The organism is Granulicella sp. dw_53, from assembly GCF_018449545.1.
GTDB lineage: Bacteria > Acidobacteriota > Terriglobia > Terriglobales > Acidobacteriaceae > Edaphobacter.
The window spans coordinates 173015-398569 of sequence record NZ_JAAVUR010000004.1 but is presented as its reverse complement, the minus strand read 5'-3'; the positions used below and the strand labels follow the sequence as shown (position 1 = coordinate 398569).

Genomic DNA, 225555 nt, shown 5'->3' with positions numbered 1-225555 from the left:
TGTTGTCGGAAGTGATCCCAAGGCAGTTTCGTCAACGAGTGCCAATTGGCCTGTTCTCGCTAACCGAAGATCAGCCGGAGGCAGATTGGAGGACACCGGCCGACTTGTCGGTACTGATGTGTTTCGCAGGGCTTCCATTTCTCCCAAAGCAAAAGCTTATCCTCAGACCATGCCTGCTGTTGATCCGAACAAAGTGATTCTAACGAAGCGACAGAGCGCGAAGAGGGAGTGGTTGTCGATGCTCCTCTTTAGCTCGTTGGCCGCCTGCATGGCCCAGGGCGCGCCTGTGGTGTCGAATACGCCCCCACGGCAGCAGTTTGTCGCTGTTGAGCCCGATGTAAAGCTCGAAGTCTTGGACTGGGGCGGTTCAGGCCGTAACCTCGTACTGCTTGCGGGGGGCGGCAACACAGCCCATGTGTTTGCTAGTCTTGCGCCCAAGCTCGCTAAGCATTTTCACGTTTATGGAATCACCAGGCGCGGAGCAGGCGTGTCCTCTTCACCTTCGAGTGGATATACAGCAAGACGGTCGGGAGACGATGTCGTCGCAGTTCTTGATGCCCTGAGTCTCACCGATCCAGTGTTGATCGGCCATTCGATAGCTGGCCAGGAAATGAGTGCGGTTTCCAAATACCATCCAGGGCGGGCAGCAGCGCTCGTCTACCTCGACGCAGGTGGTCCTTTCGCTCTTTACAACCCCGAGCACGGAGACATCGATACCGACCGGGTTGAATTGCAAGAGGATCTTTCCCGACTTGCTCACAATGAGTTCGACGATGCCACCATCGTGAAAACGCTTACTGACGAAACCCGCTACCGGCGCAACCTGCAAGATCTTCGCGACGAAGTTGAAGGGGCGGCGTCACCCTCACCGACCCAATCGGATCGATCGAGCATTGCAACATTTCAAAAGTATTTTGTTGGGTATTACGGCGGCATTCTGCCTGGGGACGAGATCAGGCAGCTTTACGAAATCACGGCAGACGGGGCAGTCGGAGCACGGATCGTCCACCCCAGTGCTAAGAGAGTGTACGAGTTTGACAAGGAGCGATTTAGCTCCGTAGACACCCGGGCACTCGTAATCGTCCCGTATCCGAATGCTCTAAACATCGGTGTTACACATGATCCCGCAAAACTCGCGGCCTACAAGGCGCAAGAGGCTAGCCGGAAGCAGGGACAACTCGAAATTTGGCACAAGCAGCGGAAGGCCGAGATCGTGGTGATTCCCAACGCCACGCACTACATTTTTCTGTCAGATGAGGCCGAAATCCTTTCGCTGATCAGCCGATTTGTAGATGGACTGCCGCGGAGCGAGTCGCTCCATTTGTACTGAGAACGCGCATGCCGCAAGTGAGGTCCCCGGTTTACGCAAAATCGCCAAGTCACTCACCGACACCCGATTTGTAACGCTATGTCGTCTTTGTTTACAAAGCGACAGTAATCGAGATCCGGATGATACAGATCTGTCTGTAGAAACGAAGAGACCATAACCAGTTTAAAATGGCCGCTGCAGACCCAAAGAGACGTTAGCCTCGCCTGCTCCCCACCACACCCGATCAGCTATAAACACCCTCATCGATCTGCCAAAGCATAGACTCCACCAGTCGCCCACCCGACTCCGTCTGCAACAGACTCAGCGGAGTCCGCTCCCCCAAACTCTCATCCGGAGCCCGCAGCCAAAGCAGCGCCCTCTCCCGGTCCCCAAACACATTCTCCGCCAGAGCAATCACCGAGGCCACCCGCACCGCCCGGTCCGTCTCCTCCGGAGAAAGATTCTCCCCCCGAGCTCTCCGGTGCTTCAGCGTCCGCGGCGAGATCACCGTCGCGCTCATCTCCGAGAAGGTCAGCCCCTTGGCCTTCAACAGCGCCAGATTCTCCGTAGGTAGACCATGCTCCACCAGCTCCGCCAACGCCAGCCCCGAGACCGGAGCAATCCCGATATAGTCCTTCAAAGTCACATGAGCAGCCATGGCAAAACCCTCATAAACATTATGCCACACGGCCAAGCGGCATAATGGCCCTAAAATTAAAACCCCAAAAAACCCAGCAAAAACCACTGTCAAGCCCCAAAACGGCTTAACTCCATCAAACCAAAGCACATAAAAGTGGCACGTTAGTTTTGGCCGATCCCATAAAATAGAACTAGAAACATAAAAAGGAACATAGGAAAGGTTCCGCAGACACTAACTCCTTTCCCTGCAAGTATTTGGACGCAACTCTTTTCCTTGCACGGATTTGGACGCCCAGCCCTGCCATAAGCCGCTGCATCGAAACGGGTTACGCCCAGGCAAGGGGGGAGGGGGGCGGAGCGCCACGCATCGGTATAGAATCACCTTGGGCCAGGCCACAACGCCTCGTCCTCACCCCAATCGAACCCCCGGACAGGAACTCTTCGTGACGCAACGCAAATCAGCGGTAATTCTCGGTGCCCAGTGGGGCGATGAAGGCAAAGGCAAGATCGTAGACGTACTCTCCGAGAAGTTCAACGTAGTCGCCCGCTACGCCGGCGGACACAACGCAGGCCACACCGTCATCATCAAGGGCCGCAAGTTCGTCCTCCAGCTCATCCCCTGCGGCGTCCTGCGCCCGGAGTGCAAAGGCATCATCGGCAACGGAGTCGTGCTCGATCCCATGGCCTTCCTCAACGAGGTCAAGAAGCTCAAGGACGCAGGCTTGCCCATCGACGGCCAGCTCTTCGTCTCCAACCGCGCCCAGGTCATCCTGCCCTATCACCGCATGATCGAGCTCGCCGCCGAGAACGCTCCTGGCCGCACCAAGATCGGAACCACCAGCCGCGGCATCGGTCCCGCCTACGAGGACAAGATGCACCGCAGCGGGCTCCGCGTCGTCGACCTCCTCAACTCCGCGCTCCTCCGCACCCACATCGAGAACGCCTGCCATGAGAAGAACGCCATCGCCCACGCCCTCTTCGGCACCGAGCCCCTCGACCCCAAGCAGATGTACGAGGACTACGCCCGCGCCGCCGAGCAGATCGCCCCCTTCGTCGCCGACACCGCCGTCATGCTCAACGAAGCCTTCAAGAACGGCGACAAGATCATGTTCGAGGGCGCGCAAGGCGCTCTCCTGGACATCGACCACGGAACCTACCCCTTCGTCACCAGCTCCTCCGCCACGGCTGGCGGAGCCGTCACCGGCACCGGAGTCGGTCCCACCTGCATCGGCACCGTCATCGGCGTCACCAAGGCCTACGTCACCCGCGTAGGAGAAGGCCCATTCCCCACCGAGATCCACGACGACTCCGCCGACCTCCTCCGCGCCCGCGGCCAGGAGTACGGTGCCGTCACCGGACGCCCCCGCCGCTGCGGCTGGCTCGACCTGCCCCTCCTCCGCTACTCCAACATGATCAATGGCACCGAGTGGCTGGTCGTCACTAAAATGGACGTCATGGACGAATGCGTCGAGATCCCCGTCTGCACCGGCTACAAGATCAACGGCAAGCTCACCGACACCATTCCTGCGGATATGCGCGGCTTCGAGACCATCCAGCCCGTCTACACCACCCTCAAGGGCTGGAACTCCTCTACCGAAGGAATCACAGACTTCGATAAACTACCGAAGCTGGCCCAGGACTACCTCCATTTCCTAGAAAAGGAGTCCAATGCAAAGATAGGCATGGTCTCCACCGGCCCGGATCGCGATCAGACCATGACTCTCCCCGGCTTCGCCGCCGCGTTAGAGGCTTAACCAGCAAAGAAAAGGCCGCGCCATGCTTAGCTTTACCGTTCGATTACGCTTCGACCAGGACGATCACGACAAGATCGACGATATTCTGCGTCCTCTCACCGCCGCCTCCCGCCAGGAGCCCGGCTGCGTCACCTACATCCCTCACTTCATCGAGGGAGACAACGCCACCGTCCTCATCTACGAGCAGTACGCCGATGAGGCAGCCCTCGAGCACCACCGCAGTTCGCCTCACTTTGCCCAGTACGCCATCGGCGGCCTCTATCAGCTCATGAAGGATCGCCAGGTCGAAAATCTAACCGCAGTCTGCTAGGGATCTCCCGCTCAATGCAGAGCACAACAGCTTATTCCCGATTATGTCCGTTTACCGTCAGTTACTTTGACTCGGCTCCGCATTCCGGTCTAACATCCGGTACGCCTATGATGCGCCGCATGCCTTATCGCCGTGCCTCATTCCTACCTGTCGTCCTCCTCGTCGTCGCTTGCGTCGCGCTCGTTGGCACACCGCGCGCAACGGCCGCAATTCCCCATCACATCAAGGGCGGTCACGACTTCAAGCAGCAGGTAGAGCTCCTCGAAGAGCAGTGGCGCGTGGCTCAACTCAGCGGCGACGTCGCCACCATGGATCGCCTGCTCTCCGACGACTACATCGGCATCTCCCTCAACGGCCAGGTCAACACCAAGGCCCAGCAGTTGGAGCGCACTCGCACTCAGCGCATATCGCTCACCCGCCTCGACGTCACCGACAGGAAGGTCAAGCTCGTCGGCTCCGTCGCCATCGTCACCTCACGCGCCGAGGTGGAAGGCGTCAGCGACTCTGCCCCCATCAAGGGCACCTATCGCTACACCCGCGTCTACCAGCGCCTCCCCAACGGCGCCTGGAAGATCACCAGCTTCGAGGCCACCCGAAGCCCCCAGCCGCACATGTCTCCCAGCGAAGCCCCCGCTCCCGGCAAATCGGAGCGGCGCATTCAGAATTAGCAGTTAAACAAGAAAGTCCCCGCGAGATGCAGGGACTTTCATCGGACTCATGAGTGCAGTCCGCCAGTCAGGAATTAAGCGATTCGGCTCTCCGACGACACTAGCCTCACGGACATCTGCGTTCCGCGCAGATTCAGGGCCAGAAGTCTCCGGTCAAGCGAACGGGTAGAACCGGTAATCCGAGCATCCTCGGACTCCTTCGGAAGAGCTGCAAATGCGGTTTTGCCGAGGTTGCCGATAGACGCTGTGCGTCCTTTGCGGCCTGCAACCAGATAAGGCCTCAAGGCCTCCACCGGGTTGCCAGTGTCAGAGCGTCGGCTCGGAGCGGTAGTTCTCAACGAAGCTGGAGTTTGTGTCTGGGGAGTTGACATAGGGCCCTCGTTGTCAGTAAGCGTAGTACCCGGTACGGTTACGTCCAGAAATATTCGACGTAATCATGCACTTCGGGGTTGCCTTGCATTTGAATGAGGGAGAGAGAACAGCGTGTATTTACGCGATGTTCATTTAGTTTCTACGGACGGGGAAATTCGTCTCAGTGAGTCTCGTAGCTTACTCCATGTAACGTCCAATGTCTCGGGTAGAACTCTAGTCTCCCCAATTACCGTCATAAAATTTGTATCTCCGTTCCATCGTGGGAGCGAATGGAAGTGGATGTGCTCAGCAATGCCCGCTCCGGCAGCCACGCCGAGATTCAGACCGAAGTTCAATCCATTCGGCCGATAAACCTCCCTGAGGCACCTCTCGATCCGCCGCATGGTCTCCATCATCTCGGCAGCGGCATCGTCTGGCAACGCAGCCAGCGAATCGGTATGTTGATACGGCACGATCATCACATGCCCTGTCCCATACGGATACGCATTCAGGCACACAAAACACGTCGCTCCCCGCTCCACCACGTAGATCGCCTGATCGGCCTCGGCCGGATCCATTCCATTGCTGATCGCGTAATCCGCCGCCGCGATCATGTTGCAGAAGACACAATGGTTATCTTGTCCTTCCGGCCATCCGTTCAGCTTCGCGGGAACACCCTTGCGTCGTCCCTTACTCTCTGCTCCGGTAACGTAGTCGTATCGCCAAGGGGTCCAAAGCCGATCCATATCGGCGAGTATAGTGCCTGGACCTCCAGGAACGAACCTTCCCGTCCGGGTGGTCTTCTGGCCGCGTGTTTCCAGATGATTGGGAGGAAATTCTCGAAAATCCCAGGAAAATACGCTGTCAAGCCCCATATTTGCCTAACTGGCTAAGAATCAGCGACATCTATGTGGCACTTTAGTTATGGCCACCCCCTTAGAATAGAAGTAGGGATCAAAACTTGTATTTTGCTTAGGCCGGCTACGTATCTTTAGCTGCTAACGATCGCCACGGATCTCAAATCGTAGCTTTGTTGTTTTGTATTTAATTTTGAAGGCCTTACGCTCCTATATAACGATATTCGATGGCGGAGTGGGTAGTGGAAGTACAAGCCTAAAGGGCCTGAAGTGAAGACCTTGAGCAAAAAGACGGGGGGAGGGGATCTCCCAGGGCCCGGTCCAGCTCAAGCAGAGCCGGCCTCTCGATCAGAGGCTAGTATCTGGGTCGTCGGTCGGCTGAGTTACGTGAGTTTGCGATTTCTTGAAGGGGAATGGAATAACTCCAATTGCGCCGGGTTTTATTCATCAACGATTAGCAATTTGATCGCCAGATCAGCAGAGGTGTGGTTGACGTATGCTTCACAAAGTTCTATGCTTTTTGGTGAGCCACTGCGTGTGGGACCCAAGTGCAGCCGCTCCTCTGCAAGAGAATAATTCGCTCCTGCCTGCCGAAGCTGATTCGGGGAAGAGGTACCGACCAGCGTCCTCTCCGGATTGCTGATTGTTCTCAAAACCAGTGTCGCTTAATGGAATGAATCTTGGGTTCCGGAGTCCGCATCATCATGGTAGACAACCATAATTCTGACTACAACGAGAGCAAACCCCTGAACACCGAATTGGAAACCCTAGCGCCCGAGGCGACAGCGGATCATACCGACCTGTCTTCTAAATCCACCCCGACCCAGCAGCACGAGACCATCGCCGCCGAGTCCCCAACCAACGCCACAGCAGCCGACCAGGGCCAAGTCGCAACGTTGACCGCAACAGCAGATACCGATCACGACGCCGAGCCTGACTACGACGCCGCTGACTTCGCCGCTGCTCTTGCGAACTTCGATCGCGAACAGGCAGCCGAGTCTGCAGCTGCGCAGAACCTAACCGCTGAAGAGGTCATCGTCACCGGCACCGTCGTCAAGATCACCGACAAGCATGTTGTCGTCGATATTGGCCTCAAGTCGGAAGGACTGATTCCCCTCGAGCAGGTTCTCGACATCAATGGCGTGTCCAAGTTCAATCCGGGCGACTCCGTAGAGGTAGTGGTCGAGCGCGAAGAGGCCGAGGGCGGTTACCTCGTCAGCTACGACAAGGCTCTGCGCCATAAGGTATGGGACAAGCTCGAAGAGGCAGCGAATACCAAGGTTCCCGTAAAGGGAATGGTCCTCAGCCGCGTCAAGGGTGGTCTGACCGTCGACATCGGCATCAAGGCGTTCCTGCCCGGCTCTCAGGTTGAGGTTCGCCCCGTGCGCAATCTCGACGGCTACATCGGGACCGAGATCGAAGTCCGCGTTATCAAGCTCAACAAGAAGCGCGGCAACGTCGTCATCTCCCGTAAGGAGCTCCTCGAGGAAGACCAGAACGCCAAGAAGTCAGTCACCCTCGCGACTCTGGAAGAGGGAAGCATCCTCACAGGAACCGTGAAGAACCTCACCGACTATGGTGCGTTCGTCGACATGGGCGGACTGGATGGCTTGCTTCACATTACGGACATGAGCTGGGGCCGTCTTACCCATCCCCGCGACCTCGTCAACGTAGGCGACGAGATCCAGGTCAAGGTGCTCAAGTTCGATAAGGACAAGCAGCGCGTCTCGCTCGGCTTCAAGCAGCTCACGCCTGATCCATGGCTCGACGCGACCGAGCGTTATCCCATCGGAGCCCAGGTCCGCGGCCGTATCCTCTCCGTCACCGACTACGGCGCATTCGTCGAGTTGGAGCAGGGAATCGAAGGACTCGTACACGTCTCCGAGATGACTTGGTCCAAGCGTATGAAGCACCCGTCGAAGATGGTCAAGCCCGGTGATGAAGTCGACACCATCATCCTCAGCGTTAATCCCAGCGACCGCCGCATCTCGCTTGGCATGAAGCAGTTGCAGGATAATCCCTGGGAGCAGCTCGAGGATAAGTACCCAACGGGTGCCATCATCGAGGGACGCGTTCGCAACCTCACCGACTTCGGAGCCTTCATCGAGATCGAAGATGGCATCGACGGCCTGGTACACGTCTCGAATCTCAGCTGGACCAAGCGCATCAAGCACCCGTCTGAAGTCCTCAAAAAGGGTGAGAAGGTCCGTGCGATCGTCCTCGGCGTCGAGCCGGAGAACCGCCGGCTTTCGTTGGGCGTGAAGCAGCTCCAGCCTGATGTCTGGGATACCTTCTTCGCTCAGCACCGCATCGGCGATGTCATCAAGGGCAAGATCCTTCGGACCGCACAGTTCGGAGCCTTTGTAGAGATCGCGGAAGGCGTCGAAGGTCTCTGCCATGTGTCCGAAGCAGTGGATGCAAACGGTCAGCCTGTCTCGATGGACGTGGACTCAGAGCACGAGTTCAAGATCGTCAAGATGAACGAGGAAGAGAAGAAGGTCGGTCTTAGCATCCGTGCAGTCGGCGAAGAAGCCAGCCGCGCTGAGGTTGAGTCCTACAAGGAACGCGAGAAGACTCCCAAGTCCTCCTCCGGTTCCACGTCCTCTTCTTCATCGAGCAGCAGCACCACGCTCGGCGACCTGATCAACTGGAAGCGCTCTGAACGGGAATAAGCTCAGCGAGTCGAAATTTACTGAGTAGCAGAACAACGAAGGGCCGTCCTAAGGACGGCTCTTCGTTGCGTCGAAGAGAACTGACAGTGTCGGCTGGACTGCAATCGCAAAGCGCGGATCCACCGTCGAGAGGTAATAGCAAAGGCCGTCCAGATGGACGGCCTTTGTTGCTGCTCTAACGATGCGTTCTATAGAAGATTTATGCGAGCCGCGAGAGCAATCCAGGCTCGGATTGCGCGGGGGTGGATGACATCTTCACCGAAGCCCGTCGCATGATCTCGATCTCGGCCGGAGCGAAGATCTCAGGTGGAACTCCTCCGACTGCCACAAACCCCGGATCGTCGCCAAGAGCCATCGAAATCTGATTCCAGCGGAGAAACGGCGAAGTCGTCGGGAGCACAATCAACCGTCGCTTTGGCTCTGGGATGGCAAAGTATGCCGACCAGATGAACATGGAGAGGCAGGCCGCAACACCCCTCGTAACATTTGCGATAGAGAACAAGTAAGCGTTATGCGAGAGCCAAGCCAGATCGACTAAATTGGTAGTCGCCATGATGCCGAGGCCCAGGCTGATACCAAAGATCCGGCTCTGAAAGGTAAGTCCCATGGGTCGTATGGCAAAGCATACGAACAGGAGCAGGCAAAGCGTTAGGATGCTAGACGTTTGTTGTAACTGCGTCACAAGGTTGATAAGAAAAGTGAGGCCGGAAAAATGCGGTCCCATCGCCATGCCAATTGAAATGGTAATGGAGATCGCTGCCGCCCATCGGAACACTAGAACACCCAACGTTGCTAGTCCTTTAAGGGGAGCCATAGCTAGCTTGAAGATACTGTAGATGACTGCCAAAGACAAAATAGCTTCAATCGCATAGCTGGGCCAATACGTATAAAAATACAGCTTATAAGCTAGATGTTTCTCAATCCCTTTTCCGCTCAATCCAACGAAAGCTAAACACGCGGTTCCTGATAGGAATCTAACCGCCAGCAAGGCAGCCAAAGTCGGAAATTTTTTTACTGATCCACTTCGAAATAGTGCAAGTAAAACCGCCGCGCAAAACACAGGTTCGAGATAAAAAAGCTGGTGAGCGAATGAAGAAGCGGTCATAGATACCCCTCGTGCAATTTAACAAGCCTAGTGCATGAGGGGGGCGGATACAACTATTTAATCATCTTACTTGCATTAATTTGCAGGTATTTACCGGTCTTAGCGATCGATACCGCAGGCATCCGGGTCATCAGGTGGGCACATGGGTGTGGGCACGGCACTGGTCTTTGCGGCGATGACCTTGGTCTGGTTGGAGGCTGAGGCGATCTGGGTGGAGGCAGCAGCACCGGTGAGGGCGAGGACTACAACGAAGGCGCGAACGATATTTTTCATGATGGGTATAGCTCCGTGTGGTGGAATGTTGTAATTTTGAAGCGGTCTAATTGGCTGAAACTAAGCTTGTTAGCGATCGATACCGCAGGCGTCTGGGTCATCAGGTGGGCACATGGGTGTGGGTACAGCGCTGGTCTTTGCGGCAATGACCTTGGTCTGGTTGGAGGCTGAGGCGATCTGGGTGGAGGCAGCAGCACCGGTGAGGGCGAGGACTACAACGAAGGCGCGAACGATATTTTTCATGATGGGTATAGCTCCGAGTGGTGGAATGTTGTAATTTGGAAGCGGTCTAATTGGCTGAAACTAAGCTTGTTAGCGATCGATACCGCAGGCGTCTGGGTCATCAGGTGGGCACATGGGTGTGGGTACAGCGCTGGTCTTTGCGGCAATGACCTTGGTCTGGTTGGAGGCTGAGGCGATCTGGGTGGAGGCAGCAGCACCGGTGAGGGCAAGCACTACGACGAAGGCGCGAACGACATTCTTCATGGGAATACTCCTAAAGTTGTATTTACTTTTTAATATTTCTGTAGACAGGCGACATCAACAACCATATGATGAGATAGGTTGTAAGTCTAATATTTTCAACAATATAAGGATGTATATAACTGCCATGATTACTGAGGTACTTAGTCTCTAGGCTTCCAATCCCATTTTGGGATTGAGGCAGAATTGGCTAACCATCGTCTTTTCAGAACGTTGGTGAGAATTTTCTATATTCCGAGTCTGCGTGAGGTTCGCGACGAGATAAGGTCTGAGTTATTCGCGATAGGTCAGGGGCTTGAGGGGTTTCTGCTGGGTGTGGGGATGGGAGCTGCTTTGGGAGCAGTTTGGTGGAGATTATTTGATAATTTGCTGGCTTTGTGAGGTAGAGTAGCGGATCAAGCTGTCTTCCGCGTGGGGAAGACAGCGATCTCGGCTAGCTTTGGGCGGGGTCTGCGGCGGTTTCCACGGCGGGAGCCGGTGGTTTGGGTACAACTGGTGCTGATGGTTCCGTTCCGGGAGCGGAGGGCTTTTTGGGAGCCGCTTCGGCCTTTTTGGAGGGAGCGAGGATCGCGTGGAGGGTTGTGCCTTCCATGCGGGGCATGAACTCTACCAGGCCTGCTTCTCCGATATCCAGGATGAGGCGGTTGATGATCTTGTATCCCAGGTCTCGGTGAGCCATTTGTCGTCCTTTGAAGCGCAGAGAGGCTTTGACCTTGTCGCCTTCACCTAGAAAGCGGACTGCCTGGTTCTTCTTTGTCTGGTAGTCGTGTTCGTCTACGGTGACGGAGAACTTGACTTCCTTGATGACGATGACCTTCTGCTTCTTGCGGGCAGCGCGATCGCTCTTGTCCTTCTCGTAGAGAAATTTTCCGTAGTCCTGGATCTTGCAGACGGGCGGGACGGCATTCGGGGAGATTTCGACCAGGTCCAGTGACCGTTCGCGTGCCATCTTCAACGCTTCAAACGGGGCCATTACTCCGAGCTGTTCACCGTTTTCATCGATAACGCGGATCTCCCGCGCGCGGATTCGTTCATTGGTGCGGATAAAAGACTTTGCGGAACGCTTATCAATCGGTGGAATAGGTCGCCTCCACAGCGAGCCTGTCGGCTGCCATGCGTGAGTTAATGGTTATACGCTCCTGAACTAAGGTCGCGCAGCAACGTAAAGTATAGCATCCTGTCTTTAGATGCTGTTCTAACTGGAGTCGCTCTCAGTCTATCTGTTCGACGTGCAGAGGTCTGTCTTGAGCGATATAAATCTTTGCTTTGAAGCGGAGATCTGTCCCGCCAAACGGCTACGGTGTATCGTTGTCATCGGCCCATGGTTTTTTGCCGTAGGGCTATCGCCTCAGGGCAAACAGAGAGGAAACATCTGAATGAAGCGCCGCATTCTGCTCGTCGACGACGAAGTTGCCGTTCTGCTCACCATGAAAGCAGTCCTCGAGATCAGCGGATTTGACGTGGATACTGCCGCGTCTGCCCGCGATGGCAAGTTACGTCTTCGTAACTATGAGTACAGCATGGTCATCACCGACATGCGGATGGAGAACGACCAAGCGGGCCGGGATGTTATCCGGGCCGCACGCAATGCGCCTTACCGCCCCGCAGTGGCCCTCCTGACGGCCTTCCCGGTCGACGAGGCGGACTGGCAAGGGTTCGGGGCCGATCAGTTGCTGCTGAAGCCCATGCACACGCGAGTGCTGTTGCAGCAGATCGAGAAGCTGTTCACTTCCCATCAGGAAAGACTGGCCTCGCTGCCGAATGGCGCTGCTGCTTCTGAGGCAGAAAGCAAGAAGCAAGCGGTCAAGAAGATTGCCGCGGTGAAGAAGAAGACCTCTTCAGTAAAGAAGGCTGCTGTCAGCGCGAAAGCGGTGCAGGCGAAGAAGGTCGCTAAGCCGGCGAAGACGGCGTCCAAGTCCAGATTGAAGGCTGCTGGGCGTTAGTCCTCGCTTGCAGGCTCGATCTTCAAATGGCTATTTCAGTCCATGCGCTGCGCACTTAGCGCGGCGCGTGTTGCTTGATGTACTTCCGCAGGTCGAGGTTGATGTCCAAGGCCTTTTGGACTCCGCCTTCGAGCATCTTCAGCCAGTCGGATGCGGGTTCCTTCATCTCCGTGGTGCTGAGCAGGAAGCTGGTTTGCACGATGATCTCCAGAGCGTTGCTCAGATCGTGAGCCAAGCGACGGATCTCGACGGCGAGCTCCTCGGGAATCTCGGGGGTTTCAATCGCCGTTGGCGGTAGCTTGTTCACAGATTCGTCCATTTGAAGCGTTGCTCCTGATTCTTATAAAGCGGGCTCAGTTCAGACCGTTGCTATGGATTGGACGGTTTATCCGATCTTATAGACTCGTTTGGCTCTTCTCCGGTTGTGCGCCTTTTCATGGCTCATTTCGGTTCCGTGCTGGCTCTTTCGTGGCTGCATTGACATAGGCTGCAGTGTTTGTAAGACTAAGCACTCGCGGTTGATGTGCCTTGGCTTTCGTCAGGCACTCGTTTTTGAGATCGTGCCGTAGTGGCGGAATTGGCAGACGCGCATGGTTCAGGTCCATGTACTCGCAAGGGTGTGGGGGTTCGAGTCCCCCCTTCGGCACCATAATCTTCTCTCATATGCCTGTCAGCATTGAGTTGTCTTCGGGCGAATACGAGGTATGGTATTCGCTATCCCTCCGCACCCTTCCTTGTCTTTTAGGGCTTTTGGGGGTACCCCCCCTAGGGGTATTTGGGCGCAAATGGTTTAGAATCATCGGGTTAAGGTCCTGAGCCCTCCGCAAGCGGCTCATTCTAAACGAGTTGTTTCCAAATACGTCAGCCAGCTCAACTTACGTCTATGTTTGCCCCTTTCTGATGCCTTAAATGGCAAAGCCCACATCTCTTATGCGGGCTTTTTATCTTCTAGTTCTATTTTACCGAGTGGACCATAACTCCAGTGCCACTTTTATCTGGCTTGTTTTGTCGCACTTAGGTTGTTTTGGGGGTTGACATGCGATTTTGGCTGGAAAATCGCAGAAAAAGTTTGATGGGCTGGCGATAACTTTAGGGTCGTGCTGGCGCTCTTGTGCTGATGGTTTTGCTTCATTCGTAACACTGTTGGAGAGATTCGCTTTCGGGCCTAGCATTTCTATGCGTCTGTATTTGTCCGGATCGATCGGTTTTCCTCTGTTATTTATTTCGCGGAGCCGACTCAGTATGTCATCGTGTGTGCGTCGATCTAATTGCTAGTGCGATATCAAAGAAGACGATCAGGCCAGGCGCGCATAGTGCGACACTTTCGTTCTTTCGAACATCCTAATCCCAGAGTTGAAGATCACTTTTTCTTTTTGGAGTTTTCATGCGCGTTGCGTTTCTCGGCTTAGGCCAAATGGGTAGTGCTGTTGCTCGTCACTTGATGAAGGCCGGCCATGAGTTGACCGTCTGGAACCGTACGGCTGCTCATGCCGAGCCGCTGAAAAGAGAAGGGGCGAAGGTAGCGGCGAGTGCCAGCGATGCGGTGGCGGGATGCGAGGTTATTTTTACGATGGTGACGGATGACGCGGCGTTGGAAGAGGTGCTCTTTCGCGGCGGCGTGATGGAGGCGATTGCAGAGGGTTCGACGCATGTCTCGCTTAGCACCATCAGTGTTGCGCTATCGAAGCGTGTCACGGAGGAGCACCGGTTGCGTCAGCAACACTTTGTGGGAGCACCGGTATTTGGCAGGCCGGTTTTCGCCGAGCAAGGCCAGCTATGGACCGTTCTGGGCGGAGCTAAGGATCAGGTTGAAAAGGTGCGTCCCTTGGTTGAAACGTTCAGTCGAGGCTTCACGGTGGTGTCGGAGCAGCCGTGGAGCGCTCATGCGATGAAGCTGGGCGGCAACTTTATGATCGCGGCTGTGGTTGCTTCGCTGAGTGAAGGGATGATCTATGCGGAGTCGATGCAGATCGAGCCTGCGGTGTTTGTTGAGACGGTTAACAATGCTCTGATACGTTCGCCGTTCTATGAGGCTTATGGCAAGCTCATGCTTCATCCGCCGGAGGTGGTGGGCGGCACTGTGACTCTATTAGCGAAAGATACCCGGTTGTTTCGCGAGGCAGCAAAGGATGGACATGTGCAGACTCCGCTGGCGGATGTCTTCCACGCACGCTGGGAGGAGGCCATTGAAGCGGGAATGCAAGACCGCGACTTCGCGCCTGCATACTATGAGGTTTCACAGCGCTTGCTGAAGGATAAAGCTTAGGTTGCGAAGCTGGCTCTTATGGACGACCGAATTGCTTTCTTTTATTAGAGGGTGATTTCGGCGTTGCCGCGCTCAGACTTGGACTACATCGCAGGAGAAAAGTACCGGCATCGATTTCTGATACGGATCTTTAAGATCAAGATCGTCAATGAGTCCGTGTAGCCAGAATTCCTAACCAGAAGCCACCGAGGGCTATAAGGTTGCCAAGCCAGACGGTTACTAATAGGTTCGTTCTTTTATTCGGTCTCTGGTTTCCGTACTTGTTCTTATAGACCCTGAAGCCAATGAAGTTGGCTAGAGTCACCAGGATGAAGAAGAGAGTAATCAGACTAGTGTGAGTTTGGAGGAAATTAATCATCATGTCCCATTTCTTCTCTGCGCTTTCTATCAAACGAAACAGGCGGTCTTAACTCTTGCAGCGGTGAGGAGGTCTGGCTCTTCCTTGGAACCTTCGGTCGTCAAAGGTTTGTGTCGGGGAGTCGGAAGACAGAACCAGTAGATTGTCCAATTCCGTCTTTGTCCACGTCATAGTTTTCAACGCGAACGATTTTACGCATTTGCTTCCCGATGAAGTTTTCGGTGTGGCGGATTTTGTAGAAGGTCACAATTTCCGCAAATAAGCGTACTGATCCCCAAAAGGCAAAATTGTCTACGTCACGGTTGCTGTAATGTTCGGATTGGAATAATGCAAGAGTCCTACCAGAGCAGCAAAGTTCCTAAATTTCCGCTGTTTTGACTCTGCTATCGATTGCGAGAAGCAAGTCTGAATTGCGAATTCAATTGTCTGTGAGTGCATTGGCGATTATGCGCGAATGGAGAATCGTATGAACGATTCTTTCGGATCGCCGACCAACCGCCCGGACCTCGGGATGGAGAACTAGCTCAGGGTCTCGCTGAGTCACTTGCTTATGCCGCCAACAGCCTAATCAAGTACATTGACCTGATGGCAAAGACCTCACGTATTCCTACGACCTACAGCTGTGGAACCATATCAACCCGACAACTTCTCAGTGATCACGAGTCAGCAAGGCTCAAAGGACGGATTAGCGGTCATACCTTTCAGTGGAGATATCGATGCAACCAATGAAAAAATTTGCTCGCTTCGGTGTTGTCCTTATGCTCTTGGTGAGTGCTTTTGTTGGCTGGTACAGCATCGCGGCCAACTACGACTATGGGGCCTTGTCTGGCACATATACGATCAACCGGAATGGTGAACAATGCACTCTCCATCTGCGACCGGATCAGACGTTTACAGAAGAGTTGAAGCGGGAGGGAGTAGCGCAGCAGAAGGCAGAGGGGCGATGGCGTCGCTATGGCCAAGCCCATGTGTCGTTCTCAGGCGAGTTCCTGAAGGTTTCAGGGCAGGAGTTGAACGCTTCCGGTGAAGCTCACGGGCAATTCGATAAGGCGCTGGGGCTTTTTCTATCTTTGACGCTGGCTCCCCTTCCAGACGGCCCGACGTTCCGCAAAAAGCTATTCCATTAGTGTGGGGACTCCCCCCAAGACCAACCAGAATCAGCAGAATAATCGACAACATGTTCACAGTTCCTATGATTCGGGGGTGGCTACTAAGCGTTAGCGCGGCGAAAACGTCCCATGGCGAGAACAGGCCAATTGGCAGTCGAATGACGGACGTGCTCTCTATAACTCTCTCGGGTTCGAACCGCAGCCGGACGGCATGCTGCGGAAATTCAAGCGGCTATAGCAGGTCACGCCGCATCCAGATGCCAGAGCTTACACTCAAACCACATGCTCAACCGGGGCTATGCCTACACCACAATCGTCAGCAGCAAATATCATGGACGAACCCTGCTCTCGCACTTGGCAAGCCTTTACCCACACTCAACCCCACAAGCCTGGCAACGAAATCTGAACAACCGCGAAGTTACCGTCAACGGCGTCACCGCCAGCGGAAGCGAATCGCTCACTTTGGGCCAGACCCTTGTCTGGAACCGTCCACCCTGGATCGAACCAGACTCTCCTCAGCACTTCGAAGTGCTGTTTGATGACCCCCATTTGTTGGCTGTCAACAAACCTAGCGGACTGCCCACGCTCCCCGGCGGCGGCTTCCTGGAAAACACCCTCCTGCGTTTGGTGCAAAAGCAGACTCCCAACGCAAATCCTGTCCACCGATTGGGCCGAGCCACTACCGGCATCGTCCTCTTCGCCAAGACACCGCAGGTGGCCTCTCAACTATCTGCAAACTGGAACACGCCCGGAGTTCAAAAAGTCTACCGGGCGCTGGCTCAAGGCGTTGCACAGCACGAAGCCTACGAAATTCTCACACCCATCGGCCTCGTGCCGCACCCGCGCATCGGTTCGGTGTGGGCCGCAGACCCTGGTGGCAAACCGTCAAAGTCATTGGCTAAGGTGATCTCACGCACTACAAGCGCCACAACATTTGAGGTAAGCCTACATTCGGGCCGCCCTCATCAAATCAGAATCCATCTGGCCTCCATCGGCCATCCTCTGGCAGGCGATCCTTTGTACGGTTTAACTGGCCAGCCTCTTGAAGATCTCCCCGGCCTGCCGGGCGATGGAGGATATTTTTTGCATGCCCAATTTCTGAACTTCAACCACCCCATCACTGGAGAACAGATCCATCTTGAGGCAGCTTTGCCGTTTGGATTCTCTTTGCATCAGTAGGTTCAACGCGGGTCGATTCAGGGTGGCAGTTCAAACCAAGAATTCGGTTGGCTTTTGCAGTTCCGTGGTATCGTGGCGCATAACTTTTCAGGAGTGTGTCATGCATCTACGTTTCGTGGCCGCGGTTGCGGCTGTTCTCTTCTCGTCTGCAATTGCCAGAGCCGACAGCTTCTCTTACGACTTCAGCAACACGCTTTTCAACGACGCGTTTACCTATGTCAGCCCAGTCCTTTTCACGGCGGATGCTCAATTTCAGGCAGATACGTGCAGCATCGGCGGGGTCTCCCGTACCTGCACGATATCGTTGGTACTTTCAAACGAGGCGCTCGCCATTGTCTCTCTGACGGGTACCGCCAGCTTCAATTCGCTCGGTCCTGACTTCTTCACTCTCGGGACTCATAGTATTCGAGAAAACACGCTGACCATTTCGCAGATCTCCGCGGTCGCTCCTGAGCCTTCCAGCATGGTCCTACTTGGTACTGGAGCATTGGCGTTGCTGACGAGATCGCGTAGGCGCTTTCTTCGTTAGAAGAGATAGATCTGCATGTTGTTGAAGATATCGCTCCGGGCGTTAGCGTCTGGAATATGGGCTTGCGCGGCATCGCATCTTCACTTGGAAGTGATCTGTCCAACGTGTCCTTTCGCTAAACGTTTTTGGAGCGGCTGCGTTTGAGGTACAAAGGTAGGGGCTGCCTTCAGTGGTCTCTTCCAACCTTCTATCCGGGTGGATCGTCTACTGAGAGCGCACGACTCGACGCAACCAGGACCGACATGGCAACGCAGCTTGACCAGATTCTCGCCCGCACTCTCCTCGATGTAAATGCACGCAAGGACGTTGCGGACTATGGCTGGCTGGAGCGGAAGGCCGCGGCTCATACTCCGCGGGGCTTCGTGGAGCGGGTTCGTGCGGCGGCGGAGGATGGGCCGGCGATTATTGCGGAGATCAAGAAGGCTTCGCCGTCCAAGGGGTTGATCCGCGGCGATTTTCATCCGGCGAAGCTGGCGCGTAGCTATCAGGAGGCGGGCGCCGTGGCGTTGTCGATTCTTACCGATGGCCCTTTCTTTCGAGGGTCGCTGGAGGATCTTGAAGCGGCTTCTTCTGCGGTCAGGCTGCCGTGTCTTCGGAAGGACTTTATCCTCGATCCTTTCCAGGTGCTGGAGGCTCGGGCGGCGGGCGCGGATGCGATTCTGCTGATCGTCGCAGCGCATACGGATGCGGCGCTGCGCGATCTGCATGCGGAGGCGGTCTCGCTGGGGCTGGACGTGCTGTGTGAGACGCATACCAGGGAAGAGATAGAGCGGGCTACGGATCTGGGCTTCGATCTGATCGGGGTCAATAGCCGCGATCTGCATTCGTTTGCGGTTCGGACGGAGTCGCTGCTGGAGCTGGCGATCTACCTGCCTGCGGGTGTTCTGCGTGTGGCGGAGAGCGGTATTCGCACGGCGGAGGATATTGCGCGGCTTCGCGAGGCTGGGTATGGCGGGTTTCTGATTGGAGAGACGTTTATGCGTCAGCCGGATCCGGGGGCTGCGCTGGCGTTGCTGCTGGATCGCGACTATTCGCTGGATCTGTAGAATTAAGAAGGATTGCGGACGGCGGTTGGGGCATCGAAGAAGCCATGTGGATCAAAATTTGTGCGAATACGAATCTCGAGGATGCAAAGCTGGCCGCGGAGCTGGGGGCGGACACGCTGGGCTTTGTCTTCGCCGCGAGTCCGCGGAGGGTGACGGCGGGACAGGTGGCGGCGATCGTTGCGCATCTGCCTGTGGAGGTCGAGAAGATCGGTGTGTTCGATACGCTTGATGTCGAGAAGATTTCGGATACGATTCGCGAGGCGGGGCTTACCGGGGTTCAGTTGCATGGGGGATTTTCTACGAGCCTGATCGATGCGCTGGCGAGCGGGTTTCCAGGGCTGCGGATTATTCAGACGACGCACTGGAATGTGGATGCGAGTACCAACGATCCTTCTTGTGCGGCTAATTTGACGGCGCTGCGCAGTCATCCGGAGATTGACGCGGTGCTGGTGGATTCGCGGACGGCGAAGGCTTCGGGTGGAACGGGTGTGGTGTTCGATTGGGAGGCGGCTCGCGTGGCGCTCTCCGGGCTTGCGCCTATGCGGCTGATTGTGGCGGGGGGGCTGCAGCACGAGAACGTCGAGGAGGCTATCAAGGTTCTTCAGCCCTGGGGCGTGGATGTAGCCAGTGGGGTGGAGTCTCATCCGGGGCGCAAGGACCGGGAGCGGCTGGCGGCTTTTCTGGCCAATGCACGCAAGGTGAAGGTTTAGGGCGGGTCGTCTGGGCTGTCGGTTTGGGTAACTCCGAGGTTCCTTTGCGCAGTTTGTGGTGGACAGGGACCTTTTACGGGAGAATACTCGGACAAGGACGACGACTTGTCTCCCCTTGCCGTGGTATGGTGTTTAGTCTCTCAAGCTAGTACAGCGCTCGAATGTTGAATCCAACCCCTTCCTTAGCGCGTCCTATGGGTGTAGCAGGAAGGTTGCTCGGCTGTAGGGTTTATTTGCCCGAGCAAGACAGGAAGACACGATGAAGCTGAGAATATCGATTGCTTTAATGCTTGCCCTGATTCCGTCTCTGGCTTTTGCCAGGAGCCGGACAGGTGGTGCGCACATGCGGCCGCAGTTGTTCCATGACCGTGCCCCGAAGGCTCATATTCACGCCGCGAGACCGCACCTCGGCAAATAGCCTTGACCGGCCTGTTTACAAGGCCCGATTGAAGATTACTTAGACAAAGCCGCAGCTCTTAGGAGCTGCGGCTTTGTCGTGTAGGGCGCATAGTGGCGGTTTCAGGCGTGTGCGGGGCTATGGCCCGTTTCAGGATTCCCGATTTTGGGCTGTAACTTCGGATCGGGTCGGCATTGGCCGGAATATCCTCTTCCTTTTCATGGATATTCATCGTGGTCCTTTAGACTCTAGGTGCCCCGTTCTGCTGTGCAGGGGACAGTTGGGTTTTCGCTAGGCGGTTATGGAATCGGGCTTCGACCAGTTCTTGGTTACTTATGTTACATATGGCGTTAAAGAGTTTCTTGTCGATTGAGCTAATTGAGCTATCGGGCGGGCCGGTAGAGGGGCGCGTTGTATTCAACTCACCATGACGGAACATATTCAATCCGAAGCTGCGGTGAGATGGACGCCGGGGATCAGACGCGCATTGGAGGTTGCGGGGATTCTGGCGGTGTTGTCGGCGCTGGCGTCGGTACTCAACATCAATAGCTGGAATGCTGGGGGCGTCACGATTTTGTGGCCATCCAACGGCTTGCTGGTGGGGATTCTGCTGTGCTCTCCGCGACGGCAGTGGCCGTTCTATCTTTTTCTGGGGTATGCGGTCGATTTTTGCGTGAACCTGATCCTGGGGGAGAGGATCTTCATCTCGGGGTACTTCAGCGTGTGCAACATGCTGGAGGTGCTGGTGGCGGCGGTTCTGTTGTACCGGGTGATCAGCCCTTGTCCGGACCTGACGCGGCGGAGGCAACTGGGGTATCTGATGCTGTACGGCGTGTTGCTCGCGCCAGCTCTCGCGTCGTTTCTGGTGTCGTTTTATATGCAGGGGCATCTTGCGATGCCGAATATGCATACCTTTCTGAATTGGTTTACCGCGGATGCGCTCGGTATCGGGGTGGTCACGCCGCTTTACCTCTCCTTTCAGCGGCGGTCGCCCTTCGCGGACCGCTCGTGGGTGGAGATTGCTGCGCTGTATCTGTTGCTGGGCGCAACCACGGCGTTCGTCTTCTGGGAGATGCGGTATCCGATGCTCTTCCTGGTGCTTCCGTGTCTGCTGTTCGTAGGGATGCGGCTGCGACTGGTGGGCTCGGGGGTAGGGCTGCTGCTGGTTGCAGCGATTGCAGGGCTGCTGACCGCGCATGGCCGGGGGCCGATCTACCTTACGCCGATCGGGACGAATGCGGGACGTTCGCTGGTGCTTCAGCTCTTCCTCGCACTGAACCTGCTGGTGCTGTACATCCTGGAGGTGATGCTCTCTGAGAGCCAGCGCCTGCAGGTCAGCTTGCAGGAGAGCGAGACGAGATTTCGAATTCTGGCGGAGGCGTCGCGGGACATCATCGTCCTGAGCGACATGAGCGGGATTCGGCGGTATGTTTCGCCTGCGGTCGTTGAGCTGCTGGGGTGGCTTCCGGAGGAGCTGGTTGGGAACCCGTACTACCAGATCGTGCATCCGGAGGATATTCCGAAGATTCACGAGCTGATTCGAGAGTGCCGCGCGGGGAAGGTCTCGAACTCGCTCTCCTACCGTTGCCGGCGCAAGGATGGGACCTACTTGTGGATGGAGGCGAACCTTCGCCTCTATCGTGACTCGGTTACGAGGGAGCCGCTTGGCTTTGTGAACGTGGTGCGCGATATTGCGACGCGCAAGGCCGCGGAGGAGGAGCTTCACCAAGCGTTTCATCTGGCGGAGAATCTGGCCAGCGTCGACGTCCTTACGGGTCTCGCGAACCGCCGCCGCCTAGACGAGACGCTGGAGCTGGAGTGGGGCCGCGCCATTCGGGAGCGTACTCCGCTTTCGATCGTGGTGCTGGATGTGGATTGCTTCAAGCTCTATAACGACCGCTACGGTCATCTGCAGGGCGACACCTGCCTGCGGCAGATCGCGGATTGTGCGAGCACGGCGATTCAACGCTCCTCGGATCTTGTCGCACGCTATGGAGGGGAGGAGTTTGTGGTTGTGCTTCCCAATACCGATAGCCAAGGCGCCAGGACGGTTGCGGAGGAGATTCGCATGGCGGTGGAGAGGCTGAACCTGCCCCATGACGGTAATTCTCATGAGCGGGTGACTGTGAGCGCCGGCTGCGCTACGCACTATCCGGAGCAGGAGTCTGCGCCAGAGATGCTCTTCAGGGCGGCGGACCAGGCGCTCTACCGGGCTAAGGCAGGCGGAAGGAACCGGATCGAGACGGCGCACGAGGTTCTGACGATGTAGAGTTGCGGGCTGGGCTCGGCTTGAGCTTGCAGTGGGGTTCCGGGGCCGGGTTGCGAAACGAACTGCCAGCGGAGACAATCACTCCATGACTGCCCAAGCTAAGACCGCTATCTCTACCAAGGAAGCTCCCGCCGCTATCGGCCCCTACTCCCAGGCTGTGCGCGTGGGCGATATGTTGTATGCCTCCGGCCAGGTGGCTCTGAACCCGGCGACTGGCCAGCTCGTCGCTGGCGGCATTGCGGAGCAGACTGTCCAAGTTCTCGAAAATGTGAAGGCGGTTCTTGCCGGCGCTGGGCTCGATATGGCGCATGTGGTCAAGACGACGGTCTTCCTCAAGCACATGTCAGACTTCGCCGCGATGAACGAGATCTATGCCAAGTACCTGGCTCCGGAGGGTGTGGTTGCACCGTCCCGGTCTACCGTTGCGGTGGCTGGGCTTCCGAAGGATGCGCTGGTGGAGATCGAGGTGATCGCGAGCGGAGGCTCCTCGACCTAGCCCGTACGCGGGGGGAAGGCAAGAGCCGGAGCACGTACCGGCGCATCTAATCGATGGAGGATTTCTAAATCAAATGGCGGATATATCCAGTACCCCCAAGGTCCAAAAGACGGAGGCCGAGTGGCGTGAGCTTCTGACCCCCGAGCAGTTTCGTATCATGCGCGAGAAGGGAACGGAGCGCGCCTTTACCGGCGCCCTGGTTAATAACCACGACGACGGTATCTACCACTGCGCGGCCTGTAACGCTCCGCTGTTCACCTCGGATAAGAAGTACGAGTCGGGCAGCGGCTGGCCGAGCTTCTGGCTGCCGGTGTCTCAGGAGGCCATCCAGGCCCATGAGGATAACTCTGGCGGGATGCGGCGCGTCGAGGTGACCTGCGCTACGTGCGGAGCACACCTCGGGCATGTCTTTCCGGATGGTCCTAAGCCAACCGGCCTGCGTTACTGCATCAATAGCGCTTCGTTGGGTTTTTCGAAGTCGTAGGCGCGCAGAAAAACAGCAAAAGCCCCAGACGCCAGATGCGCGGCTGGGGCGATTTGTTTAAGGAGTCGGGTGGAGCTTAGCCTTTGACGATCTTGCCGGTCTTGATGCAGCTCGTGCAGACGCGCATGCGCTGGCTGGCGCCGTTCACCTTGGCCTTCACCGGCTGCAGGTTTACGTTCCAGCGACGGCGGGTGGTGTTGTGGGCGTGGGAGATGTTGTTGCCGAACTGCGGACCCTTGCCGCAGAGATCACATTTTTGTGCCATGACAGTGTTGCTCCAATCTTTTATCGCAGAAACTTCCAGACTGCCGGGACTTCAATCACCGTGTAGGGTGGGAAGCGCCAGGTCGGTGAAGAGGCAGGTGTAAGCGGATTCGAACCGCCAAACCCTCTAACCGTGTCCGAAAACTACAGACCACCGCTAGACTTTACCGAGTCGACTGACTCTGCTTCACTTCAGGATAATGCAAAGCGGGCTGGGTGTCCATGAAGATTTGTGAGGGAAGTGGGTGGGGTGTGGGGTTTATTTGTTTTGTTTGTTTGGGTTGAGCGTGTGTTTGCTTTCGGTTAGGAAGGGAAGGATAACGCAGTAGGGCTCAGGAGAGGTTTACTTCCCACCCTTCGCGAGAGACAAAGGCGCGAAGGATGGGGCACCCGGGCGTTTGTGCTGGCTGAGGCAATTGCACCCGCCGGTCTCCTAAAAGATCTGGATGCTGATGCCGCTGCTGATTCCGTAGGGGTGAAGGTTGCCGAAGGTGAAGTCGCGCCAGCTTTGGTATTCGACCTGGAGGACGCGGACTCTGATCTTGCGGTTGAGGGAGAAGTCTACGCCGGCGCCGGGGGCGAGGACCAGGTAGTTGCCTACTCCGAAGCCGTAGGGTGCGGTCCAGCGGCCTGTGCCGACCAGGAACTTTACGTAGGGGACGAAGCCGTTGGTGCCGTGCGAGATGCGAGGGCCTACGAGGAGGGTGTCGAGGCGGCTGCCAGCCTCCTGGTTGTAACGGAGGGTCTGGCCTTCGATCTCGACGCCGTAGTCGCGGTGGGGGTTGAGGTCGAGGTAGGCTCCGAAGCCTCCGACGGTCCGGTCTCCGTAGTTGGACTTGAAGAGGGCTCCGGTTACGCCCAAGGCGACGTAGGGGCCGGGGCCGGTGGCGGTGGGTACCGCTTGCGCCCACGCGTTGCGGTTCATGGCCGTGGCCAGGAGCGCAAGCAGTGTGACGAGTTGCAAGATGCGGTTCTGCCGTGAGATGAAGCTGCTCCTCATTACTGGGTCACCGTTAGCGCAATGTCCTTCGATTGGGTGATCCCAGTGCCCATTCCGGATGCGGTTACCTTGAAGCTATAGGCGCCTGGAGGGGTGCCGTTGATGTTGAGACCGCCGCAGCCGGAGAGTCCGAGAGACAGGCCGAGGAAGCAGAGTACCATGAGCAGTCCGCCGAGCGAGACGCGACGCCGTGAGCGGAAGACGAGAAGCCCGAGCAGAGCACCCAAGGGCAGGAAGGCGAGGGCCGTGGTGGAGGGTTTGGTCTCGTTGCGGGCCGTGCTTCCGGCGGTCAGGGGTGAGCCGGTGTCGATGACCAGGTGAACGGTCTGCTTGCCGTTGGCGGCGAGCTTCGCCTGGTCGGTGCTGAAGGTGCAGGTGGCGGCGAAGGGAAGTCCGAGGCAGCCGAGCGACATCGTATCGTTATAGCCGTTGACCGAGGTCAGGGTGAGATCGATGGTGGTGTGCTCCTTGCTCTTGAGGGATACGGCGTATTTGCTCATATCCAGCGAGAACTGCGTGGCCGGGCCGGGGGCGATGGGGGTGGGGACCGAGGAAGAGGTCGAGTAGACGGGATCGCCGCTGTAGGTAGCGACTACGTTGGACTTGCTGAGGTTGAGCAAGATCGTGAGGGTCGCCACGCCGGTCTTGTCGACGACGCTGGTTCCGATGAGGGTGCCGCCGTAGGTGAAGGTGACGATGCCGGTCGGAGTGACGGGGCCGGTCCAGCGAACGGCAGAGATCAGGGTGAGTTGCTGACCGTCGGTGAGCGAGGTGGAGACGGCGGTGAGAGTGGTGGTGGTGGCGCGAAGCTGGACGGTCTGGACGAGGGTGGCTGAGGCGCTGGGGAGATCGGGAACGTCGCCCGCGTAGGTTGCAATGATCGAGTGGGCTCCAGCCGCGAGGGATGGAAGGGTGAGGGTCGCGACGCCGTTGCCGTTGAGGGCGACGGCACCGAGCACCAGGGAGCCTTCAGTGAAGGTGACTAAGCCGGTGGCGGGCTGCGTTCCGCCGTTGACGACTGTGCTGGTCAGCGTGATGGGATCAAGCGTGAGGGAGGGATTCGCGTTGGAGGCCAAGGTGGTGCGCGTGACTTGCTGGACTTGCTGCTGAAGGACGCCGGAGCTGTTGGGGGAGTTGTTGGCGTCGCCGGAGTAGAGGGCGCTGATGGAGTGGATTCCAGGGCTGAGTGTGCTGATGGAGAAGACCGCGACTCCGTTGCCGTTCAAGGTCGCGCGGCCGATGGTGGCGGTTCCATCGAGGTAGGTGATGGTGCCGGTGATGGCTCCGCCGGTTCCGGTGATGGTTGCGGTAAAGGCGATGGCCGCGCCGGAGATGGCGGGATTAGCGCTGGAGGTGAGGACGAGGTTGGTGTCGGCGATACGGATGGTCTGGGTGAGGGCCGCGGAGGTGATGGCCTGGAAGTTGGTGTCTCCGCCGTAGGCCGCGGTGATGTTATGTGCGCCGAGGGTGAGGGTGGAGATGCTGAAGGAGGCTGATCCGCCGCTGATGGTGCTGCTGCCGAGGACGGTTCCTCCGTCCCTAAAGGTTACGGTTCCGGTTGGGACTACTCCGGTCGCTCCTGGAAGGACGGCGGTGAAGGTGACGATCTTGCCAGCGATGGAGGGATTGACGCTGCTAGTGATGGAGATAGCTGTGGCTTGCAGGACCTGTTGGGTGAAGGCGGGCGAGGAACTGGTGGCTTGGTTGGCGTCCCCGGAGTAGACGGCGACGATGGTGTGGTTGCCCAGGACGAGCGTGGAGGTGGAGAAGGCTGCGGAGCCGTTGGAGCTGACGGGGACGGTCGCCAGGGTTGCGCCACCATCCTGGAAGGTGATGGTGCCGGTAGGCGCGAGGCTAGGGCTGTTGGTACGGACGTTGGCGGTGAAGGTGATGGACTGGCCCAGGGAGCTAGGACTCAGGCTGGAGGCGAGGCTGGTGGTGGTCGTGGCGAGTTGGATGCTTTCGACGATGGGGACTGATGTGATGGGGGAGTCGTTCGCGTCGCCACCGTAGAAGGCGGTCAAGGTGTGCTGGCCGACTGTGAGGTTGGAGCGTGTGATGGAGACTGGGGCTGCACCGTTGATGGCTGCGTTTCCAATCTCCGTACCTCCATCCAGGAAGTGAATGAGTCCGGTAGCCTGGCCGCCGTTGCCACTCAAGGTTGCGGTGAGTGTTACGTTGGCTCCGGCGATGGCTGGGTTGACCGAGGTGCCGAACTGGAGGGCAGTGGTGGCGATCACGACGGTCTGGTTGATGGCCGGTGAGTCGCTTGCTACGTTGTTGTCGTCGTGGTTATAGGTCGCGGAGATGGAGTGGGTTCCGACTGACAGGGTTGAGGTGGGGAAGATAGCGACTCCGCCCGCATTGAGTGTGGTCGTTCCAATGATTACGCCTGCATCTTTGAAACTAACTGTGCCGGTCGGAGTGCCGCCGACAGTCGAGACGGTGGCAGTGAATGTAACTTGCTTGCCCGCGATCACAGGATTCGTGTTCGAAGTCACGGCCGTGGTGGTGGTGGACTGCTGAATGTGTTGATCAAGCGGAGGAGTGGAGGAGCTGGTTGCGTAGTTGGTGTTGCCGCTGTAGACGGCGTGTAGATTGTGGTCGCCGACGGTGAGCGTGCTGATGCTTATGGTAGCTACTCCGGTCCCCGACACTGTTCCGGTGCCGAGGGTGACGCCGCCTTCCATAAAGGTGACGGAGCCGGTGATTGCTCCAGCGATAGAGGACCCGGTTCCACCAGTGACGGTCGAGGTGAGGGTCAGGGGCGCTCCGGCGTTTGAGGGATTCGCGCTGGATGCGATGGTTGTGGTGGTTACGACCTGTTGTATGGTCTCGATGACTGGTGCCGAGGTGCTGGTGATGTTAGAGGTATCCCCCGGGAAGACGGCGGTGATCGAGTGTGTTGCTGGAGCGGGAGCGAGCGAGCCGGTTGAGAAGGAGGCGGTGGCCATGCCTGCGCCTGCGGTCAGGACGCCGCTGCCGATTAACGTCGTTCCGTTGTCGTAGAAGTTGACGGAGCCGGTGGGGATTGGGCCGCCGTTGCTGGTGACGGTCGAAGTGAAGGTGACGGTCGTGTTGACGGTGACGGTAGCAGCGCTCGTGGTGAGGGTCGTCGCGGTGGCGGCCTGCGATACGTGCTGAGTGGTCGTGTTGGATGTGCTGTCCAGGTTGTTCGTATCGCTGGAAGCATAGACCGCAAAGATGATGTGATCCCCAGGGGATAAGGTCGTAAGATTCATGACGGCTGTGCCGGTGTTGCTGAGAGCAACAGCGCCAAGGGTCGTCGCTCCTTCAAAGAATCTGACCGTACCAGTGGGGGTGCCGAGGAAGCCGCCGAGGGTCGCGGTAAAGGTTACGCTTTGCGACACGATCGAGGGGTTCGGAGTCGACACCAGGACCAAGGTGGTGATCTGCTTAACGAGCTGATTGAGTTTGTCGGACGTGCTATTGGCGTTGGAGGCGTCGCCGCTATAGACCGCCGTTATGGGGTGGGTTCCGCGTGTAAGAGCCGATGTGGTGACGGTGGCGCTTGCACTGACATCCACGGGAAGGACGGCGCTAATCGCGGTAGGTCCATCGAAGAACTGGACTGTGCCAGTGACTGCCGCGGTTCCGGTCGTCGTGATATGCGCGGTGAAGGTGACAGCCTGGCCGACGCCGGAGGGGTTAAGGCTGGAGGTCACGGTTACGGTGGTGGGATCGACGTCGAGGACGATGCCTGAGAGTCTCACTACGCCGGGTGAATTGGTCGCATCAGTCTTGACCGTGAGGGTTCCGCTGGCAGGAGTGCCTGTGACGGTTGGCGCGAACTCCACGCCGATGCTGCAAGCGACGGTTGTGGGAAGTAGCTGGTTGGCCTGGCAACTTGTTGTCGCTGTATCTGTCGCCGCATTGACCAGGTCGAGCTCCAGCAGAGTCATGACGGCGTTGCCGTCGTTCTCTAAGGACTCCGGCAAGGGGGCTGAGGTTCGTCCGACTCGCATGGTCGGGAAGGCCAGGGTTGCGAGGTTGCTGCTGATCTTGCGGATGCGGTTGTGGAACATGTCCGCGATGTAAAGGTTGCCAGGGCCGTCGAGCTGCAGCGCATAGGGACCGTAGAGCCCTGCGGCGTCGGAGTTGATCCCGTCTTGTATGGCGGCCTCTCCGGCGGTTCCTGCGATGGTGCTGATGACCTTCGTTACACTGTTGACCTTGCGTATGCGGCCGTTTCCAGCGTCGCCGATATAGATATTGCCGGCGACGTCGACCGTAACGCTGGCAGGATTGTAGAGAGTTGCGGATTGCGCGCTCGACCCGTCTCCGGAGAAGCCTTGGGTTCCAGTACCAACGACCGTCGTGATGATGCCGGATGGAGCGAGCATGCGGATGACGTTGTTATCGAGATCCGCGATGTAGAGGGTGCCATCGGGGGTGACGCTGAGTCCCCAGGGAGTCTGGAGGGTTGCGGAGGTACCCTGTCCGCCGTCTCCGGTGTAGCCGGCTACGCCTGTTCCGGCGACGGTGGAGATGATGCCGGTGGAGAGCACTAATTTACGGATGACGTCGTTGCCCTTGTCCGCGATATAGAGATTGCGGGCGGAGTCCAGGGCGAGCCCTGAGGGCTGGTTCAAGAGCGCAGCCGTGGCGAGCGCACCGTCGCCGGAGTACCCGGTCTGCGTGCCGATACCGGCGATAGTAGAGATATTGTGTGTGACCGCGTCCACCATGCGGATGACGTTGTTAGTGGTGTCGGCAAAGTAGAGGTTCCCCGCACCGTCGATGACGAGAGCAGAAGGATTGCTCACCATTGCACTCGTTGCCGGGCCGGTGTCGCCGGAGAAGCCCGGTGAACCGTTTCCTGCGAAGGTGGAGATGGTTTGCGTAGGAGCGTCGATGCGGCGGACGCGATTATTGCTCGAATCGGAGAGGAAAAGGTTGCCTGCGCCGTCGATAGCGACGCCCATGGGCAGGAAGATGGGAGCATCCGTAGCGGCAACGCCATCTGCTACATAGGTCCATTGTCCATTGCCGGCGACGGAGTTGATGATGCCAGGGATGATCAATCCCAGAGGAGCGTGGCTGAGGCCATCCATATAACCGACGCCGATACGGTTGCCAGCACTATCCAGCAGGACGACGGCGCCGGTATGGAAGCCTGGGTATGTCGGCTGAAGCTTTACGTTCACAGTGCAGGTCGGGGTCCCGAGGAGTACCTGACTGAGCGCACATGAGCCTCCGCCGACGTCCGTGAAGTCAGTGCTTACGGAGCCTTGAGTCAGCACCTGAATTGAACCGATCGTGGCGCCCGGTACCGTTACGGTTACCGTGACCAGTTGTGTCGAAGACGGGGTGCCGGCGAGGAGTTCGGGGAAGTGGAAGACCTGGGCTCCGGCTGTGCCGGCGAGGAGACCTACGGCGCAGGTGGCGCCGATGAGGCGCGTGAGGTGTCTTCGTAACTTGTTCAAGCTCCAACCCGTTCGGAGAACAGGGTTCGGGAGATGGTTAAGGGGGTTGCTGCGGATGTCGGAAGACACGAGTGGTACAGGCCCTAACTGCATTCTTACGCCTCGCTACTGTTACATAACTGCCCCAGTAACGTTGACCGAGGCAGTAGCGAGGGTCTCCTGCGGAGCATGCAATGTCCTTCGTTCAGTCATTGCATACTTAGTCCGTGGGTCTTACTCGCTCCCCAAAACTAACAATAAAGACAAGAGATAGGATCACCCTAAAGTGCTACCGAAAGTGCACGAAGGGAGTACAACCCGTGCGTCGGCGCCATGTATCCCGAAGAAAGCGACGTTTCTCTAGCTGCTAACTTTCATAGTTATCGAAACGATATGTGCGCCATCATACGTTTATTTAATAATTCTGTGTAAGAGTGAGCAGATTAGTACAGTTTCAGACCCGGACATCGGGAGATGGTCCATCTGCATCTATCGCAACTATAGATAAGTAATAACTCGCAGAAGATAACTGCGACTACCGAAAGTGAGCTTATGCAGCGAACGTTGTTACCTGGAAGACCTTACCCACTGGGCGCGAAGGCTAACTCCAAAGGCACTAATTTTGCTTTGTATTCAGAGCATGCTACGGCTGTATCTGTCTGCTTCTTCGATGAGAAGGGAGTCCAAACCGATTGTGTCGCTCTCAAGGAGCGTACAGCCTTCACCTGGCATGGACTTATCCGTAACATCAAACCCGGCCAGCTTTATGGCTATCGCGTCGATGGCCCGTGGGAGCCGGAGAAGGGGATGCGCTTCAATGCTTCCAAGTTACTTGTAGATCCCTACGCCGAAGCGATCTCGGGACAGGTCGATTGGAAGGCTCCGGTCTTCGCTTACAAGGTCGAGACCGGCGACGATCTGCAGATCTGCGATAAGGACAGCGCCAACGGCATGCCGAAGAGCGTCGTCGTGGCACAGGATTTCGACTGGGGAGGCGATTGTCCTCCTCAGACTCCGCTCGCGGACTCGGTGATCTATGAGGTGCATGTCCGGGGCTTCTCGAAGACCAATCCCAATGTTCCGGAGGAGTTACGAGGAACTTATGCGGGATTGGCGCACCCGGCCAGCATCGACTATCTAAAGAAGTTAGGCATCACGGCGGTCGAGTTACTGCCGGTGCATCACTTTGTGGATGATGGGCACTTAGTGGACCGTGGCCTGACAAACTATTGGGGCTATAACACGCTGGGTTACTTCGCTCCGGAGGCTCGATATAGCTCCTGTGGAGACCGTGGCGGGCAGGTAGGTGAGTTCCGAGAGATGGTGAAGGCGCTGCACGCCGCGGGGATCGAGGTGATTCTCGATGTGGTCTATAACCACACCTGCGAGGGCAACCATCTTGGGCCGTCGCTGAGCTTCAAAGGGATCTGTAACACGACGTACTATCGCCTTGTGGAAGACAATCCCCGCTATTACATGGACTACACCGGGACCGGCAATACGCTCAATGTGCGTAATCCGCAGGTCTTGAAGCTGCTGATGGATAGTCTGCGGTATTGGGTCACCGAGATGCATGTGGATGGATTCCGCTTCGATCTAGCTGCTACTTTGGCCCGCGAGTTACACGACGTCGATCGACTTAGCGGGTTCTTCGATACGATCCACCAGGATCCTACGCTTGCGGATGTAAAGCTGATTGCAGAGCCCTGGGATGTTGGAGAGGGTGGCTATCAGGTGGGTAACTTCCCTGTTCTATGGGCGGAGTGGAACGGGAAGTATAGGGATACGGTTCGCAGGTTCTGGAAGGGTGATGGAGGACAGCTCTCCGATTTCGCCTATCGCTTGACTGGCTCGAGTGATCTCTATCAGTACGATGGCCGCAAACCTTACGCGAGCATCAACTTCATCACCGCGCATGACGGCTTCACGCTGTGCGATCTGGTGAGTTACGACGGAAAGCATAACGAGGCCAATGGCGATGACAATCGCGATGGCACGGACGATAACGACTCCTGGAACATGGGAGCAGAGGGTCCGACGGACGATCCGGCGATCAACGAGATGCGCGAGCGGCAGACTCGAAACTTCCTGACGACCTTGCTCTTCAGCCAGGGTGTTCCGATGATCGCGGGTGGAGATGAGATCGCCCGATCGCAGCGAGGCAATAACAACGGCTACTGCCAGGACAATGAACTTACCTGGTATGACTGGAAACTAGATGAGCGGCGTACTCGTCTTTTGGAGTTCACCTCAAGGTTGGTTCAGATGAGACGCTTGCATCCTAACCTGCATCGCCGAAAGTTCTTTCAGGATAGAACGGTGCGCAACTCGGTGATCCGCGATATCGCATGGTACTCGACCGATGGAAACGAGATGCCGGAGGAGGCATGGAACTCGGGCTGGGTGCGATCCATGGGGATGATGCTGAATGGCAAGACGCTGCAGATCTCGGACGACGAAGGCGCTTCGGTGCAGGATGACAGCTTTCTGTTGTTCGTCAACGCGTCGCATGAAGGGGTCGAGTTTACGCTTCCACCACCGCCGAACGGTTCGCCGTGGTCGCATCTGATTAATACAGAGAACATTAACGACCCGTTTGATTTTCGTGAGGCGAACGAAAAGGTCATTGTGGGCGGACGGAGCATGGTGGTCTTTTGTGATCATCCGGCTCCAAAGGCCGACGCTCCGGAGCCCAAGAAGCAAAAGGGAAAGAGCTAGCGCTTCGGTAAGCTTGTGGACGGACTTCTCCGATTGTGCTTCGATTGTGAGTAAGAGCCGTTCCTTCACCAGGGATGGATGTAATGTTCCCTTGAACATGAGCGGGCGATCGGATTGATATGAGTACTGTGCGTGTGGAGTTGTTTTGTCGGATCTTCGGCATCTTTCGAGTGCGAACGATCCTCGGCGTGGTGCTTTTCTTCGGAATGTCGTCCTTTGCAGCGTGGGGCGGTAGCGTGCCGCTCACTGGCACGGTGCTGAATGAGGGTTATTACGATCTCTATAACCTTGCCTTTCCCGCGGCTCACGCCAAGTTTCAGAGCTGGATGAATCAGCATCCGGATGACCCTTTGGGACCGGCTTCGGATGCGGCGGCGTATCTGTTCTCGGAGTTCGACCGCCTTGGTGTCCTCGACATCGAACTTTTCTCCGACGATTCTCGCTTCGAGAGCAGGAAGCGTCCAGCTACCGACCCTGCCGCGCAGAAGGGCTTTAACGAGAGGGCTGACCAGGCCGATCGCCTAGCGGATGCGGCTCTGCAGCGCAATCCGAAGGACACCAATGCACTCTACAGCAAGACGGTGGTTGCGGGTATGCGTGCGGATTGGGCTTCGCTTATCGATCGGCACGAGTATGGCGCGTATAAGCTGAGCGCGCAGGCCAGCAAATATGCGCGTCAGGTCCTGGCGATCGATCCAAACCTCTATGACGCGAACCTCGCCAGCGGAATTGAGAACTACATGCTCAGCTTGAAGGCCGCCCCGATCCGATGGTTTCTCGGTATGGCTGGGGCAGGGACCAACAAGGAAGAGGGCATTCGTCTGCTTCGGATCACTGCGGAGCGTGGCCATTATCTAGCGCCCTTTGCACGGTTGATGCTCGCGGTCGGGGAGCTGCGCGACGGGCGCAAACAGCAGGGCAAGGAGATTCTGCAAAGTCTGGCGAAGGAGTTTCCGCAAAATACGCTCTATGAGCGCCAGATCGCTCGGATTCACTGATCGGTTGTTACTGCTGATTACGGCGTGAGACTAACCTCGCCAGATGGGGAGGACGTCTGGCACGGATGTTCGCAGGCTTTGAAGGACGCCGTGGTGGGGGCTGTAGCCGCAGACTGGATCGATGGCTTCGGCGTCACCGGTCAGCATGAAGGCCTGGCAGCGACAGCCGCCGAAGTCGCGTTCTTTTCGAGGGCATACGAGGCAGGTCTCGGGCATCCAGGCGTCTCCGCGAAAGCGCTGGAAGGCGGGGGAAGACTGCCAGATCCAAGCGAGGTCGTGTTCGCGGACGTTGTCGAAGGACAGGTCCGGAATAATCGCCGCCGAGTGACAGGGAAGAGCCTGGCCGACAGGGTCGATGAGCATCATCTGCCGACCCCAGCCGCCGACGCAGGCTTTAGGGAAGCTGCCGAAGTAGTCAGGGAAGACGGCTTCGAGATGGATTCTGCCCTTGAGCCTCTGCTTCGCCGCTTCGACGATCGGCAGGGAGCGATGGACCTGCTCTTCGGTCGGCATGAGCAACGAGCGATTCTTCAGAGCCCAGCCGTAGTACTGAACGTGAGCTATCTCGAGGCGGTCGGGGTTGAGATCTTCGGCCAGGGCGATGAACTCTTCGAGACGGTCGAGGTTCATGCGGTGCACGACGAGATTGATGGTGAAGGCCAGGTGGAACTTCTTGAGGACGGGGACGAGAGCTAGCTTGATGGCGTGCGCTCTGGTTCCGGCGATGTGGTTGGCCGAGACCTCGTCTAGATCCTGAAAGCTGAGCTGCAGATGTTCGAGGCCTGCTTCGACAAGACCGGCGAGGCGTTCTTCGGTGAGGCCCACGCCGGAGGTGATCATGTTGACGTAGAGCCCGGCTTCGCGGCCGGCCTTGATCAGTTCGGGCAGATCTTTGCGGGCGAGCGGTTCGCCTCCGGTGAGGTGTAGATGCAGCACTCCCATCTGCGCTGCCTGCTGGAAGACGCGTCTCCAGTCTTCGGTAGAGATCTCGGCGTCGGCGCGTTGCATCTCGACCGGGTTCGAGCAGTAGAGGCAGTGCAAGGGACAACGATGCGTCAGTTCCGCGATGAGGGAGAGGGGAGAGGCGGGGATGGGGGAGCTCGGCTGTGTCATGCTCAGATCCGGATGACGCCGCGTTGCTGCATGCGGTCGAGCAGGCCGAGAACGTCGGCTTGGACCTCAACGGCATCCGCGCCTTCATACTGCTTGAGCAGCTCGGTGACGATGGAGGTTACGGTTTGCGTGCCGTCCAAACGAGTCAAGATCTCGCGCGTCGGTCCGGTGAGGTTCAGCGTGCCCTCCGGGACGAGCAGCACACTCTCTGTCGGATGAAGCCTACAGCCGGGAGCGAGCCTTGGGATTGAGTTCATGTCCATTTCGTAGCTTTCTGGATCGGTGAAATTTTACTCGGAGCTGGGAACGAAGGCGCCGGGCGGTATGTTGCCGGGCACCACATAGGCGTAGTCGATGGCATCGAGCTGCGCCCACAGAATGGCGCACTTCGCCTCCAGCGCCTGGATGACCTGTTCTTGTTGGGCGCGGGTGGTGGCGTGGGTGGCTACGTAGTCAAAGGCGAAGGTCGCATCCTCCGGCGCCTGGGTGAGACGGCCCACGAAGTAGGCCAGCCCCGGAGTCAGGTAAGGATAGTGGATGCGCATCTGATCCATGCGAAGTGAGATAAGGTCGCGGGAGAAGAGCTCGGTGAGCGAAGAAGCTACTGCGACGAGGAGAGAGCTGTCGCGGACCAGTGCGAGGTAGGCATCCACGGCATAACGGACTCCCGGCAAGACGCCGTTGCAGGGAATGACCTGCTCGCGGGAGAGGCCGCTGGCTTCAGCGAGTTGAATCCACTTCTCCACGCCGCCGTATCCGTCCTGATCGCCGTCGTGATCGAGGATGCGCTTGCGCCAGGCGCGGCGGAAGGCAGGGTCATCGCTCTTGGCGAGCAGCAAGGAATCCTTGATGGGGATGCGGCTTTGGTAGTAGTAGCGATTGAGCGCCCAAGCCTGCAACTGGCCGCGTGTCAGCTCGCCCTGGTGCATGCGGAGGTGGAAGGGATGCCGATGATGATAACGGCTGTCCCCTACTGCCTGGAGCCGGTCGCGCAGCTCCTTCCGGGAGAGAAGATCCGTCTCTAGTCCTGCTATGGTCGCTGATTCAGTTGCCATCCGTCATATCCTATTTCCCATCCGGCATCGATTGCTGTCTTGTACTCCCGGCTGCGTGGATCGAGTACGGGATTGGTGTTGTTCATATGGACGAATACCTTGCGTGGAAAGTCTAAGTCAGCCAGAAGGGCGATGGTGCCGTCGTCTCCGCTGAGGGGGACGTGCCCTATGGCGCGAGCGAGAGGCGTGCCGGAGTGGGTCCGGCTGAGCTCCGCATCGCTCCAAAAGGTGCCATCGACCAGAATTACATTGCACGAAGCATAGAGGGAGCGCAGGTCATCTGTTATCTCCGGAACAGAGGGCGTATAGGCCACGCGCACGCCGTCGGCCTCCAGCAGAAGGCCCAGGCTGGCCTGTCCCTCCTCTCCGTTGTCCAACTCGCGCGCGTAAAAGGGGAGGGAACCGGGGAGCGGGATTGGTGTGCAGACGATCTCCGGGCTGCCGAGCGCGAAACTCTCTTCTGGGGCGATCTCGATCCAGGTGAGCTGATTGGGGACGCGGTGCAGCATTCGGAAGAAGCTGTTTGCTTCGAGCGTCTTGCGAACCAATGCCGTTGCGTAGACGGTGAGGGGCTGGAACTCCCTGAGGAGAAGCAGGCCTAGCACTTGATCCAGGTCCGCGCTGGTCAAGACGATGGATTGGATGGGAGTGTTTCGTCTGCCGTGAACGGCAGATGGCTGCAGCTCTGGGTTCGCCTCGATCTGAAAGCGGAGATCGGGAGAGGCGTTCAAGAGAGACCACTTCTGACCATCGGTTGAGACTGTGGCTTGAAGCTGAAGGCGGGGTTGGACGATCTGTGGATGCTTTCTGCAAAGGTCGCAGAGATTACAGGAGCAATTCCACTGGGGAATGCCACCACCGGCGGCAGTCCCCAGCATTTTTAAATCAAACACCGATTAGAGTTCTGCAGGTGCGTAGCAGTTGATCTCGCATCCGAGGTTAACTTCTTGGAAATCCGGGCGGGTCCAGGTCTTCGTCTTCAAGGGTGATCTCCTGTGTTGGGTTTGAGTCTATGGGCTGGGGCGGTCCCTGCCTTTGCCTGCCGAAATTGTACATAGATTTGTGGATATCTGGTAAGGGGTAGGTGTCGGCGGGAAGGATCGTGGTGAAAGTCTCCTTCCGATGTCGTTGCATTCAAATCTGTAAGCTGTCGCTATACTGGCCAGCGGAGTCCTTAAACAGGAATAACGGTTGTTCGGTTTTCGACCTGGCCCTTTTTTCACGAGCTTGGCTATACCTCCTTCGTCCCTTTTGTCCTTTATCTCAAGAGCACTCTGAACGATTCTTCCAGGCTTCAATGAGGAACTTCTTCATGACGGTGGTTTGGCCTCAACCTTATTACCTCTTCGGTCAGGGACTTGGCGTCTCTGCTTTCCTGGCGATGATTCCGACGCTGCTTCTCCTGTATCTACTGGCGGTGAAGCGCAAACCGTCGTGGGTCGCGGCTCTTTCCGGGCTGGGCGCGACCATGCTGCTGGTGATGCTTGCGTATGGGATGTCCGTACGCCATACCTTCAGCGCCGTAGCGTATGGAGCGTCCTTTGGCGTCTTTCCGATCTCGTGGATCGTATTCTGGGCCCTGGTGCTGTACGAGATTACTGTGCGCACGGCGAAGTTCGAGGTAATTAAAGACTCGATCGGCTCCATCACCTCCGACAAGCGAATGCAGGCGCTGTTGATTGCGTTCGCGTTCGGGGCCTTCATCGAGGGCTGTGCGGGATTTGGGACGCCGGTGGCTGTAGCGGCCGCAATGATGGTGGGCTTGGGCTTCTCCTCGCTGTATGCCTCGTCGATCTGCCTGCTGGCCAATACTGCGCCGGTGGCGTTCGGGTCGATCGGCATTCCGGTGATCACGCTGGCCGGTATCACCGGGCTATCGCTGGAGAGATTAAGCGGCATGGTGGGACGCCTGAGCGCTCCCATCTCCTTTTTTCTGCCGGCTTACCTGATCCTGGTGACGAGCGGGTTCCCGGCCATGATCGAGGTGTGGCCTGCGGTCTTGGCTTGCGGAGCTGTCTTTGCGACCGTTCAGTTCTGCGTTTCGAACTTCATCGGTCCGCAGTTGACGGATATCTTGAGCTCCATCGCCGCGATGAGCGCGCTGGTGATTCTGCTGCGCTTCTGGCAGCCCAGCAATCTGGAGCAGCATGTTCGCACCTCGGAAGAGGATGTCATGGCCGCGACGGACATTCTGCCCTACGAGAGAGAGCCAGGCAGCACCGGCCCGCACTACACGGCGCGTCAGATCTGGGCCGCCTGGATGCCTTACGCCTTCCTGGTTGTGCTCGTCCTAGCATGGGGGTATCAGCCATTCCTGACGATCTTGAATAAAGCTTCAATTTCGTTCGCATGGCCGGCTCTCCACGATGAGATCGTACGTATGCCTCCGGTCGTCCAGGCTCCGACGAAGTATGTAGCTATGTTCAACTTCAACTGGCTGTCGGCGTCTGGTACCTCCTGTATGTTCGCGTCGTTGTTGTCCGCGATCTGCTGCGGCATGCGGCCCAGGGAACTAGGCGCCATCATCCTGGCTGTGGCTCGAAAGCTGATTCGGCCTACGATTACGGTGGCCTCCATGCTGGCGATGGCGTTCGTGATGAACTACAGCGGAGCCACGGGGACGCTGGGTCTTGCATTTTCGGCCAGCGGCGTGGTCTTTCCCTTCTTCAGCCCGATTATGGGTTGGCTGGGAGTCTTTCTTACGGGGTCGGACACCTCGTCCAATGCGCTCTTCGGCAATCTGCAGGTGGTTAGTGCGACGCGCCTTGGCTTCGATCCGGTGTTGATCGCTGGTGCGAACTCGGTCGGAGGAGTGATGGGAAAGATGATCAGTCTGCAGACGATTGCGGTAGCAGCTGCTGCTACGAATATGTCGGTTGCGGAGCAGTCGAAGCTCTTCCGCTTCACCCTGCGGCACAGCATCTTCCTGGCGGTCGCCGTCGGAGTAGAGGTGATGTTGTATGCCTACGTCTTCCATGTGCGCTAGCCGACCCACTGTTTCCGCCCGATTGGCGGGTATCTTTTTGACGTACTATGATTTCCTATGCTGAATTCGGCCATTTTGGATGCTTTACGCGCTGCCGTGGATGTGGAAGGCGCTACGTTGCCGAGCGGTTTGATCACCGCGACGAACCAGCTCCAGACCTACGAGTGCGATGGACTGACCAACATGCGCGCCCTTCCCGGCGCGGTCGTCCTGCCTCGCAGCACGGAGCAGGTACAGGCGGTCGTTCGCATCTGCGACCAATTTCGAATTCCTTTTGTCGCACGCGGAGCAGGCACTGGCCTCAGCGGGGGAGCATTACCGGCGGAAGGTGGAGTGGTCATCAGCTTCGCTCGCATGAATCGCATCCTCGAGATCGATATCCCGAATCAGAGGCTCATTGTTGAGCCGGGAGTGATCAACACGCATGTGACGGACGCCGTGGCTGCTTATGGGTACTTCTATGCGCCCGATCCGTCCTCGCAGACTGTGTGCACCATTGGCGGCAACGTGGCGGAGAACGCCGGCGGAGCGCACTGTCTGAAGTACGGCTTTACTACGACTCACGTCCTGAGTCTGGAGGTTGTGCTGCCGAATGGCGAACTCGCCACGTTCGGATCCAGTGCTCCAGATGCGCCTGGATACGACCTGACTGGAGTCTTTGTTGGGTCGGAGGGAACCTTGGGTGTTGCGACGAAGATTACGCTTCGCATCGTGAAGCGGCCCGAGACGGTGCAGGTGCTGCTGGCAGCGTTCGACTCGACGTCTGCCGCGGCTCAGGCGGTCTCCGATGTGATCGCTGCGGGAATGCTGCCTGCTGCCTTGGAGATGATGGACAGGCTCTCGGCAAAGGCCTCGGAGGCGGCGGTTCATCCTAACTATCCTGTCTGCGAGGCTCTGCTGTTGGTTGAGCTGGATGGTCCTGAGGCTGAGGTGAATGCGCAGATGGCGGAGGCGACCGCGCTCTGCCAGAAGAATGGAGCTTGGGAGGTTCGGCTGGCGCAGACGGCGCAGGAGAGAGGACTGATCTGGAAGGGGCGTAAGGCGGCCTTCGCGGCGATGGGACGCATCTCGCCGAACTATATCGTTCAGGATGGCGTGATTCCACGGACTGCTCTGCCAGTGGTGCTGGAGGCGATCAGCCGCATGGCTACTGAGGTTCAGCTGCGCGTGGCGAATGTCTTCCATGCTGGCGATGGCAACCTTCATCCCATGGTGCTGTATGACCAGGCGATTCCGGGACAGGAGGAGATTGCCCTCGATTTGTCGTATCGCATTCTGCATCTGTGCGTCGATCATGGAGGATCCATCACGGGCGAACATGGCGTCGGCAAGGAGAAGCAGCAGGCGATGGGATATATGTTCAGTGAACCTGATCTCGATACCATGCAGTTGGTTCGACATGCCTTCGATCCGCACAACATCGCGAATCCCGATAAGCTCTTTCCGCGCACGCGTCTTTGTGGCGAGAAGAGCGGACCTTACATTCCTCATCCGCTGGAGACAGCGGGCGTTGCAGAGTTCTTCTAAGTGACGGCCGCGCTGAGCAGCTTCGACGATCTTCGTGCCTCGCTTGGTGCGTCGCTGAACGTTGCCTCGATGGTCGAGCGCGACGGGAAGATTGTCGTGTCGCCGCAGAGCACAGAAGAAGTTGCGGCGATTACGAGTTATGCCAACGAGAGAGAGCTGGCGATTGAGATCGTCGGCGCTGGAACCAAGCGTGGCTGGGGCAATCCTGTCCAAGCGAATATTTTGCTTGAGACCGCGCGACTGACAGGGATGCGCGGGCATAGCTGGCAGGATCTTACGGCGACTGTCGCCGTGGGGACGCCGTGGGCTGCGATGCAGCGGACGCTGGCGGCGCATGGACAGTGGGTCGCGCTCGATCCGTTGTGGCCGGAGACGGCGACCGTGGGAGGCATTATCGCCACGAATGACTCTGGTGCGCTGCGGCTGAGGTATGGCAGCTTGCGAGACCTCATCATCGGCATGACTCTGGTGCTGGCCGATGGGACGGTCGCGAAGTCCGGAGGCAAGGTGGTGAAGAACGTCGCGGGTTACGATCTGCACAAGCTGATGACGGGAGCGTTCGGCACGTTGGGCGTCATCACGGAGGTTACTTTCCGGCTGCATCCGATTCCGGCTCAGACGCGTTCGTGGTCTCTCTCGTCAGAGGCTGCGGAGCCGCTTGGCGAGCTGATGCTGAAGGTTCTCGACTCGCAGCTTAGTATCCAGGCGATCCAGCTTCGAGCCAGTTCCGCAGGCTATGCGCTCGACGTCGAGCTTGCTACGCTTCCTGAGGTTCTTACGCTGCAGGTCGCGGCGCTCGATCGGCTCGCTGAGAGCGTTGTTGCGACTTCTCTCGTTTCACAGGACCAGCCGTTTGGCGCTCGGGAGGAGCTCTTTGCTCCTGCTGGTGGCTTGATTGTGAAGGCTACGATGTTGCCTTCTGCTGTTGCCTCCGTCTCCTCGGAGGTGGTGCGTTTGGGTGGCTCTGCAGTGACGCAGGCGACTGGGATCATGTACGCGCGGTTTCCTGATGGCGTTGCGGCGAAGGCTCTGGTGGCTCTGCGTGCTTCTGTGACTGCTGCCGGCGATGGGTCCGTTACTGTGCTGCGCGGACTGGATGCTTCGGCTTCGCCTTGGAGTGCTGAAGGTGTCTCTGCGCTTTCGCGTGAGATCAAACGGCGGTTCGATCCCAATGGAATTCTCAATCCAGGCCGTTTTGTCGGTGGAATATAACTATGTCTCATCTCACTCAGATTGAACCACCTTTGCCTTCGAGCTTCGATCCGCATCATGCTCCGGAGAAGGAGCTGCTTGCGGATTGCGTGCACTGCGGCTTCTGCCTGCCTGCGTGTCCGACGTACGTGCTGTGGGGCGAGGAGATGGATTCTCCTCGTGGACGCATTTACATGATGCAGAAGGCGAGCGAGGGGAAGGCTCCTCTCGACCAGAACTTTCGCCTGCATATGGACAACTGCCTGGGCTGCATGGCGTGTATGACAGCGTGTCCTTCGGGCGTTCAGTACAGCAAACTGATCGAAGATACGCGGGCGCAGGTGGAGCGTAATATTCCGCGCTCGACCGAGGACTCTCTGTTCCGGCGGATGCTGTTTGCGACGTTTCCGTATCCGGCGCGACTGCGGATGATGGCTGCTCCGCTGTTCCTCTATCAGAGGTCGGGATTGCAGGTTCTGGTTCGCGGGTCGGGGCTGCTGAAGCTTGTTCCGAAGCGATTTGCGGCGATGGAGGCCTTGCTTCCTACGGTTCCAGCGCGGTTTGCGTGGAAGATGCCGGGGCGCGCTGTTCCGGTTGGTGCGGTTCGGCGGCGCGTTGGGATGCTGACGGGATGTGTGCAGCAGGTGTTTTTTTCGCATGTGAATGCGGCGACTGCGCGTGTGCTCGCGGCGGAGGGCTGCGAGGTGATCACTCCGCAGGACCAGCCTTGCTGCGGAGCGCTGATGGTGCATAGCGGGCTGGAGGAGCAGGCTGCCGCGATGGCTCGAAGGATTATCGAGATCTTCGAGCGGGAGAACGTTGAGACAGTGGTGATCAACGCGGCCGGTTGCGGCTCGACGATGAAGGAGTATGGCCATCTGCTGCGCGACGATCCGCAGTGGGCGGAGCGGGCGAGGGCGTTCTCCGCGAAGTGCAAGGACATTACGGAGATCCTGTGTGAGCTTCCGCCGATCGCTCCGCGTCATCCGCTTCCGTTGAAGATTGCGTATCACGATGCGTGTCATCTGCGGCATGCGCAGGCGATTTATCAGCAGCCGCGGGACTTGCTTGCCGGGATTCCCGGGCTGCAGGTGGCGGAGATTGCGGAGCCGAGTCTTTGCTGCGGTTCTGCTGGCGTCTATAACCTGCTGCAGCCGGAGCCTGCACAGCAGCTTGGCGACCGGAAGGTCGGGAACCTGCTGGCGACCGGGGCTGAGGCGGTTGTCTCCGCGAATCCGGGATGTCTGCTGCAACTGATGAGTGGTCTGCGGCGCAGGGGGGAGAGGACGCTGCCTGCGTTCCACATGGTCGAGTTGCTGGATGCCTCGATCCGCGAGGTTTCGGTGGGGACGCTTCTTAGCGGGAAGAAGGATCTCTTCGTGGCGCATGATGCGTAGCCCGTTGCCCGGGGGGTGCCCCCCGTTGCCTGGGCGTAACGCGAGTCTTTTCAGTGGGATGTCGGCGGTGGGTTGCTCCAAATTCCTCTGAATAAATGGCTTGCGGCCAAATACGTGCAGTGGCTTGGGTTACGCCTTGTTTTGTTAAAGAGCGAAACCCCGGATGGCCGGGGTTCTCTTTTTTGTTGCTGTTTTTATTTTATCAAGTGGTCGATAACTAACATGCCACTTTGTTTTATTTATTATCCTGCTTGTTTTTATGTGTTTGCGGGGTTAATGCGGACTTCTGGGGCTTGACAGGTTTTGTGATTTGCCAGGTTTTCAAATTGCTATTTGTCTGGGTGATTTGCTTCTGAAGATGGTGGCGTACAGGATCGTGATTCCGCAGAGCGGAGATAGCGCGCCGAGGAGGCATACGGCGTTGAAGCTGTGGTGGTCTACCCAGGAGCCGATCAGGGGGGAGATGACGGTCTGCATGAGGCCGTAGCTGGCGGTCAGGAGGGAGAAGACGAAGCTGGCGTGGGAGGTGCCGAAGAGATCCAGCGCCATCGCGTAGGTGTTGACGCTGATGCAGAGGGTGCAGAAGAAGCTCATGCCGATGGCCGCGGTGGCCCAGCCTGCGTTTGGCAGGACGGGGATGGTCGCGGTGAGCAGCAGAGCGAGGGAGGCCCAGAGGCATACCTTGAAGCGGGCGTTCTGTACGGGTGTGCCTCGGCGCGCGCTCTGCATGGCGAACCAGCCGCCTGAGATGCCGCCGAGCATGGCGAGGATGGGAGGGATCCAGGCGTAGTGCAGGTTTGCTTCGGACGCGGAGAGGCCGTGCTCGCGGACCAGATAGACCGTGGTCCAGTTAGTCCAAAGACTGTAGAGCGGCATGAGGAGCAAGGTGGCGACGATGAGAGCCCAGAGGCCAGGTTCGCGGAGGAGCCGCTTCATTCCTATAGCGGTGTCTTCGGAGCGGAGAGTTTGAAGTTCGGTCTGCTGGGAGGTGGAGGTTCGGAGCCAAAGGGGAATCCAGAGCAGGCCCAGAGTACCTGCGAGCAGGAAGGTGCTCTGCCAGCCGTACTTTGCGGTGAGGCTGCCGGCGAGCAGGGTCGCGCTGACGGCACCGATGGTTAGGGCGATCTGTGTGGCGGCGGTTCCCATGCTTCTTTCGGCTGGTCTTAGGAAGGTGACGTAGGCCTTGGCTACTGCTGGCAGGGATGCAGACTCGGCGCATCCGAGCAGGATTCGGCAGATGAGGAGAGTGTGGAAGTTGGGGGCGAATGCGGTGGCGATTCCAGCGATCGACCAGAGCGCCAGGGCGATTGCGGCGACTCTGGTGAATCCGAACCTGTCCACCAGTAGACCTGAGATGGGGGCGCAGACGCCGTAGGCGATGGAGAAGCCGGCGACGATGACGCCGTATTGAGCGTTGGTGAGATGGAGTTGGGTTTGAAGGACCGGCCACACGGCGGCGAGAAGGTTGCGGTCCAGGGCGGTGACGCTAAGCGATAGAGCAAAGATCGCGACGGTGAGGGCACGATGGCGACGAATCATGAAACGGTCGATTCCCTTCGGAACTGCGCAGTGGAGAAGCCGTACGTTACCGGAGGGAACATACCTTGTTTATGGTAGACGACTGGGTTGGTTTGCTATTTGGTGGGGGTTGGTGGCGGGCTCGCTGGAGCGTCTGCGTTGTAGGTGTCGACGATGCACTTCCATTGACCGTCGGCCTGCTTCTTCCAGACCTCCACTATCTTGCCTGTGGATGGAACGGAGGTTCCGTCGGGGCCTTTGGTGGTGGCTTTCCAGGCTCCTGTGATGTAGGCGAGTTCGCCGGAGTTCGCTACCTCGATGGTCCTGGTCTCCCAGGAGATGGTCTCGAATGCGGGCAGCGCGCTGGTCCATGCGGCTCGAATGGCGGCCTTGCCGGTAGCGAGCGGTTCATCGGCAGGCAAGAGTATGGCGTCATCGGCGTAGAAGGCTACCGTGCTATCGAGATCGTGAGCGGCTGCTGCTTTTGACCATTGGCTATCGAGGGCGCGGAGGGTTTGTTCGCTTGCGTGTGTGTCTGGTGTGGTGGCGTGGTTGCAGCTTGTTGCGAGCAGAGTTGCGGCTATGCAAATTGATCCCGTCCATGCGCGGGCGCTGAAGATAGTTTTGGAATAATGCATTTTGTTTCCCCTCTGAGAGAGCCAGCATACGCGAGAGGTGGGGAGTTTTGTATTGTTTCCGGGTGCGGCTGTGGCCCTTCAGAGAATCAGCAGCAACTACTGGTAGGATTCTCGCGGCAAACTGTAGTGATTGATGGTTACGCCTAAGAAGGAGTCTGCATGCCTGTCTCAAAGGAAGTCGTAGGATGGCTTGACGAGGAAGAGGGGACACTCGCGCAGCACAACCTTCTGATTCTCAACTTCAAGATCTTCGAAAGGCTACAGAGACAAAATACAGAGCAAACCGTTATTTTTGACGTCATGCGCAGTCTTGCGCCACTGGATTTTTTTGCGCATGGGAAGAAACGACATGTGTGGGGATCGATCTTCTCGCCCAAGAGCGAATCGGATGCTGGGCGAGGCGTGGAAGAGTACCCAAAGCTTGCAGATTTGACAGCATCGCATGTTGACAATTGGGCTGAACTCGCCACAACCTTAAAGAGGCCGCAACTGCGAGCGCGCTTTGCCGATGCTGTTTGGGAATTAGGCAAAAAGCTGTCGCCCCAGCGCGAGGATCTGCACCGTTTCGGGTTCTTGGCTGCGGAAGCCCATCTGACCGCTGCTTCGGAGGCGAAGGACCGTGCGTTCTACGAATCTGTTCAAGCGGGGACTCGTAGCATTCAACTCTCTCTCCAGCTTCGATCGAAGGAACTGTTCTCCAAAGGTTTCGCATTCATGATGGAATTCGCAGACAGCGCTGAGCCAAATCATATGGGTCGATGGTTTGCGCCCTTCGATCGGCTGATCTCACTTTCTGGGCTCAGTTCTGCAGAGCGCGAGCGAATCGTCTCTGGGCTCGAATGGAGATTTTGGGAAGCGGTTGATCGGCAAGACCTGCATCAGCTAAAGATGGCTGGCCCTGCACTCGCCCTTTACCGTCAATCGCACGGCGAGTACGACCAATCAAAGAAGATAATCTTGGCGTACGGAGAAGCAGTTCTGAAGTTGACGACTGATCAAAGACCCATGATCGCCATTCATCACATCTCCGCGGTCCTAGACGACTATTTGCGCATGGGATTGCGGAGTGACGCAGACCGTGTGCGGAGCCTGCTTGAGGAACGAGGCAAAGGCGCGTTTAAGGAAATGCACGAACATAGCGTCGAAATAAAGTTCGATATGAGTGATATCGAGACGTCGATTGCCGAAAAGCTCGATCATAAAGATCCATTCTGTGCCCTCTTCCGGCTTGCGTGGAGTTGTACGCCTCACCCTGACGAGATTGTTGCTCATTTCGAGGCGGCGTCAGAAGGCATGCTTTTTCATCGGCTATTCCCTGTGAACATCATTGGTCAGGGCGGCCTACCTGTCGCGACGGTTGATACCTACGACAAGAGCCAGAAAGGAAGACACGTCATGGAGTACAGGCAAGCGATGCAACTCAATGTAAGTTTCTTTATGTTCGGCATTGAAGAATGGAAGAAAAGATTCGGACGGGCTGACTTTCACAAAGTGCCGGGATTGTTCGATTGTCTCCTGATCCCAGAGACGCGGCGATCGCTATTTGAAGAGGGCTTCGCCGCCTATGCGAATGCCGACTATGTGAAAGCCATTCATGTGTTGATCCCTCAGGTAGAAAACAGTCTTCGAGAACTTCTGAAGCTGCTGGACGCTCCAATTACCAAGACCGACGAAGAAGGTGGCTTCGAGGTCAAGAATATGGACCATGTACTTCATAACGAGAAAGTGCAGGCCACACTCGATGAACGATTGTGGATGTTTCTCAAGGTCTTGTACACCGATAAACGCGGTATCAATCTGAGAAATGTTGTGATGCATGGGATAGCCGAATCCAAAGACTTTAATCAAGCGAATGCTGCGTTAGTACTGCAAAGCGTCATGCTCCTCACTATGGTTCGCGAAGGTGGTGTCTTCCTTGAAAGGGCCGCTCTCTCGCCTGAAACGCCATGAGGGAGACGAATGTGCTGCTGCTGAGGTAGTTTCGGTCGCCTGGGAAGGCGTCGAGTAGTAGCGTATCTCCGACCTTGCAAAGGGAAGCAGACGAGATCATGGGCTCCTACCACCTTCTCCATAGAGATAAAGGTTGAGTCTGGCGGGTCTATTTGTGGGGGTGGTTCGTCTTAGATACACGTTGCAAAAGAAGTGTTTGGAGGATGCATGGATTTCAAGTGGGTTGTGCGTGGGAGCAAGGCTTCGTTTGCCGGGGCGCTTGGGGTTGTTCTGGCTGGGGTGCTGGTGGCGGGTGGGACGGGTGTTCTGGCCCAGGCTCCGGCGGGGCAGCCGCAGCGGCAGGGTCCTCCGCCGCCTCCTACTCCGCCTACGGCGGGGGCGCATCTTGAGATTGTGGATGGGTCTGCGGCTTCGTACCGGGTGACGGAGCAGTTGGTGGGGATCAGCTTTCCAAACGATGCGGTGGGGACTACGCCGACGGTGGCGGGGACGTTGGGGATCGGCGCGGATGGATCGATTACGGCGGGGTCGAAGTTGACGATTGATCTGCGGAACCTGAAGAGCGACCAGGAGCAGCGCGATGGGTACGTGCGGAACAGGACGCTGGAGACGGAGAAGTATCCGTATGCGGAGTTTGTGCCGACGAAGATTCAAGGGCTGCCGCTGATGATTCCGACGCAGGGGCAGACGGGGTTTCAGTTGACGGGGAACCTGACGATCCACGGGGTGACGAAGGAGGTCACGTTCCAGGGGATTGCTACGTATGGGCGCGATTCGACGGTTGCGGGAAGGGCGAAGACGAGCTTCACGTTCGGGACGTTCGGGCTGACGAAGCCTACGATTGCGCGGCTGATGAGCGTGGATGACAAGATCGAGCTCGAGGTGGTGTTCCGGTTCAAGCGGAGCTGAAGTTCGCCGTTGGTTTGCGGGTAAGGGCAGGGATTTTTGTTACAGGAGCGTGTCGAACCACGTTTGGTACACGATATCCACTGTTATTTGTTGGTGGAGTGTGAGTTGGGGCTTGATTGGAGCGGGTTTGGGTCGCATACTCGCAGATAGAGTTGCAAGACGGTCGCCGATCTCGAGTACTGACCATTGACCTGCTATAGCCGTCAAGATGTAATTCGGATCCTTCACCTGCACCCGCGCCAGCTTGTTGCGTGGGAGCGGGCCGGCCTTATCTCCCCCACAGAAGAGTATGGTTTCGAGCAACTGGGACGGCTGCGGACGCTGCGCGATCTGCGGGCGACGACGCGGATCTCGGCGAAGAACATCCGCGCGTCGCTGGATGCGATGCAGCGGGTGGCGGGGATGCGCAATGCGCTAATGGAAGCCACGGCGGTGCGGCGGGGATCGCATCTGGCGTTCCGGCATGGCGGGGCGCTGCTGGATCCGATGACGCAGCAACTGGCGTTCGATTTTGAGGTCTCTCCGACGCGGCAGTTGCAGGTGGTTCCGGCGGGCGGTTTGAGTCCGATGCGGCAGGCGGCGGCGGTGCAGGAGATGTTTGTGCGGGCGGTGCAGTTGGAGGAGGATGCGGCGACGGTTCCGGCGGCGATGGAGATCTATGCCGAGATTTTGACGATCCGGCCGGAGCATGCTCCGACGCTGATCAACCTGGGGACGATCCACTACAACCGGCGGGAGTATGCGCAGGCGGAGACGATGTACCGGAGGGCGACGCTGTCGGATCCGGAGTATGCGCTGGCGTTCTTCGACCTGGGCAATGTGCTGGATGAGATGCAGCGGCTGGCGGAGGCTACGGCGGCTTATCAGCGGGCGGTGGAGCTGGTTCCGCAGTATGCGGATGCGCACTACAATCTGGCGCTGGCGTATGAGCGGCAGGGGCAGCGGCGGCGGGCTCTGCGACACTGGCTGACGTATGTGCGGCTGGATCCGGTGGGGCCGTGGGCGAGCCATGCGCAGGGGCAGGCACGGAAGATTCTGAGCACGGAGAAGCTGTCGATCGTGAGCCGGCGTGGGCGGCGGGTTGCGGTGGCGGTTTAAAGACTGTCTGTCGGTAGACCCCTTTCATTTTGATCTTTGGTTGAAGATGCTAGACTCGCCTCTTTCGCGGGTTTGGATTGAGGTGAGGGATGGAGCAGGGTTTGAGGCCGATGGCCTTAACGCAGTTGAGTGAGGATGAGCGGCTGTTTCGGGATACGGTGCGGCAGTTTGCGGTAGAGCAGATCGCTCCACTGGTGCGTGGGATGGATGAGGCGCAGCAGATGGATGCGAAGCTCATCGAGAAGATGTTCGGGCTGGGTCTGATGGGCATCGAGATTCCTGAGCAGTATGGCGGGGCGGGTGGGACTTTCTTCGAGGCGATTCTGGCGGTGGAGGCTCTATCGGGGGTGGACCCTTCGGTGGGGGTGCTGGTGGATGTGCAGAATACGCTGTGCATCAATGCGCTGGTGCGTTGGGCGACGGAGGAGCAGAAGCGCCGGTATCTGACGCGGTTGGCGAAGGACACGGTTGGAGCTTATGCGCTGAGCGAGGCTTCTTCGGGGTCGGATGCGTTTGCGCTGCAGACTCGGGCTACCAGGCGGGGCGATGACTATGTTTTGAATGGGCAGAAGCTTTGGATTACGAATGCTAAGGAGGCGGGGCTGTTTTTGGTGTTTGCTACGCTCGATCCGGCGGCGGGGTACAAGGGGATTACGGCGTTTGTGGTGGAGAAGGGGGCGGCGGGGTTCACGCTGGGAAAGAAGGAGGACAAGCTGGGGATACGGGCTTCGAGTACGTGCGAGCTGGTGTTTCGGGATTGCGTGGTGCCGGCGTCGCAGGTGTTGGGAGAGCCGGGCAAGGGGTACAAGATCGCCATTGAGACGCTGAACGAAGGGCGCATCGGGATTGGGGCGCAAATGCTGGGGTTGGCGAGCGGAGCGTGGGGCCATGCGGCGAGGTGGGCGAAGGAGCGGAGGCAGTTCGGCAAGGCGATTGTGGAGTTTCAGGCGATGCAATTCCAGTTGGCGGAGATGGCGACGGAGATCGAGGCGGCGAGATTGATGGTCTACAACGCGGCGCGGTTGAAGGACCGGGGCGAGGAGTTCTTGAAGGAGGCGGCGATGTGCAAGTACTTTGCGTCGCAGGTGGCGGAGCGGGTGGCGAGCTTGGCGGTGGAGGTGTTCGGCGGGTCGGGGTTTGTGAAGGACTATCCGGTGGAGAAGCTGTATCGCGATGCGAAGATCGGCAAGATCTATGAGGGGACTTCGTTCATGCAGTTGGCTACGATTGCGAAGCTGGTGCTGTAGGTTATGGCTTGCGGTCGGTGCTCTGTTGCTTGCCGGTGGTTCTTGGAAAGAGCTTTTGACAGCTTGAGAGCAGGAAGCTGCGGAAGGCGCCTACGCTGCCTGACGGTTCGGGGCCGGCGGGGTAGGCCATGGAGAATCTGCGCGAGAGCTTGAGGCCGCGGACTCGGGCGAGCTTCAGCGTTCCCAATGTGAGTTGATTGCGTACGGCCCAACTGGAGACGAAGGTTACACCCAGTCCGGCTTCGACGGCGCTGAGCAGGCCTTCGGTTGAGTCCAGCTCCATGCTGATGTTGAGGTCTTTGCCTTTCAGGCCGGCCTCGGCGAGCGCCTGCTCTACGACGCGGCGGGAGCCGGAGCCGAACTCGCGCATGAGGAGTGGCTGCTCCTTGATATCGGCGAGCTCGACGGTGTGCTCGGCCCACTCGTGGCTGGTTGGCACGACGAGGACCATGTGGTCTTCCATGAAGGGCTCGATGTGGACGTCTTTGCGCTGCTCGGGGCCTTCGACGAGTGCGAGCTGGATCTCGCGGGCTACGAGGGCTTCGAGCATGGCGTCGCTGTTGCCGCTGCGGGCGGTGACGCGGATCTTGGGATGGGTGCGGAGGAAGCCGGCGACGAAGTTGGGCAGGAGGTATTGGCCGATGGTCTGGGAGGCTCCGATGGAGAGCTCGCCGGCGTGCTGACCGTAGGCTCCGGCGACGGCTTCCATGGCTTCGTCGGAGAGGGCCTTCATCTTGTCGGCGAGGGGCAGGAGGGCCATGCCGCCGGGGGTCAAGGAGATTCTTCCTCCGCCGCGATCGAAGAGGGGTACGCCGAACTCATCTTCGAGGGCTTTGATCTGCTGGGTGATGGCGGGTTGGGTGAGCAGGAGCTCCTCCGCGGCGCGGCTGAAGTTGAGATGATGAGCCACGGTGCGGAAGACACGGATGCGGAAGTTCTCGATCATTCCTTTAGATTGATCTCACAATGGTATTCGTTCAACGTTAAAACGATTTGGGAGTCGCTGGTAGTAAACCAGGTGACGGGCTGGTGTCTTCGTCGGAGGTTGAGACGTCGTAGGTTGGGAGGTCCGATGCGATGGCGTAGAGCGAACGCGGGGAGAGGCTTTTGGCCACGTACCAGGAGAGGATATTGAGGATTAGAAGCAGCGGCAGCAGATGCCATTGCCCGGTGAGCTCGGCTGCCATGAGGCCGGCCATGAAGGGGGCGTGAGTGACGGCGGCGAGGAAGGCGCTGAGGCCGATGACCGCGAGCAGTACGGGTTGGTCGGCGTGGAGGAGATGTCCGGCGGAGAGACCGATGGCTGCGCCAGCGAAGAGCGTGGGGGTAAAGACGCCGCCTACGGTTCCGGTTCCGACGCAGAAGGTGGTCGCGACGAGACGCAGAGCCAGGATGAGCGCGATGGCCGACAGGGATGGGGAGCCTTGCAACGTTTGGAGGAGAGCGAAGTCTCCGTTTCCCCAGACGGCGGGTTGCAGGAGGCTGAGGGCTCCGACGGCGAGGCCGCTCCAAATGAGCGCGAGAGGCCAGCGGCTGGTGCTGCGGAGGCTGCGCAGTAAGAGTTGGTAGGCTGGGCCTGCGAGGCCGAGTGCGATGGCGAAGGGTAGGGCCCAGAGGATTTGTTTGGAAAGAGTCAGCGTTCCGAGGACCGGGAATAGCGGGCCTCCGCCGAGGATCATTCGACTGGCCCATGCGCCGGTGAGGGAGGCGATAAGAAGGGGGAGGATTTCGATCCAGGCCCACTCGCCGATTACGATCTCCAAGGCGAAGAAGACGCCTGCGAGGGGGGCCTGGTATGCAGCGGCTACGGCGGCGGCGACTCCGTAGCTAACCTGGCGCGAGAGCGGGATGGTGCGGAGGGATGAGCGCTCTCCGACCCAGGATGTTGCCGCCGCGGCGAACTGGATCATCGAGCCTTCGCGTCCGATGGCTGCGCCGGATGCTACGGAGAAGACGGACGAGGCGGTGCGCCACAGGGTGGAGGCGAAGGGGATATGTCCGCGCCGGAAGCGCACGGCTTCGACGTAGCCTTCGAGGCATCCTTCTTTGCACCAGCGCTCTGCTGCCCATAGAACGGCGGTGGCCAGTGCTCCACCGATGAGAGGTGTGAGCAGACGACGCTGGGGCGAGAGCGAGGCGGCTGCTTCGGGCAGCGTGCCTCCATGATGAACGAGAATCCATTGCAGTGCGCGGAATGTGAGGCGTACGGCGACGCAGGCGAGGCCGCTTACCAGACCGAGCGCGGCTGCCCAGGAGGAGACGATGAAGATCCGACGAAGATTCTGCGCTCCGATGAGAGTTGGCTCGGAGGAGGGTCTCGTGGAGGTTGCCGTCATAGTCCCACCATGGGAGAGCGCGGGGCGATGAGGGGCATGCGGGGTTGCAGGTATTTCTCCGAGGCTGCGATGCGTTTGCTGAGCAGGGTTGCGAGTTCGTTCGACTGCTGGCGGATCTCGGGGACTGCAATGGATTCGAGCAGCGTTCCGAGGCGGGTTGGGCCTAAGGTGAAGAGCATCGTTGAGGCGTTGCCGTCCCGGCCGATCATGGCTCCGTCGTGCGTTGTGTTGAAGCCGCTGCCCAGCGGACCCTGGGTTACGAGACCTTGCTCAAAGAGGCTGTTGAAGAGGGGCGAGTTCACGCGCTTGTAGTTCATGCTGGGCCCCGTGCAGTTGATTACGCGGGCGCTGTTGAATGTCTCTGGACCGTGGGGCGTGAGGATTGTGACGGCTGCGCCTTCTGAGGCGATTTCTACGCTGCTGAGGTTTCCTGCGCGAAGGATGAGGGTATGGTTGGCGAGTTCGCGATCGATGGTGTCGGCGATGGGAGGCGCCATGCGGTGTCTCACTACATCCCAACGGTGCTGCAGGTGGCGGCGAAAGCGCTTTTGTTCCGCGAGTGGCAGTGCGAGCCACAGGTCGTTGGTAGAGGCGCGGAGGCTGTCGATAGCCGCTCTCCACTCCGCGCCGTTGCGTATGGTGGTGCGGAGAGCTCGGAGGTATGCGATGGATGTCGCGGGCGTGCCTGGGGGAATGGCGCTATCTGCGAGGGGTGTGTAGCCGGCGTGCCGGTTGGGAAGGATGCCGTGGCGCGAGACTGCGGTGATGGCGCCGCGATGTCCGAGTTCACGCAGGCGGAGTAATACGTCCACGGCGGTAAGGCCGGAGCCTATGAGCGTTACGGGTGCGTCGGGGGCCAGGTTGGCGTAGGTCTCCGGGCGCCATGCGTTGTGATGGTATGCGCTGGTGGAACGTAGCTGGTCGTTGATGCCGGGCAGAGGTGCGGGATCGAAGTTGCCGGTTGCCAGGATGGCGAAGTCGCATGGGAGTTCCTGGCCGTTCTGTAGGTCTAATATGCCAGCCGTTATTCCGGATGTTTCAGTTAGTCGCAGGTTTATGGCGGATGTCTGGATGTGCTCGACGTTCTTCGCCTCGGCAAAGAGTGTCTGAATGTAACGGCCAAAGACCGCGCGCGGAGCAAAGGTTTCGTGCGTTGCCGAGGCATCGTGATTGGCGCGCAGCCAGGTGAGGAAGTGGTTGGGGTCGTCGGGCAGGGCGCTAATCTTGGCGGCAGGCACATTCAACAGGTGCCGGAGGCTGGGAGTCGAGTAGGCAAGGCCGAGGCCCAACTCGGCGCGAGGATCGATCACTACGATTCTTGCTTGAACGTGCTGTTGGGTGAGGTGAAGGGCGGTGAGGGCTCCGCTGACACCTCCTCCGATGATGGCGACGGTCTTCCGAGTTGTGGTTCGTCTCGTCATGCTTTGACAGTAAGTGCCTCCACGAAGAAATGGAATTCACAAATCCTTATTCCCTATAAGGGATTTAATGTGGGCTCGTATTATTCCCGGCTAGAGATAGATTCGACCTCTCTTTGTGCGCATCTTCCGACATTTTTTAGATCGTTCGTAGTGTTTGTGTTCGCCGTGTTTCTACCTTCGCGATATCAGGAATAAGCAGGCATGCATTGTGTTTTATTCGTCGAGCGTACGGCACGATGGTGCTAACTCGCTTGCTTAATGTGGCGGGGTATCTCGTAGCTTGAGGTGTTATTCCGCACTTCCGTCCGACTTAGAGGTCGGTTACTCAAAGTAATTAGATATTTAGACAGATCTCTTGGTGATCCTAGAAGGAACAGCTCGAATTCACTCTCAAATTCCGGCGTTGAGCGACATCGCCAATAGATATGCGGCATCAGGATTACTTATTGGACGCGCCGCTTCGATGGATCAACACTGAATCACGTAAAGGAGACGCACCATGAACAAAGGTATTTCACGCCAATTTATTTTTAGTCTGTTGGGAGTTGTGGGTGTTCTTGCTCCGCTTGCAGGTCATGCTGAGCTTCGCTCCAAGTCGAAGGAGCTTGTCGTGATGGAGTCGCATGATCTTCCGGAGCAGGCTCGCCTGCCGGGCTGCTCGCTCTTGCTGCACTCGGACGATGAGGGGAGCACCTACCTCTACGTGGAGCAGCAACAGGGAAAGCGCCTCACTGTTCTGGATGTAACGGATCCAAGCCGGATTCGGGTGGCGGCCAGCACCGCGCTTCCGACAGCGGGGGCCTTCGATTTCGTGCAGCCGCTTAATGATCATGCCGAGTTGATTCGCTTCCGTGATCAGAAGAGTGTCGGCGTCCTGGACCTTCGTAAGGCACGCAAGCCGACGGTGCGAATGCTGACGGCGGCGGTGGACTCCGGGCCTTTCGAGTCGCTCGGGCAGAGTGGCTTCCTCGCTGTCAGTGAGCCGTACCAACAAGGTGTTGACGCGTCCCGCGACTATCAGGTGATCGACGCGTCCAGGTCGTCCAATCCGACGCTGCTTACGACGGTGAAGCAGGTGGATCACAGGCTGGTCAACTCGGATACTGGAACGACGTTTTTGCTGGGAGCCGATGGGCTGACGGTCGTTCGGCGGGTCGATGTCGAGAATGATTACAGGATTCATCTAAGCCAGGCGCAGGGGAATTGAGCTTCGTGCTGGGTTGCTGTGTGTGAGGAAGGCTTAACACCGATTTGCACGGATTGCACCGATTTTGTTTTTGGCCTTCCTTAGGCTTTCCTGAGTTCGTGCTGAATGTTTTTGATTTTGGTTTGATTGGGCCGCTCTGATTTTTTGGGCGGTCCTTTTTTCTTTTTTATGCGGTGAGAATTGGATGGACCAGTGATCGGCGGAGAGGTCTAAGAGGTTTTACACTAGGGGTAGAGAGCCTGTGTCCTTGATGCCTTCGACCTCCCCAGTTGCGACGCCACGCGCTCCATTGCCTTTTTTGGGTTTGGCTTGCGCGGTGGGAGTTTCTACCATTTATTACAATCAGCCGCTGCTGCTGGAGATGGGTCAGACCTATGGTGTGACCACGGGGCATGTGGGGTTTGTCGCGGTGGCGACCCAGGTGGGGTATGCGGTGGGGATGCTGCTGTTCGTTCCGCTGGGGGATGTGCTGGAGCGGCGGGCTCTGATGATGAAGATGTATGGGGCGGTGGCGGTGGCGCTGCTGCTGGTGGCGGTGGCTCCGACGCTGGCGTGGCTGTTTGTGGGGAGTGCGCTGATCGGGCTGCTGGCTTCGGTGACGCATATTGCGTTGCCGATCGCTCCGGATCTGGTGTCGCATGAGCAGCGGGGCCGGGCGATCGGGATTGTGATGACGGGACTGTTGCTGGGGATTTTGCTGGCGCGGACTTTTGCGGGGTGGGTAAGCAAGATTCATGGATGGCGGTATGTGTTTGTTGTAGCGGCGGTTATGAATGCGGCGTTTGTGCCACTGCTGTGGCGGGTGATGCCGAAGCTGCCGCCCAAGCAGGAACTGGGCTATGGTCAGGCGATGCGGTCGTTGTGGACGCTGTGGAGGACGCAGCCGCTGTTGCGGGAGAGTTCCATGCTGGGGGCGCTGGTGTTTGCGTCGTTTAGCTGCTTCTGGACGACGCTGGCGTTTCTACTGGATAGCCACTATGGGCTGGGGGCCGGGGTGGCGGGGACGTTCGGGATCGTAGGGGCGGCGGGGGCGATGGTGGCTCCGATTGCGGGACGGTTTGCGGATAAACGGGGTTCGCGGTGGGTGGTGGCGGCGGGGATCACGCTGCTGGCGGGGTCGTATTGCCTGCTGTGGCTGGAGGAGTGGGCGAAGATGTCGACGGCGTTGCATCTTGCGGCGCTGGTGGTGGGTGTAGTGGTGTTGGATATGGGGGCGCAGATGACCCAGGTGGCCAACCAGACACGGATCTTCGGGTTGGTGCCGGGGGCGCGGAGCCGGTTGAATACGGTCTATATGACGGTGTACTTCAGCGGGGCGGCGGCGGGATCGGCGCTGGCTTCGATCGCATGGGTTCACTGGAGGTGGAACGGGGTGTGTCTGCTGGCGCTGGGGCTGATCGGGCTGGCGGCGCTGCGGCATGCGATGGGGTCTCGCGATGGAGCGATGCCGCAGAGCAAGAGCTCTGCCGAGGATGTGTTGCTGGAGGCTTAGTACTGCGACCGCTCGCGGGGTGGGTGGTGAGCGAGGCAGGGCTCGAACCTGCAACCGTCAGCTTAGAAGGCTGATGCTCTATCCGATTGAGCTACTCGCCCGCGAGGGACTTCCTTCATTCTAGACGAATGGAGGTGGAGCGCAGACTATCTGGATTGGTGTATCGGGTTCAGATCAGGTCTTTTCCACGGAGGAGGGCTACGACGGCGTCGAGTGCGCCGGCCCAGTGGTCGGAGGCACCTTGCGGGTTGGGGCCGAGGGCTTTGACGTAGAGGGTGACGGCGAAGCCTTCCTGGGGACCGGTGAGGTCGACCATGGCGGGGCGGATGATGCAGTCGAGCATGGCGTGGGGGTGGTCGAGGGGGGCGGCGCGGCGGGAGAGACGGTGGAGGAGCTGCTCGTTCTGGTGGAAGGAGGCGAAGAGGGAGCGGTCGCGGAGGAGGAGGTCGATGTAGCTTCCGAAGCCGGAGGGGGTCTCGTCGGGGGCGAGGTAGAGATCGAGATCGAGGTCGGTGCGGAGCTGGGACAGCTCTTCGGGGGTGAGGGGCCAGGCGTCGCATTTGGCGGTAAAGACGGGGGAGCGCGAGGCGTTGAGGGCGCGGAGGGCGTGCATGAGGGGTGGAAACTGCTCGGCTTCGGGGAGGTGGTCGAGGTCGTAGGGGTTTTCGCGGAGGTCGATGAAGTGGGGAGCTGAGGCTGCGGTTGGCGTCGCAGATGGCTTTTCAGATGGCTGTTCAGATGACCAAGGGACGACCAGAACGGGATCGTCGGGCGCGCACTCTACGGACCATTCGGCTAGCATGTCTGTCTATCTTAGCTGTTTTTCTGGTGTTGCTAAGGTTAGGCGATCAGGCGTAGGCCTGGAGGAAGCGCAGGAGGGTGTGTTCGGCCCAGTAGCCGTCGTATTGGGTGGCGGCGTCGGGGTCGGCGAGGAAGGCGCAATGGCCGCCGTGACGAGGCTCGGTGAGGGTGATGTTGGGGTTGGCGAGGATGGTGGCGCGGGTCTCCGGGGTGAGGCGGATGAAGGGATCATCCAGGGCGTGGAGGATGAGAGTGGGGACGGTGATGCGGTCCAGGACACGGGCGGCGGCGGCGCGGAAGTAGTAGTCGTCCGCGCCGGAGAAGCCGGAGTAGAGGGCGGTGATGCGGTCGTCGAAGTCGCGCAGGGAGCGGATGCCGATGGCCTGGTTGGGATCGTAGGCGCGGGGAAAGAGGCTGACCTTGCGGCGAAATCGACTGAGGAGAGCGCGAAGGAATTTGAGCTCGTAGATGCGGTTGAAGGGCTCATGGAGGGCGTCGGCGGAGGGGCCGAGGTCAGCGGCGGGAGAGACTCCGATGACGGACTTGAGCTGTGGCGGGGGCTGGCTGCCGAGCTCGCCGGCGAGCTTGAGGACGAGGTTTCCGCCCATGGAGTAGCCGATGAGGGAGATGGACTCCAAGTTGTAGAGGGAGGTGAAGTGATTCAGTACGGCGAGGACGTCGTTGGAGAGGCCGGAGTGATAGAGGGTGGGGGTGAGGTTTTCGGTTCCGCCGCAGTTGCGCATGTTCATGCGGATGGCGTTGGCTCCGGCGAGCCAGAGCTTGTTGGAGTTGCCGATGACGTATTGGGAGTTGGAGGAGCCTTCGAGGCCGTGAAGCAGGATGGCGGTGGGCCGTTTGGCGCGGACCTCCAAGGGCTGCCAGTGGCAGTGGCAGAGGACCTGGCTGCTGATCTGGTTGTCGGTCGCGGGGGAGACCTCGACCAAGACGGCCTCTGGCGGAGGGAGTTGGTTCTCGCGCGGAAGGTAGTTGCCGAGGATGGTCTGGAGGTGGCTGTTTTGGAGGAAGCGGCGGGGGCGGAAGGCAGGGAAGTTCTCGGGGGCCATTATTCCTTTCCTGCCGGTTGTGTCCGGAGCGCGGTGAGGAGGCTTGCGGCGTTCAGTGCGCCGGTGGGTTCATCCTCGTGCTTGAAGTAGATGTAGGTGTCGCGCTGTTGGGCCAGGAGGCGGAAGCGTTTGGCGAAGGCGGCGATCTCAGACGGTGTGTAGCCGCCGTTGCGGCGGAGGCGGAAGCAGGTGTGGGTGGTGGCGGTGTGGACCTCGGGGGTAGTGAGGTCGTCGCTTTCGGCGATGCAGAGGGCGGCGTTGTGCTCGCGCAGAATGGCGTAGGTCTCTTCGGTGAAGCAGGACTCGTGGCGGAACTCAAAGGCTATGGGGGGAGCAGTTGCGGCGCGGAGGGTGGGAAGGGCGAGGAATGAGGCCAGGCGCTCCGGGTCGGCTTTGTAGTTGGGGGGAAGCTGGAAGAGCAGGAGGCCGAGGCGGTTGACTGCACGTACCGGAGCGAGGGCTTCAATGAACTGCGCGACGTCGGCCTCGCATTCGCGGAGGCGTTTGAAGTGGGTGATGCGCTGCGGAGCTTTAAAGCTGAAGCGGAAGCTGGCTGGGGTGGCGGCGAGCCAGTCTTCGAGCATTTTGGTGGTGGGGAGGGTGCGGAAGGTGTAGTTGACCTCGACGGAGGTGAGTTGGGAGGCGTAGTACTCGAGGAATTTCTTTTGGGGGACGGTGGAGGGGTAGAAGCCTGGCTTCCAGGTGGGGTAGGCCCAGCCGGAGGTTCCGGCGAAGAGATTGCCGAGCGCAGTCGGGGTAGAAGGCGCGGGAGGCGTGGCGGTGGGAGGCAAAGGTTTCGGTACGCGAGGCAATTTGGAGGGCCTAAGTCACGAGGATGTGCTGCCAAGTTTTGAGGGGAGAGGATTGGGGCGGCTAGTGGGTTTCGAACCCACGACATCCGCTGCCACAGAGCGGCGTTCTGCCACTGAACTATAGCCGCCGTATCCAACTCGATTGTAGCATCAGATGCATCTATGGGGTAGATGGATTCCCTCTAGAAGAGCGGTGAGCCGATGCAAACGACAGCAAAGCCGGAGATTCTATCTCCCCGGACGAAGCGGGGCGGAAAGATGTTCGATGACGAGCATCTGGACATACTGTCGCATGTGCTGGATGACTTTATCCGGATTCCGGGGACGCCGATTCGATTTGGGCTGGACGGGATCGTCGGACTGATACCGGGGGTGGGGGACGCGATTGGAGGGATTGCGTCGTGCGTGATCCTGGTGGCGGCGTGGGTGCGGGGTGTGCCGCAGCCGGTGCTGGCGCGGATGGTCGCGAATGTCGCCATCGAGGTGGTCGTGGGGGCGGTGCCGGTGCTGGGGGATGTATTCGATATCGCATGGCGGGCAAACCGGCGGAACTATGCGCTGTTGACGGGAAGCATCTATGAGCCGCGGAAGATGCGGCGGCAGAGCTGGCTCTTTTTGGCGGGACTGTGCGTGTTGCTGATGGCGCTGGTCATCCTTCCGACGCTGCTGGTGGCTTGGCTTGCGGTGCATGTATTTGGGGATATTGAGGGTTTGAGAACGCGTCATCGCTGAAGAGTGGTTATGCGATGGGGTAAACTGAATCTACGTCGGGGCGTAGCGCAGTCTGGTAGCGCATCTGGTTTGGGACCAGAGGGTCGGGGGTTCGAATCCCTCCGCCCCGACCATCGAGAGATCCAAAGTCGTCCAGCGGGATCCAGCAACCTCAATAAAATTATCAGCTTCTCCCCGCATCACGTCCAAATTGATGTGGTAACTTCCCATTGCATCCTGCCCCAATTCGTGGTAAAAATCGTGGTAGTCAAGTTACCACGGTTAGGAGTTACCACGGTGGCCACAAATCTGCTATCGGCAGTCGAATGTAAGAACGCCAGCAGTAAGGGTTTGGCAATCCGGAAGTTCCATGATGGAGACGGTCTCTATCTTTGGGTCTATCTTGATGGTAGGAAATACTGGCGGATGCGCTATTGGCAGGCTACCAAGGAGAAATCCCTCTCCATCGGTGTCTATCCAAAAGTATCTCTGAGCGATGCGCGGAAGAGACGGGACGAGCTACGCAAGCAACTGGACGCGAATCTAGACCCATCTGCTGAGCGTAAAGCGACCAACCTGCGTAAGAAGCTGTCCGCAGAGAACTCTTTTGAGGCCGTCGCCCTGGAGTGGTTTAGCAAACAACAGCATATTTGGGTCCCGCACCATGCCATCGACGTCAAGCGCCGTCTCGAAGCAAATATCTTTCCCTTGCTCGGCAAGCGTCCGCTCGACCAGATAGAAGCACCTGAGTTGTTGCAGGCTATTCGGAAGATTGAAGACCGTGGTTCCTACGATTTGGCCCACCGGGTTCTCCAGGTATGCGGACAGGTATTTCGATACGGTATCGCCACCGGACGTTGTACCCGTAATCTCACCGCCGATCTTCGCGGCGCTTTGACTCCGCATGTCAAGCAGCATCAAGCAGCCGTCCGCACTGAGGAACTACCTGACTTGCTCAATGCGATTGCCAGGTACGATGAAATTGGTGGCAAGCAAACTCGCCTCGCGCTGCAATTGTTGGCGCAAACCTTTGTCCGCACCAATGAGTTGATCGGCGCGGAATGGGCCGAGTTCGACCTAGATCAGGCGCTCTGGAGTATTCCTGCTGGTCGCATGAAGATGAAGACCGAACATCTGGTTCCGCTTTCTGGGCAGGCACTTAGTATCTTGCCCGAACTCAGGGCGATCGCCGGTGGCAGCCGGTATGTCTTCCCCGGTAGAAACGGCAATAAGACGATCAGCAACAACACCATGTTGTTCGCGCTCTATCGGCTGGGATACAAGGGGAAGATGACAGGTCACGGCTTTCGTGCTGTGGCCTCAACAATTCTCAATGAATCTGGCCACTTCAAGCCGGATGTAATCGAACGCCAGCTCGCCCACTGCGAACGCAATGAGGTCAGGGGTGCATACAACCGCGCCGAATATCTGCCAGAGCGGAAACGCATGATGCAGTATTGGGGGGACTATCTCGATTCAATCGCAGTAGGAGCGAAGCTAATATCGATGTCCGCGACTGCGGCATAGTGGTTTTACTTAGTCTGTCGGTTCAGACCAAATCGAGCAATCTTCTGATCACTGTATCTGTCTTCTTGTGTCACGATCTCCGCCTACATGCCTTGTATTCTTCCCGCGATGGAAAGATCTTGACAAATACAAGGACAACCATCAAACTCCACTGAGATGTACCGGCACGTCGAATGCTAGGCTCTCCCACATCAACCTGGGACTGGTCGGGGCTCCGAAAGTGACCGCAAACTCAACGTGTAGGATTCCCGCCCCCCCCCACCATAGGACTGGTCGGGCCCGACAACAGATGTTCAGAATTTACTGAACTGTGTTGGAGGGTCCATGTCTGCAATACCCGAAAATCTCACCTCTTTCCTCAGACTGCCTCAAGTCAAACAACGAACTGGTCTCTCCCGTTCGTCTATCTACGCGAAGATTTCGCTCGGTGAATTTCCTGCCCCTGTGAATCTCGGTGCGCGTGCTGTCGCGTGGATCGATGCCGAGGTACAGGAATGGATTAGTGATCGTGTGAAAGCATCTCGTATTAGCTCTAGTGCAGATGGGGTGACACGATGACCGCCGCTGCACTTGCCGATATGCTGCGCGCTCGCCGCACGGGCGCAGGCAAGTGGATGGCAAGATGCCCCGCACACGAAGATCATTCTGCGTCCCTCTCCATCGGTGTAGGAGAGGGAGGGCGCATTCTGGTGTATTGTTTCGCGGGATGCGCTCTAGGTGCTGTTCTGGAGGCTACTGGACTCGGCATGAAGGATTTGTTCGATGGACCGCCTCCATCGCCAGAGCAAGCTTGCAACTTCGCTCGGGAACGTGGACAACGGGCGATTGAAGCAACGGCGTTTCGCCTCGAACGGATCCAGCTCGCGGATCTCTATCGCCGCCTGTGGAAGGCAAGCGATGCCCTCGGAGAAAGGCTTGCTCACGAGGCGGATGACGCTCACGGAATGGAATTATTGGCCCAACTCTTTCACCGAAGTGTCGAGCAGCTCCGCTCCATTGAACCCATTCTTTCAGAAGGTCTGCGATGAGCGAAGCCTTTCTGCCAGATGGGTACACGCTGGACTCTCTAGAGAAGCTCAGTGCTGATGCGGAGCGCATCATCGCCGGACAGCACATATTCAAGGGATTCAGCGATTGGCCCGAACCTGAACGTTTGGCCGAATCGTTGCCGGATGTTGCACGATTCGATCTGGATCTGATGCCAACGTCCCTGCGTCCGGTGGTGAAGGATGTGGCCGAACGAATGCAGGTACCTATGGATTTCCCCGCCGTAGTGGCAATTGAAACTCTGGCAGGCTTAACGAATCGGCGGGCCATTATACAACCTAAACGTGACGATAACACCTGGACTGTAGTACCGAATCTGTGGGGTGGCATCATCGCTCCACCGGGAATGATGAAGTCTCCGGTGATCTCTAGTATCACGCGACCCGCCCGCATGATAGAGGCTGAATGGCGAGAGGAGCACCGGATGGCTGAAAGCAGCTATCGTGTTGCAAACGAATTACATGAAGAAGAAGTCAAGGCATGGCGGGCATTGAACCAGACCGCAATCAAGAAAGCTACGCCACGGCCTAGCAAGCCAGAACTGATGCTAGAACCACCCGCTCTCCGGCGTCTCATCACCAGCGATGCGACTTTTGAGAGCTTGCAAGACCTGCAATCGGAGAATCCTGCTGGAATCTTCGTGCTTCGCGATGAGCTGACTGGATGGTTGGCAGGGCTCGAACGACAAGGACGCGAGGGGGAGCGTTCATTTTATCTGGAGTGCTGGAACGGAGATTCAGCCTTCACGATTGATCGAATCGGGCGCGGCAGCATACATGTAGCCCACACCTGTATTTCCCTATTCGGCGGAATCCAGCCCGCAAGGTTGCGCGCCTATCTTGCCGATGCCTTGCAGGATGGTCCGTCGAACGACGGACTGATGCAACGCTTTCAACTGTTAGTCTGGCCGGACCTGCAGCCAGAATGGAAGTATATCGATCGCATCCCGGACTCTGCCGCAATGGAGAGCGCTGAATCAGTCTATCGACGTGTGGCGGCGTTGGATGAGCGAAATCCGCTCCGGTTGCAATTCGATGGAGAAGCACAACTCCTATTTGAGCAATGGTTTACTGAACTGGAGCAACGCATCCGTGGGGACGAGCTATCTCCTGCGATGCAAGCCCATCTTGCCAAGTACCGGAGTCTGATGCCCTCGCTTGCCTTGTTGCTGGCTATAGCTGATGGGGCGACAAAAAATGTTCTTCTTGAACACGCTCAACGCGCCTGTGATTGGTGCGACTATCTAGAGACCCACGCCCACCGTGTATACGCGTCGCAGGCCAAACCAGAGCACCACGCAGCAATTGCTCTCAGCCGTAAACTGGCGAAGGGGTGGAAGAGAGGGGAAGATTCGTTTACACTCCGCGAGGTCTACCGGAACAAATGGACCGGACTTGATTCAGCAATTACGATTCGGAAAGCGTTACAAGTGCTGGAAGAATGTGGCTGGGTGCGAGCCCTTGATCGTGGTGAGACATGCTCAGTGGGGCGACCTTCGGAGGTATATTTGCGGAACCCGAGAATCGAGGTGGCACATGCTGGCAAGTAGACGCTGGCGGGACTGGAAGGCCCCCTCAAAAATTGAGAACAATATCGATCCACCACTGCCAAAACTGCCAAAACATCTTTCTGGCAGTTTTGGCAGTGATAGCTTCCGGCGTTCGGGAGTGATTTCCATATCAGACCACGACTTCCCGCACGATCCGACCGCATTTCGAGAGTCCGTTGTCCAATGGTTGGAGTCAGCCTGCGTGCGTCACCCGCGATGCTTTAGTGGTGTTATCAGCCTCCACCGAGCATACTGCGACTGGGAGCTTTCGCACGAAGACGTCCCATGCCCTCGCGAGACGTTCCATCGCTTACTTCAAGACTCGGGGTTTATCGTTATCAACAATTTGGTTTCTGGCTTAATATTGCGCGAGGATTTTGAAGGCGTCGGAAAGTACCAACACATCAAGAACCTTCTATGCTGACGCATGCAACGCGGAATACCGAATGTGTCGGACGCGTAATTCGCCTAAAGAATGGCCGATTTAGGGTTTGGGGGAGTCAACAGGTGGAACCGATTGCCCTGCCTCTTATACCCGCGCTTAGAGCCGAAGATATCTGGACAGCTCACTGCAAATTGAGAAAAGAGGAGTATGCCGAAGCCTTGCGTAAAGCAAGTTGCCCGGAAGGGGCGAGGTTAATTTCTCTGATTTCAGTGAGAAGGGCCTTCTTAGCAATGGTGGATGAAGAAGATTACGAGTGGTTGTCATGTTACGACTGGCATGCCTGGACCCGGCGTGGATATTTAAACGTTCGTGCTGTCGCATTGATTGATGGCAAACCACGTCAAATGTCGCGTCTTGTGATGCGCGTTGGGCATCGCTATACGCAGGTCCGTTGTATCAACGGGAACCAACTCGACAATCGTAAGATGAATCTTCAGATGCTCACGACCAAACAGAGCGCCTTACCGTCCGCATGACTCTTCGGAGCATTTGTTTTGCGCCAATTTTGCGCCTATCTCTTGCAATGCATTCATTCGCAAGTACTACGCGCACCCACTTGTCTTTGCCAGACTACGTGGCGTGCGGCCCTGATTGTGCTGACTGAACCAGGCGCATCCATGTCGTTTTCGTATCAGTATTCAACGTTGTTAATTCCGCTTCATGCTTACTTCTATAGCACTCCGAACCTATTGAATGAGATACCCTCTTTGCATTAGGGTGTATCGACATTTTGTCTAAGCCATCTCATTGACTCATTGAGCAAGCGATAGCGACGGTGGCCTTAAGGAAGGGTGCCCGCTTACTCTGATCTGAATAGTTCGCTTGCTTCCTTGGTGCTCAATGCCTTGCCGACTTGGTAGACAGCGAAATCGCTCATCGACTTGAAAAAGAGGCGGGCGAACCGGATACGCATCCGTAAAAAGACCAGCAATAGTTTGAAGCTCACGCTTGGCCAAAGTATCTGTCCTCTGTCCAGCTATGATTCGGGAGTGTGGTCCGAAATGACGACCGCCCAAAACGTTCTTGCGCAATCGTGCATTTGAATTTAGTCTGAATCGTCAAACTTCCCACTCAATTTGACTGCGTCATTGCTTCTCACTTCTGGTTTTGTGTGTCCAGACCTCGCATCAGGTGTGCGTAACAGGGAAGGCTGTTCGTCAACTTCCATTAATTACTGAAATAGCGTTATCTCATTTGTAGCTAAGGAGCAAGTTAATGCGTCTTGCGGTATTGCAACTCAGCGACATACATTTCCAGCCGACAAAAAAATTCGTCATGAATCGACTAACCAAAGTCGTGGAAGCAATCACGGCGGCAGATCTAGATTGGGATCACATGTTAGTAGTGTTCAGCGGTGACATTGCATTTTCAGGTAAGAAGGCCGAATTCGATCTCGCTGCAGCATTCGCATCGGGACTTAAGGCTGAAATACACCGACGCAAAGCAAATTGCATACTCAAAATGGTTGCAGTGCCAGGCAATCATGATTGCGATTTTACAAATCCCGATAACGTTACTAGGGAAATCCTCCTCCCCGTTATTCGCCAAAACATAAAATCACTAAGCGGAACAGAGAAACCATTGGAGCATCTTCTCTCGGTTCAAAGTGAATTTGAAATTTTTAATAGCTCATTATCAGACGACCAGCCCCAGCGAAAACTTAGCGATCGTGCTGTTCAGGTGTTCAAATTCTTTTTTGGCGAAACAGCAGTCAGAGTGACCCTCCTTAATACCGCTATTGCATGTCAACGACATATGAATAAAGCAGAAAGCGATCAGGGCAAACTTTTCATACCAATACACCTCACCCGAGAGAGCAACACATCAGAAGATGAAGTTTATTCCATCACGGTACTGCACCATCCAACTAACTGGCTGGAATCAAACAATTCGGTTGAAACTCGTCATTTTCTAGCTGCTACATCTGATCTCGTTCTACTGGGGCATCAGCACGAAGAGGACGCCGAAGCCAAAGAAACTCTGAAAGAAGAAAAATATCTACAGGTAAGAGCTGCCGCCCTTCAAGGCGAGTTTGGCTCTGAGAGTGGTTTCAATCTCATCGTTTCGGATACTGAAAAGAGCGAAGAAGAAATTATTCAATTGATTTGGCTAACTGATCATTACTCTGTACGTGAGCGCAAGGTATGGCTAAAGGCAAATAGCCAACGGGCACTGCATCGTCAATTCGTACTCGCGGACCAAACACGAGAGAGTCTTAACGATCCGGGCACTGGTTTTACGCATCCGCGCAAGAAAAAACTAAGATTGGAAGATATCTACGTCCCTCCACGACTACAAGACGTTTTTGGAAGTCACAATAAGAACTTAGGAACGTATGATGACATTGATAGAGCCCCTGAAGAGCTGCTTACCGAATTGGAACTTACAATTCTCATCGGTGAGGGAAGGTCTGGGAAGACGACCCTAGCCAAGAGAGCATTTCTCCAACTTTACGAGGGTAAAGATGGCATCGTTCCCATATTTCTCGGAGGCGATGAAGTAAATTCTTCTCATCTCAATATCGCGAAATTATGGAAGTTAGTGGAACGTGAATTTCGTTCCCAATATGATGATAAGTCGCTGGCGAAATTTTCCCAACTAGATCGTTCGCTCCGGGCGGTAATAGTTGACAAATGGCAAAGTAGCGAACTGAATGAGGTTGGTCGTAAGGAGCTTTTGGAGCACCTGAGTCGTAGCTTCGGTAGAATTCTCCTTCTAACCGAAGCGACCCTAAAGTTAGATAAAGCGGAAATCTACACTGGTTCTTTTGCTGATAAGGGGCAATTTGCGGCTTATCGCATCGCCCCGTTTGGTCACCTTCTTCGTGCGTCGCTAATTAGGAAGTGGCTGATGATCGGGAGGGAAAAAACTCTTTCAAGTGAGACTCTTCATGATGAAGTACATCGTGCCGAACTTATTTTGAATACCGTATTAGGTCGTAGCCTTCTTCCCTCGTTCCCCTTTTTTCTGCTATCTCTATTGCAGATAGATCAGAGTACAAAAACGTCAAATCACGCCAATGGATCTTACGGTTATCTTTACGACTCGCTAATCACCATGGCACTTGCTGAAGTGAGTCAACAAGCAACCGAAGTTGATGTCTATTACACGGTCTTAGGGAGATTCGCTTGGCAGCTTCACAGAAATTCGAGAACAGGTTTGAGCGCTACGGAATTCACTGCTGTTCTCGTGCAATATGGTCAAGAGTACAAAGCCCTATTTGAGGCATCTGACATTAAGAACCGGTTACTTCGGGCGAGCATATTGGTCTACCAAGACGGCGAATATTCCTTCAGATATAAATATATTTATTACTTCTTCATGGCCAGATTTCTTGCCGACCAAATGAAAACTCCGGAGTATGCCGCCGCTAGTAGAACGTCGATGCTCAAAATTGCGGACAATATTGAAAATGAGGAAAATGCAAACATAGTCATCTTTCTCATTTATCTAACACGAGACGCCGATCTAATCGCCAAGCTTCTCTCAGACGCACGAGCTTTATTTGCCGGTTTTCCGATGTTTGACGCCGAAGCACACGTCGCGTTTCTTGCACCGGCAGTTCAACAGATGCTCACAAAAGAGGCAGTAATTGTTGATGCAACGCCCGAACAAAATCGAGACGAAGAGCGCCGGGCACGAGACCGAGAGGAACATGAAGACGAATCCCAAGAACAGCCCGAGAGAGGGCCAAATACGCAATTTATTAGATCAATAAAAAGCATTGATATCTTGGGCCAAATTGTACGTAATTTTCCTGGTTCGATGCCAGGTAAGCTCAAAGTAGAAATTACATCAGAGGTCTATCGTTTGGGATTGCGCGTGCTTGGTTCCATAATCTCCCGCATTGAGGCTAACGAAGACGAGTTCCGTGGGTTCCTCCGGCGAGCGATTCGAGGAAGCCTAAGAAGCGTTCCTGAACGAGAGTTCGAAGATGATGCTATAGATAAACGAGTGGATAGGGTGGTGGTCCTATACCTCGATATTATCGTAGTTTCCTTATTTAAAAATATTACTGCTGCAGTAGGATCATCCCAACTTAAACCGACCTACGATGAAGTAAAAGAGGGCCTGGGTAATACCCCCGCTGTCAATCTAATCGACTTGTCAATAGGGCTTGATCACGGTCTAAGTTTTCCGAAGAGTCAAATCTTGACCCTAAATGAGGATTTTCAGAAAAAATGGTTCGCACGAATCTTACTCCGCCACTTGGTGGCTAACCATTTCCGAATGTTTCATGTTGACAGATCCGCCGCCCTAACTGTGGCGAGTAAGATTGGCATTTCCATGAAGAGCCCTCAGATAATAGCGAGGCTCGCAGCCAAATGATTGAAGTTGACTTCCGATGGGCGACATTAGTAGTTGGATATCGGATACCATCTGTCTGCCGCTAAACTTAGCCTTTGAGAATGTATTGGCATCGATGCCAATTAACCTTAAATCGCTACCTCAGTGCGAATACTGACACTGCTACTCCGCCCGGGAAGAAAGAGGGCTAGCGTTAGAAGAGGCACGAGCACTAGCACAGCGACGGACGGTTATACAGTAAACAACAACGCTCGGGCTTCCAAATACGAGTGACCGTTCTTTGGGTTTAGTCGGCTTTCCGGGGCACCTATTTTCTATAAATAGGCAAAACTCCGTTATCCCACTACGATTTTGTGGCTGCGAAGGAACTCAGCTTATCCTATAGGTAGATACATAAGTAAAGGCCCCGCTACGAGTATGTTTGAACAGGCATTTAAGAAGATTGATGACATCTTACGCAAAGACGCTGGTGTTTCGTCCGAATTGGATTACATCGAGCAGACCTCATGGCTGCTCTTCCTGAAATACCTGGACGCCCTGGAGCAGGATCGCGCTCAGATCGCTGAATTGCATGGCCAGTCGCACTCCTTTCTGCTTGAAAAAGCCTACCGGTGGCACACTTGGGCCACTCCGCTTACCTCTAGCGGGTCCCTGGACCACAACCGCGCCCTCATTGGCGATGACTTGCGTGATTTCGTCGATCTGAAGCTCTTCCCCTACCTCAGGGGCTTTAAGCAGAGGGCCGACCGTCCCGACACCATCGAGTACAAGACCGGGGAGATCTTCGGCGAACTCAAGAACAAGTTCCAGTCCGGCTATAACCTGCGCGAGGTCATCGAACTGGTCGATACCCTGCGTTTCAACTCCCAAACCGAAAAGCACGAGCTCTCAGACCTTTATGAGGCCAAGATTCGCTCCATGGGCAACGCCGGACGCAACGGTGGCGAGTACTACACGCCCCGTCCGCTCATCCGCGCCATGCTTACTGTCGTCCAGCCCCGGATCGGGGAGACTATCTACGACGGGGCTCTCGGTTCTGCCGGGTTCCTTTGTGAGTCCTTCGAGCGGCTCAACAAGGAAGCTAAGAACGTCGCCAATCGCAAAAAGCTGCAAACCAGCACCTTTTATGGCCAGGAGAAAAAGCCGCTCGCCTACGTAATCGGGTTGATGAACATGATCCTCCACGGCATCGAGGCTCCCAACATCATCCATACGAACACGCTGGAGCTGAACAATAACGACATCCAGGAGAAGGATCGGCACGATGTCATCCTCGCGAATCCGCCCTTCGGCGGTCGCGAGCGCACCGAAGTTCAGCAGAACTTCCCCATCAAGACATCTGAAACGGCGTTTCTCTTCCTTCAGCACTTCATCCGTAAGCTCCGCGCCGGTGGACGCGCTGGCATTGTCATTAAGAACACATTTCTCTCGAACACGGATAATGCGAGCGTCTCCCTCCGCAAGCTCCTCCTAGAATCGTGCGACCTGCACACGATCCTCGACTGTCCCGGCGGCACGTTCCAGGGCGCGGGTGTGAAAACCGTTGTGCTGTTCTTCACCAAAGGCTCCGCAACGCGCAAGGTTTGGTTCTATCAACTGAACCCTGGCCGCAATCTCGGCAAAACGAATCCGCTAAACGATGCCGATCTGGCCGACTTCATCTCGCAACAGGCGACGTTTGCTGACTCGGCGCAGTCATGGTCGATTGATGTAAGCGGCATCGACAAAAAGACCTTCGACCTCTCCGTCAAGAACCCGAACGGCAATGATGAGATCGTCCATCGCTCCCCGCAGGAGATACTGGACGAGATCGCCGCCCTCGACCTCGAAAGCGCGGAAATCCTCCAGGGCATTCGAGGTCTGCTATGAGCAAACTCAAAAAGCCAGTTCCGCTGTATGAGGATATCCGTGCGCTGGTCCTGTCGGCCCGTCAGACCATCGCCCGTGGCGTTGACCTGCTGCAGGTTCATACCAACTATGAGATTGGGCGCCGAATCTTCGAACAGGAGCAGCAAGGCGCTAATCGCGCCGAATACGGCAAGGAAGTTCTCAACGAGCTTGCTGCCCGCCTGACGGCGGAGTTCGGCGCGGGCTTTTCACGAACTAACCTTGCGTCGATGCGCCAGTTTTACGTTGCCTACCCGGATCGGGTTTCACGAATTGTCCAGACACCGTCTGGACAATTCAAAGTGGGAGCGATTCCCCAGACATTGTCTGGGGAATTGCCAGTATCCCCAATCGTCCAGACGCTGTCTGGACAATCGCTCGATCCCGGCACTCAACCGCAGGCCGCCTTTACACTGAGCTGGTCGCACTATGTCTTCCTGATGGGTCTGAAAGAGGCCGAGCGCAGCTTCTATGAGATTGAGGCTACCCAGCAGGGATGGACGCTGCGGGAGTTGAAACGCCAGTTCAATGCCGGTCTCTACGAGCGCCTCGCTCTGAGCCGGGACAAAGATTCGATCCGGGAGCTTGCACGCAAGGGCCAGCACGTCGCAAAGCCGCAAGACCTGCTCAAAGAGCCCTACGTTCTGGAGTTTCTTGGCCTACAGGAAAAGGCCAGCTACTCCGAGTCCAAGCTGGAATCGGCCATCGTCACCCACATCGAGAATTTTCTGCTGGAGCTCGGCAAAGGCTTCCTCTTTGAAGCACGGCAGAAGCGGTTCACCTTTGACGAAGAGCACTTCTTCGTAGACCTTGTGCTCTATAACCGGCTCCTGCGCTGCTATGTGCTTATCGATCTTAAGATCGGTAAGCTGACCCACCAGAACCTCGGCCAGATGCAGATGTACGTCAACTACTTCGACCGCTTTGTTAGGACGAAGGAGGAAAACCACACCATCGGCATCGTCCTCTGCAAGAAAAAGAACACCGCCTTGGTCGAGATCACTCTTCCGAAGGATGCGAACATCCACGCCCGCGAGTACCAGCTTTATCTGCCGAGCAAAGAAGAGTTGCAGCAGAAGCTGGAGGAATGGATCGGTGAGCAGGATGCCTAAACTTCAAGAGACTCTGCAGCATTCAGGGGTCGCTATTAATCATCGCTGGAGCAATGCCAGACTCAGCGAGATTTGCTCGATCATTTATGGCTATACCGATTCAGCCACCACGGAGCCTGTCGGCCCGCGCTTCCTAAGGATCACCGACATTCAAGATGACAGGGTCAATTGGAGCACGGTTCCATATTGCAGCATAGACAGGGACAAAATCTCTCGTTACACGCTCCTAAGCGGAGACATCGTCTTCTCTCGGACCGGAGCAACAACGGGAAAAAGCTTCCTTGTGTTAGACCCGCCTGAAGCAGTATTTGCGTCATACCTTATTAGGCTCCGGCTCTTGGAAAAGAATGCCCTGCCCAAGTTTGTGAACTATTATTTTCAGACATCCACGTATTGGCGAGTGATTGCTGAAGGCTCGGTCGGAAGCGCTCAGGGCGGATTCAACGCAAGCAAGCTCGGCAATCTTGCCATCCCTCTGCCATCCAAAAGGGAGCAGGAGCGCATTATCGCCATCCTCGATGAAACATTCGAAGGAATTGCTAAAACCAGGGCTAATGCTAATAGGGTTCTGACAGTTTCTATTGCGTTGTTCGAGAGCCGTGTTGCACAGGTCTTTTCAGCGAGGGGCGATGGTTGGAAGCAACAGAGACTTGATGATGTCTGCAGCGACATCACAGTAGGCCACGTTGGCTCGATGATTAAGGAATATCGAGATGACGGCGTACCGTTCCTCAGATCGCAGAACATCCGGCCCTTTCGCATATCCCTTGAGAATGTTGTGTATATCGACGCCGCTTTCAACGCCACACTGAAGAAATCTCAACTGCGTCCTGGTGACCTTGCGATTGTCCGAACCGGCTATCCTGGTACAGCCGCTGTTATCCCGTCTGACTTGCCGATTTCTAATTGCAGCGATCTAGTTATCGTTCGACCCGGGCCTGCATTGGACCCGTTTTATATGGCTCATTTCTTCAATTCCGCACACGGCAAACGCTTGGTTTTAGGTAACCTCGTCGGTTCCGCTCAGAAGCACTTCAACATCGGCTCTGCTAAAAGCGTTTCAGTTCCTGTTCCATCCCTTAAACAACAGCAACAGGTCGTTTCGATGCTAGACGAATTCCGAGCGGAAGTTCAGCGCCTTGAGGCCGTCCATTTACAGAAGCTTGAATCGCTTGAAGCGTTGAAACAATCAATCCTCCAACAGGCCTTCTCCGGTACTCTTTAGGCAACAAATGCGCAACGAGTCCGAAACCCGAGCCGAGTTGATCGATCCCGCACTCCGCGCTGCCGGCTGGGGCGTGATCGCTGGCTCACGGATTCTGCGCGAGTTCAAGATTACCCAGGGACGTTTGATCGGAGCCGGACGGCGCACCGATCCCGATATAGCCGACTACATCCTCGTTTACCAAAACCGCAAGCTCGCCGTCATCGAGGCCAAGCGCGAAGACCTCTCAGAAGCCGAGGGAGTGGCCCAGGCCAAGCACTATGCCGGGAAGATGGCAGTCCGCTTCGCTTACGCGACGAACGGCCACAAGATCTACCGCATGGACTTGGGCAGTACGCCAGTTCAAGAGCCAGCCAACATAGATGAACCCGACGGCCCGGTTGCCATCTCGACTTCCGAGGGTCTGGTAGACCACTTCCCCACGCCGGATGAACTGTGGGCCGCGACCTTTGCCGTGCCGAATGCATGGCGCGAACGCTTCGCTCAGATTCCCTTCGAGGATCGCTCCGGCTCATGGGACGTTCGCTACTATCAGGACACCGCCATCCAGCGTGTCCTTGAGGCAGTCGCCGATGAACGCCAGCGCATACTGCTAACTCTCGCCACGGGGACCGGCAAAACCGCCATCGCCTTCCAAATTGCATGGAAGCTGTTTCATGCGAAGTGGAATCTCTCGCGCCAGCCTACCCGTCGGCCCCGCATTCTCTTCCTTGCTGACCGTAACATCCTTGCCGACCAGGCCTACAACTCATTCTCTTCGTTTGCCGACGATGCCCGCATCCGTATCGCACCGGACTCGATTCGCAAGTCTGGCAAAGTTCCTACAAACGCAAGCATCTTCTTTACGATCTTTCAGACCTTCATGTCCGGCACCGGCCCGGATGGCCAGCCAGCGCCTTACTTCGGCCAGTATCCACCCGACTTCTTCGACTTCATCATCATCGACGAATGCCATCGCGGAGGCGCGAATGACGAGTCGAACTGGCGCAGCATCCTCGACTACTTCGCCCCGGCAGTGCAGCTTGGCCTCACAGCCACTCCGAAGCGCCGGGACAACGTAGACACCTACGCCTACTTCGGAGAGCCGGTCTACATCTACTCCCTGAAGGAAGGCATCAACGACGGCTTCCTTACGCCCTTCAAAGTCGTTCAGGTATCCACCACTCTCGACGACTATATGTACACCCCGGATGACACCATCGTTGAAGGCGAAGTAGAGGAAGGCCGTCGCTACACTGAGTCCGACTTCAACCGCATCATTGAGATCAAGGAGCGCGAGGAGAAGCGTGTCTCTGTGCTCATGGAGCGGATCGACCAGCGGGAAAAGACCATCGTGTTCTGCGCTACGCAGCTCCACGCCGCCGCGATCCGTGACCTCATCAACCAGAAGAAGACGAGCACCGACCCGATGTACTGCTGTCGCGTGACAGCCAACGATGGCGCCCTCGGCGACCAGTATCTACGCGAGTTCCAGGACAACGAAAAGACCATTCCCACGATCCTGACGACATCGCAAAAGCTCTCCACCGGCGTCGATGCCCGCAACGTCAGGAATATTGTTCTGCTCCGCCCCGTGAACTCTATGATCGAGTTCAAGCAGATCATCGGGCGTGGTACTCGTCTTTTCGACGGCAAGGAATTTTTCACCATCTACGACTTTGTTCGCGCCCATCATCTGTTCAACGATCCCGAGTGGGACGGTGAGCCGCTTGATCCTGAACCAGATCCCGAGTCGAGACCACCTCAGCCGCCAATTCCGCAACCAGACGGTGACCGGCGAGATGGTGAAGAAGATCCGGCACCACGTCGCGAATGGTTGGTCATTCGGCTCGCAGACGGCAAAGCGCGTGAGATTCAGCACATGACCGCGACGAGCTTCTGGAGTGCGGAGGGGAGACCCATTTCAGCGAACCAGTTCCTTGAATCCCTTTTCGGCACGTTACCTGAGTTCTTCAAAGATGAAGATGGGTTACGGACCATATGGTGCAAGCCCGATACGCGTCGCGCGCTTCTCCGAAGTCTTCAAGACAAGGGCTTCGACCGCAGTCAGCTGGGCGAAATCCAACGATTGCTCGTCGCCGAGCAATCGGATCTCTATGATGTGCTCGCGTACATCGCATTTGCACTGCCCCGCATTACCCGTCAGGAACGTGCCGATCGTGCTCGACCCGCCATCCATGCTTCATTCCCGGAGAGACAGCGGGCATTTCTGGATTTTGTTCTCTCTCACTACATCACTGAAGGCGTTGAAGAACTAGACCAGGACCAACTCTCTTCCCTCCTCATTCTCCGATACCATGCCATCTCCGACGCCGTTCTCGATCTCGGATCTCCACCAGAGATCCGCGAGATGTTCGCGGGGTTCCAGCAATATCTCTACTAGCCTCCTTCCCTACGCACTTTCCAACAGTCGGTCCGTTATGTCTTTGAACAAAATTGTTGCGCCTATTCGTTGAGATATTTTTTTGCATTTTTTTTCAATGGGGCTAGTGCGTCAATGCCAAAATGGACGGGGTGGGGTGGCGGACAACTAATTTAATTGACACCGTCGGTCGTGCGTCGGGCTCCCAACGAGAAGCAAGGCCTGAATTACGCGCTCTTGGCTTTACTGCCACCGGTGAACCCGCCGGAAAGACGCAATAGTGCGCGGATTTGGAGAAATGATGAGAACGCGAAGTATTCCGATTTTTGATCTGGTATCGGCAACCTATGGCTTCTTATTAGACAAGTACTCCAGGCTCAATTCTGGGCGAAGGGTATTGAAGCTAAAACCGTGGTAAGAAACGTGGTAGCTCGGGATCGTGATGTCCGCAGAACCCTTCATTAAAGCCGGTATTTGTGCTAATTGTGAATCCCTCCGCCCGACCATTGTAAATCCAATAAAATCAATAGATTGGTTGATATCGCCGGTGGGGTGATACCGCTAGCTACGCTTCAGCGCGGAAATGAATGTGTTCGCCTCTTTCAACAACTCCGCCGTCACCGTTACCCGCTGCAATGCTGTATTCGCATCGAGCCACGCTAGTCAGTCGGCGATTTGTGCTCGCTGAAAATGCCCAGTTTCAATCACCGGCTTACTCGGCGCGAAGGGCTTCTACTGGATTTACCGATGCTGCGCGACGCGCGGGCAGGAAGCTGGCTGTCATCGACGCGGCCGCGAGTAGGAGGGCCACAAGGCTCAGGGTTAGGGCGTCCCATGCCTCTACACCGAACAGCAGACTGCGTATGAGCAACGATGATCCTACGGAACAGATAAGACCGATTGTCAGCCCAGTTGCTGTCAGCCATCCAGCCTGACGCATTACGAGTGTGTACACAGAGCTCCGCTGGGCACCGAGCGCCATGCGCACGCCTATCTCGCGGGTGCGCTGACTTACCGAGTAGGCGATCACACCGTAAAGGCCCACCACGCCGAGTATCAAGGCGATTGCGGCAAATCCGCCCACCAGCCAGGCCGAAGACCGATGAAGCAACGCCGCCTGTGTGGCGCCGATCTTCCCGGTCATGGTCGTCTCGTTCGAAATGGCGAGGTTTGGATCGATTTGATGGAGTGTATTCACCAGTACAGGCAGCATGGATCCCGCGTCCTGTGAGGTGCGCACTACAAGACTGAAACCATTCTGGCGGGTCTGATTGATGGGGAAGTACTCCGCCGGCCAGCTCTCGACGTCGAGGGGGCCCTCGCGAACATCGTCGACGACGCCGACGATCTCCCACACGGACGGACGCCCGGACTCGTCGTTGGCTATCCTCTGCCCGATCGGATCCTGGTTCGGGAAGTACTTCCGCGCCAGCGCCTGATTGATGACGGCCACTCGTGGATGAGAGGGATCATCTGCCTCGGTGAAGTATCGTCCTCGCAGGAGCGCTGCCTTGAGCGTGGGCAGGTATCCGGGACTTACGTGGCGCTCGTCCACCTCGTTGTGTTCGCCGTGGTCCGGTCTTCCCGGGAAGTGAATCCGGTCGGTGGCACAATTGCATTGAACCGGAAGCATGCTGGTCAAACCCGCTGTCTTCAGGCCCGGCAGGCTGGAGAGACGACCCACAATTTCGCGGTAAAGGCCGATGACCTGTTCGTCGTTTTTGTAAGTCGTGCCGGGAGCCATGACGCTCATCGTTGCGAGGTGGTTTGGATCAAAGCCCAGAGGTACGTGCAGCAGGCGATAGAGGCTGCGCCCCAGCAGACCTGCTCCTGCCAACAACACGACCGCAATTACCAGTTCGACCACCACCAGGTTCGCTCCTAGTCTGCGCCAGAGACGGGTGCCGGAGCCGCGGTCGCCATCGGCCATTTCTTCACGCACCTTTAGAGACGACAACCGCAACGTAGGCGTGACGGCCAGCAGCAGGACTGCCAGTGTAGCGACTGCTGCGCCGAATGCGACGGTGTGCGGGTTCAGGCCGACGTCTCCCAAGAAGGGCATCTTCGATGCCATGCCCTTCGGAACGAGGCTGCCGAGGAGCTTCATGATTCCGGCGGCAACCATCATGCCTGCCAGACTGCCTAGTAGACCGAGCAGCAGCCCTTCGGTCACAAACTGCTCCGCCAAGCGGGCTTGTGTCGCGCCCAATGCGCCTCTTATGGCCACTTCGCGTCGACGGCTCTCCGAGCGCACCAACACAAGGCTGCCGACGTTGACATAAGCGATGAGCAAAAGCAGAATGGCGCCGCCTAAGAGTGTCAAAAGGATGGGCCGCACATCGCCAACGATGACCTCCGTGAGGGGAACAACATTCGCGCTCAGATCGAGACCTGTTATGCCATATTGCCGCTGAAGTTGTTTTGCGATGGGATTCATTTCAGCCAGCGCCGCCTGGGCGGTGACGCCGGGGCGGAGTCTTCCAATCCCCCAGAACGTATAGAAGCCCCGCATCTTCTCGTGATCGCTGAAGCTGTTAAGCGGGACCCAGAACTCGGCGCTGCCGGCAGGGGCGAAGGAGAACCCACGAGGCAGAACGCCGATGACGGTGAAGGCTCTATCGTCGAGGTCAACTGTCTGGCCGACTGCGTCGCTCCGCGCGCCAAAACGATGGAGCCAGGCGCCATAACTCAGAAGCAGGACGTTGGGGCCACCCGGCCGGTTCTCGCCCGGATAGAAGTCACGCCCGAGCATCGGTTGGACACCGAGAGTCTGGAAGAAGCCGCCGCTCACGCGTTCGGCTTGCACAGGTTCTGCGCCGGAGGAGGTGTTCAGGATGTAGCCGGTGTTGTTGTAGACATCGAGCGAGCTGAAGGAATGATTCATCCGCTGCCAGTCAAGATAGTCAGGGTAGGAGAGCGGCCAGCGCGGCGACTCATCGCTGCTTTCATTCACTGACATCAACTGGCTGGGATTCGTATACGGGAGAGTCTCGAGGAGAGCCGCATCCACGAATCCAAAGGTGGCCACGCTGGCACCTATGCCGAGAGCCAGTACAAGGATCGCCGTGGTGGTGAAGCCAGGATTTTTTATAAGCTGACGAATGGCGAACCGGATGTCGCGCATCCGATTGTCGAACCACACCATACGGTCTCTCAGATAGAAGCGTTCCTGCGCCGCACCTACATTGCCGAAGGCGATATATGCCCTGCGGCGCGCTTCGTCATCGCTCAAGCCCTCACGCCGAAGCTCCTCAGCTTCGAGTTCCAGATGCGCCTTGATCTCTTCAGCGAAATCATCTGTGCTCCGCGTGCGCTTGAACATGTCTAAGCCTCCTCGCTATTCGCTCTCGTGCTGCCCAGAATCAATCCCATCGCCCTGGTCAGCCGCTCCCACTCGCTGGTCTTCTGCACAAGCTGCTCGCTGCCTTTGGCGGTTAGCGAATAAAAGCGTGCCTTGCGATTGTTCTCGCTCACGCCCCATTTGGCGCTGATCCATTTCTTGTCCTCGAGGCGCTGCAGGGCCAGGTAGAGCGAGCCGTGGTCGACGAAGAAGACCTCTTCCGACTGGCGCTGTATCGACCGCGCCACGCCCTGGCCATGACACGACCCAAGCACAAGAGTTTTGAGGATGAGCAGGTCCAGAGTGCCCTGCAATAGAGCGATACGGTCGTCGGGATTTGCTTGGGAAGGCATCCGACCTAAAGAATGCCACTCGTTGGGTCGGATGTCAACACGAGTAGAAAAGCTTTGGCTGTCGCGGAACTTGGCTGATTGTCGGACCACAATCCAAGGCGCAGAGCGGCGGATTACTCCGCGCGCAGCGCTTCGACCGCATTTACCCTGGAGGCGCGCGCCGCCGGCACAGCGGAAGCGATCACCGCCGCGGATAGGATGACGGCGGCGGATGCGATGAAAGCCAGTGCGCCTGGGGTTTGCACCTCGGCGATGTAGGTACCGATTACGCGTGGGAGGACGACCGCAAGCAGGATGCCGGTTCCTACTCCGATGCTCGCCATCACCAGCCCTTCCCGCAGTACATCGGTGAGGATGCTGCGAGGCGGAGCCCCAAGAGCCAGGCGGATTCCGAACTCGCGGGTGCGCCCGCTCACCGAGAACGCGAGGACGCCAGCCACGCCGACCACCGAGATCAACAGCGCCACTCCAGCGAATCCGCCGAAGACAATGGCGTTCAGACGGTCGGGTATTAAAACCTCCGCGCGAATGTCCGCGAGTGTGCTGGCCCGCTCGACGGGTTGATCTGCATCCAGCTCGTGGATGGTGCGGGTGATCAGGGGAACGAGTGCGTATGGATCATGATTCGTACGTACGAAGAGACGGCCGTTCCATCCATCCTGCTCGATTGGCTGATAGATCGCCATTGCGGGCGATGGAATGATGTTTTCATCGTCGAAGTCCGGCACGACGCCGATGATTCGCCGCGGCTCGCCGCTGATGCCGACAAACTTAATCACCCCGTCCGTCCATCGCAGGTCCCGGTTGAGCGCTGATTGTTCTGGAAAGAGCGTCTTTGCCACGCTCTGGCTGATGATGACTACGCGCTCGGAACTGCTCCGGTCGGAGTCCTTGAAGTTACGTCCTTCAAGCAAGGGCATCCCAATCGTCTCGAAGAAGCCAGGGGATATGGGGCGGAATCGTCCGCGCACGTCGTCCTGACCGTTCTTGCGCTTCGCTCCGTCTACAGCGAACATGAAGTTGATATCGAGTGACCGTGCATCGCGCCACGGCACGGCGAAGCTTGCGGATACCTGCTGTACTCCCGGCAAGGTACTGATGCGGCGCTGTACCTCGCGATAAAAATCGTTCGTCTGCTGTGGCGTACGTCCGTACATCATTACGGGTAGGTTCAGAGCTAGAACGTTAGCCGTATCGAAGGGCGGGGGAGTTTTCTCGAGCACGAACAGAACTCGCATCAACGCACCGGCCCCGATGAGCAGAAGAAAAGACGCCGTGATCTGTGTGACGGCGAAGAGGCGAAGACGCCGGCTGCTTCCACTCACAGCCCTCTGGCCGCCACTGCCGCGTGCGAAGCTCTTCGATGCATCCGCGGAGGGGAGCTTCGGGATAAACGCCAGGCTTACTGCGGCGACCAACGCCAGCGCGATTCCAAACCAGACGAGGCTGAAGTCCAGCCTCAGGCCATCCGTACGGGCAGAGAAACGCGAAGCATAGCGGGCCAACACAGACACCATAGGGGCGGCGATGAGCAGCGATGCCAAAGCGCCGCTTCCGCAGAGCACCAGGCTCTCCGCCAGCAACAAACGGCGAAGCACGGCTGTGCTTGCGCCCAATGCTGAGCGTATGGCCAGCTCCGATTCCCGGCGCACGCTGCGCGCCAGCACAAGATTGGCGACGTTCGAGCATGAGATGACGAACAGGAGACCTGCAGCCGCGAAGAGAACCCACAAGATGGTATGGGCGCGAGAGTTGATCTGATCGTGGATGCGTGTCACGTCGATCTTGAAGCGGTTCGCGGATTTATAGATCTCTGGATGCGCAGAGACCATGGCCGCGTGGGTCGTGCGCACCTCGGCGCGTGCGGAGTCCAAGGTGGCGCCCGGCGCGAGCCGTGCGAACACCTCCGTCATCCGGTGTTCGCGGCCGGTGATCATCGTGGCCGAGATATGGTGCGGGCTGGTCACGAGGTTGGCGATCAGCTCCGTCTCGACTGGATAAGGAACAGACGGTTCCAGAACGCCGACAATCACCGCAGACCGTGCACCCATGCCACTCTCAAGCCGCACGGTCTTGCCGATCACGGCGGGGTCGGAGTGCAGGGACGTGGTCCAGAAGCGATAGGTCAGCACGACCGCGCCAGATGCGTTCGGACCGTCGTCCGCAGGGGTCAAGAGGCGGCCGACGACCGGTCGCAGACCCATTACCTCAAAGTAGTTTCCATCCACCACACCGGCGTGAATCTCGCGCGGCGTTCCAAGGCCTACGACGCTGAAATCTATCCCGGAGAAGGTACCGAGATCTTGAATGGTCTTGAGCCCACGTCCGAGGTCCTGAATCTCCGGGACAGAGAAGGTCGTATTGGCTTCTCCTATGCCTGGAGCGCTCTGCCGCAGGTAGAGCAAACGGTCTTCGTCGCGATTCGCCAGAGGCCGGAGGAGCACAGCCCTTACTACGCTGAAGATGGCCGCATTGGCGCCGATGCCCAGAGCCAACGTGATCGCAACGGTGATCCACAGCGCGCGAGCTTTCGCCAGAGAGCGCACTGCAATGCTCAAATCGGGAACGAACGACATAAGAGTCCTCCAGCCGATGCCCTGATTTGGCCCGATGGGCGGTCTTGACTTTTTATGTTGATATCAACATATTGTAAGAGATGTCAAGGGCTGAGACCGTTCCTTTTGAAACGACTTTGATGGTTCGCGACTGCTGCCTCTGTCTGCATGTGCAGCGTGCAGCAAGAGCGCTGGCGCGGCGATTCGATGATGCACTGCGGCCGCTGGAACTGACGAACGGCCAATTCTCCCTCCTGATGTCGCTCAATCGCCCCAAACCGGCGCCCATGGCGGGTGTGGCCAAGCTGCTGGCGATGGACCGCACCACACTGACCGCTGCGCTGAAGCGGTTGGTGCGCCGTGGTCTGGTCAAGATCACATCAGACGTATCGGACCGGCGCGGCAGGAACTTGGAACTAACGTCGGAAGGGAAGACTTTGCTTGCATCAGCCATGCCGGTCTGGGAGAGGACTCACGCGGACGTGGAAGCACTCCTCGCCGAGGGAAGACCGGAAAGTCTCCGAAGGAATCTCCAGGCTCTTTCCGTCATGACGGGGTAAGTACGAGAATTATTTATCTGCGGCTAATGTGCGTCGTATTTCGCTTCGCTGTCTAAGAATTCGACGGTAGCCGCCTAATATTTTTGGCAGTCGCCACCAGTTTCTTAGATTGAGGTATGAGTTCTTCTTCCATACGTTCAAGGCGACTCTTCGCATCGCTTCTTTCCACAGGGAGTGATAGGGATGAAACAGGCCGCCGAATAGATCCCATGGCTTGGGGCTACCGACGAAGTGATATATGCCTGCTCTCAGTTCTTTTTGACGACTCACCGTCGAGAGCTCGATGTTGAAGTCTCCATGCAGGTGAAAGCAGTCGTCCCAGTAGAGTGCATTCAATGCAGTCTGATCCGCGGCGACGAGAGCATCCGGGTGGGCGTTGCAGAAAGCAAGAATTTTTTGGAAGCAATGGTCCTGCTTCCACTGATCCGTATCCACCAGCATGATGCCGGAGTTGAAAGATGGACCGTCGGGATTCATGCCCAGCGATTGGAAGAATTGATGCTCCAGTGCGTATTTCACAAAGCCGTCGGCGACAAAGCCCAAGGCATGGCCTTGCATGTGGATTGAGAAAAGTGGGGCGATATCGATGTTGGTGATGGTGTCCAGGTCGAGATAGAGGAAGCGCCTCTCGGGCATCATGTCCGGCAGCAAGAGGCGATAGTAAGCAGCAAAGCTGCCATGGAATGGGCGAAGTTTATGGAAGATCTCCACGTTTGGAGTTTCAAGCAGGATGAGCTCGTAGGGCTTGTCGAGGCGGTCAAGAGTGAGGTGCAATTTTCGCACCTGGACGGCGGAAAAATCGGTGAGCAGGAGATAGAACTTTGGAGTGATGCCCGGGGAGAGGTGGCGTAGGACGGAGGATGCAGCTACGTGGAGAGCGAGCTCCATGTTCGGGTCAGAGCAAAATGCAACAGCTACCGTGGACGGTCGTTCTGTGATGTTCTTCATCCGATGTCCTTATTTCGCGATCGCCTGGTTTAGTAAATGCAACTCGATTGAACTGGTAGCGTTTCTCTGTCTAGGTCGGTCGGTATCACTTTCATTGAGGCTTGAACTGGGAAGGAGCATTCAAAGCGTCAGAGAGTTAGATTTTATTGCGTGAGTGTTCGTGGGTGGGCTCTTACTGTTTATGGATACCTTGATCTATCTATCGCCATATACCGGTATTGCCGCGCCGTGAATTACTTTGGCGTCTTCGTGGCAAAGTAACAGGATGACCCGGGCGACGTCCTCGGGGCTGGGCCAGTCGGAGTAGGTCGCGTTCGGCATGTCTTTTCGATTCGTTGCCGTGTCGATGATTCTGGGAAGGATCGAGTTGGCACGAACGCCGGTGCCCTTCAGCTCCTCGGCGAGTGAGTCCATCAGGGCTACCGCTGCGGCCTTCGATGCAGAGTACGCCGAGGTCCCAGCGGCGTGGTCGAATGCGGCCTTCGCGGAGACATTCACGATGGCTCCGTGTTTTTGTTTGAGCATCTGCGGCAGGGCTGCGCGGACCAAGGTAAACCCTGAGCGCAGGTTCAACGTTAGCATCTGATCGAAGGTTTCGGGCGTCAGGTCCAATACGTTTACGCCACCTACGTAGCCGCCGACAGCGTTTACCAGGACATCGAGCCTGTCGTGTTGAGCTACTACTTTGCCGATGAGCTGCTGGGTGGCAGTTGCGTCGGTTATGTCGGTCTGAAATCCGGTGAGGGACGAAGCGTTCGCTCCAGCAGCGATCTTGAGAACGGAGAAGCCTTCCTGGTTGCGATAGGTTACGGCGACCTTGGCGCCCGCGTTCAGAAATGCCAGAGCGACTGCTTTACCGAGTCCGCCTGTACCGCCTGTGATGAGGGCGACTTTGTCTGCAAACGTAATATTCATGGATCTCCTGTCAACTGCTTTGGACCGGGCGATGGGCCGAGCATCGGCTTAGGCGCACCTATCAATTTTAGTCCCGAGGAGATGTGGACGCGAACGTTATTGTGCGGTGAGGACGAACGGAGCTACGTAGAGCTGGCTGCCGCCGCGGAACTGCAGCCACATCTTATAGGTGCCCGGCTCTTTGATGGAGATGTGGAGCATCATGTCGGGCGAGGAGGGGGCGTTGTCAGGTAGATACGCGCTGGCCTTCATGTTCATTCCGCTCATCGCCATATCTGCTCCGCCCATCGACATGGGATGGACGTGGACGTAGGAGAGGTCTTTGCCATTGAGGAAGACGGCGTGGGCGGAGGCTCCGAGGTAGGGGTGGAGGTCCGTGGCGGGCTTGTCTCCTTTGAGGATATGGACGTCGATCATGTCCATGCCTCCGGCGTTGAGTTTTACCTGGCTGAGGTCCACAGTGTAGGGTCCGATGTTGACCTCGCGGCCGGTAGGCGAGAGTGTGATGGGCTTTTGGCTGCCGCTGTTGCTGACCGCGACCTCAAAGCGGAAGACCTGGTGATCGAGGTTGTTGGGTTCGCCGTCGGCGTAGACGTAGTAGAGGCCGGGGGCGGGGAACTGCTGGTCGATGACGAAGTGGCCGGTGGGGCTGAGCGTGGGATGGATGTGCATGAAGCGAGCGAAGTCAGAGCTGACGATGACGACGTGGAGCTTCTTGGTCATCTCGACGGCGTAGTTGCGGATGGGGGTTGCGGAGGGCGGCGTGGTCATCCAGAGATCGAGATGCTGGGTGAGGGGATCTTTGCCTGCGGAGCTGACGCGGAGGTGTCCCTCGGTCTTTGGACTTCCACCCTGGAGCGAGTATTTTCCGGTGAGAGGTGTCGTATCCGCGGCGTGCAGTGAGGGGCACAGGGCGAGTAGGGCGAGGAGTGCGGCTCGCGTGATCTTGGTGGCGCGGAAGTGTTGGCGGGTTTTAGGTAAGTGGACGGCGTTCGGCAACTGGATCAAGGACATGGATTCCCCCGGGGAGAAGTAACGCAGTAATTTAGATACTCAACGTTCGGCTTCGAGGCCGAATCAGCTACATTGCTGATCTGCGTTGCAAAGAGATGGCGATGCATCATAGTCCGAGTCTGACAGATCTCTCACCTTGAGTGCGAAACCGGAGGTATGAGGCCACAGTATTGCAGATTTCGCGGTCTGCAACCAGTGCGTCTGCTCGAGACGGGGAACGGCGTGAGGCTGAAGTGAAATTGCGAGACGATTCTCTATAACGCATTGAGAGATGATAACCCGAGCTTGCGGTCCATTACGGCTCGTAAGTGGTTTGGCATTACGAATATTGAGCGTTGTTGCGGTGCGCAGATAAAAAGTGCTTGACATAGCTCTTGAAAGACCCGAGAATCTGGGAAACGTAATATTAATGTTTTTCTAACTGAAAGACTGACTTCATGGTTGAAGATCTTTCTTTCACGTTCCGCACCGATCCTTCCTTGTCGAAGAGCCAATAGAAGCACCCTTCATGGTCGAAGGTAAGCAGTTGCATTCGTGTATTCGTTGAACGAATGGGACGTTTGGGTTGAATTAGGTTGTATTACCCGCCGACCTGCTTTGATTGCGCTCGTACTTTCAGTCACACCTTATTGAGTCGTCAGACAGCGCCGTGTTGCGCATTGGAGAAGCATCTTTCGTCTCCCTGCAACAAGGGTACGGGTCTATCTGACGCTCTGTGGCGGTCAGAGATATAGAGCTGAAGAAGGCACGGCCGTACCAGGCCAACGCTTGAGTGCAACTCGATCCCACGGTATGGGACAGAAGTTGCATCGCACGCTGCAAGAGCAGACGCCCTATCAGCAACACGTTATTCAGACATTTGAGGCATTACGGAGGTTGGAAAATGACACGCTGCTCATTCCGTCTTAGGTCCTGGTTCTTTCTTATACTGCTGCTGGTCGCCGGTTTGCGTGGTGGACTAGCGCAGAGTTCGACCGCGACCATTTCAGGTACTGTAGTTGACGTCACCGGCGCTTCGATCGCTAATGCCGACGTCACCGTGTTGAACACCGCCACGGGCATTTCACGTCAGGCGAAGTCGGACGCAGATGGCCGCTACTTTGTGAATTCCCTGATTCCGGGATCCTATCAAGTGACGGGTGAGTTGGCGGGCTTCAGCAAGAAGGTCTTGAAAGACATCACGCTGAATGTTGGAGCGGATGTAAAGCTCGATGTCGCGTTGGCTATCGGTGAGGCCTCTACCGTGGTCGAGGTGCAGGCGCAGGGATTGCTGGTGGATACGCAGGGATCGTCGAATGGCACGGTCATCGACAACAAGGCCGTGGTGGAACTCCCACTGGCGAATCGGCAGTTTTACTCTCTCGCGTTGCTCTCTCCAGCCGCCTATCAGCCAGCGCAAAACTCGACGCTTGGATTTCGCGGCGGTATCAACATTGCTGGCGCATCGGAGATCAGTAATCAGTTCACGGTGAACGGAACTTACGACAACGACATGGGTGTGGCGCAGCCTTCGTTCCGTCCCTCAGTTGAGGTGATTCAAGAGTTCAAGCTGTTGACGGGTGTCTACTCTGCTGAGTACGGCCGTATGTCTGGCGGCCAGTTGAACATCATCACGAAGTCGGGCACTAACACCTTCCACGGCTCGGCGTATGAGTTTATCCGTAACCAGGTCACGGATGCGAAGCCGTATTTCAATCCGGCTGGAGCCAAGACGCCTGCCTTTCGTCAGAACACCTTCGGAGGAACAATCGGTGGGCCGATATGGAAGGACAAGACCTTCTTTTTCTTCGGCTATGAAGGGCAGCGCATCGGCCGTGCGGTAACGGCATTGGCCACGGTGCCGACTCGCGACCAGGTCTACAACGGCCTCTTTACTACTACTTCCACGCTCTACAATCCGAACACCGGCGCCCCTCTGACGCCTGTCTCCACGAGCGGTACGACCAAGGTTTACAACTTGACGAGCCTGCCGCAATGGACTTCAACAGCGGGCGCCGCGGCACAGACCATCGCCAAACTTGGCTATCCCACTCCGAATATTGCCGGCTCCAGTGCCGTTCCGTCTAACAACTTTAACTTCAGCGAAACCCGCGTCGAAAACATGAACGAGGAATCGCTCAAGATCGACCACAAGATATCCGAGAAGGACTCTCTGAACGGGACCTGGAACTACTTCCGTGATCCAGCATTTGAGCCGTCCAACTCTCTTTGCTCGTCCTATGTCCTTCCGAACTTTGGCTGCTTCACTGATCAACACTCGACCCTTGCGAACGTCGTCTATGACCGGATCTTCACTCCTAACCTGATCAATGAGGTACGGGCCGGCTTCCAGCGGCTTGTGCAACCTCGCATCCAGCAAGATGCGACGACACTCTCTTACCCCGGGCTGCCAGGAGGGCCATACTTCACCCAGGCGGGTTACGCCAATAACACCGGTCTCCCCAACACTACCGTTGCTGGTTACTCGACTATTGGTGGCGCAACCAACCTGCCTCAGGACCGTTGGGATGACCACTATCAGCTCGTCGATGTGCTGACATGGAATCATAAGAATCACACGTTCAAAGCTGGCGTCGACTTCTTGTTAGCTCGTGCTACTAACATCATCACGAGCTCAGGGCGAGGAGCCTTCAGTATCTCGGATGCGAATTTGCCGGGCACGTTGGGAGCCGCTACGACCCGCAATAAGACGGGAGATTCAATGGCCGACTTTCTGCTCGGTTATACCTATACCTCGTCCGTTGGAACTACGGCGCCTACTGTGTACCTGAACTTCCAGAGCGATCACTTGTTTGTATTGGACGACTGGAAGGTTACGCCGCATCTTACCCTGAATCTTGGACTGCGTTGGGAGCTTGATCAGCCGGTCTACTCCGGGAAGAACACGCTCTCGAACTTCAGCCTGACCCAAGGGCAGTTCATTACTGCAGGCAACGGCAATTACAAACACCTCTATAACTACGACTGGAATAACTTTGCCCCTAGGGTTGGCTTTGCATGGCAGCCATTCGGGAGTGAGAAGACAGTGGTTAAGGGTGCGGGCGGAATGTTTTACAACACTCCATTGTTGTACAACCAATTCCTGACGAATGGTACGCAGTTTCCGTTCCGCGCAGTCCCTACGTTTACAGCGACTGCCGCGACCCCGATTACCCTTGCCAATCCGTTTCCTGGGCTAGGGACATCGGTCTACAATCCCTGCACGGTCCAAGGCACCACAGGTTGCCAGGCGATTCTAACCGGTCTGAGCATCAGTCCCAACTACAGCACGCCGTACATCACAGAGTGGAGCCTCGGAGTTCAGCAAGCACTTTCCAAGGCAATGGTCGCGGAGGTCACTTACTTCGGTTCGAAGGGCACAAAGCTTCCTTTGAGCATCAACTCTAATCAGATCAATCCGGCTGCACCTACATCCGCTGGCTTTACTCAAGCAGGCAGGCCATACAGCAGCTTCTCGAACATCACAAGCCAAAACACCCGTGCGAACTCTGAGTTTCATTCCCTTCAGACAAGTCTTCGGCAGCAATTCACCGATGGTTTGTCATTCCTGGTTGCGTATACCTTTGCTAAGTCGATCGATGGCGGTGGTGGTATTGGAAGCGGTAGCAACTCCTCCGGGACCGTACAGAACTCTTTCAATTTGCGTGCCGATCGAGGTCTCTCAGACTTCGATGTTCGCCATAGACTCGTCATCAGCCCGGTCTATCAGCTTCCGTTCGGGCACAACAAGCCTTTCCTGAATCATGGATTCGGGTCGGCACTCGCTGGCGGCTTTCAACTCTCAGGTATCTTCAGCTTCCAGACTGGCCGTCCCTTCACCATCTCCAACTCATCGACGAACGGAAGCGGAACCTTTGGTAATGCTGATCGTCCGAATTTAGTGGGTGATCCAAATGCTTCGGTCGATTCTGTAACCGGGGCTAAGACTCATACCGTCCAGGAGTGGTTCAACACGCATGCCTTTGCTTTGGCGGCAACTCCTACAACAACGGCGGGTGTCACGACATACTCGCAAACGGGTCAGTTAGGAAATGCCGGACGCAATATCGTGACAGGACCACGTTATACCGAACTCGATATGACACTGGCGCGTTCGTTCCCAATCTACGAGCGAGTCAACGGACAGTTCCGAGTGGAAGGCTTCAACCTTGCCAATCATCCGAACTTCTTCAACCCGCTTACGCAAGGCGTACAAGTGCCCACCACGTTTACGCCGAATGGTACGGGAGGAGTGACTACGGCGAGCAGCACAACCTTCGGTGCCATTACGCAAGCTAACGACAACCGTGAATTCCAGTTCAGCTTGAGAATTCTCTTCTAGCCTATTGCTTCGTAAGTAGTATTAGGAGAATTCAAACGTATGCGCCGGAATTCAATACGATGGACGATGCAAATGGTTCTGCTGGCCGTGACTGTATGTCGCGGCCAGCGGGCTGCTTCTGTCTGTCTGAACAGCCTGTCCTATCTGCTCCTTCCGGATTTAAGTTTCTAACGTGATTTTCTTGGTTGATTGGGTCGAGCTTCAAATACGGTGCGACGAACACTTGTAGGCTTGGAATTCATCTGATGGCTCAGCAGAACTTAATCCGCGGTGGAGGGCTGAAGATAACTGGTACGACGCTGCTGTGTGTTCTGTCTCTGGGGGTGAATGGTTGCAAAGGGACGCCGCCGCCGTCTTCAAGGATGGATGGCAATGTCCGTGAGTATGTTCGGCTTGCTGTTGGGCTAGGGCAGAGAGATACGGATTCGCTGGATTTTTACTCGGGACCAGACTCTCTGGTAGCGGATATTGTGAAGCAGGCTCCGTCGCTGAAGGCGCTGCGTGTCGATGCGGTGAGGCTGATGGACGATGTCAGACGGGATCAGCCGCTTCGTGATGAGGATAAGGTCAGAAGGACCTTTCTCTTAGAGCAGCTCCGGTCGGTGGAGAGTCGTATCGACGTGCTGACGGGAGCCGCGAAGAGCTTCGACGCAGAGTCTGAGGCAAGTTTCGGGGTGGTGGTCCCGGCGAGCTACGATCGCGCCGCCGTGGCTTCGATACAAGATGCGTTGAGGCAGCTTCTCCCTGGTAAGGGAGATCTGGCCGAGAGGTATCAAAACTTCGAAGACCGCTTCATCATCCCGGCCAAGTTGGCGCCTGCTGTGATGACGCGAGCCATTGAAGCGTGCCGCGCGGAGACCAAAGCGCACATTGCCCTCCCTGAAGGAGAGAGCACAACTGTGGAGTATGTGCGGAATCGTCCCTGGAGCGCCTTCAGTTGGTACAAGGGTGGGTATCACAGTGTGATCCAGATCAACCGGGACTTCGGCCTAACGGTGGACCGGGCGCTGAATCTTGCATGTCATGAAGCTTATCCGGGGCACCATACGTATAACTCGATACGCGATGCAAAATTGGTTCAGGGGAAGGGCTTGAAGGAGTTTACCGTTCAACCTACTTACAGCCCTCAGTCCATGCTGTCGGAGTCTATGGCAACCCTTGCCGTGGATGTGGCATTTCCGGCAGACAAACGGCTGGCGTTGGAGCGGGATGTCTTGTTTCCGGTGGCGGGTTTGAATCGCAAGGATGTTGCACTGTACCTCCGGGTTGAAGCACTCATTGATCAGCTGCATACGGTTGAGCCAACGATTGCAAGAGATTACCTCGACGGAAGGCTTGAGTTCGAACGCGCTGGGCAGCAGTTACACAGCGCGGCATTGATGGCACATCCCGAGGCTGCATTGTTGTACATGAACGAGTATCGGAGTTACGTCGCGACCTACACCTATGGGCGTGACCTCGTAGCAGAGCAGCTACAGGAGCGCTCCGGTGGAGATAGCCAAGCGCAATGGAAGATCTATGCGAAGTGGATGAGCGAAGATCCTCAGTTACGAGGAACGCATCATGAGGCAGGGAATGTCGGCGCCCTCTCTCACGTAGGCGAATAGAGAACGACAGACTTAGCAGCTAAGCGAAGCAAGTAATTCAACCAGTTGTTCAACATCAGGAGTAATACATGCGCGTCAGAGCAATTTCGTTCGCCCTTATCGGGATCGTATCCTTCGGTCTCGGTTGTAAGAGCAAGACAGCCGATAAGCCGGTTGCCGACAACAAGCCAAAGCTGGGTATTCGTCCCCATGGGGATGAGACCATTCAGCCGGATATGACCAAGGTCCCGGCGGATCTGGCCAAGGTCTTTGACTATATCGATGCGCATATCGATGAACACGTCGAGAACCTACAGAAGTGGATTCAGCAGCCGAGCATCTCGAACAGTGGCGAAGGTATCCCTGAGAGCGCCGAGATGGTGAAGGGCTTCTTCGACAAGCTGGGATGCCAACAGACACGAGTCTATGACGTAGGCACGACGGAGTACGGCACCCCGGGCAACCCGGTGGTTTACGCGCACTGCGATGAGGGTGCGCCGAAGACGCTGGTCATCTACTGGCAGTACGACACCATGCCGGTGACGCAGCCGGAGAACTGGGTTGCGCCTCCTTTTGAAGGCCGGATTGTGGATGGAAAGACGGCTGGCGTGAACCCCGACTTCAAGAAGGTGTTGATCGGCCGCGGCGCGACAAACTCCAAGGGACCGGAGATGGCCGGTCTGAACGCGATCATGTCGATGAAGGCCGTGATGGGCAAGCTGCCCGTCAATCTGATCTTCGTCGCTGAGGGTGATGAAGAGCGCATGGATATTGGACTGCGCAAGTTCATGAAGGACCACTCGGACCTGTTCAAGGACGGCGACGCGATGCTCGGCGGCGGTGGCTCTGAGGGCTGCGTCTATGTCGAGCTCATGACCAGCGGCAAGAGCTGGGGCCGTGGACCGACGGTGTCGGACATTCATGGCGTCTTCAAACGCACAACAGATTCGCCGGCGTGGCGCCACATTCAAATGTTGGCTTCTTTGACCTCAAAGGACGGCAATACGCCTTTGATCAAAGGCTGGTTCGACAATATCGTGAAGCCTACTCCCGAGCAGTTGGAAGCATTGAAGAAGCAGGGTGAGAAGACTGACCTCGCCGTCCTCGCCAAGAACAACGGCGTTGCGCGCTTCATTGCGGATACACCGGAGAAGTTCTTGGAGATGGGACGGTATGGTACGTCCTTCAACCTGGATGGCATCTGGGGTGGCAACATGTATGCGGGCGGCGCCGGTGCGATTTTGCCGAACAAGATCACGTCCAAGCATGGCTTCCGCTATGTGCCAAACATGAATGGTCTTGACCTGGTGAAGAAGCTGCGTGCTCAACTGGATGCCAATGGCTATAAAGACGTTGAGATGAAGCTGATCGGCGATGTTCCGTGGGCCAAGAATCCCTCCAGGGATACTGACATCTCGCACGCTGGCGATGCGGCTTCAGCGATGATGGGTCTCCAGGCTCGTCCGGAGATGCCTGCTGCTGGTGGCTATTGGCCTGCATACGTCTTCACCGATCAGGAGGTCGGGGAGAAGGTCGGAAACGTAATGCTGCCGATGGGCGGTGCACGCGCCGGTTCGGGCGGTAGAGCGCACGCTGCGAACGAATACTTTGTCATTGAAGGCGCCGGTAAGACCTACGGTTACGCCGGAGCGGAGAAGACCGTTGCCGCGACGATCTACAACTACAGCAAGATGACCACTGTTGCTCCCAAGCCTAAGTCTCACTAGGTTTGGAGTTGTGACATTGTGACTGTTGGTGATCGGTCAGCGGGCTTGAATACGAGTAACAGAATTGAACTTTGAGAGACGATAGGAGTTTCAAGATGCGTTCGAAGGCTGCATTACTCGTAGTTTTAAGTGCTCTTGCAGGCGTGAACGGCTGCAAGGGCAAGCCCGCTGACCAACCGGTCGCCAACAGCAAACCCAAGCTTGGTATTCGTCCGCACGGTGACGAGACCCTTCAGCCTGACCTGAGTAAGACGCCTGCGGAGTTGAAGAAGGTCTACGACTACATCGACGAGCATATCGACGATCACGTCGAGAATCTGCAGAAGTGGATCCAACAGCCAAGTATCTCGAATAGCGGCGAAGGTATTCCCGAGAGCGCGGAGATGGTGAAGGGCTTCTTCGATAAGCTCGGCTGCCAACAGACGCGAGTCTACGATGTAGGCATCACGGAGTATGGCTCGCCTGGCAATCCTGTGGTCTATGCGAAGTGCGATGAGGGCGCTCCGAAGACGCTGGTCATCTACTGGATGTATGACACGATGCCAGTAACTCAGCCTGAGAACTGGGTAGCGCCTCCGTTCGAGGCACGGTTGGTGGATGGAGCGACCGCAGGTCTCAATCCTGCTTATAAGAAGGTTCTGATCGGGCGTGGAGCGACGAACTCCAAGGGACCTCAGATGAGCCAGCTCAATGCGTTGATGTCGATGAAGGCCACGATGGGCAAGCTGCCTGTGAACCTGATCTTCGTTGCTGAAGGCGATGAAGAGCGAATGGACATCGGGTTGCGCAAGTTTGTTAAGGACCATCCCGATCTCTTCAAGGGATCCGACGCCATGCTGATGTTTGGCGTTCAGGCTGAGAGCGGCGGCGCTGGAATCATGGGTGGATCTGAAGGCTGCGTGTATGTCGAGTTGACGACGAGCGGCAAGAGTTGGGGCCGCGGGCCAATCCAGTCGGATATTCATGGATCGAATAAGCGGTCGGTCGACAGTCCTGCCTGGCGTCACATGAAGATGCTCGCGTCGCTGGTTTCGGACGATGGCAATACGCCACAGATCAAGGGCTTCTTCGACAACATGGCTCCGTTGAATGAAGGCGAGATCAAGAAGCTGAAGGATTCTTCCTCCAAGGTTGACCTCGCAGTTGCGGCGAAGAACCTGGGAGTGGGCAAGTTCATCTCAGACGATCCGTTTACGATGCTCAAGATGGCGCGCTATGGAACGTCATTCAACCTCGATGGCATCTGGGGCGGAAACATGTATGCAGGCGGAGCCGGCGCGATTCTGCCGAACAAGATCACTTCCAAGCATAACTTCCGTTACATCCCGAATATGAACGGTCTGGATATCGTGAAGAAGCTTCGTGCCCAGCTCGACCACAACGGCTATAAAGATGTGGAAGTGAAGCTGATTGGCGATGTTCCCTGGTCGAAGATGTCTTACGACTCCGACATCGCCAGGGCGATCACCAAGACCTATACAGACTTCGGTATTCCGTACGCGACACCTGCGGATGGCGAGTCCATCCTGGGTGGTTACTGGCCTTCCTATCTCTTCTCCAATGGTCCAACGGGAGAGAAGATCGCGCCTGTCGCGATGCCTATCGCCGGAGGCGCTGCTGGGCATGGCGGCAGAGCCCATGCGGCAAATGAGTACTTCATTATCGAAGGTGCCGGAAAGGTCTACGGGATGGCGGGAGCTGAAAAGTCCGTCGCCACCATCGTCTACAACTACGCCAATGCTGGCGCACAACCCACAAAGAGCCCAAACCAATGACAACGACACCTGTAATCTCGATCAAGAACCTTACGAAGACTTATCAGATGGGAGAGGTAGCGGTTCATGCGCTGCGCTCCGTGTCGCTCAATATCAATGCCGGTGAGTTTGTAACCGTTATTGGTCCTTCCGGTTCTGGAAAGTCGACGCTGATGCATATCCTTGGCTGTCTCGACCAACCTACGAGCGGACAGTACTTCCTGGATGGCAAGGACGTCTCGCATCTCTCGGATGACGAGATTTCGTCGGTGCGCAACAGCAAGATCGGCTTCGTCTTCCAGGGGTTTAACCTGTTGACGCGTACCTCCGCGCTGGAGAACGTCGAGCTGCCGCTGCTGTACAGCAGCACGCCGGTCTCTGCCTCGGAGCGTCGCAACCGCGCCATGGCTGCATTGGAGGCGGTGGGTTTGGGCTCGCGTTATGAGCACCATACGAACCAGCTCTCGGGCGGTCAGCAGCAGCGTGTGGCGATCGCCCGGGCGCTGCTCAATAATCCTTCCATTCTGCTGGCCGATGAGCCTACCGGAAACCTGGACAGTCGCACCAGCGTTGAGGTAATGGACATCTTCCAATCGTTGAAGGAAGATCGAGGGATCACGATCGTGCTGATCACCCACGAGCCAGAGGTTGCGGCTTACGGCTCGCGCATCGTCGCTTTCAAGGACGGCTTGATCGTCTCCGATGAGCTCAACGAGCAGCGGCGGACAGCGCGTGGTGAACTGGCCGAGTTGCCAGTGGCGGTCGAGGAGACGGCGTAATGGCGATCAAGACGAGCTGGATCATCTCGCTGAAGGCTCTGCGCAGGAACAAGCTGCAGACGGCGCTGACGATGATCGGGATGACCATCGGCGTTGCTACCGTATTGACGATGATCGCGCTGGGCTCTGGAGCGCAGGCTGCGATTCAGGATCAGGTGAAGGCTGCGGGAATGAACCTGATCATCGTCAAAGCGGGCAATTACCAGTTGCAGCAGGAACGCGCTCCGGACGATGCGATTGAAAATGCCAAGGTCGAACCGGAACTTGGGTTCGGTTCCGGCGTGTATGTTCCAGGTAACGCTTTGCTGCGGCGAAGCCTGTTTCATCCGGAGGACGATCCGTTTGCAGTGCATGACCATCCGACCTCGCGGCAGCGGCTGGGCGACTCCGAGGCTGGACTGGGAGCCGCGGCTACGCTGACTATTCCGGATGCGGATGCGATCCGCAAGATCAACGGTGTTCAGTATGTCTCCGAAGGTATCCATGAGAATGCGCACGTTGGATATCAGGGACAGCGCTGGTTTACCCGCATGCATGGAGACGATGTCTCCATGCCGAAGATCAAGCGGGCCTGGGTGTTTACGCATGGCGATTACTTCACCAAGCGGCAGGAGGCGAATGCGGATCAGGTCGTGGTGCTGGGAAACATCGTCGCCGAGAAGCTTTTCGGCAAGGACAATCCCGTTGGCAAGACAGTCACGCTTTGGAACCAGAGCTTCAAGGTGACAGGCGTGATCAGCAGCAGCAACTGGATGGTTGCGCCGGCCGCGGGCGACGACGAGTTCGATGCGATCTACGTTCCTGTGACCACGGTGCAGAAGCTGCTGAATCTCACCAAGTTGAACGACATTACGATTACCACTCTTTCTACCGGCGATGTGACGCGTGTTTCCAAAGACATTACCGACTTGCTGCGCGGACGGCATAAGATCGCCTTTCGCACGCCGGATGACTTCCAGGTGACGAGCCAGGCGCGCAAGGCGCTTACGGGCGGCGGCATGCGGGCGGATATGCAGCGTTCCGTTGTAGGCAATGTTGCCGGCCTGGAGAAGGTCACGCTGGAGCAGCTGGGCAAGACGCTCGACCGAGCCAGCGCTACGATGACGGCGTTGCTGGCCAGCATTGCTACCGTGTCGCTGATCGTCGGCGGAATCGGCATCATGAACATCATGCTGCTGTCGGTGACGGAGCGGACGCGGGAGATCGGAATCCGGCGAGCGGTTGGGGCGCGCGCGCAGGATGTGTTGATGCAGTTCCTGCTGGAGTCGATCACGCTCAGTGTCGTTGGCGGTTTGTTGGGCATTGCTATTGGCTATGGCGTTTCGTTGTTCATCTCCAAGGTGCTGCAGTGGTCGACGCAGATCTCTCCGCTGTCGGTGGCGTTGTCGTTCGGCGTCTCCGCCGCGGTTGGAATCTTCTTTGGTTACTATCCCGCGAAGCAGGCTTCGCAGGTGCTTCCCATCGCTTCTCTCAAGTACGAGTAAGTTACCAAGCAGGTAGGAACCTATGCTGACTACGAGTTTACGAATTGCGCAAAAGGCTTTGAAGCGAAACAAGCTGCGGACCGGGTTAGCAATCCTGGGCATGACGATCGGCGTGGCGGCGGTGCTGACCATGTTTGCGCTGGGCACAGGGGCGCAGGAGTCGGTGTCGTCCGATGTGAAGTCGGCGGGAACGACGCTGATCTTCGTGCGGTCGGGCAACTTCACGCGTGGCGGCGAAGAGTCGCGCATCCCGACGGGTCTGGGAAGCACGAACTCTCTCGTACCCGCGGATGCGGACGCGATCGCCAAGATCGACGGGGTGAAGTACGCCTCGGCCAATCTGCGAGAGCGTACGTGGGTGGAGACTTCGAACCAGCGTTTCTATACGCAGGTGATCGGAGTCGACGTCAATCATCCGAAGGCTTACGGATGGGGATTTCCCAAGGGCAAGTTCTTCAAGTCCGACGATGTAGCTTCGGCGGCGCAGGTGGCGGTGATCGGGACCACGCTGCGGGACCATCTGTTTGGCGACGAGAATCCCGTCGGCAAGGAGGTTATGTTGCATAACCAGTCTTACAAGGTCGTCGGCGTGTTCGAGGCCAGAGACGAAGACCAGGGCGAGTACGCCATCATTCCGTATACGACGGCACAGAAGGTGCTGGGCACCAGCTCGATCCAGATGGTGACGGTGTCGGCGGAGCAGGCCGGAGATACGACACGCATCTCGGATGCGATCAAGGCGCTGCTACGGAAGCGGCACAATCTGGACAAGGCAGTACCTGCCCCGGGTGCACCGTCGGCGCTGGGCGGACTGCAGGCTCCAGGGTTGGGCGGCGGCGCGAATCCGGATGACTTCACGGTGAAGACGCAGGCTTCCGAGGCGTTGACCAAGGGGCTGAATACTTCGGTCGCCGCGTTCATCCTAGCGAATATGCCGCAGATGGACCAGACCAACTCGCAGGAGATGGCGGGCACGCTGAGCCGCGCTGGCTCCACAATGACCGCGCTGTTGGCGGCGATTGCGACGATCTCGCTAATCGTGGGCGGTATCGGCATCATGAACATCATGCTGGTGAGCGTGACGGAGCGCACACGGGAGATCGGCATACGGCGCGCGATCGGTGCGCGGCAGAGCGATGTGCTGCAGCAGTTCCTGGTGGAGGCCGTGACGCTGAGCGTGTTCGGCGGCGTGTTCGGAATCGCGATCGGGTTTATTGCCTCCTTTGTGATTACCAATGTTCTGCACTGGCCGGCTACGATCTCCATTACCGCGGTGGCGCTAGCGTTCGGGATTGCGGCGGTGACCGGTGTATTCTTCGGGTTCTATCCTGCGCGGCGGGCTTCGCAGCTTAGTCCTATCGACGCCTTGCGGTACGAGTAGGTGGAGGGGGGTGCCCCCCTTGCCCGGGCGTAAGCGGATTGGTATCAGCGACTTGCGTGGGTTTTGGCTGCGCAAAATCCTGATTCCAGGCAGCTTACGTCCAAAAGCGTGAGCCAGTTCGAGTTATGTCCTTTCTATTTGTCGTTACTGCGTTTGTTTTAAAGAGAGAGGCCCGGCTATTACGCCGGGCCTCTCTCTTGTTTGATCTCTAGTTCTATTTTACGGAATTGACCAAAACTAACATGCCACTTTTATCTGCATTGTTTTGTTATAGTTGAGCCGTTTTGGGGCTTGACAAGCGTTTTTGCTGGGGAATTTACGATAGCAGAGGTAAAAAGACGAGCGCTGCCGTGCTGCGTTCGCTCGATTCTTTTCCGTTCGAAGAGACTGCTCAAAGAGTGCGGAGATAGATATCGCTGGTCTGCCGCACCCTCTTGCGTTGTCTGTCCTTCGCCTGCCGGCTCTCGTCAGGCGGTTGGGTTGAGATAGTAGGGGTGGTCTCCGGAGAGGCTCTTCTTGACTGTCTGGGACTGCGCATCTGCCATGATCTCTTCCTGACCGTTCTCAAGTGCCTCGAGGGTAAGAGCGGCGATGCGTGAGGGATCGCTCTTCGGCAAAGTAACTCCCTTGCTCAGATCTGTATCGAGATATCCCACATGGAGACCCAGCACCTGAGTGTGGTTGTCGCGCAGGTTGATGCGGAGCGCGTTGGTGAAGCTCCACACGGCGGACTTGGTGGCGGAGTAAGGCGAAAGGATCGGTATCGAAAACCAGGTCGCATCGGAGAGCACGTTGATGATCGCTCCTCCGCCATTCTTCGCGAGAATGGGTGCGAAGGCTTGGGTGGTGAGGATTACGCCGTAGTAGTTGGTCTCAAAGAGCTGGCGAGCTTTTTCGACGAGGTTTGGGTCGAGCGTGCTGGTAACCAAGTTGGCGGTGCCCGCGTTGTTGATGAGCAGGGTGGTGTCGCCGCATTGCTCCGCGGCAGCCGCTACAGACGCGGGATCGGTGACGTCTATCTTGATTTGCACGACGCCCGGGATCTCTGTTGCGGTCGGATTTCTCACTCCGGCATAGACTTTGCTGGCGCCATGCGCGATTAGTTGCTGCGTGAAAGAGAGGCCAAGCCCGCGGTTTGCACCGGTAACGAAGACGACTGAGTTTTGGATTTTCATGAGGATTTCCTTTTCTTAAAGAGTGGTAGTGTTGGCCCGTCGTTCACAACGCAGCTCCCTCAGTGGAGAGCCAATCGTACGCCTCGGCGGCGAGTGATCGCCAGTGGGGAACGTTCGTTTCATTGAATCGATGAGAGCAAAGAAGAGTAAGTTCCACTGGATCATGCAAAAAGAAGATCGAAGCCAAGTTTGGCGAGACGATCCGTTTGGAGCGTTCCGAGATAAGAAGATGCCCGGGCCTCAATCGCAATCCTTGTGACTTGTCCCGATTGCTCATGTATTCCTGCCTCGCTTCGTCTCTCCTTGTAAGCATGACGAACATCATGTTTACAGAGATGAGCATGACATTCGTCATGCTGAAAGTCAAGCACTCTTTTTGAGGGGATGGGAGATGGCTTCGGAATGAGTTTGGTTCCCGGCTTTCCACATCCTCAGCATGATGCATCCCATGTGAATGGGTGCCTCGCTGCCGTGGTAATCTCGGGGCAGAACGTGGGGAGTGAGTGCCATGAAGATCTTGTGGCGATCGGGTTGGGTTCTTGTTTTCGTTGGAGTTGTGTGGGGTGTGTTGTATGCGCAGCGTCCGTTTCGTCAGTATCCGTCGGTTGAGGGATACTCTGAGACTCGGCCGCTGCCTCCGGAGTGGCAGCGGCGGACGGAGTGGGTCTTTGCGCGGTTGATGTTTCCGCCGGGGCCGCTGGATGGGTATCGGGGAAGATTCGATGGGGACTGGCGGGAGGGGCTTTCGCTTTGGACTCAGGATTATCCGGCGGCGGACAGGGCGTTTGCGCAGGCGGTTCGGCGGCTGACGCGGGTGGATGGCCGGTCGGTGGAGCAGCCGGTGAATCTGGATGATGGCGATGAGATCTATAACTGGCCTTGGCTCTATGCGGTTCAGGTAGGGGAGTGGGGGCTAACCGAGAGGCAGGCTAAGACGCTTCGCGACTATCTACTGCGCGGGGGATTTTTTATGGCTGACGATCTGCATGGCTCGGAGGAGCAGGCTTATTTTTATAAGACCATGAAGATAGTTTTTCCAGAGCGTCCTATCGTGGATATTCCCGATAGCGACCCGATCTTTCATACTGTCTTCGATCTGGACGATCGCTATCAGGTTCCGGGTGCGGAGCATCTGAGGACTGGTTACAAGAAGGATGGCAGGGTGCCGCACTGGCAGGGGATCTATGACGATAAGGGCCGCGTGATGGTAGCGATCTCGTTGAACTCGGATATTGGAGACTCGTGGGAGTGGTCGGATAATCCGAACTATCCTCTGAAGTATTCTGACCTGGGGATGCGTTTGGGTGTGAACTATGTTGTGTATGCCATGACTCATTGAGATCGTATTTGTGACGTGATTAATTGCTTATAGAAATGAAAAGCCCCCTTCGTTAGGAGGGCTTTCTTGTTTTACTAGCCTAGTAATTAGTAACTCGTAGTTACAGCTTTTTCTTCAGGTCGTAGGCCATGTTCTTGTGAGCTGCGACGGCTGTTTTGCCTTTGATTACTGCCGCACGGAACTTGGCGTCCTTTGTATCTTTGGCCTCGGAGGTGAAGGCGCTTAGAGCTTTGGAGTGGTCTGTGACCATCTGGTCGATGTACTCCTTATCGAAGTCCGCTCCGGAGAGTCCGTTCAACTTATCCAATTCTTTCTGATGATCGGCATCGGGGCCTGTGGGAGGAGTTAGTGCCCATGACTCTGCGAATGGCTTCATGCTCTCGGTCATCTTGGTGTGCTCGGTGACCATCTTCTCTGCGAACATCTTTACGGCGGGGTTGGTGCCTTTCTCCTCGGCGAGTTTGCTGAGTGCGATCTCGTTCTGGTCGGATTGCGCGGCCATTGCGAGGAACTTTTTGTCGTCGTCTGTCGCTGCCTTTGCCTTGGCAGGCATGAAAGTGGCAGCCAGGCCCAGTGCCATGCAACAGGTAAGTTGAGTTGTCTTGGTCATATTGATCTCTCCGATGTGCGGCTTGTGCCGCGTTTGGTCATCGAGTGAGAAGCAATTTTGTGTCCCGGCGTTGCACGGCTGGCGCTTGTTCTCTGAAAGAAGCGCGAGGATGGGCGGGCAATCGACGCCGGTCTAACCACTTGGAAGGCTGGAAGATTGATGGGTGGGTGAGCGTTGTGAGGACTTACTCGTTGGAGTAAGTCCTGGCTTCCTTATGCTGTTGCCATTTCCTCTTCGGCTCTTTGTACTAACTCTGGGTCGTCGAGGAGCTTTTGTGGCTTGAGGAGGTGTTTGACCTCGAGGAGTAACTTGTGGACCTCGGGATCGCTGATCGAGAGGCGATGGAGAGCGCCTTGACGCTTCAGTCTGTCCTTTAGATCGGAGGGACGTTCTCCGCGGGTCTCCTCGAAGACGAAGTCCTGGAGGGTGGACATGTTCCAAGGGTCCTCGACGAGAGCTTCGGCGTTTGCGAGGTAGGTTTGAGTGAGGGTTGCGAGGGGGTCGGTGTCGAAGGGCTGGACTTGTAACAGATGGCGGAGCATGTTCGCTTCCTGCAGGGCCACGGTCATTCCCTGACCGTGGATGGGGTTGAAGCGGCAGATAGCGTCTCCCATGGGAAATAGACCGCGGGGGAAGCGGGCGAGTTTTGCGAAGTGCCGCCAGATGCTTCCGTTGAAGCCGAACCGCTCCACTTGGCCGATGAGCCTTGTGTCCTTGATCTTGTTGTAGATGGTCATGGTCTCAAGACGTTGGGCGTTGGCCAGGAACGAGGCGTGATCGGCGACGGTGTTGTCCAGATCGCGACCGGCGAGGGTTACCTGGAAGACGCTATTTTCCGCTGGGAAGAGACCGCCGCCGCGATTGCGCTCCGGGGCTTTGGGCAAGCTGGCGATGATTTTGTAGTCGTCGGGGGTGCCGGGAGCTTCGAAGACGGCGGAGAGATAGCGGACGTCGACTTCGACGATGGTCTCCTCGGGCAAGGGCAGACCGGTGGATCTGAGGAAGGCCAGGGTGGGAGCGGCATGGGCGGTGGCGTCGACGACGACGTCCGCCGATATCATCTCGGAGACGCCATCGGAGTTTGCGTAGCGGACTCCGGCGACGATGCTGCCGTCGGCGGTTCCGAGGATCTCAAGGACGCGGCTTTCTCCACGCAAGGTGACGTTGCCGTATTGCTGGAGGCGACGGCGGATGGTGTGCTCCATCAGAGGGCGGGACATGGAGTAGGTGTAGATTCCCAGGGCGCGCTGGGGAAGGGGATCCGCGCCGGGGATCTCGTAGAGCACGTCGAAGCCGAAGTCGATTCGTATGGCTCCGGCCTGAACGAGGTCGTGGCGGAAGCCGGGGAAGAGGTCTTCGAGGGCCTCCATGCCGCCGGAGAGGAAGAAATGGGGGTGTTTCCCTTGTGGTACGCCGGGCCGGGGCATGGCTTCTGTTGGCAGGTGATCGCGTTCCAGAATGATCACTTCTTCAAAGGAGTCGGCGAGGGCGCGGGCGGCTGATAGTCCAGCGATTCCAGCGCCGATTACAACGGCGCAACTGCCCATTGGGGATGCGATCTTTACAGCTTCCTGATTCATCTCGGATGCCTCCTCCCATGAAGGCGCTAAGAGTACGAACACCTCTTGCGAGTGGTTATTCCTAGGCGCGGTGGGGTGTCCGGCCCACGTTTTCAGGGCAGGGCCGCGAAGAGTTTCTTAGGTAAAGGGGTGGGTTTTTATGGTGCGGAAGGAGGGTATCCAATGTTCCTCTTCGCGAGGGTGCGGGTGTCGCGAAGAGGAGAACCGTGGCCGTTTGGATGGTGCGGAGGGACTAGGTTCCGGTGCGGAGTTCTTCACCGAGGATGATGGCTTCGGCGATCTCGCGCATGGGCTTGCGCTTCTGGCGGCTGAGCTTCTGGAGGGTGAGGTAGGCGTTCTCTTCGTCGACAGAGAGCTGACGCTGGAGGATGCCCTTGGCGCGCTCCATAAGCTTGCGGTTTTCAAGCTGGCGCTGCATCTCGGCCTTTTCGGTCTCGATGCGGGCTAGTTCGAGCTCTGCGCCGACGAGGTAGCCGATGGTGGTGATGAGACGGATCTCGCGCTCGGTGTGGTGGTGGGGCTGGCGGTGCTGGAGGTTGATGACGCCTACGACGCGGCCTCGACAGAGAATCGGGACGGAGAGGAAGGCCTCGTAGAGATCTTCGGGCAGGTCGTGGAACATGCGGAAGCGGGTGTCGGTGGAGGCGTGGCAGGTGATGGCCACGGTCTGGCGGTGTTCGGCGACCCATCCGGTGATGCCCTGGCCGAGCGACAGGCCGAGGCGGTGAAGGAGATCGGCGTGGGGGTTCTTCGAGGCGCTGAGCACGAGTTGGTCGCCCTCGAGGACGTAGACCAGGCAGGAGTCGCAGCGCACGAGGTCCGAGATGAAGTCCAGGATGTGCTGAAGGATGGAGTCGAGCGAGTCGGCGGCTGCCATGCGGCTACCGATCTCGTGCAGGAACTCTACGTCTTGTGAGTCTTCGATTCGCTTCGTCAAGTAATCCATGGGTAACGCTCCTGAGCTAGCGGTGTCTGATTGTCTTCCGCGCTGGACTTCATCTGGTTGCAGCGTTTTCCGACGATCTTCGTACTCAAACCCTTGACAGCATCGTTCATGCTGCGGGAATCCTGTTGTGTCAGCGGTAGAACTGTTTCTTAGCCATCCTGCGATGGTCTGTTTGAGCTTCGCCGCAGGCATCCTCTGCCGGCGGCGCGGGGACTTGGGCTACTCCGAAATTACTTCGCAGTACTCTGCGGTTGGAGGGCAGGAGCAAAAGAGGTTGCGGTCGCCATAGACGTTGTCGATACGGTTTACGGGGGACCAATATTTGTCGGTGCGGCGCGAGGTGGGCGGGAAGCAGCCCTCTGCGCGGGTGTAGCGGCGATCCCAGACGTCGTCGGCGAGGTCGTAGACGGTGTGCGGGGCGAAGTGGAGCGGGCTTTCGTCAGCGGTGAACTTCCCGCTCTCGATGTCGGCGATCTCGCCGCGCATAGCAATCATAGCCTCGCAGAAGCGGTCGATCTCGGCTTTGGATTCAGATTCCGTGGGCTCGATCATAAGGGTTCCGGCGACCGGAAAACTCATGGTGGGGGCGTGGAAGCCGTAGTCGATGAGGCGCTTGGCGATGTCGTCGACGCTGACGCCGCAGGAGGTTTTGAGGGGGCGGGTATCGAGGATGCACTCGTGGGCTACGCGGCCGTGCTCGTTCTTATAGAGGACGGGGTAGTGGGGATCGAGGCGCGCGGCGATGTAGTTGGCGTTGAGGATGGCGACTTCGGTGGCCTTGGTGAGGCCTTCGCCGCCCATGAGCAGGATGTAAGCCCAGGAGATGGCGAGGATGGAGGCCGAGCCGTAAGGAGCGGCGGAGACGGGGCCGACGAGCGAGTCGCCGGTGAGCTCCGGGTGGCCGGGAAGGAAGGGGGCGAGGTGCTTGCGCAGGCCGACCGGACCTACGCCGGGGCCGCCGCCGCCGTGGGGGATGCAGAAGGTCTTGTGGAGGTTGAGGTGGCTGACGTCCGCGCCGAACTTGCCGGGGTAGACGACTCCGACCTGGGCGTTGAGGTTGGCTCCATCGAGGTAGACCTGGCCTCCGCACTCGTGGACGATCTCGCAGATCTCGCGGACGCGCTCCTCGAAGACGCCGTGGGTGGAGGGGTAGGTGATCATGACGGCGGCCAGGATGTCGGCGTAGTGAGTAGCCTTTTCGCGGAGGTCTTCGACGTCGACGTTGCCGTGCTCGTCGCAGCGGACTCCGACGACCTCCATGGCGGCCATCTGGGCGGAGGCGGGGTTGGTGCCGTGGGCGGAGGCGGGGATGAGGCAGATGTTGCGGTGCCCTTCGCCGCGGCTGCGGTGGTATGCGCCGATGGCGAGGAGACCGGCGTACTCGCCCTGGGCTCCGGAGTTGGGCTGGAAGGAGAAGGCGTCGTAGCCGGTGATGTCGCAGAGGCGCTGCTCGAGGGCGCCGATCATCTCGGCGTATCCGGCGGCTTGCTCACGGGGGCAGAAGGGATGGAGGTTGGAGAACTCAGGCCAGGTGACAGGCACCATCTCGGTGGTGGCGTTGAGCTTCATGGTGCAGGAGCCGAGGGGAATCATGGCGCGGTCGAGGGCGAGGTCGCGGTCGGCGAGGCGGCGCATGTAGCGGAGCAGCTCGGTCTCGGAGTGGTACTGGTTGAAGACGGGGTGGGTCAGGATGGGGGTAGAGCGAAGCAGGGATGCCTGAATGGTTTCGTGGGACTCGATCTCGACGAACTTCGGGGCGTCGCCGAAGCAGGACCAGAGGGTCTCGATGAGGGCAGGGGTGGAGGTCTCGTCGAGGCTGATGCCGAGCTTCAGCTCGGGGCTGCCGTCGGGAGGACAGATGTGACGCAGATTGATCCCGGCGTCGACGGCGGCCTGGTGGATCTGCTCGGTGAACTGGCCGGTGTGGATGGTGAGGGTGTCGAAGAAGTGTTCGGGCTCGACGGTAAAGCCGAGGGCGGTGAGTCCGGCGGCGAGCTTCGCGGTGAGGCGATGGACGCGGGTGGCGATGGCCTTGAGGCCTTCGGGCCCGTGGTAGACGGCGTACATACCGGCCATGACGGCGAGCAGGACCTGCGCGGTACAGATGTTGGAGGTGGCCTTCTCGCGGCGGATGTGCTGCTCGCGGGTCTGGAGGGCGAGGCGGTAGGCCTGAGCGCCGCGGGAGTCGATGGAGACTCCGACGAGTCGTCCGGGGAGCGAGCGCTTGAGGGAATCGCGGGTGGCGATGTAGGCGGCGTGCGGTCCGCCGTAGCCCATGGGGACTCCGAAGCGCTGGGAGGAGCCGATGGCCATGTCCGCGCCGAGCTCGCCGGGTGAGGCGAGGAGGGTGAGGGCGAGGGGATCGGTGGCCATCACGGCGATAGCGCCGGCGGCGTGGAGCTCGACGATGGTCTGGCGGTAGTCGACGATCTCGCCGTGGGTGCCGGGGTATTGGAAGATGGCTCCGAAGACCTCCGAGGGGACGAGGTCGCTGGCGGCGTCGCCGAGGACGAGCTCCCAGCCGAGAGGTTTGGAGCGGGTCTCGAGGACGGCGATGGTCTGGGGGTGGCAGTTGCGGTCGACGAAGAAGCGGTTGGAGTCGGACTTGGCGGAGCGCTTGGCCATGGCCATGGCTTCGGCTGCGGCGGTGGCCTCGTCGAGCAGCGAGGCATTGGCGATGTCGAGGCCGGTGAGGTCGCAGATCATGGTCTGGAAGTTGATGAGGGCTTCGAGGCGGCCCTGGGAGATCTCGGGCTGGTAGGGGGTGTAGGCGGTGTACCAGGCGGGGTTTTCGAGGATGTTGCGCTGGATGACGGCGGGGACGAGCGTGCCGTAGTAGCCCTGGCCGATGAGCGAGATGAGGACCTTATTTTTGGCGGCGACGGTGCGGAGGTAGGCGATGGTGTCTACCTCTGAGAGCGCGGGGCCGAAGGTGAGCTTGCCGGGATCGAGGATGGAAGCAGGAACGGCGGCGGCGATGAGCTCGTCGAGGGTTCCAAGGCCGATGGTGCGGAGCATGGACTGGACATCTGCATCGGTGGGTCCTATGTGGCGCTGGGCGAATGCTGCGGTGGCGCTCATTTGGGTCGTGCTCCCGGGGGTCTCTGCTGCGTTGTTTGCTATAACGTTTGCGGTTGCCATATGTTGCGCTCCTTGACGACGTGGTCAGGTCGAATGTGTGCGGTGATCAGCACTCGGTGAAGCTGAGTGGGTCTCTGCCGGTTGCGTGGTATTGGCGCGTCACGAAGGGGTGGACGCAGTGATAGGCCGTGAGGCGAATGCCGTCGGGTTGGGACGGCTGAAGGGCGGTCGGGGTGACGATGAGATGTTCTTCAGGGCTGAAGGGAACCTCGATGGCGCCGTTGAGTTGGAAAGATTTGGTGACGCGGATGGTGTCTAAAAGGGCGAGCGCATGCTCGGCGGTGAGGCTGGGGTGCTGGCCGGCGAGTCCGAGGAGGACGCCAGCGGCGATGCGGTCGGCGTGGGCAGGATCGGCGATGCCGCCGAAGATCTCGATGAGGACAGAGGTGGGGGAGAATCCGGCAGGGGCGCCAGAGAAGGCGGAGGCAAAGTTCAACGCGGGGGCGAGCGCCTCGGGCACGAAGGGCAAGGAGCCGAGCGATGCCGGTTGGGTGAGACGGGCGTCTTTTTGCTGGACTTCTTGAATCACCACGGACGCACACCTTTCAGCAAGCTGAGAATCAGCTTCTTAGTGCGCCCCTTCTGTATCTTTGCCTGAGATTGTTATCCCGTCGGCGGACACCTTCGAGGTGCCTCTCTCCAGAAGTTTGATTGCTGTCGCGGTCCTTTTGCCTGAGAGTTTCCGGGGCGGTTGCTCCTTCGGCGTCGGACTGAACCGATCTCTCCCGCGATAGCATTTACTTTTCTATGGTGATTCTAGTGGGGGTACTTCGACAGAAGAGGTGCCAATTGCGGGCTATAAAACCTATCCTGGAGTGTTCAAGCTGAAACAATTTCTGTTTTTTGGACTGTCCTCAATGTAGCTCGAATCGGATGCCGTGGCAAACAATTTGTATCTGGAGATGAATTTTTCGTATACCGGCGATGAAATTGTTCGCTTCAGGATGAGATAACTCCTCTGGCTGCACTGCGGGCGTCGCGGACGAGATCGGGCAGGCCGACGCCTCTATAGCCGTTGCCGAGCAGGTGAAGGCCAGGCATTGCGGCGACACGGTTGTTGAGTTCGGCCATACGCTCCAGATGGCCTACGGAGTATTGGGGGAGGCTGCGCGGCCAGCGGCGGACGACGGTGATGGTGGCGTCGGGCAAGGGGCCGAGGATGCGGGCGAGTTCAAGGCGGGCGACGGAGGCGATCTCGTCGTTGCCGCAGCCCATCATGCGCTCGGCGGTCGGGCCTCCGAAGAAGGCGCGGACGAGCCGGGCTCCGGAGGGGACGCGATGGTTGAACTTCTGGTCGGTGAAGGTGCCGGCGAGGAGGCGGCTGGGCGTCTTCGCGGCGAGGCCTTCGCTTCCGTTGGTGGAGGCGTGGTGCGGGGGGACGAGGAAGCCGAAGCCGGAGGGGACGGGGAAGCGGGAGGCGTCAGGAAGGGCGAAGGCGATGATGACAGCAGAGCTGGCTTCCATCTTGAGGAGACCAGCGGCGTAGGAGTCGTGGGGCGCGAGGAGGCTGCGGGCGATGTCGACGGGGGTGGCGATCATGAGCTCGTCGAAGTGTTCGGGTGTGGCTTTGTTGCCGGAGCAGCGGACGGTCCAACCGGTCTCGTCACGGCCGATGGCGGCGACGTTAGAGTTCATGCGCAGCCAGGTGGGAGGGACGGTGGCGACCATGCGCTCGATGAGGGTGGCCAGGCCGCTGCGGAGGGTGGTGAAGATGGCGGCGTTGCTGCCGTTCTTCGGTGCGCGGGACTGGAGGGCGGTGATGAGGCTGCCGTGCTCGCGCTCCATGGCGACGAAGGGGGCCATGACGGCGCGGACGCTGAGGGTGGCGACGTCGCCTCCGAAGACTCCGCTGAGGAGCGGCGCGGCGATGGTGTGAAGGACCTCGGGGCCGAAGTGGCGGCGGACGAAGTCGGCGACGCTCTCGTCGGTTGCGGGGGCGCTGGCTTTCAACTCTTGGGCGCGGCTGGGCTCGTCGCGGAAGGACTGACGGGCGGCGGAGGTGAAGAGGCTGGATTCATCCAGGGCGGCGAGGTCGGTGGGAACCATCATGCGCATGCCGTCGGGGATGGCTTGCAGGCGGTCGTCCTTGAGGATGTAAGTGCGGCGGGTGGCGTCGTTGGAGGGGAGCAGCTCTTCGGAGAGGCCGAGCTCTTCGGCGAGCTCGCGGGCCCAGGGCTTTTCGGTGACCCAGCCGTCGGGGCCGCCTTCGATGATGAAGCCGCCCTCGCGGATGGTTTCGACGATGCCGCCGAGGCGGGAGGAGGATTCGAAGAGAGTGGCTTCCACGGCTGCGCCGTCGCGGGCGAGGCGGGCGAGCTCGTAGGCTGCGGTGACTCCGGCGATTCCGCCGCCGATGATGGCGATTCTTCTCATAGTGTCCTTAAAGAAGTTTGGCACAGAGTGGGCGCGAGATGGGAGGCACGATAACCACCCTATTTGCGATGGACTGCATCAAGGGTGGGCATCCGCTTTTGTGGCTCTATTGGGGTTGGGCGATGGCTTCGTCTAAGTCGGCGTGGTAGGCGCCGGAGGCGATGGTGGCGAGGGCCTCAATCAGGGTGGGGGAGTCGTTGAGGGATTCGGCGCGCCAGAGCTTGAGGCCGAGCTCGCGGGCGGTCTGGGTGAAGGCGATATCGATATCGTAGAGGATTTCGACGTGGTCGCAGAGGAAGCCGATGGGCTGCATGACGACGCCGGGGTGGCCCTCGGTCTTGATGGCCTTGAGGATCTCCTCGACGGTGGGGCCGATCCAGGGGCCGCCGCTGATGCCCTGGCTTTGGAAGGCGAAGTACCAGTCGGAGTCGTGGAAGCCGACGACGGCGAGACGGTCTGCGACGAGCTGGGCGGTGCGTTTTGCCTCGACGGGGTAGGGGTCGGGACCTGTGGGGATGGCGCTGGGACGGCCTGCGGAGGAGGACATGCCGGGGCGGGCAGCCGCGGCTTCGCCGGTCATGATGGTGCGGCAGGGGACGGAGTGGGCGGTGAAGAGGACAGGGACGCGGCGGGGGTGTCCTGGGGAAGACACGCTGGCGCAGGCTTCAGCCCAGACGGGCCAGAGTCTTTCGGCGAAGGCCTGGGCGAGGAGCGGGTGTTCGGCCCAGCCGGCGACGAACTCGACCTCCATCTCGGTGGCGGCGGCGAGCAGGGCGCGGCGGTAGAGGCCAACGCTGGTGCGGGAGTTCTGCGGTGCGAGGCAGATGGCCTTGATGTGGGTGACGCCGTCGGCTCGCATCTGGGCGACCACGTCGGCGATGTAAGGGTGCCAGTTGCGCATTCCGACATAGACTTTGGTGGTCTTGAGGGTCTGTTCCAGGAGCGAGCCCTGTTTGAGGGTCCAGCGGGTTAAGGGCGGACCTTCGGGGAGCGGCTCTTCTTTGAGGCCGATCTCGGCGTAGCGGTGCTGGAGCTCTTTAACGACCTCGTCCGGGAGGGCGCGACCTCCGGTGACTTTGCTGAGGTACTCGGCCATCTCACTGAGGCGGTTGGGGGTGCCGTGGGCGAGGAGCAGGATGGCGGCATGGCCGGGCTGCGCTTCCTGGGTCATATCTTGCCGTACTCCTTGACCCATTGGACGACCTGGATGACGTTTTCGACCGGGGTGCCGGGGACGATGCCGTGGCCGAGGTTGAAGATGTGGCCGGGACGCTTTTCGGCGGTGTGAAGGACCTCCAGGACACGAGCTTTGAGGACGGCTTCGGGGGCGAAGAGGGTGATGGGGTCCAGGTTGCCCTGGACGGCGCGGGTATGGCCGATGGACTTCCAGCCGACGTCGAGGGGGATGCGCCAATCGAGGCCGAGGACGTCGGCTCCGGTCTCGCGCATGGTGGGGAGGAGCGATGCGGTGTCCACGCCGAAGTAGATGACCGGGACGCCGAGGGCCTGGATGCGCTGGACGAGCTCTGTCGTGGGGGCGAGGCAGTACTGGCGGTAGTCGGAGACGCTGAGGGCTCCGGCCCAGCTATCGAAGACCTGGATGACGTCGGCTCCGGCCTCGACCTGCTGGGCGGCGTAGCCGACGAGGACGGTGACGAGCTTCTCCATAAGGAGAGGCCAGGCCTTGGTGTCGCCGTACATGAGCTTTTTGGTCTCGATATAGTTGCGGGAGGAGCCGCCTTCGATCATGTAGCTGGCGAGGGTGAAGGGAGCGCCGCAGAAGCCGATGATGCCGAGCTGATCGCCGTCGGGCCGGGGACGGGAGAAGTGGGCGACGACCTTTTCGATGGAGCGGGCGACGTAGCTGAGCTCGTCGATGCGGTCGGTGCGAAGGGCGACGACCTGCTCGGCGGAGCGAATGGGGACGTTGACGACGGGGCCTTCGCCGGCGAGGAACTCGAAGTCGAGTCCCATGGGGGTGAAGGGGAGCAGCAGGTCGGCGAAGATGATGGCTGCGTCGACGCCGAGGCGCTCGGCGGCGGTGATGGTGACCTCGGAGGCGACCTCGGGGGTGCGGCAGATGTCGAGCAGCGAGTGGTGCTTGCGGACGGCCATGTACTCCGGCATGTAGCGTCCGGCCTGGCGCAGAAACCAGACGGGGGTGCGGTCGACGGGCTGCCGGAGGCAGGCGCGGACGAAGCGGCTGCCTTCCGCTGCCGGTTGGAGGGGATTCGCCCTTTGAATCTCTGGGGGTGTTTGCTGGGGGATTTGGTTCAAGTGTCTCTCCATGCCTGCCCCTTCGAGCCTAGCACTTGGAAGTGTATGTCCCAAGACTGGGTCCGATCCGCGTTGACTGGACTGAAATGGGAGGGTGAGCTTTGACGTGTGGCTTTGTTTAAGGGTTCGGGGCCGCCCTCTGCGAGAGGATCGGGCTGCGACTTTTGGGTAGGCGGGTTGGACCCGCCGAGCCCTTAGCCGGTGGGTCCGTAAGCCGGGTCCTGGGCTGGGTTAGCCTTCGATCCGGAAGGAAAATTCTTCGATGACGGGGTTGGTCAAGACTTCGCGCGCGATGCGTTCGACTTCGGTCTGCGCGGCTGCGGGCTCCTGGCCGTCTTCGAGGGTGAGCAGGAAGTATTTGCCTTGACGCACGTCCTGGACGCCGCGGTATTCCATGCGGCGAAGTGCATCGGCTACCGTCTGGCCCTGAGCGTCGAGCACGGTTCGTTTGAGAGTGACATAGACATGGGCCTTCATGATGTCTGATTATAGACAAGGTGGCAGAAAGCGCTCGAGCCGCCGACCTGATCCTCGGGCGCCGAGTGTGATACCCGCGATAACATCAGCAACCTTCATCGATATCAGCGCAACAATTTCCCAAACGAGAAGAGATGCCAGAATTTATGCCGAATTATCTAGAGTTGCCAGTGGGGGAGCACTCCCCGGAAGTGATCAACGCCGTCATTGAGATTCCCCACGAGGGCATCAACAAGTACGAATACGACAAGGAACTGCATGTATTCCGGCTGGACCGGAACCTGTACTCGCCGGTGCACTACCCCGGGGACTATGGCTTCATTCCCAGTACGCTGGGCGAAGATGGCGATCCGCTGGATTGCCTGGTGCTGGTCGACGCGCCGAGCTTTCCCGGTTGCGTGATGGAGGTTCGCCCGATCGGCGTGCTGGAGATGCTGGACCAGGGCCTGGGCGACGAGAAGGTACTGTGCGTCGGTAAGGGCAATCCGCGCTATAAGGATGTCTGGAACTTCTCCGAGATCTATCCGCACATGCTGCGGGAGATTACGCACTTCTTCGCGATCTACAAGGACCTCGAAGGCAAGCGTGTCGAGGTAAAGGGTTGGCGGGACGCCTCGTTCGCACGGAACAAGGTGCTGGAGGCGCAGCAGCGCTTCATCGACAACAAGGCGAATCCGCAGCCGAAGCCGGTTCCGCACGAGTAGTTTTTTGTTGGGATACAGAAGCCCCCGTTTGCGCTGAGTCTGGCGCGGCGGGGGCTTTTTCTTTCAGGCGGTCCGTCTGCGGGCGATGAGGTAGACGAGAGGGCCTGCCGCGCCGATAAGGGCGGCGAAGACCAGAGCAGGCATTCCGGCGATGCGCTCGTCGCGTGCGGCCCATAGGGCGTAGGCGATGAGCGCTGCAGGGCCGAGGCCGACGGTGATGGCACCGATCATGCCTCCGGGGACGCGGAAGGGCCGGTGCATCTGCGGTGCCCGGATGCGGAGGAGGATGAGAGCGACGAACTCCAGCAGGAGCGCGGCTCCGTAGAGGACGAGGTCGATGGAGATGAGGCGCTCGAAGGTGAAGCCGAGGGCGAGTGCCCAGGCGACGCTGCAGGCGATGACGCTGACCCAGGGGACTCCGTTGGACCAGCGGCGGGCGAGGAGCTTGGGCAGCAGACCGTCTTCGGCCATGGCGTAGGGCAGGCGGGTGAGCGAGAGGGTGAGGGCGTTGAAGGTGCCGAGGCCGTCGAGCGAACCGGCGAGGACCACGGCCATGGCGAGGACGGGTCCGCCGAGGAGCATGGCGGCGTCGACCCAGGCTCCGGTGGAGAAGCGCTCGGCGGGGATGCCTGCCAGCCAGACCGCTGCAAGCGGCAGAGTATAGACGCACATGACCACGAGGGCGGAGCTGAGCATGGCGCGGGGGTAGGCCTTCTGCGGGTTTTCGACCTCCTGGGCGATGGTGGAGGCGTTGTCCCAGCCCATGTAGTTCCACATGGCGACGAGGACGGCTCCGGCGATATCCATCTGGGCGGGTGGGCCGCCTGCGGCGACGGCTACTCCGTGGTGGAGGCTGTGCCAGACCGCCAAGCCGATGAGGACGACGAAGGGCGAGAGCGAGATGACCATCATGCGCTGCGAACCGCTGCCGACGGCGGCCGCGCCGCGCAGGTTCCAGAGGGCGGAGATGGTGACGATGACGAGCTTGAGGAGGAGGCCGCGGTATCCGGCGGTGAGGTTGGGCGCGACGTGCGAGAGATAGAGCACGAAGGTGGTGGGGTAGATCGCCATGTCGAAGACGCTGGCGGCGAGGGAGAGCCACGCCTCTTGAAAGCCCCAGAATGGGCCCATCGCCTGGCGCACCCAATGGTAGAAGCCGCCCTCGCAGGGCATGGCGGAGGCGAGTTCCCCGACCATGAGCGAGGTGGGGAGGCTCCAGAAGATGGGGATGAGCAGAAGCAGAAGAAAGGCGCGGCCGTAGCCGGCCATGCCGATGATGTCTTCCAGGCCGTAGGGGCCGCCCGAGACCATGAAGTACGTGGCGGCGATGAGAGGCAGCAGGCGCAGCCTCTTCATGCCGGTGGTTCTTGTTGCCAATTGTGCCTCTTTCTTACCGCGCGGCGGGCGGCGGAGTTGGGAACGGGCGGGCGGTGAAATGGGCCAGTTGAGACAAATCTAAATGAGAGGAAGCCACAGCGGGCGGGTGCACGATATAATCAGCGAAGTCGCGACGAAAGTGCTGGAGAGTTGGCCGAGTGGCTGAAGGCGGCGGTTTGCTAAACCGTTATAGGACCAAAAGTTCTATCGGGGGTTCGAATCCCCCACTCTCCGCCAGTATCCTGTCTAAATCACTGAAAACAGATCTAAATTTACTAGAATGAGCATGTAGGCCGGTTTGCCATGTTTGCCATGTTGCTCGATTTTGGCATGCTTAGGCGATCTTCTCGCGATTTTTCTAGCAACGGCGAATTCTTCTAGCAACGGGCTAATCACTCCCTCTACGTGATATGTTGGCTGTCTTCAATAGATTGTCCAGGGGTTGTGAATGCGGAAACGCGGGAGCGGATCGCCCGATGAACTTGATAAAGTTGAGTTCGTCCGTCAACAACTTTGGAACATCCAGAAGCTTTCTTCCGACCCCAAGCACAACGTTGGACCGGACCAGGTTGGCCGAAGCATAAAGAGCGGCCCAGCGGTAGCTCGCGTGGTGACTTATATGGACCGTCACGGCCTCAATCAGGAAGCGTTCGCAGAGGCGGCTGGATTGAGCAGTCGGACCCTTCGCAACATCTTCCACAGCCATAATGCACGGCGAGCTACATGGGTTCAAATCGCAAAGGCGATGGGCACGACAGCGGAGGAGCTCCTCCTTAGCTAGTCGATTTGGTCCGCTATTCTTCCGCTATTCTTCCTCGATTCTTCCTCGACTCTTCCTCGACTCTGCCTTTGATTTCGCTCATGCTCATCGAAGCGTCGGATGTGGAGCATGTGTGCAGAGAGAGGATCGAATGTCGACGAAAAAAGTTCAACCAACGGAACCCGAATCACTGACGGAAGTCGATGAGTACCTGAAAGTAGGACAAGTCGCGAAGACGATGCACTGCTCTGCTACATCGGTGTATCGGCTTGCGAGAACCGGCGTCATACCCGCTTTTACGCACGCCGGAATGGTTCGCATCCCGCGTTCCGGGCTTCACGCTTGGCTGAAGGCCAACACGACTCCTGATGCCAAGTGAAGAACGCGCCCCCGGGTGCGACCGGAGGCGGGGAAAGGACGTTCATGGATAGGGCAACAATAGCATGCACGAGCCTTCGTCGTCTTGATTGGCTGGTGCGCCGATGATCATTGATGCGAAGGGTCTCTTTGAGGGGCAGCGACTCGCAGCTTGCTCGACTCAAACGCAGTACTGTTGGTTGCGCCTCATCCACGCGGCCAATAACTTCGGACGGTTGGAGCTTCATTATCCAACGATTATCGCGAAGTACTTCCGGTACATCCCTGATCCGCCGACCGAAGACCAGTTCATCTCTGTGATCCAAGAACTTCAACTCAATTGTTTGGTCGTCGTCTATCTGGCGGGGGAACATTGGTGGCTCCAATTCATCACTCCCGATAAGGCGCTGCTCGTTTACAAGAATGCGGAAGATCGGCGTTCACCAGAACCGCCAACAAAAATCATGGAAGCGTTTGCCACTCGCTACCAGCGATGGAAAGATCAACGGAATGCAGGTGATGCGCGTATTTCGGAAACGTTCTCAAAATCTTTTGGAAATGTTTCTGAAAAGTTTTGCGCAGGTGTTGGTGTCGTTGAAGGTGTTGTCGGAGGTGAGGGAGAAGGACCTAGTACATCTGCAAGGAGCGATAAGAAGCCTCGCTCCATGCTGGAAGATGTCACGGTCTTCAATCTTCCAGTTATCGGCGGAAAAGATAAATACGGAGTACCGCAAAGACTCTACAACGAATATGTTAAGGCCTTTCCCGGAATTTCGGTGATGGACGAGTTAGGCAAGATGCGCGTGTGGCTCCTCTCGAATCCGACCAGGATGAAAACTCCCCGTGGCATGCCGCGATTCGTGAACTCGTGGCTTTCAAAGGCGCAGGACAATCAACCGCAGCAGCATGGAGGACGGAACAATGGCGCTCTACCTTTTGGAAAAGCAGATTCGAATTTGGTCGTACTCGCGGAGTCACTCCATCGCGGCGAACGTCAAGATCAGCCTCGCTCGCATGGCTTGCTGTCGGCAGGCGGTGATGGACCGGACGACCTTAGAGACCTTCGCGCAGGCGCTCTCGATGGAAACCGACCAGAGGGCAGTGCAGGTCGCTCTCGCGGTTCTAAGTGAGACGAAACGGGAGCCGGGTGAGACCTCGTTCCCCGATTTAGGCACGATCCTCAATGTCGCAAAGAAGGCGGCTGACTTCTCTGGCAAGAAGATGATGGGCGACCCCACCGATTTCCCGCATGACACGGAGCCCGTCTACGCGCCGCACGAAGGATTCCAGCCACCGCGTCTCGCTGGGGAGCGACTGTTCCGAGCAATCAACGACGAACTCTATGCCATCGAGCAATCAGTCGCGCCGACCTCATTCTCATCGAGCCGTCGTGGCCTCTCGATTCGAGAAGGTCTTGCGTTGGCACCGGAGTCGACGCGCCTGCGGTACGAGCATCTCCAAGATCTGTTGAACGACCCCACAGGCCACCGCAAGCGGCTGGCTGCGGAGTCGTCGCCGCTTAGCGATGGTGCTGGAGGTGCTCTGTGATCACCATCGACGAAGACAACAAGATGCTCAACCAGAAGGCAAACCCAGACGAACCTACGAAGGAGTGGATGATCCAATGCTTAAACCAGATGAATTCAACCTGCTGAAGAAAGCGATTTGCGCCACCCCGCACGACGCCCGCAAAGCATTCGAAGTGACCGACCTCGTGGACTCGCTAGCGAACCTGCTGCCACCACGCCTGACTGATAAGGAAAGGATTCGGGAAGCCATGCTGATTATTGCGATTGCTCGTCAGGATGACGGCACGCCAGCCACCGGTATGCTTCACTTTCCCGGCTTCGAGCCGTATCCCTATCTCCCGGATAAGTTAGTCTCCGATGGCAATGGATATCTGATCCGCCTAGACGACGCCACGATTGAATTCACTGCGCACGAAGCGGATATGGCGCAGCAGGAAGCGCGCATGGCGAACGCGGCGAATAACTAAGGAGCACACACCAATGCAGACGATAACCAACAACACATCGAACGACGCAGCACTTCAGCATGTCAGCCAGCGCCTCGACGCCTTCTGCGCCGATGAGACCAACTTCTGCGGTAACGACGGCTTCTCCAGAAAAGGGAGTCTCGCAATTGTGGCCCTGCTCAGCGATGGACTGGCCTCCGTGACCGAAGCGGCCTTCCTCCAATTCCTCAAGCCACGACTCGCCGTCCTCACCGCGCTCGGTGCGCTCGATGAGACCAAAGACGGGCAGGGTGCCACCAACTACCGGGTCAAACGGAACGTCGACCAGGCGGCGGTGCTGGAGGCGTGGAAGGCGACAGGTGCAACCGAAGGTTGGTTCCCCGACGTGCGACCTCTCCTCAAGCTGGGAGCGCCTCCTAGCCTCACGAACGACGCCATAGCGGGGCTGCTGTTGATCTGGAGAGACGGAGAGCGGAGCAACATCGCCTAAGCAGCCTCATCCATCACGAAGGGGGGGTAAAGAGGTGTCGAAACGAAACTAGTACCGCGCCCACCTTCAGCACAAAGTTTCGCGAGTATTGAGAAAAATCCGGATTCTGGCCATTTTCAGGAGCGCAGGATCTTTCGCAGAAAGGCAGGATTCGCTATCTCGTTCATGGCCACATCGAAAGTATCTTCCTTCGCGGGGCGTAGCTCAGGCGGGAGTTGGCGAAGCTGGGCTACCGCGCGACCGTGGCGCTCGATGATGATCTCCTCGCCAGCTTCCGCGAGCCGAAGCAACTCAGTCAGTCGGTTCCGCGCGGATGCGACGCTGACGATCATGTAGTCATGATCAACCAACACAGTGGCATTTGAAAGGACAACATGGCGATCAATCTCGACGATCTAAAGAAGCGGGTGCAGGGGATGACCCAGAACGAAGCCAACGACTTTTTTTTATCAGTGATAACGAAGCTGGTGCGTGATCTCGGAGATGTCAACGACAAGGTGGCCGTCTTTGTGAAGCTGATCGAGTCTCACGAGCACCGCCTTGCGTCGGTTGAGCGACGGGTCGAAGCACTCGAAGCCACGCAGTCGAAGGTGAAGTTCGATGCCTGAAGTGCTTCGCAATAATCGCCTCCGCCGCCGTGCCGCCGAGCTGGGAACGGACGTGCAACACATCGTCGAAAACGATGCGGCCGTAGAACGTGACGACCGCGACGGTGTCAGCGACAGCAAGCGCAATACCGACGAAAGAATTATGCCCGCGAGTCGTCACGAAAGCGCATAATCAACCCAACGCTCCGCCGTCGCCTACCAGCCATCTTCGGCACTAGGCACCCTCGCAAGAGGTTCGTTGGACAAGTTGATTGACGCTTATCGCGAGGTAGCCACAACGGGCACCGGCGACTATTTGTTCACGACGGAGTGTAAAAAAATGGACCACAAAATCGAAATCCAAACTGCGCTTGAGGAAATCAAAAGCTCGATAACCGGCGTTGCAGAACGGCAAACGCAGATGCAAACGCAGGTTGACGCCATCGACCTTCAGGGCCGACAGCGCCACACCAACGATCCCAACGCCGAAGATATGCTCGTCAAAGCCTTGGGCGAGTCCGATGAGCTGAAGCGTCTCGTGGAGATGGGCAAGGGTTGCGCCATCATCCGCCTGGGCGACTTGAACGCGATCCCAATGCAACGCAAGATCCTCACCGGGGGCAGCATGACCGGCACCGCTGGGGTCGTCATGCCGGAGCGGGTAGGCTCAATTGTCCCATTGGCATCCCGCCGTTTGTTCTTGAGAGATTTGCTTTTTCGGGGGTCGAAGACGACCGGCAACCAAGTCTATTTTGTGAAAGAACAGACCTTTGTGAACGGGGCATCTCCGCAGGCCGGGGAAGGCGCAGTGAAGAGCGAGACCACCATGAGTTTTACGACGGTGAGTCTTCCGATACAGACCCTCGCCCACCATCTTAACGCCAGCAAGCAAGTGCTGGAAGATGTGCCCACGCTCGCCGCCTACATCTCGACCCGGCTTTTGTATGGGCTGAGATACAGGGAAGAGGTGCAATGCATCTCGGGTGACGGCACCGGCAACAACCTCAGCGGCCTAATTGGGCAGGCATCCCCCTTCAACCTCGCTCTCCTCACCGGGGTCTCGCATACGCCCCTGGATATCCTCCGAAGGGCACTCGAACAGGTCGAGCTGGCCGACGAAGTACCGGCGGGATTTTTCTGCCTGAGTCCCGTCGACATCGCAAACATCGAGCTTTTGAAGGACACTCTCGGGCGGTACATTGTCGGCGATCCAGGCGGCACCGCTGAGGCGCTGAGTCTCTGGGGGAAACCTGTCATCAGCACCACCGCCATCACACCGGGAACGTTCCTCGCAGGATCTTCTGAGAGCGCAGAACTAGTCGATAGACTTGATGCAACCGTGGAGCTTAGCTACGAAGACCGCGACAATTTCATCCGCAACGCCGTGACGATTTTGTGCGAGGAGCGCACCGTGCTCTGCACCTATCGTCCGGGCGCTTTCGTTACCGGCACTCTGAATAGCTCGCCAGCATAAAGGGGAAAGTCACATGCAATATCACCGCGATTTTTCCCTCAAGGTGAAGGCGCTCGATGACAACTCGGGCACCTTCACCGGCTACGCGAGCACCTACGGCGGACCACCGGACCTCGTGGGCGACATCATCATGCCGGGCGCGTTCAAACGTTCCATCGACAATCAGGGCGACGGGGTCGTTCTACTTTGGTCTCACTCAACTTCAGACCCCTTGGGTAGGGTCAAGCTCTCCGATTCCCCAGCGGGATTGGTCGTCAACGGTTCAATGGTGATGGCCGACCCCGCAGCGCAGCGTGCGTATGCACATCTCAAGGCAGGCAGCATCAAGGGATTGTCTATCGGTTACAGTTTGCCTCCGGAGTCGTCTGGAAAGGTTACATACAACAGCGATGGAACCCGGACGATTCGCGAGATCAAGTTGTATGAAGTCTCGCTCGTGGCGATTCCGGCCAACCCGCTCGCGCAAGTGACCAGCGTAAAGAGCCTCCAGCAATTCGACGAGCTCCTCCGCAGCTTCAAAGCTGATGACGTGGACAGCGAAACCCTCGCAAGCCTCCGCAGCATTCGCGGCACCTTGCGGAGTCTCCTGCAGAAAAAAGATGCGGGATGCGTCTGTGATTGTTCCGATTGTCCCGACAACTGCGACGCCTGCACCGACCAGTGCGACCTCTGCGACGGGGACGCCTGCACCGGATGCGTTGCGGCAAGGGCTGACGCCGACGAACTCGCCGCTACCGCCGATGCCCTGAAGGCGTTCGCAGCGGAGTTGAAGGGCCTCATGCGGCCCTCTTCACGGGGTTAGGGTGGGATGTGATAGCGACCGCGTATAACTGATTCACGTCGGGGTCGCCGCAGTTATCGCGTCGTTTATTTACCAGTCACGGAACGGTATTTGTGACGGTCTCACTTGGACGTACATATGATTCTTAAGGAAAAAAGCGTCGACCGATTCGACCGAGAGATCGATGTTCGCCGTGGGGCCAACTACGACACGGTCTATAAAATCCCACCTTCCTGACAGGACCGAACGCAAATCAAAGGGTGGTCTGGGGAGCCCTTCATGACCTGAATGTCGTCGCGGGATATTCAACGAGATATAAGGTCTCAATGTTGATCTTGTTGGGCAGAACTCAACATGTGTCGAGTCGTTGAACACATGGTCTACGAGTAACCGGTACTCGCGCTCGTTGCTGAACGAGGGATGTTTCTTGAAGTATGCCATCCGTTCGAGGACTAGCCTGAAGAAAACTGACACTCCGGTCTCGACGGTTGGAGTTTTCAAGGAGTTTCTAACTTCCAAGGTCAAAGAGACCAGCTTTTCTATATCTTCATCGAGAGACTCAACATGCGAAACGTCCACGTAATCGATCGCCTGGAAGGTAATCGTTGGCTTGATGCGGGAGGGTCTTTGGGCCTGGTCATCTGATTCTGGCTTGAGAAACGCTCGCCTCAAGCACTCTACCCGGAATCCAATGGCGACGCCATTTCCGTTGGCACAGTAGGAACGCCATTGTGGCAGGGAGTCAGCGTCTCGCGAGAAGGACGCAACAAACGAACGCAATCCAGGACGGACTTTGGAGCTATGGAGGACTTCGTCGAATATCGACTCGTCTTCTAGCTGGCGAGTTTGGCGATAGATGGGGAGGCGCTCTCGAATTAGATCGATGTAGTGATTTCCCTCGGAGACGTCATTGAGAAACTTGATGCTTGTGGCCCAGATCGAAGCTCCTTCGACCATCTTCATCATCGTGTCCATGGTGGTGTAGTGGTACACGACCTCCGGTTCTGAGGCATTATGTTCGAGTTCGGCCATTGTTGTGTTTACTCCTTGCGGGCACTCTACCAGAGAGAGACTGCTCAGACGCCGCTCTACTGTAAAATTGGCGGCGGCGAACATCAATGCCTATTGGAGCGTTCATGTATTTGGGGATATTGAGCAGCGTTGCTGCCTTCGTTGGCGGCGGTGTTTTCACGCACATACTCACAGTTTCTGGACAGCGCACACAATGGGTCTTAGATAGCAAGAAGCAGGAATGCCGCGAGTTGTTGAAAGCCCTTTCAGTCACGCACATTGCATTGATGCATTGGTACGCAGACATTGAGATGACGGCTATCGGCCCGAATCCTAAGATTCTTCCGTCGGCCGTATCTTACAACGATGCCAATACTGAATTGGGAAGGACGTTTGGCAGCCTCCTGTTTACGGCAAAAGAAGTAAGGGATCGAGAGATACAGAAACGATGGAACACGATTCAAGATGACTTTCGTAAAAATAACGACCGCGAAAAATTGCAGAGCGAGTTTAGTCGACTTAGCGACACCATCGTTGGCATAGCCTCTACGGATCTCTCTTGGTGCGGAGTCGTCCTGGGAGGGATGAAGCGTTGAAGTAACTTTCCCGTCTTCGGTACCGGGCCCCCGTAATCGCGCCACGTTACCCCACACGCGACCGGAGAGCGCCGGGACGGGGATAGAGCCTCTGGCGAGCAGGGCGGCGGCACGGTCAGCGATGCAGCCTGCCCACTCTTCACAGGTACGCATGACACCTTCGAGTCCTACTGCCGCGAGCGGTGGAGCCTGAGTCGACCACAAGCGTATCAGTTGATGGATGCAGCAGAAGTCAACGCTAATTTGTCTCCAATTGGAGACATTGTGCCCGCTTCGGAGTCTCAGCTTCGACCCCTCGCCTCGCTGGAGCCGGAAGAGCAGCGCATGGTCTGGCGACGTCGGCGTATCGCCGGTTGGTGCAGGCCGCCCACACCGCCCCACGTTCGCGCAGAAACGGCCCGCCACGGCGTCGGAGGCGTCTCTGGCGGGATAACCCTAGTGCGGCACAGACCCTCCGGCTAGTTCACGGTGACTGTCACCGGCTCCGTCTCCAGTTTAGACAGGCCACCACACCAATCAATCGCGTCCACCTTGCTCTGTGCCTCTTTGGTCGACGCTGGACGCAAATAGATTGTCGTGGTCGCGATGTCAGCGTGTCCCATGTAGGCTTGCACGGTTCGCAGATCGACGCCGTTGCGTAGCAGGGTCGTGGCATAGGTGGCGCGGAGCTTGTGAAGATACCACTGTTCGCACTCTCCCAAATTTCCCTTACAGCCATCACACTGATTGCAGTTCAGGCCAGCAGCCTTCGCCAATCGCTTTAGGGTTCGCAGCAACTTCCGGTTCGGTGTGTCATTAGTTGTGCCGACGATCAGCTTGGTCTCAGGATACCGAACTCTGGCTTGTCTGAGACTACTAAGCAGGTCGCTTGATATAGGAATGTCGCGTTCCTCAGAGTCCTTGACCATAAATTCCATCTGCGGCTTACTGCGAACTCGATAGACCGAGTGAGTCCAATCGATGTCTTGCCATTCGGCGTGGGCCATCTCCTGATCCCGCAGACCAAGCTTTAGGCCCATTTCGACGACCAAGCGCATATACGGATCAGCCGCCGCAAGGATAGCCGTCACCTGCTCCCACGAATAAACTTCCGGCAGTGTTTTCGGATATTTTGGTGCTGGTGGCCACAGCGCCGCTGACTTGGTATCAAATCCGGCAGAGCGCAAAAACGACTTCAGCCGTAAGTGCTTGTTGGCCACGGTTCTGTCGCCGCATCCTCGATCCCGAAGTGTCCGGTGAAAGCGGTAGATATCCTCTTTCACAATCTCATCGATGTAGGTCTTCCGGCAGACCAGCATGAACTCTTCAATGACGAGCTTGGCCTGTCCCATTGCTTCGAGCGCCCTGCGATATTCGCAGTCCTGTATGTACAGATTTGCGGCACGTCGAATCTCGACTCGCTTCTCGTCGGTGACGACCTTGGCCCCAGCATGAACCGCCTCGTTCTTAGCCACTGACAGGCTGCTTTCCTTGCGCCACAGCGCCAAGGCTTTGCTTGGATGGGTTCCAGCGTCGATGTAGACCGGCTTCGTGCCTTCGTACCGGCACAACTGATAACGTCCGGTCGGGTAGGAAACCTCGTTTTTCTCGCCGTTCTCACCGTTCTCAATAACGTGGGTGTGGCGAATTCGGTTGTTAGAGCCGAGCACAATGGCTTTTCGCCGCCATCCCTGCGGGGTCTTGCAAAACCAGTACAGCGTGACCTTTCTGTTCGCCATTTTTGCCTTTAACCTCGATTTATTCTAGCAAAATTCTAGCAATGACATGGCAGTCTCGTAAATTTTAATGATAATAAAAGACTTATTTAGATAATCCCGAGCAGGATTTAGAATCCCCCACTCTCCGCCATCTAAAATAGAGAGCGAATTCTCATAAGAATGCGGACCTAGTCCGGGTTGAGATTTAGGTTTGGCTATGCGTTTTTGTTCCCGCTAGAAGCGAAACCCATCCATATAGGCGTGTCAGGCTGACGTGGTCCTCCTGGATCTTATGGAGTCTGCAGTGGCCTGATCGTGATGCCCCATTACCCCTGCAAGTTATCGCTTTATCGGACTCCTCGATAATGGCGCGTAGTTCCCTTTAACTTCACATCAATATGCAACGAATTGCTCATGATTTTGCATTAAACCCGGCAACTCAAACCATTCATTACAAGACCCTCGGCCCTCAGAATGCAGTGGGCATCGCAAATGGATTCTCGAACATCTGAGGTTAGAATCATGCGACTACTATCCTTCTTTGTGGTGGCTTTACTCTCTATCTTTGCGCCATTTGCCGTGGCCGATACCCTCCAGACATCCTTTAACGCAAGCGTTACGACGAGTATCTCGAGTCCCAACGACAACTATTACGGCACCTACACTACAGACCATCCAAAAATTACTGACTACCCTTCGCTTGGAAATTCGTTGGTGACTGTCAACGTTCCCGATTTTTCGCTTTATTTACCCGCGGGAAGCGTGATCAGCTCGGCCACTGCCAGAATCATCGCGCCCACAACAACGATTGAGGGAACGGGGTTTCTTTACACACGAGGAAGCTTTCCGCCGCCAGATACCGGAGAACCCTCAATCGCGCCTACTTTTACAAATACAGGTTCCTCGTCTGTGTTTGCGGACTACATCTCCGGGTTGTCGCGGCCAACCATCGATGGGAACGAAGTCTATCTCGAGGACGCTTTCTTTACCCTTGGATTGGATGGCACCATTCGAGGCTTTCTGGCAACTCCTGGTGAGAACTGGAGCGGTTATATCGGTGGGAGTGGCCAGGTGACCATTCCTTATACCGTGGAGTTGGATGTTACATACTCGATGGCTCCTGTCCCCGAACCTTCGACGTTCGCGCTGCTGGCTCCTGGCGTTTTGGGAGTGGCTGGTGCGGTTCGACGCAGGTGTCGCCGCTGCTAGCTCGTTGTTGACTTACATGGCCGCATGTAAATTTCTATTCGCAGACTCACCACCTATGTTTGCGTGGAGAGTCTTTCTACGCGGAATGGCCTCTTTCAATCCTCTTCTTCGGTGGCAATATTCGTTGACACCATAAAAAGACGCTGGTAGCTTCGAGCCGCAACTCGAAAGAGTATTTTCAAGTTCCGAAAATATCCCGGTTGAGTGGTGAGGATTCGAGGACGATACCTTGGCAGACCATAATGATCCTAATGCGGTAAATTCGATTTTTTCGGATATCGATGTCAGTGCGGCGGACCTGTATGACATCTTCGGATTTCCGTCCGCGGATGTGTCGGGCGGAGAGAAGGTCGTCATCGCCTTGACCTTCTCGGCTACGCCAAAGGCGGGCGAGCTGGATCCGGATATGCTCTACCGGCTGCGGATCGCTCCGGATCAGCGGGTTATGCGGCCCGCGAAGGAAGATCACAGTCTTGAAGGGCTGTTGAAGTATGTCGAGGGGATCAAGCACAAGTACGAGAGCATCCTGAAGCCGTTCGAGCTACGAGTGACGGTCGACCAGGATCAGAAGGCACACATCCGGTTCATCAACTTTCCTGGCGGGAGCTTTTCGCAGGTGATCGATGTGAATCAGAGCGTCGACCTGAAGGCTCCCGACGGGCAGACGATCAAGATCTTCGTCGGTGGCAGGGACGACGCGTTCTTCAACGATCTGCCAGGGTTCTTCCGGTCGATCAACTATGCTCCGCAGTTCTATCACGTCCCGCATACGATGACGGATGCGCGGGAGTTGAAGATTCCGAAGACGCTGCTGGAGCTGGAGGGGAACGACCTCTTTAACTACGATCCAAATCTTCCGACGTGGGGCCATGGGCTGAAGAAGGATCTTCCGGCGGGGGATTTGACGTGGTCCGGCAACAGCTTCAAGAAGGACGAGAACGGCAACTTCCGGTTTGTGTATTCGGGGCAGGACGCACAGGCGGGCAGAAACATTAACGCCATCATCATGGAGGTTCCGCTCTCCTATATCACCGCGTCGCCGCAGGAGCACCGCATCGTCAATGTGTGGGGCGAGAGCTGGGTGCGGAAGGCGGCGGATAAGATCGAGACCATTCCCGATCACCCTTTCTGGATCGAGCATCCCTGGGCTTTCGTCGATCAACTGAAGCTCGATGAAGAGTTGAAGGCGTACAAGCTGGTGGATACGGATGGGCAGGCGTTCGCAGATGCGGCGTTGAGCGAGCGCGAGAACAACCGGCAGATGGGAGCGAACAACTTCTGGTTGGCTCCACACTTTGTGAAGCGGCTGGCTCATCTGGGGTGGGGCTTTGGGCCTTCGATCAGCGCCCTGGGGATCGAGACGGCCTTCGATCACGATAACTCACCGGTATCGAAGTACAAGACCTACGATCTTGTGGCCACGGCCTTTCCGCGGGTGAAGAAGCTACTGTTCCAGGAGCTGAACATGCCGGACGACTCGTGGAATCCGAAGAAGCTCGACATCCCGCTGCGGCGTCCGATCGAGATCTTCATTCCAAACGTCTGCTCCATCGATATGGATACGACGGGGACTTGGCCGTTCGGAAGGCGTCTGGAAGATCAGGTCGCCACGCGGTTCCTCTCTCTCTTTTTGGATATGACGGCGAGCTTCAAGGGAATCAAGTATCACATCGACATCATGAACAACCAGGCGCTATGGGATGCGGTTCCGATCGATCCGAAGACGCCGCCGAATCCGCTGAAGAATGACAAGGAGTTTCTGACCGAGTTTCCCTACATCGCTCCTCCCTGGTAGAGCATGACAGCGTATCAGGCGGATTTGCAGCGTATTGAGGGAGAGATCGACGAGCTCGTTCGGGCAGAGGGCGCGGCTGCGGCTGCCTTGTCGCCGGGAAGCGAGCGCGAGACACGGCTGCTCTATCGCCGCTTTCAGCGTGCGTCGTTGATGGGGGATCTCACGGGCCTGAAGGTGTTGGATGAGGTGATCGATGGGGCGATCGGCTCGGCCTCTCGTCACGCTGACCTGTGGTTGCTGAAGGCGTATATCGCACTCAAGCTGCATCGATTCGCAGATGCCGAGCTTTGTCTCGGCATGGACGCCTCGCTGCGGACGTGTACTCAAGGGAGGTTGGTGCACTCCGATGTGCTGCTGCAAGCTGGACGCTACGATGAGGCGCGAGCGGAGATACAACTGGCGTTGGCGGAGGAGACGACATGGGATGGGCTCGCTCGTCTCGCGCATCTGACGTATGCGATGGGAGATGTCGACGAGGCGGATCGGCTTTATGTCTCAGCCGAGGATGAGCTCACCGCAAAGCAGATGTATTCGTTCGCATGGCTGGAGCTGCAGCGCGGGTCGATGAACTTCCAGCGGGGAAGGCACCAGCAAGCGCTGATCCACTACGAGCGGGCGGAGAGAGCCTACCCGGGCTATTGGTTGGTTGCGGAGCGGATGGCCGAACTGGCTGGCACACAGGGACGCTTCGCAGAGGCGATCGCGGGATACACACGGCTCTATGAGGCCTCGCCAAGGCCGGAGTGGGAGCATGCCTTGGGCGATCTTTATTCTTTGTCGGGAGAGCATGCCTCGGCGCTTCCGTGGAAGACGAGGGCGTTGGAGCACTACCTCGAATCGGCCTCGCGCGGAGAGGTTCACTACTATCACTTGCTCGTCGACCTGTGTTGCGAGCTGGCGGGACGCGGAGAAGAGGCCGTGGAGTGGGCGCGGAAGGATATCGCGCTCCGCAGCAACTATGCGACGGAGGGCGACTTGGCCTGGGCGCTCTATCGCGTCGGCGAGGTGACGCAAGCGCTGGATTGGATCAGCAAGGCGCTGGCCTCGGGTGCGGTCTCGGCGCGGCTCTATCTGCAGGCTGCCTGTATCTACGGCGCGGCCGGGATGTCGGACCTGAGTACACGCCATATGCGCCTTTCGATAGAGACGAACCCTGCTCCTGCCAAGGCGAAGATGGTCGGTCAGCCGCTGCGGATACAACAAGGCGTACTGACGCGGCGGGTTCCGGCCCTCACGATTGTGCAGCCTGCACCGTAAGGCTGTTGCGGGAGGCGGCCAGCCTATCGCCAAGAAGTGTCGCTACTGCCTCCATGCCTTCGCCTGTCTTGGCTGAGACCTCCAGGACGCTCATACCCGGCCTCACGCTCTGGATGTTTCGGTGCGCGGCGTCGCGGTCGAAGTCCGCGGCTTCGGCCATGTCCATCTTGGTGAGGAGAGCTACATCGGCGGTGTTGAAGATGGTCGGATACTTGAGCGGCTTGTCCTCTCCTTCGGTGGTGGAGAGCAGGACGAAGCGAAGATCCTCTCCCAGATCGTAGCTGGAGGGACAGACCAGATTGCCTACGTTCTCGATGAAGAGTAGATCCAGTTCGGCCAGATCCCACGACTGGATGGCCGTCTCGATCATCGATGCGTCGAGATGGCAGATGGTGCCGGTGGTGATCTGTTGGACGCGCGAGGCGGCACGCTTGAGCCGCATGGCGTCGTTCTCGGTGGCAAGGTCGCCGACCAGTGCTGCGACGCGATGCTGCCGGCCCACGAGAGTCAGCAGCCCTTCGAGGAAGCGGGTCTTGCCGGAGCCGGGACTCGAGACGAAGCTGACGACGTAGACTCCTGCCGCGTGGAAGCGCTCGCGAAGACTTCTGGCCAGAAGATCGTTCTGCTTGAGCACCTTCGCTCTCACTTCGATGAGGCGGGGAGAATCACTCATGCTGCCACCTCCAGGGATGCGACTTCGAGTTCGTGTCCGCGAATGACCCGTCCGGCTGTGCGGCACTCAGGGCATGCGAGCTGCTGTATCGATACGGGACGGCTTTCCGTGAGGCAAGCCGGACAGTAGAGGACGATGGGTACCACCTCGATGACGAGTTGCGATCCTTCGAGGAACGTCCCCTGGCATGCGGCCTTGTAGCAGAACTGCAGAGCGTCCTTGTCGACTCCGGAGAGCAGACCGAGGGAGAGGTGAACGGCCTTGACGGTAAGGCCACCGCGGCTCTCCGACTCCTCCTGGATCTGGTCGATCATGCTGATTGCGATCGAGAGCTCGTGCATGATTGCCTTTCAGCGGCGCCGGTTTAGGGCTCGGACTTGGGACATCGAGAATATTACATTGCTCCTCAGTGAGTGCGAACCATCGTCGTTGCCTTTGGGCTATCCAGAACGCGATAGTGTTCCAGCAGATCGATGATCATGGTGGAGAAGGATGGATTGAAGATGTCGCTGTGATCGCGGATGATGGTCGGCGGGACGGTGACGACCCAGAAGGGGGAGTCGTTCCAGCGGCGCTCCACCGGAGTCAACTCGTAGCACTGTCCCTTCACGTCGAAGCGGAAGAGCTCAGCCTGGCTCTGGCAGGGAAGGGTGATCGGACGAACCTCGTGGCTGCGGAGGTAAGGGATGTGGCCTGGGGTCTGGGTGAAGAAGGTCTTCTGGGACGGTGACTGGGGAGCGGCGTCTCCATAGACGCCGCGAAAGGACTTTCGTAGAGCGGAGAGGCTTTGGCCGAGCGGAAAGGCGACGCCGGTCGCGCTGTCTCCAGTGGAGGTGACGGAGAGGAAGAGCGGGCCCTCGTACTGTCCACCGACCCCGTCCTGACGTTCGACGCGGAAGTTCGTCCGCTTCATCAGCTCGATCATCTGCTTGGTGCGAAAGCTGTCGTTGGCGGAGTTTACGTAGAGGATGAGGTCGGCGGGTGAGAGCAGTTCGAGGGGATGGGTCTGGCCTTGGCTGTCGGGCTGCGGAACGAGCAGGCTGACGAAGGTGTTGGTGAGCGCGGTCTCCAGTGCACGGGCTCCGAAGGAGTGGCCTACGACGACGATGCGCGAGTTGGGGCTGTTCTCTTTCGTGGCTCCCATGATGCGGTAGATCGCTTCGGCGAAGTCGGAGCTGCCGACGCGTTGCGCTGCATCGCGGCGGTTCCAGAAGGTGGTGACCACATCGCCCGCAAGGGACTGTCCGCGCCACGCCATGTAGACGCCGATGTAGGAACGCGCCTTTTGTGGCGGAGAGGACTGCCCGGCATCCTTCTGCATATTCGCAAGCAGAGTTGGCTCACCGCTCGAGAGCTGCTCCATCAGGAGCTTGAAGTCGCGCAGGTTTTTCTTCTCTTCGTTCCCGGGCGATGCGTTGTTCTTCCAGCCGTGGGTGAAGACGACGACGATGACATCGTGGCCGGACTCCTTCTCCTTGTGGATGAGATCGAGCGTGCGGGTGAGCTGACAGTTCGACGGATCGGTAAGTGAGGTGCATTTCTCCCACGACTCTCCCATGTCGTCGAACTCGATGACACCGAGCTTGAAGTGTGCGGGAGTGGTAGAGCCGGCCACGATGGGCGCGGTCTCTACTGCGGCAGGGCCTGGACGATAGATTTTGTTGGGGACACAGCCGATCAACAGCGGAAAGACCAGCAAGGGGAGCATGAAAGAAGAACGCCGCAGCAACATGAGTAACTCTCCGGAACCTTACCAATCTCATTGGACCGGTTATTAGGCCAGATCATACAGCACTTGACACCACGACCATTCCCTGTTTTAGTGGCAGCAATTAACAACTCGTTTTTAAAATTGTCTTTTGTCCGACCGGGCCATGCTGCGCATTTCGAACCGAGTCGAGGTCTCTGTGGCAGATGAAATGTACGATTTTATTGTGGTTGGCTCAGGCGCGGGTGGCGGCCCTGTGGCCGCGAATCTGGCGCGTGCAGGCTATACCGTCCTGGTGCTCGAGGCCGGGGAAGACTGCAATAACTTCAACTATCGCATTCCGTGCTTTCATCCCTTCGCCAGCGAAGACCCAGTGATGAGCTGGGACTTCTTTGTCCGTCACTACGACAACCAGGCGATGCAGCAGAAGGACTCCAAGTATGTCGCGGAGCGCGAGGGCGTGCTGTATCCGCGAGCGGGCACGCTGGGCGGCTGCACGGCGCATAACGCGATGATCACGGTCTACCCGCAAAACAGCGACTGGGAGAAGATACGGGCCCTGACCGGAGACCACTCCTGGTCGCCGGAGAAGATGCGGACCTACTTCGAGCGCCTGGAAGAGTGCGGTTACGTCACTGGCTGGAAGCGATTCAAAGAGGCCTTCTGGGGTGTGTTGCACGGACAGGGGACCAACCCGGGACGGCATGGCTACGCCGGATGGTTACATACGGAGGTAGCAAGCGCCGGGATGATCCTGAAGGACATCGAGCTGCTGAAGTTGGTGGCCGTCGCGGCGGTGACCGGACTGGCGCATCACCTGGGGAGTCTCGGCCTGGACATCGAGACGCTGTTCGATCCTAACGACTGGCGAACCGTAACCAGCAAGGGCCGCGAGGCAGTCTCTCTTACGCCGTTGGCGACTCGCTCCGGCGTTCGCAACGGGACGCGGGAGAGGCTGCTGAAGACCGTGGCGGAGACCCAGGGACGCCTGAAGATCCAGACCGGCGCGCTGGTCTCGCGGGTGGTCTTCGATGGAAACAGGGCGGACGGGGTGGAGTATCTCGTGGGTTCGAAGCTGTACCGCGCCTCGCGTACCCCCTCGGACGCCGCAACGGAGAAAGTGACGGTGCGGGCGAAGCATGAGGTGATTTTGTGCGGGGGAGCCTTCAACAGCCCGCAGTTGCTCATGCTCTCGGGAGTCGGCGATGAGGCGGAGCTGCGGAAGTTCGGCATCACTCCGGTGGTCCATCTCCCGGGCGTGGGCCGGAACCTGCAGGATCGCTATGAGGTCGGCGTGATCTCGAAGATGGAGAAGCCCTTCGCGCTGTTGAAGGGAGCCTCGTTCAACGCGCCGGAGGATGGCGTCCCGCCCGATCCCGCGTTCAAGGATTGGGAGCGGGGAAGAGGCGTCTACACCACGAATGGAGCTGCCATTGCCGTGACGAAGCGGTCGAGTCCGGACAAGGTCGATCCGGACCTGTTCGTCTTCGGGCTGCCCTCTTACTTCAAGGGCTATTATCCGGGCTACTCCGGCGCGCTAAAGCGCTACCAGGATATGTTTACCTGGGCGATTCTAAAGGCGCATACCAGGAACACCGCGGGAGAGGTCAAGCTGCGCAGCGACGATCCGCGGGATACACCTTCGATCCACTTCCACTACTTCGGCGAAGGCAACGACGCGGAGAAGGACGATCTGCGCTCGGTGATCGCCGGGGTGAAGTTTGCGCGGGAGATGAATCACAACATCAAAAAAACGGTCGGTATGGAAGAGGTGTGGCCGGGACCCGACTGCAACTCGGACGACGAGATCGCGGACTTCATCCAACGCGAGGCCTGGGGGCATCATGCCTCCTGCACCAATCCGATCGGGCCCAAGGAAGATCCCAAGTCCGTACTCGACAGCCGCTTCCGTGTGCATGGGACGAAGAATCTGCGTGTCGTCGATGCATCCGTCTTCCCGCACATCCCGGGCTATTTCATCGTGAGCGCGATCTACATGGTCGCGGAGAAGGCGAGCGACGTCATCCTGGAGGACCTGAAGGCTGCGGAGAGCAACGGAGGACAGGCATGAGCTCCGAACTCTCTGCTGAGAAAAAAGTGCTATGTCCGATCAGCCGATACGTACGGGAACATTCCTGTGTTGGAGAAAAGTACTTCCATAATCACCACATACGGGATTATCCGTGGAATAAGTGGTCTGAATTTGGGTTACTTCGTCTTGAGTGCCACGTACCATTCTGAGTCGCTATGTCCCTGATCGTGTAGCAGTGGAATGGGCCGTAATGAAGAACTGAAAGCCGCGGAATATACCGGAGGAGAAGCATGAGTTCAGAACCTTACGCTGAGAAAAAAAGATATCGTTGGCTTCTTGCACTGCTTCTTCTAGTGGGCGCGGTGGTGGTCGTGATCGTCGTGATGGTTGCGGCGGCCCTGCTGCTGCCAAAATCGAAGGCCGGCAAGGTGCAGGATGAGGCGATGCAGGCAGGCCGCTCGGCGGAGAGCATGCCAGCCGCGGACGAAGACTACTTCCACGAGATGGATGGTGGAATCAAGTTGACCACGGACGAGGTCAAGGGCCGGAACAACTGGATCGTCTGGTCGGCCGGAAACGATCGTTTCTGGGACATCATCTCGGCGAAGAGTCTTGAGTCGCTCGATTTTTTGAAGACCCTCTCCTCGCGCCCCGGGCTGCCGGCGAGCCGCGACAATCGGTGGAACTACCTCGGGCTGGTGAATGAGCCCTGCTACGAGAAGGCGACGGGTCCTGATCCGAACCGCTTCGGGCTTTGGCTCGACAAGCGGAAGGCAGAGTGCGGCCCCGATCCCTTCGAGGACGAGAAGAAATATCCCGGCGTCAAGATCGGCGCGCGCGGGACGACCGTTCCCGTCGGGTCGTACTACGGCTATGGAACTGGCATCGTCGGTCTGCGCCTCTTCCCCAATCCATCGTTCGACGAGAAGGCCAAGGCGCATTGGGACCCGGTCCGCTACTACACCGACAAGAGCTACTACAACGACCGCAACCTGATTAAGCCCTATCGCGTGGGCATGTCCTGCGGGTTCTGCCACGTCGGACCGAATCCGCTCAAGCCACCAGCCGATCCGGAGAATCCGAAGTGGGAGAACCTAAGCTCGATGGTCGGAGCACAGTACTTCTGGATCGACCGCATCTTCGGATGGGAGGCGGACCAGAGCAGCTTCGTCTTCCAGCTCTTCCACTCCTCGCAGCCGGGATCGCTCGATACATCGCTGGTGTCGACCGACAACATCAACAACCCGCGCACCATGAATGCCATCTACGGCCTGCGGGCGCGTCTCGACATGGCTTCGCGGTGGGGCCAGGAGAAGCTCGCCGGCGGCGGCTTGAACAACAAGCAGTTCAACGACTACGTCCCAGCGGACAACGAGCTCGCGCGGTACTACAAGGCCCCTGACATGGTGCTGGCGCCACACGTCCTGAAGGACGGTGCGGACTCCGTCGGTGCACTCGGCGCGCTGAATCGGGTGTACCTCAACATCGGCCTCTTCAGCGAAGAGTGGCTGGAGCACTTCAACGCGTTGATCGGCGGCAAGAAGGTAACCCCGATCGAGATCGCAGTCGCGGAGAAGAACTCGAGCTACTGGAAGGCGAACGAGAATCAGACCGCCGATCTCGCCCTCTTCATGCTGAAGAGCACCGACGCGCATCATCTCGCGGACGCCCCTGGAGGCGAGGCTTACCTCACGAAGGACAAGGCCGTGCTCACGCGTGGCAAGATCGTATTCGCGGAGCGTTGCGCACGATGCCACTCCAGCAAGCTGCCGGAGATGGCTCCGGGAGAAGGGCTGGCTGGCTGCTCTGGCAAAGGCTATCTCGACTGCTGGGACAAGTACTGGAAGTTGACGCAGACCGACGACTTCAAGGCGAAGATGCGGGAGATCGTTCTGAAGGATGACTTCCTCAAGGACAACTTTCTCTCCACCGATGCTCGCATTCCCTTGTCTCTGTTGCGCACGAACGCCTGCAGCCCACTTGCGACGAACGGATTGGCCAACAACATTTGGGATAACTTCACCTCGCAGACCTATAAGGATCTTCCTTCGGTCGGCAGCATCCCGGTGCGCGATCCATACACGGGCAAGGAGAGCGAATACGTTATGCCCGGCGGAGGACGCGGCTACACGCGAGTCCCGAGCCTGATCAGCGTCTGGTCCACCACGCCGCTGCTGCTCAACAACTCCATCGGACACTTCGAGTCGAGCCCTTCGGTAGATGCCAGGATGCGCAGCTTCAACGATGCCATCGAGCAGTTACTGTGGCCGGAGAAGCGCACCAAGGACGGCATCCTCAAGGGCAACGAACCTAACCTGGTCTATCGCACCACGCAGCAGAGCTATCTGCGGGTGGCCTCGGGCTTCCTTCCCGAGCCGCTTACCAGCGGAACGAAGTTCGAGCACTTCCTCGCTCCGTGGCTCTTCAGCGAAGATGGCATCCAGATCGGCCCGATCCCCAAGGGAACTCCTGTAAACCTGCTGTCGAACCTCGATCTGATGAGCGACAGCACCAACCGGCTGGAGCGGCTGGAGCACAATGCAAGAGTGCTCAGTCTCGTCATCCGGTTGAAACACGGCCTCCAGAAGCTACCTCCTAATCCTACGGACGAGCAAGTCGAAAAGATCTTCGCGGACGTGGAGCCCGACCTGATCAAGTTCAATAAGTGCCCGGACTTTGTCGTCAACAAAGGACACTACTTTGGCACAGACATGTTGGGGGAGGAGCCCGGCCTGAGCGACTCGGACAAGAAGGCGCTGATCGAGTTCATCAAGACGTTCTGAGGCCAGACCGTTGTAACGTCGCCCGCGCATCTGCGTGGGCGACGTGTTGTACGCATATTGCTTTGCTCCGAGAGGAACTCATCGCTTCTTGAATTTCAGAGCATCACGATGCGAAGTGTAGAGAACATCCCGGAGGACCATCCATGACTCCCTCAGACCAGTCGGATCACTCGCCCGAACTCGTCGTCGATCCTGCCTCCCAGCCGGCGTTGCACTTCTGCAACGCCCTGGCCGTTCATGTGAAGAGCGCCTATCCTGAACGGCTCTCTCTGGAGTCCTGGAGAGCTGCCATGGGAGAGAGTGCGCCAGAGCCCTCGACGCTCGACGTGGGTACCATCTCGCAGAGCTACCTCATCCCCAACGTCTCTGGCCAGGCGCGTCTCTCTTCGCTGCTGGAGTACCCGCCAAGCAAATGGCTGCTCGAGCAGGAGATGCAAGCCCGGGGGCTCTGGCCACCTGCGAACACGCAGGCGGACGGTCCGCCAGCGGATGTCTACAGAGCGGCCTTCGCGTCGAATCAGAAGGGCCTCTCTTTCTCCGGCGGAGGCATCCGCTCCGCGACGTTCAACCTCGGAATCCTGCAGGCGCTCGCAAGCCGCCGGAAGCTGGGTAAGTTCGACTATCTCTCGACCGTATCTGGCGGCGGATACATCCATCAATTCGTCGCGTCCTGGATCGAGTGCGAGGACCTGAACAAAGTCGAGGAGCAGCTAAGTCCACTGCCGTGGAGTTCCACACGAACCTCGTGGCCCGACCCGATCCGCTGGCTGCGCCGCTACTCGAACTACCTCACTCCTAGAAAGGGCCTGCTCACCGCCGATACCTGGGTTGCGGTCAGCATATGGCTTCGCAACGCATTTCTAAACCAGATCATCGTTCTTTCGACCCTGCTCTTCGTGCTTCTGCTTCCGCACTTCAACCTGCTGTACCACTTCGATCCGTCGAGCCAGACCTCATCCCCGTTGACCGGGAGCCTCGCGCCAGCGATCGTGACGGTACTGTTCTTTGCTGTCGCGGCGATCACTCTGCCGTTGGGAATGCGCAAGGGAAAACGCGGAGGAGGGAACAAGATGGTCGGCTTCGGCGGAACGAGAGTTCTGCTGCTGATCCTGCTGCCCATCGCCGGCGCGATATTTACCGTCTCCCCATTCTTATATCGCTCGGCGTTTCCAGACCTCGTCTCCAAGCCGCCCGATGCGACGTCGCCCGCGCCCACCGGCATTCCCCGCCTGGTGCAGGAGCTTCACACTCTCGCGCCGCAGCCGACCGCGACCACGAGCAACAGCGATCCCGCACCGAAGACTGCAAGTCCTGGAGTCGCGGACAACGTCGTCTATTGGCTGCGTCACTACACCTTGGCGCCATGGACGCCGCTGGAACCGCCACTGAGCCATATCCTGATCGCCTTCCTCCTTGGCCAGGCCTTGCTGATAGCTTCCCTGGCATGGTCCATTCCGCAGGGAAACAGGCGAGTCATTCCCTCCGCGGCAGCGGTCGTAGTCGCTGTCGGATCGACGCTCGTCCTGATCCATATCGCGCGGCTGATCCTTGTACTCAGTGCGATCCTGCTGCCGTACGGTGTGCTCACACGCTTCTCCATCGTCTTCGTGCCAATCCTGTTGCTGGCCGCCATCTTCATCCCGTTGGATCTGGCGATTGGAGTAATCGGAAGATGCATGGACAACGCCAGGCGAGAGTGGCTCGCCCGTCTGCGCGCACTCAGCTTCCTCGCCGGATTTGTATGGCTCGCGGTTGTGGGCTGTTCGCTGCTTGGACCGGCTCTCGTCACCGCATTCTTCCATCTTCACAAGTTGTTCAGTGCTGCCGTGATGGGCTGGGTTGGAACAACTGTCGCGAGCCTCTTCGCAGGCAAGAGCGGATCCACCACCGGGGAGGACAGCGAGAACGCCTCCCCCAGTCCCTTGGACTACCTGGTCACCGCCGGTCCTCCGGTCTTCCTGGTGGGCCTGATGCTTGCCTTGGCATGGGTCCTCGATAGCGTTCTCCCGCCTGGATACCCGTCGTTCTTCGTGGCCTTCGTCTCCCTCGGCTTTGTCGCTCTCTTCTTCAGTTGGCGCGTGGACATCAACGACTTCTCCCTGAGCGCCGCGTATCGTGATCGTCTCGCACGTTGCTATGCAGGAGCCTCGAACCCGGATCGCCGCCCAAACGCATTCACAGGATTCGCACGCAGCGATGCACGGCTGCGGCTCGTGGACCTTCTGCCGCAAGCGTTCGGAAAAGGAAATCCTTCGCTCTGGCGTAAGAAAGATGTGCCACCTAAATACCAAGGTCCGTTTCCGATCCTCTGCGCAACGCTGAATCTCTCCTTCGGAGAAGATCTCGCCTACCAGGAGCGCAAGGGCGCATCCTTCGCATTCACGCCGCTCTTCTGCGGCTACGACGTCGGATGGACGGAGGGTGCCAGCAGGGCGGTCCAGTTCAACGGCTACTTCCCGACCAACCGCTTCGCCATCCCCCAGGGTGGCCCGCACCTCTCTACGGCGGTTGCGACCTCAGGCGCGTCAGAGAGCCCCAACGAGGGATTTCACACCAACCCAGCCATGGCGTTTTTGATGACGATCTTCAATGTGAGGCTCGGATGGTGGGTCCCCAATCCGCGCAATCAGCGGCTGGACTTGCTTACACGTATGTCCGGTCCAACGCCCGTCATCGGACTCCCCTATCTGCTTCGCGAGCTCTTCGGCGAAGTGTCCGACGATGCGCCTTATATCAATCTCTCCGATGGCGGCCACTTCGACAACATGGGCCTCTACGAACTGGTGCGCCGCCGGTGCCGGAACATCATCATCTGCGACGCAGAGGAGGACCATGCGTTCGTCTTCGAAGGATTGGGCATGGCGATTCGCAAGTGCCGTATCGACTTTGGCGTCGAGGTCTCCCTCGATCTGGACGCGATCATCCCTGGCCCCGATGGCTTGAGCAAATGCGCCTTCGCCATAGGAAAGATCAAATATCCCGCAGGCCAGGCTACTCATGGTGAGGACCCGCCTGAGCCAGTCCACGGAAACATCCTCTACATAAAGTCCACCCTAACAGGCAAGGAGCCGGCGGACATCCTCAACTACAAGCGGGAGCATAAGAGCTTTCCTAGCGACTCAACCTTGAACCAATGGTTTACAGAGTCGCAGTTCGAAAGCTACCGGCGGCTCGGACAGTTCATCGGAGAAAATGAAGAGATCATCGCCTGGCTCGATGAGTTTATCTAGCCACAATCCGTCTCCTACAAGGCGCGGAGTACGAGTGCGATCCCCATCCCTCCGCCGATGCACAGGCTGGCCACTCCGTGCTGCTTCTTCTGGGCTCGCAGGCTGTGCAACAGGGTAACGATGACGCGAGCGCCAGACGCCCCGATGGGGTGACCCAGCGCGATCGCTCCGCCAGAGATGTTGACCCGTTCAGGCGATAGATTGAGATCTCTGCACACGGCGATGGACTGAGCGGCAAACGCTTCGTTCAGCTCAAAGAGATCGATGTCCTCCAGGCGAAGTCCGGCCCGCTTCAACGCCGGCGGGATCGCCGCCGAAGGTCCAATGCCCATGAACGCCGGATCCACTCCCGTCGCGGCGTAGCCAAGGATCTCCGCCAGCGGAGCGTGGCCCTGCGATTGGGCGTAAGCAGGAGACGCGATCGCCAGCATCGCCGCACCATCGTTGAGGCCGCTGGCATTGCCAGCCGTCACCGTGCCGCCCTCCTTCCGGAAGACCGTCTTGAGCTTCGCGAGTGCTTCCAAACTAGAATCCGCGCGCACACTCTCGTCCGCGTCGACCACAATGACTCCCTTTCGCGAGGAGACCTCCACCGCCACAATCTCTTCTTTGAAGCTGCCGCTCGCTTGGGCCGCGGCGGCCCGCCGATGGCTCTCTACCGCGAATGCATCCTGCTCCTGGCGTGAGATCGCCCATCGCTCCGCAACGTTCTCCGCCGTAATCCCCATATGGTAGCTGTGGGTCGGATCGGTCAAACCGTCGTGAACCATGCTGTCGAGCACGGAAGAATCCCCCATCTTGTTTCCAGCCCGCATCTGTGGCAGAAGGTAAGGAGCGCGAGACATACTCTCTACCCCGCCCGCTAGGTAAAGCTCGCCATCGCCCGCGAGCAGGCCGTGGATCGCATCGACCACCGCCTGCATGCCGCTTCCGCACACGCGGTTCACAGTCTGGCCCGGAACATGAAAAGGCAGCCCAGCCTTGAGCGCGATCTGCCTCCCAGGGTTCATGCCTTGCCCGGCCTGAAGCACATTGCCGACGATGACATCGGCGACGTCGCTACCATTGAGGCCCTTCAGCACAGCCGCCGCAGCCGCGACTCCAAGCTCGACAGCCGGCAGATTCTTAAACGCTCCTAAAAAGGAGCCGATCGGAGTACGCTTCGCCGCCAGGATGACAGGTTTCATTGGGACACTCCATTGGAGGTGAGCTTGAAGCGTACCGGCGCGCCTGTGTATTGGGTGATCTGTTCCGGAGTGACCTCAGGGGCGAGCTCGATCACCTCGAAGCCCGCGGGAGTGACGTCGAGGACGCAGAGATCGGTAATGATGCGTTTTACCACGCTGGTCCCAGTCAGTGGCAGGGTGCACTCGCGGAGCAGCTTGGGGCTGCCATCCTGCGCGGTGTGATCCATGATGACCACGACATGGCGAACGCCCGAGACCAGGTCCATCGCTCCGCCCATGCCCTTGACGCGCTTGCCCGGGATCATCCAGTTAGCCAGATCTCCTCGCTCCGAGACCTGCATCGCGCCAAGGATAGCGAGATCGATGTGGCCGCCCCGGATCATCGCAAAGGAATCGGCGCTGGAGAAGGTCGACGCGCCGTCGATGAAGGTCACAGTCTCCTTGCCGGCGTTGATGAGGTCGGCGTCGACGTCCTTCTCGAGAGGGAACGGCCCCATCCCCAGCAGACCGTTCTCCGACTGAAAGATGACCGTCATCCCAGCAGGGATGTAGCTTGCGACCAGCGTGGGAATGCCGATGCCGAGGTTCACGTAGAAGCCGTCGCGCAGCTCCTCGGCGGCGCGGGCTGCCATCTGGTTGCGAGTCAGGGCCACGGTTCTTCCTTTCGTGTGGTGCGTCGTTCGATTCGCTGTTCAGGGGAAGGATTATGGACCAGGCGCTGCACGAAGATCCCCGGCGTATGGATCTCGTCGGGATCCAGTTCGCCCGGCTCCACCAGAATCTCGACCTCCGCGACAGTGATCCTGCCGCAGGTAGCGGCCAGCGGATTGAAGTTCCGGGCGGTTCGCCGGTAGATGAGATTGCCGTGGAGATCAGCCTTCCAGGCCTTCACCAGCGCAAGATCGGCCTGAATGCCACGCTCGAGGATATAGGTGACGCCGTCGAACTCCTTCTGCTCCTTGCCCTCTGCAACGAGAGTCCCAACGCCGGTGCGAGTGTAAAAGCCGGGGATGCCCGCGCCGCCCGCCCGCATGCGCTCGGCGAGAGTGCCTTGAGGGCAGAACTCGACCTCAAGCTCGCCCTCCAGATACTGCCGTTCGAACTCGGCGTTCTCCCCCACATAGCTGGAGATCATCTTGCGGATCTGGCGAGTCTCGAGTAGCAGCCCCAACCCCCAATGATCAACGCCGGCGTTGTTGCTGGCGACGGTCAGGTTGCGGACGCCGGTATCGCGCAGCCCGGCGATAAGCGCCTCCGGAATGCCGCAGAGCCCGAAGCCGCCGAGCGCCAGCAGCATGCCGTCGCGGGTGATGTCTTCCAGCGCCGCCGCCGCGCTGGGCCAAAGTTTGTTCATAGATACTCCATCGCGGAGATCGACTCCCTGTCCCGAATGAGAAGGATACAGGCAAGTCTGCTCCTGCTTGCGAAACTGCTCCGCCGCTGTGCCGCAGCCTCCAAACGCACGGAGAGATAGCATCCGAAAAACAGATGCCACTGGTCCAGATGAATCTAGCACGATGAGGCCCTGCATGGATTTCGTACTATTTCGCTTGTTGGGCAAGCGGAAAACTGCTCAACTAAAATTAACCTCGCAGCGTAAACTCTTGAGCCACAAAGCTTAGCGAGGCAATTCCACTGACGTCCCCTTGCTGGACATTGTTCCCGCGAGCGATCCCATCCGGTTCTCTCCGCAAGTGCTTCAAACGTATCAAGGCTGCCAGGTGCAAGGCATAGCTGTAGAAAGGTTGGTCCTTTGAGATTGAGATTGTTCTCCGTAGCGGTTGGTCTGCTTTGTTCTTGTGCGCCGTTCGCGTTCGGTCAGTCCGATTGGCCCATGTTCGGCCACGACGACTCCAGCACGCGGTACTCCCCGCTCACGCAGATCGACACGCATAACGTGCAGAACCTCACCCGCGCCTGGACCTACCACCTCAAGAAAGATGGCCCCGCCTCGACAGCCGCAGCAGCCGCGGGACGCGGAGGTGGTCGCCGCAACTCCCAGGCCACGCCGATCGTCGTCAAGGGCGTTCTCTACATGCCCACGCCCTACAACACGGTCGTGGCCCTCGAGCCCGAGACCGGCAAAGAGATCTGGACCTTCAAGCTCGACAAGGGACGTCCCGCAGGGCGAGCCGTCACTTACTGGCCCGGAGACAAGACCACGCCCGCCTCCATCCTCTTCGGTACCAGCGACGGCCGCCTGCTCTCTCTCAACGCAGAGACTGGCAAGCCCTCCACCGGCTTCGGCGAGAACGGCTCCATCAACCTGAAGGTCGGCGTAGACAATGGCTTTCCCGACGCCCGTTACGACATGACCTCGCCCCCTTCCATCTACAAAGATCTGGTCATCACAGGAGCACAGGTGCAGGAATCCCCCGGCATCGGCACCTCGGGCGACACCCGCGCCTGGGACGTCCACACCGGCAAGCTGGCATGGCGCTTTCACTCCGTCCCTCATCCCGGCGAGGTCGGCAACGAAACCTGGACCGGAGAGAGCTGGAAGAACCGCTCCGGCACCAACGTCTGGGGCCTGATGAGCGTCGATGCCAAGCGCGGCCTGGTCTTCCTCCCCTACGGCTCCCCAAGCTTCGACTTCTACGGAGCCGACCGCGCAGGTAAAAACCTCTTCGGAAACTCCCTCGTAGCCCTCCACGCCGACACCGGAAAGCTGGCCTGGTACTTCCAGACCGTCCACCACGACGTCACCGACTACGACCTCCAATCCGCCCCCGTTCTGATGGACGTAATGAGCAAGGGCCACAAGATCCCCGCCGTAGCCATCATCGGCAAGGTTGGCCTCATGTACATCCTGGATCGCAGAAACGGACGCCCCATCTATGGCGTCGAGGAGCGTCCCGTCCCGCAGAGCGACGTCCCGGGCGAACATAGCTGGCCCACCCAACCCTTTCCCTTGAAGCCCCAGCAACTCGGACGCAGCAGCTTCACCCCCGATGAAATCGCAACAGTTAGCCCCGAACATCAAAAGATCTGCACCGATCTTCTGGCCACAGAGGGAGGCATGAAGACTGGCGGCCCCTTCACCCCCTTCGGGACACATCTGACCGTCATGTTCCCAGGAACCATCGGAGTTACAAATTGGCCCGGCATGTCCTACAACGCGAAGCTCGGCTACCTCTTCATTAATACCGTCGACCTCGCGGACGTAGGAAAGATCATGAAGTCCGAAGACGGCGCAAACCCAGCCTACGAGCGCACCAGCCCCTGGGGCGTCTACGCCAGGTTCTGGAACCAGGAGAAGTTCTGGCCCTGCCAGCGTCCTCCCTGGGGCCAACTGTGGGCCATCAACGTTAACACCGGCGAGGTCGCATGGAAGGTTCCGCTCGGTATCATCGAAGAGCTCGAAGCCAAGGGCATCCACGGAACCGGCTCCTTGAACTACGGCGGCTCCATCTCCACCGCCGGCGGTCTCGTCTTTATCGCTGCAACCAACGACCAGCGCTTCCGCGCATTCGACGCCGCAACTGGCAAGGAGCTATGGGTCACCAAGCTTGAGACCGGCGCATACACCACTCCCATGACCTTCCAGGGCAAAGACGGCCGCCAATACGTAATCACGGTCGCCACCGGTGGAAGCTACTACGACCGCACCAGCGGCGACTCCGTAATTGCATTTGCTCTGCCGCAATAGCTCGATTCAATAAGGAACGCGTAATGTCCGAACACAATCAGTTACATAATGCGAAGGCCGGCATCAAAATGATCAGAAGTTATCCGCAGATTCCTCGCCTCTTCCGCAAAGGCTTCGGCCTCCTGACTGTAGTTCTCGGCTTTTCGCTGCTTCCAGCTGAAGCGCAAGTCGCGCCGCATCCTCCCGTCTCCACCGCGGGCGCGGGCGGCAATACCTTTAATGGTCCCGAGTACGTCCGCTACCAAGCTAAAAAAGATATCCAGGACCGACGCATCGATATGTTCATCGGCGATTGGCACGAGTCACTCCCTCGCCGCGCCTACGGCTCTCTGATCCTCCGCGACGTCCTTACCAAGGGCAATAACTTCGCGCCGCCGGAGAAAGGCGCCGTCCTCGAGAGCGCGAACTTCCTAGCCTACGGTCGGCTTCCCGCGCACGAATCGACCATCCCCTCCGAACTCCAAGGAGTGCAGGAGGTCTACTACATCTTCGGAGGCACGGGCGAGATCTCCGCTGGGGACAAACACTTCGCGCTCCACAAAGACATCGCGATCCTCATGCCCGCCGGTCTCTCCTTCACCATGACCAACACCGGCGACGAATCCATCACCATGTACGTCGTGAATGAACCCGTCCCCGCAGGCTTCCATCCCATCAAGCAGATGCTGATGGCGGATGAGCGCACCGTTCCCGTGCGAAAGCCGCAGGTCGCCTCGCCCTATACCATCCCCGGCGCCTCCGGCCACTGGGCACACATCGTGCGCGACCTCTTCAACCGCAACGACGGCCTCGCCACCATAGGCGACATCATCACCGTCGAGATCAATCCCATCTCTATGGGCGAACCCCATCCCCATCAACCCGGCCACGAGGAGATCTGGGCCGCCATCGACGGAACCAGCTTGGCCTTTATCGGCGCGGAGCTGCGCGTACAAACTCCCGGCATGGCATATATGCTCCGTCCCGATGGCCTGATGCAGCACTCAAACATCAACGCTGGAGACGCTCCCGTAAAGTTCCTATGGTTCTCCACGTCCACAGGTTTCTCTGGCAAGAAGTAAGGATAGTCCGGCCATCGGAGTAAGCGGCTGGAAGCCATGCTAGCTCTTCGGCGCAGTTGAGTTAGATAGTTATCGCGGCGGTGGAAAACCACCCTCAATATCTCCTCGTCCAGGATCCACTCTCGAATTCTCTGAGAAGTTATCTCCTTATTCCATCCTCTGGCTAGGTGAGAGACGGTTTAATCGCTGGATTCACGCGCATTTCGCACTATTTCGCTTGTTGACAAAAAACATAACTGCTTAACTGCAGGAACACGCTGAATATTTACAAAAGTTTATTAGGCAACTCGGAGAGTTATCAATGGAACTACGTCGCTTTCGTTACATCTGTCTATGCTTGCTCATATTGTTCGGCACTGCGCAGCTCAGGGCAGATGTCACCGGATCTATTCTTGGATACGTTCGCGACAGCTCCGGGGCGGCCGTACCCAAGGCGCCGATCGTGATCACCAACCTCGGAACCAACGTCGTCCGTGAAGCTCTCACCAATAACGACGGGCAATATAACTTCGTCGCCCTTCCTCCTGGCAAGTATAAGATCGTCGCGACGGTGACTGGCTTCCAGTCCTCCTCGATCAATAACGTTGACCTCAAGGTCAACGACCAGCTTCAGTTCGACTTTGCATTGAACGTCGGTGACGTGCAGCAAAACATCTCGGTTGAAGCCAACGCCGTTCAGGTGCAGACCTCCAGCACGCAGCTAGGCGGCACCATCGAATCCAAGGAGATGTTGGCGCTGCCCCTCAATGGCCGCAGCTACCTCGACCTCCTTGGCCTGCAGGCAGGCGTCGCGCCGCGTAGTGCGACGGCAGCAACAGACCGCCCCGTTGGTGGTCTGTTCACCTCGCCGGGCAACGTCTCAGTCAATGGACAACCTGAGAGCGCGAACGCCTTCCTGGTCAACGGCGGCGACGTCAGCGAGACCAAGAACAACGGCGCAGGACTTATCCCGAACATCGACTCGGTTCAGGAGTTTCGTCTTATCACTAACTCCTTCGACGCCGAGTACGGTAAGTTCACCGGCGCAGTCATGAACACCATCACGAAGTCCGGCACGAACAGCTTTCACGGCGATGCATTCGAGTTCCTCCGCAACAACGCGATGGACGCCCGGGGCTACTTCGATCCCGTCAAGGCGACGTTGAAGCGCCATCAGTACGGCTACGCCATCGGAGGCCCTTTCTGGAGAAATCGTCTCTTCTGGTTCACCGACTTTCAAGGAACACGTCAGACATCTGGTGCCAGCACTGGAAACCTGGGTGTGCCCTCTGACAACCAGCGTTCCGGTATCTTCAGCGCAACCGCATTCGGTACGAAGACCGTCAACGGCACTGCCTGGGCCGCAGTCCTCTCCCAGCGGCTGGGTCGTCCTATCGCCAGCGGAACTCCTTACAGCACGGTCTTCCCCGGTGGAGTGATTCCTGCTGCGGCCTTCGATCCTATCTCCGTAAAGGAGTTAGGATTTATCCCCCGTCAGACTGGAAACGGCGTCTACTCTAACTCGAGCCTGAATAACAAAGTTACAGATAATAAGATCGGCCAGCGCGTCGACTTCGCAAACGCAAAGACGGGGAACTGGTCCTTCTACTATCACTTCGATGACTCCACCGCCTTCAATCAATTCCAGGCCGGATTCGTCCCTGGCTTTGCACTCACCTCTCCCTCGCGTGCCCAGATGTTCATGTTGAGTAACACCAAGAGCATCGGCGCGACGATGGTAAACGAAGTTCGCGCCACCTTCTTCCGCACAGCAATCAATACCGCTCAGCCCGATACAAGCAGCCCCGGAAATCAGGCCACTCTATCCGGCCTGGGATTTGTAACTGGCCCCAACACCCTTGGGATCGTCAAGTCTGGTCCTGCAGGCTACCCAGAGGCCATGCCGCCAAACGTCTTCAATAACTTCACAGTCGGCAATCCTCTTACGAACATGAAGTCCGTCGACAACAACTACATGTTGACCGATACCTTCTCCAAGATTCTTGGCAATCACTCCCTCTCGACGGGTGGAGAGTATCGTTACTACCAACTCAACGTCCGCAACGTCTGCGCACCAAACGGACAATTCAAGTTTGATGGAACTGAGACCAACAGCGACTTCGCCGACTTCCTGCTCGGCGCACCCGCGACTTACACGCAATGCAGCCAGCAGTTACTAGATAACCGTGCCCGCTACGGTGGACTATTTGCCCAGGACTCTTGGAAGGCAAAGTCCAACCTTACCCTCAATATCGGTCTGCGCTGGGACGTAGCCGTTCCCTGGTACGACAAGTACAGTCAGCTCAATACATTCGTTCCCGGCGTGCAATCGAAGCTCTTTCCACTCGCGCCCTTGGGTTACCTGGTACCTGGAGACCCCGGCGTATCCAAGTCCATCTCTCCAACCTTCTGGGATAAGTTCGCTCCACGTCTCGGAGTCGCTTACTCTCCCAACTTCAACTCTGGAGTTCTTGGTAAGGTCTTCGGAGGACCGGGTAAGAGCAGCATCCGCTCAGCGTTCGGCATCTACTACCTTGGAGCAGCAGACTCCGGCAACTTCGGTGTCATCGGCTCTGCGCCCTGGGGTCAGTATTGGAGCAGTCTCGCTCCCACCAACTTCGCTGTGCCCTTTCAAACCCGCTCCAACGCTACCTCACAGACACAACGCTTCCCCTTCGTCGCCCCTCGTGCCGGCGATCCTGCAAACGCTACCCTCGACTTCTCAAAGTATGAGCCAATCGTAGGACCCGCCTTCAATGTAAATAACAGACTTACCTACGCCGAGCACTACAACCTGTCGATCCAGAGACAGCTCTCTAACTCGACCGTACTAACCATGGCCTATGTCGGAACGCAGAGCCATAACCTGCCCGGCGATTTGAATCTCAACCCAGGGAATCCAGATCTCTGTCTTCAACTCGCCCGTAGCGGAGCGACCCCAGTCTGCGGCCCGAACGGCGAGAAGCAGGTCTTCACAAATCGCGATGGAAGCAAAGTCTACGGCACGCTTCAGGGCATGGGCAATCAACAACTCGGCACTGTAGCCTTTGGTCGAGTTCGTGCCAATAGCAACATCGCACACTCAAACTACAACGCTCTACAGCTCACCGTCGAGCGCAAGGCGTCGAACTTCAGTGTCCTCGGTGCTTACACTTACTCTAAGTCGATCGATAACAGCACCACAGTCTTCGATCCAGCCGACTACCGCCATAATCGAGCACTATCACCTTACGATCTAACTCACAACTTCGTAGCGAGTTACACCGTAACGATGCCCTTCGAGCGGGTCCTGAGATCGGTTCCGGATCGCATCACCAAGGGTTGGAGCTTCAGTGGTATCTCCCGTTTTGCAACAGGCTTCCCTGTAACTCTGACGCAATCCGGAGACATCTCCTTGAACACGATGGGCTTTGACTTCCCCAACGTCGCAGCGCCGTTGGTCAAGTCGAACCCTCGTAATCCCGGCAACCAGTACTTCAACAAGAGCGCCTACAGCACGGAGCTTCCCGGCACCATCGGCAACTCCGGTCCTCGGCCCTTCCATGGCCCTGGCATCATCAACACCGATGCCGGCCTCGGGAAGAGCACAAGGATCACGGAGTCCACCTCGATCATCATCCGTGGTGAGTTCTTCAACGTCTTCAATCATGCCAACTTCCTCAACCCGGTTGGAAACTTCGCCAGCAGCCAGTTTGGTCAGATCACGACAGCATCGCCTGCCCGCATCGGTCAGGTGAGCGCCAAGTTTATCTGGTAGTCCTCTTCGGACGTGAGGTGTAATCGGTGGGCAGAAGAACTCGCCGACCGATTACACCTCATTTTTTTTGATGGAAGGATGAACCGTGAAGAAACCTAGAACAACGCGATGCGAGCCGGAGGAGTGTACTGCGTAAGCCCCATCTGATCGACGACCGCCCGAAACTCGGTCTGCTCCCGCAAAGGATCGAAGCGGGGATCCTGTATCAAGGTAAACAGCTTCATATTCCGCTCCGTGCAGGCTCGTCTCAGCCACACCGCCATCTGGTCCGATTCGCCCAGCGCCGCATAAGTCGCCGCGATGTCATACGAAGGCATGCACTTGTGACTCGGAGTAGCTCGCAGCTCTCGCAGAATCGTCCGGGCGGAGCTCGTATCCCCCGCCACCGCCAAAGCATGCGCCTTCATCGCCTTCACGCAGTTGCTTCCGCCGGCAAGCAAAATCGTCGTCTCAAACTCGCGGAGCGCTGCGACGAAATCGCCCTTCTGCTCCAGCGCCTGCGCCAGGTACATGTGAGCCCAGATAAAATCCGGCTTCAACTCCAGAGCACTCTGATAGTGCTGAATCGCCGCATCGAACCTGCGCGCAAGATGCGAGGTAACTCCCGCCCACACCTGCGTAATCGGAGACACAGGATCGATCTCCAGAGCATGCATGATCGCAATCTGCGCCGCCTCATGCTGGCCCTTGGCGGCTAGCAGATTCGCATACCAGTGATAGCTCAGCGCATAGCCCGGATTGCATTGGATAGCGCAGCGGTACTCCTTGTCCGCGCCCTCCCAGTCCCGGTCGAAGTGCAGCAGAATATCCGCGAGAGAAGCATGAGCCTCCGCCAGCGCGGGATCCAGTTCAATCGCCTTCAAAGCCGCTTGGCGCGCCAACGGCATCGCCTCCGACGGCGAGACGATCTCATAGAAGGAGAGCAGATTCAGCGAATCGGCCAGCCCCGAGTAAGGCAGCGGAAACTGCGGATCTTCCTCGATAGCAGATTTGAACCACTGAATCGCCTTCCGCAGCCCTTCTTCGTTTCGTTGACTCCAAAAGTATCTCCCCTTGAGATAAGCCTCGCGCGAGCCAGACTTCCTCCTTCTTCCCGCCACGGGCGAGTAAGAAGGCGAAGAGATAATCTTCAGCCACAGGCATTGCACGATCTGCCCCGCGATGTAGCTCGGAGTCTCCCCAAAGTTCTTCATGTTGCATCGGAACTTGCTATTCCACTCCTCTGCGCCCGTATCGGAAAAGAAGAGGGTGGCACTCACCTCAAGACCGGCCTCATCCTCCAGCAGGCTCCAACGCAGAACGTAGTCGACCGTCCCAGCCTTCACCTGGGTCGTGTACTTCTGTTCAAACTTCGCTGTCTTCGGCGAAATAATACTTAGTTGGCCGGGATTCAACTGCTCCAGCGCCGTCAGCGTCTTCTCTTCGATCGCCCTGCAAAGCGCCTGATGCCGCGGACTCACAGCCTGTCGATCCAATGGCGACAACCGAATCCTGATGTGCCCAGTCTCTTTCGCAGGAGACGCCTCGGCCGCAACGCCTTGCGCAACACTCTCCGGCTCGCCAATATTCCTTCGCGACACCTGCCGTCCCCAACGTTCAATCTCGGAGCGGAACGCATACACCGTTCCAAGCTGATTATGATAGTGCCGGTGGACAGGCAAGCCCTCTTTCTTCTCCCACAACTGGACGGTCCGAACCTCCCGCTTCAGGTAGCTCGCAATCTCTTTCCATGAGTCCAGACGATCAGGGGCGGCCCCAAGTCCATTGGGATGTTGCGTGCCTGCGGATAGCGAAAGTACCTCGTTCATGGCCGACACCAAGGTGAAATTTGCGAAAGCTTGCGGTAATTTTGCCGAGCATGCTCCGAAATCCACACCTGCACAGGAAACGGCACGGCACTGTTCACTCAGTGAGGGAAAGTAGAGCTAGATCAGCAGTAACATACGTCCGATTAACGCGAGGTTACACCCTTTACGTTGACACACGCAAGATGCTTCTTCCGATCGATCGATATCTCATCGCCACCACCACACTTCGACACACTTAGAAGGATCTAGTTCCAGTAAGTAGATCGAACAACACTCCTACTTACTTCGAATCTCCCGTACAGACACCCGTTTCGCACTATTTCGCTTGCTGCCCCGCACGATCCTTGTTGAACTGTAAATGTTGTCTGCCTTGAACTTCTATCTAGAGTGAGCACATGTCGGAAAAAGAGAATCAACAGTCATCCCAGGATATTTTTAGATATACGGACAGCTTCGAATTCATGGAAAAAGTCCGCGTCGGGATGCCTCCCCTTATCATCTGCGTCGCTTGCAACGGTGGGATCCAGGGCAAGGAAGCCAACGAATTCATCCCCGAGACAGCGGATGAGATCGCCGAGTCGGTTCAAGGCGCCTACGAGGCCGGCGCAAGCATGGTCCATGTCCACGCCCGCGACCCCCAGGACACGACCAAGTGCGCAAGAGACTCAGCACCCTGGCGCGATGTCCTTCATAAGATCCGCAAGCTCTGCCCCGACATCATCATCAACGCAACCACCGGCGGCGGTCCCGGCATGACCATGGACGAGCGCCTCTCCTCCCTCGAGGCCGGCCCCGAAGTCGCCTCCCTCAACCTCGCTCCCGACATGAGCAAGTTCCACCTCAAGGAGCGTCGCGCTCCGCTCCCCAACCCTCGTCCCGCGCTCGATATCGACGAGTGCATCCCCTATACCTACGGGCAGATTCACCACTTCGCCACCGAGATGAAGCAGCGCGGTGTAAAGCCTGAGCTCGAGGCCTACCACCCCGGCTGCGGCTGGGTCGTACGCTATCTCATCGAGAACGGCCTCCTGCAAAAGCCCTACTGGATTCAAACCGTCATGGGCACCCAGACCGGCAGCTTCCCAACTGTAGAGAACGTCCTGCAGATCCTCAAGGAGTTCCCCGAAGGTGCACTCTGGCTCTGTTCCGCCATCGGCCCCTACCAACTGCCGCTTACTACATTGGCGACCTTGATGGGCGGTCACGTCCGCGTCGGCCTGGAAGATAACGTCTACTACGCTCGCGGCCGCAAAGCCAAAAGCAACGCCGAGCTCGTAGGCCGTACCGTCCGTATCGCCAACGAACTCAATCGTCCGGTCGCAACTCCAGCGCAGGCGCGTGAAATTCTCGGTCTCTCCAGCAAGCCCAGCAGCTACGAGACACCGCAGGCTCTCAACGACTATGCCAAAGTTTGAATCGCCCGGCGTCACCTTGCACTACACCAGCAGCGGCTCCGGAGAGCCTCTGCTTCTCCTGCCCGGAGCTCTCGGCACCGGAGAAGGCGACTTCCATCATCAGATCGAACGGTTCTCGCAGCACTATCAGGTAGTAGCTCCCGACCCACGAGGCTACGGCCAGTCCCGCCCACCCGAGCGCGACTACCCCCTCGACTTCTACCGTAGAGACGCGAACGACATGCTCGCCCTCATGTCGCATCTAGGCCACGAGAGCTTCGCTATCCTCGGCTGGAGCGACGGTGCAAACATCGCAGTCCTGATGGCCACCCAGCAGCCCGCACGCATCGAAAAGCTCGTACTTTGGGGCGGAAACTCCTTCCTCACCCGCGAAGAGATCACAGCCTTCCAGCAGATCCGCTCCATCTCTTCATGGTCGTCACGCGCAGCAGAAGCCATGCGACAGATCTACGGAGCAGAACTCGACGCACTCTGGGAGCGCTACGTCGACGGCCTCCAAGCCATCTACAACGCAGGCGGCGATATCTACCAATCCCTCTTGCCCCAGGTAAAGTGCCCAACCCTCATCCTGCACGGAGAAAAGGATCCCCTCGTCCCTTCGCTGCATCCCGAGACCATCCACCGCGGCATCGCCAAATCTTTGCTCTATGTCTTTCCCGACGGAAAACATAATATTCATATCAGATACCCCGAAGAGTTCAATCAAATCGTCCTTTCCTTTCTGCCGAAAGGTGTCGTTCCTCTTCCCGTCGTCTCCAGCACCCTCGCACTTTGATTCGCCATCGCAAGGCGACAGCTTCATCGCATAGTTCAACCGCTGCAATCGTGGAGCCGCCCTTGAAGCAATCTCAGTTCCAAGAAGCTCACCGCAAACTGAATCGCAGCCTCGGCCTCTTCGACTCCACCATGATCGTCGCCGGCTCGATGATCGGCTCCGGCATCTTCATCGTTGCGGCGGAGATGGCTCGCGAGGTCGGCAGCGCAGGCTGGCTCATGGTCGCCTGGATCATCGCAGGCCTCCTCACCATGGCCGCCGCTCTCTCCTACGGAGAGCTCGCCGCCATGATGCCTCACGCCGGCGGCCAGTATGTCTACCTCCGCGAGGCATTCTCTCCGCTCTGGGGCTTCCTCTACGGCTGGACCCTCTTCCTCGTCATCCAGACAGGAACCATCGCCGCCTCCTCCGTAGGCTTCGCCCGCTACCTAGGCGTCCTCTGGCCCACCATCACAGAGACGCACTACATCATCGCTCCCATCCATATCTTTCCCGGCTACGCCATCTCCCTCTCCACCGCGCAACTGGTCTCGCTGTCGATCATAGCCTTCCTAACCTGGACCAACACCACCGGCCTCAAGTACGGCAAGGGTGTACAAAATGTCTTCACCACCATGAAGATCGGCTCCCTCATCGGAGTCATCCTCATCGGCCTCTTAATTGGTTGGAAGGCCTCCGTCTTCCACGCCAACTTCGGACACGCCTGGACGCCCCAGGGCTTTGTACTGGCTGCTCCCGGCATCTCCCCCATCACCGGATTTGGCATGCTGGTCGCGCTCTGCACCGCGCAGATAGGCTCCCTCTTCGCCGCCGACGCCTGGAACAACATCACCTTCAACGCCGGCGAAGTTCGTAACCCAAGCAGGAACGTACCACTCTCCTTAGCCTTGGGAACCATCATCGTCATGGCCCTCTACCTCGGCGCCAACTTCGCCTACACCGTGGTGCTCCCATTCACTGAGATCCAGCACGCACCCTCCGACCGCGTCGCGGCGATGGTGCTCCAGGCAATCTTCCCCGGCCTCGGCCCCACCCTCATCGCCCTCGCCATCATGATCTCCGCCTTCGGCTGCATGAACGGCATGATCCTCTCCGGCGCGCGCGCCTACTATGCCATGTCGCTCGACGGCCTCTTCTTCAAGAAGGCATCGAAGCTGAACCGCGCCAACGTCCCCAGCGCCGCGCTCATCATGCAGGGCATGTGGACCGCGGTCCTCGTACTCATCCGCACCTACGAGCCCACCACCAAAACCTACGGCAACCTCTACAGCAACCTCCTGGACTACGTCGTCTCCGCCGCGCTCATCTTCTATATCCTCACCATCGCGGGCGTCTTTCGTCTGCGAAAGATGCAGCCCAACGCCGAGCGCCCCTACCGCGCCTTCGGTTATCCTTTTGTGCCGGCCCTTTATATCTTTGCGGCGGCAGTAATTCTGGTTATCCTGTTCCTCTACCGCACCGCAACCACGGTTCCGGGGGTAGTCATCGTCCTCCTCGGAGTGCCGGTCTACTTCCTCTTCAACCACAGAATGCAGCGGGAGCGGGAACGCGCTGCGGAACTGGTCTGATTACACCTCAGCTTCGGCCGAGGAACACAAGGGAGAGACGGTAAATGGTTCGGATGGGTGTAGAGGACTTCATCGATGACTCGCTTCTGCAGGATCTCCCCAAAGAGATAGAGCTGGTGCGAATCCCCGCCGACCTCCAGGGAGAGATCGAAGTAGAATTTTGGCTCTCGTGTCTCTCCAGCGCCGATAGCCGCCGCCTATGGCCGCACCTCAAAGGCGTCAAGGTCGTCCAGGCCCACTCCGCAGGGGTGGACTCCCTCAAAAAGATTGTTCCCTCTACCGCTACACTCTGCGACGCCCGCGGCGTACACAACATCCCCACCGCGGAGTGGGCTGTGACCGCTGTCCTCGCGATGCAGAAGAATCTCCCCTTCTTCTTCGGACTCCAGCAAAGGGCCGACTGGAAGGCAAAGGACGAAGCCGAGCAGACCTTCCTTCTCGCACCCGGCTCAACCCCCAACCCCCACATTCCCCACCTCATCGACGAGATCGCGGACAAGACCATCCTGATCGTCGGCTACGGCGCAATCGGCGAGGCCATCGAAGCTCGCCTCTCTGCCTTTGGCCCTCGCTTCCTGCGCGTGGCACGCTCCCCCAAGCCAGGAGTCGAACCCGTCAGCAACCTCGACCAACTGCTCCCCCACGCCGACATCGTCATCCTCATCACACCGCTCACCTCGGAGACCCACCACCTCATCGACGCCGGCCGCCTCGCCAAGCTGAAGCCCGGCGCGCTCCTGGTCAACGCCGGCCGCGGAGCCGTCGTCGACACCGACGCCCTGTTAGCCGCGCTGCACGCAAAGAAACTCCGCGCCGCCATGGACGTAACCGACCCCGAACCCCTCCCCCCGGATCACCCCCTATGGAAGGCCCCCAACCTCCTCATCACACCCCACGTCGCCACCGACAGCCCAACCTACCTAAAGCGAGTCCTCAAATTCGTCAGCCAACAAGCAACCCGCTACGTCCAGGGAGAACCCCTCCAAAACATAGTCACCGGCGAATACTAAGAGCGAATATTACCGAAGATTAAAAGGAGCAGCACAAAAGCGGGTGCCCCATCCTTTCCGACAGTCTCATCGTCGGATAGGGTGGGGTATCGTGCGAAGCACGACCGCCTTCTTCCCCAACCACCAAATCCCAACCGTTCTCCTTCCCCAGCCACAAAGCCCGGGTGCCCCATCCTTCGCGCCTTTGCCTCTAGCGAAGGGTGGGAAGGTAAACCCTCCCCCAACCCAGTCCGCCCTCCCCCAGCCCCCACAACCACTTACAAAAAAATCCCCCAAAATCCCCAGCAAAACCCCATGTCAACCCCCAAAATACCATAACCCATCCAAAATCAGAGAGATCCAAGTGGCACTTTAGTTATGCCCAACCTCCTAAAATAGAAATAGAAGTAAAGTTCGCCCAGCGCGAATCAGCAACCGTTCCTTGCCAACTCATCCGCCGAAGACCGATCAAGGCCGAAGCCGACAAAAAAAGTCCAAGCCCAAACCCCATCCCAAGAATATTTTGCGCAAAAACCCGGGGGGAGGGGGTGAGACAAGAACCCACCAGCTAATCCACCAACGTCCGCTCCGGGTGTACCGTCATCCAGCACAAAGCCCCAACCACCGCCAACCCCGCAGAGATCCCAAACGAAGTGCCCCACCCAAATCGCTGCGCCACCCAAGGCGTCAACGAAGCCGTCACCGCGCCTCCAAGCTGCCCGCCCATATTCACCATGCTGGAGAAAACCCCAGAATTACGGCCAGCAATATCCACCGAGGCCGACCAGAAAGAACTCTGCGACAGATACAGCGCCCCAGCCCCTCCAGCCAGAATCACGCCCGCCAACTGGGGACTATGGACCTGCGATCCCAACACCAGAAATCCCGCGGTCATCAACAGCGCCACAGCCGCCAGCCAGCACCGCCCGACGCGAACCCCATAAGAACGCGTAAGCCGGTCGCTCAGCGCACCGCCCGCCAGACAGCACACCGTCATGGAAAGAAAGGGAAGCATCGTAAACCGCGCACTGGCCTTCAGATCGAATCCACGCACCTGCGCCATATAAACAAAGAACCAGCTAAAGAAGATCCAGGCCACATAGCCAAAGGTGAAGTAGCCAGCCATCAAAGCAAAGAGATCGCGCCTCCCAAGAATCGCCCGCCACGCGATCTTGCCCTTAGCCGAAGTGTCAGCACTCACCGCGACCGCATTCGCAGAGTCGCGTATCTCCCGCAACTCCCGGGCGGATACCCGAGGATGCTCCTCCGGCGTGTCCCGCGAAATCCACCACCAAATCGCCCCGGCCACCACGCCCACCGCAGCACTAAACCAGAATGCCGACCGCCAGCCATGATGCGCAATCAACCAGGCCAGCAAAGGAGGAGTCAACCCGCTCCCCGCACCCACTCCGGCGAAGATCAGGCCATTGATAAATCCTCGCTCCTGTTGCGGAATCCACTGCGCCACAAACTGGTTCGCAGCCGGATACATCACCGCCTCGCCAACTCCCAGGCCAAACCGCATCAGGATCAGCAACATCACCGCATGCGAGACTCCAGCAGGCAGCAGCGCCGTCAACGCCGTCGCCACTCCCCACCACAGCACCCCAATCGTAATCACACGCCGGGGACCGTAGCGAGCCGCCAGCCAACCTGCCGGAATCTGAAACAGCGCATAGCCAATCAAAAACGCGCTGAAGATCCACCCCAGCCGCTGATTGCCCAGACCATACTCCTTGCTGATCTGAATCCCAGCGATGGAGATATTCGTGCGGTCAAGAAACGAAACACCGCTCAGGACAAAGAGCCAGAAGGCAAGGAGGAAACGGACCCGCGTACGACCTTCGACAGACATCTCTCTTGCTCCTGATCGTCGGCCGTCAAGAACCCGCGCAGCGCGTACGAACTCTATGCTTATGCTGCGCGACAGTCGCCCGCCAGAAGCTCAGGTCCGAATCCGCCGCTTATCTCTGCCAGATCCTCGCGGAGTGCAACGACGCCTCGACGTCGCCGTCCGAGAGTGCCAGTACACGCGTCAACTCCTGCGCCTCTGTGCGGGTCATGCTCAGCGTGTTGGGTTTGGGTGGTTCAGCCGGCTCCGTCTTCTGGTCCTTCACTGGGCCATAGTGGTCAGCGAGGTACTGCACAACCACCGGAACATCGCTGTCAGAGACCTCTGCGCCTCTGGAAACCATCTGGTCTACTATCGCCGCCCACTCATCATGGGTCGCATGCTTTGAGGTGATCACCTTCAGGTTATGACACCCCACGCAAGCCTTCTGAATCACCGCCTTGCCCGGACCGTCTGGCATCGGCGGATCGGTCTGCGCCCAGCACAATACAGGAACCAGGAGCATCGCCGACACGGATAACTTCAACATAAGAAACTCCAACGACCCAATCTCAAAAGTTCGCTAATCGCCGCGAACCGTCGAGAGTTTTTGCTTATTCCTTCCATCTCTGGTCGCGACACGTCCTCGAACCAGAGACACATCGAGTTGAGCAGCTTCCGCTCACCCGCGACAAGCGAAATAGTGCGAAACGCCCTTCGCTGTCTCACATGATGTAATAAAACACTGTTTGCACACAAATCACTCGCGGCGGAACCTCATCATTGAAACACCTCTTCGGACGCATTGTTCCCGGAACGCATCGCGCATTCGAGTCGATCCTGCGTGTCCTCTGCCCCTTCGCCCTCACGCTGCTCGCCACAGCGTCCTTTGGCCAATCGCAACCGCCCAGCGCTGAGATCGACAACGGCCTCATCCACGCCAGACTCTATCTGCCAGACACAACCCAAGGCTTCTACCGTGGAACGCGCTTCGACTGGTCCGGAGTTATCGGCAGCCTCACCTACGCAGGACACAGCTTCTACGACCCTTGGTTCACCCGCACCGATCCGAACGTCCGCGACTTCGTCTACGAAGGCTCCGACATCGTCGCTGGTCCGTGCAGCGCCATCACCGGTCCCGCCGAAGAGTTCACCTCCGAAGGAGGAGCATTAGGCTACGGAGCGGCAGCAGTCGGCGGAACCTTCGTAAAGATCGGAGTCGGAGTCCTCCGCAAACCCGACACCGCGAAATACAGCGGTTTTCGCCTCTACGACCTGGTCGACGCGGGAAAGTGGACGGTAAAGGCCAAACCCAACTCCGTAGAGTTCACCCAGCGAGTCCTGGATCCCGCCTCAGGCTACGGATACATCTACCGCAAGATCGTCCGCCTCATCCCAGGCGCCGCGCAGATGTCCATCGAGCACTCGCTCCAGAGCATCGGCCCTCGCCCCATCGAGACCAGCGTCTACGACCACAATTTTCTCGTCCTCGATCACCAGCCGACAGGTCCGGACTTCACCGTCACTTTGCCCTTCGCCATCGCTCCGACGAAGCCAATCGACGCAGACTTCGGAGCTGTCGAAGGCAAGCGCATTCTCTACCGCAAACAGCTCCAGGACAAAGATCGTCTGACAGTCCACATCGCAGGATTCGGCAACACCGCCAAAGACTACGATCTGACCGTCGACAACGCACACGCTGGCGCTGGAGTAAGGATCACCGGAGATCATCCACTGGAGAGCGAGGAACTATGGTCCATCCGCTCCGTCCTTGCGATGGAACCTTACATCCACCTGTCGATCCCAAGCGGCAAGACGATCCACTGGCGATATCTGTACAGCTATCACTTCACCCGCCAGCGAAAGCCCTGAAGGGTTTCGCACTATTTCGCTTGTTCGCCTCTATAGAAGCTGCTCAACTGAAAGCATTCGTAACGCTAAAGTTGCCCATCATGGGTCAACTCGCGGCAAGAGGGAGATCGGTTTGACATTGAGAAAGCTGCTCGCGTCCGTCGGGCTATGTGCCGTGATATCACCTTGTGCCCTCGCCCAAACCGCAGGCGATCGCGTCGATCTTTACTTCGGCGACTGGCGCAAGACAGCATCGCACAAGGTCCAGGGAGCTCTCGAGGAGCGCGACGTGCTCACTCGCGGAGACGCCCTGAATCCCCCTAAAGCAGGCGCCGTCCTCCGCACCATCGACGCCTTCACCCACGATGTTCTGCCACCTCACGCTTCCACGACCGCGACCCGCCTCACCGGCCAACAAGAGATCCTCTTCGTCGAATCCGGACAGGGAACTGCAACCGCCGGAAGTCAGACCGAGCAGCTCTTCCGCAACATCGCCATCCTGGTCCCTGCCAACCTGGAGTTCACCCTCAAGAACACTGGCGACAAACCGCTCGGTTTTTATATCGTCAAAGAGCCGACACCTCCCGGCTTCCGCCCCAATACCTCGATGCTGGTTCGAGACGAGAACAAGATTGCCATCAGCACAACCGATAGCCATTGGTCGCATATCGTCAAACCACTCTTCGCGACTGAGGACGGCTTAGCCACGTTGGAGAGCGTCCTCACGGTAACGCTGGATCCTCTCACCATCGGACAACCCCATCTCTCCGACCATCCCGAGATCGAAGAGGTTTGGACCGCCCTGGACGGAACCAGCCTCGCCTTCGTCGGCAACCAGCTCCGACGCCAAACTCCGGGCATGGCCTTCTATCACATACCCGATAGCAAGACTCCGCACAGCAACATCAATTACAGCCAGGACTCTCAGGTCAAATTCTTTTACTTCGCCTTCTACAAGCCGCATCAGCCTCGGCAGTAAAGCAGGAGAAAGACCGCAATCATGCGCCGCGCTAAGCTTGCTCCTCTCACAACATCGGCACTTATCCTGCTCTCGTCCGCCTTCACAGTCGCGCAGAATGCGCCGCTCTCCAGTGGAACGAAGAATGCCATCAATGGCATCGACTCGTACCCTTCTCCCGGCCTGGTCCGTTACGCCAAAGCGAACGATCCGCAGACCCATCTCATCGATATGTTCCTCAGCGACTGGCAAGGCTCCATGCCTCGCTCCGAACATGGCTCGCTGGTGCTTCGCGACATCCTCACCAAAGGAGACAACTTCGCTCCTCCTCAGAAAGGCGCCGTCCTCAACTACGCCAACAGCCTTTCTCTGGGACGTCTCGCCGCGGGAGCATCGACCACGCCATCTCCGCTCGCAAAGCAGCAAGAGATCTTCTACATCCTCAGTGGCGAAGGCGAGATCGCGTCCGCTGGTGAAACCACGAAGCTGCATCCTAACATCGCTGTCTTCGTCCCAGCCGGCGTGGAATTCGTCATGAAGTCAGGTGCAGACCATCCCCTCACCTTGTACGTCATCAACGAGCCCATCGCCGACGGCTTCCACCCCAGCTCCAAGATGATCATTCGCGACCAGAGCACAGCGCGCCAACGAACTCCCGCAGGAGGAGATCCTTACATCGTCGGTGGAGCCTCAGGTCATTGGGCGCACGTCGTCAAGGAGCTCTTCTCTCCCGCCGATGGGTTGGCCGCCATTCAGAGTGTCATCACCGTGACCATCAATCCCGGCACTCTTGGCGAGCCTCATCCCCATAAGCCCGCGCAGGAAGAGGTCTGGGCGGCGATCGAAGGTGACAGCCTCATCATGCTCGGCACTCAACTGCGCGTGCAGCACCCCGGCATGGCCTACATGCCTCGCCCCGATGGCACCATGGTCCATTCCAACATCAATCCTGGAGATAAGCCTGTAACCTTTCTCTACTTCGCGCGTTTCCCAGAGAATACGAACTATGTGCACGCCACGGACCGCTGACAGAATCGTCCGCTCAGTTCGACCTGGACCGCTCCGATCTTTTGCACGTAATTGTTTTCGATGTTTATAGAAGGAGATTTTAACGATGAAATCCATTCGATCTGTACTTTGCCTCAGCTTGACTGCCTGCTTCATGCTGCTAATCGGCCGCTCCGCTTCGGCTGAGGGCAAGGAGTTCTTCGTTTACTCCGGGACTTATACTGGCTTCAAATCGGTACACAACAGTCTTCCCGTAGGCGCCGGCGAGAGCCATAGTAAAGGGATATACGTCAGCCGTTTTAACGCCGCGACAGGCGAACTCGGTGAGCCACAACTCGCTGTCGAGATTCTGAACCCCTCCTTCATCACGATCTCTCCCAATCATCGCTTCCTTTACGCTGTCGTCGAAGATCCCACCTCCGTTGGCCCTCCACTCGATCACGCCTCTTACGTTAGCTCCTTTGCCATCGACGCCAAGACCGGCAAGTTGAGCCTGCTGAACACGCTTCCTTCAGGCGGGACGAGTACCTGCTTTATTGCCATGGATAAGACCGGTCACTTCGTCTTCATGGCGCACTTTGGAAGCGGCAGTGTCTCGGTCTTGCGTGTTAAGGCGGATGGCTCCCTTGGAGAGCAGACCTCCTTCATGCAACACATCGGCCACAGCGTCGCCTTGCCGGTCCAGGCCTTCGCCCATCCTCACTCCGTTATCGCCTCGCCCGATAATCGCCACGTCGTCGTATCGGATCTGGGACAGGACAAGCTCTTTGTCTATGACTTTGATGAGAAGACCGGACTTCTCTCGCCGCCCGAGCCCAACTTTGCAACCGTCGCCCCCGGCAGCGGTCCCCGTCACTTTACCTTCGATCCCGCTGGTAAATTCGGATACCAACTGAGTGAGATGAGCGGCGCAGTGGACGTCTTCTCCTGGAATCCCGCAGGTAAACTCTCGAACATTCAGACGGCTCGTCCTGCTGTTCCAGCTGGCTTCGATGGTGACGTTCATAGCGCTGAGATCGAGATAAGCCCGAATGGCAAGTTTCTCTATGAATCCAATCGCCGCACTCACGAAGATGGTCCTCGTGGTCCCGATACGATTGGCGTCTTCGCTATCGATCCGATTCAAGGGACTCTTACTGAAGTTCAACAATCTGCCACTGGCGGACTACAACCGCGTAGCTTTGCTCTCGACCCTACCGGCAACTTCCTCCTTGCCGCGAACGAAGCAACCAACAGCGTAGTTGTCTACAAGATCGATGGAGGGACTGGCAAGCTCTCACCCACCGGTAAGACGGTTGTATTCGATACACCGGTCTGTCTTAAATTTGTTCCGGTCGAACGATAACTAGACAATATCAGGGCTCGTACGAGTACCGATCATGATTGAGGGACGTCAATTCCAAGTTGACTGGTGCTCTGCTCGCCTTAAATTCTGTAAGACAGAGGCGGGCACTCCAGTGAGCTGTCGGCGTCTGGTTAACTAGCGAAAGAATGTGGATCTCGGCGAGGTGCGCATCGGGGTTCACATCCTTGTCTTCTGATTTATATTTCAATAAGTTAGAGTCTTCGATGGCGACCGTCATCTCGAGAACTTCGAACTCCTGAACATTGCGTTCAATATCAATCGCCCTCCGGACCGGGTGGCTGGTCCGATTGATGTTGAGTCGTATCTTTTTTTTGAGGTTTCGGGAATATAGGTGGGAATCGCGTGTTTCCCCTACTGTAAGGGATCAACATCTACTCAAGCCCCATCAAATTTTGAGGGAGATGGGTAGCGGAATTTAATAACTCCGGAGGAACAGAACATCGAGCGCACCAAGGTACCGCTCCGCAGATAATCGGAGTCTGGTATCACTCCTGATGGGAACGCACAGGCAAATCACCTCGTCTGAAAGATCGAGGTGATTTGATAGCGCTATCTATAGATGAGATAAAGACAGATATGGTGAGCGATTTCGTAGGCGATCTTCGCAAACATAGATAAGAGGAACCGCTTGAGCTGAACGAGTGGGTCGAATCGTTCAAGCGTTAGCGCATGGGTCTAGTTCGAAGGAACTAGTCATCCTTTGTATCAACTGCATTCCTGCTCTTTTCCTGCGAGTCCCGTGAAGTATTTATTTTCATAGTGTTAGGTGCCGCGAAGTCCCTTTTAGAAGTGCGCCCTTTATAGGGTCGAGATTGAACAAGAAGTGCGCCCGCGTCTGCGTCAAGACGGCTGGTAACGATTCCGAGATAAGCCCTCGGAAATTACAAACTTTCCTGGCATGCGTTGCATGGGAATGAGGAAGTGGATGGTGCAGAAGAATGCAGGACACGAGCTTGTCGGGTTATATCGACGGATTATATGGATATGCGATGGCGCTGGCCCGCAACCCCACGGAGGCGGAAGATCTGGTGCAGGAGACCTACGTTCGTGCAATCGGCGCGATGGGAAGCCTCCGCGCAGACAGTAATGTAAAGAGCTGGCTCTTTACCATCTTGCGAAATATCTGGCTCAACCAACTGCGCCAACGGCGTACCACGCCCAAACTCATCGAGCTCGATGTGGATGAAAGCACCGCTGACATCGCCATTGATCGATCGAAAGATCCTCTCGCTATCTATGTAAGCAAGACGGAGAGTGAGTGGGTGCGTGAAGCAATCCAACAGCTTCCCTTGGAGTTTCGCGAGATCATTCTATTGCGCGAATACGAAGAGTTATCCTACCAAGAGATCGCGACTCTTTTAGACTGCCCTCCGGGGACGGTGATGTCGCGATTGGCAAGGGCCCGCGCTAAGTTGCGAACTCTTCTATCTTCTATTGGCAAACCCGCACAGCAGAGATAAAGGAACCATTTGAGGAATCGATAACGACCGGTTCCGATTTTGAGCCTTGCAAGGAATATTCTTTACCATTTAGTGTCTCGTGATACATGGAGTCTGAGGCGGCGAGTGGTAAAGTCCAACAGCTCTGATACGAATGCCGAGCATTATCGGATTTAGAAGAGTTGTTGATAGGAGAATGTGATTTTGAGTCTGGTGAAAATACAAGGAAGGCCGGCAGCTGCTTTTACCAGAGACCAAATCACTGCAAACCACGAAGAAGAAATGAGACGAAGAAATGAACCCCTGTAATGAGCACAGCGTCGATATCCTACGCTATCTGGGAAATGAACTTGGGGGCAATAAGCTGGAAGAGTTCGATGACCACCTGCAAAGCTGTCCCGATTGCAGGGCGCATCTGCAGGAAGAGCAAGCGCTGTCACGCCTCATCCGCGAGTCTCGCCCACTCTATTCGGCGCCGGTAGCGCTTCGGGCGCGAGTCTCGGCGATTCTTGTGCAGCACCCTTCCTCGAATCCGGCTCCTGTAGGATTTTTCGGACGTCTCATGCATACTCTCGGAGAGCAATGGCGGGGAATGGGACAGCTGTCTGCAGGGTGGAAAGTTCTGTCGCCAGCGCTTGTTGTGGCTGTCTTATGCCTGATCTTTGTTCCGGATGTCGTTCGTCAGGTGCGTGCCGCCAGTTACGTGAAGACCGCATTGGAGGTTCATCGCAGCTATCTGGATGGCAATCTTCCGCTCGAGATCCAATCGGACTCACCGGAGGCAGTGACCGCATGGTTCGCCGATAAGGTGTCTTTCCCGTTTCGCTTGCCAACGTCGCAAGTGAACCCGGAGGGGAAGCCTGCTTATCGGCTGATGGGGGCCAGGCTCGTGAACTACAAGGGCGGTCGAGTTGCTCTCGTAACGTACGGGACCGAAAAGGAGAGTATCAGTCTTTTGGTCGCTCCAAGCCAATCTGCGGTAGTCGCTGGCGGGGATGAAGTGCGTTCTGGACGTCTGGTATTCCACTATCGCAGCGATGCGGGCTTCAACGTTACCACTTGGAGCAATCGAGGTCTGGCTTACGCGCTCGTATCGAATATCTCTGGTTCCGCTCGAGGATCTTGTCTCGTCTGTCATCAGAGCATGACGGATCGCGATGCTTTCAGATCCGGTTCGTAGGGAACTGCCTGCTACTAACTTCGAAGCATCCTTTATACCTGCAGGTATCGATATATCTTTTCCTGAAGCGGATCTCTCTTTCTCGTCGAAGCATGAAGTGGTTCGGCTCTCCTGTCGGTCGTCGGGAGTTCTGGCCGTTGTCTTCTTGCTCTCTGGGATATCGGGCACTTTTGCGCAGACGCCAGCGAGGAAGGGTGCTTCCGGAATCGTAGAGAAGCAAAGCGTCGGAGAACGGTTGGCAGCAGATCTCACTTGGACGCAAGCGCAACGTGATGAGCGTTTTGCCCACATGGACGGACAGTTTCCCAGTCATGTCGTTCAGAGGGGCGGTCAAGTGCGTCCTCTGCCGTTGGCGAAGCCACTTTTGATGCCGACAGAAAACCTCTCCAGTTATATGAGTTCCGAACATCTGGCTGGAGTGCTGGTGTTGCAGAACGGCCGCATTCGGACGGAGTGGTACGGATTGGGATTGCGTGTTGACGGTCATTGGACTTCATTTTCCGTAACTAAGGCGGCGACGGACACGCTGGTTGGCGTAGCGCTGCGGGCTGGCAGCATTCGATCGCTTGAAGATGATGTGACGGTCTATCTGCCGGAGATGCGTGGCAGCGCTTATGACGGAGTGACTGTTCGGCAGTTGATGACCATGACCAGCGGCGTGCAATGGAATGAGAACTACACCTCCAGTGATGCCGATAACGTCCGAATCTATACCTCTGCGTGGCCTCCGGGCGCTAATCCGGTGATCGAATATATGCGTCGGCGACCTCGGGAGAGCGCGCCTGGCAGCAAGTGGGTCTATAAGACGGGAGAGACCGACTTGTTGGGTGTCCTGCTGCGTCGGGCTACAGGCAAATCGCTCGCTCAGCAGCTCTCGCAGGCGATGTGGAGTTCCTACGGAATGGAGCAGGATGCAAGCTGGGTCTCCACGGACTCCGGACCGAAGGGTGAGGAGTTCGGTGGCTCTGGGCTGTCGGCGTCGCTGCGCGACTTTGGCCGGTTTGGTGTCTGGGTGCTGGAAGGTGGCCGCGATGCCGTCGATCCTGGCTGGTTTGCCGCGGCCACGCGCACGCAGGTGGAGACGATACCAGGACATGGTTATGGTTATGGCTGGTGGCCTCAGGAAGATGGTAGCTTCGCTGCGCTGGGTATCTTTGGGCAATCGATCTTGATCGACCCGAAGAGGCAGCTGGTGGTCGTGACGATGGGATCCTGGACGGAGGCGACCGGAGCGAGACATAGCGCCGCGCGGACAGCTTTCTGGCAGAGCGTGAAGGATGCTGTCGACCGAGAGACTGCGATCCACTGAGTTAGCTGCTGCGCATACTATCTGTCACGACGATTGGAAGTGAGTCACAATAGTTATGAGAGGTAAGTATGCATGCATAAGTACCTAATTTATGGCACCTACGGATGGTTGGTCTTTACGGGAACGATGCACTTCGTTATCGACGTTCTCGCACAGTATCTGAGGAAGAAACGAACTCCAGGACCGGAGGCGACTCTCTATTACGGCCTGAATACTGCCTTTGCACTTAGCCAGATCCTGTTTGGCTTCTTGGGTCTTCTGGTGGCCTGGCAGTCGATCGCTCTCGTGAGTCACGGACCGACGGTTGTACTGAGCCTCGTTGCTGCGGTGTGCTGGTTCCTCTTCGTCTCCGTTTTTATTGAGTATTGGGAGCCGAAGCTGAATATTGGGATCTACGCTGTGCTTGCCATCGCTGCAGCAGTCACCGCGTAAACATTCACTTTCTCGCGTAGATCGTGTAGGAACAGTCCAGTTTGTATCGTTTGTCTTCTCTCGCACTTTGGGCTTTGGTGTAGTTAGCGAAATATAATTTATTCAACCAGAGCTCAAGCACCCGACTTACTTCGCGAGGCGCTATGTCCGGTATAAGAACTTCAGAGCTTTCAAATTACAAATCTGTGTTCCTGGTAGTTGGTATGATCGGCCTTCTCTTTCTTGGGAAGGTTTTGCTGATCCCGTTGGCGTTTGCGCTCACGCTTTGTTTTCTACTTTCTCCGGCGGTGAGCTGGCTGGAGGTGCGGCGAATCCCGCGTGCGATTGCTGTAGCCCTGGTCAGCGTCCTGACCAGCGTTGTGGTGTTGCTGATTCTGTATGTCTTGTCGCTGCAGGTGCTTCAGGTGGCTCAGACGCTGCCTGGATACCGGAGCAACATGCAGAAGAGGATCGCTGCGTTGCATTCTCCAACGGAAGCTGCCTTTGAAAAGGCTATTGCGACGCTTGAGGAGATGAGTGGAGGGCTGGCCCCTAGTTCTTCGTCTCAAAGTGAGGCTATGCCTGTTGAGGTGGTGGGACGGAACGCCAGGCTGGCGGCGGCGGGCGAGATGATTGCCCAGGCCGTGCGTCCGGTGGGAGAGGTCGTTGTGGTCGCGGTCTTCGCGATCTACATGATCATGAAGCGGGAGGAGCTGCGACACCGGCTGCTGATGCTTGCAGGCATGGGGCACATCAACCTGATGACACGCGCTCTGGATGATGCGACGGCGCGGATCAGCAAGTATCTCGTCCTGCAGTTCGAGGTCAATGCGTCTTACGGCGTGATCTTCGGAGCAGGGCTGTATTGCATCGGGGTTCCGAATGCGATCTTGTGGGGCGTGCTGTCTGGTGCGCTTCGCATCGTTCCGTATGTGGGAACCACGGTGGGAATGATCTTTCCTTTGATCATCTCGATTGCGGTCTCGCAGAGCTGGCAGATGCCTCTGCTGGTGGTCGGACTGTTTATCGCGCTGGAGACGACTGCGGCGAATTTCGTCGAGCCCTGGCTGATCAGCTCCCGGACGGGAATCTCTTCGCTTGCGCTGCTGGCCAGTGCGATTTTCTGGGCGACGTTGTGGGGATGGCCGGGGCTGGTGCTCTCCACTCCTTTAACGGTTTGCGTCGTCGTCATTGGCCGACATGTTCCGCAACTCTCGTTTCTCCATAGTTTGCTGGGCACGAATGCGCAGTTGTCTCCTGCCGCTCACTTCTATGAGCGACTGCTGGCGACCGATCAGGCGGAGGCTTCCGCGATCGCGGAGCGGTATTTGGACGGGAAGCCGTTGGTCAGCTTGTACGACTCGGTGCTGATTCCGGCCTTGAGCCGCGCGGAGGAGGACAGACACAAGGGGGCACTGGATCAGGCTTCCTCGAACTTTATCCTGCTGAGCATGGGGGAGCTGGTTGCACGGCTTACGGGATACCGGCAGCGGAGTACGCAGTCGGAGGAGAGGCCAACGCGGTCTCCCCGAACCGATACGTTGCAGTTTCCGGTGAAGGAGTTTGCCGTGGTTTGCGTGTCGGCTGGCGACCAGGCGGATAAGCTGACGACCGTGATGTTGACGCAGCTTTTGGAGCGGTCTAGTTACCAGACGATTTTGCTGCCGGCGGATGCTTTGTCGGATGAGATTCTCAAGGGGCTGGCGGCGGAGAGGAATACGGTGATCTTCATCTCGGCCTTGCCTCCTTTCGCGTTTGCGGAGGTGCGGAGCATCTGCCAGAGGATACGGCGGCAGTTGACTGAGAACCGGATTGCGGTCGGCTTCTGGAACAGCTTCGAGGACGGTGAGGAGATGCTGGGGCGGTTTGGATCCGCGCAGCCTGATGTGGTGGTGGGGACGCTGGCGCAGGCGATGCGGCAGGTAGGGTTGTGGCGTAAGGCTACCCGGGTGGCTTGATGTGGCACCCCCTCCCCCCCCTTTTTGGGTAAAGTCCTCTTTTGATGGGGCTTGGGCCTGGACTTCTCCCGTCTTTGGAATGGCAAGGAACTTGTTGCTTCGGAGCTTTTTGCTCTCTACTTCTATTTTATTGGTTGGGGGATAACTTAAGTGCCAGTTGGATGTATCTGATTTTGTTTGGGTTAGGTTGATTTGGGGGTTGACATGTGATTTTGCTGGGGTTTTGGGGGATTAAAAATGTAGGGGATTGATCTTTTTGTTTCGGTGGGATTTGGAGGTTGGTAAGGGCTTCAGTTGCGACGAGTCAACAATAGTAGCAACAGAATCTTCATCAGCGAAGCGTTCCGCTTCGAAGAGTTGGGAGCCGAGTTGATCACACCGGGGCTTTATAGAGACTTCTTTTGAGACTTGGAGATAGGAGAACTCAATTCCGAAGAGCTTCGCTTCAGAGCCGCGCGAAGAGTGGTCTGAGCCTGTGAATGAGTGCATTGACCTATTAGCACCAGTTGGCCCAAAACTTCACCCTCGAAGTGGTTCGATCGAATTTCTTGTTGACAAAAAATACTTCACTTGTTTACTCTATGCCTCTAGCGAACAAGCCTATGACAGAGACGACTTCTCGCGATCTATTTCCTGGTGCACTCGAAATGATGATTCTCGAGTCGCTTCGCCGCCAGCCAGCCCACGGATATGCGCTGGTCCAGCACATTCAGCAGCGATCCAGGAACCTGCTTCAGGTGGAAGAGGGTTCGCTCTATCCGGCGCTGCAGAGGCTGCTCAAGGCAAAGCTGGTAAAGGCTGAGTGGGGTATCTCCTCGACCAATCGCCGGGTGAGAACCTACCAGATTACAGCTTCAGGTCTTCGCCATCTGGAACAGCAGATCTCCAGCTTCGAACGCATGTTCGAAGGCATTGCACTAGTCCTCGATGCGAGCAAGGCCACAACAAACTGACGGGGCCAACTAAGAGGAATTTCCAATGAGCTGGATACCAAACATCTTCCGTCGCGGCAAGCTCTACGAGGATCTCTCCGAGGAGATCCGCCTGCATATGGAAGAACGCGCGGAGCAGTTGATGGGCGAAGGCATGAGCCACGGGGAGGCCGAACAGGAGGCCCGTCGAGCCTTCGGAAACCGAACATTGCTAGAGGAGCGCAGCCGCGAAGTGTGGCAGTGGCCAACCGTGGAGAGCATCGTTGCGGACGTGCGATTTGCACTAAGGCAGTTGTGTAAATCACCCGGATTCACTGCAACGGCGATACTCACGTTGGCGCTGTGTATAGGCGCGAATGCCGTAGTCTTTAGCCTGCTGAATGGGCTAGTGCTGCGTCCGCTAGACGTTCCGGATGGGCAAAACCTCTACCAGGTTCAGGTTGGGAAGGGCCACTCTCCCGGGATGTCCTATCCCGATTACATTGATTTGCGCGACCGAAATCGGAGCTTCGACGGTCTCATCGCATACGAAATATCAACGGCTGGTCTGGATACGGATGGCAACCCATCTCCGGTCTGGTTGTACACGGCAAGCGGAAATTACTTTGATGTGTTGGGCGTTCATCCCTATCTGGGTCGTTTCTTCCACAGTACAGATGAGAATGGTCCGAATAGCGCTCCTTACATCGTGCTCAGTTATGCCTTTTGGCAGAGCCATTTCCAGAGTGATGCAGGTGTGGTAGGGCGTACTGTTCGACTGAACAAGTTTGCCTATACGATCCTGGGAGTCGCGCCACCGGGGTTTCGCGGCACGGAATTGTTTTATGCGCCAGCGCTTTGGGCGCCTCTCGTGAATCAGCAGCAGATTGAAGGGTCGAGCAATCTGGACAAGCGCGGGAGTCAGGGGCGGTGGGTTATTGGACGTCTGAAGGTCGGCGTAACTCAGGCGCAAGCGACGGAGGATCTGAATTCCATCGCCACATCGTTAGCCAAGGCGTATCCCAAGGAGGACGAAGGTATGAGCTTTGCACTGGCGCGCCCGGGGTTGGCGGGCGACATGCTGGGGGGACCGGTTCATGCATTTGTAGGCGGGCTGATGCTGCTTGCCGGGCTGATTCTACTCGCGGCCTGCGCCAACCTTGGCAGCCTGTTTTCCGCGCGTGCAGCAGATCGCTCCCGGGAGATCGCGCTGCGGCTGGCGCTAGGTTCGACTCGTGGACGCATTCTGCGCCAATTATTGACGGAAGCGGTGTTGGTGTCACTGGTTGGTGGAGCGATGGGTGTGGCGGGAAGCGTAGTGCTGCTGCGTTGGCTTAGCGCTTGGCAGCCGATTCCGGATATGCCCATCAACGTAACGGTGCATCCGGACACGCGTACTTATCTCATTTCTCTGCTGCTGGCGCTTGCGAGCGGGCTTCTCTTCGGCATGGTGCCAGTACGACAGGTGCTGAAGGCCGACCCTTATCAGGGCATCAAAGCCGGCACCGCCGAGCTGGCTGCGGGTCGCCGCGTTACGTTGCGCGATGTGCTATTGGCGGCTCAGATTGCGGTATGTGCCGTGCTTGTGACTTCGTCGCTTGTGTCGGTACGGGGCATGGTGCGGTCGCTTAAAAGCAATTTTGGCTTTGTGCCGCAGAACGTAATACAGGTGAACGCCAATCTGAATATGGCTGGGTATAGCGGTGACCAATTGCCGGTGGTGCAGATGCGCATCCTCGATGAGGTCAAGAAGATTCCTGGGGTTACGGTCGCGGCGTACGCAAACCGGATTCCCCTGAATCTTGGCTGGAGCCAAAATGTTGTTTTTCTAGATAGCGCGACGAACTACAAGATGTCCAACGCGGCGGCGAAAGCCATTGAATACGACGTCTCGCCAGGGTATTTCCAGGCCGCAGCAACCTCGCTGCTACGGGGAAGAGCTTTCACTTGGAACGACAGGAAAGACGTACCGCGCGTAGCAGTGGTCAATCAGGAATTTGCGCGCAAGCTTTTCGGTTCGGAAGAGAAAGCCATTGGCAACTTTTTCAAGATTGGAGGCGGGGCGCGGGTGCAGGTGGTGGGCTTGGTTGAGGATGGGAAGTATGGGACGTTGAGCGAAGACCAGAAGCCAGCTATGTTTCTCCCGATTTTGCAATCGCCATCGAACGCGATGTGGCTTCTGGTCCGCTCAAACCTCAGTTCGCAGGAAGTGGGGCCTTCGCTGGAACGTACACTGCACGCGCTTGACCCCGGCTTACCTTTCACAATCAATACGTGGGAAGAGGAACTGGGTACCGCGCTATTTGCAGCGCGTGCAGCCTCGATGGCGCTAGGTGTGCTGGGCGGACTGGGCGCGATGCTGGCTCTGACGGGGATTTTCGGCGTCGCGGCGTACTCCGTAAGCAACCGGCTGCGTGAACTGGGAATTCGTATTGCGCTCGGCGCTCCGCGGAGGGAAGTGATGCGTGCGGCGCTGGGCCGCGTCTTCCGATTGCTGGCAGCGGGTTCGATGGTAGGTCTGCTTCTGGGCATAGCGGCCACCAAACTTCTGTCATTCATCGTGTACCAGGCGACTCCGCGCGACCCGCTGGTTCTGGCTGGTGTCGTTCTGGCAATGTTGTTGCTGGGGCTGCTGGCTACGTGGATTCCTGCACAACGCGCGCTGTCGATCGATCCTCTAATCCTGCTGCGCGAGGAATGAATCGTCTTTATTGCAAGAGTGGATCTGGGCACAGTTGCGCTAGGAAAACTGCGGCCCGAATTCTTGCTTGATGCCAAATCGCCGAGTATCCCATTTGATCGTTGCATGTTGGGAACATGCATTGACCTGAGTCAACAGTTGAGCCAAGGGTTAGTTATCCGGAAAGGCGACTCTTCGGGCGAGCGGCGAGAAGTCTGTTTATAACCAGGCCTTCGCCGCTAGTCTTTGCTGTATCCAGCTCAGCACGATCGCCAAAATCCCACTTCTATTTCGCCTGATCCATGCCGGCAATCACCGCGGCAACTTTATCGAGTATCTGGATCCAGCCCTCCATTTGACCGCTCTCTTTCGCACTCTCCATGGGTTCATTTCCAATGAAGGTAAGTTTCGTCTGGCCGTTTCCGAGATCCTCAAAGAGGGTCACGTCGTACGCTCCGTCTATGGCCTCATGTTCTATTCCTAATTGCGCAGGCTCGATCTTGTTTCCCTCCGAGTCCGAAAAGTACATGGAGGAGACGATCTTCTCGTGCAGAACAATCTCGTGGTATTCACCAGCATTCCAGAACTCCTGTCCATCCGGCGTTCTCATGCAGCAGAGAAATTTTCCTCCCACGCGAAAATCCATTTTGCAGACAGGCGCGGTAAAGCCCTTCGGCCCCCACCACTGCATCACATACTTCGGGTCTGTCCAAGCCTTCCAAACCAGTTCGCGTGGGGCATCGAAAACCCTTGTAATAACCATTCGCTCTGTCTCACTGCTCGTGTTTTTTGTCATCTCTGACCTCCTCGTTCTTCATCTGATTTACAACCACATCCAATTTGTCGAAACTCTCTTCCCAGAATCGGCGATAGCTCATTGCCCATTCGCTGACTGTCTTGATCGCCTCCGGCCTAAGCGTGCACACACTCTCCCGCCCACGCTTCGTCTTGATCACAATTCGCGCCCGCACCAGGTAGGCGATATGTTTTGAAATCATCTGCTGCGAGAGTGCAAACGGTTCCGTCAATCCATGCACAGAGGCTGGGCCGTGGGAGAGCCGTTCGATCATTGCCCTGCGGGTTGGATCAGATAAAGCCGCGAATGTTGTGTCTAGTTTATCCACAACCGTATGGTAGTGGATATTCACGCAGTGTCAAGGATGAATTTTTGCGGATTGCGAAGAAGGCGGCGGGGAAAGTTCTACATCCCACCCTTCGCTTGAGACAAAGGCGCGAGGATGGGGCACCCGGGCTGTTTGGGTTGGTCGGGAGAGCAACAGCCAAAACAAGCAACAGCCAAAATTGCAACGGCGAGAAGAGGCAACGGCAAGTGCAACCACAGGTCCTTCGACTGCGTAACTCGCGGTGAGGCTGCGAGTTACTTCGCTCAGGATGACAAATTTGTGGAAGTCGGTGGTAGGGCGCTGGGGCTTGGGAAGGGTATTGGTTCCCTGGGATTTGGGGGTTCAGGGAGGAGAGCAGTCGTGCTTTGCCCGATACCCCACCCTATTTGCGATGAGACTGCAAAAAGGGTGGGGCACCCGGGCTGTTTACGCAGCTCAAGTTTGCGGAGGTTTTTGGGGGAGATTTGGGGAGGGGTGGTTATTTACAGGGGCGACATTTGGTCATGATGGCGGTGTGCAGGCGTTCGCGGAACTCGTTGGAGAGCTCGTAGAGTTCGTTGTCGCGGTAGACGGAGATTGTCTTACTCGTCGTATCGAGTACGACCTCGCAGTGGGGGCAGGTAGCGGTGTGGGCGCGAACCTCTTCGAGGAGTTCGGGGCTGATCTGGCCGTCAAAGTAATCGGTAAGCTGGCTGAGAAAATCGGTGCAGGTCATGCAGGCAAGCCCTCCTTCTTTTGACGGAAGTGTCGGCTGAGACGTTCACGCAGTTGAAGGCGGGCGCGTAGCAGTCTCGATTTGACGGCGGGGACGCTCAAGCCGAGAGCCTCCGCAGTCTCTTCCGTAGAGAGATTTTCAATGTCCCGAAGGGTGAAGACCGTTCGAAAACCGGGAGGGAGGCCCTGAATCGTCTTGCGGAGGATGTCTGCAAGTTCGGCTTGTCCGTAGTTTTGCTCGGGGTTGGGGCGCCACTCGGCGAAGTCACGAGGGATCGAACCTTCTTCTGTCTGGACGTCTTCGTCCATGGAGACTGTTTTGCTGGTTTTGCGCTTGCGCAGGCGCATGAGGCTTTCGTTGACGGCGATTCGGACGAGCCAGGTCGAAAACTTAGAGTTTCCCTGGAACTGGTCCAGTTTCTCGTATGCCTTGAGAAAAGCGTCCTGCGTGATGTCTTCAGCGTCTTCACGGTTTTGAGTTATGTGCTGCGCTACCCGAAAGATCTGGCGTTCGTACTGCCGGACCAGCTGCTCAAATGCCGCTGTATCCCCCTCCTTCGCGCGAGCTACAAGCGCTACGTCGGGGTGGATCTCTTCCGTTCCTGGGGATTGGATGGCGGGCATGGGCAAAGGGAGCAACTTATCTACGGGTGTTCGGTTCAGCTTTGCGGGATGCAAAACAACGAATACTCACTGTAACAGTGTAAATGGGGGGAGGCTGGGGAGCAATCGAGGCAACTCTTTCGGATTCCGGCTCTGGGCGTCCAAAAACGTACCTGTGCAGGTTCTTCCGGCGGTTGCAGGTGCCTGATATGGCTCGCAAAGCTTAGAGTGAGAGGAGGGATGTAAGTCGATCCTCTCTGGAGTGAGGAACGTTGAAAGGCTGGATTAGGATTCGAACGCTGCTTTGGCTTGGTGTAGTGGTTGCGCTGTTGGGGATGCCTTTGGCGTCGGGCGGCGCTATGCTTCAAACGGCTGCGGGGACGACCTCCGGGAAGAAGCCGGCGGCAAAGAAGAAGAGCGGGGCGGCGGCTTCGACGGGATCGGCTACGCGTGCCAAGGGGAAGCCGGCGGGGTCTGGGGCGGCCAAGAAGGGTGCGGGCGCTCCGAAGAAGAAGGGGTCAGCGGCGACGGTCAAGAAGGGTGTTGCGGTTGGGAAGCGAGGGGTTCTTTCCAAAGCTCCTACAAAACAGACTATTAAGCTGACGAGCGCTTTTATCGCCTCCGCCCAGTTGCGGCCGATGGCGCAGCAGCTTGCGGCGAGCCGTTCGCCTGCAGCCTACAGCGGCGTTCTGAATTACGCCAGGACGCATCCGGGGGAGGGGGCCGCGGCCGCCCATCTGGCGCTGGGGCATGCCTATGCGGTGGATCACCGGTATCCGGAGGCGGTGGCGAACTACCGGCTTGCGAACCAGGACGGAGAGGCGCTGGACGACTATGCCGACTATCTTGCCGCCCAGGCGGCTGTGCAGTCGGGGCAGGGAGCGCAGGCTTATCCGCTGCTGGCGGACTTCGCGGAGCGGTATGCGGAGAGCATCTTCGTTGCGAATGCCCCGGTGCTGCTGGCTAACTCGCATTTGCAGCAGGCGGATCCGCAGGGGGCGCTGAAGGTGCTGGAGCCGCTGGCTAGTTCGCCCCAGGCGACTCATGTGGACTTTAAATATGCTCTGGGGCGGGCGTACCAGCTCTCGGGCGATACCGGACGCGCGGCCTCGGTCTTCAAAGGCATTTATACGAAGCAGCCGCTGACGCCGGAGGCGAATCAGGCCCGGCAGCAGCTCCAGGCCATGGGAATGCCTTTGACCGCGGCGGAGCGGAAGGCGCACGCCGACCAGCTCTTCAACGCGAAGCACTACGGGGAGGCGGGGGATGAGTATCACTCGATCGGGAAGAACGACCCGACGCTGTCTCCGGCGGACCAGGCGGCGCTTTCGATCTATGCCGCGGTGTGCGATCTGAAGCTGAAGCATCTGAGCCGGAAGGACGTCGAGCGGCTTCCGGAGACGGGCGACGACAGCGCGGCTTTGAAGATGTATATGCTGGCGGAGATCTCGCGCAGTGAGAAGGACGCGGTGCGGCATGATGCTCTGATCGCGGAGATGGTACGGCGGTTTCCGTCGAGCCGGTGGCTGGAGGAGGCGCTCTACTCTGGCGGAAACATGTATCTGCTGCAGCATGATGCGAAGCAGGCGATCTATCACTACACGCTGCTGGTGGAGAGGTTTCCGAACAGCATCTATGCTCCGTCGTCGCACTGGCGGGCGGCTTGGATGAACTATCGGCTCAGGAACTATCCTGAGGCCGCGCGGCTGATGGATGAGCAGATCCAACGCTATCCGGCGGGGATCGAGATTCCGAACGCGCTGTATTGGCGGGGGCGGATCTTCGAGAACGAGGAGCATAACTTCGGGCAGGCGATGAACTACTATCGTCTGCTCTCCGAGACGTACGTCAACTACTACTATGGGGAGCTGGCGCGGCGGAGGATCGTTATTCTCGGGGCGCAGGCTCCGGTTCCTCCGGCTCCGGCGCTGGCCTCGGTACGGAAGCTGGTGGTGCCTACGCTGACCGGCGAGCTGCCGGAGAATGAGCCGCACCTGATCAAGGCCCGGCTGCTGGCCAATGCGTCGCTGAATGAGTACATCGGGCCGGAGATTCAGGCGAGCGCGACTTCGGGCGAGTGGGGAGCGCTGGCGCAGGCGCAGATTTATGTCTCGTACGGCGAGCTTACGCGGGCGATGCAGTCGATGAAGCATAGCGGGATCTCGTTCTTCGCGCTGCCGATCGACCAGGTTCCTACGGTGTATTGGAAGCTGCTGTTCCCGCAGCCGTATTGGGGGGATCTGGTGGCGAACTCGGAGCAGAACGGGCTGGACCCGTATCTGGTGGCTTCGCTGATACGGCAGGAGTCGGAGTTCAACCCGGGCGCTATGAGCCATGCGAATGCGATGGGGCTGATGCAGTTGCTGCCGGCGGTGGGTAAGTCGATGGCGAAGAAGCAGGGGTTGAAGGGCTTCAACGCGAATCAACTGTTTAATCCGTCGATCAATATCCAGTTGGGCACGCTCAATCTGAAGCAGGTGCTGGGGCGGTTTGGCGGGCAGGCGGAGTATGCCCTTGCTGCCTATAACGCGGGCGATGTTCCGGTGCGGCAGTGGATGTCGAACGGGGAGTACAAGGATATTCCGGAGTTTGTGGAGTCGATTCCTTATACGGAGACGCGGGAGTATGTCCAGGCGATTATGCGCAACCGCGAGATGTATCGCGCTTTGTACCCTATACGGTAACCCTGGGTGCTTTGTAGAAAAGCGTGGTTGACAGCGACGGAAAATGGGATATCTTTGCACCAGAAGTAGTGCACGCTGCAGTTTCGTACGCCCAAGCAAGACGTCTATTCAAGTTGAGTACTCCGCGAACGTTGCGGATACCCCACAAACCGAACTCAAACGAGACGACGAGGCCAGGCATGGAAGCGGAGTTGAACCTACTGGAAGTGTGGATCCCGGAGCAGATGCAGCCGGGAACGATGTTCATGCTGGAGCAGGCAGGGGAGTTGGGGAAGGTGGACAACCCGTACTGGGCGGTGTTGGCTTGTCCGTCGTGCGGGTCGTTGGGGCTGATTACACGGCAGCAGTGGGCGGGGCTGGAGGCGATGATCTGCGGCTCTGAGACGTGCTCTTCGGAGTATTTTCTGGATGGAGAGAAGATCGTATATCGCCGGGCGAGCTAGAGCCGCCCGCGTCTATTCGTGGCGGAGGGCGACGACGGGGTCCATGCGTGCGGCTCGCAGTGCGGGGAGAAAGCCGGATACGATCCCGACCAGCGCGAGGATCAGGAACGAGATGAGCATGATCGTGGGTGAGGCGCGGAGGATGATGTCGCCCTCGTGGTTGGCGGTCTTGTAGATGTCGGAGTAGAGCGGCATAGGTGGGATAAGGTAGGCCACGGCTATGGCTACGATCATGCCGACGGCTCCGGCGATGAAGGTCAGGGTGAGGCTTTCGAGGAGAAACTGGGAGAGGATGTCGCGGCGGCGCGCACCCAGGGCTTTCAATAGGCCGATTTCGCGGGTTCTTTCGGTGACGGAGACGAGCATGATGTTCATGACGCCGACTCCGCCGACGCCAAGGGTCATCGCGCCGATGATGCCGAGGATAAGCTCCAATGCGGTGCCGAACTGAGTCATCTCGGCTGAGTCTTCGATGGTGTCCCAGGTGGGGACGGCCTTTTCGTCCTTGGGGTTGAAGTGATGGCGATCGGCGAGGACGGAGCGGACGGCCTGGATGGCTTTGATGTGCAGCTCGGGTGAGGAGGGCTGGAAGACGATGGAGTTGGGGTCTCGCTGGTTGCGGAGGTCGCGCATGGTGCTGAAGGGGACGAAGGCGTTCTCGTTGTCGGGACCGTTGTTGGAGGAGTCCTGAATCTTGGTCTGGAGGACGCCGATGACCTGGAAGCTGTGGCCTTCGATTTGGACAGATTCTCCGACGGGGGGAAGGCCGTTGAAGAGCTTTTGCGCGGCGTGAGGACCGAAGATGACGACGTGACGGTGGTCGGTGAAGTCGGCGGGCTCGAAGTAGCGGCCCTCGGCGATGTTGAGCTTTCTCATGCCGCCGTAGGGGAGGTCGACGGCCTTGCTCTGGATGTTGACGACCTTGGGGCCGTACTTGAAGCTGAAGCCGTCATCGGTTTCGGCGCTGACGGCGGTGAGGAAGGGGACTGCTTCACGGACTGCTTCGACGTCGCCGTCGAGGAACTTGATGCGCTTGCCGGAGCGTTCGCCGCCGGCTTGCATGCTGGTTTGGCCGCCCCAGATCATGATGACGTTGTTGCCGATGCCGAGGAAGCCGTTGAGCACGCCCTGGCCTACGCTCTTTCCGTAGCTGAGGAGCAGCACGACGGTGACGAGTCCCCAGACGATGCCGAGCATGGTGAGGCCGGAGCGCAGGCGGTTGCGGAGGAGGGACTCGATACTTTGGCGAACGATCTCACTGAGGTTCACAGGGTCACTCCGTTCGCAGGCATTCCATGGGGCTGAGGTTCGCGGCGCGCAGGGCGGGGTAGGTTCCGGCGAAGAGCGTGATGACGGTGAGGGTGCTGAGGGACGCGATGATCGCCGCGGGAGAGATGACGGGGTGGGGGATGAAGTCGGGCAGCGGGATGAAGCGCATGGCGAGGCAGATGCCGACTCCTACGGTGAGTCCGGCCAGGCCGCTGACGATGGTGATGATGGCGGACTCGACTAAGAACTGGCGGCGGATGTCGCGGGCGGTCGCGCCGAGGGCTTTGCGGACGCCGATCTCGCGGGTGCGCTCGGTGACGGCGACGAGCATGATGTTCATGACGCCGATGCCGCCCAGGGCTAGCGTGAGGAGTGCTACGGCGCCGAAGAAGAGGGTCATGACGCCGAAGATTCTTTCGGTGAACTTCGATCCTTGAAGGGTGTCCCAGACCCAGAGGGCTTCCTTGTCGTCGGCGTTGTAGTGATGGCGCTCGGCGAGGATGCGGTAGACCTGGGCGAGGGCCTGTTCGTGCAGGTCCGGAGATACGGGTTCGACGACGATGTTGCTGACCATGCCCTGGACGATTCCGGGTTTCTCGGGGAGAGGGAAGTCGCGGGACATTGAGGAGAAGGGCACGAAGAGCTGTGTGTTGTCGGGACCGCTGCCGTAGCTGCCGTTCTGCTTCTTCTTTTTGAGGACGCCGATGACGGTGTAGTTGTAGCCGGAGACCATGAGGGACTGGCCGATGACTGGTTTGCCGGGAAAGAGTTGGCGGTTGGCGTCTGCGCCGAGGAGGATGACGCGTTGGCCGTTGGCTTCGTCCTGGGGGCTCATGAGGCGGCCCTGCTCGACGGTGAGGGAGCGGAAGCGCTGGTACTCCGGCCATACGCCGCGGACGGGCCGACTGGCGGCGTTCCATTGGCTGACCTCGGAGACGGTGCGGCGTAGCTCGGGGCTTACGGTTTTTACGAGGGAGGCTTTTTCCTGGATGGCGAGGGCGTCGCCGACGGTGAGGCGGATGTCGCGGCCAGCGGCGTATCCGCCGGCTTGAGCGCCGGTCTTGCCGCCGAAGAGGATGGCGATGTCGGTGCCGATGGTGCGCAGATGTTCCTTTTGATCGAGGTTGAAGCCGATTCCGAGCCCTACGAGCAGGATGACGGAGGTGATGCCCCATACGATTCCGAACATGGTGAGGAAGCTGCGGAGTTTGGTCTCCCAGAGAGCGGTAAGCGTTTGTTTTAAGATCTCACTGAGGGGCATAGGCGGCTGACTGGGGCTTCGGTGTCTGCTGTCCTATACGGTGGGGATGGGGTATTGGTTCCGTGCGCCTTTTCCCGTGGGCGAGCCAATACAATAAGATGGGATTGGCGTAAGCCGATGCAGGACCGCCCGGATGGTGAAATCGGCAGACACAGCGGACTTAAAATCCGCAGACCTTAACCGGTCGTGGGGGTTCAAGTCCCCCTCCGGGCACCAAGAAAGCTTCAAAAGTGGGTATCATCCAGGCTGCCGCTTATGGCGGCCTTTCCTGTGGTGCGCTTCTAGTGGCAATTGTCTTGACTGACATCGCTGCATATCAGTGCTGATGAAAGGCAATCACGAAGAAATGCAATGCATCGTGCGCTAGTGCAACGTCGTTAAAAGGTCTCTTTGAGAGACCCAAAGATGACAACATCTGGTGGGTTGATTCCAGCATATATGATGCCCGTTTGAAAAAAATGGCCCCAAGAGCAATGCGATCAAAGCATATGACCAACGTAGATCTATGATGTGTCTGACACAGGAGAGGCATTTAAATGGTTGAAGTAAATAAAGGGCAGACGCTTGAGTTGTATTTTGTCGATGGAACGCCTGATGGCATGTTAACCGCGACTCTCTCCAATTGGAGCGGACATGTGCTTATGACACCCCGCACTCAGTTGGCCGAGGCGCTGAAAAGGGTGGAAGCTTCCTATACAGGGGTATACATACTTCTCGGCCAATCGGAAGACCCCGATAAGGATTCCCGCCCGATGGCCTGTATAGGCGAAAGCGAAGATGTAGCCGCAAGGATTCGGGATCACGATGCAAAGCGACTTTGGTGGGATACAGGGATTCTAATCACGGACGGTAAACGACTAAATAAGGCGCATGTCAAATATCTTGAATCTCGCTTGGTAGAACTGGCGAAAAGTATTGGACAGCTAAAACTGGTCAATGGCAATGCGCCGACACGGTCGAGATTGACCGAGGCTGATGAATCTAAGATGCTCCAGTTTCTTGCATACCTAGTGGCAATACTGCCAGCTATTCGCGTGAATGGATTTCTTTCAAAAGCTCGATCGATAACTGCGAATGCTGTTCAAACCTCACCTTTAAAGCGAGTAGAGACCGTCACTGTGTTCAAGATGAAGACCCCAAGAAATGACATTTCCGGAGTCGCTGAATTGCGAAATGGAGAATTCATCGTTCAGCCAGGCTCAGTTGGCCGCAAGGCTTGGGAGGGAGACGCAGAACACTCCTACAGGCAACTTTTTCACGATGTCGTTATGAGCGGGGCCACGGTAGATAATGGAAAAAATCGCATCTTTAGTGAGGCTTATGCATTCTCTAGTCCCAGTGCAGCCGGCGCAGTTCTTAATGGACGTGCTACCAATGGTCCAGCCGTCTGGTATCTTGCTTCAGACCCAAAGAAAAGCTACAGACAATGGGAAGCAGAAAGGCTAGACGAAGCTACACTACCCAATAAGAGGAGAAAGCCAAAAGTCAGAAGCTAACACTTCTAACTTGCGGGCATGCAAATGTTGGTGTTTGCAATGAGAGTGCTGTCTGGTCCCGGACCACAATCCAATATCACTTCAGCCAGTTTGATGTATGTTGCGACGAGGTATTTCGATTAGTGTAACGGCCTGCCGTTATTATTCATGTTGGTCTGCGAATCCTTATGTCCACTATGCGAAACTTCTTAGTCTTGTCGGTTATGGTGTGTCTTCTTTCTCCACTTTTTGCTCAGGAAGCTACTTCTCATCGAGCTCCTGCGGTGCCGCTCATTGCTAACGATCCGTACTTCAGTGTTTGGTCCATGGCGGACAGGCTGACGGATGCGCCGACGAAGCACTGGTCGGAGGCTTCTCAACCGATGACCGGGCTGATTCGGATTGATGGAAGAGTCTTTCGCTGGATGGGCTCACAGCCTCGGCGGAGGGAGCTGATTGCGCAGATCGAGCCGATGCAACAGGAGTCTGTGGAGGTTCTGCCGCTGCACTCGAGGTATCGGTTCACCGCTGCGGGGATTGCGCTGGAAGTAAGTTTCTTTACTCCACTCTTTCCTGCAGATATGGATGTTCTTTCACGCCCGGTGACGTATCTCTCGTGGAAGACGCAATCTACCGATGGGGCGCAACATCGGGTGGAGTTGTTGCTGGATGTTTCTCCTCAGATTGCCGTGAATGAAGGGGCGCAGCCCGTTACATGGGGAAGATCACATGTGGAAGGGTTGTCATTGTTGAACCTGGGGACGCGTGATCAGGCGACTCTGCATCAGTCCGGCGACCGGATGCGCATCGATTGGGGATATTTTCATCTGGCTGTTCCAGATGCAGCAGGCGCACGAAATGAGCTTTCTTCCGATGCGATGGCTCAGTTCGCAGAGACAGGTACTTTAAAAGACGTGGACGATATCGAGATGCCACGCGCGGCTGTTAGTTCGAAGGGTGAGGCTGCTCATCTTGCGGTTGCGATGCAACTTGGTTCTGTTGGTTCGTCGCCCGTAGAGCGGCATACGTTGCTGGCTTATACCGAGGGATATGCCATCCAGTATTTGGGGCGCCAGTTGCGGCCTTATTGGCAGCGCAATGGTATGACGGAGTCCGCGATGCTGGCTGCGGCGGAGAGAGATTATCCTTTGCTCGAAGTGAAGGGAAAGAAGTTCGACGCCGATCTGAGTGCGGACATGCTGAAGGTGGGAGGCGCCGACTATGCGTATCTGGCGTCGCTGCTGTTTCGCCAGACTCTTGCCGCGCATAAGCTCGTGGCTGATCTGGACGGGACACCGATGCTGTTTTCCAAGGAAAACGACAGCAATGGCTGCATCGATACGGTCGACGTGACCTATCCTTCTTCTCCGTTTTTTCTGCTCTTCAATCCCCAGCTGCTCAAGGCTCAACTTGAGCCACTGATGCGGTATGCTGCTTTGCCGAGATGGCGTTTTCCTTTTGCGCCGCATGATCTGGGAACTTATCCTTTGGCGGATGGGCAGGTCTATGGTGGAGGCGAAGTAAACGAAGTAGACCAGATGCCGGTTGAGGAGAGTGGCAACCTGATCCTGATGATCGCGGCGCTGGGACGAAGCGAGGGGAACTGGGAGTTTGCGAGACGTTACATGCCGCAGCTTACGCAGTGGGCCGCTTACCTGGAGACCAAGGGCATGGACCCTGAGAACCAGTTGAGCACGGATGATTTTGCGGGCCATCTTGCGCACAACACCAATTTGTCGATCAAGGCGATCGAAGCGTTGGGGGCCTTTGCGAAGATTGCCAGAGGTGTCGGCGATGTGAAGCTTGCTGAGCGGTACGAGAAGGTTGTTCGTCCGTTGCCAGCAACCTGGGAGAAGATGGCGCGTGATGGAGATCACTATAAGCTTGCCTTCGATCAACCCGGCACATGGAGCCAGAAGTACAACCTCGTCTGGGATCGAATCCTCGATTTGAATCTGTTTCCTGCAAGTGTGATGCAGACCGAGTGGGCCTTCTACGAGAAGCACCTGGAGGTTTACGGGCTTCCTTTGGATCATCGCAAGACCTTTACCAAGCTCGATTGGGAGGTCTGGACTGCGACGTTGAGCAAGGATCCAAAGCAATTCCACGACCTGGTTCATCGGCTTGTAGTTTGGTCTGACGCTACGCCTTCGCGGGTGCCAACGACTGATTGGTACGACACTATCAGTGGAAGGCAGATGGGCTTTCAGGCGCGCTCGGTGGTTGGTGGGATTTTTGTTAAGGCTCTGCTTGATCCGCAGGTTGTCAGTAAGTGGAAGCTGCAGGCGGGTAAGGGAGATTGAGGCAAGGGCCTAGTGATTGGATCGAGCTACTTGTACGATTATCCGGTGCTGTTTTCCTGAGATAACGCAGAATGAACTCGATTTATTTGGAGAGCAATCATGACCGATCTTTCTCGCCGAAACTTCATCGTGGCTGGCGGCGCGTTTCTATCCACGGTGAGCTCAGGTGCTCAATCTGCTGCAGCGTCGTTGACGGCAGGCGACGTGATTGCGCGGATCAAGCGGGATATCGGGGTGCCGTGGAGGGAGAAGACGGTGGATAACCTGCTCACCGGATCTACTGACACTCCTGTGCATGGCATTGCTACGACGATGATGGCTACGCTCGATGTCGTGGAGCGTTGCGTGGCTGCGGGGAAGAACATGATCCTTAGTCACGAGACGCCGTTCTACCTTCATCAGGACAATATCGACGATATTAAGAACGACTCTGTTCTGCAGTACAAGCTGGAGTACTGCAAGAAGAACGATGTCGCCATCTTTCACTTTCATGACCACTGGCATGCGCGGCATCCGGACGGTATCGCGCAGGGCATGGTGAATCAGCTTGGCTGGCAGAAGAATGTCAGCGATCCTGCCAATCCGAAGAAGCTTGTCTTCGATGGCGTTTCACTTGCGAAGCTGACTCAAGAGATGCAGTCTACGCTGAAGGCGCATACGCTACGGGTTTTGGGGGATCCTGACCTGCGTGTTCGGCGGGTAGAGACAAGTTGGGGTTATTGCGGACGCGAGGGCGGGATCGGCATCTTCTCGCGGCCGGATGTCGATGTGCTGATCTGCGGTGAGACTCGCGAGTGGGAGCTTGTGGAGTATTGCCAGGACAGCATTAAGGCGGGAAATAAGAAGGCGCTGGTGGTGGTTGGGCATGTTCTCTCGGAGCAAGGCGGGATGATCCTGTGCCGTGACTGGCTAAAGCCGATTGTTCCGGAGGTTTCGATTGAGTTTATCCCTGCGATGGAACCTTTCTGGATTCCTAACCAGCCGGTAAGAGCTTAGTTGAGCGAGGAGTCATCGAAACTGCTGTCTAAATGATTAGCGCCGCCAGCCCCGCTATCATTAATGCAAGAGCCCAAAGCAGATCAAAGTTGAACCATGTGTGCCGCAGCAAGCCGAGTCCCCATCGCTCATAAAATTGATAGAAGAGAGTTGCCGTTGCGCCTGCAACGAGGATCAGACTGAGAGTGTGGACCAATACGGCGAGAGCTAAGACTGAGATTGCGATCTCCGCGAGGTTGCTGCCCGTGGCACTGTCCATGGCGTGATGCATCCCTTGCATCGGATGTGCCAGCAACACTGGAGCCAGCATCAATCCCGCGCCGTGAGCTGACGCCATCAAAAAAGACCAGACTGCAAGATCGCGAAAGCCAACGCGCATTCCGGCTCCGCGCGGATGACGGGAGCGAGATATGCGGTATAAGCCGAGCGCGAACAAGATTCCCGCGACTAAAAACTTTAACGCTTGATGTGGGAGCTTCGCACCCACCAGGCCGACCGCCGCAAGCGTGAGTGAGACTGCGACGGCATGGCCGATTGCAATGGGGATCAAAGCTCGCAGGATGGCTGTGCGGCTTCGCTGTTGCAGACCCAATGAGAGTGCAAACAGCCATCCCATCCCAGGATTCAGTCCGTGATACGCCCCGAGGAAGATCAGTACTCCCCAAGGCCAAGAGCCGCTCATGGATAGCAGTATGAATCGGAGGATGCATCGCCGCCTTCGAGACGCACTTGATGGCCACGCAGATCTCCGAATTCGAGGAAGAACTTTGGATCCAGCGTCATGCCTTCAGGACTCACATCCACCTTGACCATCCAGCCGTCGATGCCGTCGGGATAGAACTGCTGATCCCAGGCTGCATAGAGTGAATTGGTGAAGTAGACGCGCTTGCCGTCCCGGCTTAGTTCCACCATCTGTGGACCGCCGTTCAGCGCTTCTCCAGGACGAGCTGGGTGCGGCGTCTTCCGCACAATTCCGCCGAGATGAATGGAGCCGAGCAGCTTTGGGTTATGCGGATCGGAGACGTCATATTGCAGCGTCTCGCCCGTCCCCCAGCAGGAGGCATAGAGCCTTTGGTCGTCTACGGAGAGGTTCAGGTCAGTCAGCAGAGGAGGGACCGCACCGAATCCTTTTAAGATAGGAGGCAACAACGCCGCGTCGGCGGGTTCGGCTGGTATTTCGATGACTTTCTTTGCCTCCCATTCGTCGCCGTTCTTGAACCAAAGCCAGATAGAGCTGGATAGATCCTTCAGCGAGACGACGACGCCCGCGAATCCGTATGCCTTGGTGGGATCATGCGCCGGACGGAGCTCCAGAACCATCTGGTACTCTGCGCCGAAATCGATCGTCTGGATGCAGCGCCGCTTGCGCAGGTCGAAGAAGTGCAGGCTGTGTCCGTACTTGCCTGCGAGCAGCTCCTCGGGGATTACTCCGCTTTCTACCATCCTGGGTGTGCCCCACTCGCTGGTTACGGCGATGTCGTAGCCGAGGTGCCAGGCGAAGTCGTAGCCCAGATATTGTTTGCCGCGTTCTACCTCCCACTGGCCGAGAGGTTCAAAGGTGTAGTGGTCTAGCGCGAAGATTCCACCGGGGCCTTCGCCATCGGGGGCACCCAAAGCGCTCATGTAGATTCCGTCGGGACCGCAGTGGATGGTATGCGGACGGCTGTAGCCGGTGCGTCGCGCCAACTCTTCGGGCTCAATCACTTTTACGATCTTCGGCTGGCGCGGATCCTCTTTCGTATCCAAGATATGAATACGCGAGGAGCGCAACCCAGGCACGATCAGATAGCGCCGCTCAAGGTGCGGGTGTGCGGCATATGGACAGAGCGCCGAGCTGCAGGCGTTCCAGCCAAAGTGATGCAGCTCATCGCCTGCGTTGGGCATGTTCGTTCTTCCAACGATCTGACCATAGGTGCTTGACGACGGATCCACATCGACTACGAGAAGAGCGTCCGGTCTGCCGTCGCCCTTTGGATTGAAGGCCGCTACATAGGCCAGCTTTTCTTGCGGCGCCTGCGCGGCCAGCTTCGGAGAGGGATAAAACGTCGGATCAGCCTTCCATAGCATGGTGAATCCTTTCTAGTCTTCGATTCCAGATGGGTGATGCTGGTGGACGGTTGACACGACGGTTTGCGACCCAACCTCAACCGCTACAGTATGACTTAAGCGCACTCTAATCAAGAGTGGTGGCGGTGTTTTTTGCAAGGCTAACTGTAGTCAATCGCAGGTCGCAATTTCCGGACCCTTGAGATGACACTTAAGATTTCACTTTATTCCGCAATGCGGATAGGAATCGAATGGCGAGCCAAGTTGCTTTTGCGTACGCTCGTGGTGTCGCTTGCTTCTACTTCATTACTCTGTTGGTCGCGATCGGATGAACGTTTTTCTCAAGCTGCCGTTTTGAAGAGGCTTGATTACTCTCCGGTTTAAACGACGGACGGCTATGATGCAGCCGGTTACGGAGAGAGCAATTCCTCCGAGCATGAGAGATATTACGAGGATGTCCCACACGGGACGTGTGCGGTACAGCCAGGGTAGATCGAATGAATGGAGTCCGTGGTAAAGCCAGCGATTCCAGAGAGCCGCCCGGCCATAGCTCTGGGCTACTCTTCCATTACGCAGATCGATGTAAAAGAAGCATTGGTTTGGGTCGTTGAGACGAATATAGAGTGCAGGTAAAGGTTTCAGGTTGTGACGATCCACGTAATACGTATCGTAGCTTATTACAATATGACTTTCTATCACTGCGAGAGGTGCAATGGCCCGGTTGACGACAGCGATGATCGACTCGGGGTCGACGCTTCGCGCCTGTGAACTATCCAGGTCAAGGAGTGCTGTTTGATTGGAAGATCCTTCAGCATAGTAGCTATATTTTCCTGCGATCTTGGTTAACTCCAGTTCGCGTGTCGGTAGTGTTGAGCCGAGGGACGCGAGGGCCCACTGTGGAGGGTGTTGGCTAAACTCCTGCAGGCTTGCCTCATCGGCATGTGCGTTGAGTGAGCGGTTTACTTGTGTTTCGACTGTCTCTGGGGTCCAACGAATGGGAGTCATCGAGAACATGCCAGAGAGAACCCAGGTGAATGTGGTAACGCCGAAGAGGAAGCCAAGGATTAAATGCCATCTCTTCTGGCCTGCGAATGGAACACTCGATGGGCCGGTCTGGAAGCGATAGCGTTTCGAGGGGGAGTAGAGCCAGATTCCCCCAGCCAAGCCGAGCAGCGTCATGAGTGTGCCGGCGCCTGAGAGCCAGATGACAACCAGCCTCCATTCCGCGGCGTCTTTTCGGAGTTTCGTGAAGTAGACCCAATGGGGAATCGCTCCAAAGTAGGATCCCCAACGCGATACACGGTCCGTATGTTGCACTACCTCTCCGGTCACGTCGGAGACGTAGACTACTTGTCCATCGGCTCCCTCGAATTTCCAAAGGGGGCGCAGCGGACGATATTTTTGCGGCACCGTCCACTGATCTTCACGTACCTGCTTTTCCTCCAGATGGATTAAGGCGATGCTTTGATTCAGCCAGTTGGCAGCTATTTGTTTTGCCTCAGTTTCATTGAGTCCATGGAAGACTTCCGCGCGATCGGCAAAGATGACTGTCATTTTCTGACCGCTGCGGAAGTGATAGGCAGGTCTGCCCAGCAGGGAAGATAGGCGGATCTCCTCGGGGTTATGTATCTTCGCTAAATCTGCTGCGGATGCAGGCGAGACATGGATGGCGGAGCCGTCGAGCACCGGCATGTGCTTGAGCCGCTCTCCAGGTTTCAGCACGGGGAATTCTATGTACATCAGGACGATGCCCGATATAAACCATGCAAGGAAGAGGAGACTGAAGATGATACCGGTCCAACGATGTGTGAGCAGTACCCACTTCTTTACGAGTAGAACTGGTCGCATGTCTATCTCCTAAACCGGACAGTTGCGTAGACGCTGATTGGAGCGCCGGGATAGACCTGATTCTGGTAAAGACCGGCCGGAAAGTAACGATGCCGATTGAGGAGATTTTCTGCGTTAAGACTTACGTCGTAGGCTTTGTGCCGATAGGAGAGTGCTCCTTGAAACGTGGTGAAACCACCGAGTCTAAAGGTGTTCGCATTGTCGATGAAGCTGGCACTCAGATATCGCATGCCCAGGCTGCTACTGACTGAGTACCGCCAGGTCTTAGTTATCCAGAGATTTACCGCATGGCGTTGTGTGAAGTCGGGCCGCTTGCCGGTGAGGTTGACCGCTCCGTTCGACGTCAGATAGTTATCGAAACGCGGAAGAGAGTAACCATAGTTGGCATTTATTCGGACGGCATGGCCCGGGTTGACTGTTGCGTCGAAATCAACCCCACGCGAGGATACCTGTCCGGCCTGATCGAAGAGTCCTCCGGTCAGGCCTATGGCTACGTTTTGACGCGTGATCTTGTACAGGGCGGTGCTGAGATTGATCCGACCGTCGGTGCTGTGCCAGCGGTAGCCGACCTCATAGCTTTGGCCCGTCTCTGGAATCAGTTGTTTGCCGTCGGCGGATATCGAGGTCACCGGATTGAAGGCGCTCGCTGCAGTAAAGTAGCCATCTTGAGCTTTGGTCAACGAATAGAGTATCCCTGCACGATAGGTGTAGGCGTTCTGGGCGATCTTTGAGTCGGGCGTCCTGCTGGTGGCGCGTCCGTTGTTCCAGGGGTCGTTGTGGGAGCTTCTCCGATAGCCGTCGAGTCTGCCACCTGCGTTGATTCTCCAACGATTGCCCAAGGCGATTTGATCTTGCCAGAAGAGGGCGTTTGTCTTGATTGCGAAGTAGTCGCGGCGACTTATAGGGAAGGCGCTGACTGGAGTGTAGTTCTCCTGGAGTGAGAAGATGTTGATGTTAGGGGCGGCCACGCTGCTGGCTGCGCTTCGATCGGTGTAGTTGTAGTAGTCTTCGTACTCGTAGCCCGTAACCAGAGCATGTTCTGTCCCTGCGAGACGGAAGTGACCTAATACGTCCGCGAGGTTCTGCTTGGGACGGCGGTGGTGCTTGAAGTAAAGGAAGGTGCGCGCTACTTCGTTTGTCGCCGGTAGATAGGTGAGCGTCTCGGCGGTGTAGTACTGATCGTCGAAGTTGCGATAGGCGAAATTATTACGAGCCTCCCAGCGCTCTGACAGGTTTACGTTGAGGCGTACCTCGGTTAGTCCATCTGTGCCTAGTTCAAAGTCTTGTGGAGTGTCGAATCTCGTGCTGAGGTTGTATCCGGGGATCGAGAGAATAGCTGCCGGGATCCCGGCATCGGTTTTGAAGTGGTCGTGATTGTATTGCTCCGAGACGGCGACCTGTCCACAGTTGCCCAGTAACAAGGTTAGATTTGGCGATGCATTGATTCTTCGGGCTCCTGCACCACGCCATCCATCGCTATTTTCGAAGCTGGAGTCGACGCGGTAGAGGAGCTTGTCTTGATTGAAGAATTGCCCAGCGGCGCCGCCTGCGACTTGATGAGTTCCGAAGCTGCCGCCGCGATACATAAGATCCATCGTGGGGGTCGCCTGTGGCTTCTTATGAATGATGTTGATGCTGCCACCCAGGGCTCCGGAGCCATAAAGGATCGAAGATGGTCCTTTCAAGACCTCTACACGATCTACGCTGTTGAGTTGTGTGTTCAGACGGTTTCCTTCCAGCCTCATGCCGTCTGACAGGACGACGTTCAACTGCGAATCAAAGGAGCTGAAGCCGCGGATGGTGTAGTACTCGTAGACGCCGTAGATCTTCTGAGCCGTAACTCCCGAGGCGTTTCGCAGTGCGCCGACCAAGTCGTTTATGCCCTGTTCGCGCAGTGTTTGTGAGGAGATGGTGCTGACCTGTGCGGGGATTTCGTTGTCTGGCACATCCATACGGGATGCTGTCGCTTTGCTCTCGCTGGTGAACACGGATATTTCAGTCGACATTCCTTGAGGAGACATGCGGATATCTAGCTGCTCGGATGCAAGGGCTATGTCGATGGAACGCTTTACCGATGCGAAGCCCTTCGCGTCGATGAAAAGATCGTACTTGCCGATGTCCAGCGATTCGATCGCAAAGTGGCCGTCATCGCTTGTGGTGACTTGCCGCTCGGGGCCGTGCTGACCTTTCAGGCGAACGGATGCACTGATGCCCATACCCTGGCTGTCGCGCACTGTACCGAACGCGCGGGTTGAAGGCTGTTGAGCTTGGGCACTTAGGTAGCAGGGAAAAGAGAGGACGACGCAGAGCGATGCGATTAGACCTGTGCGGCGCAACCCGATTATGAGGAGGAGCTCGAACAACGATGGTGATTGCTTCGAGCTGAATGAAATCGCTGTGAGTTTCTGGCGTAGCATAATGCACCTCGCAGCGTAGAAAGAGGCACAAAAGCTCACAACAGGATGAGCGATCGCTTCCCGTGTCCACGCGGAAAAAGAATCGAATAGATAATCCTGGGTAGGTCTCCTGACTTACAGGTGAGCGATACGTTGCTCAGACTCTCTTCCTTCCCCGGTTGCCCGAGTGGACGATTGAAAGTCTTCTCCCTGATTACAGTGGCGGGACCATGCCGGACTTACACCGGCTTCCCTTTTATGCCCTTGCGGGCACCCAAGATGTTTTGCTGAGAATAGCACGACGCGAACAAAAAGCAACACATTGTGGTGTGGATTCAAATACGCCGAGGTCTAGTGGCGACAGTGTTTCGGCGGATACTCCCCTAAAGGAGGAATTCTGGCGATTTTGGAGTGCATGATTCAGCGCCATCGTGTAGACGGCACCGAGAAAGCCAGAGAGAACTGCGGCAGGAGAAAGACTAGCGATTGGAGAAGTGATCATGGGAATAGCATCTTCTAATGAGAATCATTTTGCAATAGTGATGATTTGCAAGAAGCCAAGAGAGCTATCTTTTCCTAAGTCTTCTGATAACTTTTCACGACGTAGGCGATGATGACGCAGAGCGGAATAGCGAGTGCGCACCATGAGGCTGCATCCCAGAGGCCGTTGCCGAGTAGAGCGGAGAGCAGGCCGTAAAGGGTTATAGCGGCGAGGATGATAGCGGCGCAGTAGACCTTGAGGAAAGGGAAACGACGTTGGGTCATGCGTGTGCTCTCAGGCTGGCTGGCCCGGTGGACGATTCTTCTCTATGAACCAATTTATCCAGCTCGTCTTCTACGGGCGTGCGTCTTCGCGAGAGCCAGAGATAGATGCCACTGAGCAGGACGATGATCGTTGCAACATCGAAGAGTGACCAGATGACCTTCAGAGGGAGCCCGCCGTAGTCGCCGAAGTGTAGTGGGCGAGAGACTTCCAATGTGCGGATGTACCAGGGAAAGGGCTTCGCCATTGCGACCTGGCCGGTCTCCGCGTCGACCAGGACTGGAGTGAAGAGACGTGAGGTTACAGGCGTGCGGCCCTTGGTGTAGACGAGGAAGTGGTGGGCTGTGCTCATGATTGGATTGGGGAAGATGATGCCGGTTACTTTCATCTGTGGCAGTGCGCGGCGGGCGGCGTCTGCGGCCTGGTCGGGTGTGATTATCTTTTGCGCTGGGGGCTTGTTTGCATAGGATGCGAGGAGTTGAGGAACTGCGGTCGCTCTCCACATGGCGAAGAGTGGCGTGGAGAGAGCGTTCATGACTCCAGTTGCTCCTACGATGAGGGCCCAGCAGAGCGTGACGATGCCCAGAAGATTGTGAAGGTCAAACCAGTGAAGGCGGCGCGATTGCTTGCGTCGTAATGTGCCGAAGTCGAGCCGACGCATAAATGGGCCGTAGACGAGTGCACCTGAGATAAGTGCGATCACGAAGAGAAGCGCCATTGCTCCCATAAAGAGCTCGCCCGGGACTCCTGCGAAGAGAGCACGGTGCAAGAGAAGGAGCTTGTCCATCAGGCTCTCGCCGGGTTGGCTCGATGTGACGTTCGCGGCTGTGTAGGCATCGAAGGCGAGCAGCTTGCGCGATTTATCCTGCGGAGTTAATCCTGCCGACATGCCTACGTTAATTTGCGGCTCGTCCTCTTCCATCGTTACGAAGAGGGTGCGCAAGGTTGGGTTTTGTTGCTTTGCTACGGTGACGGCGCGCTCGAAGGAGATGGGAGGAACTTCAACCGGCGGGCCGGAGAAGTGGGTGGGGCTGACCCAATGATCGATTTCGTCGTGAAAGATCAGGGGCAATCCCGTCAAGCAAGAGACCAGCAGGAAGAGCGTACAGAGTAAACTCGTCCACTTATGGAGCCGGTACCATGTACGAACTCTTCGTGCTGAGATCATGCGAGCGTCTCCTTAGAAGTGCAGTTTGAGGGCGGCCTGCATGGAGCGAGGACCTCCCGTTTGATAGAGCGAATTCAAACCGCCAAGCTGGCTGTTGAGTGTGCCCGACGTTGTTCCGAAGAGGCCCGTTTGGGATAGGTTGTTGTACACCGCTCCGTAGATCGGATGATTGAGAACGTTGAAGGCCTCCATGCGGAAGAGAAGGCCGAAGCGCTCGTGGATGGGGAAGTCACGTTGTACGGCGACATTTGCCTCTACCGCGTCATAGCCGCGAACAGAGTTTCTTCCCGAGTTTCCTTCGACGGGGACGCCGCCGGAGGTTGCGGTCGTGAAGGCCCCGGGGTTGATACGACGGCCACTTGGGACGGTTGGGTCGTGCAGATAGATCGGTGCGCCTGGGACGACGTTGGGATGATACGTAACTTGCAGTGCGCTGCCTGCCCCGATTTGCTGAAAGCCAATGAGATCAATTGGCAGGGCAGAACGCGCCGTAACGCGTGTGACGAAGGACCAGTGTTTGAGCGCGGCCGCGGCGAAGGGATTGCCGTAGCTTCCAGGGACGTCGTAGGTCATCGCCAGTTGGAAGTTGTTGCGGATGTCATAGTCGGAGGCTGAGCGGAGTTGGGTGAAGACCGAGGCGTTGTTGGTTGCATCGTCGATGGAGTGCGACCATGTGTACGAAGCCAGAGCCTGCAAGCCGTGGGAGAGACGGCGATTGAATTGAACTTGAAAGGCGTTGTAGTTCGACGCTGCTCCGTTGTTGGTGAGGAGAAGATAGGCGTTTGGCGTGAAGTTCGTATTACCGAGGTAGAAGGGAAGGTATTGCTTTGCGAGGCAGAGTTGTCTTCCGAGGGAGGCGACGTAGCTGAGTGTGAGTGTCTGGTTCTGACCCAGCGCCTGTTCTACTGCTGCATTCCACTGCAAGCTGTAGGGAGAATTGAGGCGGGGATTTGGTGCGTAGACGCTTGCGCCGTAGGGAGCAGAGGTGTTCGGAGCGGGAATCGCATCGATCTGTGCCTGCGTGAGGGGGAATGCGATGCCCGAGGGAGTAATGGTTGCAGAGGCGCCCAGCCCACTGTAACCGTTCGAAGCATTGGTCGTTCCTACGTCGAAGAAGAGGCCGCCGCCGAGACGAAGGACGGTTTCGTGTCCTGGTCCCTGGTGCACCTGATAAGCGAGGCCAAGGCGAGGCGCTACATTGCCGTAGCGGGTTTGCCAGAGCTTCGTTCCTTTGGCTGCTACTTGCGCCGTGGCGGGATTGGCAGTCGTGACGCCGTAGGGATCGTTGCCTGCGTCGTCGTGCGGTGCGGGGTTTACATCCCAACGCAGACCCATGGAGAGGTTGAGGCGGGGTGTGACCTTCCACTCATCTTGTGCGAAGGCAGAGTAGTTCTGATAGACAGGGCGCATGGCAGCAGAGTACTTCTGGGCGACGATGCCGGACATGGAGTTCGAGTAGATCTGGCTCAACGCGGTTACGTAGGCAAATTCATAGAGCTGAGGGCGCGACTCCGAGGTGATGAGACGGCGGTAGTCCACACCGAAGCGAAGAGAGTGACGGCCAAGTGCGGTTGAGAAGGTATCCACCACGTTGATCTGCCGTTGCCGCGTTGCGGCAGGAGCGATGTACATGCGAGCCCGAATGTCGTAGAAGAAGTTGAAGATGAAGGTGCTGCGGGTGGGGTCTACGAAGCCGGGTAGGTCTGTGAGAGCAAATGGCGTTGCGCCGCCAAAGTTATCAGAGGACTGTGCTGTGTCTGCGTCGTTTGCAGTGAGGTTGAAGCGCAGATCATTTGTCGCGAGCGCCGAGAAGATGTTGGTCGCGCCCAGCGTAATGAGCCTGGTCTTGCCCTTTGATGCGGTAACGGTTGCGAGGTCGCCGGAATCGCGTGTCGTGATGGACGAGGGCGTGTAGGCTGCGCGACCGAAGATCTTGAAGCGCTCGCTGAAGCTGTGGTCGAGACGGAGGCTGCTGGCGTCCAGCTTGCTCGGGCTCGAATAACCAGCGGTGAATGTAGCGAGGCCGTTGCCGCGATCGGGACCGTTTGGCACTGGGTAAGAGTTGAAGATCTTGCGAAGCTGTGCAGAGATTGCAGGGTCCTGACGAATGGTCAGATTGGGTACGCCGGTGAGCGCTGCTGCTACCGGCGTGCGCAGGCGAAGGCCTTCGTAGGAGAAGAAGAAGAAGGTCTTCTCGCGACCGTTGTAGAGATGAGGAATCCAGACAGGTCCGCCGACGGTGCCGCCAAAGTCGTTCTGCCGCTCGGCAATACGCGGAAGGCCGTTGCGCTTATTGAAGGTGTTATTTGCGTCGAGCGCGTCGTTGCGTAGATAGTCATAGGCCGTTCCATGCAACTGAGACGTACCGGAGCGCGAGACGATAGAGAACTGACCGCCGGGAGTGCGCCCGCACTCTGCTGAGAAGGAGGATGTGGTTGCGCGAAACTCCTGCAATGCGTCTACAGAGAGGAGACTCTGTGTCGTTCCGAGCACGGTCTGATTGGGTGTGGTTCCTGAGAAGCCTCCACCGAATCCGATACCGCTGGGCGAGGCGCCGGTGTTTGCCGCCACTCCGTCGACGGTGAAGTAGTTTCCTTCGGTACGCTGGCCGTTTACGGTGAACTCGCCGCTGTTCCCCGGGCCCGAAGATGGCACAACAGACACACCTGGAACCGCTGTCAGAAGGGATTGGAAGCTACGACCATTCAGCGGAATGTTGTTGACGAACTGACGGTCGATGACGGTACTTACGGTTGCATCCGTCGTGTTGATCTCAAGGCCGCTTGCATCGACTGTGACTACTTCGCTGGTTCCACCTGCATGGAGCATGACGTCGAGGTTGATTTTGCCAGCCACTGCGATGGTCGCATGATCGACGATCTGGCTTTGAAAGCCAGAGGCGGTAACGGTGATGCGATAGAGACCAGGCTTGAGAGCCGAAGCTGCGTAGAACCCGGAGTCGTTGGACTGCGTCACGATCGTTTCTTGCGTCTGTTCGTTGAGGATCTTGATCGACGCATGGGGGATGACCGCTTTGCTGGGGTCTGAGACGACGCCCGCGAGTTGAGCGTTCTGCGCGAGTAGGAGAGGAGAGGTAAGAACAAGGGAAGAAAATAGTGCAATACGCGAAATAGGCAAGGCCTAGCCACCTTTCGTGGTGCTGTGGCCGGCGTTCCTCCGGTCGGAGAGGATGGCCGGCCCTGGTTGTCGATCTCGGGGCCATTGCGGAGCTTCGCCAAAAGACAACCGCAGGGACCTTTAAAGGTTTCTATGAACTACTTTCAAAATACGACAAGATTGGTCCTAGTTCAAGTCTCTCGCTGTCCTGCAAGCCAGACCGTAAAGTTGACACGGGTTTTGAGCAATTCGCGCGGTATTTCTTGCGCCGATACGGCATGGATGCTTCTTCAATTTGACTCGGACTAGATTGGTCCGATATATATACGACCATACAAGTCTTATATATCGCAGATGACGGAATCCTAGAGCAGGAGATAGCTGTCGCTGCGAATTTTGAACGATATGGAAGGCTTTCGATGCAATCACATTGGTTCCGTCCCACGCTATTTGCTGGCATTCTTCGTGTCAGCTTGCTTATGTTTCTCCTTCCCTTCGTGGCGGATGGCCGCGCGTCGGCGGAGGAGGAGACCATCTCCTCCTCTGAGGCAGGAACCACGGAAGATGCGCCAGTCGCCTGCACCAGCCAGGCCGATGCTCCGCTCCGCAGGCTCTCCGGCTCTGTGGCGGATCTTACCGGCGCACGCATCGCTCGTGCGCAACTCACGCTGGCATGTGGAGATTTTCAAACGACGGTGACGACCGACTCCGATGGGACCTACTCGTTTTCGGTTCCAGCCGGCGAGTACCGTGTGCTTGTCGAGGCACCGCACTTCGGGAACCTCAGCCAAGATGTAACGGTCGAGAATACGGCGTCTGGAACAGAGCTGAACCCGGTGCTGCGGGTTGGCCATGTCGGGAGTACGGTCACGGTTTTGGCCGGAAATGAGTATGCTACGACGGAGAGCAGCGGGGGCACGAAGACCGAGTTGCCGTTGAACGAGGTGCCGCAGGCTATCAGCGTCGTCAACCGCCAGTTGATGGATTCGCAGAACGTCGTGAAGCTTGACGATGCGCTCAAGAACGTCGCCGGGGTCATGGCAGGCGGGTATTACGACGGCTGGGACTACTATCGCATCCGCGGCTTCGATGCCTCGTTCAACACGTATATCGACGGTCTGCGCGGTGGGAATGGCGTGATGGAAGAGACCTGGGGTTTGGAGTCGGTGGAGGTGTTGAAGGGGCCCTCTTCAGCGCTCTACGGCCAGAGTGTTCTTGGAGGGCTGATCAACATCGTTACGCGCAAGTCTGTGCCAAATAACTTTGCCCATGTGCAACTGACGGCGGGTTCCTTCGGCTTTGTCGATCCTGCGATCGATGTCGGCGGTTCTCTCAACTCCTCGCGCACTGTCTACGGACGCCTCTCCGCGCTCTATCACTCGTCAAATTCATTTGTGGACTATGCCTATCGTCATCGCTACTACTTCGCTCCGTCGCTTACCTGGCGGCCTAGATCGTCGACGTCGCTGACGCTGATCGGGCGCATCCAACGGGACAATGGCCGTCAGGGAATGCCGCTGCCGGCCATGGGAACCGCACTCCCAAACATCAATGGCCCGCTCTCGATTCACACGTACAACGGGGAGCTTGAGGCCCATGCCAATCAGCTTGCCCAGGCAAACCAGCAGTTCGGGTATCAGCTTCGCCACAAGCTCAGCGAGAACGTTACGCTACGTCAGAACAGCCGCTTCGCGTGGTACCAGCAGGACTGGAACAGGATTTACTATCCGGGATTTCTTGATGCCGACCAGCGCACACTGTACCGCTATCCTCTCAGTTGGCATGGCCCATGGCAGACGCACGAGGTGGATACCAGCATGGAGGGTCATGGCAGCTTTCTAGGGATGGAGCACAACGCTTTGCTTGGCGTGGATTTCTATCGCAACCCTTCTTCGGCGCTCGGCTACTCCATTGATTTCTCGGATCTCTCGCAGTATGAGCCGCTGGATCTTTATGCTCCCGTCTATGGCGCAAATCCGGTGCGCCCGCTTTCTCTGTACACCAGCAGCAACACTGTGACACAGTACACGGGTATCTACCTGCAGGACCACATCCGACTGCCGCGGCATGTCACTGTGACAGCCGGAGGCCGTCTGGACCTTGCGAAGAACGAGATCAAGGGCTCGCCTAATCAGAATGGAACCGGCCTTACTCCGCGTCTCGGTGTTACCTGGCTTGCCATTTCGTCCACTACCGTCTATGGGAGCTTTAGTAAGTCGTTCATGCCGCAATCGGGTCAGGTCTTTGACGGTTCTACGACCGGCATCTACATTGCGCCGGAGCGCGGGCAGCAGTGGGAGGGTGGAGCGAAGTCGTCGCTGTGGGGAGGACGTGTGACGACCACGCTTGCTTTCTTCCACCTCAATCGAAAGAATGTCGCGACCACCGATCCAGATCACCCGAACTTCTACCGCGTGACGGGCGAGCAGCGCAGCAGAGGCGTCGAGCTTGAGGCGGTGCTGCACCCGCTTGCTGGCTGGAACGTGACCACGGCGTACTCCTATATCAACGCTGAGGTCACACGCGATACGAATCTTGCTGCCGGTACACCTACGCTCAACGCACCGAAGAACATCTTCAATGTGTGGACGACCTACGAGGTTCCGCGTGGTGTTGTGCGGGGTCTCGCTCTTGGTATTGGAGGACGGCACTATACGGATCAGGCTGGCGATCTGGCTAATACGTTCCAACTGCCTGGCTATGGCATCGTCGATGCGTCTCTCACCTACCATCATGGACCAGCGCAATGGCAGATCAATGCGAACAACATCTCTGACGAGCGCTACTACAGCGGTTCCTATGACAGTCTCTACGTGAAGCCGGGAGAGCCCCGCGTCATCCGCGGGACCGTGTCCTGGAACTTCTAGTACTTCCGATGTTGGATACGATTCTCAACTTAAGAGTGCAAGCGGCTTCTCTATCGATTGACGAATGCTTAAGCGAGCTTTGCGAAACGCATTGAGGCCGAGTTCATGCAGTAGCGAAGTCCGGTGGGGCGGGGGCCGTCGTCGAAGACGTGTCCCAGGTGAGCGGCGCATCGCCGGCAGGAGACTTCTGTCCGATCCATTCCTAAGGTGCTGTCGGTTTTCTCTACGACGTTTTCCTTGGCGAGCACTTGCCAGAAGCTAGGCCAGCCGGTGCCGGAGTCGAACTTCGTCTCGGAACTGAAGAGTGCCGTGTCGCAGCAGATGCAGCGGAATAGACCGCGGTCGTGGAGATCCCATGAGTTGCCGGTGTAGGCTCGTTCGGTGCCTTCGTGACGGGCTACCTCGTAGGAGATTGGGGATAGCTCATGTTTCCACTCGGCGTCCGGCTTGGAGACTGTCGGCACGGTGACTTTGCCCGTCGACTTTCCATTTGCCCCAAAATCAACGATCGTGACTGTCGCGGGAAGGGAAGAGCTCTTCCCGCTCGCCTCTGCGGCGATGAGTGGCTTTCGGAGAGACCAGATCGCGAGGGCGCCAATTGTAGCCGCCGAGGTTGCAAGAAACATGCGACGGGTCTGAAGCTTGGTGTCCGCCGATGGTGATTCTTTCGATTGCTTTGCGAAGTCACTCATAAGTGAACCTCTTTCCATAGATTTGACGTTCTTTAGCTCCCAACGTTTAACCGAACGTAAAGGCATAGGCCTGGGCTCCCGGTGCGAGAAACTCGATGCGAAAGGTTCGATCTGAGATATGGGTTTGCTGTCTAATCAGTTGATAAAGCCTGTTTTCTGTGATGAAGCCGTAGCCCTCCGCATCGGTATCGACGCCGTGGTCTGAACCGGGTGCTTTGCCGTCGATGGTGACGCGGAAACGGATAGGAGTGCCGGCTTTGGCCGGTCCGAGAACCAGATGAAGGTCTCTCGCGTGGAAGCGATAGGAGATGCTGGCACCGGTTGTAAGCGATTCTGCAATCTGGCTGCCGTCGTTCCACTTACCAGCGAAGGCCCATTGATTCAATGTGAGCGAGGAGGGAAGGCGATAGAGTTGCGGAGCATCATGATTTAGGCCGCCGGGTGATGCGAAGTTCTCTGCTCGTTCATAACCGACATAGGTTTCGGGCGACTTGATCTCGTCCATGTCGGGCGCAGTTTCCGCGCCACTTGCCGCAACGCTCGCGGCAGAGTTGGGGAGAGGTTTGTGGTTGGCCTCTTCCAGGAGCTCTCGAATCCATTTTTCCGACTCGTCGTAACTTCCTTCACCGAAGTGGTGAAAGCGGATCTTTCCCGTCGCGTCGATGAAGTAATGCGCCGGCCAATACTCGTTGTTGAAACTTCGCCAGATGTTGTAATCGTTATCCATCGCGACCGGGTAGGTTACGCCGAGGTCGTGAACCGCTTTGCGGACGTTTGACTCGTCCTTCTCGAACGGGAATTCCGGAGTGTGGACGCCAATGATGACCAGGCCACTGTCTTTGTACTTTTGATTCCAGGCCTTGATGTATGGGAGCGTCCGAATGCAGTTAATGCAGGAGTAGGTCCAGAAGTCGACGAGTACGACTTTCCCGCGAAGAGACTGGGAGGTCAGAGGAGGGGAGTTGATCCAGGCGGTCGCTCCAGACAAGCTGGGTAGCATGGTAGGAACTGAGTCCGATGCGTTATCTGAGATATCGATCGTCTGATTTGCCGTGACTCTCTTTGGGCCGTTGGCAGGATGGAAACGGTCGACCAGGCGCTGTTCGAGGCCGCCTGTACTCGTCAGCGATAGACGGGTAAGGACTCCGCGATCCAGGCCAAAGGCTACTGCGACGACAGCGGCCAGAACGGCCACTCCTAGGATACGGCGAATCCATTCTTCAGCGCCAAGCGAACGCTTCATAGCGGCGAAGACGCGGCCTCCGGCAAATAGAGCCACAGCGAGCGAAGTGGCTGCCCCGGCGGCGTATGCCAGAAGGAGCAGCGCTGTGTGCGTGCTCGCTCCGCCCAGCGCAGCGCCCGTGAGGATGAGGCCCAGAATCGGCCCAGCACAGGGCGCCCAAAGGAGTCCAGTACCGATTCCCAGGACGAATGAGTTCAGGACGGGAGATCCAGAGTCGGAGTTGCTTGAAAGCCGATTGCCGAATTGCACGATGGGACGGGAGAGCCGCTCTGCGAGCGAGGAGAAGAGGAGCGTCAAACCGAAGATTCCAAAGAGAATCAAGGCCGCGATCCGGCCTAGTTGATTCGCTCGGACTGCCCAGCCTCCACCTACTGTCGCGAGGCTGGCTATGAGTGCGAAGGTGACGACCATTCCGATGAGAAGCGGCAGACCACTTTTGCGAAAGGGTTGATCGGAGCGCGCGAAGACAAAGGGGAGAACCGGGAGAATGCACGGGCTCAGGATGGTGAGGACGCCGCCTAAATATGCGAGGAAAAGCAGAAGCATGATGCTCACCAACTCCTTCGGCAACTGCAGCCACCTGAGACCCGGCGGCTTCAAACATCAGACTCCCAGCGTCTGGAAAGGATACGGATTTGGCGAAGTTTTAGTTTTGGTTGATCTCGCTTGGGTGATTTTCGACATAATCTCCGACGATGCGGGCTACTGCTTCCAGCAGGTCACGGTCAGCAACAGCGAAAGCTGCAAGATTGTGGCTGTCGATGTCGATTTCTCCGATAATTTTTCCACCCGCATGGATTGGGACCACAATTTCGGATTTGGTCTCGATCGAACAGGAGAGGTAACGCGGATCGAAGCCTACATCGTCGACGATGACCGTCTCGCCCGTCGCAACAGCGGCACCGCAGATGCCCTGGGATACCGGAATGCGGACGTGGGGCGTCGGATTACCGACGTAGGGACCTACGACTAAAGTTTCAGGGTCCTCGGGGTCGAGCATGTAAAAACCCGTCCAGGAGTAGTGCGGAAGGCTGTTCGCCAGTATCTTGACGATTTGCTCTTGGAGGACTGATAGGGAAGAAGCATCAGATGCCTTGGCGTGGATTTCGGTAAGGACTGCTGCTCGGTCCGGATGTCTGTTCTTCGTCATAGTTCCCTGCTGTAGCGAAATTATATGATTTAAATCGATATGGGTATCGCATGATTCTTCGGCATCTCGAGTTTTTGACTGCACTGGCACGAGAGCGGCACTTCGCCCGAGCCGCAACTGCTTGCAATGTCTCGCAATCTACACTTTCCGCTGGAATCAAGCAGATGGAAGAGAGTCTTGGGGCTCTGCTCGTCGAACGTGGCCAGCGGTATGTAGGCCTCACCTCGGAGGGGTTAAAGGTTCTGGAGTGGGCGCAACATGTCATGACGGATTTTGATGGGCTACAACAATCTCTCGCAGAGATGCGCAGCGGATTAGGTGGGCAACTCAAGATTGGAGCGATTCCTGTGACGCTGCCGATTATCTCGCTGCTTACCACCCCGTTTGCGAAGTTACACTCTCATACGACGATGATCATTCGTGCGCTGACCTCGATCGAAATTCAAAGAGGGCTGGACGATTTCAGTCTCGACATTGGCGTGACCTATCTCGACAACGAACCTCTTGTGCGCGTCCGCAGATTGCAGCTCTACATCGAGCGATATGTTCTTCTCGCAAGGGAGAGCGAGCACCTGAAGAATCGCGAGACCATTTCGTGGTCGGAGGCCGCCGCATATCCTTTGTGCCTTCTGACATCCGATATGCAGAATCGCCGCATCCTGGATATGCATTTTCGTGAGGCTGGAACCGAAGTTCATGCGGTCATCGAGACAAACTCTCTGATCACGCTCTGGTCCCATCTTCGTTTCGGAGACTGGGCTACGGTTGTTCCGCATTCGTTTCTTCCGCTCTTGGGTGAGATGAATGGGTTGAGAGTTCTTCCTCTTGTGGAGCCGAACGCTGCGCACGCGGTAGGTCTGGTTGCATCCGACCGCGATCCGTTGCCTCCGGTGGCACGGGCATTTTTGGATGTGGCGAAGCAGTTTGATTTGAGACGCGAGATTGCTCGCAGGCTCGATTAGAGGGAATTTTACAGGGCAATTCACATGTCTGCGATTGTGATCGGAGTTATCGATTGACTCATCGAAGCAGTTTGTTTGACCGTCGTTGTTCCGGCTTGAGAGTGTTGCTTCTGTAAGTGGAGGAAGCAATGGCAAAAATACTTTGTGTTCTGTATGACGATCCAATCACCGGTTATCCAAAATCCTATGCACGCGCCGACGTCCCGAAGATCGATCACTACCCAGGTGGTCAAACGGCACCAACCCCCAAAAAGATCGACTTTACACCAGGCGAATTGCTGGGCAGCGTCTCAGGCGAGCTTGGACTGCGCAAATATCTTGAAGGTCTGGGCCACACGCTTGTTGTGACTTCGGACAAGGAAGGCGAAGACTCCGTCTTCGAACGTGAACTTCCCGATGCCGAGATCGTTATCTCCCAGCCCTTCTGGCCTGCTTACCTGACGCCGGAACGAATTGCAAAGGCAAAGAAACTCAAGCTGGCCGTAACTGCGGGTATCGGCTCCGATCACGTCGATCTTGAAGCTGCTATCAAGAATGGCATCACGGTCGCGGAGGTCACCTACTCGAACAGCATCAGCGTATCCGAGCACGCCGTTATGATGATTCTGTCGCTAGTGCGGAACTATATCCCGTCGTATGAGTGGGTGGTCAAAGGCGGCTGGAACATTGCCGACTGCGCCGAGCGATCCTATGACCTCGAAGCCATGCACGTCGGAACAGTCGCCGCCGGCCGCATCGGGCTTGCGATATTGAAGCGTCTTAAGCCATTCGATGTGAAGCTTCACTACTTTGATCAGCATCGTCTTCCAGAGAGCGTCGAGAAGGAACTCGGCCTCACCTTTCACCCGAGTATCGAAGACATGGTCAAGGTTTGCGATGTCGTCACCATCAACGCTCCGCTGCATCCCGGCACACTCGATCTCTTCAACGATCAGTTGATTGCCAAGATGAAACGCGGCGCGTATCTCGTCAATACCGCTCGCGCCAAGATCTGTAACCGCGATGCTGTTGTTCGCGCTCTTGAGAGTGGACAGTTGGCCGGCTACGCGGGTGATGTCTGGTTCCCGCAGCCCGCGCCAAAGGACCATCCGTGGAGGACGATGCCTCACCACGGCATGACTCCCCACATCTCGGGCACTTCGCTCTCGGCGCAGGCACGCTATGCCGCGGGGACGCGAGAAATTCTGGAGTGTTGGTTTGAAGCTCGGCCCATCCGCGATGAGTACCTCATCGTCGATGGCGGCAAGCTAGCCGGAGCTGGTGCTCATTCCTACACTGTCAACAAATAACTCTATTCGAAATATCGAAATGGGCGGAGTCCAGGCTCCGCCTATTTCCATTCACCAAACAACATGAGGAAGAATGAGCATGGCAACAAGGGAAGAGCTTACACTCAAGATTCAAGATGAGAAGCGGAGCAGGGGCTTAACGTGGAAGGCTATTGCGCAGGGTATCGGTTCCGGATCTCCGGTTCTTTACACAGCGGCCTTACTGGGACAGATGATACTGACAAAGTCAGAGAGTGAAAGTGCGGCGAAGCTGCTGGGACTGAGTGAAGCAGAAGCGATCATGCTGACCGAGCCGCCCAATCGTGGTTCGTCGACAGCCTTACCTCCTACAGATCCTCTGATTTATCGCTTCTATGAATTGGTGCAGACCTACGGCACAACATGGAAGGCATTGGTCGAGGAGGAGTTTGGGGACGGTATTATGAGCGCCATCGATTTCGAGATGCAGATCGAGCGCGAGGCGGATCCCAAAGGGGATCGGGTCAGAGTTGGCATGTCTGGAAAGTTCTTACCCTACAAGCGTTACTAGAAGCATGGCTTACATGCAGCGTAGAGCCTGGGCTGGGGGCTCCGCTGCATTTGCTGAGCGCACATCGGTCTGGTCTTTTGCCCACTGAATCCAGTTCCCAGAGACTTGACTCCGGTCGCGTGGTGTCGCCCGCCGGTGACTTTAATTTTTTATGATGTCATCGGCTTGGATGTTGATACTCAAGCTTGATTTAAATATACGACCAGTTTAGTCTTCATTTGAAGCGACAGATTGCCAGGGAGTCTTTTGGCGAAGCGTCTTGGCGAATTATGAGATCGATGACGGCTGGTGAGCGACCATTGGGTGGCTCTGTGGCCTCCATCCAATGGAGACAGTATGGGAGTACGCCGCCTTCTTTTTTGGGCACATCTGATCGTTGGGCTCGTCGTGGGGTTTGGTGTCGCTTACATGGCGGCCACCGGTTCTATCCTGGCGTTTCAGCCCCAGATCATTCGCTTTGCCGAACGCAACATCACCCCGAGTCTATTGGTGCCCGGGGAGATATGCGTGGCGCCTTCCACCTTACTGACAGCTGCTCAAGCGCAGAGCAGGCGAACTGCTACCTCCATACAGTTCTTCTCTGACCCTCGTCTTCCGGCACAAGTGACGTTGCAGAACAATGCGACTCTGCTTGTTGATGCGTGTACGGGAAAAGTTCTGGGAGAGGGCGCGAGCCGACTCCGAATTTTCTTCAACTCAGTACGTGACTTGCATCGCTGGGTGGCGCTGAGCCGAGGACAGAATGAGGGCTTACGAGCAGTTAAGGATGCTGCGAACCTTGGTTTCTTTTTTCTGTTATTGAGCGGACTGGTGCTTTGGGTTCCGCGTCAGTGGCGTGCGGCAAATCTCAAATCGGCGATGACGTTCCGCAAGAAGATGAAGGGCCGTGCGCGGGAGTGGAATCTCCACAATATCGCAGGATTCTGGCTGGCGTTGCCGTTGCTAGTGATCTCATCGACCGGCTCCGTCATGGCCTATGGGTGGGCGAACGATCTGATGTATCGAGCTGCAGGAACTCCGTTACCGCCTCGCGCGCCCGAGAGGCAGGTTATCAAGGGCTCGCTGCGAGACCTGACGCTTCTCGATCCTCTCGTCGCCCGAGCGAAACAGCAGGACCCGCATTGGTACAGTCTCCTGATGCGGCTGCCGGGCGAGAAGGACAAGAGCGTCACCTTCTCGGTCGATGAGGGGCTGGGCGGAAGGCCGGAGCAGCGGGCGCAACTTGTGATTGGGCTGAAAGACGCGAAGGTGATGCGTTGGGAGCCCTTCAGTAACCAATCTCGAGGGCGGCAGTGGCGGCTCTATACGCGATACCTGCATACGGGCGAGATGTATGGAGTTGTAGGCGAGTTGGTGGCGATGATCGCTGCCCTTGCGGGATTGGTACTCGTGTGGACCGGATTTTCGTTGGCCACTCGCAGGTTGATCGCTTGGAGAAGACGCACGGCGAAGTCCGCTAGAACGGTCTCACAAGAGCTGGTATCGAGTGTGCCGTCTATGAGCTCCTTGTCTCGTGTAGACACTAAATAATCCTCACGGTAGAACCCGCGCGGTGAAGCAGAAAGGTACGTCGATGTCTTCGTTACGGTCATTCGGTTGTGTTGTGTCATTTGCTGTTGGGCTACTCCTGGTTACTTCGATTCCTGCTGTGCAGGCGCAGGATCAACAGGCGCTGGCCCAGAGTTCGTACGTTTCGGAGATTCACGGCGTCTTGCAGGATGGTTCGGGAGCATCTATCGCGGAGGGCAATTTAGTTCTTACAGATTCAACGGGTAAGAGCTTGGAGACAAACAGCCATAGCGATGGAACATTTGTGTTTCGTGGGTTGGTTCCAGGAACACCCTATCGTTTATTGGTGATGGCGCTCGGAATGAATAAGTTGACGCGAGAGGGGGTTCTTGCTGGCGGACCTTTGCTGGTGTTGCCGATGCAGGTGGACCCGCTTCAACAGAGTATTACCGTCTTCGCGACATCGCCCGAGTTGGATACAGCGCCGGAATTGTCGAGGACACTGGATCCAACCGCGCTGACGCAACTTCCCAGCACCAACAGGAACCTGGCGCAGTTTGCAATGTTAGATCCGCGCGCCAGAAACACAGTTGGTTCCGGTTCGGATGGCCGAAGTTCGACACGTCTCACCATCAATAATCAGTCGTTTCGCTTTACGCAGTATGAGCTCGATGGGAGCACCGACTCGGACTTCATTTTGTCGAATGGCCCTCAGCAGAATGTGTCGATCTCGGCGATTGGAGAGTTCAAACTTCTGACCAACGAGTATCTGGCGCAGTACGGTCGATCGAGTGGCGGTGTCGTTCTTCTTTCGACGAAATCCGGCACCGATCAATTTCACGGAGAGGCCTTCGGATATGTAAGACCGTCGGGGATCCAAGCGGCGCCACCGGTGTCCACATTTCATGTGCCGAATGCTAAGGAACAATGGGGCAGCACGATTGGTGGGCCATTGCAGCGGGGTAAGACGTACTTCCTCGGCTCGTATGAACAGCAACATCAGGAACGCGGTGCGTTTATTCAATCACCGACGCCAGGTTTCTTTACTGGGATTCAGAACTCCTATATGGGTCTGTTGCGATTGGATCGGAAGTGGAATGACCGCGAGTTTACGACGGTACGGTTGAACGGAGACTTTCTCAAAAGTAATAACTTGAATGATGTGGTCGGGGGATTCGTTCAGGCGAACGCGGGCCGCAACGACATTCAGCAGAGTACAGCCGGACAGATTACGCAACGGTCGATGCTCGGGACCTGGCTAAATGACTTCAGACTTTCGTATTCGAATGCATTGCCCCTCTGGTACACCCCTTTTACACCGAGCATCCAGATTGTGCGACCAAGTTATTCGACCACTGGAGGTTCTTCAGTGGAGCATTTACGATCGCAGGCATGGCAGGCGGCTGAGACGATATCGAAGACCTTCGGAGCACATGCATTCACGTTTGGCGGTGACTACATCCACCAGTACACCAACTACAATTTCATCAGTACGCCGTTGGGGACGTATACCTTTGCAGCAGGCCCTCCAACACCGAATCAAATGCCGCTGCGCTATACGCAAACGGTCGGTGCACAGACCTTGAAGTACGGACAGGATCTCGTTTCCGCGTTTGCGCAGGACGAGTGGAAGGCAACGCGGAGACTCTCTACGAACCTTGGCGTTCGTTACGACTACCAATCAAACAGCTCCGGCGTTGCAAACTTTCAGCCAAGGCTCGGCGTAGCATGGGATGCATTCGGCAACGGAAACACTGTCGTTCGTGCAGGGGCTGGACTGTTCTACGACCAGATCTACGGCCAGTTGCAGCGCAACGCACTGAACCTTGGACCGAACTCTTCGGCGGCGAGTTACACAATTTCAAACCCGTCGTATCCGACGCCGCCGACAGTTGGAGGGGCGGCGGATCGCCGGGACATCATGTTGTTGAATCCGCGATTGAAGAATCCCTACACCATGGAGGTGTCAGCGGGAGTGGAGCAGAAACTGCCGATGGGTTGGGTACTGCAACTTGACGCTGTCTTCATGGGATCCAGACATCAGTTGATGCTCGATAATCTTAACGCTCCGACGCCATTCATCCGAACGGCGCCCGGACAGACGCGGGCCGCGGTAGCAGCGAACGCGACGAGACCTTCGCTTTTCTATACCCGCAGCGATGGAACGCAGATCGCCGTTGCGAACGTCGAGCAAGTCGACAACGTCGGTAACTCGCGGAACACCTCGGGCGAGGCGCAGATATCTCGCCGGTTCGGCGGCCTGTTTCAGTTTCAGGCCGCTTACCTGTACAGCTCTAATATCACTAACGTCTTCTTCACCGGCGGCAACTCTACAGGTACACCCAGCGTTTGGAATGTGAAGACTGGTGAGAGCGGGCCATCCGACTTCTTCCAGAGGCACCGCTTCGTTGCGACGGGCATTCTGAATCTCCCTGCCGAGTTTCGTCTTACTGGGGTTACTGTTGCTGCAACTGGCTTACCAGTGAATCCGCTGACGGGAGTGGATAACGACGGTGACGGAATCCTGGCGGACAGAGCCTTCGGTGTATCGAGAAACTCGTATCGCGGTCCTGCACAGGCGCAGACGGATCTTGCTGTGACTCGTACCTTCCACGTATGGGAGCGGCTGAGCCTCGAGAGCCGGGCGGAGATCTCGAATATTTTCAACCATGGAAATTATGTAAAGCTCACGACCACCTATGGAAATGGAGCAAGCCCGGGAAATAGTTTTATGATCCCGACGGCGGGAATCTCAAACAGTGATCCGGCAAGGCAGTTTCAGTTCGGTGCACGTCTTTTGTTCTGACGTGCTGAACGGAGTAGCAGGGTCTGTTCAAGCAGCCATGTGGGCCTGAAAATGCAAAGTTCTCATTCGTAGGAGAGAGCTTCCGTGACCTCTTGGCGTATGGCCTTCAACGCTGGAGCTATGGTGCCAAGTACTGCTCCCGTGACGGCGATAACGCCAGCGATTGGCCACCAGACGTAGACGGTCTCCTGGGTGAGGCCTGAGTGGCCGATATGTTCCAAGGACCACTGGGCGAGGTATGTAAGTGCGATTCCTGTGCAGGTGCCAGCGAGAGCCAGTACAAGTGTCTCCTTTAGGAGGAGGCTAAAGATCATGGAGGAGGAGGCTCCTAGCGACCGGAGAATGCCGATCTCTCGGGTTCGTTCGAGGACGGCCGTATACATCGCCATAGAGACGACGATAAATCCAACGACGACAGCGATCGCAATTACTACACCTATAAAGTTGCGAAGCAGACCGACGCTGTTGATCGATAGCAGCGATGTAAACTCTTCCATCGTATAGATCGGGTATCCTGGCAGGGTCTTGCGGAGTCTGCCAACGACAGTCTGGATGTGACTCGGGTCGTCGACTTTGATATAGATTTGGCTGAGGCGGTTCGGATTGCCGGTTATTTGTTGGAGCACCGAGAGTCTTACGCACATGCGAGCCAACTTGCCGGATTCAAAGACGCCTGCTACATGCCAGTCATGACCGACGAGATGGACGGTATCGCCCGCGTGAAGACGCTTTTCCCGCGAGTAGAACTCGTCGATAAGAACATCATTGTCCTTCTGGAAGGCACCTCCTTCAAGGAAGTGGAATCCTCCGCTCATTTTGGAGAACTGATCAAGATCAAGACCGGTGATTGTGTCGAGGCCTTCCAAGGGCTGAACAACAGTCCCTGTCACTATCGTTACATTGGCCTCCTTGGCCAGGAGTGGGATCAGCCGATCGCTCATGGGTGCGGAGCTGAGAGATATGATCGAAGACCCTGGTGGGCGGACCATGATGTCAGCTCCCACGCCCCGGGCACGGCGCGCTGTTCCGTCCAGCGTGCCGTAGCTGACACCGACGAGGGTGAGGATCATCGTCACTTCAACCGCGATCGCCAAAACGCTCAAGAGGGTGCGTATAGGCCGATGAGCGAGATTGGAGAGCACGAATCTATTGATGGAACTCCATGTAGCAACCATAGGGTCGATGGGCCGAGAGATTGCAGCCTAAATTTTAGAGAGTCGCGCTGCGGAGTCAGAGGTCTACAGCGCAACCCCGATATTAATCCCCTGCAGCAGCCAACTCGTATTGGTCAGGCGACTGATTGCGGAGGGAATGTTCAAAAGCAGCCAGCTGCGTTTCGATATTACCTTCGAGGCTTCGCCGCTTGATGATGTCTTCACGATAACGACGCAGAAAGTAATCGATAGTCTCGACACGAATACGGATAGATCCGGACGGCTTATTCTCGTCCAGATCTTTGAACGAAAAGTACGGTGTCCCTGATTGCTCGATGATGCCTTCGATGACTCCATAGATAGGAGCATCGTGACCGCACTTGAAGCTGGATACCTCGAGTGCGACGAGATTCGGGTGACGCGCGGTGAACTTTGCCGCCCACACCTTATGGTTGGTGCTGGTGGAGTAGCGATTTTTCCAGACATCGCTGATGTCGAGCGGGTGTGTGGTCATGCCTGCTCGAACTTCCTCTCCAAAGAGGCGATCCAGCAAGTCTTCATCCACGGGCAAGGTGCTTTGGGAGAAGACGGGATAACCGAGCTTCTGGAACTCTTCCATGATCTCGTGATTCAGGCCTGGATCATGATGATAGACGCGACCTAACATGACGATGCCGATGCGGTCTTCGCGTTCGAGTTGATCAAGGGTCTCACGCGCCTGCCGGCGAATATCTTCCTCGCAGGAGTGTAAGGACGCAAATCCCGCAGCCAGTGCTCGCTCATTCTCTTCACGACTGAGACCGAGTACAGGCCCCCAGGCTTTGAACATCTGATCGGCGCAGATTTTTTCGTCTTGAAGGTTGAGGATCGGATCGAGATAAGTGACACCGTTCTCCGAGAAGATGTCGCTCTCTTTCATGAACGCCGCTTTGACCGTCTCCGGGGTTGCTGTCACAGTTGGGCAGGCATTGGATCCGGTCAGATTCACCAAATGCGAGTGAAGCACGTCGTACATTGGGAACCAGATGGCATTGAGCGGCTTCTTAGGATGCTTGACAGCCAGTAAGTTGTAGACGTGTGCGATGCCTATCTTGGACGGATAGCAAGGATCGATAGCGCCGCGGCTCGCGCCGGTTCGGTAGAGCTCCGGCGTCGTGTAGTCCGAGTAGACGATGTTTTCGGACTTCAATCCGAGGCCGGCAAAGTATGCATTGAAGAGCGGGGCATAGGTGTAAGTGTTCAAGAGGCGGGGAATTCCTACACGAAAGTCCTTACGCCGCTCCATGAGGGAGGCCCGTTCCTTCGTCGCCTTCGAGATGAACAATCCCTTGGTTGACGGCACTGAGTCGGAGACAATCTCTACGTCGCGGTGACGGAAGACATCGTGCGCCGCGATATCAACGTAGTTAGGATTTACAGCTTTGATTTTATCGATGTCGGCCTTGATGTCTTTCATTTCATCAAGATCTTCGACGGTGCCTTTTTCGCAGGTTGCGATGATGAGTCGCTGTTCGCCAGTACGCAGAGGAACCTTCGTCTTGCGGGGCTGGAACTCGACGGGCTTTGGTAGTTCCACAACCTTATTCGATCCGGGTGAAAGCTGGATCTGGACAAGCGGCTCTATCTTCGCTTTGAAGGTGGATTGCGTGCTGGTCCCGCAACTTCCACCGGTACTGCAAGAGGAACCATGCGCTTCAACCGGAGGCAGGTTTGCCTGAACCTGTTCCAGACTGGGGAGGTTTGTTGCAATGGCTGTGACTACTTCCTCTGCAGTTGCGGCTCGATCTCCGGGAACGGAGTGAACATGATTGTGTTCTGTGCTTGGCTCCCCGGTTACGTCCACGTCGATGAAGGTTCGCAGGCAGTTGTTTTTGCAGAAGTAGCAGCGTGTATCTTCATTGCGCGTGGTGCGATAGCGAATGTTCGCGACTGCCTCGAGACCGATGAATGTCGTAACGCGACCGTTCCGCCAGAGACGTAGAGCCTCTTGTGCGGCTCCAATCGCACCAGACTCACCGCAGTGCTCGTGCACAATGATCTCTGGTTCCTTGCCGTTGGCACGGAAGCTGGATTTGATGAAGTCGACTTCAGCCTTGACCACTGCGAGATTATTTTGCGTGCCTCCCTGCAGGACGAAGCGGGAACCGAGTGCTGCAAGATTTGGAATGCTGGCGACGTAGAGGAAGACATTCTTAGGCAGCACGTCGGCGAGTCCAGCAAGAATCTCTTCGGATCGCCAACCTTGGCGTTGAAAGTTCACGATGTCAGACTGCATGAAGACAGCGCAACCATAGCCGAAGGATGGCATGGATTTAGCAGAGAAGGCGAGGTCTGCGAACTCTTCTACCTTCATGCCAAAGCCTTCAACGGTTGACTGTAGGAAGTATCCGTTGCCTGCGGAGCACTGTGTGTTCAGCTTGAAATCTTTTACACGGCCATCCTTGAGGACGATGAGCTTAATGTCCTGGCCGCCGACATCGACGATGACATGCGGATCATCGTAGAACTTGAGCGCTGACTCGGTGTGCGCCACCGTTTCGACCAGAGCGACATCGGCGTTCAATACGTCCCTGAGGATATCCTTTGCGTAGCCGGTCGTGCCCACGCCGAGAACCTCTAGAGTTGCGCCTTTGCTTTCGATCTGCTCTCGCAGTTTTTCAAACATCTCAATCGTGTCTTGAATCGGATTGCCGTTCGAGAGCTGATAGGTCTTACAAAGTATCTCTCCCTGCTGGTCCAGTACGACAGCTTTGGTAGAGGTCGAACCGCCATCGATTCCGATGAAGCCAGATACGATCTGACCTGGAGTAAAGTCAGCGGGAATAAACTTATTCTTTTTGTATGCCGATTTGAAAGCGACGAGTTCTGCATCTTCGGCGACGAGACCCTTTCCGCCCGCGATAGCCTTCTCTTCTGCTCGGCCATACTCGATGTAGTAGAGGAGTTTATCGACGCCGAGATAACGTCCGACCTCTGGCTCCTCTTCCTTTCCGAACTCGACTGATCCCAGGGCAGCGAAGTACTGCGCGTTCTCCGGGACTTTGATTAATTCTTCCGGGGTCATGCCTTCCGGGATCTCGACCTTGCGTTCCTTCCACATGCGCGGAATATTGGTCTGCCAAGCCTCACGCATACCACGAATAAATCCATTCGGGCCGCCGAGGAGAAGCACATGCGGACGCAAGGTATGCCCACGGGTCAACACACTAAGGTTCTGCAAAACGATCGCCTCGAAGAGGGAAGCCATCAGCTCATCTGGAGGGGTGCCCGTCTTTTGCAGACCATTGATATCTGTTTCGGCGAAGACGCCACATTTGCCGGCGACTTTGTGCAGCTTGATATCGTGATATCCCTGATTGGAAAGCTCCGCCGCTGGGATCTTAAGCTTGGCGTTGATCTTGTCTATCACTGCGCCCGTTCCACCTGCGCACTTATCGTTCATCGATGGAATCTTCTTTTTGCGGCCCGTCTCCTCATCATCTTTGAAGACGATAATCTTCGCATCCTGCCCGCCCAATTCGATGACGGAGTACACCTCGGGATGTAGTTTCTCGACGGCGAGGGAGACGGCATGTACCTCTTGTACAAACTTTGCGCCGATCATCTCGGCGATTGTGCCGCCACCCGATCCGGTAATGAAGATGCGTGTGTTGCCTGAGGCAATGCCGGCTTCATCCTCCATGCGACGCAGGAACTCGAGGACCTTTTCTGGCTGTCTCGTCTCGTGGCGTTGATAGTCCTGCCAGATTGTCTTATCTGTCGCTGCTTCAACCACAATTGCTTTGACGGTTGTAGAACCTACGTCCAGGCCAACTAGGAATTGGTACATTACCGTCTCCTCGAGTTTTAATCTCGGTGTTGGGGAAGAGGGCTGGACATCTCAGCTGCTCCTCTATATGAGAGACAATGCCCGGGCTGTCACCCGGGCGGGATTACTGCGCTGCCGCGACCTAACGTGTCAGGCGACTTGTTGCATGGGAGCCGAGACCTGCATTCGTTTCCGCCACGCGGTGTCTTTGTTCATCAGATCACTGACGTGCCAAGCGAACTGCGCAGCCGTCCCAGCCAGGCCTTTTCTGTGCGGGAATTTATAGAGAGCTTGCTTCAACTGCGGATGTTCATCAACGTAACTTCGCAACTGCTCCAAGGACTTTCCGGTCTGCTCTAGTACTCCGTCGAATTCAGCGCGTGCTTTGGCCTTGGCTTCTGCAAGTGCCATCTGGACTCGGCTGTGTGCATTTACCTCACCTTCGCCGGAGGTCTCGATGGGAAGAAAGATCATGTCTTTGTATTTATTGACGACCCGGGACTGTACACCATCCGATTGCGTCGATGGCATGCAGCCAAACGGCTTCAATGCCAAGACCATATGGCAAAGATGGTTCACTGTGTAGTAGACGTTCTTGCCGACCTCCATGTAGCCCTCGCCACCACGGGCGAGTTGGTGGTAGAAGGGATGCGCCAACTGTGAAAGCTCCTGCTGAGGAATCAGATGGTGCGCCGTGTCACCCATGTGCTTAATGGTGCGGTGATAGAAGTAAGTCCACATCGCACTGCCAACACTCAGCCCTCCGGTCTTTTTAAAGACCCTGAGTTCATTTGCGAGGCGCTTCCTCACCTCGTACCACTTGGGATCGCAGTAGGGAGCCTCGGCATCTGCTCGAGCCTTAGAGCCTTCCTTTGCCACATACATCATGTAGGCGATCCAGGTTGCGATTGGTTCGACCAGCACCTGCGCACCCTCTTTTTCCAGAAAGGCAAACATGTTGAAGTTGCCGTCGCCCTCGGTTGTCTGCGCCCAGAACTCGCCAGTGATTTTTATGACCGGTTTCACCCGTAGGCGGTCTACCTCGATTGCATTGATGCTGTCGCGACAGGTATGGAGAGCATCGACATATTCTTTACCGTATAGGTTGTGGCCTATCTTCCCTAATGTGCATCCGAGGCCTTCGATCTTCTTGTGCTTCTCAAGGTAGGGCTTTGCCCACTGGGGGGCGGCATCCATAATATGCCACCGTTTCCGATCGCGAAGCGTGTCGGTTAAGGTCTTTACCGAATCCCGGATCACACGGTCCGTCTCGCCCTTGTTGGCTTCGAATGGACGCACTTGATATACCAATTCGTTGATGACATCTCCTAGGTTGAGAGCGTTGAGCATGCCCATCCCGAAGTCGACGGAGAACTTGAGTCCCGGCTCACCGCTCGCGGCCTTGATTCCGTCGGTCTGTTGAAAGAGCAGTACGCGGAAACCATCGAAGCCCGCGTTCTGAAGTGCAAATCGATATTCGGCTTCATACATACCGAATCGGCATGGTCCACAAGAACCTGCAGTAAAGAAGACGTAGTTGTCGATGATGTTTTGACGCGTCAGGCCCTGCTGTTCGAGCTTCTGGAGATAACGCACCAAGTTACCAACGGTGAAGTAGGTCGGGTTACATTGCCCATTATTGCCAAATTCTTTGCCCGCCTGGAAGTCCGCCACCTCGGGGGTGGGAATGTTTTCGCAGCGATAGCCACTGCCGTGGAAGACGGCTTTAATCATCTCTTCGTGCTTCCAGGTAAGACCGCCAAAGAGAATCGTTACGTAGTCGCGTTCCTCCGCTGTGAACGTACGCTCTTTCGGTTTCTTGAACTCGCGCATCCGCGCCAGACCAGCTTCCGCGCGAAGACGCGCCCGTTCGGCATCGATCCGTGCCTGGATTTCTACTTCGAAGTCTGTTTGAACGATCTCTTCGACTACCGGCATATGCGTCTCCTTAGCTCAATGGCGTTGGTAATGTTGGATTGTCTTATGCGATTAGCAAGGGAGGTGAGACTACATTTGTCCTTTCATCCCCTGGAATCCGTGTGCGAGTTGTTTGAAAAAGTACTTGATGACGCGTTGGTCGTTATAGCACCACCCTAAGATATGGTTCAGGGTAGAGAAGCAATGGGTCTGGCAGGTCTCTTTCTGGTGCTCTAGTTGTTTGGTATCGAACTTGTGGTCGCCGACTACACCCCAGTCGTAGCTTGCTGTATACATTGGGAAGCAGGGCGCCAGAGTCCCATCCACGCGGATGATCATGGAGTTCTGACCTGCACGGCAGTTCCAGGGAAAGTGGTTTCCCTTCATGAAATCGACCATCTGCCACAACCGCGCATTGGAGTTCACCATCTTGTATCCGGAGTCCTGCTTTTCGGTGAGCCATTGGATCGTCTCTTCTACTGCTGGCCAGTCGTCTCTGGAGATATAGGTGACGTTGTCGTCGGCGTGTTTGAAGTGCTCATCCTGCTCGAGCAATGGCGATTCATTGATGTGGTAATCGGTCGCAATGCCGTTATCACGGGCTATCTCGGTTAGCTGTCGCACATCGTCCAAGTTGTTGCGGCAGATGTTGATATTGAGAAAGACCGAATAGCCATAGTCGTACTGCTTGCGGACTAGATAATCGAACTGCTTGCGAATCGGTGCAAGCGCTTTAGGCAGACCTGGCTTCAGGTCGACAGCATCTACCGCGATATTGAAGGTCGACAGACCGGCATCTGCTAACTTGTCGATGACGTCTGTGCGCAATAGGCGGGCGTTGGTCGGTAGATAGATCCAGAAGTTCTTCTTCGCGGCATAGTATGTGATCCGATGAATAAAATCCGGCCGAAGAAGAGGCTCTCCCCCCATGTAGGCGAGCACGCGGCAACCGGTGCTATGCAGCCAGTCGACAGATCGCTTTGCCGTATCCTCACTCATTCCTTTGACCTTATTGTCAAAGGCCCAACAGTAGTGACAGTCGAGATTGCATTTGAACTCAGTAAATAGATACGCGATCAGCGGATGGAAGTCTCCCGCGGTGACTCTTGAACGAACATAGGGGAAGAGCCAGCCCTGCATCGCGTGATAGATCTGCCCCGGGGTCCACTTACGTTTTTCGGGTGGAACCCATTCGACAGTTTCGTCGACGGGTTGCAGCAGCTCAGGGCGCTGCGGAAATACTGGGTCAGGAAATGTTTGCGGCTGTCCGATGGGTTGCAGTCCCGGCGGGGTTAAGGTCGATTTAGTGAGTAGGTCGTGCAGCGGAACGTCCAGCCGGAAATTCGGAGATTGTTCGGTATGCTGCTCCAGTTCCATTGGGCCCCCATCATAAACAAAAATAAAAGACACGATCCGAAAAGTTCAACGGCTAGGTCCTAGTCTTAGCTGGTCAGTCTGAAGCAAACGATGCGCCATAGATTGCAATCCATCTAAATCTAAGTAAATATTTGATAGAAAAGAAAATTCAGGAACGGAGATTGAGCTTATTTGGTGTTGCAAAATGTTTTATGCCAGCCTGTTGGCTCACTGCCAATAAATTGGCACACAAACGCGAATCAATAGATAGATATCAAACTAATAAGAGAGAGCAGTCCTTGCCACCTTCAGCCCTTAAATCTCATCTATGAGACATCCTGAAAGAAGGGAGAGTGTTGAATCGAAATATGAGGAGGCCATATCTCCAACTTATGCCTTCAAACGATACTGCACGGCATCCCGAGCAGATCGAACAACTTCTGCGTTTTGTGCGACAGTTGGAAACTCATTTTGACGTCGAATCGCTCTTGCATTCCTTGCCGACCGAACTCTCCAACCTTGTCACTGCTAATACCATTGCTCTGGTCTATCGGAATGAGGACGGCCTGTCTTGGTATATCGTCGAGGGCAATAATTGTGTATCCGGAACAGAGTCCGAAGAGTCTCCAAGCCAACAGTGGCAAAATGAAATTTGTCAGCTGGTCTCTGAACTTCCTCATGTAATTTTCACTTCTCTTAACGAGGGGAGCGGGTTTCCTCGCGTTGGTCAGTTCTTTGAGGAGCATGGAAATCAATCGCTCTGCGTGCTATCTCTCCATACCGCACTCTGCCGTTTGGGGGCAATTTGCTTTGCGAGAAGCCAGCAGGATGCTTTCTCGGAAGAGGAAGCTGACCTTTTGTCGTTGATCGCCGACTACATAGCATTGGCGATTGACGATCGAATCAACTTTGCCCGTTCAGAGGCTGTGCGAGCTCAGTTGGATAGTGAACGCACTAAGCTGAAGCTTATCCTCGACTTGAATAACAGTGTCGTATCCAACCTCGAGCTGCGAGAGGTTCTTAGGTCTGTCTCTCCTAGTATTCGTAAGGCCATGCAACTAGATGGCGTAGCTCTAATCCTGCCTGAGCACGAAAGCAAACAGCTTCAGTTGTATGCGTTAGATTTTCCGGATAGTAGAGGTCAAGTGCATGAGGAGATGTTGAAGCCCCTCGATGGCTCATTGGCAAGCGAAGTCTTCCGCTCCGGAAGACTCTGGGTGGGAGACATCGAGGCATTCGATAGATCGGATTTCAACAACGGTGTTCCGTTCGTGGGTGGGTTGGAGACGGTCTGCATGCTGCCCCTTACGCGCTTCAAAAACACCCTCGGAGTACTTTGTTTGGTGAGGCTACGCAAAAATGCTTTTACTCAATCAGACATCGAGTTTCTTTCGCAGATAGCCGGGCAGGTGGCGATTGCGATCGACAATGCATTTGCATATCGCAGAATTACAGAACTCTCCGACAAATTGACTCAGGAGAAGCTCTATCTAGAAGACGAGATCCGCAGCGAACTGAACTTCGAAGAAATCATCGGGAATAGTGCGGTGCTGCGACAAGTGCTGCGGCAAGTTGAGGCTGTGGCGCCCACAAATTCGACCGTACTCATTCTAGGAGAGACAGGGAGTGGAAAGGAACTTATAGCGCGTGCTGTTCACAATCTCAGCCGAAGGAGCAGCCATCCGTTTGTAAAGCTGAACTGCGCGGCGATCCCAACTGGTTTACTGGAAAGCGAGCTATTCGGCCATGAGAAAGGGGCGTTCACTGGGGCCATAGCGCAGCGGATTGGCCGTTTTGAGTTGGCTTCACAGGGAACGATCTTTCTCGATGAGATCAGTGAGATCTCGGTTGAACTGCAACCAAAACTTCTGCGCGTACTCCAAGAAAGGGAGTTCGAAAGGTTAGGCAGTTCGCGCACGCTTCGGACAGATGCCCGCTTAATCGCAGCAACCAATCGCGAGCTGAAGGCGATGGTGGAAGAGCAAAGATTCCGCTCCGACCTTTTCTATCGATTGAATGTTTTTCCAATTTATGTCCCACCACTCAGGGAGCGCAAAGAGGATATCCCATTTCTTGTGAGGCATTTCGCTCAGCATTTTGCGCGCAACATGATGAAGGATATCGATACGATCTCCGCGGAGGCCATGAATGCGCTGGTTCGCTACCCGTGGCCAGGAAATATTCGGGAACTACAAAATGTAATTGAGCGTGCGGTGATCTTATCCAAGGGGCCTGAGCTGAAGATATCTCTTGCGGACCTGAAATCGAAGATCCCTGATGCAGGCGCTCATACCAACGGAGTCGCCACTTTGGAAGAAATGGAAAGAAAGCATATCTTGTCAGTTTTAGAGCAGACGAATTGGGTCTTCGCCGGTCCGAACGGAGCCGCTGCGCGACTTGGAATAAAGCGACCGACACTCCAATTTCGTATGCAGAAACTCGGAATTTCCCGTCCACACAAGTCTTAGATAACTCGTTTCCGCTTGATAGGCAAAGCGCATCCGATGCCAATTAGTTGGCATGCTGCCAATCTATGAGCATTAGGGTGATTAGTCGTCTTGTAAATTGGCGGGATCATTCTGACTTATCACTTAGGCATGGTGATTGCATAGCAATATCAAAAGACGTAGACGGCCGGGACTAATACAAAGATCGGACGAGGATCGGATGGTGGGTAGCTCCGCTCTGATGTCGAACTGTAAGGACGAGTATCATGTTACGCATCACAGTCACCGAGAACGCATCGGAGCAACGTTGGACTCTTCAAGGCCGGCTGACTGGGAATTCTACCGACGAGTTGATAGCAAATTGGAAGACTAATCGAGATAGTTTTCCATCTAGAAACTTTGTCGTCGATCTAAACGACGTGATTTCCATCGACAAGGACGGCGAACAGGCTCTTCTAATGATGATGCGCGATGGGGCGCAGTTTGTGGCGACCGGCCTGTATACGAGGCACCTTCTGGAATCGCTTTCGATGCAGATTGCAAATGAAGCGGATCACTGATGATTCCCTACGCATGGCGCGGTTTCTGGCCCAAGGTGCTGATCGTATCCCTAGCCTTCATTTTCGGCTTGCTTGCAAAACCAACCTAATTCGGCGGCGTGTGAAAAATATTCTTGGATCTTCGCCGCTTGGCCTTCCGGAGACAGCGAGCTTTGCACGAAGGCTGCTTCAAGAGCGCTTCCTAGAGGGCGGCCGTTTTGTAGCGCAATGAGTAGCAGGAATGCTTCGTGGTCCAAGCGCCTGTAATAGACAGAGTTTTCGTAGCGATGAATTGCAAGATAGATTGGCGAGCGTCGCATCTTGGGTAACCGAACCTTGCTGCCCTGTTTGCGTTCAGATACAGCGTTGCTCATAATGTCGCGGCGGCTGGTCTCCTGGTGTACGGCAAGGACAAGTTCGTCCACCGGATATTTGAGATCCAACAACTGCAAATGAGGCTGTAGGCGCAGGTTGGACTCGGCCGTTAGGAAGGTGAAATCGGAGGCCATCAAAGGTGAGAGAGAGGCGCCGTCGAAGGCCTCAACATATGCCCACTCCAAGCGAGCGACATCCAGAGTGAGATCTTGACGACGGTTTGCAAACTCAGGATGCGCCTCGAGCCATTGTGGCAATTTGGAGCCAAGGTTGCGAAGGGTAAATGAAGTGGATGGATTCTCTTTCAGATACTCCAGGATGAGACGACTGAATATCGTATCTCCCAACAGTGCATTCAATGCCGGATAGTCTTCTGCGACAGCCTCGGTCACTCGAAACCAGTATTGTCGGTTGTAAATTTCGAGACGTTCAAACGAGGTGAGCTGATCGTTTGGCTTGATATAGCTTTCAGCGCGCGCCTGGGTAGAACTCCCGTCAGACATTGTCGGCCGCATTTGAAAATCGGGCGTGAGGGGACGCATTACGTCTTCCGCCATACGCCGTTGGAACTCGAGAAGGTTCAAGGATGGACCGCCTCTGTGACATTACTGCTTACTACAGCGCCTGGAATTGCTGGAGGAGTCGAAGACTCTAGATACTGATTTGCCTTCAAGGCCTCTGAATGTACCTCGTTGAAAGAAGGAATATTGTCATCCCATTCAAGCAAGGTTGCTGTTGGCCCGGTCCTCTCGATCGCACGCGCATACAGACCCCAGACGGGATCGAGCACAGGATGGTCGTGAGTATCGAGCGTATATTTTTCAAACTTCGAATGCCCGGCAACGTGGATCTGTGCAATCCGCTCGACAGGAACGCTGTTGATATATTCGAAGGGGTCAAAACCATGATTCTGGGACGACACATAGATATTGTTGACGTCGAGCAGGATGCCACAGTCCGCAGCTTCGACGACCTCATTCAAGAACTCCCACTCGGTCATCTCAGATTGGTGGAACTCCGCGTAGCTACTTACGTTTTCGACCGCAATTGGAATTTCGAGGAAGTCTTGCACTTCGCGGATTCGAGCCGCTGTAGTTCTTACAGCTTCAAAAGTATAGGGCATCGGGAGGAGATCATGCGTATATCGGCCATCGACGCTTCCCCAGCATAGATGATCGGATAGCCAAGGAGTCTTCGTCCGCCGAGTGAGCGTCTTGAGTCTCTTGAGGTGTTCGCGGTCCGCTGGCTGAGCCGATCCAAAGTACATCGATACCCCGTGCTGAACGACACGGTAGCGATCAAGGATTTGGTCAAGAATTTCTAAAGCTCTGCCGCCATCGACCATGTAGTTCTCGGAGATGATTTCAAACCAATCTACGATGGGCTGCTCCGCAAAAATGTGATCGTAGTGAGGGACCCGTAGGCCAATGCCTACTCCATATTCGCTAAATCCATTGAAACGATTTGCTGGCATTCCCAACTCCGTTGGCATCGATTCGTTGTGAGCTGGAGGCTTGCTGGAATCCTAGCCTCCAGCCAGGGGAGAGTTAGCTCTTTGCTGGTGGCTTCGAGCCGTCAGTAGCGCAGCCACCCTTGCCCTTGCAATCATTCTTTCCTGGGTGCTTACCGCCGCCCTGTCCCTTGCAATCATTCTTTCCTTTACAAGAGTGCTTGGGGAGATCGGGCTGTGTGCTTTGAGCGAGGAGTACACCGGCCTGGGAAGACTGGCTCACCGTTGGTGTGGTGTTCGGTTGTGCGGATTGTGCATTTACACGGACTGTGGTGCCACTGAACAGACCTGCGAATGCGGCGGCTAATGCAAGCGATTGTGCTGAATTCTTCATGGGGTAACCTTTCCTTTCGGTTGAGCCATACGCGATGCGCGCTGGACGTTGATTATGACTACCGCGAATCATAGCAAGGGATGAAAAGGAATTTCTCCTGTTTTTCTTTGATCCCGCACATTTGAGTGCAAAGAGGTTCGAAGGTTACAGGGAAGATCGACCACGAGATAAAACGATGATGGAGAGCCTAAAGACTTGCGCGCATTGCAGTAAAGGATTAAGGTCTTCATCACCATTCTCAATCTCTTTCACTTCCGTTCGATCGAAGTCCGGTAACGCTTTGCGAGTACAGCATCTACGGAGAATAGCCCCGCGCCAAATACCATCACGATGATAGACGCAACCAGAAATGTGTATGGATCAGCGACATAAAATTTACCTGGATCGGAGAAGATTGAGAAGAGCGCTTCATGGTCCGCTGTCCAATATGCGACCAGCATATTGATGGCGAGTAGCAATCCTGTCAGTCTGGATGCCAGCCCCAGGATGAGCAGGATTCCGCCAACGAATTCGAGACAAGCTACGAAGTGCGCACTTGCAGCCGGAAATGGGATCTGTAGACTGGTGAAGTAATCAGTGACCTTGTCTAAGTGGTGCAGCTTGCCCCAGCCCGACTGTTCCAGTTGCCATCCCCAATAGAGTCGAATGGCCAGAAGGAATGGCGATTGGAGGTACGAGACAAGATTCGAAACACGAATATACAACTGAATCAAACTCTTCATTACAGCCTCGTTTCTCAAGCGTCTAGTGCCGTGCATAGTTAAGGTAGCGCTATTTCAATGCCAAACTCCGGACCATCAGGATCTCAGGCGCCATCCGTTTCCATGTTCTTAGAGTATTCGTCGTTAATTTGGTTACAGAAATGAGGAATTAGCGGTAATAGTATGAGCAAAAAAACATTAATGATATTTGGAAGTGAGCCTGGCGCAAGGGCCAAGCTAAAACGGCAATTAATTAGATCGGGGATGAGACCGAACGATGATCGCGATGCGGCGTTTCGTCGGATCATACACTCCATTCCCAGAGGCAAAGTGAGCACCTATGGAAAGGTCGCGGCTGCGGCTGGTTATCCGCTCTACCATCGTGCGGTGGCGCGATTGTTGCGAGTCGATGTAGCTTTGCCATGGCATCGCATTGTGGGCGTAGGGGGACAAATCAAAGTGCCCGGTGCGGGCGCGGCTGAGCAGCGTCTGCGCTTGCAGATGGAGGGCGTTAAGTTTCGCGGTCGGCGTGTCGATATGGAAAAGTACGAGTACCCGCTAAGACCATGGGATACTTAGAAGCTGACTAGGCATGTCATTGCGGATCGATCTTCGCGGCAAGTCACGTATGCCTAAACACCGAGCGCGAGTCGTAGCGTGGCCCTGGCTCTGGCCAAGTGTGACGTAACCGTATTAGTCGGGCAACCTAGGATGGTAGCGATCTCTTGATAGGAGAATTCCTCGAATTCTCGCAATAGGATGACCTCGCGAAATTCTAAGGGAAGTTCTAGGATCATTTTCCTGACGCTCTCTTCTTCCGTCTCTACTTCATAAGAGTGCGGAGAACCAGGTGTCTGGATCGGTACCGCATTTGCTTCTGTGCTCAGTCTTTGGTGCAGTTGGGCGCACCATACAGTTCTCAAAATTCTAAATAGCTCGCACCTTACGTTCTGCTCCAACCCTAAATATCTCTTGGTTCCCAAGGCGTGATCGTAGGTCTTTTGTACTAGATCATCTGCTTCGGTAGGACTATGGGTAAGCGATATGGCGTAGCCATAGAGTCCATCAATATAGTCCAATAGGTTCATGTTGTGCATGCTTGAAGTAACCCCGAATTGCGAACCACGGTCCTTGATTGGAGCCTGTCTTTGAAGAGGCATAATTTTCTCCAATGGGGAGCTGGGACAGACCGGTTTAGACCAGATTGACCACGACGTCGATATTTCCCTGTGTCCTTTGAAATCCGAACACCCGGGTGTGTGCATCGCCGTGGATTGGGTGACTTCGTGCTCTATTTCGCAGACAGAAATTCAGGTAAATCCTGAAGAATAGGTAGCGCTAACAGATCCACTTCGACTAATGAAGGTTCAGTTGAGAATCTTGACCTTCATTTACCCGCTGCCATCACATTTCTTTGAAATGCATGCAGTTGCAACTCCTAAATATGTGACTCCCCTGACACTACCAGTTCATGAGAAAGATCTGAAGCCTAGGAAGAGGCAGATGGTGCCCACCCTTTTGGGGCATAGATAACCTTTCGTCTCATCGACGATGATAAGGAGGACGATCTCGGATAATAGCTTGCATGAAGTAGACCAGTCTAATTCATGCATGAGATAGATATATCGATAGTTTGGATAATGTGAATATCTCAATCCAGAAGATTGATCAGTATGAGCATGGTTCGCCGAAAACGGCTCCGATTCAAGCCACGCGTTGACGTTAAGGCCTGCACAAGCAGAGCTATACTTACCGTATTGGCGAATTCCGTTTCGTGCAGTCAATCTTACCGAGCCGGATGCTCTATAGCCTTGTAAGCTTCGGGTTGAGTCTTCGATCCATACTTTCAGTATCTAGCTGATTATTCTGCAGTGAGGACCTATGTCTCAACCAAGCGTGATTCGAGTCCTGTGTGTCGACGATCATCCCCTTGTGCGGGATGGAATCAAGTTTGCAGTCCAGGCGCAAAGTGATATGACTCTCGTTGCCGAGGCGAGCAACGGATTACAGGCGATCGAACAGTTCAATCTTCACTCTCCCGATGTGACGCTGATGGACCTGAAGATGCCTGTGATGGGAGGCGTCGAGGCTATCATTGCGATCCGAGAGATTCACCCATTGGCCCGGTTCATCGTACTCACAACCTACTCCGGGGATGTGCAAGCTGCTCGTGCCTTGAAAGCGGGCGCTTCCGGCTATCTCTTGAAGGGCTCGATGGGAATCGATCTTCTCCAGGCGATTCGCGATGTGCACGCCGGTCGACGCCGCATACCAGCTCAAGTGGCCTCGGAGATCGCGGAACATGTGGATAGCGATACACTTTCGCCGCGAGAGATTGAAGTATTGAGAAGCGTTGCCACTGGCAGCTCGAATCGTTCTATCGCTTCG

The 225555-nt window shown here is 57.1% G+C and carries 176 protein-coding genes, 6 tRNA genes, 1 pseudogene and 2 riboswitches (1 of these 185 running past the window's edge); of the genes and pseudogenes, 103 read left to right on the top strand and 80 right to left on the bottom strand.

Annotated elements, in window-relative coordinates:
• A partial coding sequence (locus tag HB393_RS09080) for an alpha/beta hydrolase (RefSeq protein ID WP_213804830.1) occupies nucleotides 1–1330 on the top strand: 1330 nt, incomplete at its 5' end.
• A gap of 223 nt (nucleotides 1331–1553) precedes the next feature.
• Here the strand turns inward: HB393_RS09080 and HB393_RS09075 are convergent.
• A complete protein-coding gene (locus tag HB393_RS09075) occupies nucleotides 1554–1967 on the bottom strand; it encodes an antitoxin Xre/MbcA/ParS toxin-binding domain-containing protein (protein WP_213804829.1) in 414 nt (137 codons plus the stop codon).
• A gap of 424 nt (nucleotides 1968–2391) precedes the next feature.
• Between HB393_RS09075 and HB393_RS09070 the strand changes: the two genes are divergently transcribed.
• The 3 genes from HB393_RS09070 (at nucleotide 2392) to HB393_RS09060 (ending at nucleotide 4680) form a co-directional block, all read left to right on the top strand.
• Entirely contained in the window at nucleotides 2392–3702 is a 1311-nt protein-coding gene (locus HB393_RS09070; RefSeq protein ID WP_213804828.1) for an adenylosuccinate synthase, read from the top strand.
• 22 nt (nucleotides 3703–3724) lie between these two features.
• Nucleotides 3725–4012 carry a putative quinol monooxygenase gene (locus HB393_RS09065; protein ID WP_213804827.1) on the top strand — a complete coding sequence of 96 codons (288 nt, stop codon included), beginning with the start codon at nucleotides 3725–3727 and terminating at the stop codon, nucleotides 4010–4012.
• A gap of 119 nt (nucleotides 4013–4131) precedes the next feature.
• Nucleotides 4132–4680, top strand: coding sequence for a nuclear transport factor 2 family protein (locus HB393_RS09060; RefSeq protein WP_213804826.1), 549 nt, complete (start codon nucleotides 4132–4134; stop codon nucleotides 4678–4680).
• 74 nt (nucleotides 4681–4754) lie between these two features.
• On the opposite strand, the gene HB393_RS09055 is transcribed toward HB393_RS09060, so the two are convergent.
• Entirely contained in the window at nucleotides 4755–5051 is a 297-nt protein-coding gene (locus HB393_RS09055) for a hypothetical protein (protein WP_213804825.1), read from the bottom strand.
• Nucleotides 5052–5180: 129 nt separating this feature from the next.
• Entirely contained in the window at nucleotides 5181–5777 is a 597-nt protein-coding gene (locus HB393_RS09050; protein ID WP_213804824.1) for an HIT domain-containing protein, read from the bottom strand.
• An 815-nt stretch (nucleotides 5778–6592) separates the two neighbouring features.
• Here HB393_RS09050 and HB393_RS09045 point away from each other — a divergent pair.
• Entirely contained in the window at nucleotides 6593–8560 is a 1968-nt protein-coding gene (locus HB393_RS09045) for a 30S ribosomal protein S1 (protein ID WP_213804865.1), read from the top strand.
• A 199-nt stretch (nucleotides 8561–8759) separates the two neighbouring features.
• On the opposite strand, the gene HB393_RS09040 is transcribed toward HB393_RS09045, so the two are convergent.
• The 5 genes and pseudogenes from HB393_RS09040 to infC all read right to left on the bottom strand — a co-directional run.
• Complete coding sequence (locus tag HB393_RS09040; RefSeq protein ID WP_213804823.1) at nucleotides 8760–9665, bottom strand: hypothetical protein; 906 nt, start codon at nucleotides 9663–9665, stop codon at nucleotides 8760–8762.
• Between the two features lie 99 nt (nucleotides 9666–9764).
• Nucleotides 9765–9938, bottom strand: a complete 174-nt coding sequence (locus HB393_RS09035) for a hypothetical protein (RefSeq protein ID WP_213804822.1) — start codon at nucleotides 9936–9938, stop codon at nucleotides 9765–9767.
• 69 nt (nucleotides 9939–10007) lie between these two features.
• Nucleotides 10008–10181, bottom strand: a complete 174-nt coding sequence (locus tag HB393_RS09030; protein WP_213804822.1) for a hypothetical protein — start codon at nucleotides 10179–10181, stop codon at nucleotides 10008–10010.
• A gap of 69 nt (nucleotides 10182–10250) precedes the next feature.
• Complete coding sequence (locus tag HB393_RS09025) at nucleotides 10251–10424, bottom strand: hypothetical protein (protein ID WP_213804821.1); 174 nt, start codon at nucleotides 10422–10424, stop codon at nucleotides 10251–10253.
• Between the two features lie 544 nt (nucleotides 10425–10968).
• A pseudogene (infC, locus tag HB393_RS09020) lies at nucleotides 10969–11493 on the bottom strand (translation initiation factor IF-3); the annotation flags it as partial.
• A 304-nt stretch (nucleotides 11494–11797) separates the two neighbouring features.
• Between infC and HB393_RS09015 the strand changes: the two are divergent.
• Nucleotides 11798–12364: a response regulator gene (locus HB393_RS09015; protein ID WP_213804820.1), complete on the top strand. Its 567-nt coding sequence runs from the start codon at nucleotides 11798–11800 to the stop codon at nucleotides 12362–12364.
• 55 nt (nucleotides 12365–12419) lie between these two features.
• Here HB393_RS09015 and HB393_RS09010 read toward each other — a convergent pair whose 3' ends face one another.
• Nucleotides 12420–12683, bottom strand: coding sequence for a hypothetical protein (locus HB393_RS09010; protein WP_213804819.1), 264 nt, complete (start codon nucleotides 12681–12683; stop codon nucleotides 12420–12422).
• A 243-nt stretch (nucleotides 12684–12926) separates the two neighbouring features.
• Between HB393_RS09010 and HB393_RS09005 the strand changes: the two genes are divergently transcribed.
• The 10 genes from HB393_RS09005 (at nucleotide 12927) to msrB (HB393_RS08960) (ending at nucleotide 23207) form a co-directional block, all read left to right on the top strand.
• Nucleotides 12927–13013: transfer RNA gene (locus tag HB393_RS09005), tRNA-Leu, on the top strand.
• Between the two features lie 735 nt (nucleotides 13014–13748).
• A complete protein-coding gene (locus HB393_RS09000; RefSeq protein WP_213804818.1) occupies nucleotides 13749–14630 on the top strand; it encodes an NAD(P)-dependent oxidoreductase in 882 nt (293 codons plus the stop codon).
• Between the two features lie 1083 nt (nucleotides 14631–15713).
• Nucleotides 15714–16115: a hypothetical protein gene (locus tag HB393_RS08995; protein WP_213804817.1), complete on the top strand. Its 402-nt coding sequence runs from the start codon at nucleotides 15714–15716 to the stop codon at nucleotides 16113–16115.
• A 264-nt stretch (nucleotides 16116–16379) separates the two neighbouring features.
• Nucleotides 16380–17276 (top strand): RluA family pseudouridine synthase, encoded by an 897-nt coding sequence (locus HB393_RS08990; RefSeq protein ID WP_213804816.1) that lies wholly within the window; start codon nucleotides 16380–16382, stop codon nucleotides 17274–17276.
• Nucleotides 17277–17376: 100 nt separating this feature from the next.
• The gene (locus tag HB393_RS08985) at nucleotides 17377–17805 is read left to right on the top strand and encodes a PEP-CTERM sorting domain-containing protein (RefSeq protein ID WP_213804815.1); all 429 of its coding nucleotides are present in this window, start codon (nucleotides 17377–17379) and stop codon (nucleotides 17803–17805) included.
• Nucleotides 17806–18047: 242 nt separating this feature from the next.
• Nucleotides 18048–18851: an indole-3-glycerol phosphate synthase TrpC gene (trpC, locus tag HB393_RS08980; protein WP_213804814.1), complete on the top strand. Its 804-nt coding sequence runs from the start codon at nucleotides 18048–18050 to the stop codon at nucleotides 18849–18851.
• 44 nt (nucleotides 18852–18895) lie between these two features.
• Nucleotides 18896–19561 (top strand): phosphoribosylanthranilate isomerase, encoded by a 666-nt coding sequence (locus HB393_RS08975; protein ID WP_213804813.1) that lies wholly within the window; start codon nucleotides 18896–18898, stop codon nucleotides 19559–19561.
• Nucleotides 19562–20385: 824 nt separating this feature from the next.
• Nucleotides 20386–22227 carry a GGDEF domain-containing protein gene (locus HB393_RS08970; RefSeq protein WP_213804812.1) on the top strand — a complete coding sequence of 614 codons (1842 nt, stop codon included), beginning with the start codon at nucleotides 20386–20388 and terminating at the stop codon, nucleotides 22225–22227.
• An 85-nt stretch (nucleotides 22228–22312) separates the two neighbouring features.
• Nucleotides 22313–22723 carry a RidA family protein gene (locus HB393_RS08965; RefSeq protein ID WP_213804811.1) on the top strand — a complete coding sequence of 137 codons (411 nt, stop codon included), beginning with the start codon at nucleotides 22313–22315 and terminating at the stop codon, nucleotides 22721–22723.
• Between the two features lie 73 nt (nucleotides 22724–22796).
• Nucleotides 22797–23207, top strand: a complete 411-nt coding sequence (msrB, locus tag HB393_RS08960; protein ID WP_213804810.1) for a peptide-methionine (R)-S-oxide reductase MsrB — start codon at nucleotides 22797–22799, stop codon at nucleotides 23205–23207.
• 76 nt (nucleotides 23208–23283) lie between these two features.
• Here the strand turns inward: msrB (HB393_RS08960) and rpmB are convergent, their stop codons facing one another.
• The 3 genes from rpmB to HB393_RS08945 form a co-directional block, all read right to left on the bottom strand.
• Nucleotides 23284–23472 (bottom strand): 50S ribosomal protein L28, encoded by a 189-nt coding sequence (gene rpmB, locus HB393_RS08955; RefSeq protein ID WP_213804809.1) that lies wholly within the window; start codon nucleotides 23470–23472, stop codon nucleotides 23284–23286.
• Between the two features lie 432 nt (nucleotides 23473–23904).
• Nucleotides 23905–24471, bottom strand: a complete 567-nt coding sequence (locus tag HB393_RS08950; RefSeq protein ID WP_213804808.1) for a hypothetical protein — start codon at nucleotides 24469–24471, stop codon at nucleotides 23905–23907.
• Nucleotides 24471–29918: an Ig-like domain repeat protein gene (locus HB393_RS08945; protein ID WP_213804807.1), complete on the bottom strand. Its 5448-nt coding sequence runs from the start codon at nucleotides 29916–29918 to the stop codon at nucleotides 24471–24473. Before HB393_RS08945 ends, HB393_RS08950 begins: the two co-directional genes overlap by 1 nt.
• Before the next feature lie 531 nt (nucleotides 29919–30449).
• Between HB393_RS08945 and glgX the strand changes: the two genes are divergently transcribed.
• A complete protein-coding gene (glgX, locus tag HB393_RS08940) occupies nucleotides 30450–32615 on the top strand; it encodes a glycogen debranching protein GlgX (RefSeq protein ID WP_213804806.1) in 2166 nt (721 codons plus the stop codon).
• Nucleotides 32616–32734: 119 nt separating this feature from the next.
• Nucleotides 32735–33613 carry a hypothetical protein gene (locus HB393_RS08935; RefSeq protein ID WP_213804805.1) on the top strand — a complete coding sequence of 293 codons (879 nt, stop codon included), beginning with the start codon at nucleotides 32735–32737 and terminating at the stop codon, nucleotides 33611–33613.
• A gap of 30 nt (nucleotides 33614–33643) precedes the next feature.
• On the opposite strand, the gene pqqE is transcribed toward HB393_RS08935, so the two are convergent.
• The 4 genes from pqqE to HB393_RS08915 are packed head-to-tail and all read right to left on the bottom strand — an operon-like array spanning nucleotide 33644 to nucleotide 36674.
• Nucleotides 33644–34726, bottom strand: a complete 1083-nt coding sequence (pqqE, locus tag HB393_RS08930) for a pyrroloquinoline quinone biosynthesis protein PqqE (protein ID WP_213804804.1) — start codon at nucleotides 34724–34726, stop codon at nucleotides 33644–33646.
• A 2-nt stretch (nucleotides 34727–34728) separates the two neighbouring features.
• Entirely contained in the window at nucleotides 34729–34983 is a 255-nt protein-coding gene (locus HB393_RS08925; protein WP_255550922.1) for a PqqD family peptide modification chaperone, read from the bottom strand.
• A gap of 33 nt (nucleotides 34984–35016) precedes the next feature.
• Entirely contained in the window at nucleotides 35017–35781 is a 765-nt protein-coding gene (gene pqqC, locus HB393_RS08920) for a pyrroloquinoline-quinone synthase PqqC (protein ID WP_213804802.1), read from the bottom strand.
• A complete protein-coding gene (locus HB393_RS08915) occupies nucleotides 35757–36674 on the bottom strand; it encodes an MBL fold metallo-hydrolase (RefSeq protein ID WP_213804801.1) in 918 nt (305 codons plus the stop codon). The genes pqqC and HB393_RS08915 overlap by 25 nt, the downstream gene beginning before the upstream one ends.
• A 419-nt stretch (nucleotides 36675–37093) precedes the next feature.
• Here HB393_RS08915 and HB393_RS08905 point away from each other — a divergent pair, with 419 nt between their 5' ends.
• From HB393_RS08905 to HB393_RS08890, 4 genes are read left to right on the top strand one after another with little or no spacing between them, the layout of a single operon-like run.
• Complete coding sequence (locus tag HB393_RS08905; protein ID WP_218623923.1) at nucleotides 37094–38767, top strand: lactate permease LctP family transporter; 1674 nt, start codon at nucleotides 37094–37096, stop codon at nucleotides 38765–38767.
• A 57-nt stretch (nucleotides 38768–38824) separates the two neighbouring features.
• Nucleotides 38825–40294 (top strand): FAD-linked oxidase C-terminal domain-containing protein, encoded by a 1470-nt coding sequence (locus HB393_RS08900; protein WP_213804800.1) that lies wholly within the window; start codon nucleotides 38825–38827, stop codon nucleotides 40292–40294.
• Nucleotides 40295–41506 carry an FAD-binding oxidoreductase gene (locus HB393_RS08895; protein WP_213804799.1) on the top strand — a complete coding sequence of 404 codons (1212 nt, stop codon included), beginning with the start codon at nucleotides 40295–40297 and terminating at the stop codon, nucleotides 41504–41506. It abuts the gene before it with no gap.
• 2 nt (nucleotides 41507–41508) lie between these two features.
• Entirely contained in the window at nucleotides 41509–42882 is a 1374-nt protein-coding gene (locus HB393_RS08890) for a heterodisulfide reductase-related iron-sulfur binding cluster (protein WP_213804798.1), read from the top strand.
• A 321-nt stretch (nucleotides 42883–43203) separates the two neighbouring features.
• Here HB393_RS08890 and HB393_RS08885 read toward each other — a convergent pair whose 3' ends face one another.
• Both HB393_RS08885 and HB393_RS08880 read right to left on the bottom strand, forming a co-directional pair.
• The gene (locus tag HB393_RS08885) at nucleotides 43204–44421 is read right to left on the bottom strand and encodes an MFS transporter (protein ID WP_213804797.1); all 1218 of its coding nucleotides are present in this window, start codon (nucleotides 44419–44421) and stop codon (nucleotides 43204–43206) included.
• 95 nt (nucleotides 44422–44516) lie between these two features.
• Nucleotides 44517–45038 (bottom strand): SgcJ/EcaC family oxidoreductase, encoded by a 522-nt coding sequence (locus HB393_RS08880; RefSeq protein ID WP_213804796.1) that lies wholly within the window; start codon nucleotides 45036–45038, stop codon nucleotides 44517–44519.
• A gap of 159 nt (nucleotides 45039–45197) precedes the next feature.
• Here HB393_RS08880 and HB393_RS08875 point away from each other — a divergent pair, with 159 nt between their 5' ends.
• The 4 genes from HB393_RS08875 (at nucleotide 45198) to HB393_RS08860 (ending at nucleotide 50242) form a co-directional block, all read left to right on the top strand.
• On the top strand, nucleotides 45198–46988 hold the full coding sequence (locus HB393_RS08875; protein WP_213804795.1) for a DUF4209 domain-containing protein: 1791 nt from the start codon (nucleotides 45198–45200) through the stop codon (nucleotides 46986–46988).
• Between the two features lie 207 nt (nucleotides 46989–47195).
• Nucleotides 47196–47897 carry a YceI family protein gene (locus tag HB393_RS08870; RefSeq protein WP_213804794.1) on the top strand — a complete coding sequence of 234 codons (702 nt, stop codon included), beginning with the start codon at nucleotides 47196–47198 and terminating at the stop codon, nucleotides 47895–47897.
• Nucleotides 47898–48083: 186 nt separating this feature from the next.
• On the top strand, nucleotides 48084–48995 hold the full coding sequence (locus HB393_RS08865; protein ID WP_213804793.1) for a tetratricopeptide repeat protein: 912 nt from the start codon (nucleotides 48084–48086) through the stop codon (nucleotides 48993–48995).
• Between the two features lie 89 nt (nucleotides 48996–49084).
• Complete coding sequence (locus HB393_RS08860) at nucleotides 49085–50242, top strand: acyl-CoA dehydrogenase (RefSeq protein ID WP_255550921.1); 1158 nt, start codon at nucleotides 49085–49087, stop codon at nucleotides 50240–50242.
• Nucleotide 50243: 1 nt separating this feature from the next.
• On the opposite strand, the gene HB393_RS08855 is transcribed toward HB393_RS08860, so the two are convergent.
• Genes HB393_RS08855 through HB393_RS08845 form a run of 3 tightly spaced genes read right to left on the bottom strand, consistent with a single transcriptional unit; the run spans nucleotide 50244 to nucleotide 53999 of the window.
• A complete protein-coding gene (locus HB393_RS08855; RefSeq protein WP_213804792.1) occupies nucleotides 50244–51188 on the bottom strand; it encodes a LysR family transcriptional regulator in 945 nt (314 codons plus the stop codon).
• Nucleotides 51189–51225: 37 nt separating this feature from the next.
• Nucleotides 51226–52578 carry a chloride channel protein gene (locus tag HB393_RS08850; protein WP_213804791.1) on the bottom strand — a complete coding sequence of 451 codons (1353 nt, stop codon included), beginning with the start codon at nucleotides 52576–52578 and terminating at the stop codon, nucleotides 51226–51228.
• On the bottom strand, nucleotides 52575–53999 hold the full coding sequence (locus HB393_RS08845) for an FAD/NAD(P)-binding protein (RefSeq protein WP_213804790.1): 1425 nt from the start codon (nucleotides 53997–53999) through the stop codon (nucleotides 52575–52577). The genes HB393_RS08850 and HB393_RS08845 overlap by 4 nt, the downstream gene beginning before the upstream one ends.
• A gap of 499 nt (nucleotides 54000–54498) precedes the next feature.
• Between HB393_RS08845 and HB393_RS08840 the strand changes: the two genes are divergently transcribed.
• Both HB393_RS08840 and HB393_RS08835 read left to right on the top strand, forming a co-directional pair.
• Nucleotides 54499–55206, top strand: a complete 708-nt coding sequence (locus tag HB393_RS08840; RefSeq protein ID WP_213804789.1) for a hypothetical protein — start codon at nucleotides 54499–54501, stop codon at nucleotides 55204–55206.
• Nucleotides 55207–55456: 250 nt separating this feature from the next.
• Nucleotides 55457–56698, top strand: a complete 1242-nt coding sequence (locus HB393_RS08835) for an MFS transporter (protein WP_213804788.1) — start codon at nucleotides 55457–55459, stop codon at nucleotides 56696–56698.
• A gap of 24 nt (nucleotides 56699–56722) precedes the next feature.
• On the opposite strand, the gene HB393_RS08830 is transcribed toward HB393_RS08835, so the two are convergent.
• The 5 genes from HB393_RS08830 to HB393_RS08810 all read right to left on the bottom strand — a co-directional run bounded on the left by HB393_RS08830 (nucleotide 56723) and on the right by HB393_RS08810 (nucleotide 59503).
• Nucleotides 56723–56799 (bottom strand) — tRNA-Arg (locus HB393_RS08830).
• Nucleotides 56800–56867: 68 nt separating this feature from the next.
• Complete coding sequence (locus HB393_RS08825; protein ID WP_213804787.1) at nucleotides 56868–57500, bottom strand: hypothetical protein; 633 nt, start codon at nucleotides 57498–57500, stop codon at nucleotides 56868–56870.
• A 46-nt stretch (nucleotides 57501–57546) separates the two neighbouring features.
• A complete protein-coding gene (locus HB393_RS08820) occupies nucleotides 57547–58563 on the bottom strand; it encodes an alpha/beta fold hydrolase (protein ID WP_213804786.1) in 1017 nt (338 codons plus the stop codon).
• The gene (locus tag HB393_RS08815; protein ID WP_213804785.1) at nucleotides 58563–59354 is read right to left on the bottom strand and encodes a DUF72 domain-containing protein; all 792 of its coding nucleotides are present in this window, start codon (nucleotides 59352–59354) and stop codon (nucleotides 58563–58565) included. The genes HB393_RS08820 and HB393_RS08815 overlap by 1 nt, the downstream gene beginning before the upstream one ends.
• 74 nt (nucleotides 59355–59428) lie before the next feature.
• Nucleotides 59429–59503, bottom strand: a tRNA-His gene (locus tag HB393_RS08810).
• A gap of 73 nt (nucleotides 59504–59576) precedes the next feature.
• On the opposite strand from HB393_RS08810, the gene HB393_RS08805 reads away from it, so the two are divergent.
• The 12 genes from HB393_RS08805 to HB393_RS08750 all read left to right on the top strand — a co-directional run bounded on the left by HB393_RS08805 (nucleotide 59577) and on the right by HB393_RS08750 (nucleotide 75569).
• Nucleotides 59577–60107, top strand: a complete 531-nt coding sequence (locus HB393_RS08805) for a DUF4112 domain-containing protein (RefSeq protein ID WP_213804784.1) — start codon at nucleotides 59577–59579, stop codon at nucleotides 60105–60107.
• Between the two features lie 36 nt (nucleotides 60108–60143).
• Nucleotides 60144–60220 (top strand) — tRNA-Pro (locus tag HB393_RS08800).
• 163 nt (nucleotides 60221–60383) lie between these two features.
• Nucleotides 60384–61613, top strand: a complete 1230-nt coding sequence (locus tag HB393_RS08795) for an integrase arm-type DNA-binding domain-containing protein (protein WP_213804783.1) — start codon at nucleotides 60384–60386, stop codon at nucleotides 61611–61613.
• Nucleotides 61614–61937: 324 nt separating this feature from the next.
• Complete coding sequence (locus HB393_RS08790; RefSeq protein ID WP_213804782.1) at nucleotides 61938–62171, top strand: AlpA family transcriptional regulator; 234 nt, start codon at nucleotides 61938–61940, stop codon at nucleotides 62169–62171.
• Nucleotides 62168–62641 carry a hypothetical protein gene (locus HB393_RS08785; protein WP_213804781.1) on the top strand — a complete coding sequence of 158 codons (474 nt, stop codon included), beginning with the start codon at nucleotides 62168–62170 and terminating at the stop codon, nucleotides 62639–62641. Before HB393_RS08790 ends, HB393_RS08785 begins: the two co-directional genes overlap by 4 nt.
• Nucleotides 62638–64209, top strand: coding sequence for a YfjI family protein (locus tag HB393_RS08780; protein ID WP_213804780.1), 1572 nt, complete (start codon nucleotides 62638–62640; stop codon nucleotides 64207–64209). Before HB393_RS08785 ends, HB393_RS08780 begins: the two co-directional genes overlap by 4 nt.
• 507 nt (nucleotides 64210–64716) lie before the next feature.
• Nucleotides 64717–65130 carry a hypothetical protein gene (locus HB393_RS08775; protein ID WP_213804779.1) on the top strand — a complete coding sequence of 138 codons (414 nt, stop codon included), beginning with the start codon at nucleotides 64717–64719 and terminating at the stop codon, nucleotides 65128–65130.
• Nucleotides 65131–65869: 739 nt separating this feature from the next.
• Entirely contained in the window at nucleotides 65870–68983 is a 3114-nt protein-coding gene (locus tag HB393_RS08770) for a metallophosphoesterase (protein ID WP_213804778.1), read from the top strand.
• A gap of 396 nt (nucleotides 68984–69379) precedes the next feature.
• Nucleotides 69380–70831 carry an N-6 DNA methylase gene (locus HB393_RS08765; protein ID WP_213804777.1) on the top strand — a complete coding sequence of 484 codons (1452 nt, stop codon included), beginning with the start codon at nucleotides 69380–69382 and terminating at the stop codon, nucleotides 70829–70831.
• On the top strand, nucleotides 70828–71961 hold the full coding sequence (locus HB393_RS08760; RefSeq protein ID WP_213804776.1) for a PDDEXK nuclease domain-containing protein: 1134 nt from the start codon (nucleotides 70828–70830) through the stop codon (nucleotides 71959–71961). Before HB393_RS08765 ends, HB393_RS08760 begins: the two co-directional genes overlap by 4 nt.
• A complete protein-coding gene (locus tag HB393_RS08755) occupies nucleotides 71954–73186 on the top strand; it encodes a restriction endonuclease subunit S (RefSeq protein ID WP_213804775.1) in 1233 nt (410 codons plus the stop codon). The genes HB393_RS08760 and HB393_RS08755 overlap by 8 nt, the downstream gene beginning before the upstream one ends.
• A 7-nt stretch (nucleotides 73187–73193) precedes the next feature.
• Complete coding sequence (locus HB393_RS08750) at nucleotides 73194–75569, top strand: type I restriction endonuclease subunit R (protein ID WP_213804774.1); 2376 nt, start codon at nucleotides 73194–73196, stop codon at nucleotides 75567–75569.
• 691 nt (nucleotides 75570–76260) lie between these two features.
• Here the strand turns inward: HB393_RS08750 and HB393_RS08745 are convergent.
• The 3 genes from HB393_RS08745 to HB393_RS08735 form a co-directional block, all read right to left on the bottom strand.
• Nucleotides 76261–78870, bottom strand: a complete 2610-nt coding sequence (locus tag HB393_RS08745) for an ABC transporter permease (RefSeq protein ID WP_213804773.1) — start codon at nucleotides 78868–78870, stop codon at nucleotides 76261–76263.
• 2 nt (nucleotides 78871–78872) lie between these two features.
• On the bottom strand, nucleotides 78873–79241 hold the full coding sequence (locus HB393_RS08740; RefSeq protein WP_213804772.1) for a PadR family transcriptional regulator: 369 nt from the start codon (nucleotides 79239–79241) through the stop codon (nucleotides 78873–78875).
• A 113-nt stretch (nucleotides 79242–79354) separates the two neighbouring features.
• On the bottom strand, nucleotides 79355–81817 hold the full coding sequence (locus HB393_RS08735) for an ABC transporter permease (RefSeq protein ID WP_213804771.1): 2463 nt from the start codon (nucleotides 81815–81817) through the stop codon (nucleotides 79355–79357).
• 119 nt (nucleotides 81818–81936) lie between these two features.
• On the opposite strand from HB393_RS08735, the gene HB393_RS08730 reads away from it, so the two are divergent.
• Nucleotides 81937–82356, top strand: coding sequence for a MarR family transcriptional regulator (locus tag HB393_RS08730; RefSeq protein ID WP_255550920.1), 420 nt, complete (start codon nucleotides 81937–81939; stop codon nucleotides 82354–82356).
• A 9-nt stretch (nucleotides 82357–82365) separates the two neighbouring features.
• Here the strand turns inward: HB393_RS08730 and HB393_RS08725 are convergent, their stop codons facing one another.
• The 3 genes from HB393_RS08725 to HB393_RS08715 all read right to left on the bottom strand — a co-directional run bounded on the left by HB393_RS08725 (nucleotide 82366) and on the right by HB393_RS08715 (nucleotide 85233).
• Nucleotides 82366–83304: a glycosyltransferase family 8 protein gene (locus tag HB393_RS08725; RefSeq protein ID WP_213804770.1), complete on the bottom strand. Its 939-nt coding sequence runs from the start codon at nucleotides 83302–83304 to the stop codon at nucleotides 82366–82368.
• Nucleotides 83305–83499: 195 nt separating this feature from the next.
• On the bottom strand, nucleotides 83500–84219 hold the full coding sequence (locus tag HB393_RS08720; protein ID WP_213804769.1) for an SDR family NAD(P)-dependent oxidoreductase: 720 nt from the start codon (nucleotides 84217–84219) through the stop codon (nucleotides 83500–83502).
• A 96-nt stretch (nucleotides 84220–84315) separates the two neighbouring features.
• Entirely contained in the window at nucleotides 84316–85233 is a 918-nt protein-coding gene (locus HB393_RS08715) for a hypothetical protein (protein ID WP_213804768.1), read from the bottom strand.
• 883 nt (nucleotides 85234–86116) lie between these two features.
• Between HB393_RS08715 and HB393_RS08710 the strand changes: the two genes are divergently transcribed.
• The 7 genes from HB393_RS08710 to HB393_RS08680 all read left to right on the top strand — a co-directional run bounded on the left by HB393_RS08710 (nucleotide 86117) and on the right by HB393_RS08680 (nucleotide 98265).
• Entirely contained in the window at nucleotides 86117–89554 is a 3438-nt protein-coding gene (locus tag HB393_RS08710; RefSeq protein WP_213804767.1) for a TonB-dependent receptor, read from the top strand.
• A 245-nt stretch (nucleotides 89555–89799) separates the two neighbouring features.
• Nucleotides 89800–91161: a hypothetical protein gene (locus HB393_RS08705; protein ID WP_213804766.1), complete on the top strand. Its 1362-nt coding sequence runs from the start codon at nucleotides 89800–89802 to the stop codon at nucleotides 91159–91161.
• A gap of 68 nt (nucleotides 91162–91229) precedes the next feature.
• Nucleotides 91230–92867 carry a M20/M25/M40 family metallo-hydrolase gene (locus tag HB393_RS08700; protein ID WP_213804765.1) on the top strand — a complete coding sequence of 546 codons (1638 nt, stop codon included), beginning with the start codon at nucleotides 91230–91232 and terminating at the stop codon, nucleotides 92865–92867.
• A 95-nt stretch (nucleotides 92868–92962) separates the two neighbouring features.
• Nucleotides 92963–94642: a M20/M25/M40 family metallo-hydrolase gene (locus HB393_RS08695; protein ID WP_213804764.1), complete on the top strand. Its 1680-nt coding sequence runs from the start codon at nucleotides 92963–92965 to the stop codon at nucleotides 94640–94642.
• The gene (locus HB393_RS08690; protein ID WP_213804763.1) at nucleotides 94639–95400 is read left to right on the top strand and encodes an ABC transporter ATP-binding protein; all 762 of its coding nucleotides are present in this window, start codon (nucleotides 94639–94641) and stop codon (nucleotides 95398–95400) included. The genes HB393_RS08695 and HB393_RS08690 overlap by 4 nt, the downstream gene beginning before the upstream one ends.
• Nucleotides 95400–96884 carry an ABC transporter permease gene (locus HB393_RS08685; protein ID WP_213804762.1) on the top strand — a complete coding sequence of 495 codons (1485 nt, stop codon included), beginning with the start codon at nucleotides 95400–95402 and terminating at the stop codon, nucleotides 96882–96884. Before HB393_RS08690 ends, HB393_RS08685 begins: the two co-directional genes overlap by 1 nt.
• Before the next feature lie 22 nt (nucleotides 96885–96906).
• Nucleotides 96907–98265, top strand: coding sequence for an ABC transporter permease (locus HB393_RS08680; RefSeq protein ID WP_213804761.1), 1359 nt, complete (start codon nucleotides 96907–96909; stop codon nucleotides 98263–98265).
• A gap of 467 nt (nucleotides 98266–98732) precedes the next feature.
• Here the strand turns inward: HB393_RS08680 and HB393_RS08675 are convergent, their stop codons facing one another.
• Nucleotides 98733–99440 carry an SDR family oxidoreductase gene (locus HB393_RS08675; RefSeq protein ID WP_213804760.1) on the bottom strand — a complete coding sequence of 236 codons (708 nt, stop codon included), beginning with the start codon at nucleotides 99438–99440 and terminating at the stop codon, nucleotides 98733–98735.
• A gap of 508 nt (nucleotides 99441–99948) precedes the next feature.
• Between HB393_RS08675 and HB393_RS08670 the strand changes: the two genes are divergently transcribed.
• Nucleotides 99949–100779, top strand: coding sequence for a DUF4159 domain-containing protein (locus HB393_RS08670; RefSeq protein WP_213804759.1), 831 nt, complete (start codon nucleotides 99949–99951; stop codon nucleotides 100777–100779).
• A 100-nt stretch (nucleotides 100780–100879) separates the two neighbouring features.
• Here HB393_RS08670 and HB393_RS08665 read toward each other — a convergent pair whose 3' ends face one another.
• The 9 genes from HB393_RS08665 to purS form a co-directional block, all read right to left on the bottom strand.
• Nucleotides 100880–101389, bottom strand: a complete 510-nt coding sequence (locus HB393_RS08665; RefSeq protein WP_213804758.1) for a DUF4142 domain-containing protein — start codon at nucleotides 101387–101389, stop codon at nucleotides 100880–100882.
• 212 nt (nucleotides 101390–101601) lie between these two features.
• Nucleotides 101602–102969, bottom strand: a complete 1368-nt coding sequence (locus tag HB393_RS08660) for an FAD-dependent monooxygenase (protein ID WP_213804757.1) — start codon at nucleotides 102967–102969, stop codon at nucleotides 101602–101604.
• A gap of 232 nt (nucleotides 102970–103201) precedes the next feature.
• Nucleotides 103202–103915 carry a GAF and ANTAR domain-containing protein gene (locus HB393_RS08655; RefSeq protein WP_213804756.1) on the bottom strand — a complete coding sequence of 238 codons (714 nt, stop codon included), beginning with the start codon at nucleotides 103913–103915 and terminating at the stop codon, nucleotides 103202–103204.
• A 219-nt stretch (nucleotides 103916–104134) separates the two neighbouring features.
• On the bottom strand, nucleotides 104135–107056 hold the full coding sequence (gcvP, locus tag HB393_RS08650) for an aminomethyl-transferring glycine dehydrogenase (protein ID WP_213804755.1): 2922 nt from the start codon (nucleotides 107054–107056) through the stop codon (nucleotides 104135–104137).
• A gap of 46 nt (nucleotides 107057–107102) precedes the next feature.
• Nucleotides 107103–107588: a serine dehydratase beta chain gene (locus HB393_RS08645; RefSeq protein ID WP_213804754.1), complete on the bottom strand. Its 486-nt coding sequence runs from the start codon at nucleotides 107586–107588 to the stop codon at nucleotides 107103–107105.
• A 118-nt stretch (nucleotides 107589–107706) separates the two neighbouring features.
• Nucleotides 107707–107794, bottom strand: a riboswitch (glycine riboswitch).
• A gap of 201 nt (nucleotides 107795–107995) precedes the next feature.
• Nucleotides 107996–109429 (bottom strand): protoporphyrinogen oxidase, encoded by a 1434-nt coding sequence (gene hemG, locus HB393_RS08640; protein ID WP_213804753.1) that lies wholly within the window; start codon nucleotides 109427–109429, stop codon nucleotides 107996–107998.
• A gap of 106 nt (nucleotides 109430–109535) precedes the next feature.
• On the bottom strand, nucleotides 109536–110600 hold the full coding sequence (locus HB393_RS08635; protein ID WP_213804752.1) for a ferrochelatase: 1065 nt from the start codon (nucleotides 110598–110600) through the stop codon (nucleotides 109536–109538).
• Complete coding sequence (gene hemE / locus HB393_RS08630) at nucleotides 110597–111673, bottom strand: uroporphyrinogen decarboxylase (RefSeq protein ID WP_345945113.1); 1077 nt, start codon at nucleotides 111671–111673, stop codon at nucleotides 110597–110599. Before hemE ends, HB393_RS08635 begins: the two co-directional genes overlap by 4 nt.
• A gap of 264 nt (nucleotides 111674–111937) precedes the next feature.
• The gene (gene purS / locus HB393_RS08625) at nucleotides 111938–112183 is read right to left on the bottom strand and encodes a phosphoribosylformylglycinamidine synthase subunit PurS (protein WP_213804750.1); all 246 of its coding nucleotides are present in this window, start codon (nucleotides 112181–112183) and stop codon (nucleotides 111938–111940) included.
• Between the two features lie 146 nt (nucleotides 112184–112329).
• Between purS and HB393_RS08620 the strand changes: the two genes are divergently transcribed.
• The gene (locus HB393_RS08620) at nucleotides 112330–112887 is read left to right on the top strand and encodes an inorganic diphosphatase (protein WP_213804749.1); all 558 of its coding nucleotides are present in this window, start codon (nucleotides 112330–112332) and stop codon (nucleotides 112885–112887) included.
• A 63-nt stretch (nucleotides 112888–112950) separates the two neighbouring features.
• Here the strand turns inward: HB393_RS08620 and HB393_RS08615 are convergent, their stop codons facing one another.
• Entirely contained in the window at nucleotides 112951–114264 is a 1314-nt protein-coding gene (locus HB393_RS08615; protein ID WP_255550917.1) for an APC family permease, read from the bottom strand.
• A 144-nt stretch (nucleotides 114265–114408) separates the two neighbouring features.
• Here HB393_RS08615 and HB393_RS08610 point away from each other — a divergent pair.
• The 7 genes from HB393_RS08610 (at nucleotide 114409) to HB393_RS08580 (ending at nucleotide 117846) form a co-directional block, all read left to right on the top strand.
• A tRNA-Ser gene (locus HB393_RS08610) sits at nucleotides 114409–114501 on the top strand.
• A gap of 211 nt (nucleotides 114502–114712) precedes the next feature.
• Nucleotides 114713–115045, top strand: a complete 333-nt coding sequence (locus HB393_RS08605) for a helix-turn-helix transcriptional regulator (RefSeq protein ID WP_213804748.1) — start codon at nucleotides 114713–114715, stop codon at nucleotides 115043–115045.
• 130 nt (nucleotides 115046–115175) lie between these two features.
• On the top strand, nucleotides 115176–115403 hold the full coding sequence (locus HB393_RS08600) for a helix-turn-helix domain-containing protein (protein WP_213804747.1): 228 nt from the start codon (nucleotides 115176–115178) through the stop codon (nucleotides 115401–115403).
• A 103-nt stretch (nucleotides 115404–115506) separates the two neighbouring features.
• Nucleotides 115507–116511, top strand: a complete 1005-nt coding sequence (locus HB393_RS08595; protein ID WP_213804746.1) for a hypothetical protein — start codon at nucleotides 115507–115509, stop codon at nucleotides 116509–116511.
• Complete coding sequence (locus tag HB393_RS08590; protein ID WP_213804745.1) at nucleotides 116462–116929, top strand: hypothetical protein; 468 nt, start codon at nucleotides 116462–116464, stop codon at nucleotides 116927–116929. Before HB393_RS08595 ends, HB393_RS08590 begins: the two co-directional genes overlap by 50 nt.
• 76 nt (nucleotides 116930–117005) lie before the next feature.
• The gene (locus tag HB393_RS08585) at nucleotides 117006–117377 is read left to right on the top strand and encodes a hypothetical protein (protein WP_213804744.1); all 372 of its coding nucleotides are present in this window, start codon (nucleotides 117006–117008) and stop codon (nucleotides 117375–117377) included.
• A 13-nt stretch (nucleotides 117378–117390) separates the two neighbouring features.
• Complete coding sequence (locus tag HB393_RS08580; protein ID WP_213804743.1) at nucleotides 117391–117846, top strand: hypothetical protein; 456 nt, start codon at nucleotides 117391–117393, stop codon at nucleotides 117844–117846.
• Nucleotides 117847–117962: 116 nt separating this feature from the next.
• Here HB393_RS08580 and HB393_RS08575 read toward each other — a convergent pair whose 3' ends face one another.
• Nucleotides 117963–118199 (bottom strand): type II toxin-antitoxin system prevent-host-death family antitoxin, encoded by a 237-nt coding sequence (locus HB393_RS08575; RefSeq protein WP_213804742.1) that lies wholly within the window; start codon nucleotides 118197–118199, stop codon nucleotides 117963–117965.
• 21 nt (nucleotides 118200–118220) lie between these two features.
• On the opposite strand from HB393_RS08575, the gene HB393_RS08570 reads away from it, so the two are divergent.
• The 4 genes from HB393_RS08570 to HB393_RS08555 all read left to right on the top strand — a co-directional run bounded on the left by HB393_RS08570 (nucleotide 118221) and on the right by HB393_RS08555 (nucleotide 120709).
• Nucleotides 118221–118454 (top strand): hypothetical protein, encoded by a 234-nt coding sequence (locus HB393_RS08570; protein ID WP_213804741.1) that lies wholly within the window; start codon nucleotides 118221–118223, stop codon nucleotides 118452–118454.
• Entirely contained in the window at nucleotides 118447–118626 is a 180-nt protein-coding gene (locus HB393_RS08565; RefSeq protein ID WP_213804740.1) for a hypothetical protein, read from the top strand. Before HB393_RS08570 ends, HB393_RS08565 begins: the two co-directional genes overlap by 8 nt.
• A 147-nt stretch (nucleotides 118627–118773) precedes the next feature.
• A complete protein-coding gene (locus HB393_RS08560; protein WP_255550933.1) occupies nucleotides 118774–119907 on the top strand; it encodes a phage major capsid protein in 1134 nt (377 codons plus the stop codon).
• Between the two features lie 13 nt (nucleotides 119908–119920).
• Nucleotides 119921–120709, top strand: a complete 789-nt coding sequence (locus HB393_RS08555) for an HK97 family phage prohead protease (protein WP_213804738.1) — start codon at nucleotides 119921–119923, stop codon at nucleotides 120707–120709.
• A 69-nt stretch (nucleotides 120710–120778) separates the two neighbouring features.
• Here HB393_RS08555 and HB393_RS08550 read toward each other — a convergent pair whose 3' ends face one another.
• Nucleotides 120779–121720 (bottom strand): DUF2971 domain-containing protein, encoded by a 942-nt coding sequence (locus HB393_RS08550; RefSeq protein WP_213804737.1) that lies wholly within the window; start codon nucleotides 121718–121720, stop codon nucleotides 120779–120781.
• An 86-nt stretch (nucleotides 121721–121806) separates the two neighbouring features.
• Here HB393_RS08550 and HB393_RS08545 point away from each other — a divergent pair, with 86 nt between their 5' ends.
• Nucleotides 121807–122295, top strand: a complete 489-nt coding sequence (locus HB393_RS08545) for a hypothetical protein (protein WP_213804736.1) — start codon at nucleotides 121807–121809, stop codon at nucleotides 122293–122295.
• A 264-nt stretch (nucleotides 122296–122559) separates the two neighbouring features.
• The gene (locus HB393_RS08540; protein WP_213804735.1) at nucleotides 122560–122757 is read left to right on the top strand and encodes a hypothetical protein; all 198 of its coding nucleotides are present in this window, start codon (nucleotides 122560–122562) and stop codon (nucleotides 122755–122757) included.
• Here HB393_RS08540 and HB393_RS08535 read toward each other — a convergent pair.
• Complete coding sequence (locus HB393_RS08535) at nucleotides 122754–124013, bottom strand: site-specific integrase (RefSeq protein ID WP_213804734.1); 1260 nt, start codon at nucleotides 124011–124013, stop codon at nucleotides 122754–122756. The two genes, HB393_RS08540 and HB393_RS08535, sit on opposite strands and share 4 nt — an antisense overlap.
• Nucleotides 124014–124514: 501 nt before the next feature.
• On the opposite strand from HB393_RS08535, the gene HB393_RS08530 reads away from it, so the two are divergent.
• The 3 genes from HB393_RS08530 (at nucleotide 124515) to HB393_RS08520 (ending at nucleotide 128253) form a co-directional block, all read left to right on the top strand.
• Complete coding sequence (locus HB393_RS08530) at nucleotides 124515–125201, top strand: PEP-CTERM sorting domain-containing protein (RefSeq protein ID WP_213804733.1); 687 nt, start codon at nucleotides 124515–124517, stop codon at nucleotides 125199–125201.
• A gap of 229 nt (nucleotides 125202–125430) precedes the next feature.
• Nucleotides 125431–126996 (top strand): DUF4331 family protein, encoded by a 1566-nt coding sequence (locus HB393_RS08525; protein WP_213804732.1) that lies wholly within the window; start codon nucleotides 125431–125433, stop codon nucleotides 126994–126996.
• A 3-nt stretch (nucleotides 126997–126999) separates the two neighbouring features.
• The gene (locus HB393_RS08520; protein ID WP_213804731.1) at nucleotides 127000–128253 is read left to right on the top strand and encodes a hypothetical protein; all 1254 of its coding nucleotides are present in this window, start codon (nucleotides 127000–127002) and stop codon (nucleotides 128251–128253) included.
• On the opposite strand, the gene hypB is transcribed toward HB393_RS08520, so the two are convergent.
• From hypB to HB393_RS08505, 3 genes are all read right to left on the bottom strand, one after another.
• A complete protein-coding gene (hypB, locus tag HB393_RS08515) occupies nucleotides 128228–128926 on the bottom strand; it encodes a hydrogenase nickel incorporation protein HypB (RefSeq protein ID WP_213804730.1) in 699 nt (232 codons plus the stop codon). The genes HB393_RS08520 and hypB overlap by 26 nt on opposite strands.
• Complete coding sequence (locus HB393_RS08510) at nucleotides 128923–129267, bottom strand: hydrogenase maturation nickel metallochaperone HypA (protein ID WP_213804729.1); 345 nt, start codon at nucleotides 129265–129267, stop codon at nucleotides 128923–128925. The genes hypB and HB393_RS08510 overlap by 4 nt, the downstream gene beginning before the upstream one ends.
• Before the next feature lie 65 nt (nucleotides 129268–129332).
• Nucleotides 129333–130658, bottom strand: a complete 1326-nt coding sequence (locus tag HB393_RS08505; RefSeq protein WP_213804728.1) for a hypothetical protein — start codon at nucleotides 130656–130658, stop codon at nucleotides 129333–129335.
• A gap of 175 nt (nucleotides 130659–130833) precedes the next feature.
• Here HB393_RS08505 and HB393_RS08500 point away from each other — a divergent pair, with 175 nt between their 5' ends.
• From HB393_RS08500 to HB393_RS08490, 3 genes are all read left to right on the top strand, one after another.
• Nucleotides 130834–132705 (top strand): GMC family oxidoreductase, encoded by a 1872-nt coding sequence (locus tag HB393_RS08500; protein ID WP_345945102.1) that lies wholly within the window; start codon nucleotides 130834–130836, stop codon nucleotides 132703–132705.
• 251 nt (nucleotides 132706–132956) lie between these two features.
• Entirely contained in the window at nucleotides 132957–135449 is a 2493-nt protein-coding gene (locus tag HB393_RS08495; protein ID WP_255550916.1) for a hypothetical protein, read from the top strand.
• Nucleotides 135450–135592: 143 nt separating this feature from the next.
• Nucleotides 135593–138679: a hypothetical protein gene (locus tag HB393_RS08490; protein WP_213804727.1), complete on the top strand. Its 3087-nt coding sequence runs from the start codon at nucleotides 135593–135595 to the stop codon at nucleotides 138677–138679.
• A 14-nt stretch (nucleotides 138680–138693) separates the two neighbouring features.
• Here the strand turns inward: HB393_RS08490 and HB393_RS08485 are convergent, their stop codons facing one another.
• The 3 genes from HB393_RS08485 to HB393_RS08475 are packed head-to-tail and all read right to left on the bottom strand — an operon-like array spanning nucleotide 138694 to nucleotide 141220.
• Nucleotides 138694–139866 (bottom strand): thiolase family protein, encoded by a 1173-nt coding sequence (locus HB393_RS08485; RefSeq protein WP_213804726.1) that lies wholly within the window; start codon nucleotides 139864–139866, stop codon nucleotides 138694–138696.
• Nucleotides 139863–140519: a 3-oxoacid CoA-transferase subunit B gene (locus HB393_RS08480; protein ID WP_345945101.1), complete on the bottom strand. Its 657-nt coding sequence runs from the start codon at nucleotides 140517–140519 to the stop codon at nucleotides 139863–139865. Before HB393_RS08480 ends, HB393_RS08485 begins: the two co-directional genes overlap by 4 nt.
• The gene (locus tag HB393_RS08475) at nucleotides 140510–141220 is read right to left on the bottom strand and encodes a CoA transferase subunit A (RefSeq protein ID WP_213804725.1); all 711 of its coding nucleotides are present in this window, start codon (nucleotides 141218–141220) and stop codon (nucleotides 140510–140512) included. The genes HB393_RS08480 and HB393_RS08475 overlap by 10 nt, the downstream gene beginning before the upstream one ends.
• Nucleotides 141221–141619: 399 nt before the next feature.
• Here HB393_RS08475 and HB393_RS08470 point away from each other — a divergent pair, with 399 nt between their 5' ends.
• From HB393_RS08470 to HB393_RS08460, 3 genes are all read left to right on the top strand, one after another.
• Entirely contained in the window at nucleotides 141620–143515 is a 1896-nt protein-coding gene (locus HB393_RS08470; RefSeq protein WP_213804724.1) for a pyrroloquinoline quinone-dependent dehydrogenase, read from the top strand.
• A gap of 23 nt (nucleotides 143516–143538) precedes the next feature.
• On the top strand, nucleotides 143539–144576 hold the full coding sequence (locus HB393_RS08465) for a cupin domain-containing protein (protein WP_213804723.1): 1038 nt from the start codon (nucleotides 143539–143541) through the stop codon (nucleotides 144574–144576).
• Nucleotides 144577–144877: 301 nt separating this feature from the next.
• Nucleotides 144878–148312 carry a carboxypeptidase-like regulatory domain-containing protein gene (locus tag HB393_RS08460; RefSeq protein ID WP_213804722.1) on the top strand — a complete coding sequence of 1145 codons (3435 nt, stop codon included), beginning with the start codon at nucleotides 144878–144880 and terminating at the stop codon, nucleotides 148310–148312.
• 95 nt (nucleotides 148313–148407) lie between these two features.
• Here the strand turns inward: HB393_RS08460 and HB393_RS08455 are convergent, their stop codons facing one another.
• Nucleotides 148408–150120, bottom strand: coding sequence for a tetratricopeptide repeat protein (locus tag HB393_RS08455; protein ID WP_213804721.1), 1713 nt, complete (start codon nucleotides 150118–150120; stop codon nucleotides 148408–148410).
• A 482-nt stretch (nucleotides 150121–150602) separates the two neighbouring features.
• Here HB393_RS08455 and HB393_RS08450 point away from each other — a divergent pair, with 482 nt between their 5' ends.
• The 4 genes from HB393_RS08450 (at nucleotide 150603) to HB393_RS08435 (ending at nucleotide 154888) form a co-directional block, all read left to right on the top strand.
• Nucleotides 150603–151535, top strand: coding sequence for a 3-keto-5-aminohexanoate cleavage protein (locus HB393_RS08450; RefSeq protein WP_213804720.1), 933 nt, complete (start codon nucleotides 150603–150605; stop codon nucleotides 151533–151535).
• Nucleotides 151522–152310 carry an alpha/beta hydrolase gene (locus HB393_RS08445; protein ID WP_213804719.1) on the top strand — a complete coding sequence of 263 codons (789 nt, stop codon included), beginning with the start codon at nucleotides 151522–151524 and terminating at the stop codon, nucleotides 152308–152310. Before HB393_RS08450 ends, HB393_RS08445 begins: the two co-directional genes overlap by 14 nt.
• 62 nt (nucleotides 152311–152372) lie before the next feature.
• Nucleotides 152373–153878, top strand: a complete 1506-nt coding sequence (locus HB393_RS08440) for an amino acid permease (RefSeq protein WP_255550915.1) — start codon at nucleotides 152373–152375, stop codon at nucleotides 153876–153878.
• Between the two features lie 44 nt (nucleotides 153879–153922).
• The gene (locus HB393_RS08435; RefSeq protein WP_213804718.1) at nucleotides 153923–154888 is read left to right on the top strand and encodes a 2-hydroxyacid dehydrogenase; all 966 of its coding nucleotides are present in this window, start codon (nucleotides 153923–153925) and stop codon (nucleotides 154886–154888) included.
• A gap of 547 nt (nucleotides 154889–155435) precedes the next feature.
• Here HB393_RS08435 and HB393_RS08430 read toward each other — a convergent pair.
• Nucleotides 155436–156722: an MFS transporter gene (locus tag HB393_RS08430; protein WP_213804717.1), complete on the bottom strand. Its 1287-nt coding sequence runs from the start codon at nucleotides 156720–156722 to the stop codon at nucleotides 155436–155438.
• 109 nt (nucleotides 156723–156831) lie between these two features.
• A complete protein-coding gene (locus HB393_RS08425) occupies nucleotides 156832–157248 on the bottom strand; it encodes a hypothetical protein (RefSeq protein ID WP_213804716.1) in 417 nt (138 codons plus the stop codon).
• A gap of 233 nt (nucleotides 157249–157481) precedes the next feature.
• Between HB393_RS08425 and HB393_RS08420 the strand changes: the two genes are divergently transcribed.
• The 11 genes from HB393_RS08420 to HB393_RS08370 all read left to right on the top strand — a co-directional run bounded on the left by HB393_RS08420 (nucleotide 157482) and on the right by HB393_RS08370 (nucleotide 171790).
• Complete coding sequence (locus tag HB393_RS08420) at nucleotides 157482–158570, top strand: hypothetical protein (protein WP_213804715.1); 1089 nt, start codon at nucleotides 157482–157484, stop codon at nucleotides 158568–158570.
• A gap of 154 nt (nucleotides 158571–158724) precedes the next feature.
• Entirely contained in the window at nucleotides 158725–159528 is an 804-nt protein-coding gene (locus HB393_RS08415; RefSeq protein WP_213804714.1) for a cupin domain-containing protein, read from the top strand.
• A 21-nt stretch (nucleotides 159529–159549) separates the two neighbouring features.
• The gene (locus tag HB393_RS08410; RefSeq protein ID WP_213804713.1) at nucleotides 159550–160536 is read left to right on the top strand and encodes a cupin domain-containing protein; all 987 of its coding nucleotides are present in this window, start codon (nucleotides 159550–159552) and stop codon (nucleotides 160534–160536) included.
• Between the two features lie 85 nt (nucleotides 160537–160621).
• Nucleotides 160622–161860 (top strand): lactonase family protein, encoded by a 1239-nt coding sequence (locus tag HB393_RS08405; RefSeq protein WP_213804712.1) that lies wholly within the window; start codon nucleotides 160622–160624, stop codon nucleotides 161858–161860.
• Between the two features lie 959 nt (nucleotides 161861–162819).
• Nucleotides 162820–163341, top strand: coding sequence for a sigma-70 family RNA polymerase sigma factor (locus HB393_RS08400; protein ID WP_213804711.1), 522 nt, complete (start codon nucleotides 162820–162822; stop codon nucleotides 163339–163341).
• 274 nt (nucleotides 163342–163615) lie between these two features.
• A complete protein-coding gene (locus tag HB393_RS08395) occupies nucleotides 163616–164500 on the top strand; it encodes a zf-HC2 domain-containing protein (protein WP_213804710.1) in 885 nt (294 codons plus the stop codon).
• A gap of 235 nt (nucleotides 164501–164735) precedes the next feature.
• Nucleotides 164736–165809, top strand: coding sequence for a serine hydrolase (locus HB393_RS08390; protein ID WP_213804709.1), 1074 nt, complete (start codon nucleotides 164736–164738; stop codon nucleotides 165807–165809).
• A gap of 72 nt (nucleotides 165810–165881) precedes the next feature.
• Nucleotides 165882–166241: a hypothetical protein gene (locus HB393_RS08385; protein ID WP_213804708.1), complete on the top strand. Its 360-nt coding sequence runs from the start codon at nucleotides 165882–165884 to the stop codon at nucleotides 166239–166241.
• A gap of 143 nt (nucleotides 166242–166384) precedes the next feature.
• Nucleotides 166385–168178, top strand: coding sequence for an AI-2E family transporter (locus tag HB393_RS08380; protein ID WP_213804707.1), 1794 nt, complete (start codon nucleotides 166385–166387; stop codon nucleotides 168176–168178).
• A gap of 602 nt (nucleotides 168179–168780) precedes the next feature.
• Nucleotides 168781–169131 (top strand): PadR family transcriptional regulator, encoded by a 351-nt coding sequence (locus HB393_RS08375; protein WP_213804706.1) that lies wholly within the window; start codon nucleotides 168781–168783, stop codon nucleotides 169129–169131.
• Nucleotides 169132–169156: 25 nt separating this feature from the next.
• The gene (locus tag HB393_RS08370) at nucleotides 169157–171790 is read left to right on the top strand and encodes an ABC transporter permease (protein ID WP_213804705.1); all 2634 of its coding nucleotides are present in this window, start codon (nucleotides 169157–169159) and stop codon (nucleotides 171788–171790) included.
• Nucleotides 171791–172055: 265 nt separating this feature from the next.
• Here the strand turns inward: HB393_RS08370 and HB393_RS08365 are convergent, their stop codons facing one another.
• From HB393_RS08365 to HB393_RS08350, 4 genes are all read right to left on the bottom strand, one after another.
• The gene (locus tag HB393_RS08365; protein WP_213804704.1) at nucleotides 172056–172565 is read right to left on the bottom strand and encodes an SRPBCC domain-containing protein; all 510 of its coding nucleotides are present in this window, start codon (nucleotides 172563–172565) and stop codon (nucleotides 172056–172058) included.
• Nucleotides 172543–172893: a metalloregulator ArsR/SmtB family transcription factor gene (locus HB393_RS08360; RefSeq protein WP_345945112.1), complete on the bottom strand. Its 351-nt coding sequence runs from the start codon at nucleotides 172891–172893 to the stop codon at nucleotides 172543–172545. The genes HB393_RS08365 and HB393_RS08360 overlap by 23 nt, the downstream gene beginning before the upstream one ends.
• A gap of 478 nt (nucleotides 172894–173371) precedes the next feature.
• Complete coding sequence (locus tag HB393_RS08355; protein ID WP_213804702.1) at nucleotides 173372–173608, bottom strand: zf-HC2 domain-containing protein; 237 nt, start codon at nucleotides 173606–173608, stop codon at nucleotides 173372–173374.
• Complete coding sequence (locus HB393_RS08350) at nucleotides 173605–174231, bottom strand: sigma-70 family RNA polymerase sigma factor (RefSeq protein WP_213804854.1); 627 nt, start codon at nucleotides 174229–174231, stop codon at nucleotides 173605–173607. The genes HB393_RS08355 and HB393_RS08350 overlap by 4 nt, the downstream gene beginning before the upstream one ends.
• 251 nt (nucleotides 174232–174482) lie before the next feature.
• On the opposite strand from HB393_RS08350, the gene HB393_RS08345 reads away from it, so the two are divergent.
• Both HB393_RS08345 and HB393_RS08340 read left to right on the top strand, forming a co-directional pair.
• Entirely contained in the window at nucleotides 174483–176894 is a 2412-nt protein-coding gene (locus HB393_RS08345) for a transglycosylase SLT domain-containing protein (protein WP_255550914.1), read from the top strand.
• 179 nt (nucleotides 176895–177073) lie between these two features.
• Nucleotides 177074–177337: a hypothetical protein gene (locus HB393_RS08340; protein WP_213804701.1), complete on the top strand. Its 264-nt coding sequence runs from the start codon at nucleotides 177074–177076 to the stop codon at nucleotides 177335–177337.
• Nucleotides 177338–177349: 12 nt separating this feature from the next.
• Here the strand turns inward: HB393_RS08340 and HB393_RS08335 are convergent, their stop codons facing one another.
• Together HB393_RS08335 and HB393_RS08330 are read right to left on the bottom strand one after the other, a co-directional pair.
• Nucleotides 177350–178606, bottom strand: a complete 1257-nt coding sequence (locus tag HB393_RS08335) for an ABC transporter permease (protein ID WP_213804700.1) — start codon at nucleotides 178604–178606, stop codon at nucleotides 177350–177352.
• A gap of 4 nt (nucleotides 178607–178610) precedes the next feature.
• Nucleotides 178611–179867 (bottom strand): ABC transporter permease, encoded by a 1257-nt coding sequence (locus HB393_RS08330; RefSeq protein WP_213804699.1) that lies wholly within the window; start codon nucleotides 179865–179867, stop codon nucleotides 178611–178613.
• Nucleotides 179868–179994: 127 nt separating this feature from the next.
• On the opposite strand from HB393_RS08330, the gene HB393_RS08325 reads away from it, so the two are divergent.
• The 4 genes from HB393_RS08325 (at nucleotide 179995) to HB393_RS08310 (ending at nucleotide 184641) form a co-directional block, all read left to right on the top strand.
• Nucleotides 179995–180083: transfer RNA gene (locus tag HB393_RS08325), tRNA-Leu, on the top strand.
• Nucleotides 180084–180403: 320 nt separating this feature from the next.
• On the top strand, nucleotides 180404–181363 hold the full coding sequence (locus HB393_RS08320; protein ID WP_213804698.1) for a GIY-YIG nuclease family protein: 960 nt from the start codon (nucleotides 180404–180406) through the stop codon (nucleotides 181361–181363).
• A 167-nt stretch (nucleotides 181364–181530) separates the two neighbouring features.
• Nucleotides 181531–183645, top strand: coding sequence for a DUF4965 domain-containing protein (locus HB393_RS08315; protein ID WP_345945097.1), 2115 nt, complete (start codon nucleotides 181531–181533; stop codon nucleotides 183643–183645).
• A 99-nt stretch (nucleotides 183646–183744) separates the two neighbouring features.
• Complete coding sequence (locus HB393_RS08310) at nucleotides 183745–184641, top strand: Nif3-like dinuclear metal center hexameric protein (protein WP_213804697.1); 897 nt, start codon at nucleotides 183745–183747, stop codon at nucleotides 184639–184641.
• A 28-nt stretch (nucleotides 184642–184669) separates the two neighbouring features.
• On the opposite strand, the gene HB393_RS08305 is transcribed toward HB393_RS08310, so the two are convergent.
• From HB393_RS08305 to HB393_RS08275, 7 genes are all read right to left on the bottom strand, one after another.
• On the bottom strand, nucleotides 184670–185323 hold the full coding sequence (locus HB393_RS08305; protein ID WP_213804696.1) for a hypothetical protein: 654 nt from the start codon (nucleotides 185321–185323) through the stop codon (nucleotides 184670–184672).
• Nucleotides 185320–186708: a selenium-binding family protein gene (locus tag HB393_RS08300; protein WP_213804695.1), complete on the bottom strand. Its 1389-nt coding sequence runs from the start codon at nucleotides 186706–186708 to the stop codon at nucleotides 185320–185322. The genes HB393_RS08305 and HB393_RS08300 overlap by 4 nt, the downstream gene beginning before the upstream one ends.
• A gap of 285 nt (nucleotides 186709–186993) precedes the next feature.
• Nucleotides 186994–188535, bottom strand: a complete 1542-nt coding sequence (locus HB393_RS08295) for a PepSY domain-containing protein (protein WP_213804694.1) — start codon at nucleotides 188533–188535, stop codon at nucleotides 186994–186996.
• 2 nt (nucleotides 188536–188537) lie between these two features.
• Entirely contained in the window at nucleotides 188538–190952 is a 2415-nt protein-coding gene (locus HB393_RS08290; protein ID WP_213804693.1) for a TonB-dependent receptor, read from the bottom strand.
• 81 nt (nucleotides 190953–191033) lie between these two features.
• Nucleotides 191034–191224, bottom strand: a riboswitch (cobalamin riboswitch).
• Nucleotides 191225–191507: 283 nt separating this feature from the next.
• Nucleotides 191508–191696 carry a hypothetical protein gene (locus HB393_RS08285; RefSeq protein WP_213804692.1) on the bottom strand — a complete coding sequence of 63 codons (189 nt, stop codon included), beginning with the start codon at nucleotides 191694–191696 and terminating at the stop codon, nucleotides 191508–191510.
• Nucleotides 191693–192862, bottom strand: a complete 1170-nt coding sequence (locus HB393_RS08280) for a PepSY-associated TM helix domain-containing protein (RefSeq protein ID WP_213804691.1) — start codon at nucleotides 192860–192862, stop codon at nucleotides 191693–191695. Before HB393_RS08280 ends, HB393_RS08285 begins: the two co-directional genes overlap by 4 nt.
• Before the next feature lie 12 nt (nucleotides 192863–192874).
• Nucleotides 192875–196000 carry a TonB-dependent receptor gene (locus HB393_RS08275; RefSeq protein WP_213804690.1) on the bottom strand — a complete coding sequence of 1042 codons (3126 nt, stop codon included), beginning with the start codon at nucleotides 195998–196000 and terminating at the stop codon, nucleotides 192875–192877.
• A 398-nt stretch (nucleotides 196001–196398) separates the two neighbouring features.
• Here HB393_RS08275 and HB393_RS08270 point away from each other — a divergent pair, with 398 nt between their 5' ends.
• Nucleotides 196399–198846, top strand: coding sequence for a TonB-dependent siderophore receptor (locus HB393_RS08270; RefSeq protein WP_213804689.1), 2448 nt, complete (start codon nucleotides 196399–196401; stop codon nucleotides 198844–198846).
• Nucleotides 198847–198914: 68 nt separating this feature from the next.
• On the opposite strand, the gene msrB (HB393_RS08265) is transcribed toward HB393_RS08270, so the two are convergent.
• From msrB (HB393_RS08265) to HB393_RS08255, 3 genes are all read right to left on the bottom strand, one after another.
• The gene (gene msrB / locus HB393_RS08265; protein WP_213804688.1) at nucleotides 198915–199538 is read right to left on the bottom strand and encodes a peptide-methionine (R)-S-oxide reductase MsrB; all 624 of its coding nucleotides are present in this window, start codon (nucleotides 199536–199538) and stop codon (nucleotides 198915–198917) included.
• A 46-nt stretch (nucleotides 199539–199584) separates the two neighbouring features.
• The gene (locus HB393_RS08260; protein ID WP_213804687.1) at nucleotides 199585–201327 is read right to left on the bottom strand and encodes a cytochrome c biogenesis protein DipZ; all 1743 of its coding nucleotides are present in this window, start codon (nucleotides 201325–201327) and stop codon (nucleotides 199585–199587) included.
• Between the two features lie 100 nt (nucleotides 201328–201427).
• On the bottom strand, nucleotides 201428–201931 hold the full coding sequence (locus HB393_RS08255; RefSeq protein WP_213804686.1) for a GAF domain-containing protein: 504 nt from the start codon (nucleotides 201929–201931) through the stop codon (nucleotides 201428–201430).
• Between the two features lie 50 nt (nucleotides 201932–201981).
• Between HB393_RS08255 and HB393_RS08250 the strand changes: the two genes are divergently transcribed.
• The 5 genes from HB393_RS08250 (at nucleotide 201982) to HB393_RS25640 (ending at nucleotide 209026) form a co-directional block, all read left to right on the top strand.
• On the top strand, nucleotides 201982–202893 hold the full coding sequence (locus HB393_RS08250; protein ID WP_213804685.1) for a LysR family transcriptional regulator: 912 nt from the start codon (nucleotides 201982–201984) through the stop codon (nucleotides 202891–202893).
• Between the two features lie 128 nt (nucleotides 202894–203021).
• On the top strand, nucleotides 203022–204182 hold the full coding sequence (locus HB393_RS08245; protein WP_213804684.1) for an NAD-dependent formate dehydrogenase: 1161 nt from the start codon (nucleotides 203022–203024) through the stop codon (nucleotides 204180–204182).
• Nucleotides 204183–204255: 73 nt separating this feature from the next.
• On the top strand, nucleotides 204256–204711 hold the full coding sequence (cynS, locus tag HB393_RS08240; protein WP_255550913.1) for a cyanase: 456 nt from the start codon (nucleotides 204256–204258) through the stop codon (nucleotides 204709–204711).
• A 336-nt stretch (nucleotides 204712–205047) separates the two neighbouring features.
• On the top strand, nucleotides 205048–206241 hold the full coding sequence (locus HB393_RS08235) for a PepSY-associated TM helix domain-containing protein (protein ID WP_213804683.1): 1194 nt from the start codon (nucleotides 205048–205050) through the stop codon (nucleotides 206239–206241).
• Nucleotides 206242–206314: 73 nt separating this feature from the next.
• Nucleotides 206315–209026, top strand: coding sequence for a TonB-dependent receptor (locus HB393_RS25640; RefSeq protein WP_213804682.1), 2712 nt, complete (start codon nucleotides 206315–206317; stop codon nucleotides 209024–209026).
• A 62-nt stretch (nucleotides 209027–209088) separates the two neighbouring features.
• Here HB393_RS25640 and HB393_RS08225 read toward each other — a convergent pair whose 3' ends face one another.
• From HB393_RS08225 to HB393_RS08210, 4 genes are all read right to left on the bottom strand, one after another.
• Nucleotides 209089–210168, bottom strand: a complete 1080-nt coding sequence (locus HB393_RS08225; RefSeq protein WP_345945096.1) for an FtsX-like permease family protein — start codon at nucleotides 210166–210168, stop codon at nucleotides 209089–209091.
• Nucleotides 210169–210283: 115 nt separating this feature from the next.
• Nucleotides 210284–214009 (bottom strand): BadF/BadG/BcrA/BcrD ATPase family protein, encoded by a 3726-nt coding sequence (locus HB393_RS08220; RefSeq protein ID WP_213804680.1) that lies wholly within the window; start codon nucleotides 214007–214009, stop codon nucleotides 210284–210286.
• 129 nt (nucleotides 214010–214138) lie between these two features.
• Nucleotides 214139–215926: a hypothetical protein gene (locus tag HB393_RS08215; RefSeq protein ID WP_213804679.1), complete on the bottom strand. Its 1788-nt coding sequence runs from the start codon at nucleotides 215924–215926 to the stop codon at nucleotides 214139–214141.
• Between the two features lie 69 nt (nucleotides 215927–215995).
• Nucleotides 215996–217282 (bottom strand): radical SAM protein, encoded by a 1287-nt coding sequence (locus HB393_RS08210; RefSeq protein ID WP_213804678.1) that lies wholly within the window; start codon nucleotides 217280–217282, stop codon nucleotides 215996–215998.
• A gap of 371 nt (nucleotides 217283–217653) precedes the next feature.
• Between HB393_RS08210 and HB393_RS08205 the strand changes: the two genes are divergently transcribed.
• Nucleotides 217654–219729, top strand: coding sequence for a sigma 54-interacting transcriptional regulator (locus tag HB393_RS08205; RefSeq protein ID WP_213804677.1), 2076 nt, complete (start codon nucleotides 217654–217656; stop codon nucleotides 219727–219729).
• 245 nt (nucleotides 219730–219974) lie between these two features.
• The gene (locus tag HB393_RS08200; RefSeq protein ID WP_213804676.1) at nucleotides 219975–220268 is read left to right on the top strand and encodes a hypothetical protein; all 294 of its coding nucleotides are present in this window, start codon (nucleotides 219975–219977) and stop codon (nucleotides 220266–220268) included.
• A gap of 50 nt (nucleotides 220269–220318) precedes the next feature.
• Here HB393_RS08200 and HB393_RS08195 read toward each other — a convergent pair whose 3' ends face one another.
• The 4 genes from HB393_RS08195 to HB393_RS08180 form a co-directional block, all read right to left on the bottom strand.
• Nucleotides 220319–221206, bottom strand: coding sequence for a DNA-binding domain-containing protein (locus HB393_RS08195; RefSeq protein WP_213804675.1), 888 nt, complete (start codon nucleotides 221204–221206; stop codon nucleotides 220319–220321).
• On the bottom strand, nucleotides 221203–222096 hold the full coding sequence (locus HB393_RS08190) for a DUF692 domain-containing protein (RefSeq protein WP_213804674.1): 894 nt from the start codon (nucleotides 222094–222096) through the stop codon (nucleotides 221203–221205). The genes HB393_RS08195 and HB393_RS08190 overlap by 4 nt, the downstream gene beginning before the upstream one ends.
• Nucleotides 222097–222169: 73 nt before the next feature.
• Entirely contained in the window at nucleotides 222170–222466 is a 297-nt protein-coding gene (locus tag HB393_RS08185; protein WP_213804673.1) for a hypothetical protein, read from the bottom strand.
• A 248-nt stretch (nucleotides 222467–222714) separates the two neighbouring features.
• Nucleotides 222715–223188, bottom strand: a complete 474-nt coding sequence (locus tag HB393_RS08180; protein ID WP_213804672.1) for a DoxX family protein — start codon at nucleotides 223186–223188, stop codon at nucleotides 222715–222717.
• A gap of 162 nt (nucleotides 223189–223350) precedes the next feature.
• On the opposite strand from HB393_RS08180, the gene HB393_RS08175 reads away from it, so the two are divergent.
• Complete coding sequence (locus tag HB393_RS08175) at nucleotides 223351–223746, top strand: MGMT family protein (RefSeq protein WP_213804671.1); 396 nt, start codon at nucleotides 223351–223353, stop codon at nucleotides 223744–223746.
• A gap of 53 nt (nucleotides 223747–223799) precedes the next feature.
• Here HB393_RS08175 and HB393_RS08170 read toward each other — a convergent pair whose 3' ends face one another.
• The gene (locus HB393_RS08170; protein WP_255550928.1) at nucleotides 223800–224255 is read right to left on the bottom strand and encodes an RNA polymerase sigma factor; all 456 of its coding nucleotides are present in this window, start codon (nucleotides 224253–224255) and stop codon (nucleotides 223800–223802) included.
• 793 nt (nucleotides 224256–225048) lie between these two features.
• Between HB393_RS08170 and HB393_RS08165 the strand changes: the two genes are divergently transcribed.
• Nucleotides 225049–225555 carry the 5' portion of a response regulator transcription factor gene (locus tag HB393_RS08165; RefSeq protein ID WP_213804670.1) on the top strand. Its footprint extends 123 nt past the window's final position, so only the first 507 of its 630 coding nucleotides appear in the window; it begins with the start codon at nucleotides 225049–225051; its stop codon lies beyond the right edge, outside the window.

Bases quoted from the DNA above. Each gene is read 5' to 3' on its own strand.
- HB393_RS09025 (WP_213804821.1), bottom strand. From the start codon at position 10,424: ATGAAGAATGTCGTTCGCGCCTTCGTCGTAGTGCTTGCCCTCACCGGT.
- HB393_RS08835 (WP_213804788.1), top strand. From the start codon at position 55,457: ATGCCTTCGACCTCCCCAGTTGCGACGCCACGCGCTCCATTGCCTTTT.
- HB393_RS08605 (WP_213804748.1), top strand. From the start codon at position 114,713: ATGCGGAAACGCGGGAGCGGATCGCCCGATGAACTTGATAAAGTTGAG.
- HB393_RS08280 (WP_213804691.1), bottom strand. From the start codon at position 192,862: ATGATCTCAGCACGAAGAGTTCGTACATGGTACCGGCTCCATAAGTGG.
- HB393_RS08485 (WP_213804726.1), bottom strand. From the start codon at position 139,866: ATGAAACCTGTCATCCTGGCGGCGAAGCGTACTCCGATCGGCTCCTTT.
- HB393_RS08875 (WP_213804795.1), top strand. From the start codon at position 45,198: ATGCCTGTCTCAAAGGAAGTCGTAGGATGGCTTGACGAGGAAGAGGGG.
- HB393_RS08175 (WP_213804671.1), top strand. From the start codon at position 223,351: ATGAGCAAAAAAACATTAATGATATTTGGAAGTGAGCCTGGCGCAAGG.
- HB393_RS08755 (WP_213804775.1), top strand. From the start codon at position 71,954: ATGCCTAAACTTCAAGAGACTCTGCAGCATTCAGGGGTCGCTATTAAT.
- HB393_RS08580 (WP_213804743.1), top strand. From the start codon at position 117,391: ATGCAGACGATAACCAACAACACATCGAACGACGCAGCACTTCAGCAT.
- HB393_RS08310 (WP_213804697.1), top strand. From the start codon at position 183,745: ATGACCGATCTTTCTCGCCGAAACTTCATCGTGGCTGGCGGCGCGTTT.
- HB393_RS08660 (WP_213804757.1), bottom strand. From the start codon at position 102,969: ATGAATCAGGAAGCTGTAAAGATCGCATCCCCAATGGGCAGTTGCGCC.
- HB393_RS08715 (WP_213804768.1), bottom strand. From the start codon at position 85,233: ATGTCCTTGATCCAGTTGCCGAACGCCGTCCACTTACCTAAAACCCGC.
- HB393_RS08545 (WP_213804736.1), top strand. From the start codon at position 121,807: ATGCCTATTGGAGCGTTCATGTATTTGGGGATATTGAGCAGCGTTGCT.
- HB393_RS08905 (WP_218623923.1), top strand. From the start codon at position 37,094: ATGACGGTGGTTTGGCCTCAACCTTATTACCTCTTCGGTCAGGGACTT.
- HB393_RS08585 (WP_213804744.1), top strand. From the start codon at position 117,006: ATGCTTAAACCAGATGAATTCAACCTGCTGAAGAAAGCGATTTGCGCC.
- HB393_RS08300 (WP_213804695.1), bottom strand. From the start codon at position 186,708: ATGCTATGGAAGGCTGATCCGACGTTTTATCCCTCTCCGAAGCTGGCC.
- HB393_RS08760 (WP_213804776.1), top strand. From the start codon at position 70,828: ATGAGCAAACTCAAAAAGCCAGTTCCGCTGTATGAGGATATCCGTGCG.
- HB393_RS08270 (WP_213804689.1), top strand. From the start codon at position 196,399: ATGCAATCACATTGGTTCCGTCCCACGCTATTTGCTGGCATTCTTCGT.
- trpC (WP_213804814.1), top strand. From the start codon at position 18,048: ATGGCAACGCAGCTTGACCAGATTCTCGCCCGCACTCTCCTCGATGTA.
- HB393_RS08250 (WP_213804685.1), top strand. From the start codon at position 201,982: ATGATTCTTCGGCATCTCGAGTTTTTGACTGCACTGGCACGAGAGCGG.
- HB393_RS08765 (WP_213804777.1), top strand. From the start codon at position 69,380: ATGTTTGAACAGGCATTTAAGAAGATTGATGACATCTTACGCAAAGAC.
- HB393_RS08735 (WP_213804771.1), bottom strand. From the start codon at position 81,817: ATGTCGTTCGTTCCCGATTTGAGCATTGCAGTGCGCTCTCTGGCGAAA.
- HB393_RS08720 (WP_213804769.1), bottom strand. From the start codon at position 84,219: ATGAATATTACGTTTGCAGACAAAGTCGCCCTCATCACAGGCGGTACA.
- HB393_RS08555 (WP_213804738.1), top strand. From the start codon at position 119,921: ATGCAATATCACCGCGATTTTTCCCTCAAGGTGAAGGCGCTCGATGAC.
- HB393_RS08695 (WP_213804764.1), top strand. From the start codon at position 92,963: ATGCGTTCGAAGGCTGCATTACTCGTAGTTTTAAGTGCTCTTGCAGGC.
- HB393_RS08455 (WP_213804721.1), bottom strand. From the start codon at position 150,120: ATGAACGAGGTACTTTCGCTATCCGCAGGCACGCAACATCCCAATGGA.
- HB393_RS08710 (WP_213804767.1), top strand. From the start codon at position 86,117: ATGACACGCTGCTCATTCCGTCTTAGGTCCTGGTTCTTTCTTATACTG.
- hypB (WP_213804730.1), bottom strand. From the start codon at position 128,926: ATGAGTGATTCTCCCCGCCTCATCGAAGTGAGAGCGAAGGTGCTCAAG.
- HB393_RS08700 (WP_213804765.1), top strand. From the start codon at position 91,230: ATGCGCGTCAGAGCAATTTCGTTCGCCCTTATCGGGATCGTATCCTTC.
- HB393_RS08900 (WP_213804800.1), top strand. From the start codon at position 38,825: ATGCTGAATTCGGCCATTTTGGATGCTTTACGCGCTGCCGTGGATGTG.
- HB393_RS08505 (WP_213804728.1), bottom strand. From the start codon at position 130,658: ATGTTGCTGCGGCGTTCTTCTTTCATGCTCCCCTTGCTGGTCTTTCCG.
- HB393_RS08600 (WP_213804747.1), top strand. From the start codon at position 115,176: ATGTCGACGAAAAAAGTTCAACCAACGGAACCCGAATCACTGACGGAA.
- HB393_RS08405 (WP_213804712.1), top strand. From the start codon at position 160,622: ATGAAATCCATTCGATCTGTACTTTGCCTCAGCTTGACTGCCTGCTTC.
- HB393_RS08215 (WP_213804679.1), bottom strand. From the start codon at position 215,926: ATGCCGGTAGTCGAAGAGATCGTTCAAACAGACTTCGAAGTAGAAATC.
- HB393_RS09030 (WP_213804822.1), bottom strand. From the start codon at position 10,181: ATGAAAAATATCGTTCGCGCCTTCGTTGTAGTCCTCGCCCTCACCGGT.
- HB393_RS08685 (WP_213804762.1), top strand. From the start codon at position 95,400: ATGGCGATCAAGACGAGCTGGATCATCTCGCTGAAGGCTCTGCGCAGG.
- HB393_RS08965 (WP_213804811.1), top strand. From the start codon at position 22,313: ATGACTGCCCAAGCTAAGACCGCTATCTCTACCAAGGAAGCTCCCGCC.
- HB393_RS08970 (WP_213804812.1), top strand. From the start codon at position 20,386: ATGACGGAACATATTCAATCCGAAGCTGCGGTGAGATGGACGCCGGGG.
- HB393_RS08670 (WP_213804759.1), top strand. From the start codon at position 99,949: ATGAAGATCTTGTGGCGATCGGGTTGGGTTCTTGTTTTCGTTGGAGTT.
- HB393_RS08750 (WP_213804774.1), top strand. From the start codon at position 73,194: ATGCGCAACGAGTCCGAAACCCGAGCCGAGTTGATCGATCCCGCACTC.
- HB393_RS09060 (WP_213804826.1), top strand. From the start codon at position 4,132: ATGCCTTATCGCCGTGCCTCATTCCTACCTGTCGTCCTCCTCGTCGTC.
- HB393_RS09015 (WP_213804820.1), top strand. From the start codon at position 11,798: ATGAAGCGCCGCATTCTGCTCGTCGACGACGAAGTTGCCGTTCTGCTC.
- gcvP (WP_213804755.1), bottom strand. From the start codon at position 107,056: ATGGCAACCGCAAACGTTATAGCAAACAACGCAGCAGAGACCCCCGGG.
- HB393_RS08355 (WP_213804702.1), bottom strand. From the start codon at position 173,608: ATGACCTGCACCGATTTTCTCAGCCAGCTTACCGATTACTTTGACGGC.
- HB393_RS08450 (WP_213804720.1), top strand. From the start codon at position 150,603: ATGCCTCCCCTTATCATCTGCGTCGCTTGCAACGGTGGGATCCAGGGC.
- HB393_RS08205 (WP_213804677.1), top strand. From the start codon at position 217,654: ATGCCTTCAAACGATACTGCACGGCATCCCGAGCAGATCGAACAACTT.
- HB393_RS08595 (WP_213804746.1), top strand. From the start codon at position 115,507: ATGATCATTGATGCGAAGGGTCTCTTTGAGGGGCAGCGACTCGCAGCT.
- HB393_RS09010 (WP_213804819.1), bottom strand. From the start codon at position 12,683: ATGGACGAATCTGTGAACAAGCTACCGCCAACGGCGATTGAAACCCCC.
- HB393_RS08705 (WP_213804766.1), top strand. From the start codon at position 89,800: ATGGCTCAGCAGAACTTAATCCGCGGTGGAGGGCTGAAGATAACTGGT.
- HB393_RS08655 (WP_213804756.1), bottom strand. From the start codon at position 103,915: ATGGATTACTTGACGAAGCGAATCGAAGACTCACAAGACGTAGAGTTC.
- HB393_RS08185 (WP_213804673.1), bottom strand. From the start codon at position 222,466: ATGAAGAATTCAGCACAATCGCTTGCATTAGCCGCCGCATTCGCAGGT.
- HB393_RS08340 (WP_213804701.1), top strand. From the start codon at position 177,074: ATGGAAGCGGAGTTGAACCTACTGGAAGTGTGGATCCCGGAGCAGATG.
- HB393_RS09055 (WP_213804825.1), bottom strand. From the start codon at position 5,051: ATGTCAACTCCCCAGACACAAACTCCAGCTTCGTTGAGAACTACCGCT.
- HB393_RS08840 (WP_213804789.1), top strand. From the start codon at position 54,499: ATGAACAAAGGTATTTCACGCCAATTTATTTTTAGTCTGTTGGGAGTT.
- HB393_RS08190 (WP_213804674.1), bottom strand. From the start codon at position 222,096: ATGCCAGCAAATCGTTTCAATGGATTTAGCGAATATGGAGTAGGCATT.
- HB393_RS08395 (WP_213804710.1), top strand. From the start codon at position 163,616: ATGAACCCCTGTAATGAGCACAGCGTCGATATCCTACGCTATCTGGGA.
- HB393_RS08180 (WP_213804672.1), bottom strand. From the start codon at position 223,188: ATGAAGAGTTTGATTCAGTTGTATATTCGTGTTTCGAATCTTGTCTCG.
- glgX (WP_213804806.1), top strand. From the start codon at position 30,450: ATGCAGCGAACGTTGTTACCTGGAAGACCTTACCCACTGGGCGCGAAG.
- HB393_RS08260 (WP_213804687.1), bottom strand. From the start codon at position 201,327: ATGCTTCTGCTTTTCCTCGCATATTTAGGCGGCGTCCTCACCATCCTG.
- HB393_RS08885 (WP_213804797.1), bottom strand. From the start codon at position 44,421: ATGATTCGTCGCCATCGTGCCCTCACCGTCGCGATCTTTGCTCTATCG.
- HB393_RS08690 (WP_213804763.1), top strand. From the start codon at position 94,639: ATGACAACGACACCTGTAATCTCGATCAAGAACCTTACGAAGACTTAT.
- HB393_RS08365 (WP_213804704.1), bottom strand. From the start codon at position 172,565: ATGACAAAAAACACGAGCAGTGAGACAGAGCGAATGGTTATTACAAGG.
- HB393_RS08665 (WP_213804758.1), bottom strand. From the start codon at position 101,389: ATGACCAAGACAACTCAACTTACCTGTTGCATGGCACTGGGCCTGGCT.
- HB393_RS08825 (WP_213804787.1), bottom strand. From the start codon at position 57,500: ATGCTAGCCGAATGGTCCGTAGAGTGCGCGCCCGACGATCCCGTTCTG.
- HB393_RS08740 (WP_213804772.1), bottom strand. From the start codon at position 79,241: ATGCCTTCCCAAGCAAATCCCGACGACCGTATCGCTCTATTGCAGGGC.
- HB393_RS08860 (WP_255550921.1), top strand. From the start codon at position 49,085: ATGGAGCAGGGTTTGAGGCCGATGGCCTTAACGCAGTTGAGTGAGGAT.
- HB393_RS08235 (WP_213804683.1), top strand. From the start codon at position 205,048: ATGGGAGTACGCCGCCTTCTTTTTTGGGCACATCTGATCGTTGGGCTC.
- HB393_RS08730 (WP_255550920.1), top strand. From the start codon at position 81,937: ATGGTTCGCGACTGCTGCCTCTGTCTGCATGTGCAGCGTGCAGCAAGA.
- HB393_RS08290 (WP_213804693.1), bottom strand. From the start codon at position 190,952: ATGCTACGCCAGAAACTCACAGCGATTTCATTCAGCTCGAAGCAATCA.
- msrB (WP_213804810.1), top strand. From the start codon at position 22,797: ATGGCGGATATATCCAGTACCCCCAAGGTCCAAAAGACGGAGGCCGAG.
- HB393_RS08785 (WP_213804781.1), top strand. From the start codon at position 62,168: ATGACCGCCGCTGCACTTGCCGATATGCTGCGCGCTCGCCGCACGGGC.
- HB393_RS08570 (WP_213804741.1), top strand. From the start codon at position 118,221: ATGGCGATCAATCTCGACGATCTAAAGAAGCGGGTGCAGGGGATGACC.
- HB393_RS08315 (WP_345945097.1), top strand. From the start codon at position 181,531: ATGTCCACTATGCGAAACTTCTTAGTCTTGTCGGTTATGGTGTGTCTT.
- HB393_RS08460 (WP_213804722.1), top strand. From the start codon at position 144,878: ATGGAACTACGTCGCTTTCGTTACATCTGTCTATGCTTGCTCATATTG.
- HB393_RS08675 (WP_213804760.1), bottom strand. From the start codon at position 99,440: ATGAAAATCCAAAACTCAGTCGTCTTCGTTACCGGTGCAAACCGCGGG.
- HB393_RS08845 (WP_213804790.1), bottom strand. From the start codon at position 53,999: ATGACGAGACGAACCACAACTCGGAAGACCGTCGCCATCATCGGAGGA.
- HB393_RS08350 (WP_213804854.1), bottom strand. From the start codon at position 174,231: ATGCCCGCCATCCAATCCCCAGGAACGGAAGAGATCCACCCCGACGTA.
- HB393_RS08490 (WP_213804727.1), top strand. From the start codon at position 135,593: ATGACTCCCTCAGACCAGTCGGATCACTCGCCCGAACTCGTCGTCGAT.
- HB393_RS08255 (WP_213804686.1), bottom strand. From the start codon at position 201,931: ATGACGAAGAACAGACATCCGGACCGAGCAGCAGTCCTTACCGAAATC.
- HB393_RS08820 (WP_213804786.1), bottom strand. From the start codon at position 58,563: ATGGCCCCCGAGAACTTCCCTGCCTTCCGCCCCCGCCGCTTCCTCCAA.
- HB393_RS08245 (WP_213804684.1), top strand. From the start codon at position 203,022: ATGGCAAAAATACTTTGTGTTCTGTATGACGATCCAATCACCGGTTAT.
- HB393_RS08975 (WP_213804813.1), top strand. From the start codon at position 18,896: ATGTGGATCAAAATTTGTGCGAATACGAATCTCGAGGATGCAAAGCTG.
- HB393_RS08425 (WP_213804716.1), bottom strand. From the start codon at position 157,248: ATGTTGAAGTTATCCGTGTCGGCGATGCTCCTGGTTCCTGTATTGTGC.
- HB393_RS08620 (WP_213804749.1), top strand. From the start codon at position 112,330: ATGCCGAATTATCTAGAGTTGCCAGTGGGGGAGCACTCCCCGGAAGTG.
- HB393_RS08305 (WP_213804696.1), bottom strand. From the start codon at position 185,323: ATGAGCGGCTCTTGGCCTTGGGGAGTACTGATCTTCCTCGGGGCGTAT.
- pqqE (WP_213804804.1), bottom strand. From the start codon at position 34,726: ATGACACAGCCGAGCTCCCCCATCCCCGCCTCTCCCCTCTCCCTCATC.
- HB393_RS08295 (WP_213804694.1), bottom strand. From the start codon at position 188,535: ATGCGACCAGTTCTACTCGTAAAGAAGTGGGTACTGCTCACACATCGT.
- HB393_RS08890 (WP_213804798.1), top strand. From the start codon at position 41,509: ATGTCTCATCTCACTCAGATTGAACCACCTTTGCCTTCGAGCTTCGAT.
- HB393_RS08285 (WP_213804692.1), bottom strand. From the start codon at position 191,696: ATGACCCAACGTCGTTTCCCTTTCCTCAAGGTCTACTGCGCCGCTATC.
- HB393_RS08445 (WP_213804719.1), top strand. From the start codon at position 151,522: ATGCCAAAGTTTGAATCGCCCGGCGTCACCTTGCACTACACCAGCAGC.
- HB393_RS08435 (WP_213804718.1), top strand. From the start codon at position 153,923: ATGGTTCGGATGGGTGTAGAGGACTTCATCGATGACTCGCTTCTGCAG.
- HB393_RS08330 (WP_213804699.1), bottom strand. From the start codon at position 179,867: ATGCCCCTCAGTGAGATCTTAAAACAAACGCTTACCGCTCTCTGGGAG.
- HB393_RS08320 (WP_213804698.1), top strand. From the start codon at position 180,404: ATGGTTGAAGTAAATAAAGGGCAGACGCTTGAGTTGTATTTTGTCGAT.
- HB393_RS08995 (WP_213804817.1), top strand. From the start codon at position 15,714: ATGAAAAAATTTGCTCGCTTCGGTGTTGTCCTTATGCTCTTGGTGAGT.
- HB393_RS08530 (WP_213804733.1), top strand. From the start codon at position 124,515: ATGCGACTACTATCCTTCTTTGTGGTGGCTTTACTCTCTATCTTTGCG.
- HB393_RS08935 (WP_213804805.1), top strand. From the start codon at position 32,735: ATGAGTACTGTGCGTGTGGAGTTGTTTTGTCGGATCTTCGGCATCTTT.
- HB393_RS08210 (WP_213804678.1), bottom strand. From the start codon at position 217,282: ATGGAACTGGAGCAGCATACCGAACAATCTCCGAATTTCCGGCTGGAC.
- HB393_RS08805 (WP_213804784.1), top strand. From the start codon at position 59,577: ATGCAAACGACAGCAAAGCCGGAGATTCTATCTCCCCGGACGAAGCGG.
- HB393_RS08400 (WP_213804711.1), top strand. From the start codon at position 162,820: ATGCAGGACACGAGCTTGTCGGGTTATATCGACGGATTATATGGATAT.
- HB393_RS08850 (WP_213804791.1), bottom strand. From the start codon at position 52,578: ATGACGGCAACCTCCACGAGACCCTCCTCCGAGCCAACTCTCATCGGA.
- HB393_RS08590 (WP_213804745.1), top strand. From the start codon at position 116,462: ATGGAAACCGACCAGAGGGCAGTGCAGGTCGCTCTCGCGGTTCTAAGT.
- purS (WP_213804750.1), bottom strand. From the start codon at position 112,183: ATGAAGGCCCATGTCTATGTCACTCTCAAACGAACCGTGCTCGACGCT.
- HB393_RS08780 (WP_213804780.1), top strand. From the start codon at position 62,638: ATGAGCGAAGCCTTTCTGCCAGATGGGTACACGCTGGACTCTCTAGAG.
- HB393_RS08950 (WP_213804808.1), bottom strand. From the start codon at position 24,471: ATGAGGAGCAGCTTCATCTCACGGCAGAACCGCATCTTGCAACTCGTC.
- HB393_RS08535 (WP_213804734.1), bottom strand. From the start codon at position 124,013: ATGGCGAACAGAAAGGTCACGCTGTACTGGTTTTGCAAGACCCCGCAG.
- pqqC (WP_213804802.1), bottom strand. From the start codon at position 35,781: ATGGCAACTGAATCAGCGACCATAGCAGGACTAGAGACGGATCTTCTC.
- HB393_RS09000 (WP_213804818.1), top strand. From the start codon at position 13,749: ATGCGCGTTGCGTTTCTCGGCTTAGGCCAAATGGGTAGTGCTGTTGCT.
- HB393_RS09050 (WP_213804824.1), bottom strand. From the start codon at position 5,777: ATGGATCGGCTTTGGACCCCTTGGCGATACGACTACGTTACCGGAGCA.
- HB393_RS08170 (WP_255550928.1), bottom strand. From the start codon at position 224,255: ATGAACCTATTGGACTATATTGATGGACTCTATGGCTACGCCATATCG.
- HB393_RS09075 (WP_213804829.1), bottom strand. From the start codon at position 1,967: ATGGCTGCTCATGTGACTTTGAAGGACTATATCGGGATTGCTCCGGTC.
- HB393_RS08510 (WP_213804729.1), bottom strand. From the start codon at position 129,267: ATGCACGAGCTCTCGATCGCAATCAGCATGATCGACCAGATCCAGGAG.
- rpmB (WP_213804809.1), bottom strand. From the start codon at position 23,472: ATGGCACAAAAATGTGATCTCTGCGGCAAGGGTCCGCAGTTCGGCAAC.
- HB393_RS08990 (WP_213804816.1), top strand. From the start codon at position 16,380: ATGCTCAACCGGGGCTATGCCTACACCACAATCGTCAGCAGCAAATAT.
- HB393_RS08770 (WP_213804778.1), top strand. From the start codon at position 65,870: ATGCGTCTTGCGGTATTGCAACTCAGCGACATACATTTCCAGCCGACA.
- HB393_RS08925 (WP_255550922.1), bottom strand. From the start codon at position 34,983: ATGAACTCAATCCCAAGGCTCGCTCCCGGCTGTAGGCTTCATCCGACA.
- HB393_RS08550 (WP_213804737.1), bottom strand. From the start codon at position 121,720: ATGGCCGAACTCGAACATAATGCCTCAGAACCGGAGGTCGTGTACCAC.
- msrB (WP_213804688.1), bottom strand. From the start codon at position 199,538: ATGAGTGACTTCGCAAAGCAATCGAAAGAATCACCATCGGCGGACACC.
- HB393_RS09065 (WP_213804827.1), top strand. From the start codon at position 3,725: ATGCTTAGCTTTACCGTTCGATTACGCTTCGACCAGGACGATCACGAC.
- HB393_RS08375 (WP_213804706.1), top strand. From the start codon at position 168,781: ATGACAGAGACGACTTCTCGCGATCTATTTCCTGGTGCACTCGAAATG.
- HB393_RS08200 (WP_213804676.1), top strand. From the start codon at position 219,975: ATGTTACGCATCACAGTCACCGAGAACGCATCGGAGCAACGTTGGACT.
- HB393_RS08475 (WP_213804725.1), bottom strand. From the start codon at position 141,220: ATGAACAAACTTTGGCCCAGCGCGGCGGCGGCGCTGGAAGACATCACC.
- HB393_RS08725 (WP_213804770.1), bottom strand. From the start codon at position 83,304: ATGAAGAACATCACAGAACGACCGTCCACGGTAGCTGTTGCATTTTGC.
- HB393_RS08985 (WP_213804815.1), top strand. From the start codon at position 17,377: ATGCATCTACGTTTCGTGGCCGCGGTTGCGGCTGTTCTCTTCTCGTCT.
- HB393_RS09035 (WP_213804822.1), bottom strand. From the start codon at position 9,938: ATGAAAAATATCGTTCGCGCCTTCGTTGTAGTCCTCGCCCTCACCGGT.
- HB393_RS08680 (WP_213804761.1), top strand. From the start codon at position 96,907: ATGCTGACTACGAGTTTACGAATTGCGCAAAAGGCTTTGAAGCGAAAC.
- HB393_RS08880 (WP_213804796.1), bottom strand. From the start codon at position 45,038: ATGCATTATTCCAAAACTATCTTCAGCGCCCGCGCATGGACGGGATCA.
- HB393_RS08565 (WP_213804740.1), top strand. From the start codon at position 118,447: ATGCCTGAAGTGCTTCGCAATAATCGCCTCCGCCGCCGTGCCGCCGAG.
- HB393_RS08560 (WP_255550933.1), top strand. From the start codon at position 118,774: ATGGACCACAAAATCGAAATCCAAACTGCGCTTGAGGAAATCAAAAGC.
- cynS (WP_255550913.1), top strand. From the start codon at position 204,256: ATGAGCATGGCAACAAGGGAAGAGCTTACACTCAAGATTCAAGATGAG.
- HB393_RS08430 (WP_213804717.1), bottom strand. From the start codon at position 156,722: ATGTCTGTCGAAGGTCGTACGCGGGTCCGTTTCCTCCTTGCCTTCTGG.
- HB393_RS08495 (WP_255550916.1), top strand. From the start codon at position 132,957: ATGAGTTCAGAACCTTACGCTGAGAAAAAAAGATATCGTTGGCTTCTT.
- HB393_RS09045 (WP_213804865.1), top strand. From the start codon at position 6,593: ATGGTAGACAACCATAATTCTGACTACAACGAGAGCAAACCCCTGAAC.
- HB393_RS08410 (WP_213804713.1), top strand. From the start codon at position 159,550: ATGCGCCGCGCTAAGCTTGCTCCTCTCACAACATCGGCACTTATCCTG.
- HB393_RS08870 (WP_213804794.1), top strand. From the start codon at position 47,196: ATGGATTTCAAGTGGGTTGTGCGTGGGAGCAAGGCTTCGTTTGCCGGG.
- HB393_RS08855 (WP_213804792.1), bottom strand. From the start codon at position 51,188: ATGATCGAGAACTTCCGCATCCGTGTCTTCCGCACCGTGGCTCATCAT.
- HB393_RS08745 (WP_213804773.1), bottom strand. From the start codon at position 78,870: ATGTTCAAGCGCACGCGGAGCACAGATGATTTCGCTGAAGAGATCAAG.
- hemG (WP_213804753.1), bottom strand. From the start codon at position 109,429: ATGAGAAGAATCGCCATCATCGGCGGCGGAATCGCCGGAGTCACCGCA.
- HB393_RS08370 (WP_213804705.1), top strand. From the start codon at position 169,157: ATGAGCTGGATACCAAACATCTTCCGTCGCGGCAAGCTCTACGAGGAT.
- HB393_RS08635 (WP_213804752.1), bottom strand. From the start codon at position 110,600: ATGACCCAGGAAGCGCAGCCCGGCCATGCCGCCATCCTGCTCCTCGCC.
- HB393_RS08520 (WP_213804731.1), top strand. From the start codon at position 127,000: ATGACAGCGTATCAGGCGGATTTGCAGCGTATTGAGGGAGAGATCGAC.
- HB393_RS08465 (WP_213804723.1), top strand. From the start codon at position 143,539: ATGTCCGAACACAATCAGTTACATAATGCGAAGGCCGGCATCAAAATG.
- HB393_RS08220 (WP_213804680.1), bottom strand. From the start codon at position 214,009: ATGTACCAATTCCTAGTTGGCCTGGACGTAGGTTCTACAACCGTCAAA.
- HB393_RS09040 (WP_213804823.1), bottom strand. From the start codon at position 9,665: ATGACCGCTTCTTCATTCGCTCACCAGCTTTTTTATCTCGAACCTGTG.
- HB393_RS08790 (WP_213804782.1), top strand. From the start codon at position 61,938: ATGTCTGCAATACCCGAAAATCTCACCTCTTTCCTCAGACTGCCTCAA.
- HB393_RS08380 (WP_213804707.1), top strand. From the start codon at position 166,385: ATGTCCGGTATAAGAACTTCAGAGCTTTCAAATTACAAATCTGTGTTC.
- HB393_RS08385 (WP_213804708.1), top strand. From the start codon at position 165,882: ATGCATAAGTACCTAATTTATGGCACCTACGGATGGTTGGTCTTTACG.